Below are 230,686 nucleotides of genomic sequence, written 5' to 3' on the forward strand. Positions count from 1 at the left end.
TAGGACGATCAAGCTGCGGATCGACCGGGTAGGGCGGGGGCGGACGCGTGGGCGCCGGTCCCGGAGCAAGCTGGTAGCAGGTACTGGCCGCTCGGCTCCTGGCCGCCCGGCGCCCGGCCTCCCGGTCGTCGCCTTGTGGTGCTTGTCGTGGCTGGGGAACAGTGACGGCCGGGCGCTGGCGGCGGACCTGGGCGGGCGGCGGTTGTGACGGTGCCGCGGCTGACTCAGCGGGGCGGCGCCGTCGTCGGTATGACGCGGATTCGGCCGGAGAGGGGTGGGTCGACATCGCTCAATGTCGTTTTGTATCCGCGGCTATCAGCCAGTATCAGCCGGTGTGTCCGGGAGGGATTCAGAGTTGGCCCAGTGCCCAGAACCCCACCGCGAAACAGGCCAGTGCCAGCAGAAGGACCGGAAGGACCACCTTGACGGGCGGGCCCGGACGGCGTCGGCGAAGCGCCCGCGATCGACGTGGAACCTGTGGCGGGCGAGCGGTGTATGAACCAGTAGAGGCGTAAGCGTGCTGTTGCACCGCCGCGGTCGGGGCCTGGGAGAGGCCCAACGGCGGGTGTGACTGGGGGGAGGGCACATGCGCGGGTTCGGGGTGTTGCGCTGGGGCAGCTTGGACGGGCGTCGCGGTGGGGGGAGTGGCCTGCTGCTCGGTTTGGTGCTCGGGGTAGCCAGGTTTGGGGGTGTGCTGTTGCTCCGCCTGCCGCGACGGTGCGTGGGCGGCGATCATCTGGGGCGGCGGCAGATGGAAGCTGCCGGTGTCCGACATCGTGGACGGCCGCGGCGGCACGGGGTCGCGTTCGGGCCGAGGGGGTACGGCGGTGGAGGGCGACTCGGGCGCCACGTGACCGGTATGCGGCGAAGAGGCCGAAGATGCCGAGGGGGCGGAATCGTGAGACCACTGCCCGGTGCCGCTGGAGCCGGTGCGGGGCGGGGCGGTGGTGGGCATGGGCGGCGGAGATATGGAGCCCGTGTGCGGGGGCTGGGGTACGGAGCCTGTGGACGGTGCGGGTAGCGCGGTGCCTGGGCCGGACTGGGGCGGCGGGCCCGGGGGCGGCGGGCTGTATGCCGGCGGATTGTGAGGCGGCGGCGGTGTCGTCTCCGCGCCGGACGGTGAGGCGACCCCCATGACCGGCCCTGAGGACGAGGGTGAGGACGCAGACAGGGAGGGCGGTGAAGCAGCGGAGGGGGAAGAGGCGGAAGCCGAGGGAACGGTAGGACCCGAAGGAGATGAAGGGGCGTGCCGGCCGGGCGAGTCGGAAAAAACGTCCGTGCCTGGGCCGGGGGCCGGCGAGAACGCGGCGCCAGTGCCTGTTCCGCTGGTGCCCGTGCCTGTCCCGGTCTTGTCCAGCCCCGATGCCCTCTGCAGGGGTCCTTCGGGGGCGAAGCCCTTGGGGAGCGGGCCGAGTTGGTCGAATACCTCCACCAACTCGTCGTCGGGCCCTGGGGCGGGCAGGAGCTCCCTGGCCGCGCCAAGAGCCTTGCGGGCGCCCGTGGCCGTGCGGAAGCGGGAGTTGGGGTCGGGCTGGAGCAGTGTGGCGATGACCTGCCACAGAGGCTCGGGGATGCCTCGAGGGGCGTTCGGGGTGCCGTGCGCGGCGAAGTGCTCGATGAGGGCCTTGGCGTCGGGTTTCGCGCCCTCCAGGAGGTACAGGGCGACGAGGCCCACCGCGAAGAGGTCTGCCGGGAAGTCCGGGTCGGCGCCCAGCATCTGCTCGGGAGCGAAGTAACCCGGCGTTCCCACCACGTAGTTGGTCTCGGTCAGGCGGGGCTCGCCCAGACGCATGGCGATGCCGAAGTCGGACAGGCGCAGGCGGGGCCGCGCCGTGCCGGTGGCCTCCAGCAGCACGTTGGCGGGCTTGATGTCGCGGTGGATGACGCCCTCGGCGTGCACGGCGGCAAGACCGGACAGCAGTTGGTCGAGCAGGCCACAGACGTAGGCGGGCGGAAGGGGACCGTAGTCGTTGACGAGGTTGACCAGGGAGCCTCCGGCCACCAGGTCCATGGTGAACAGGACCTTGTCGTCGTCGGCAGCCCAGCTGGCGGGCGCGAGCACATGGGGATGGTCGATCCGCACGGCCTGCTCGCGGACGAAGCGCAGCAGGGCGTGCGCGTCACGCTGTTGCAGGACCTTGGCGGCCACATAGCGGCGGCGGCGGTGGTCCCAGGTGCGCCAGACCGCGCCGACTCCCCCGCGCCCGATCGGGTCGACCAGTTCGTACCGGCCGGCGAAGACCTCACCCATGGTTGTGCGTCGTTCCCCCTTCGGCTCCCCCCTTGGCTGCCCGTCGGCGGAGGACACGGCGCTCGTGCCGTCCTCCGCGGAACCGGCTCGCACGTGTCCGGCTGCCCCCGGAGCTTGCTTCTCGCCTCTGTCCCCCTGCCACTCTGTTCTGCTGCACTTGTCGGCTCTCCTGGAGCCTACGTCCACGTCTTCGTGCTCTCGAGGGGCCTACAGACCCCTCGTCGACCTCATCGGCCTCGGCCCGGCCGCCGAACCCCCTTCCGGGGACCGGGCCTTGGGCTCAGTTCTGGTGGGACTGGTAGTGCGCCACCGCGTCCGAGGTGCGGCCCGCGCCGTACACCCGGAGGAACTCTGCCAGTTCCGGGTGGGTCGGGGCGAGAGTGTCCGCCGCGTCGATGATGTCGCCCGCCGCCGCCACCGAGCGAAGCAGCGACTGGATCTCGCGGACGACCCGCTTGACCGTGGGCGCTCCCGAACTCGTCGTCGACTGCGTGGTGTTGCTGAGCACTGATCCCCCCTGTGACTTCTTGATCTCGTCCATGCGCTCGGTCGCTTCGGCGGCGCTCACGCTGCCGTCCGCGACCTGACCCGCCAGGTCCTGCAGCAACTGCACCCGCTGGACCACTGCCGGGTTGCCGATCTTGGCACGCTGACCACTCATCAGCTGCGACAGCATCGGTGCGGACAGGCCCAGCACCCCCGCGAGACGAGCCTGGTTGAGACCCAGGTCCTCGATGAGCCTACGGAAGAGCGCCCCCAGCGGCTCTCCGTACCAGTTCCGCTGCAGCTCCCGGGCTCTTGCGGTCGCTTCCTGCTGTGCGGCGTCCATTGCGTCTCCCCATCGCTTCCCCAAATACCGTGGTTCGCTGTAGCGAACCACGACGAGCATCTTACGGAGAGTGGTCGTTCACGGGGACCCCTAATCTTTTTGCGAGATCCCGGGGGTGACCCGGTACTCTGGTCTGCGAAGCCTCCCGGTGGTCGGTTGTTCCGGGTGGACGCTTCCCTTTCGGGGCCTTAGCTCAGTTGGTAGAGCGCTGTCTTTGCATGGCAGATGTCAGGGGTTCGACTCCCCTAGGCTCCACAGCGGATTGGCCGGGCCGGATGTCTCAGGACATCCGGCCCGGCCTTTTTCCTGCCTTCGGTTCCCGGTCGCCGATGGGGCCCCGGATGGGGGCTCGTCGCGATCGCTATCTGTGCACTCCGTGCAGAGAGGGCCGCTGGGACGGGGTGACGGTCGCTGGCGCGCGTCGGCGTACGCATATGCGAAAACGGTGCTCTGTGTCACAAGGGTGCGCGGCGGAATGTGTGCATCACCCTTCGCAACCGGATCAATACATTCCGGGGTGCCGTGTTCCCTGCCCTGGAGGGTGGGACGTTTCACGTGAAACAGCCCTGTGGGGCAGAAGACCTGCAAGTCTTCTGCCCCACAGGGCTGTTGAAAGGTGTCCTGCCGAACGTGCCTCCGGGCACGCGAGGCCGAGCCGGAAGAGAGTTCGTCACGGCGCGGCAGCAGCCGCGAAAAAAATACCTCGGCTGCCGGTCCTCAGCGGTGGTCGTCGCGGTCGGCGGCCTCCTCCTCGGCCTGCTTGGCCTGGACCTCGGGGTCGAGGGCGGACTGGCCGCTGCCGTCGACGGAGGACAGGCGACCGGGGTCGGAGACCTCGGTGGCGGCGGGAGGCTCGACCAGCCAGTCGGGGTTGGCCTGCTTGTCCCACCACTTCCAGGCGGCGAAGGCGCCGCCCGCCAGGACGCCCAGCACGGCCAGGCCCTTGACGGCGCTACCGAGCCTCGCGCGGCGCTGCTGCCTGCGGACCAGCTTCTGGATCTGCTGGGGCGAGACCTGTCCGCGCAGGGCGGCCAGCGCCGCGACACTGCGGGCGGTGGCCTCCTCGCGGACGGGGCCGGCGGCGGCCACGGCCTGTTCGATGCGGGGACGGGAGTAGTCGGCGGCCTGGCGGGCCGCCTTGCGGGTGCGGACGGCGGCTTCATGGGCCGCGTAGTCGACCTTCGGCGGCACATGCGTGCGGGCCTGCTCCAGGCGCGGGACGACAAGGGCGCCGTACTGGACGCGTGCCTGTTCCGCAGCCTGTGACACCTTCGGCGCGATCAGTACGCGTGCCTCGTGCGCGTAGTGCGAGGCCTTGTCCTTTGCCGTGTCGGCGTAGGGCGCCACCACTTCCGCGGCGTGCAGCACGCTGTCCTTGGCCGAGCCGGTCGCGGCGCGCACGCTGTCGATGCGGGTCACGGGATCCTCCTCCTCGGTGGCGTACGTCATTCGACTTTCCACCCTTTTGGGGATCATGCCTCCCGGAGTGATCCGGGGCATGTGCGGGCGGGCATCCGGGTCATGGGCACCGACTCCGGCTGATCATCGAGCAAGAGCCGCTCTGAACCGGTCATGTGCAATAGAGGATGAATACGGGACAACGGGAACTTGTCCCCGACAGTGCCGACAATGCCACGGATCGCCGCGAAGCGCGCCGGTAAAGGGGGTACTCGACCGGTTTTCCGCGCACCCGCCGTACAAGAGGGTGGGCGTCGGGGGACGGACGGCGTCGTCCGTGCGAGGATCGGGGGAGTCACAGAGGACAACGGAAGGCAGATCGTGGCAGAGCAGCTGTACGCCACCCTGAAGACGAACCACGGCGACATCGAGGTGCGGCTGCTGCCGAACCACGCGCCCAAGACGGTCCGTAACTTCGTCGAGCTCGCCCAGGGCGAGCGTGAGTGGACCAATCCGGCCACCGGCCAGAAGTCCACTGACAAGCTCTACGACGGCACGGTCTTCCACCGGGTGATCAGTGGATTCATGATCCAGGGCGGTGACCCGCTGGGGAACGGCACCGGTGGTCCCGGCTACCAGTTCGCGGACGAGTTCCACCCGGACCTCGGCTTCGACAAGCCCTACCTGCTGGCCATGGCCAACGCCGGTCCGGGCACCAACGGCTCGCAGTTCTTCATCACCGTCTCGCCGACGGCGTGGCTGACCCGCAAGCACACCATCTTCGGTGAGGTGGTCGACGCGGCCAGCCAGAAGATCGTGGACGCCATCGCCGGTGCCCAGACCAACCCGCGCACCGACCGCCCGGTCAACGACGTCGTCATCGAGTCGGTCGTCGTCGAGACCCGCCAGGGCTGAGCCCGCCGGGGTTCACCGTGCGAGGGCCGGACCCGAAAGGTTCACAAGGTCCCGAAGGGAACCAATCGCCCCGCCCATCCGTAAGGATGGGCGGGGCGATTGGTTCCGCACAGGAGATGGAGGGGACCCGATGGACCAGGTGCCGAGCGGCTCGCAGGACGCGCAGAGACTGCCCACCTGCTACCGGCACCCGGACCGCGAGACGGGTATCCGCTGTACCCGATGCGAGCGCCCCATCTGTCCCGAGTGCATGGTGAGCGCCTCCGTGGGCTTTCAGTGCCCCGAATGCGTCCGCGGCGGCTCCGGCACGGGCCACGCGCCCTCCGCCTCCGCCCCGCGCACCCTCGCGGGCGGCACGGTCACAGCCGACCCCCGGCTCCTCACCAAGATCCTGATCGGCGTGAACCTGCTGCTCTTCCTGGTGCAGATGTCGGCGGGCGACACGTTCACGGACCGGTTCAGCCTCATCGGGCGGGCCTGGGTCCCGGAACTGGGCTCCTCGCTCCAAGGCGTCGCCGAGGGCCAGTGGTACCGGCTGGTGACATCGATGTTCCTGCACAGCAGCAGCAGCGTCACACACATCGTGTTCAACATGCTCAGCCTGTGGTGGATCGGCGGTCCTCTGGAGGCGGCCCTCGGCCGTGCCCGCTATCTGGCGCTCTACTTCGTCTCCGGCCTCGCGGGCAGCGCGCTCACCTACCTGCTCGCCGAGCAGAACCAACCGTCGCTCGGCGCCTCCGGCGCCATCTTCGGCCTCTTCGGCGCGACCGGCGTCCTCATGCGCCGCCTCAACTACGACATGCGTCCGTTGATCATCCTGCTGGTGATCAACCTGATCTTCACCTTCAGCCCGATGTTCAACATCGCCTGGGAAGCCCACGTCGGCGGTCTCGTCGCCGGTGTCCTGATCGGCTACGCGATGGTGCACGCACCGCGTGAGCGGCGGGCGCTGATCCAGTACGGCGTGTGTGCTCTGGTACTGGCCGCCGTGGTGGTCATGACGCTGCTCAGGACCGCGCAGCTGACCTGAGGTGATGTCGGGCCTTCACCGGTCAGGCCCTTCGTCGGCACTGTTACAGCACTGTTGTCCACAGACCGTGGCGGATCTTGTGCATAGAGTTCGGGAACAGGTGTGCCCCCTGTCGCTCACCTGCGTTCTCGCAGGTCAGGCAGGGGGCGAACATGCTTGCGGATGCCGGTAGGTCAGTCATACCGGCGTCAACGCCCGGTGAGTTATCCACAGATGGTCGTTCTTTTTCCCCACTGTGGAAAACACCTGTGGATAACTCTGGGGAGAGCTCTGGGGAGAGCTACTTCCACCGGGCGGGGACCTCTACTTCCACTGGGTCGAGACGCCGAATCCCGCGGCGATGAACCCGAAGCCGACCACGATGTTCCAGTTGCCCAGCGAATCGATCGGCAACGAACCGTCGGTCACATAGAAGACCACGATCCAGGCCAGCCCGATGAGGAACATGGCCAGCATGACCGGGGCCACCCAGCCATGGCTGTTCAGCTTGATGTTCGTGGCCTGCTTGGACGGCGGCGGCGTGTAGTCGGCCTTCTTGCGGATACGTGACTTCGGCACGAGGGTCTCTCCTGTCGATGCGCTGCGTGGCCGCGCAGGGAACTGTGGCGGGCTCCGGGGCAGCGTACAAGGGGACACTGAATGCTCCCCCGGGCGTCCGTTAGCGTAGTGCTTCCGCGGCGCCTAAGGAGATAAGGGTACGTTGAGCAATTCAGCCGACTCCCCCAAGGCTGGTTCCGGCACCTCCCCGGAGGCCGGGTCCGGCGACTTCTCCGGGACTGGCTCCGACCCCGCCACCGGGAACGGCGACACCTCCACCCGGGGCGGGTTCCGCCCCGTGCGCGTGCTGACCGTCGGGGTCTTCGCCCTCGCCGGGCTGATCTTCTTCACCAGCTTCGACACGGCCAAGGGCACCAACATCCGTACGGACGCCTCGTTGCTGAAGCTCTCCGACCTCATCCAGGAACGCAGCCACAAGAACGGGCAGCTCGACGAGTCCAACGCGGTGCTCCGGGACGATGTCGAGGCCCTCGCCGAGCGGGACGACGGCAGCACCGATGCCGAGGACGCCCGGCTCAAGGCCCTGGAGAAGAACGCCGGGACCCAGAGCCTCAAGGGCGAGGCCCTCACGGTCACTCTCAACGACGCTCCGCCGGACGCCACCGCCAAGCTTCCCGGTTACCCCGAGCCGCAGCCCGACTATCTGGTCATCCACCAGCAGGACCTGCAGGCCGTGGTGAACGCCCTGTGGCTGGGCGGCGCCCAGGGCATCAAGGTCATGGACCAGCGGCTGATCTCCACCAGCGCCGTGCGCTGCGTCGGAAACACCCTGATCCTCCAGGGCCGCGTCTACTCGCCCCCGTACAAGATCCAGGCGGTCGGTGACCCGGAGAAGCTGCAGAAGGCGCTCGCCGCGAGCGAGGCGATCCAGAACTACATGGTGTACGTCAACGTCTACGGGCTGGGCTGGAAAGTCACCGAGGACGGGCCGGTGACTCTTCCCGGCTACTCGGGCACAGTGGATCTGAAGTACGCGAAGCCCGTGGAGTAACGGCAGCCGGGGGACCCGTGTCGGTGCGCGTGATCGTGAGGACCGTCAGCGAGCTCTGTATCACCGCCGGCGCCCTGATCGTGCTCTTCGTCGTCTATGTGCTGTTCTGGACCGGCGTGAAGGCCGACACCGAGATGGACCACCAGGTCGACCTGCTCCAGGACCAGTGGGCGAAGCAGTCGGCGAAGCCGACGTCCGGCCCCGGCGCCTCGGTGGCTCCGGAGCCGCCCGCCCCGTACAGGGACGCCAGACCCTTCGCGCTCATGTACATCCCGCGCCTTGGTTCCACGTGGCACAAGCCCGTCCTCGAGGGCACGAAGACGGACACGCTGAAGAAAGGGCTCGGGCACTACGCGAACACCACGCAGTTGGGGCAGAAGGGGAACTTCGCGGTCGCCGGCCACCGCCGCACCTACGGTGATCCCTTCAAAGATTTTCCCAAGCTGCGCCCCGGCGACACGGTCGTCCTGACCGACGGCGACGACTGGTTCACGTACGTCATCGACAAGGGGCCCTATCGGACATTGCCCACGGACGTCCAGGTCATCGACCCCGTGCCGACGAAGTCCGGGTACACGCGCGCGGGGCGCTATCTGACGCTGACGACGTGCGACCCGGAGTGGGGACACAGCCATCGGCTCATCGTCTGGGGCCATCTGGATTCCACACAGCCTGTGGAGTCAGGGAAACCGGAGGCACTACGCCGTTAGTCTGGTGGCGGTACGGCGTGAGTCCGGTGCCGTGGTGTGAAGGAAGGGACGGCATGTACGGCTGGATCTGGCGGCATCTGCCGGGTAACACGTGGCTGAAGGCGCTGGTTTCCCTCGTGCTGACCCTGGCCGTGGTCTATGTCCTCTTCCAATACGTCTTTCCCTGGGCGGAGCCCCTGCTCCCCTTCAACGATGTGACGGTGAACGACCAGTGAGTGCCGCCCGACCCGCCCGGGTCCTCGTCGTCGACAACTACGACAGCTTCGTCTTCAACCTGGTCCAGTACCTGTACCAGCTCGGCGCCGAGTGCGAGGTGCTGCGCAACGACGAGGTGGCGACCACGCACGCCCAGGACGGCTTCGACGGCGTGCTCCTGTCCCCCGGGCCGGGCACCCCCGAGGAGGCCGGTATCTGCGTCGACATGGTCCGCCACTGCGCCGCGACCGGTGTCCCCGTCTTCGGCGTCTGCCTCGGCATGCAGTCCATGCAGGTGGCGTACGGCGGTGTCGTCGACCGCGCGCCCGAACTGCTGCACGGCAAGACGTCACTGGTTGAGCACGAGGGCAGGGGCGTCTTCGCGGGCCTGCCCACCCCCTTCACGGCGACCCGCTACCACTCCCTGGCAGCCGAGCCGACGACCGTACCGGCCGAGCTTGAGGTCACGGCGCGCACCCACGACGGGATCATCATGGGCCTCAGGCATCGTGAACTGCCCGTCGAGGGCGTGCAGTTCCACCCCGAGTCGGTGCTCACCGAACACGGCCACCGCATGCTCGCCAACTGGCTGGCGGAATGCGGCGACCAAGGGGCCGTGGCGAGGTCGACGGGGCTCGCCCCCGTGGTGGGCAGGGCCACGGCGTGACGGCACTGCGCCCCGAGCGTGAGAGTGCCCCCTACGGCGGCGAGGCCGCGTACGGGGGCGCCGAGTCGTTCGAGGCGGAGGCCTTCGAGCCCGGGACGCCGTTCAGCGACGCGGCCGAGCCCCAGCAGTGGGCCGCCCACCAGGCGCCGCAGTACGCCCCGGGCGACTGGTACGGGCAGCAGCAGCCGTACGCGCGGCCCTCGTACGAGCCGTACGAGGACTACGGACAGCGTCCCCAGGCCTCGTACGACGGTCCGTACGACGCCTACGCGGCGCCGAGTGCCCGTGCCGACTTCTCGGCCGACACCGCCCACGAGCACCCTCCGATCGACGAGGAGACCGTGGCGCTCCGGGTGGAGGAGGCGCGGCGGACAGCGGCAACGGCCGAGTACATACCTCCCTCGGCCGTCACGGCGGGCCGTGCGGCCCGCCGTAAGGCCGCCAGGCGCCACGGGAGGCACGGAGGCCCCCCTGGTGCCCACGCGGCCTCCAGGGCCGCTCAGGGGCCGGAGAAGCCCTTACTCGCGGCCGGTGAGGCGTCGGCGTCGGCGCCCCGCTCCAGGATCGAGGCGCGGCGGGCGGCCAGGGCGCGGAAACCCAGCGCCGGTGTGCTTGCCAGCCGGGCCATCGGTGAGGTGTTCATCACCACCGGTGTCGTGATGTTGCTGTTCGTCACCTACCAGCTCTGGTGGTCGAACATCCGGGCCCACCAGCAGGCGGGCCGGGAGGCGACGAGCCTCCAGGAGGAGTGGAAGAACGGCAAGCGCGCGCCGGGCGCGTTCGAGCCGGGACAGGGCTTCGCCATCCTGCACATCCCGAAGCTGGATGTCGTCGTGCCGATCGCCGAGGGCATCAGCAAGTCGAAGGTGCTGGACCGCGGGATGGTCGGGCACTACGACGTGAACAGCATCAAGACGGCGATGCCCGAGGACAAGACGGGCAACTTCGGTATCGCCGGCCACCGCAACACCCATGGTGAACCGTTCCGTTACATCAACCGGCTCAAGCCGGGCGACCCGATCGTCGTGGAGACGCAGGACAAGTACTACGTCTACGACATGGCCTCGATTCTGCCGGTGACACCGCCGTCGAACGTCAGCGTGCTCAATGCCGTGCCCCCCGGGTCGGGGTTCACCGAGCCGGGCCGCTACATCACGCTGACCACGTGCACGCCGGAGTTCACGAGCAAGTACCGCATGATCGTGTGGGGCAAGATGGTGGAGGAACGGCCGCGCAGCGAGGGAAAGCCCGACGCGCTCGTCCAGTAGGGGCTCGACCAAGGGCGGAAGAACTGTGGCAGTGACCACCGACGACACCGAAGAGAAGACGGGCGCGCCCGAGACCACGCCGCGCCGCCGTATGAGCCGGCTGGCCATGGCGGTCAGTGTCTTCGGTGAACTCCTCATCACCGCGGGCCTGGTGCTCGGGCTGTTCGTCGTCTACTCGCTGTGGTGGACGAACGTGCTCGCGGACCGCGAGGCGGGCAAGGAAGCGAACAAGGTCCGCGACAACTGGGCCTCCGACAACGGTCCGGGCGCCCTGGACACCAAGGACGGTATCGGCTTCCTGCACGTCCCCGCCATGAACAACGGCGAGGTCCTGGTGAAGAAGGGCACCTCCACCAAGATCCTCAACGGTGGCGTCGCGGGGTACTACACCAACCCGGTCAAGGCGACGCTGCCCAGCTCCGACAAGGACGGCAACTTCACCCTCGCCGCCCACCGCGACGGCCACGGCGCGAAGTTCCACAACATCGACAAGCTCGGCAAGGGCGACTCGATCGTCTTCGAGACCCGCGACAACTGGTACGTCTACAAGGTCTACGACACCCTCACCGAGACCTCGAAGTACAACGTCAAGGTCCTCTCGAACATCCCCAAGGAGTCCGGCAGGAAGAAGGCCGGCAAGTACATCACCCTCACCACCTGCACGCCCGTCTACACGTCCCGGTACCGGTTCATCGTGTGGGGCGAGCTGGAGCGGGTGGAGCGGGTGAACGCGGAGCGGACGCTGCCGAAGGAACTGCGGTAGCTACCTCGAGCTGATTTCCAGCTCTTAGGGATGTTTCACGTGAAACAGTCGGATTCACGTGAAACATCGGAATACGAAGGAGCCCCGGCACCCCCTTCAGGGAGGGTGTCGGGGCTCCTTCGTCATGCGGGCCGAGGTGGTGGTGGATCAGTCCTCGTCCTGGGAATCGGCGGGGCTAATCGAAGAAGCCACCGCCGTCGCTCCCGCCATTGTTGTTGTTGCCGTTGTTACCGCCGAAGCCGACCGACGCGAGGGTGATCGTCGTCTGGGCCGGGTCGGCGTCGTTGCCGCCGTCCGGGTCCTGGTCGGTGACGAACGCGGTGTCGCTCTGGTCGCTGCCGTTGGCGAACTGGATGTTGGTGAAGCCGGCCGCCTGCAGGATCTGCTTCGCCTGCCCCACGGTCCGTCCCACGACGTTCGGGACCTCGGCCTCCGGCTTCTCCTCCTCGGCCGCCTTGCCGATCTGGATGGTGACCGTGTCGCCCTTGTTCAGCTCGGAACCCGCCTCGGGGTTGGTCGCGACGACCTTGCCTACGAGGCTGTCGTCGTCGGTCTCTACCTCGGTGCAGGTGCCGACGAGGTTGTTGGCCGCGATCTGGTTCTTGGCAGCGTCACAGCTCTGCCGGGCCACGTCCGGGACGGTTTCCTTGTCCGGAGCCCTGGCGACCGTCAGCGTGACCGTGGAGCCCTTTTCGATCTTGCCGCCATCCGGGTCTTGGTCGATCACGATGCCTGCGGTGCGGTCGGACTCCTCGGTCTTCTTCTCGACCTTCAAGCCCTTGTCCAGGAGCTGGGCCTCGGCCTCGTCGAACTTGATGCCCTGGACGTCGGGAACCGTGACCCTCGGAGCGCCCGTCGAGATTACCAGGGCGATGGTGTCGCCCTTCTTGACCGGATCACCTACTCCAGGCGCCTGCTTGCAGACATTGCCCGCCTTCTCGTTTTCGCATTCGTCCTTAGTGACGGTCACCTTAAGATCAACATTGACTGCTGCTCTCTTGGCCTCGGCCTCCGTCTGTCCGACGAAGCTGGGGTTCTTGAACGTCTCCTTGGAGGCGTCGTTCCCCGGGAACATCCACCGGCCGATGAGGATCGCGCCGATCAGTACCAGCACACCCGCGAGGACCAGGAGGATCGTCGAGGTGTTGTTCTTCTTCTGCTGGCGGCGGCGGCCCTGGCGGTCGTCGTAGCCGTAGCCGTCGTCCGGGCCGACCGGGGGCAGCATCGTCGTGGCACCGGCGTCGGCGCGCAGGGCGGTGGTCGGCTGGTCGTCGGGGTAGCCGCCGTAGCCGACCGAGCCCATGGCCGCGGTGGCCGCGACGGGCTGGCCGTCGAGGCAGGCCTCGATGTCGGCACGCATCTCGTCGGCGGACTGGTAGCGGTAGTCCGGGTCCTTGACCAGCGCACGCAGGACGATGGCGTCCATCTCCGGCGTGATCTCCGGGTCGAAGACGCTTGGGGGCTGCGGCTCCTCCCGCACGTGCTGGTAGGCGACCGCCACGGGGGAGTCACCGATGAACGGCGGGCGGACCGTCAGGAGCTCGTAGAGCAGACAGCCCGTCGAGTACAGGTCTGAACGGGCGTCCACCTGCTCGCCCTTGGCCTGCTCCGGGGAGAGGTACTGGGCGGTGCCGATGACCGCGGATGTCTGCGTCATCGTCATTCCGGAGTCGCCCATGGCGCGGGCGATGCCGAAGTCCATGACCTTGACCTGGCCGTTGCGCGTCAGCATGACGTTGGCCGGCTTGATGTCGCGGTGGACGATCTGGTTGCGGTGGGCGTACTCCAGGCCCTGGAGGATGCCGATGGTCATCTCCATGGAGCGCTCCGGCAGCAGCCTGCGGCCGCTGTGAAGAAGCTCACGGAGGGTGGAACCCTCGACGTACTCCATGACGATGTACGGGATCGAGACCCCGTCGATGTAGTCCTCGCCCGTGTCGTAGACCGCCACGATCGCGGGGTGGTTGAGTGAGGCGGCCGACTGGGCCTCCCGGCGGAACCTGGCCTGGAAGGTGGGGTCGCGCGCGAGGTCCGCTCGCAGCGTCTTCACCGCCACGGTGCGGCCGAGGCGGGTGTCCATCGCGAGGTAGACCTCCGCCATGCCACCACGGCCGAGCACCTGGCCCAGCTCGTACCGGCCGCCGAGGCGACGCGGCTCTTCCATAGCTTGCTACCAGCCCTCTCCGTCGGTCCCGACCGCACCCATGTGTGGTCCGGCGGCTGTGCTCCGGGCATACGGTACCCGGCTCGCCTTCTGTGACCTGGCCAACCGCGTCACCCGATACAGGACCGGTATCGCAACGTGCGTCGATGTGAAGGCGACGTGAGCGGGGTCACTTCTTGCTGTCGATCACTGCCTGCATCACGCTCTTCGCGATCGGTGCGGCGAGACCGCCACCGGAGATCTCACCACGGTCGGCCGCACCGTCCTCGACGACCACGGCCACGGCGACCGGCGAGCTGCCGTCGCTGAGCTGGGCGTACGAGATGAACCAGGCGTACGGCTTCTCCTTGTTGTCCACGCCGTGCTGCGCGGTACCGGTCTTGCCGCCGACGGTGACACCCTGGATCTTCGCCTTGCCGCCCGTGCCCTGTGGGTCGTTGACGACGGTCTTCATCATGTCCTGCAGCTTCTGGGCGGTCTCCGGTGAGACCGCCTGGGACAGCGTCTCGGGCTCGTGCGCCTCGATGACGTCGAGGTTGGAGGCGCGCAGTTGGTCGACCATGTACGGCTTCATCAGCTCGCCGTCGTTGGCGACTGCCGAGGCGACCATGGCCATCTGCAGCGGGGTGCTGCGGTTGGAGGCCTGGCCGATGCCGTCCATGGCGTTCTGGGGCTCGTTGTCCTCGGGGTAGACGCTCTCGGCGGCGCGGACCGGGACGTCCAGCTCGTCCTCGTTGAAGCCGAACTTCTCGGCCTGCTCGATCATCTTCTCGTTGCCGACGTTGTCCGACATCTTCGCGAAGACGGTGTTGCAGGAGACCATCAGCGCGTAGCGCAGGGTGGCGTTCTTGCACACGCCGTGCTCGTTGGTGAGGTCGGTCTTCGTGCCGGGGAGCTGGTACGGGTCCGGGGTCTTCGTCTTGTCGTCGATGCCCGAGACGATGTTGTTCTCCAGGGCCGCGGCGGCCGTGACCACCTTGAACGTGGAGCCCGGCGGGTAGGTCTCGCGCAGCGCGCGGTTCAGCATCGGCTTGTCGGAGTCCTTCTCCAGCTTCGTGAAGGTCTCGCTGTCCTTGTTGCTGATACCGGCGAAGGTCGACGGGTCGTACGACGGGGTCGAGGCCAGGGCGAGGATCGCGCCGGTCTCGGGGTCGAGCGCGGCGACGGCGCCCTTCTTGTCGCCGAGACCCTCGAAGGCCGCCTTCTGCGCTGCGGCGTTGAGGGTGGTGACGACGTTGCCACCCTCCTTCTTCTTGCCTGTGATCATGTCGAGCGTGTTCCGGAAGAACAGCCGGTCGTCGTTGCCGGTGAGGATGCCGTCCTCGAGGTTCTCCAGCTGGGAGGCGCCGACGATCTGCGAGGAATAGCCGGTGACCGGCGCCCACATCTCGCCGTTCTTCCAGGTGCGCTTGTACTTGTAGTCGAGGCCCTTGGAAGCGGTGGACCCGGTGATGGCCTTGCCGTCGACGATGATGTCGCCACGAGGCGTGGCATAGCGCTCGATGGCGACGCGCCGGTTGTCCTTGTGGGTGGCAAGGGAATCCGCCTGGACGTACTGGAGCCAGTTGTTGCGGATGAGCAGGGCGAGGACCAGGAGCCCGCAGAAGATCGCGATGCGGCGCAGAGGTTTGTTCATGACGGGCGGACCACCTGGGTCATCTCGGCATCGGGGTTCGGGGCGGGGGCGGGGGCGGGCCGGCGCGCGGTGTCGCTGATTCTGATCAGAATGCCGATGAGTGCCCAGTTGGCGATGACGGACGAACCGCCGTACGCCAGGAAGGGCATCGTCATACCGGTCAGGGGGATGAGGCCCATCACGCCGCCGGCGACGACGAAGACCTGGAGGGCGAACGCGCCGGACAGGCCGATGGCGAGCAGCTTGCCGAACGGGTCGCGGGCGGCGAGGGCGGTGCGGATGCCGCGCTCCACGATCAGGCCGTAGAGCAGCAGGATCGCCATCACGCCGGCCAGTCCCAGTTCCTCACCGAAGGTGGCGAGGATGAAGTCGGAGTTGGCGGCGAACCGGATGAGCTCGGAGTGGCCCTGACCCCAGCCGGTGCCGAGGGTGCCACCGGAGCCGAACGCCCACAGGGCCTGCATGGCCTGCTCGGAGTGGACGATGCCGTCGTTGGTCCCGGCGCGGCTGAGCTGGTACTCGCGGTACGGGTCGAGCCAGGCCTGGACACGGGTCTGGACGTGCGGTTCGAAGCTGGCGACGCCGACGGCGCCGGCCGCGGACATCAGCAGACCGAAGACGATCCAGCTGGTCCGCTCGGTGGCGACGTACAGCATGATCACGAACATGCCGAAGAACAGCAGCGAGGTACCGAGGTCGGTCTCGAAGACCAGGATGAGGATCGAGATCGCCCAGACGACGATGATCGGGCCGAGGTCGCGGCCGCGCGGCAGGTACAGGCCCACGAAGCGGCGGCTGGCCAGCGCGAGCGCGTCGCGCTTCACCATCAGGTAGCCGGCGAAGAACACCGCCAGCACGATCTTGGCGAACTCGCCGGGCTGGATGGTGAAGCTGCCGACCTGGATCCAGATCTTGGCGCCGTAGGTGATGTCGGCGCCCAGGCCCGGGACCAGGGGGAGCAACAGCAGGACCAGCGCACCGACCATGGAGATGTAGGTGTAGCGCTGCAGGGTGCGGTGGTCCTTGAGGAAGATCAGCACGGCGATGAGGAGCGCGATGCCCATCGCCGTGTAGATCAGCTGGTTGGTCGCCTTTCCGCCGGCAACACCGAGGCCTCGCAGGAGGCTCGACTGGTCCAGTCGCCAGATGGCCACCAGCCCCAGGCCGTTCAGCAGCGTGGCCAGCGGCAGCAGCAGTGGGTCCGCGTACGGGGCGAACTTGCGTACGACGAGGTGGCCGATGCCGGCCAGCACGCCGAGGCCGATGCCGTAGGCGGCCAGACCGGCCGGGACCTCGTCGTTCAGGGCGAGACCCACGTTGACGTAGGCGAACACCGGGATGACGACCGCGAACGCCAGCAGCGCCAGCTCGGTGTTGCGTCGGCTCGGGGTGCCGATCGCGCCGATCGTGGACGTGTGCTGCGTCGACGGGTTGGTAGTACTGCTCATCGTGTGAGTGGGCCCCTCGCGGCTTGCCTACTGCTCACCGCACCGTGAGACCAGTTCCTGCTCCTCCTCCGAGAGGCTGGGGCCGGTCGACGGTGTGGGTGCGGTCTGGGTCGGGGTCGGGGACGTCGACGATGTCGACGTCGGGGACGGTGTGGCCTTGGACGTGAGGGAGGTCTTCGTGGTTCCCGTGGCTCCGCCGGCCTCGCCCTCGCCGGTCTTGGCGTTGTTGTCCGCCGCCTCGCGGCGCTCGGCGTTCTTCTTGCACGCCGACGCCTGGGTGGAGAGCTCCGTGATCTTCTTCTCGGCGTCGTTCAGACCGCCCTCGGCGATCGTGGCCTCGACCAGCTTCTGCTGGTAGGACGGGAGGTACTTGAGTTCGATCTCGGGGTGATCCTTCTCCACGTTCGAGAGGGAGATCCAGGCCAGGTCCTGGCTGATGCCGCGGTACAGCGCCACGTGGTCGTCGTTGGCGCCGACGTAGTACTGCGTCTGCGTCCAGCGGTACCCGCTGTACAGGCCCCCGCCGACCACGGCGAGGGCGAGGATGCCGAAGAAGGATCTCTTCAGCCACCTGCGCTTCTTGCGCGGCTTGACGAAGTCGTCGTCCGAGTAGTCGTCGAAGCTGCCCGCGGCCGGCATGTACCCGGTGGCGTCGCCGGAGCCGGGCGGGCCGAACTCGCCGCCGCCCTGTCCGTGTCCTTGGCGGCCGAGCCCGGAGGCGCGGCCGGCCGGGGTCTGCATGATGCCGTTGTCCTGCAGGTGGAGCTGGTTCTCTGCGACCGCGCCGACCACGACCGGGGTGTCGGAGAGCTGCCCGGCGAGGGTGTCCCCGGTGTCGAGGTCGAGGACGTCGGCGATGATGACCGTGATGTTGTCCGGTCCGCCGCCGCGCAGCGCGAGCTGGATCAGCTCCTGCACGGTTTCCTGCGGGCCCTGGTAGCTGGCGAGGGTCTCCTCCATCGTCTGGTGGGACACGACGCCGGACAGACCGTCGGAGCAGATCAGGTACCGGTCGCCGGCGCGGACCTCGCGGATGGAGAGGTCGGGCTCGACGTGGTCGCCGCTGCCCAGCGCGCGCATCAGCAGGGAGCGCTGCGGGTGGGTGGTGGCCTCCTCCTCGGTGATGCGGCCCTCGTCGACCAGGCGCTGCACCCAGGTGTGGTCCTGGGTGATCTGCGTGAGGACGCCGTCCCTGAGGAGGTACGCGCGGGAGTCGCCGACGTGCACGAGGCCGAGTCGCTGGCCGGTCCACAGCAGGGCGGTGAGCGTGGTGCCCATGCCCTCCAGCTGGGGGTCCTCCTCGACCATCGCGCGCAGCTGGTCGTTGGCGCGCTGCACGGCGGTGCCGAGGGAGGTGAGGATGTCCGAGCCGGGGATGTCGTCGTCGAGCGTCACGAGGGTGGAGATCACCTCGGAGGAGGCGACCTCACCGGCCGCCTGGCCGCCCATGCCGTCGGCGATCGCGAGCAGCCGGGGACCGGCGTAGCCCGAGTCCTCGTTGCCCTCGCGGATCATGCCTTTGTGCGATCCGGCGGCGAAGCGCAGTGACAGACTCATGCGCACCTCGCCTGTCGGCTCCGGGTACATCCGCACGGTGCCCACCCTCCGGTCGGGAGCGCGCCGGGGCCCCTGGTGGGGGCCGCCGCCGCGTGCTCGCTCCGCTCGCGCCTACTCATGATGTAGCACTACTTCCGCAGCTCGATGACGGTCTTGCCGATGCGGATCGGCGCGCCGAGCGGAATCGGCGTGGGAGTCGTCAGTCGGTTCCGGTCGAGATACGTGCCGTTGGTGGACCCCAGGTCCTCGACGATCCACTGGCCGTCGCGGTCCGGGTAGATCCGGGCATGCCGGCTGGAGGCGTAGTCGTCGTCCAGCACGATCGTGGAGTCGTGCGCGCGGCCCAGGCTGATGGTCTGGCCTTGCAGTGCCACGGTCGTACCCGTCAGCGTGCCCTCGCTGACGACGAGTTTGGTCGGCGCGTTGCGCCCGCGGCGCCCACCACCGGTGGCGGGCGCGGGCTGCTGGCCGCGCTGCTGTGGAGGGGCGGCCTGGCGGGCGGCCTGCGGTTGCCGCGCGGCCTCCCGGCGCGACCCCCGCTGGGTGACGCGCGTACCGAACAGGTCGCTGCGGATGACCTGCACGGCCACGATCACGAACAGCCACAGTACGGCCAGGAAACCCAGCCGCATGACCGTGAGGGTCAGCTCTGACATTGCCCCCGCTTCACCCTTCGGCTTGCCGGTAAATGATGGTGCTGCTGCCCACGACGATCCGCGAGCCGTCGCGGAGCGTAGCGCGGGTGGTGTGCTGCCCGTCCACCACGATGCCGTTGGTGGATCCGAGATCCTGGATCGTCGAGGGCGTTCCGGTCCGGATCTCGCAGTGCCGACGGGAGACGCCGGGGTCGTCGATCCGCACGTCGGCTTCCGTGCTGCGCCCCAGTACCAGCGTCGGGCGGGAGATCTGATGGCGGGTGCCGTTGACCTCGATCCAGTAGCGCATGCGTCCGCCGGCCGTCGGAGCGGCGGGCGGCCGCTGGCCGAGCGGGGAGGCGCCGGGGCGGCCACCGCCGGGCGGCGCGGCCGGCATGGGCGGGGCGCCCGCGGGTGCCGCGGTGGGCGGATAGCCGTATCCGCCCGGGCGGCCCGCGGCGGGGCTTGCAGGGGCGCCCGAGGGGGCCTGCTGGTCGGTGGAGGAGGCGAGCGTACGGCTGCGCACCCGGTACAGACCGGTGTCGAGGTCGTCGGCCTTCTCCAGATGGACCTTGATGGCGCCCATGAAGGTGTAGCGCTGCTGCTTGGCGTAGTCGCGCACCATGCCGGCGAGCTCATCGCCGAGCTGCCCGGAGTAGGGGCTGAGGCGCTCGAAGTCGGGCGTGCTCAGCTCCACGATGAAGTCGTTGGGGACGACCGTGCGGTCGCGGTTCCAGATGGTCGCGTTGTTGTCGCACTCCCGCTGGAGCGCTCCCGCGATCTCCACGGGCTGGACCTCGGACTTGAACACCTTGGCGAAGGTGCCGTTGACCAGACCTTCGAGACGTTGCTCGAACTTCTTCAGGACTCCCATGGGGCACCTCCTCCGTCGTCACCGCTCTGCGTACCGTGTCGGTACTGCTTACTGATCGTATCCACGCGCCGGGAATTCGGCTGGTTCCCCCCGTCGGCCGGGTCGACCGGTGTCACCCGGTATCGATGCCCGCTGAGGTCCCTTCCCGGATTCCCGCCGGAGCTCCTTTTCGAACTACCCCGTCCGAACTCTGCCAAGGATCGTAGAGGCGGTGCGAGACCAGTGTCCCGCACCGGACCGTGCACCCCGTCCCTCTCCAGTGGAGATGGCCGGGACCGGTACGAGGTTGATACGTGAACCAGCACGCGTTGATACGTGACCGGAGGAGCCGTGTGTTCGGTCCGTGCTGGTCGGCCGGTCACGCCGCCGCGGGGCGGGGTCGGCTGCGGATAAGGGATGTGAAGCCACCCTCTCCAGCGTGCTAATCTTCTCGATGTCGGAAGGCGCCAGCACCGCAAGGTACGGGGCCCAGGACACACCTAATGCGCGGGTGGCGGAATAGGCAGACGCGCTGGATTCAGGTTCCAGTGCCCGCAAGGGCGTGGGGGTTCAACTCCCCCCTCGCGCACAGCGAAGCGGTCCCATCGTGATCACGATGGGACCGCTTCTTTTTTTGTTCGCTCGTGGACTGCCTGGAGGGCTGAACGTGTTCCAGTGGGGCTCTGAAGTGTGAGGAGTCTCTCAGAGCGTTCAGCAAGGGCTTTCGGCTTCCGGTGGCGCGGGAGGGCGTGGGGGCGTGGGGGCGTGCCGAGTCTCGCGCGCGCGGGCGTGGGTGGTGCCGGAGTCAGCGTCACGTGAATCGTCGTAGATGGGGATACGGGCGATGTTTCACGTGAAACGGCGCTGAGGGCGTGTGTGTAGCCGCCCCGCCTGGCGCTTGGGTCACGGGAAACCCGTCAGAACCGTTGACGCGAGCCTGCCTCATACCTATCTTCTGGTCGGTAATTCGTACAATGTTCGCCATTTCGAACAAGCCCCTTTCGGGCCCCACACCTGCCAGAGACGAGGCGCACATGGCACCGCCCCTCTCCAGACGCTTTCTCCTCCAGTCCGCGTTGCTCGCCGCGGCCGTACCCGGAGTTTCCTTTGCGGCGGGTGGTGGCCGAGCGTTCGCCGCCACTGTTCCGATGCCTTCCACCTGGTCGGTGCGACCCTTCGAGTTGAAGGACGTGGCGCTCGGCCAGGGCCTGTTCGCCGACAAACGTCAGTTGATGCTCGACCACGGCCGCGGCTACGACGTCGACCGGCTGTTGCAGGTCTTCCGTGCCAACGCGGGCCTTTCCACCAAGGGTGCGGTCGCTCCCGGCGGCTGGGAGGGGCTCGACGGCGAGGCCAACGGCAACCTCCGCGGCCACTACACCGGGCACTTCCTGACCATGCTCGCCCAGGCCTACGCGAGCACCAAGGACACGGCGTACTCCGACAAGATCCGCTACATGGTCGGCGCGTTGACCGAGGTGCGCACGGCGTTGCGCACCGACCCGCGCATGCTCGCCGTCACCGGGAAGTTCGGCGGTGCCCATGAGAACGTCCGGGGCTCCTACCAGTACGTCGACCTGCCGAACAGCGTGCTCGGCGGCGCGTCGGCGATCACCCTGTCGGCCTGGGTGAAGCCCACACACAACGCCAACTGGCAGCGGGTCTTCGACTTCGGCGACAACACCACCCGCTACATGTACCTGGTCACTCGCAACGCGAGCGGGGTTCCGCGCTTCGCCATCACCACCGGCGGAGCGGGCGGGGAGCAGAGCCTCAACGGCACCGCCGCGCTGCCACTGAACCAGTGGAGCCACCTGGCGGTGACCATCTCCGGCAGCACGGGCACCCTCTACGTCAACGGCACCGCCGTCGCCCAGAACACCTCGATGACCCTCAACCCATCGGTCCTGGGCACCCTGACGAACAACTGGCTGGGCCGCTCCAACTACTCCGCCGACCCGATGTTCGCGGGCGTCTTCGACGAGTTCAACATCTGGTCGAGGGCGCTGACCGCGGCGGAGATCACCTCACTGCAGACCAACGAGGCCAAGAAGTCCTCCGCGGGGCTCGGCAACCTCGCGTCGTACTACTTCTTCGCCACCACCGGCGGCACCTTCGACGACGCCTCCGGACGCGGCCTGACCGCCACGCTGCGCCGCACCTGGGGCGGGCCGAGCCATCCCGGGTTCCTCGCCGCCTACCCGGAGACGCAGTTCATCGATCTGGAGTCGCGGACCAGCGCCGACTACACCGTGGTGTGGGCGCCGTACTACACCGCGCACAAGATCCTCAAGGGTCTGCTCGACGCCTACCTCGCCACGGACGACGCCCGGGCGCTCGACCTCGCGTCCGGCATGTGCGACTGGATGTACTCCCGGCTGTCCAAGCTGCCCGAGTCCACGCTGCAGCGGATGTGGGGCATCTTCTCCAGCGGTGAGTTCGGCGGCATCGTCGAGACGATCGTCGACCTGTACTCGATCACCGGCAAGGCCGACCACCTCGCACTGGCCAAGCTGTTCGACCTCGACCGGCTCATCGACGCCTGCGCCGCCGGCACCGACATCCTGGACGGCCTCCACGCCAACCAGCACATCCCGATCATGACCGGTTACGTCCGGCTGTACGACGCGACGGGCGAGACCCGCTACCTCACCGCCGCGAAGAACTTCTGGGGCATGGTGATCCCGCAGCGCATGTACGGGATCGGCGGCACCAGCACGGCCGAGTTCTGGAAGGCGCGCGGGGTCGTCGCGGGGACGATCAGCGACACCAACGCCGAGACCTGCTGCGCCTACAACCTGCTCAAGCTGAGCCGGAGCCTGTTCTTCCACGATCAGGACCCGAAGTACATGGACTACTACGAGCGGGCCCTGCTCAACCAGATCCTCGGCTCCAAGCAGGACAAGGCCGACGCCGAGAAGCCGCTGGTCACGTACTTCATCGGGCTGAAGCCCGGTCATGTGCGCGACTACACCCCCAAGCAGGGCACCACCTGCTGCGAGGGCACCGGCATGGAGAGCGCCACCAAGTACCAGGACTCGGTGTACTTCACCAAGGCCGACGGCAGCGCGCTGTACGTCAACCTGTACAGCGCCGCCACGCTGAACTGGTCCGCGAAGGGCGTGACGGTCGCCCAGAGTACGGACTACCCCAGGGAACAGGGCTCCACGATCACCATCGGGGGCGGCAGCGGGGCCTTCGAGATGCGACTGCGGGTGCCGTCATGGGCGGGTTCCGGCTTCCGGGTGACCGTCAACGGCAGCGCGGTGAGTGGCACTCCGGCCGCGGGGAGCTACTTCACGATCCCCTCCCGCACCTGGCGCGGCGGGGACGTCGTACGCGTGACGATCCCGTTCCGGCTGAGGGTGGAGAAGGCCCTCGACGATCCGTCGCTCCAGACGCTGTTCTACGGGCCGGTCAACCTGGTGGGCAGGAACAGCGGTACGAGTTACCTGTCGGTCGGGTTGTACCGGAACGCCGGGCTCTCCGGTGACCTGTTGCCCTCCCTCGCTCCGGTGAGCGGAAAGCCGCTGCACTACACGCTGGGCGGCATCGAGTTCGCTCCCTTCTACGAAGGGAGCGAGGATCCGACGCACGCCTACGTCAAGCGCGCCGAACCGAAGGTCGTCCTCGGCGGTACCGATTCGGGCGTCGCCAATCCTGCGAAGTCCGACGGCACGACCCTGCTGGACGAGATCTGGGCTGGTGCGCCGTTCGCCGACAAGGGCGCACTGGTGGCGCGTGTGCAGTCGACCGTCAATTCCTGGGTGTCTGCCGGGCTGCTGAGCCAGGCCGACGGACAGAAGGTGGTGACCACCGCGCAGGACGCGACGTACGCGGCCTGACCGGCACGGGCGGTTGCTCCCACGGCGGGGCGGCCGCCCTTCGCGTTCCCCGGGAGGATCTACGCGGCGAGGCGCTCGGCCAGAGGCTCGACCTTGACGCCCGTGCCGTCGAAAGCCTTGCTGCGGTAGGCCTCCGAGAGTGGGATCAGCCTGCTCATGGCGGGGTTGTGCGGGGCCATCGTGAGCTCCGGGACGATGAAGTCGATCTCCGGGCCGAGGGCTTTCGAGTACCCGCTCACGGCCGTGCGGCCGATGAGGGCCACGTTGTCCAGCCACGCCTTGAGGGTCGACGGGATCGAGGAGCGAGCGCATGCTCTCCGACCTGCTCACGAACTCGGCGCCGCCGGGCTGGTACTGCGCGAGGTCGACGAAGGGCCACCACTGCGTGTCACCTACCGGCTGACCGAGGCAGGGCCGCGCTTGAACTGGCGCTGCAGGAACCGGCGCTGCAGGAACCGGCGGTACGGGGTCCGGCCCAGCCGTACCGTCTCCTCGTACACGTGGGTCGACTCGGCAGCTAGCGGGCAGAGTTTTCCACAGGTGGGGACCAGTGGGGCGCCGGGTTGTCCACAGGGTCTGACGCGTTTCGGCCACCGGCTGTACCGTCGTCACGAGTTGATGTTCGTGCGAGGACGGGTGCGGGGGAGGCGGTCGCTGTGACCGAGACCAGTACGACGGCAGGGCCGGTGGCCGAGGCGGATCTCGGGGCGAAGGCGGCGTCGCCTTCGGTCGGCGCGCGCGTGCCGGGGGTGCCGGGGTTCGCCCGGTGGCCCTCGGAGGGGTCGCCCAAGGACGAGGGCAAGGCGCTGCGCACGCGGGTGCCCCGCAGCGCGCACGCGGATGTGACCCTCACCGCCGGCCGGCCGGACGCGGTGTCCGCGGTGGAGGAGTCCAACCACGGCCGGATCGCCGGCCTCACCCCGATACGGGTCGGCAGGATGGCGGCCACCCCCTTCGCGTTCCTGCGCGGCTCGGCAGGCCTGATGGCCTACGACCTCGCCCGTACGCCCATGACCGGCATCGGCACCCAGATCTGCGGCGACGCCCACGCGGCCAACTTCGGCCTGTACGGGGACGCGCGCGGCGAACTCGTCATGGACCTCAACGACTTCGACGAGACCGTGCACGGTCCCTGGGAATGGGACCTCAAGCGCCTCGCCGCCTCCCTGGTGCTCGCCGGTCGCGAGGCGGGCGCCGACGAGGACATCTGCCGCAAGGCGGCCTACGACGCGACGGGTGCGTATCGGCGCACGATGCGGCTCCTCGCCAAGCTCTCGGCGCTCGACGCGTGGAACGCCATCGCGGACGAGGAACTGGTCTCCTACACCGACGCCCACGACCTGCTGGGCACGCTGGAGCGGGTCTCGGAGAAGGCGCGCGCCAACACGAGCGGCCGTTTCGCGGCCAAGGCGACCCGGCCGGTGGAGGGTGGGGGCCGCCACTTCGTGGACGCTTTGCCCGTGCTGCGCCGCGTGGACGACGAGGAGGCCGCCGCCGTGGCCACCTCCCTGACGCAGTACCTGACCACCCTTTCGGAGGACCGCCATCCACTGCTCGCCCGGTACGCCGTGCACGATGTGGCGTTCCGCGTGGTCGGCACCGGCAGTGTGGGCACCCGCTCGTACGTCGTCCTGCTGCTGGACCACCGAGGGGAACCGCTCGTCCTCCAGGTGAAGGAAGCCCGCCCTTCGGTGCTCGAGCCGCACCTCGCGACCGCCGGCTTCGAGGTGCCGGAGACGGAACACGAGGGGCGCCGGGTGGTACTCGGCCAGAAGCGTATGCAGGTCGTCAGCGACATCCTGCTGGGCTGGACCACCGTCGACGGACTCCCCTTCCAGGTACGCCAGTTCCGCAACCGCAAGGGCAGCGTCGACCCCGCGGCCCTGGCCGCCGACCAGATCGACGACTACGGCCGTATGACCGGCGCCCTCCTCGCCCGTGCCCACGCCCACAGCGCCGACCCCCGCCTGATCGCCGGCTACTGCGGCAAGAACGAGGAGCTCGACGAGGCGACGGCCACGTTCGCCGTGACCTACGCGGACCGCACGGAGGCGGACCACGCGGACCTGGTGACGGCTGTGCGGGCGGGGCGGATCGCGGCGGAGACAGGGGTCTGAGGGGAGAGCGAACAGGAGCATCAGGGCGGCTGGAGGGCTTCGGACCGGCTGGGGTGCCCGGAGCGGGGACGTGTTGTGAGCGCGCGGAGGCTTCGGATACGTCCGTCGGGTGGCAGGGGTGTCCGGATGAGCCGACTGCGCTGACCGGGCAGCCGGTGAAGCGGGGGCGATATCACTCGCCCCCGGGTCTTTGGCGGCTTTCGGTGGGGCTCGGAGCCGTGGCCTAGGCTGGGTCGGGTGACGACCCCGGAAGCCGAGCAGACACCGTCCGAGCGCCCCACCGAGCCCGTGGAGCCTGATGAGGGCGCGGAGCCTGTCGAAGGCGCGACAGCCGCCGGGGGCGCGGCGTCTGCCGGGGGTGAGGCCTCCGCCGACGGTGAGGCCTCCGCCGGGGGGCCGTCGTCCGCGGAAGGGTCGACCTCTGCCGAGGGCGCGAGCTCGGGGCGGCCCGAGGAGCGGCTGGAGCGGGCCGTGCGGGCGGCCGAGCAGGCGCTGATCGAGTACGAGATCGCCGTCGAGACCTTCCGGGTCGAGGTGGAGAACTTTTCCCGGTTGCACCACCAGAAGCTCGGCCCCGTGTACGCGAGGCTCGACGAGCTGGACGCCCAGATCGCCGAAGCGAAGGCCGCGTGCACCGGTGACCCCGAGGATGTGCGCAAGGCTCAGGAGGCGCGGGCCCGGGTCATGCCCATGCCGGGTGTGGAGGAGCTTTTCCACGGCTGGATGGACTCCGAGGGCCTGTTCCCCGAGGCCGCGGCGATGCTCACCGACCAGCCCGTACGTTCCCCGGAGCGGGTGCGGCCGAGCGACGAGGCCCGCAGGCTCTACCGCGAGCTGGTCCGCAAGGCCCACCCCGACCTGGCACAGGACGACAAGGAGCGGGAGCGGCGGGGCGAGTTCATAGCCCGGGTGAACGCCGCGTACGGCCGTGGTGACGAGGTGCTGCTGCGGGAGCTGGCCGAGGAGTGGGCGGCCGGGCCCGTTCCGGAGGAGCGCAGGCCGAGCCGCGCCGAGGAGCTGTACGCCCGGCTCGAATGGCTCGCCCAACGCAAGGAGCTGCTCGCCCTCGTCGCCCGGGAGCTGGAGGAGGGCGCCATCGGCTCCATGCTCCGCCTGGCCCCGGACGACCCCGACCGTCTCCTCGAGGAGATCGCCGATCAGCTGCTGGCGGAGGTCGAACAGCGGGAAGCGGAGCTGGCGGGGTTGGTCGGCCAGGACGAGTAGCCCGGCAGGCATGCCTGCTCTGCGCGCACTGCCCGGCCGGAACGGTCGAGGGCTCGGGTCGGCGGCCGGCCGGTCGGGTAGCGTCGTATGCATGCATCTCGGAGCTGGTGTGCCCACGGTTGAGGTCGGAGACCTCAAGGACGACGACTTTCTGCTGGATGTCCGGGAGGACGACGAGTGGCAGGCAGGTCATGCCGAAGGGGCGCTGCACATCCCCATCAGTGAGTTCGTGGCGCGCTACGGAGAGGTGACCGAGGCGGCTCCGCAGGACGGCAGGATTCATGTGATCTGCCGCTCGGGCGGTCGTTCGGCGCAGGTCACGATGTTTCTCGTCCAGCGGGGCGTCGACGCGGTGAACGTCGACGGCGGCATGCAGGTATGGGCAGCCGCCGGCCGGCCGGTGGTGGACGACAAGGGCGGGTCGGGCTTCGTTCTCTAGGGAACTTCGTCTCCCGGGATCACGCGCCGGACCGCAGGTGGGCGGACCGCACGTGGGTGGGGCGCACCTGGGTGGGGCGCGCGGGCAGGACGTGCGCGCCCCGAGGCGTGGGGTGCGCGGCACTCAGCCCAGTGGGTGTGCCGCCAGCAGGTCGCCCAGAGCCTCCTCGTGGGCCGCGGCGGGGCCGAGTGACAGTTCGAGGTGCTTGGCCCAGGCGTGATAGCGGTGCAGGGGGTATTCGACGTCGGCGCCGAAGCCCCCGTGCAGATGCTGGGCGGTCTGCACGACCCGCCGTACGCCCTCCGAGGCCCAGATCTTGGCCACGGCGACATCCCCGGCGGCGGGCAGCGCACCCCCCGCCCCGGAGCTGATGCGCCACGCGGCCTGCCACAGCGTCGCCTCCATCGCACGAAGGTCGATGAAGCGGTCGGCGGCCTGTACGGCGACGGCCTGGAACGAGGCGATCGGGAAGCCGAACTGTTCCCGTTTGCCGGCGTATTCGCTGGTCATGCCGAGTACACCCTCACCCAGGCCGAGCGCCAGCGCGCACGTCCCGGTGGTCAGCAGCTCCCGCAGCCGCTCCCACGCCCCCTCGGCGTCGATGACGTCCCGCCCGGCGATCCGGGCCGACTCCAGCCGCAGCTCCGCGAGCCGTTCGCCGCTGGTGGAGAACTGCTCGGCGAGCGTCACCCCCTCGTGGACTCGGGGAACGAGGGCGAGCACCGTCCGGCCGTCGGCGTCGGCGGCCGAGTCCGGCTCGGCTCCGTCACCGGGCAGGCGGGGGGCGACCGACTCCGGTGAGAGCGTCGCGGGGACGACGACGAAGTCCGCGTTGTGCGCCCAGGGCACCGCCGTCTGTACGCCGTCCAGGACCCAGGTGCCGTCGGCGTCCCGCCGTGCGGTCACGGCGAGTTCGGCCGGGTCGTGGCCGGTGCGGCCGTGGGCGGCGACGGTCAGGACGACCTCGCCCCGGCCGACGCGGGCGAGCAGATCCGCCTTCAGCTGCTCGCTCCCGTGCGCCTGTACTGCCACGGCGGCTGCGCTGCTCTCCAGCAGTGGCCCCCTGGCCAGCACCTTCGCCGACTCGCGCAGTACCAGGCACAGGGCGATCGGATCGAGGCCCGAGCCGCCGTACCGGGGGTCCAGCAACAGGCTGAGCAGGTCCGCGTCGGCGAGTCTCGCCCACAGGGCGCGGTCGAAGTCGTCGGCCACGGCGCCCGCCACGAGCGCCGGGCTCGGTACCCCGTCCGGCGCGACCCCGGCGAACACCGCCCGCGCCGCTTCGGCCGCCGCCTGCTGCTCCTCGGTGAAGGTGAAGTCCACGGTTCCGCCCCTTCGGTGTCGCCGATGACAGGGCGTCAAGATAGAACAGGTTCTAGAAGAGGGGAATGGTGCGGGGCGGGGCGGTGGTCGCGCGCCGGGCGCGCCAGGCGGCTGAGCGGCCGTGGCGGCTCTCGGGAGAGAGGCGGACCACACTGCGCCGTAAGGTGTCCCCCGCTGTGGATAACCTCGTGGGTGCCGTGTGAGCGGTGTGACGATGTGACTGCTGTGGCCATCGGGGCTGTGCCGGAGGGACGCGGCTGAGTAAGTTCCGGTGGGGAAGTGGACCGGGTAGTGGGAATCGGGGAGCGGGGCGGAATGGACGCGAACGACGAGGTCTCGAACGCCCGGCGGGGGCCGGACGAGCCCGAGGGCTCCGACTCCGCGAGCGAGGCGAACCCGCAGGCCAAGCCGTCCCAGCCGCCCCAGTCGTCACGGCAGACCCCGGACCCTGCCTCGCCCTCAGCCTCGCCCCCGGTGCCGGCCCAGGCCACCGCGGCCCCGGACCCGCTGCCCTCACCGTCACCGCTGCTCTCACCTTCGCCGTCACAGACGCCGTCACAGACGCCGTCACAGACGCCGTCACAGACGTCATCGCATACGCCGCCGGAGTCGCCTCCCCCACCACGACCCGAGCAGACGGCCGAGCCGACGCAGCCCGTCTCCGGTATCGCCGCGCTCACCCTGCCGTACCAGATCGCCGTGGCGCTGGTGCTCGCGATCGTGGCGGTGGCGACCTGTGCGCATCTCGGGCTGGTCTTTCTCCATATCGCGCCCTCGAACACGCTGACGAAGCAGCACGGTCGGGCGGTGGACGAATGGGTGTACCCGGAGTTCGAGCAGAACTGGAAGCTGTTCGCGCCGAACCCGTTGCAGCAGAACATCGCGGTGCAGGCGCGCGCCGAGGTCCGTACCGCGGACGGTGAGAGGCGCGAGACCGGCTGGTACGACCTGTCCGCGCTGGACGGCGCCGCGATCGACAGGAACTTCGTGCCGAGCCACACCCAGCAGAACGAGCTGCGCCGGGCCTGGGACTTCTATCTCGCCACGCATGACGGCGAGGACCGCGCCACCACCTCGCGCGGCGACCTCTCCGAGCGCTATGTGCGCCGCATCGTGGTGATGCGCCTCGACCGCGAGGAGGCCGACGGCCCCGGCGGTGTGATCGAGCGGATCCAGCTCCGGTCCCGTACGACCAACGTGCCGTCGCCCGACTGGAGCGAGGAAAAGGTGTCCGACAAGCCCGTCGTCCGTGAGCTGCCCTGGTGGTCGGTGACCGACAACGACCGGACGGACGCCGCCGCCAACGCGGGCGGCGCCGGCCGGGCCGTCACCGGTCGGACGGAGGCGAGCGCCGAATGAGCTCCACGAGCCTGCCCGACCCGGTCCGGCCGATGAGCCCGACAGGGCGCCTCACCGCCGCGATAGGCAACGGGATCACGCGTGTCACGGATCGCGCGCTGGGCCCGTACCAGAGCGCGATCGTCCGTATCGGCTTCTCCGCGACCTGGCTGCTGTTCCTGCTGCGCGAGTTCCCGCACCGACGCGAGTTGTACGGTCCCGAGGGGCCCTGGAGCTGGGAGCTGGCCCAGCAGCTGATCGCGACCAACGACGCCTTCACAGTGCTGATGTGGTCCGACAGCATGGTGTGGTTCGAGATCGTCTACGCCGTCGCCGTCCTGGCCACCTTCCTTCTGCTGCTCGGCTGGCGCACCCGCGCCGTGAGCGTGCTCTTCATGGTGGGCGTGCTCTCGCTGCAGAACCGCAGCGTCTTCATGGGCGACGGCGGCGACAACGTCCTCCACCTCATGGCGATCTATCTCGTCTTCGTCCGCTGCGCCCAGGTCTGGTCGCTGGACGCGCGGCGCGCACGGCGCGGGCGCGAGCGCCTGGAGCGGGACGGCAGGGCACCTCAGGACCGGGTGGGCCCCGCCCTGTGGTGTGTGCTCGGGTTCGCGCTGCTGGTGGCGACGTTCGGTGGTCTGATTCCCGGCGGCGATCTGGTACCGGGTGGCTGGCTGACGTTCTTCTGGGGGCTGTGGGTGGTGCATGCCCTGTGGTGGGCCACCGGCCGCATCGCGTCGGACACCAAGCCGCGCGCGCTGCTCGACATCGTCGGCAATCTCACGCACAACGCCGCCCTGGTCGTGATCATGGCCGAGGCGTGTCTGATCTACGCGGCGGCCGGCTGGTACAAGATCCAGGGCGCGCGCTGGCAGGACGGCACGGCCGCCTACTACCCGTTCCACCTGGACTACTTCTCGCCCTGGGCCGCGCTCTCCGACCTGCTGTCGTCCAGCGGCACGATGGTGATGCTGGTGACGTACGGGACGGTGATCGTGCAGGTCGCCTTCCCCTTCACGCTCTTCAACCGGCGCGTCAAGAACGTCCTGCTGGCGGTCATGATGACCGAGCACGCCGTGATCGCCGTCGTGCTGGGCCTGCCGTTCTTCTCGCTCGCGATGATCGCCGCCGACGCCGTCTTCCTGCCGACACCCTTCCTGAAGCGCCTGGGTGGCCTGGTGGCAGGCGCGCGTGACCGCGTCGTACGTCGCGTGCTACCCGGGCGCAGCCGCACGATCCCGGGCCCGCGCGACCCGAGGCAGCCACCGCTCCCCCAGGAGAAGGAGGCGGCCGAGCAGGCCCACGTAGGCTTCACCGCATGAACGATCCGGTGCACGATCCGGTGAGCGGACCGGAGGGCGGACCGGCGGACGGACCGGCGGGCGACCCCCTGCGGGCCTGGCGCCGCCTTGCCGGGACCGCGGTCCTGCTCGACGGTTTCCACACCCTCAAGCACGCGGTGCGCTTCGGTGCCGAGGTGCCGGTGGCCGTCACCGCCGACCGTACGGCGGTGCTCGCCCTCGCCGACGAACTGGCCCCGGACGTCCGGGACCGGCTCGCGCGCCTTCTCCAGGAGGTGCCGCAGGAGGCGTACCGGTCCCTCGTGCCGCGCCCGCACCCCACCGCCGTCGCCGCCCTGGCCGTACGCCCTGCGCGCGCGTCCCAGCTGGCGGCTCTCGCCCACACCCCGCGCACCGCCCCCGTCGTCGTCCTCGACAATCCGCGCAACCTGGGCAACGCGGGGGCCGTGATCCGGCTGGCCGCCGGTTTCGGCGCGACCGGCGTGGTCACCACGGGCACCCTGGACCCCTGGCACCCCACCGTCGTACGCGGCGGGGCGGGTCTGCACTTCGCGACCGCCGTCGAGCGCCTGGAGGTCGCCGACCTGCCTCCGGGCCCGCTCTTCGCGCTCGACCCCGAGGGCGACGACATCCGGGGCCTGAAGCTCCCGGACGACGCCGTCCTCGCCTTCGGATCCGAACGCAGCGGCCTCTCCACCGAACTACGCGCCCGCGCCGACCACTTGCTTTCCCTCCCGATGCGCCCCCAGGTCTCCAGCTACAACCTGGCGACCAGCGTGGCGATGACGCTGTACCACTGGAGCACGGGATCCTTCTGAAGGAGCGCGGCGGGAGCTCCCCTTCGGGGGCGCGGGCAACTGCGTGACCAGCCGGCGACGGCCCGCAGATGCCCGGCCGCCACCGCGGTCACCCGCACTCCTAGCGGAGCGCCTCGCGCCGAACCTCGACCACCCGGAACCGATTGGCCACGAACGCTCCGTCGCACAACGCCGCGTTCGCCGCCGGATTGCCACCGGACCCGTGGAAGTCCGAGAACGCCGCGGTCTGGTTCACGTACACCCCGCCCGTGAGGTTCAACGACAACTGCGCGCACTCCTCAAGGCAGACCTCCTCGACAGCCTCGGCCACCTCGTCGGACGTCGTGTACGCGCCGACGGTCATCGCGCCCTTCTCGCCGATGGTCCGCCGCAGCAACTCCAGGCCGTCCGCGGCCGAGTCGACGGCGACGGCGAACGACACCGGCCCGAAGCACTCGCTCATGAAGGCGGCCTCGTCCTCGGTCCGGTCCCAGTACTTCCGCGCGCCGTCGAGCTTCACGATCACCGGTGTGCGGACGACAGCGCCGGGGAACTCCGGGTTGCTGATCTCCCGTGAGACGAGGGCGACCTCGCCGAGTGATGCGGCGGCTTCGAGCCGGGCCTTGACGTCGGGGTTCACGATCGCGCCGAGCAGCGCGTTCGCGCGTGCGTCGTCGCCCAGCAGGCCGCCGACCGACTTGGCGAGGTCGGCGACGACCTCGTCGTAGGACTTGGGGCCCTCGTCGGTGGTGATGCCGTCGCGGGGGATGAGCAGGTTCTGCGGGGTGGTGCACATCTGGCCGCTGTACAGGGACAGGGAGAAGGCCAGGTTGGAGAGCATGCCCTTGTAGTCGTCGGTGGAGTCGACGAGCACCGTGTTGACGCCGGCCTTCTCCGTGTAGACCTCCGCCTGGCGGGCGTTGGCCTCCAGCCAGTCGCCGAAGGACGTCGAGCCGGTGTAGTCGATGATGCGGATCTCGGGGCGGGTGGCCAGGTCCTTGGCGATGCCCTCGCCGGGGCGTTCGGCGGCCAGCGCGACCAGGTTGGGGTCGAAGCCGACTTCGGCGAGGACCTCGCGGGCGACCTGCACGGTGAGGGCGAGCGGCAGCACCGCGCGCGGGTGGGGCTTCACGAGGACCGCGTTGCCGGTGGCTAGGGAGGCGAACAGGCCCGGGTAGCCGTTCCACGTCGGGAAGGTGTTGCAGCCGATGACGAGGGCGGTGCCGCGCGGGACCGGCTTGAACTTCTTGGTGAGCGTGAGCGGATCGCGCTTGCCCTGGGGCTTGGTCCACTCCGCGTCGTTTGGGGTGCGGACCTGCTCCGCGTACGCGTACGCCACCGCCTCCAGGCCCCGGTCCTGGGCGTGTGGGCCGCCGGCCTGGAAGGCCATCATGAAGGCCTGGCCGCTGGTGTGCATGACGGCGTGGGCGAACTCGTGGGTGCGGTCGCTGATCCGCTTGAGGATCTCCAGACACACCGCCGCGCGCGCCTCCGCGCCCGCGTCGCGCCACGCGCGCCGGCCCGCCCTCATGGCGGGCAGCAGCGTGTCGATGTCCGCGTGCGGGTAGGTGACGCCCAGCTCGATGCCGTACGGGGAGGTCTCGCCGCCCACCCAGTCGTCGGTGCCGGGCTGGCCGAGGTCGAGTCGGGTGCCGAGCAGGGCGTCGAAGGCGGCCTTGCCCTCGGCCATGCCCAGGCTGCCGTTCTCGCCGTACGCCTTGGGGTGCTCGGGGTGGGGCGACCAGTACGCGCGTGTGCGGATCGCTTCCAGTGCCTGGTCGAGCGTGGGCCGGTGCTTGGCGATCAGGGCGTGCGCGGACGGTTCGGCGGCCATGCTTGACCAACTCCTCACGTCGGAAGCTCTTCATCGAGCTCTGACCTGGGCAGGAATGAATTTGAGGGGTGGCGCGAAGCGCCTCGTTCAGAGTGCTGGTGAGCGACGGGCGAGCGGACAAGGCTAGAGTAACCGAACGATCGGTCGGGACAAGGGGGTCCGCCGCATCTGTGGACAACCCCGTGCGGGAGGATCGCGCACATGACAGGACTCGACCCCGGCAGCCCCGTGGCCGTCGTAGGCACCGGCACCATGGGCCAGGGCATCGCCCAGGTCGCGCTGGTCGCGGGCCACCCCGTACGACTGTTCGATGTCGCCCCCGGCCGGGCGCGGGAGGCCGCCCAGGCGATCGGCGCCCGGCTCGACCGGCTCGTCGCGAAGGACCGCATGACCGGCGCCGAGCGGGACGCCGCGCGCGCCCGGCTGCACGCCGCCGAGGCCGTCGCCGACCTCGCGGACTGCGGCCTCGTCGTCGAGGCGGTCGTGGAGCGGCTGGACGTCAAGCAGGAGCTGTTCCGCGCGCTGGAGGACGTCGTCGGCGAGGACTGCCTGCTCGCCACCAACACCTCCTCCCTGTCCGTCACGGCCATCGGCGGAGCCCTGCGCAATCCGGGCCGTTTCGTGGGCCTGCACTTCTTCAACCCCGCGCCGCTGCTGCCCCTCGTCGAGGTCGTCTCCGGGTTCGCCACCGACGTCACGTCGGCCACGCGCGCGTACGAGACGGCCCGCGCCTGGGGCAAGACGCCGGTCGCCTGCGCCGACACCCCCGGCTTCATCGTCAACCGCATCGCACGGCCGTTCTACGCCGAGGCCTTCGCGGTGTACGAGTCGCAGGCCGCCGAGCCCGTCACCATCGACGCGATCCTGCGCGAGTGCGGTGGATTCAGAATGGGCGCCTTCGAGCTGACCGACCTGATCGGCCAGGACGTCAACGAATCCGTCACCCACTCCGTGTGGCAGGCCTTCTTCCAGGACGTGCGCTTCACGCCCTCGCTGGCCCAGCGGCGGCTCGTCGAGTCCGGTCGGCTCGGCCGTAAGACGGGGCAGGGCTGGTACGAGTACGCCGACGACGCCGAGCGCCCCGAGCCGCACACCGCCGACCCGGTTCCGGCGCCCGCGTACGTGGTCGTCGAGGGTGATCTGGGCCCCGCCTCCGAGCTGCTCCCGCTGATCCGGGAGGCGGGCATCGTCGTCCGCGAGGACGAGGAGGACCACGGCACCCGGCTCGTCCTGCCGAGCGGCGGCCAGCTGGCCCTCGCCGACGGGCAGACCTCCGTGGAGTTCCGGGACGTCGTCTACTTCGACCTCGCGCTCGACTACCGCAGGGCCACCAGGATCGCGCTGTCCGCCTCCCAGGACACCTCACCGCAGACCCTCGCGGAGGCCACCGGGCTCTTCCAGGCGCTCGGCAAGGACGTCAGCGTCATCGGGGACGCCCCCGGCATGATCGTCGCCCGCACGGTGGCGCGGATCATCGATCTCGCGCACGACGCCGTCGCCAAGGGCGTGGCCACCACGGAGGACATCGACACGGCGATGCGGCTGGGCGTCAACTACCCGCTGGGCCCCTTCGAATGGAGCCGCAGGCTGGGCCGGAACTGGGCGTACGCCCTCCTGGACGACCTGCACCTGCGCGACCCCTCCGGGCGCTACGCGCCGTCGCTGGCGCTCTACCGCCACGCCTACGCCTCCGACAAGCGGGAGGGCACGTCCTCATGACCACCGCCAAGCGCGACACGTACACCCCGGAGACGCTGCTGTCCGTCGCGGTCCGGGTCTTCAACGAACGTGGCTACGACGGCACGTCCATGGAGCACCTGTCCAAGGCGGCCGGTATCTCCAAGTCGTCGATATACCACCACGTCACCGGCAAGGAGGAGCTGCTGCGCCGGGCCGTCAGCCGGGCGCTGGACGGCCTCTTCGGGATCCTCGACGAGGAACCCGCGCGCGAGGGACGTGCGGTGGAGTGCCTGGAGCACGTCGTACGGCGCATGGTCGAGGTGCTCATGAGCGAGCTTCCCTACGTGACCCTGCTGCTGCGCGTGCGCGGCAACACCGACACCGAGCGCTGGGCGCTGGAGCGGCGCCGCGACTTCGACCACCGGGTCGCCGAGCTGCTGAAGGCCGCGGCCGCCGAGGGCGACGTACGCCGTGACGTGGAGGTGCGGCTCGCGACCCGGCTCGTCTTCGGGATGATCAACTCGATCGTGGAGTGGTACCGGCCGGACGGGCGGGGCATGGGCGAGCGGGAAGTGTCCGACGCGGTGACGCACCTGGTCTTCGCGGGGCTTCGCGCCCAGGACTGACAGGGCCGGCCGAGACGGACCAGGGCTGACCGGGACCGAATCGATCCTCCGAGGGCTGGGTCGATCGATTCTCCGCGGGTTCGGACCCGATCAGCCCTCCGGTTCCACGTCCTCCTCCTCGAACACCAGCAGTGTCCGGGTGCTGAGCACCTCCGGAATGGCCTGGAGCTTGGTGAGGACGACCTCGCGCAGGGCCCTGTTGTCCGAGGTGTGCACCAGGAGCAGGACGTCGTAGTCGCCGCCCACCAGCGCGATGTGGGCGGCGCCGGACAGCTGGCGCAGCTGGTCGCGGACCGTGCGCCAGGAGTTCTGCACGATCTTGAGGGTGATGTAGGCCGAGGTGCCCTTTCCGGCGCGCTCGTGGTTCACGCGCGCCCCGAAGCCGCGGATCACGCCGTCCTCGATGAGGCGGTTGATGCGGGCGTAGGCGTTGGCGCGGGAGACGTGGACGCGTTCGGCGACGGACCGTATCGAAGCGCGGCCGTCGGCCTGGAGCATGCGCAGGATGTCCTGATCTATGGCGTCCAGTGGTCGAGGGGGCGGCAGGGCCGGGCCGTGCTCCGGCGGCTCGGCCATTTGTTCAGGCGCCATGTGCCCCTGCCTCCCTACCATGGACGTACTGCGTTCATTTCAGGCTGTGCAGAACCGTTTGTCCACAGCCTGAGGGTGCCTGTAGCCAAAATGCGTCAACGACCGAACAATCGGTAGGTGAGACGCGTCACAGCCGTGCCGCGTCCCAGAGCCACTCCCACGAGGAGGTGCCGTATGACGGTCATGGAGCAGCGGGGCGCGTACCGCCCGACACCGCCGCCCGCCTGGCAGCCCCGCACGGACCCCGCGCCGCTGCTGCCCGACGCAACTCCGTACCGCGTGCTCGGCACGGACGCGGCGGCCGACGCCGACCCCGCGCTGCTGCGCCGGCTCTACGCCGAGCTGGTGCGCGGCCGTCGCTACAACACGCAGGCCACGGCCCTGACCAAGCAGGGCAGGCTCGCCGTCTACCCCTCCAGCACCGGCCAGGAGGCCTGCGAGGTCGCCGCCGCGCTCGTCCTCGAAGAGCGGGACTGGCTCTTCCCCAGCTACCGCGACACGCTCGCCGCCGTCGCCCGCGGCCTCGACCCCGTGCAGGCGCTCACGCTGCTGCGCGGCGACTGGCACACCGGCTACGACCCCCGCGAGCACCGCGTCGCCCCGCTGTGCACCCCGCTGGCCACCCAGCTCCCGCACGCAGTCGGTCTCGCGCACGCCGCCCGACTCAAGGGCGACGACGTGGTGGCGCTCGCCCTGGTCGGCGACGGCGGCACCAGCGAGGGCGACTTCCACGAGGCGCTCAACTTCGCCGCCGTCTGGCAGGCCCCGGTCGTCTTCCTCGTCCAGAACAACGGCTTCGCGATCTCCGTCCCGCTTGCCAAGCAGACCGCCGCCCCGTCGCTCGCCCACAAGGCCGTCGGCTACGGGATGCCGGGCCGCCTGGTCGACGGAAACGATGCGGCGGCCGTGCACCAGGTGCTCGCCGAAGCGGTGGCCCACGCGCGCGCGGGTGGCGGTCCCACGCTGGTCGAGGCGGTGACGTACCGCATCGACGCCCACACCAACGCCGACGACGCGACCCGCTACCGGGGCGACGCCGAGGTCGAGACCTGGCGCGCGCACGACCCGATCACTCTCCTGGAGCACGAGCTGACCGAGCGCGGCCTCCTCGACGAGGAGGGCGTCCGGGCCGCCCGCGACGCCGCCGAGACGATGGCGGCCGACCTGCGCGAGCGCATGAACCAGGACCCGGTGCTCGACCCCATGGACCTCTTCGCCCACGTCTACGCCGAGCCCACTCCGCAGCTGCGCGAGCAGGAGGCCCTGCTCAGGGCCGAGCTGGCTGCGGAACAAGAAGGGGCGCACCGATGACCACCGTCGCGCTCAAGCCCGCCACCATGGCGCAGGCGCTCAACCGCGCCCTGCGTGACGCCATGACCGCCGACCCCACCGTGCACGTCATGGGCGAGGACGTCGGCGCCCTCGGCGGTGTCTTCCGGGTCACCGACGGGCTCGCGAAGGAGTTCGGCGAGGACCGGGTCACCGACACCCCGCTCGCCGAGGCGGGCATCCTCGGCACGGCCGTCGGCATGGCCATGTACGGGCTCCGGCCGGTCGTGGAGATGCAGTTCGACGCGTTCGCCTACCCGGCGTTCGAGCAGCTCATCAGTCATGTCGCCCGTATGCGCAACCGCACGCGCGGGGCGATGCCGCTGCCGATCACCATCCGCGTCCCGTACGGCGGCGGCATCGGTGGTGTCGAGCACCACAGCGACTCCTCCGAGGCGTACTACATGGCGACCCCGGGGCTCCATGTCGTCACACCCGCCACGGTCGCCGACGCATACGGGCTGCTGCGCGCCGCCATCGCCTCCGACGACCCGGTCGTCCTCCTGGAACCCAAGCGCCTGTACTGGTCGAAGGACTCCTGGAACCCCGAGGAACCGCAGGCCGTCGAGCCGATCGGCCGTGCGGTCGTGCGCCGCGCCGGCCGCAGCGCCACGCTCCTCACCTACGGCCCGTCCGTGCCCGTCTGCCTGGAGGCCGCCGAGGCGGCCACGGCCGAGGGCTGGGACCTGGAAGTCGTCGACCTGCGCTCCCTGGTGCCCTTCGACGACGAGACGGTCGCCGCGTCCGTACGGCGGACCGGGCGCGCGGTCGTCGTCCATGAGTCCGGCTCCTACGGCGGGCCGGGCGGCGAGATCGCGGCCCGTGTCACCGAGCGCTGCTTCCACCACCTGGAGGCGCCCGTGCTGCGCGTCGCCGGGTTCGACATCCCGTATCCGCCGCCGATGCTGGAGCGGCACCATCTCCCCGGCGTCGACCGGATCCTGGACGCCGTGGGGCGCCTGCAGTGGGAGGCGGACAACTGATGGCCCAGGTGCTGGAGTTCAAGCTGCCCGACCTCGGTGAGGGGCTGACCGAGGCCGAGATCGTCCGCTGGCTGGTCCAGGTCGGGGACGTCGTCGCGATCGACCAGCCGGTCGTCGAGGTCGAGACGGCCAAGGCCATGGTCGAGGTCCCCTGCCCCTACGGCGGTGTCGTCACCGCCCGCTTCGGCGAGGAGGGCACGGAACTGCCCGTCGGGGCACCGCTGCTGACGGTGGCCGTGGGGGCGCCCGCCTCCGGTGTCAACGCCGACGAGGGCTCCGGCAACGTGCTGGTCGGATACGGCACCGGGGCGCCGCAGGCACGACGCAGGCGGGTGCGGCCCGGGGAGCCGATCCGGCCCGTGGCGCCTGCCGCGCCGGCGGTGCGGCTCACCACCGCCGAAACGTCGGCCGCTCCCGAGCGCCCGGACGGACCCGTGCCGGTCATTTCCCCGCTCGTCCGCCGCCTCGCCCGCGAGAACGGCCTGGACCTGCGGAAGTTGAACGGCACGGGCCCCGAGGGCCTGATCCTGCGGTCGGACGTGGAGCACGCGCTGCGGGCGGCCACGGCCCCGGTTCAGGTGCCGCAGGCCGTGACCGCGCAGCCGGTCGCAGCGCCCGTCGCGCAGCCCGCGCCCGCCGGGGCCCCCTCCGCCACCCGCGTCCCCCTCCGTGGTGTCCGGGGCGCCGTCGCCGACAAGCTCTCCCGCAGCCGGCGCGAGATTCCCGACGCGACCTGCTGGGTGGACGCCGACGCGACGGAGCTGATGAACGCCCGCACGACGCTGAACGCGGCCGGCGGCCCGAAGATCTCCGTCCTCGCGCTGCTCGCCCGGATCTGCACCGCGGCGCTGGCCCGCTTCCCCGAGCTGAACTCGACGGTCGACATGGAGGCCCGCGAGATCGTACGGCTCGACCAGGTGCACCTCGGGTTCGCCGCGCAGACGGAACGGGGGCTGGTCGTGCCCGTCGTACGGGACGCGCACACCAGGAACGCGGAGTCGCTCGGCGCCGAGTTCGCCCGGCTGACCGAGGCGGCACGGACCGGGACCCTGACGCCCGGCCAGCTGACCGGCGGGACCTTCACGCTGAACAACTACGGCGTTTTCGGCGTCGACGGTTCCACGCCGATCATCAACCACCCCGAGGCCGCCATGCTCGGCGTCGGCCGCATCGTCGCCAAGCCCTGGGTGCACGAGGGCGAGCTGGCGGTACGGCAGGTCGTGCAGCTCTCGCTCACTTTCGACCACCGGGTGTGCGACGGCGGCACGGCGGGAGGCTTCCTGCGGTTCGTGGCGGACTGTGTCGAACAGCCGGCGGTGCTGCTGCGCACGCTCTGATCACCGACTTCGCCCGGTCGAGTCCGATCGCTCTCCGTCGTCGGGGCCGACCGGGCCGTGATTGCGCGGTCTCCCCGCGTTCCCTGTGATCGTCGGGGCCCGCATACTCAGGGGGTGACCGCGTACGAGCCCCCGGGCGACCCCGGTACCGAGGCGTTCGACGCCGTCGTGCTCGCCGGAGGCGCCGCCCGGCGGCTCGGCGGCGCCGACAAGCCCGCCGTGCGCGTGGGCGGACGGGCCCTGCTCGACCGGGTGCTGACCGCCTGCGCCGGCGCCGGGGCGACCGTCGTCGTCGCCGAACCCCGGCCCACCGCGCGGCCCGTGCTGTGGGCCCGCGAGGAACCCCCGGGCGGCGGCCCTCTCGCCGCACTGGGTGCCGGACTCCGGCATACCACCGCGCCGTACGTCGTCGTCCTCTCCGCCGACCTGCCGTTCCTGGAGGAGGCGACGGTACGGCGACTGCGCGACGCCCTCTCGCAGAGCGCCGGCCCCGCCGACGGCGTCCTGGTCACCGACCCCGACGGCCGTGACCAGCCCCTCGTGGCCGTCTACCGGGCCGAGGTCCTGCGCCGTGAGCTCGCGCGGCTCGCCGCCGGGCACGACGGCCTCACCGGGCTCCCCCTGCGGCGGCTGACCGCCACGCTGCGCCTCACCCGCATCACCGACCCGGTCGCGTCCTTCGACTGCGACACCTGGGACGACATCGCCGCCGCCCGCGCACGGATCAGGGAGCATGGCCACGTGTTGGATGAATGGATTTCCGCAGTCAAGGACGAGCTGGGGATCGACCTCGACGTCGACATCACCGAACTGCTCGACCTCGCCCGTGACGCCGCGCACAGCGTGGCCCGGCCCGCCGCTCCGCTGACCACGTTCCTGATCGGCTACGCCGCCGCCCAGGCCGGGGGAGGCCCCGAGGCGGTCACCGAGGCCGCCCGCAAGGCGTCCGCCCTGGCCCTCCGCTGGGCCGACGAGAACACCCCCGACGCCAAGCCCGATGCCAAGCCCGATGCCAAGCCCGACGCCAAGCCCGACGCCGGGACCGGGACCGGTACCGGCCAGAACACCGGCCCGGCCGCCGGATGACCACCCAGGACGCCGAAGAACTCGACGTGGAGGAGGCGCTGGCCGTGGCCAACGACAGGGCCGTACGGGGGCCGGACGAGCCCCGCTCCTCCCGCGAAGCCACCACGACCGGCCAGGCCGACCCGCACCGGGCCAAGGACCACGCCCACCACAGGGCCACCTCCTGGCCCGAGGCCCGAGCCGTCGCCGAACGCGCCGCCCGCTCGGCCGGTCGCCGGGCGCCCGTGTCGGTCACCGTCGACCAGGCCCTCGGCCTCGTTCTCGCCGCCTCCCTCACCGCCCTCACCGACCTCCCCTCCTTCGACACCTCCGCCATGGACGGCTGGGCGGTCGCGGGACCCGGCCCCTGGGACGTACGGGAGAACGGTGTGCTGGCAGGGCACGCCGATCCCGTGCGGCTCACGGACGGGGAGGCGGTGCGGATCGCCACGGGCGCCCGCATCCCCCTCGACACGACCGCCGTCCTGCGCAGCGAGCACGGCCGCACCGACGACAAGGGACGGCTGCACCCGATCCGGGACCTCGCCCACGGACAGGACATCCGCCCACGGGGCCAGGAGTGCCGCAACGGCGACCAACTGCTGCCGCTCGGCACGCAGATCACCCCGGCCGCGCTCGGACTCGCGGCGGCCGCCGGATACGACACGGTGAGCGTGCTCCCACGCCCGCGCGTCGAACTGCTTGTCCTGGGCGATGAACTGCTCACCGAAGGGCTTCCGCGCGAGGGCCTGATCCGGGACGCACTCGGCCCCATGCTGCCGTCCTGGCTCCGGGCACTCGGCGCCGAGGTCGCCGCCGTACGCCGCCTCGGGGACGATGCCGACGCCCTGTACCGGGCCGTGAAGAAGTCCTCCGCCGACCTCATCGTCACCACCGGCGGCACGGCCGCCGGACCCGTCGACCACGTCCACCCCATCCTGCGCCGCGTCGGGGCCGAACTCCTCGTCGACGGCGTGAAGGTGCGGCCCGGCCACCCCATGCTGCTGGCCCGTATCAAGCAGGACCAGCACCTCGTCGGTCTGCCCGGCAATCCCCTGGCCGCCGTCTCGGGGCTGTTCACGCTCGCCGAGCCTCTGCTGCGGACCCTCGCCGGACGCGCCGCCCCGGAGCCGTATGCGATGCCTCTGCGGGAGGCGGTGCACGGCCACCCGTACGACACCCGGCTCGTTCCCGTCGCCCTGCGCGGTGACGATGCCGTGCCACTGCACTACAACGGTCCCGCTATGCTCCGCGGAATCGCCACCGCCGATGCCCTTGCCGTCGTACCGCCCGGAGGCGCGCGCCCCGGCCGGGAGCTGGAGCTGCTCGACCTGCCCTGGGCGACAGCGGGGATGCAGGTGTGTTTCACGTGAAACATTCCCATGGTCAACCGGCCTGGAGACCAACGGTGTTTCACGTGAAACAACGGGCGGAGGGGGGCGAAGTGCAGCCAGGGGATGTACGTCGAAACGGGGAGTGTTTCACGTGAAACTGCCGGGCCATGATGCGATCGCCCGCAACGCGGACGAGCGTCTGGTGACCCACCAGGTGAAATTGCCGAAACGGGAGGTCGAGCGGCCGATCCGGCAGGTCGGCAAGCGACTGGCAATGGCCTTGTTCGTGCTGGTCGCGACCGCGTTCATCGTCTACGCCGACCGTGGCGGGTACAACGACAACTCCGACGGTTCCGTCGACCTGCTCGACGCTTTCTACTACGCCACCGTCACTCTCTCCACCACCGGGTACGGCGACATCACCCCGGTCAGCGACGCTGCCCGGTTCACCAACATCTTCGTGATCACGCCCCTGCGTGTGCTGTTTCTGATCATCCTGGTCGGGACCACGCTGGAGGTCCTCACGGAGCGCACGCGTGAGGAATGGCGACTGAAACGCTGGAGGGCGACCTTGAGGGAGCACACCGTTGTAGTCGGCTGGGGGACGAAAGGACGGTCGGCGATCCAGACCGTCTGTGCGACCGGGCTGAAGAAGGAGCAGGTCGTCGTCGTGGATCCCAGCTCCAAGGTCATCGACGCCGCGACGGCCGACGGATACACGGGCGTGGTCGGGGACGCGACCCGCAGCGATGTGCTGTTGCAGGCCGAGGCGCAGAAGGCGCGGCAGATCATCATCTCGACCGCGCGGGACGACACCGCCGTGCTGGTCGCGCTGACCGCCCGCCAGCTCAACCGCGGGGCGAAGATCGTGGCCGCCGTACGCGAGGAGGAGAACGCGCCGCTGCTGAAGCAGTCAGGGGCGGACGTCGTCATCACCAGCGCCAGCGCGGCCGGACGGCTCCTCGGGCTCTCCGTGCTCAGCCCCGCCGCCGGCATGGTCATGGAAGACCTCATCCAGCAGGGCAGCGGGCTCGACATCGCCGAACGGCCGGTCATAAAGGCCGAGGTGGGGCGCGGTGTGCGGGAGACCGAGGACCTGGTGGTCAGCGTGCTGCGCGGACACCGGGTGCTCGGCTACGACGATCCGTCCATCGGCGAGCTCCAGTTGACGGACCGGCTCATCACCATCGTCCGCGCCACGCCGAGCACGAAGATCACCCCCGAGACCAAGCACCTGCCGTAGCGGTCGGGCCGACTGCGACGGAGCGGGAACAACGAAGAGGGCGCCTCGGGGACGTATCCCCGGGGCGCCCTCACTGCATGGACCCACTGGTCCGGGCGGACCGTTACTTACGGTTGTACAGCCGCATCGTGATCGGTCCGAAGACCAGCACGAACAGGGCCGACCAGCCCAGCGTCCAGGCGATCTCCGCGGTCGGCCACTCACCCGCCATCAACTCGCGGACCGCCGAGGCCAGATGCGTGACCGGGCTGTTGTTGACGAACGCCTGGAGCCAGCCCGGCATCGTGCCCGGGTCGACGAAGACATTGGACAGGAAGGTCAGCGGGAAGATCACCATCATGCTGACGCCCATCACGGACTTCTCGGTGCGCAGCATCAGGCCGAACATCGTCCAGATCCACGAGAACGCGAACGAGAAGACGATGAGCAGCACGACCCCGGCGACCACGCCCGGCACCCCGCCGTCCGGGCGGTAGCCGAGGATCATGCCGACCGTGAGCATCACCACGGACGCGATCGCGTAGCGCAGGGCATCGCCCAGCAGATAGCCGACCATCGTCGACGGCCGCCAGATCGGCAGCGAGCGGAACCGGTCGAAGACCCCCTTCTCGATGTCCGTGTTGACCGAGACCCCGGTGTACATCGTGATCATCACGACCGACATCACCAGGATGCCCGGCAGCAGGAACTGGATGTACTCCTCCGGGGAGCCTGCCAGCGCACCGCCGAAGAGGTACGTGTACATCAGCACCATCATGATCGGGAAGGCGGTGACGTCGAAGAGCTGTTCCGGCACGTGCTTGATCTTGAGCATGGCCCGCCAGCCGAAGGTCAGGGACGCCGACAGGGCGCTGGGACGCGGCGGCCTTTCCCTGGAGATGAGCAGCGCGGCGAGCGACTCGGCGCTGACGGGGGCGAGTTCCTTGTTCTCGGGGGTGGTCACGGTGCTCATGCCGCCGCCTCGTCCTTCGTGTTGACGACCTTGGAGTCGTGGGCCTTCGTGTCGTGTCCGGTGAGGGCGAGGAACACCTCGTCCAGGCTGGGCTGCCCCAGCGAGAAGTTGTCGACGGTGATGCCTCTGCGGGCCAGCTCGGCCAGCGCTCGGGCGGCCGCCTCGGCGGCACCCTGCCCGTTTCCGGACCCCGCGCCCACACGTGCCGTCAGTGCCACCGGGTCCGGCTCCCGCTGCACATCGGCGTCGAGGGCGAGTCGCAGTACCTCCTCGGCCTGCGGCCGCTGGGCCGCGTCGCGCAGCCGCAGATGGACGGACCCGGCGCCCACGGACGCCTTCAGCTCGCCCTTCGTGCCCTCCGCGATCACCTTGCCCTGGTCGATGACCGCGATCCGGGACGCCAGCTGGTCCGCCTCGTCCAGATACTGCGTGGTCAGCAGCACGGTCGTGCCCTGGGCGACCACCGCGCGCACGATGTCCCACACCTGGTTGCGGCTGCGTGGGTCGAGGCCGGTCGTCGGCTCGTCCAGGAACAGCAGGTCGGGCGTGTTCAGGATGGACGCGGCGATGTCGATACGGCGCCGCATGCCGCCCGAGTAGTGCTTGACCTGTTTTCCGGCCGCTTCGCTCAGCCCGAAGGCCTCCAGTAGTTGCTCGGCACGATGGCGGGCCGCCCGTTTGTCGTGGCCGAGGAGCCGGGCGAGCAGCACCAGATTCTCGGTGCCGGTCAGGTCCTCGTCCACGGAGGCGTACTGCCCGGTCAGGCTCACCCGGCCGCGTACCTCGTCGGCCTCCCGGACGACGTCGTGACCGAACACGTGCGCCTCGCCCCCGTCGGGGCGCAGCAGGGTGGCGAGCATCTTCACCGTGGTCGTCTTGCCGGCGCCGTTCGGGCCGAGGACGCCATAGACCGTGCCGGCGGGCACGGCCAGGTCGACGCCGTCGACGGCCCGGGTCTCGCCGAAGGTCTTCACCAGACCCGCGGTCTCGATCGCGAGGCCGGACGTCTGTGCGCTCATGTCTGGGTTCCTTCCGCGTGCGGGGCCCGTGTCCGGGGCTACGAGAGGGGAGACCACCGGGACCGCCGAAACTCATCGGTCGCCGCGCGAGGAGTCGGGACCGCTTCGCCACCGGGGGCGAAGCGCGTCGGCGAGGACCCGTGCGGCCGTGCAGTCCCCACGGTCTCGCCCATGGAGTGCGGGCGCACCTCAATTAGGACCAAGGGCGGAGGCGGTTCGGGCCGGAGGCGCAGGCAGGTGCGGGGTCCGGGACGCGCTCGGATCGGCGGGGCCACGGGTCCGCCGGGCTGGGGTCGCGGGCCGACCGGGAACGAGGGGCGGCCGGTATCGGCAAGGTGGGCCGGCTGGGATCGGCGATGTGGGCCGGTCGGCGATGCGGGCCGGCTGGACCGAGGAAGCGGGTCGGCGGGCCGGTGGTTCGGCCGGGGGTGTGAGGGTGCGGGGTCCGGGACGCGCTCGGATCGGCGGGGCCACGGGTCCGCCGGGCTGGGGTCGCGGGCCGACCGGGAACGAGGGGCGGCCGGCGTCGGCAAGGTGGGTCGGCTGGGATCGGCGATGTGGGCCGGTCGGCGATGCGGGCCGGCTGGACCGAGGAAGCGGGTCGCCGGGCCGGTGGTTCGGCCGGGGATGTGAAGGTGCGGGGACCGGAGGCATGGCGCGGAGGCCGAGGAGTAGCGTCCCCCTCATGCATGCGATCACGATTCCCGAACCCGGTGGACCTGAGGCCCTGGTGTGGGACGAGGTCCCCGACCCGGTGCCCGGCGAGGGCGAAGTGCTCATCGAGGTGGCGGCGAGCGCGGTGAACCGCGCCGACCTGCTCCAGCGACAGGGTTTCTACGACCCACCGCCCGGCGCCTCCCCCTACCCCGGCCTGGAGTGCTCCGGGCGGATCGTGGAGATCGGGCCCGGTGCGGCCGGGTGGAGCGTCGGCGACGAGGTGTGCGCGCTGCTCTCGGGCGGCGGATACGCGGAGAAGGTCGTCGCCCCGGCCGCCCAGCTGCTGCCCGTGCCCGCCGGTGTCGGCCTGACACAGGCCGCCGCGCTGCCCGAGGTGACCTGCACGGTCTGGTCGAACGTCTTCATGATCGCCCACCTGCGCCCCGGCGAGACCCTCCTCGTGCACGGTGGGTCCAGCGGTATCGGCACGATGGCCATCCAGCTCGGCAAGGCCGTCGGTGCGAAGGTCGCGGTCACGGCGGGCACCGAGGAGAAGCTCGAACAGTGCGCCGCCCTGGGCGCCGACATCCTGATCAACTACCGCGAGCAGGACTTCGTCGAGGAGGTCCGCAGCGCCACGGACGGCCGGGGCGCGGACGTCGTCCTCGACAACATGGGCGCCAAGTACCTCGACCGAAACGTCCGGGTCCTCGCCGTCAACGGCCGCCTCGCGATCATCGGTATGCAGGGCGGCATCAAGGGCGAGTTGAACATCGGCGCCCTGCTCGCCAAGCGCGCCGCGATCAGCGCGACCTCGCTGCGCGCACGTCCGCCGGAGGAGAAGACCGCCATCGTCGCCGCCGTACGCGAGCACGTGTGGCCGCTGATCGACGGTGGCGACGTACGCCCGGTCGTCGACCGGGAGATCCCCATGGACGACGCGGCCACGGCCCACCAGGTGCTGGAGGAGAGCGGCCACATCGGCAAGGTGCTCCTGGTGGTGCCGTAGTCCGGCCCGGAACACCGTACGAGCTCCTGTTCGGCTCGGCCCCCCCGCCCGACCCGGCTCAGTCCCGCCTTATCCGCAGCCCGACGAAGGCCAGACCGAGGCCCAGGCCCACCAGCATGAGCCCGCTGGCGAGGGACACCACCTGCAGGACGGGTTCCTCGGAGGTCGCGGTGCCGGTGTCGGGCGGGGCGGCGGGGTAGGGCAGTGCGGCGTCCTGCGACGGCTCGGGGGCGATGGTGGCGTCCGGGCCGTCCGGTTCGGGGGCCGGCTCCGTCGAGGGCACGTACGCGTCCGAGGGCGCGGACGCGTCGCCCTCCGGTTCCACGGGCCCGACGTCCTGCCGCCCCGGCCGCTCGCGCCCCTCGCCCGCGCGGCTGCCGGCCCAGGAGGTCGCGGGGTCGGGCTCGGCCGCGTACACGGAGGGCACGGCCCCCGCCACCAGGACCACGAGCAGTCCCGCGACGGGGAGCAGTCCCGTCACGCGCGCCGAGCGGAGCCAAGGAGCCACGCCCCCAGACTCACACGCCACGCGCACCCCGGCATCTCGGTCCCCGGTCCGCCTATGATCCGACCGAAAGCCCCCACCGAGGGCGGTCCGCAAGGCCACCCTCAAGCCGCCCAGGCCCACAGAAGGCCGACCGAGGTCCGCCCAGGCCCACAGAAGGCCGACCGAGGTCCGCCCGGGCCGGGCAGAAGCCCGACCGATCCCCGCCCCCGGACGCGCTGGGGCCCGTCGAGGCCCACCTGACGGGCGTCGTCAGAGGCCCGCCGACGGGCCGGCCTTCGCCCTGGCCCGCGCGCCCGCCGACATCGGCCGGTGCGTTCCGGCCCGCCTCTCCGGCCCGCCCCGTCCGAAGCGTCCCGCTGCCGGGGACGCCCCTCGGGCCGACCGCCCCCCTCGGGCCGACCGCCCCTCGGGCCGACCGCCCCTCGGAGCCGACCGCCCCTCGGGCCGACCGGCCCTCGGGCCGACCGGCCCTCGGGCCGACCGGCCCTCACGGGGCCCAATCCGCCGCACCCGCCGCTGTCGCCCCGAGCCCGGCCGACGCCCCTCGAAGCCTCCGGCATCGTCAGCCACCGCCCAGGACACGAACAACTGGTACGTAAACGGTGGATCACCCTCTGTGGGGGGCACCAGGGTGATGAGGTCCACGTGTGCGAGAGAATGGCGGCATGGAGATGCCGAGGAACGAACGGTCGCCCGAACAGCCTCAGATCCTGGTCGTGGGCCAGGACGGAATGGCGGTGGGCGGCGCAGGGGACGAGGGCTCCCGCGAAATCCCGGTGACGGAGATGGTGGAACAGCCGGCCAAGGTCATGCGCATCGGCAGCATGATCAAGCAGTTGCTCGAAGAGGTGCGGGTCGCCCCCCTCGACGACGCCAGCCGGGCCCGGCTGAAGGAGATCCACGCCAGCTCGGTCAAGGAACTGGAGGACGGCCTGGCGCCCGAGCTGGTCGAGGAGCTGGAGCGGCTCTCCCTGCCCTTCACGGACGAGGCGATCCCGAGCGACGCGGAACTGCGGATCGCGCAGGCCCAGTTGGTCGGCTGGCTCGAAGGCCTCTTCCACGGGATCCAGACGACACTCTTCGCCCAGCAGATGGCCGCCAGGGCCCAGCTGGAGCAGATGCGCCGCGCGCTGCCGCCCGGCGTCGGCGGCCACGAGGGCGACGACGACCCGCGGACGATCGGCCGCTCGGGCGGCCCGTACCTCTAGCCCCCGACGAATCCCCCGCCCATACGTACACGAAGGGCCCGGCACGTGAAGTGCCGGGCCCTTCCTATGACTATGGCGCGTCAGGCCGGGTTGCCCGTCGAGACCTTGAGGATGATCGAGGGCATGTCCTTGGGGTCGACGTCCTCGTCGGCCGAGGGGTACTGCTCCATGACCGTGCCCTCGCCGTACGTGTTCTCGTCGACCTTCTGCACGTCGTACTCCCAGCCCGCGGCCTGGAGGCACTTCTTCACCGAGTCGATGTTCTTGAAGGTGAAGCCCGGCAGCTCGATCTTGTCGGGGTCGTTGTACGACTCCGTGGGCTCCGTGCACGCGGTCGACTCGATGACCTTCGACGTGTCCGGACCCTTGTGCCCCTCGACCACGGTCGGCGAGGCGGACACGTCCGTGCCGCTGTCGCCGCCCTCGGCCTCACTGCCGGAGTTCAGGCTGATCGCCGTGATCAGACCGCCGACCGCAAGGACCGACACGACGATCGCCCCCACGATCACACCCTTGTTGCTCTTCCCGCCCCCGGGACGCCCCGCCGGAGCCGACGACTGGTGGGGCGCGATGTTGTACGGCGGCGGGGTGGCCGATCCCTGCTGCGGCGCGTACGCGGCGGTCTGCGGCGGCGTCTGGTAGCCGCCCTGCTGCGGGTAGCCGTAGGACGGGGCGGGCGCGGGCGTCGGCGGACCGTATCCACCCGTCGCCTGCGGCTGGTACGGCGTCTGGACGCTGCCCGACTGCGGCGCGCCCGTGTGGTCGATCGGCGGGAAGACCGCGGAGGAGACCCCGGCTCCGCTGGACGTCTGCACGCCCGGCACGATGCTCGGCGCGGCGGGCTGGAGGGACGCGGCGACCCGCAGGCACTCGTCCCGCATCGCCTCCGCGCTCGGGAACCGCTCGTTCGGGTTCTTCTTCAGCGCGCGGGCGATGAGGGCGTCGACGGCCGGCGGCAGGGAACGGTTGATCGAGGAGGGAGCGACCGGCTCCTCCTGGACGTGCGCGTACGCGATGGCCAGCGGCGAGTCCGCCTCGAACGGCAGCCGGCCGGTGGTCAGCTGGAACAGCATGATGCCGACCGAGTACAGGTCGGAGCGGGCGTCGACCCCGCGGCCGAGGGCCTGCTCGGGCGACAGGTACTGCGGGGTGCCGACGACCATGCCGGTCTGCGTCATCGACGTGACGCCCGACTGCATGGCGCGGGCGATGCCGAAGTCCATGACCTTCACGATGTTGCGCTTGGTCATCATCACGTTGCCCGGCTTGATGTCCCGGTGGACCAGGCCCATCTCGTGGCTGATCTCCAGCGCCGCCAGCACGTCCGCGGTGATCTTCAGCGCCTTGTCGGCGGGCATCGCACCGAGCCGGCCGATGTCCGCGTCGAGCACCGAGCCGAGCGGCTGGCCCTCGACGTACTCCATGACGATGTACGGCGTCGTCATGCCGTCCATCTCGTCCTCGCCGGTGTCGAAGACCGAAACGATGTTCGTGTGGGTGAGCTTCGCCACGGCCTGCGCCTCACGGCGGAAGCGCTCACGGAAGGCCTGTTCGCGGCCCAGTTCGGTGTGAAGTGTCTTGATCGCGACCTGTCGGTCGAGCACCGAGTCGTACGCGAGATGGACGGAGGCCATGCCGCCCTCGCCGAGCAGGTCACGCAGCTGATAGCGGCCACCGGCTAGCGACCGCCCCGCGTACCGGCCCTGTGCGGCGTCCTGGCTCATCTTCCTGCGTCCCCCATCGGCGCGCGAAAGCAGACTGGCGTGGCTCCCGCGATCGGTGATCCCTGATACTGCTGGTGATCCTTTGTGCTATTCCCGGCCAAGTCTGCCCCAGGGCACCGACACGTCAAGCGCGGTGCCCGATCCGTGACCGTACGCGAAAGAAGCGTCGCGGAAGCGTTACAGGGGGCGTACGCCCGGTACACAGAACTTGCACGAGTGCGCGCGCTGCGGGTTTCATGGCCGATCAACCTTTGAATCCACCTTGAATCCGTCGTGAACCCGTCGCGCATCCAACCCGGACCGGCCACTTGCGTGAAGGCTGTAGCGTGGCCGACGGAGACCGTAACAAGTACCGCGCGGACCGCGGGCAGAAACGACGGCGAGGACTGATGGCACAGCAGCAGCGCTCTCAGGGCCCGTCCGACCCCGAGGCGACTGGCGGCGGCATGTCGGACGCGCCGGAGTTGTGGGGCAACGGCGGGCTTGTCGGTGACGGTCGGTACCGGATGACCCACAGACTCGGCCGGGGCGGTATGGCCGAGGTGTTCGCGGCCGAGGACGTGCGCCTCGGTCGTACGGTCGCGGTCAAACTGCTCCGTTCCGACCTCGCCGAAGACCCCATTTCCAAGGCCCGCTTCACGCGTGAGGCCCAGGCGGTGGCCGGTCTCAACCACCATTCGATCGTGGCGGTCTACGACTCCGGCGAGGACGTCGTGAACGGCACCCCCGTGCCGTACATCGTCATGGAGCTGGTCGAGGGCCGTACGATCCGCGATCTGTTGATCAACGCGGAGGCACCCGGCCCCGAGCAGGCGCTGATCATCGTCTCCGGTGTGCTGGAGGCGCTCGCCTACTCCCACCAGCACGGCATCGTGCACCGCGACATCAAGCCGGCGAACGTCATCATCACCGACAACGGGGCCGTGAAGGTGATGGACTTCGGCATCGCGCGCGCCCTGCACGGGGCGTCGACGACGATGACGCAGACCGGCATGGTCATGGGCACGCCCCAGTACCTCTCCCCGGAGCAGGCGCTCGGCAAGGCCGTCGACCACCGCTCCGACCTGTACGCCACCGGCTGCCTGCTCTACGAACTTCTCGCGCTCAGGCCGCCGTTCATCGGCGAGACCCCGCTGTCGGTGGTCTACCAGCACGTCCAGGACATCCCGACCCCGCCCTCGGAGGTCTCGGACGGGGCGGCGCCGCCGGAGCTCGACGGGCTCGCCATGCGCGCTCTCGCCAAGGAGCCGGACGACCGGTTCCAGACGGCCGAGGAGATGCGCGGCCTCGTCCAGTACGGCCTGCAGATGCTGTACGACCAGGGCGGCCACACCGGCACCTGGAACACCGGTCCCGTCACCGTCCACGACGGCCGGCACACACCGCCGGGCGGTATGTCCGGTACGACCGTCATGCCCCACCCCGGAGATCCGGGTACCTCGCAGATCGCTCAGCCGATCCTGCCCGGGTACGGCGGCGGTGGCCGGGACGACGGCGGTTTCGAGGGGCACGGCAACCGGGGCGGCGGCCGCGGCAAGCTGTGGATCCTCGCGGTTCTCGCGGTGATCGCCATCTCGGCGGGTGTCGCGCTGGCACTGAACACCAAGGACAGCGGTACCGGCGGCGACACCGGGACCACGAAGACTCCGACGGCCACGGCGCCCAGCAAGGACAAGGACGCCACCGAGTCGCCCAGCGACGAGGCGACCGAGGAGGAGACGGAGGAGAGCACCGGCTCGGGCGACAACCCCGATTACACGCCGTCGTACACGCGGTCCCCGTCCTTCAGCCAGTCGCCGACGCAGAGCCAGCCGACGGATGATCCGACGGAGGAACCGACGACCGAGGAACCGACGACGGAGGAACCGACGGAGGAACCGACGACCGAGGAACCGACCGACGACGGCAGCGGCGGGGACGCCGCCGGGGGCCTGACGGTCGGCGGGGGCGACGGCGAGGAGTGATCCGGTGGCGTGAGTGGAGTGGCCCGGCGAGGGTCACTCCACTCACGCCGGGCTCACTCCGGCGCCGGGCTCACTCCGCGAACGCCTCGCACACCGCTTCGTACTCCCGCGTCCACCACACCACCAGCGCCGAGGCCGCGGGGAACTGCGGGTCGGCGCGGTCGTCGTCGCGCTCGTAGTGCCAGCGCAGCATCCAGAAGTCGTTGAGCCGCTCCCACCACACGCGGTGCACGGCGGCCGCGAGTTCGGCCGGGGCGGCGCCCGTGGAACGCCGGTACGCGCGCGCGTAGGACCGTACTCTCGCCAGGTCCAGGGCGCCGACCGGACGAACGAAGAAGATCACCGCCGCCCGGACCGCCTCCTCCGCGCGCGGGTGCACCCCGAGCCGGTCCCAGTCGAGGATCGCGGCGGGCACATCGGGCACGTCGTCCCGGTAGAGCACGTTGAACGGGTGGAAGTCCCCGTGCACCCACCCCACCGAACCGCCCCTGGGCGGGCGCCGGTCCGCGTGCCGCTCCAGCAGCTCCCGCCGCTCCAGCAGCCGATGCCGGGCGAGCGCGTCGAAGGCGTCGGCCGGCCGGTGCCGCCGTACCCGGTCGAGCAGAGCGTCGATGAGGGCGAAGGTGCCGACGGGGTCGGCGCTCTCGGACCCGGCGGGACCGGCGCTCTCGGACCCGGCGGTTTCCGCGCCTCCAGGAACCCCTCCGGCCTCTACGGCCCCTAAGGCCCTTACGCCGCCCGCGCGACCCTCGACACGAGACGCGGTGGGTGCCCCTCCCTGGCTCTGCCGCTGGGCCGGGATCAGCCGTTTCCGCACCGGCGCCGCCGGCGTCACCCCCTCCTGTGCCGGCGTAACCCCTTCCGGCGCCGGCATCACCCGCTCCAGGCACGCGTGCACTATGCCCAGGAGCGCCCCCAGACGCCCGCACTGCCCGGGGGTGAGCTGGCCGCCGTGCCGGTGCCGGCCGTCGATCCACGGGTGCAGGGCGTAGGCGTGGCCGCCGACGACCGTGACGGTGTGCCCGTCGTGCCCGGCCAGGGGCGGGGCCACGGGCACGCCCAGGTCGGCGAGGCGCTGGGTGGCCCGGTGCTGGCGGACGATGGCGGCCGGGTCGGCGGTCTCGGGGTCGAAGTGGTGCTTGAGGAAGTACCGGCCGCGGGTGGTGGAGAGCCGGTAGCCGCGGTTGAGGAGTCCCTTGTCGACGGGTTCGCAGGTCAGTGGGGACCCGGCGGCGTACCGCTCCAACAGAGGGCCCAGAGGGGGCGCGTAGGGCACAGGGGGTGGTACAGATGAGCGCGGCACGCGCCAGATGTTAGGGCACGCGCCACGCCGCTGACCTCACGCTTGTCACACACAGTCGTTACCGATCACACGGTGCGCAGATCCGAACTGTGGCTCGACGCGCAGACGTGCGGGTCGGGCGGGCCGCCGGGCCCGAGAGGAACAGGGCGGGTCCGGTCGTGTTCACGTATGGAGCAACTTCCGCAGGCGATCTCGCGGCCCGCCTCCGGCGAAGTCTTCCCGTGGCCGGGGTGGCCGGGATAACGTGCCGGTGTTCCGGCCCCCTGCCAGGCTGTGACCAGTGCTGTGACCAGCAGCTGTTCCCTACGGACGCGACTTACTTGGACCTCCTAGTACCGAATTACTTGGAAATCCAAGGAAAAATCGCAGGTCAGTAGGGGTTTCACAGGAATGTGGAGCACTGGGTAACGTGCCTCGTGCAGGGCGCTCGCCGGGGCACCTGTCACGTCTGTTCCCGGCCAAGGGCACCCACCCCGTGCACGGGTTACCGGGATCAGGCGAGCCGCACTGGTCTTTCGGCAACCCCGGGGGCCGGACCGACGGAGGAGCACACGTGACCGTGGAGAGCACTGCCGCGCGCAAGCCGCGACGCAGCGCCGCAGGCAAGACCGGCACCACCGGCAGCAAGGCCGCCGGCACCACCGGGACCAGGCGGGCCACTGCGAAGAAGCCGACCGACGCGCAGCCCGAGCTCATTCAGCTGCTGACGCCCGAGGGCAGGCGCGTCAAGAACGCCGAGTACGACCCGTTCGTCGCCGACATCACCGCCGACGAGATGCGTGGTCTGTACCGCGACATGGTGCTGACGCGCCGCTTCGACGCCGAGGCCACCTCCCTGCAGCGCCAGGGCGAGCTGGGCCTGTGGGCGTCGCTGCTCGGCCAGGAGGCCGCCCAGATCGGCTCCGGGCGGGCCACCCGTGAGGACGACTACGTCTTCCCGACCTACCGTGAGCACGGCGTCGCCTGGTGCCGCGGCGTCGACCCGACCAATCTGCTCGGCATGTTCCGCGGTGTGAACAACGGCGGCTGGGACCCGAACAGCAACAACTTCCACCTCTACACGATCGTCATCGGCTCCCAGGCGCTGCACGCCACGGGCTACGCCATGGGCGTCGCCAAGGACGGCGCCGACTCGGCGGTCATCGCCTACTTCGGCGACGGCGCGTCCAGCCAGGGCGACGTCGCCGAGGCGTTCACCTTCTCCGCGGTCTACAACGCGCCGGTCGTGTTCTTCTGCCAGAACAACCAGTGGGCCATCTCGGAGCCCACGGAGAAGCAGACCCGCGTCCCGCTGTACCAGCGCGCCCAGGGCTTCGGCTTCCCGGGCGTCCGCGTCGACGGCAACGACGTCCTGGCCTGCCTCGCGGTCACCAAGTGGGCGCTGGAGCGCGCCCGCCGGGGCGAGGGCCCCACCCTGGTGGAGGCGTTCACGTACCGCATGGGCGCCCACACGACCTCCGACGACCCCACCCGTTACCGTCACGACGACGAGCGGGTGGCCTGGGAGGCCAAGGACCCGATCGCGCGTCTGCGCGGTTACCTGGAGTCCGAAACGGACACGAACGAGGGATTCTTCGCGGAACTCGAAGCGGAGAGCGAGGCGTTGGGAAGGCGAGTGCGCGAAGTGGTGCGTGCCATGCCCGACCCGGACCACTTCGCCATCTTCGAGAACGCGTACGCGGACGGACACGCGCTGGTGGACGAGGAGCGCGCCCAGTTCGCCGCGTACCAGGCGTCGTTCGCCGATGTGGACGTAGAGGAGGGCGAGTAGCGATGACCACGCAGACAGCCGCGCAGGCGGCAGGCCAGACCGCCGGGCATTCCGCCGTGAAGAGCATGGCGATCGCCAAGGCGATCAACGAATCGCTGCGCAGGGCCCTCGAAGCCGACCCCAAGGTGCTCGTCATGGGCGAGGACGTCGGCAAGCTCGGTGGTGTGTTCCGGGTGACGGACGGCCTCCAGAAGGACTTCGGCGAGGAGCGGGTGATCGACACCCCGCTCGCCGAGTCGGGCATCGTCGGCACCGCCATCGGCCTCGCCCTGCGCGGGTACCGCCCGGTGGTCGAAATCCAGTTCGATGGCTTCGTCTTCCCCGCGTACGACCAGATCGTCACCCAGCTCGCCAAGATGCACGCGCGCTCGCTGGGCAAGGTCAAGCTCCCGGTCGTCGTCCGTATCCCCTACGGCGGCGGCATCGGCGCGGTCGAGCACCACTCCGAGTCCCCGGAGGCGCTGTTCGCGCACGTGGCGGGCCTGAAGGTGGTCTCGCCGTCGAACGCGTCGGACGCCTACTGGATGATGCAGCAGGCCATCCAGAGCGACGACCCGGTGATCTTCTTCGAGCCCAAGCGGCGCTACTGGGACAAGGCCGAGGTCAATCCGGAAGCCATCCCCGGCCCGCTGCACAAGGCCCGTGTAGTCCGTGAGGGCACCGACCTCACGCTGGCCGCGTACGGCCCGATGGTGAAGCTCTGCCAGGAGGTCGCCGACGCGGCCGCCGAGGAGGGCCGGGCGCTGGAGATCCTGGACCTGCGGTCGGTGTCCCCGCTGGACTTCGACTCGATCCAGGCGTCCGTGGAGAGGACCCGCCGTCTGGTGGTGGTCCATGAGGCCCCGGTGTTCTTCGGTTCGGGCGCGGAGATCGCCGCCCGCATCACCGAGCGGTGCTTCTACCACCTGGAGGCCCCCGTCCTCCGCGTCGGCGGGTACCACGCCCCTTATCCGCCGGCCCGCCTGGAGGAGGAGTACCTGCCGAATCTGGACCGGGTGCTCGACGCCGTCGACCGCTCGCTGGCGTTCTGAGGAGAGGTCCGTGACGACGATGACAGACACGTCTCCGCGCGAGTTCAAGATGCCCGACGTGGGCGAGGGACTCACCGAGGCCGAGATCCTCAAGTGGTACGTCCAGCCCGGTGACACCGTCACCGACGGCCAGGTCGTCTGCGAGGTCGAGACGGCCAAGGCCGCCGTCGAACTGCCCATCCCGTACGACGGTGTCGTACGCGCGCTGCACTTCCCCGAGGGCACCACGGTCGACGTGGGCACGTCGATCATCGCGGTGGACGTGGCGGGCCGCGCTGGCCCGGCGTCCGCCCCTGCCTCAGCACCGGCATCGGCAGCGGCATCGGGCGAGGAAGCCGCGCCCGCCGCAGCCGCCGCGCCAGCCGCGAAGCCCGAGCCGGCGGCCAGGAAGATCGAGGGCCGTAAGCCGGTCCTCGTCGGCTACGGGGTCGCCGAGTCGTCCACGAAGCGCCGCCCCCGCAGGGGGGTCCCGGCCGCGGCAGCGCCCGCCGAGGACACGCTGTACGCGGCCACCGCGATCCAGGGTGTCCAGGGCGAGCTGAACGGGCACGGTTACGCCTCCGGCGGGCAGCGTCCGCTGGCGAAGCCGCCGGTCCGCAAGCTGGCCAAGGACCTCGGTGTGGACCTGACGACGATCACCCCGTCGGGCCCGGACGGCGTCATCACCCGCGAGGACGTCCACGCGGCCGTGGCCCCGCGAGAGGCCCCTGAGCCCGTGGTGGAGGCCGCCCCGGCCCAGGCCGCGCCCGCCGTCGCCCCGGCGCCGGTGGCGTCGTACGACGGCGCGCGGGAGACCCGTATCCCGGTCAAGGGGGTCCGGAAGGCCACGGCGGCGGCGATGGTCGGCTCGGCGTTCACCGCGCCGCACGTCACGGAGTTCGTGACGGTCGACGTGACGCGCACGATGAAGCTGGTCGACGAGCTGAAGCAGGACAGGGACCTGGCGGGCCTGCGGGTCAATCCGTTGTTGCTGATCGCCAAGGCCCTGCTCGTGGCGATCAAGCGCAACCCGGACATCAACGCCTCCTGGGACGAGGCCGCCCAGGAGATCGTGGTCAAGCACTACGTGAACCTGGGTATCGCGGCGGCCACCCCGCGAGGCCTGATCGTCCCGAACATCAAGGACGCCCACGCGAAGACGCTGCCCCAGCTGGCCGAGTCCCTGGGCGAGCTGGTCTCCACGGCCAAGGAGGGCCGGACCTCCCCGGCAGCCATGCAGGGCGGCACGGTCACCATCACCAACGTGGGCGTCTTCGGCATCGACACCGGCACGCCGATCCTCAACCCCGGCGAGTCCGCGATCCTCGCGGTCGGCTCGATCAAGCTCCAGCCGTGGGTCCACAAGGGCAAGGTGAAGGCCCGTCAGGTCACCACTCTGGCGCTCTCCTTCGACCACCGGCTGGTGGACGGGGAGCTGGGCTCGAAGGTGCTGGCGGACGTGGCGGCGATTCTGGAACAGCCGAAGAGGCTGATCACCTGGGCCTGAGGCCTCGACCGGATAGGCTCACTGTGAAGGGGCCGGTCGCAAATTCATCTTGCGACCGGCCCCTTCTGCTGTGGCTCCGCTCAGTGCCTGCCTGTCAGCGCTGGTTGAGCACGTACACCGGTGCCCCGTCCCCCGTCGCGCCGCGGGGGTGGATGCAGGCGTGCTTGCGCAGCATCCGGAGACATTCGTTGACGCGGTGCACCGACAGCCCCGTACGGGCGGCGATCGCCTCCAGCGGCTGACGCAGCTCACCCTTCTCGACGAGCACCGGGGCGATCACCACGGCCACCGTCCACACGTCCTCCGTCACCGACAACCGCTTCCGCCAGTCGGCCAGCACGGACTCCGTGGTCGGCTGCGTCGGGAACTCGGCGGCGGGTGCCGGCCGGTCGAGCGCGAGGGTGTCGAGCCTGTTCGCGATGCGTTCCATGGCCTGGGCGATGGCTTGTTGGGCATTCAGCGTCGCGAGCTGTGTCTCCACCATGGTGCGCTGCATCTCCACCATGGTCTGCTGTGTCTTCACCATGGTCCGCTGGGTCTCCAGCGACTCCCGTTGCAGAGCGAGTGCTTCCTGCTGCGCGACGGCGAGCTGTTCGTCCGCCTGAAGGTTGCGCTCCTCGAGCCGGACGATGGCCTCGGCGACCTGCTCGGGCATGGCGTACGCGATGGGAGCGCCCGGCTCGGCGGGCTGAACCTCGGCCTCCTCAAGGGTGTAGGAGCCCTCGCGCTGGACGGTCTCGATCACCTCGGCGACCCACTTCTTGAAGGGTGCGCACTCAGGTTTGGTGCAGGCGCTGACGAGAAGGATCAGCCCCTGGAGATCGATGAGATTCAGGTCTCGGCGCCACTCCCGACCTGCGGGAACGCTGAGACAGTGACCTCCAGTCACTGTCTCGAGAATGTCTCGATGCTCCTCTGGGACATGGTCGAGGAGGGCTTTTCGCGGCGTGGTGTAGCCCAACTGCTTGCAGACATCCACCGCCGGGAACCAGTGCGTCCCGTCCGGCATGGTCAGCCGGCGGACTCGGGCTCCGGTAGCCGCGTAGACGAAGTCGCCGACGTCGAGTGCGTCCTGCTGACGCATGCGGGGGTCGGGCTGGTGCCTGCTGGGTTCGATCATGTGAACCACCTCCGCTGGGGAACCTAGGGCGGAGGAAATCGAATATGCCATTTGAATTAACCATATTCACCAATGCGAGGTAAACAAGCCTCATCGGCTTGCGCGAAGAAACGGGAAGGGGGCCACCGCGGTGAGCGGTGGCCCCCTTCCCGTGCGATGCCCGGGTCGCCTACAGGGTGGCGAACCCGTAGTCCATGAGCTTCTTCACGTCCGCCATGCGCGTGGTCTCGTTGGTGGAGGTGAGGACGGTGCCCATGACGGTCTTGCCGCTGCGGGTGGCCGCGAAGACGAGGCAGTACTTGGCCTCGGTGCCCGAACCGGTCTTGATACCGATCGTGCCCTTCCAGCCGAGCAGCAGGTTGGTGTTGTTCCACGCCGCCATGGTGCGGGTGCTGCCGGTCTTGGTGATCGTCTTCGCCGTGTAGGACTTCGTAGCCACGATCTTCTTGAAGTTCGCGTTCTTCATGACGTCGCGCGCGAGCTTGGTGAGGTCACGCGGGGTCGAGGCGTTCGCGCCCTTGCTGATGCCGTCGAACGAGTCGAACTTGGTGTTCGTCATGCCGAGGTTCTTGGCCGTGGTGTTCATCTTGGCGATGAAGTTCTTGGTGCGGGCCGCGACCGTCGAGCCGGAACCGTACTTGTCGGCCAGGGCCATGGCGGCCTCGCAGCCCGACTTCAGCATCATCCCGTACAGCAGTTGGCGGACCGTGACCTTGTCGCCGACGATCAGATTGGCCGATGAGGCGCCGTTCTTGACGATGTAGTCGCTGTACGCCCCTTTGATCGTCACCTTGGCGTCGAGGTTCAGATTCGACTGCGACAGCACGACCTTGGCGGTCATGATCTTCGTGGTGGAAGCGGTGAGCCTCTTGGTGTCAGCGGCCTTGGTGAAGAGAGTCTTGCCATTGGCACTGTTCATCACGAACCCGCCCTTGGCGGTGATCGTGGGCTTCGCGGGGGCGGCCTGCGCGGGAGCGGAGCCGACCACCCCGGTCGCGATCATCGCGCCGGTGGTCACGACGACTGCAGCGGCTCTGCGGACACGTACGCCCTTTATGGCGGTAATCAAGTCAAGTACCCCGATTGCGTCAAATGTCTGTGGAGCGCGGCCACTTGGTTTCCGGTTGCGGGCAAGCGGGGCCGCTTCTCGTGTGACAAACGAGTAGCACAAAAGGTTGCGCTCCGGGTGGAGCGGGGGTCAATTCAAGTCCACCTCACACTCCTTCGACAGGTTTACGGTGGGTTTTCGTCCGGATCGTGGACGACCGCCACGCATGGGTGCGTGTTGTATCTAAGCTGTGGACATGTCCTCCGCCCCGGCTCCCGCCCCCGCCGTGAAGCAGCCCCCCGCCGCCGACCGTGTCTACGCCCACGTCAAGCAGGGCGTGCTGGAGCGCCGCTACGAGGGCGGCACGCTGCTCACCGAGGGCGAGCTGGCCGAGGCGGTCGGGGTGTCCCGGACGCCTGTGCGGGAGGCCCTTTTGCGGCTGGAGGTCGAGGGGCTGATCCGGCTCTACCCGAAGAAGGGCGCCCTGGTGCTGCCCGTCTCCGCGCAGGAGATCGCGGACGTGGTCGAGACCCGGCAGCTGGTCGAGGAGCACGCGGTCCGCAAGACGGTCCCGGCCTCGCCGCGGCTGATCGCCCGGCTGGAGGAACTGCTCGAACAGCAGAAGGCGCAGGCCGCCGTCGGGGATCTGGCGGGCGCCGCCGTCACCGACCGCTGTTTCCACGCCGAGATCGTCCGCAGTGGCGGGAACGAGATCCTGTCCCGCCTCTACGACCAGCTCCGCGACCGGCAGCTGCGGATGGGCGTCGCCGTGATGCACGCCCACCCGGACCGCATCACCAAGACGCTCGGCGAGCACGAGGAGATCCTCCAGGCGCTGCGCGCGGGTGACGCGGAGGCGGCCGTGGCGCTCGTGCACCGGCACGTCAGCTGGTTCTCCAACCTGGCTCGGGGAGAGGTCCGTTGAGCCGCCCCGCCCTGTCGTCGTCCGCCGGGTCCCTGCCCGGAGACCCGCCCGGCGGCCGTCGCGCCCTCGCCGTCTGGGGTGTGGGCGTCTCCGTCTACTTCGTCGCCGTCATCTTCCGTACGTCGCTGGGCGTGGCCGGCCTCGACGCCGCCGACCGCTTCCAGGTGGGCGCCTCCGCGCTGTCGACCTTCTCGATAATCCAACTGCTGGTCTACGCGGGCATGCAGATACCGGTCGGCCTGCTGGTCGACCGGCTCGGCACCAAGAAGGTGCTGACCCTGGGCATCCTGCTGTTCACGGCCGGCCAGATCGGCTTCGCGCTGTCGCCGTCGTACGGCACGGCGCTGGCGTCGCGGGCGCTGCTGGGCTGCGGCGACGCGATGACGTTCATCAGCGTGCTGCGGCTGGGCAGCCGGTGGTTCCCGGCCCGGCGCGGACCGATGGTCGCGCAGATGGCGGGTCTGGTCGGCATGGCGGGCAACCTGGTCTCGACGTTGCTGCTGGCCCGGCTGCTGCACGGGGTGGGCTGGACGGCGGCGTTCGCGGGCAGCTCGGTCGCCGGCCTCGTCGTCCTGGTCCTGACCCTGCTGTTCCTGAAGGACCATCCCGAGGGGCACGAGCCGGAGCCGTTCCCGCACCACGGGGCCGCGTACGTACGGCGGCAGATCGCGGCGTCCTGGCGGGAGCCCGGCACCCGGCTCGGGATGTGGGTGCACTTCACCACGCAGTTCCCGGCGATGGTGTTCCTGCTGCTGTGGGGGCTGCCGTTCCTGGTCCAGGCGCAGGGCCTCAGCCGCGGCACCGCCGGCGAACTGCTCACCCTCGTCGTCCTGTCCAACATGGTCGTCGGACTGGTGTACGGCCAGATCGTCGCCCGGCACCACGCGGCGCGGCTTCCGCTGGCGCTCGGCACGGTCCTCACGACGGCGGCGGTGTGGGCGACCACGATCCTGTACCCCGGTGAGCACGCACCGAAATGGCTCCTGGTCGTCCTCTGCGCGGTTCTCGGCGCCTGCGGCCCGGCCTCGATGCTCGGCTTCGACTTCGCCCGCCCGGCGAACCCGCCGGAGCGTCAGGGCACCGCCTCCGGGATCACCAACATGGGTGGTTTCGTCGCTTCCATGACCACGCTCTTCGCGGTCGGCGTCCTCCTTGACCTGACCGACGACGACTACCGCATCGCCTTCTCCGCCGTCTTCGTCCTCCAGGCCCTCGGCCTCACCCAGATCCTCCGCCTGCGCGGCCGCGCGGCCCGCCGCGAACGGGAACGGCTGGTGGCGAGCCGGGTGGAGACGGTGCACGTACCGGTGTGAGGGCCCGGCTTTCGGAAGCCCGGTGGCCCGGCGGTTACACCGTCACCGCGAACGCGCGCAGGATCGCCGCGATCAGGTGGGGGTCGCCCTCGGCCTTGATGCGGTCGGCGACGAGGTCGGCGGTGACGCGACCGCAGGCCAGGCGGACGTAGGTCTCCCAGTCGAGGGTCAGGGTGGCGGCCGGACCGAGGGCGGGGGTGGTCTCCAGGGTGCCGCGGCCCTGCATGTCGACGCGGACGGTACGGATGAACTCCACCGGGCCGTGCACGTCGAAGACGACGGCCGAACTGCGCGGCGCCTGCGCGTCCTCGGCGACGACCTTCGGCAGCACGGCCAGCAGCTCGTCACGGACGACGAGCGCGCCCGGCGAGTCCAGGTTCCCCGGCCGGCCCAGCGCGGAGCGCAGGTCCTGCTCGTGGACCCACACGTCGAACGCGCGGTTCCGCATGGCCTGTTCGAGGGTCTGTTCCGTGCCGAGCGGGCCGCGGATCTTACGACCCGGGTCCCGCGACTCGTTCCGCAGCTGGCGGTTGCGCCGGATGATCGTGTACTCCAGCTCGGAGGTCATCTCCGGCGCGGTGTGGTGACGACGGGCGTCGACCTGCATCTCCATGTACCGCTGGTGCTCGGTCCGTACGTGGTACAGGTCGCGCGGGAGGGTGTGGATCGGGCGCGGGTCGCCGAGCATCTCGCAGTCCAGGCCGATGACATGGGAGACCACATCGCGCACCGACCAGCCGGGGCACGGCGTCCGCCGGTTCCACTCACCCTCCACGAGCGGTGTCACCAGCTCGGATATCGCGTCCACGGAGTGGGTCCAGGCGTCGGCGTAGGGCTGAAGAGTGGGATGCAGACTCACGGAACGGGACCCCTCGGGCGGTCGGTACCTGTCAGTACGGTCGGTGCGTATCGGTATGTGGGTGGAGGGTTTCGGTAAGGACGTCGGCGTTGACGGCGGTGAGTGGGCGTCGGCGGCTGTCAGTGGGTGTTCTGGAACGTTAAGTTACGCTGCTGTGAGGCACCCCGGCAGTGCTTTGGTGTGACGATCGTAGGCCGGTGTGGACGTCTCGAATGCCAGGACGGTGGTAGTGTGCGCGCCTCGCTCATCCAGATCGGCGTAGACGAGGACGAATCGGTCGAATCGCGCAGGCGGCGTGTGGCCTCGCTGGTACGGGACCAGGCCGACGCCGATCTCGTCGTCCTCCCGGAGCTGTGGACCACCGGCGCATTCGCGTACGAATCCTTCACGGCCGAGGCCGAACCGCTGCAGGGGCCGACGTACGAGGCGATGGCCAAGGCGGCGAGCGACGCGGGCGTGTGGCTGCACGCGGGCTCGATCCCCGAACGTGATCCGGATGGACCTCTTTACAACACCTCCCTGGTCTTCTCACCGTCCGGCGACCTCGCCGCCGCCTACCGCAAGATCCACCGCTTCGGCTTCGACAAGGGCGAGGCCGTGCTGATGGGCGCGGGCGCGGAACTGGTGACGCTCCGCCTCCCCGAGACGACCATCGGCATCGCCACCTGCTACGACCTCCGCTTCCCCGAGCTGTTCCGCGGGCTCGTCGACGCGGGCGCCGAGACGTTCGTGCTGTCGGCGGGGTGGCCGGAGCGGCGGCGGTCGCACTGGACCCTGCTGGCGCAGGCGCGGGCCGTGGAGAACCAGGCCTACGTCCTCGCCTGCGGAACGGCCGGTACGCACGCGGGGGTTCCCCAGGCCGGTCACTCGATCGTGGTCGACCCCTGGGGCGAGGTACTGGCGGAGGCGGGCCCCGACGACGAGGTCCTCACGGTGGAGTTCGACCCGGCGAAGGTGGCGACCACGCGTGAGCAGTTCCCGGCGCTGAAGGACAGGCTGCTGGGGCTGGAGCCACCTCGTCGTTGAACCCGCCGCTCATCCCTCCGACGAGGTTGAGGTTCTGGACCCGTTCCGCAGCGTGCTGAGGAGCGCGTGGAGGGCGGTGGCCGAGGGCGACAGGATGGTGGCGGGGCTGTCGCTCTCGCGGAGGTGGAGAGTGGTGGAGGTGGTGGATATCTCCAGGCAGTCGTTGTCGGAGTCGCCCGCGGAGAACGACGACTTCTGCCATCGGAGGATTTGAGACACCGGGAGCCTTTCACAGATCTTGGGCGATACGGCGGATGAGGTCGAGGGAAGCGTCCTGTGGGAGTGCGGCGTTGTCAACGCGTTCGAGTGTGGCTCGGTACCGGTGCAGTTGCGCCGGAGCGTCGATGAATTCGGCACCGTGCGGCGTATCGATCTGCACGGTGTCCAGCTGTGGGACGCCTCCGCCGACGTACTGCACGGCAAGGCCCGCACCTGCGAAGCCTTCGGCGGCGAAGGGGATCGCGCGAAGGGTGACGGACTCCCTCTCGGACGCCTGAAGCAGGTGCATGAGCTGAGCGCGGGCAATCTTGGAGCCACCGACGCGCATGCGTAGCGCGGCCTCGTGGATGATCACGTCGTACGGTGTCCCCGAATCGAGTACCCGCTGGCGTCGCATCCGGAACTCGACGCGGGCCTCGCGGACGTCTTCCGGACACCCCGGCTCCACGAAGGCCAGGGCCGCCCGTACGTGATCCTCGGTCTGGAGTACTCCCGGAATGTGTACGACCTGAAAAGTGCTGACGTGCGACGCGTGGTGCTCCAACTCCGCGAGGTCGAGTGCCTTGGGTGCCAGAGCACTTCGGTACTCCTCCCACCAGCCCTTGTCCCGCTCGTTGGCCATGCCGGACAAGGCGTCGACGAGTTGGGTGTCATCGCAGGCGTAGTGCTCGGCGAGCCTGCGTAGCCGCTCCTCGCTGACGCCGTGCTTCCCCGACTCGATGTTGCTGATCTGGGCCTGGCTCGTACCCAGCCAGGCGGCGACGTCACGGGACACCAGGCCCGCCGCCTCGCGCAGCCTGCGCAACTCGGCGCCGAGGCGCACCTGACGTGCGGTGGGGATGACCCTCGGCGGCATGACGTCTCCTCGATTCCACAGAGCCGGTTGCGGCGTTGCAAATATACCGAGTACCTTCGTGGCGTACTCACGGAGGGTGCCCATGTGGTCACTCATCCGCAACTCCCGCACGCCCTCCCCCGTTGGAAGAGCCACCCCGACCATCGACACCGGGGCGCCGGACAGCAACGCGGACAGGCGCGCGCAACCCCCTCACCTCCACCGGAGTTGATGCCCCATGCCCTCGTACACCCTCATCTGTCCACCCCTCGAAACCTCCCCCCACATCGCCCGCGACTTCGTCGCCACCGTCCTGCGCGCGCTGCGCCTGGACCGCACCCTGGTCGACGACGCGGTCCTCTGCGCCTCCGAACTCGTCACCAACGCCTGCGTGCACGCGAAGGGCGGTGACGGCACCGTGCTGTGGCTGGCCGTGGAGGAGGGGCGACTGCGGGTGGTGGTGTACGACGGGGACGAAAACCCGCCGGTGACAAGGGAACTGACGACTGAGACCTGGGAGCGGGGCGGCGGCCGGGGGCTGTATCTGGTGGACGCCCTCACCGAGGGCCGCTGGGGGCACGGCCCGGACATCCCGTACGGCGGCCCGACGCACCCGGTGGGCAAGGCGGTGTGGTTCGACCTGCCAGTGGACCTGCCCGGGGGTCAGCCGGTGGACCTGCCCGTACGGCGAAAGGCGGTGCTGTGACCGCCGAGCCGCGAACGCCCGACAGGCGGCAGGAACTCGAATCGGCGGCCGTCGTCCTGGGCCTCGCGCGGTCCCTGGCGGAGGTTCTCAGGATCGCCGCCGGTCAGTGCGATCCCACGCCCGAACCGGGTGGAGGGGATGGGCGCCACGCCCCCACCCGCTCGATCACCCGCCCCTGGGGCCGGGCCGGTGGGTGGCGCCACCGGGTCCCCGTCGCTCGCCGAGCCGGACGACCCGCGTTCTCATCGGGATCTTCGTAGGGCGTCTGGCGGGCTGACGAGTGGTCTCAGTCGTCCCGCTCCTTCTCCGCCAGATTGATCACGCACACCGTCACGGCGATCAGCAGCGCGGGGTCCGCGTCGTCACGTACGACGTCGAGGCCGTAGGTCTCGCGGACGCGCAGCCATCTGCGGGAGATGTGCGCGAGGAGTTCGCCGTCGTACTCGATGACGAACTCACGGTTGAGGATCTTGCCGCTGACGTCGAGTTCGGTGCCGTCCGCCATGGTGACCCGGTAGTGGTTGCGCAGGAGGGAGAGGCGCTTGCGGCGGACGGTTGCGAGCGTTTCGCTCTCCCGTTCGATCACCATCGTGTCGCGCAGGGCGAACATCTTCCGGCGGATGTCGATCAGGACGTGCCCCTGGGTGTCCTTCAGCTCGAAGGTGTCCCGCAGTCGCATGGCCTTGCCGTCGACGAGGAAGGCTTTTCTGCCGTGCTCGTCCTCGATCCAGTAGTCGTCACCGATGCCGAGGAGCCGGTCGCGTACGAGGAATCTCATGTCTACAGGCGTTCCCCCGCGCCCGTTCCGAAACGTCGCCTGTAGGCCGAAGGGCTCAGCCCGGTCTCCTGGCGCAGGCGCGCGCGGAGGCGCCAGATGTGCAGCCCCAGGTCGAGCGAGGCCGCGCTGCCGGCCGAGCTCAGCAGGTCGCCTCGAGTTCTTCCTGGTCTTCGAGGGCGAACTGCACATCGGCCTGCGCGAACCGGAGGGGGAACGCACGGTCGTCCTGCCTCAGGGCTCGGTCTTCACCGTCCCACGAGGGGTCGAGCACAAGCCGTACGCCCCGTCCCGCGCCGCCATCCTCGCCATCGAACCGAGCGGTACGAGTACCGTCGGCGACCGGCATGGCGAGATCCCGGGCCATGTGGACGTGACCACGGGGCATGCGCTGAGCTGACCGGCTGGCTGGGGCGGCGGTCAGCGACACCTACAACCACGCGTTGTGCTGCTACGACCCGGCGACGGGCGAACCCACCACGCTGGCAACGGACTTGAGAGAGCCGAGTGACGCGGTCCTCGTCGGGGACGACATCGTGGTCGTGGAGTCCGCCCGCCACCGGCTGACCCGGCTGCGGTTGCCGGAGGAGGGTTGCCGGAGGAGACGGTGAAGGTCGAGGCCGTCGCCCACCGCGCCCGGCGCGCGACCACCGAAGTCGCCCCCGGCAGCCTGCGGCCGGGGGCGACTTCCAGGCCCCGGCGGGACAGAAGCGCGACGAGCGGTACGGCCCGTCGACCAGGCTGCTCGTCTCCGCGCCCCCGCCGATGACACCGCTCCTAGTACCCCTGGGCTCCTAGTACCCCTGGTACCCACCCCGCTGCCGGCCGTTCTCGTCGACGACCGGAGTCGTGGGAGGCACCACCACCCGCCTCCGCCTCGCGATGCTGCTGAACGTCGCGACTCCGATGAGTCCGACGATCATGAAGATGATGCCGACCAGGTCGAGGTTGACCCCCTGCATGTCCCAGTCGGTGGCGAACGTGAGGATGGCCCCCACGGCGATCAGAATGATGCACCCGCCCAGGCCCATGAGTGTTCCTCCCAAGTCCGGTCGGGTCGGCCGGTCGTTCCGGTCGTTCGGTCCTACCGGTCGACATCGGGTACCCGGACAGGCCCGTCCGTAACAGCCGTTGAGGGCCCGGGCGGTGGGCTCAGCCCTCCAGGAAGGCCACCAGAGCGTTCGCCAGGAGGTAGGGGTCCTTCGCGCCGCACAGTTCACGGACGCTGTGCATCGACAGGATGGCGACGCCGATGTCGACGGTGCGGATGCCGTGGCGGGCGGCGGTGATGGGGCCGATGGTGGTGCCGCAGGGCATGGAGTTGTTGGAGACGAACGTCTGGAACGGCACACCGGCCTTCTCGCAGGCGGCGGCGAAGACGGCGCGGCCCGAACCGTCCGTGGCGTAGCGGTTGTTGACGTTGACCTTGAGGAGCGGGCCGGCGTCCGCGCGCGGGTGGTGCGTCGGGTCGTGGCGCTCCGCGTAGTTGGGGTGGACGGCGTGCCCGGTGTCGGAGGAGAGACAGACCGTGCCGGCGAAGGCCCGCGCCCGGTCCTCGTAGGAGCCGCCGCGGGCGAAGACCGAGCGCTCCAGCACCCCGCCGAGCAGCGGGCCGTCCGCGCCGGTGTCGGACTGGGAGCCGTTCTCCTCGTGGTCGAAGGCGGCGAGGACGGGGATGTAGGGGAGTGCGTCACCGGAGCCGGCGACCGAGGCGAGCGCGGCCGTACCGGCGTGCACGGAGAGGAGGTTGTCCATGCGGGGGCCGGCGAGCAGTTCCTTGTCGCGGCCCAGGTAGGCGGGGGGTTCGACGGAGTGGGTCATCAGGTCCCAGCCGGTGACCTCGCCGGCGGGGAGGCCCGCCTCCTCCTCCAGGAAGGCGATCAGGTCGCCGTCGCGGACGTCGTCGCCGAGGCCCCAGACGGGCTGGAGGTGACGCTGCTTGTCGAGCTTCAGGCCGTCGGAGGTGACGTTGCGGTCTAGGTGGATGGCCAGTTGAGGGACGCGGAGAAGGGGTCTGTCGACGTTGACGAGGCGGGTGGTTCCGTCGCGCAGGGAGAGCCGGCCGGCGAGGCCGAGGTCGCGGTCGAGCCAGGAGTTGAGCAGCGGGCCGCCGTAGATCTCCACGGCGATCTGGCGCCAGCCGTGCGCGCCGCTGTCGGGGCGGGGTTTGACCCGGAGATTGGGGGAGTCGGTGTGGGCGCCGATGATGCGGAACGGGGTGTGGGCGTCGGCGCCCTCCGGCACGTACCAGGCGATGATCGCGCCGCCGCGCAGGACGTACTTCCCGCCCAGCGAGCCGTCCCACGCGTCGGTCTCCGAGACCTGCCGGAAGCCCGCCTTCTCCAGCCGCTCCGCGGCGCTCGCGACCGCGTGGTACGGGGTCGGGCTGCTCGTCAGGAAGGTCATGAGGTCGTCGGTGTGGCCGCGGTCGAAGCGTGGGGGTGTGCGCATGGGTTCACCTTAACGACGTACGAGGGCCCGCTCCCGGGGATGGGAACGGGCCCTCGTGGTGAGTGTGCGGAGAAGGGGGCGCCGGACGGACGGGCAGGGTCCGTCCGGCGCCACGACCGGGATGCGGCCGGGGAGAGGCTGTCCGGAATCCGTACTTCGCGGGTCTAGAACGCCGACTCGTCCAGCTCCATCAGGTCCAGTTCGACGCCCTCGGAGATCTTGCGGGCGAGGGTGACGCCCGGGAGGACGTTGGCCGCGAAGAACTTCGCAGCCGCGATCTTGCCGGTGTAGAAGGGCTTGTCCTTCGCGGAGGCCGTCTCCAGCTTCTCGGCGGCGACCGCGGCGCCCCGCAGGAGCAGGTAGCCGACGACCACGTCACCGGAGGCGAGCAGCAGGCGGGTGGTGTTGAGGCCCACCTTGTAGATGTTCTTGACGTCCTGCTCGGTGGCGGCGAGGTCGGTCAGGAGGAGGCCGACCATGGACTCCAGCTCGACGGCGGCCTTGGCGAGGTGCTCACGGGCGCCGGCCAGCTGCTCGCCGCCCTCGCCGAGCGCCAGGAACTTCTTGATCTCCTCGGCGAGGGTGTTCAGCGCGGCGCCCTGGTTGCGGACGATCTTCCGGAAGAAGAAGTCCTGGCCCTGGATCGCGGTGGTGCCCTCGTACAGGGTGTCGATCTTGGCGTCGCGGATGTACTGCTCGATCGGGTACTCCTGCAGGAAGCCGGAGCCGCCGAAGGTCTGCAGCGACTGGGCGAGCTGCTCGTAGCCCTTCTCGGAGCCGTAGCCCTTGACGATGGGCAGGAGCAGGTCGTTCAGGGCCTCCAGGGCGGAGATGTCCTCGCCCGCCGCCTCCTTGACCTGGATCTCGTCCTGGATGGAGGCCGTGTAGAGGACCAGCGAGCGCATGCCCTCCGCGTACGCCTTCTGCGTCATCAGCGAGCGGCGGACGTCGGGGTGGTGCGTGATGGTGACCTTGGGCGCGGTCTTGTCCATGAAGTTCGCCAGGTCGGTGCCCTGGACGCGCTCCTTGGCGTACTCCAGCGCGTTCAGGTAGCCCGTCGACAGCGTGGAGATCGCCTTCGTGCCGACCATCATGCGGGCGAACTCGATGATGCGGAACATCTGGCGGATGCCGTCGTGCTTGTCGCCGATCAGCCAGCCCTTGGCCGGGTGACGGTCGCCGAAGGTCATCTCGCAGGTGTTGGAGGCCTTGAGGCCCATCTTGTGCTCGACGTTGGTGGCGTAGGCGCCGTTGCGCATCCCCAGCTCGCCGGTCTCGAAGTCGAAGAGGTACTTCGGGACGAGGAAGAGGGAGAGGCCCTTGGTGCCGGGGCCGTGGCCCTCGGGGCGGGCGAGGACGTAGTGGAGGATGTTCTCCTCCATGTCGTGCTCACCGGAGGTGATGAAGCGCTTCACGCCCTCGATGTGCCAGGAGCCGTCCTCCTGCTGGATCGCCCTGGTGCGCCCGGCGCCCACGTCCGAGCCGGCGTCCGGCTCGGTGAGCACCATGGTGGAGCCCCAGGTCTTCTCGACCGCGATCTGGGCGATCTTCTTCTGTACGTCGTTGCCCTCGTCGTAGAGGATGCCGGCGAACGCCGGGCCGGAGGCGTACATCCACACGGCCGGGTTCGCGCCGAGCAGCAGCTCCGCGTAGGACCAGATCAGGGACCGCGGCGCGGTGGTGCCGCCGATCTCCTCGGGCAGGCCCAGACGCCAGTACTCGGAGTCCATGAAGGCCTTGTAGCTCTTCTTGAACGAGGCCGGTACCGGAGCGGTGTTCGTCTCCGGGTCGAAGACCGGCGGGTTGCGGTCGGCATCCGTGAAGGACTCCGCCAGCTCGTTCTCCGCGAGACGGGCCAGCTCCTCCAGGATGCTCTTGGCGGTGTCCGTGTCCATCTCCGCGAACGGGCCGGTGCCGTACAGCTTGTCGCGCCCGAGCACCTCGAAGAGGTTGAACTCGATGTCGCGGAGATTCGACTTGTAGTGCCCCATGGCGACGGCTCCGTAAGAGAGATCGGCGAGGCACTGGCTCCTCGCGCTAGTTCACATACCAACAAGTAGCTTCTATGTCGATGATGCTACCCATCGGTAATAAGAAGCAACCCCGAGCGGTCCATCTGTGACTCGTTACGCTTTGCCGCATGTACGGCTACGACCAGAGCGCCGGTTCCCAGCAGCAGTACGCCCCGCCGCCGCAGCAGCAGATGCCCGGGCAGATGCCCGGCGGCCAGATGGGGGGCGGTTACGGGCAGCAGGCACCGCTGTACCCGGAGCCGTCCCCGCCCTCCCTCGCGGACGCTGTGCGGGCCTTCACCACCGGGCAGCTGGCGGCGGAGGACTTCCAGCAGGTCTTCGCGACGTCCAAGGTGTACTGCCCGCGCGGCGACAACCCCGGGTTCCTGGCGCTGCACAACACGCAGCAGCCGGTGATCCCGATGTTCACCTCGCTCAAGGAGCTCCGCCGGTACGCGGGCAAGGAGTCCAAGTACTTCGTGATCACCGGTGCGGAGGTGATCGATCTGCTGCCGACCGGGTACGGCTTCGTCCTCGACATGGAGGGGGAGCACCGGATGGTGTTCGACGCGAAGGCCGTGGAGCAGATGGTGGAGTTCGCGATGCGGCGGATGTACGGGTAGCTCCGCCGGTCGGGCCGGGTCCGGGGGCGGGGTGGTGGGTTGCGCTTCGTTGCGGGGTGCGGGTGGTCCGTGGTTGCTCGCGCAGTTCCCCGCGCCCCTTGGGTGGGTTGCCGCTGGCCCATGGGGTTTGCTGAACCGTTCCTTCCGGGCCTTTCTGTCCCCTACTGTTCGCCGGTGACCGGGATTGATCTCGCCGCTGGTCCTCCGTGACCGGCGGCGTTCTGTTGCCCCGACCGCGAGGGAATGAGATGCGGTCTGTGCGCTGTTAGGGCTGGCAGGAAGTTCAATAATCAACTAAACTGAGCGCACAAGGAGGTACCGACATGCCCGCAGTGACCGTCGAGAACCCGCTGACCCTGCCCCGTGTCGCCGCACCGACCGACGCGGTGGCCCGTCCGGTGCTCACCGTGACGACCGCGCCCAGTGGTTTCGAGGGCGAGGGCTTCCCGGTCCGCCGTGCGTTCGCCGGGATCAACTACCGTCACCTCGACCCGTTCATCATGATGGACCAGATGGGTGAGGTTGAGTATCAGCCTGGGGAGCCGAAAGGGACCCCGTGGCACCCGCACCGCGGCTTCGAGACCGTCACCTACATCATCGACGGGATCTTCGACCACCAGGACAGCCAGGGCGGTGGCGGCACCATCACCAACGGCGACACGCAGTGGATGACGGCCGGCTCGGGCCTGCTCCACATCGAGGCGCCGCCGGAGTCACTGGTCATGTCCGGCGGTCTCTTCCACGGCCTGCAGCTGTGGGTGAACCTGCCGGCCAAGGACAAGATGATGGCGCCGCGCTACCAGGACATCCGCGGCGGGCACGTACAGCTCCTCAGTACCCCCGACGGCGGCGCGCTGCTGCGGGTCATCGCTGGCGAGCTGGATGGGCATGCGGGGCCGGGCATCACCCACACCCCGATCACCATGGTTCACGCGACCGTCGCGCCCGGCGCGGAGCTCACTCTTCCGTGGCGGGAGGACTTCAACGGCCTGGCGTACGTCCTCGCGGGCAAGGGCGCGGTCGGCGCGGAGCGCCGCCCGATCCATCTGGGGCAGACCGCGGTCTTCGGCGCGGGCTCCTCGCTGACGGTCCGCGCGGACGAGAAGCAGGACGCGAACACCCCGGACATGGAGGTCGTGCTGCTGGGCGGACAGCCGATCCGTGAGCCGATGGCGCACTACGGCCCCTTCGTCATGAACACCAAGGACGAGCTGCAGCAGGCGTTCGAGGACTTCCAGAAGGGGCGGCTGGGCACGATCCCGGCAGTGCACGGCATGTCTGAGGGCGGACTGTAGGGCTCACTACGGCCTCATGTGGACGAGTCCACCCGGAAAGGGGTGAGGCTCGTCCGCGCTCGCAGCCGCCTTCTTGGTCTCCAAGGTAATCGGCCGGGTCTGCGACCTGCAGTGATCTTTGCTGTGGGTCTCTGGCCTGTGGCCTTTTCTTGATGGTTGGCGACGGGGTGTGATGGACTTTATCGGGTGTCCTGCGGACTGTGTGCGGACTGGTATGTGAAGTGAAGCTTCTCCTCGACCATGGCCACCATCTCGAGGAGTCATCGCCTGTGCGCGCAGAACTCCGTACGTCGACTCCAGAGGGCTGACCCTCTTGGGCTCGGAGTGCAGCGCGCTGACGCCCTGAACCTCCATGTAAGCCTCGGCCACGAGAAGGGCGACGAGACCAGGGCCGGCCCAGGCAATTCGCGCGATGACACGTCACGCAAGCGGGTACTGACCGACCTCGGCGCGGCCGAGATCGACGCACCCAGAGACCGGACCGGTTCCTGGGCCGTTGACGCCAGGCATCGAGTTCTTCGGTGGCCTCGTCGGTCGCGCGGGAAACAGGTCGCGGGAGAGGTCCACGCCGCAGATCTCCGCGAAGACCACCAGGGCTTACGCAAGAAAGGAACACCGCGACGGAAGACTATTGATCCGAAACTCAAAGGGTTCTATTCGAGGATGTAGCGGACGTGGGGTCCGCCGAAGTAGCCGCGGACGATGTGTGGCTGACGTTGGCGTCGGTGGAAGAACCGGCGGGTCTCGGCGGCGAGTTGGGCCTGGTCGCGGGCCCGGTTGTGCATGGGCAGGCTCCGTTTGAGGTCGGCGTTGACCAGTTCGTCGGGGTTCAGTTCCGGCGAGTACGACGGCAGGAAGTGCAGCTCGATGCGGTCCGGGTGATCGGCCAGCCACGCACGGACCTTGCGGGAGCGGTGAGCGGAGTGGCCGTCCACGACGAGGTGCACTTTGTGGTCGAAGTGGCCTACGAGCCGGTCCAGGAAGCGGCACATGACGTCGGCGTCGAAGGTCTCGGTGAAGACCATGAAGTGCATGCGGCCCTTGGTGCTGATCGCGGACATCGCGTTCACCGAGAACCGGTTGCCCGTGCGGCGCACGATGGGGGTGCACCCCTGGCGCCCCAGGTGCGGCCGGTGACCTGGTCGGAACGGATGCCGACCTGGTCGGCGAAGAGCACCTCCCCGCCCGCGGCCCTCGCCCTGGCCCGGATCGCTGGCCAGGTCTCCTCCCACCAGACGCGGACCGCTTCCGCGTCCTGTTCGACGGCCCGCTTGTCCGGGCGCTGGAAGGACAGGCCCCAGCGGCGCAGGTACTTGCCCACGCCCTGGTCGGTCAGCCGCACCCGGTACAGCTTCGCGATCAGGTCCCCCACTCCCGCCCGCGTCCACAGCTGCCCCGCCAGCCCCAGGTCACAGGGACGGTGATCCAGTACGGCCTGCCGGATCGCCTGCTGTTCGACGGCGTCGAGAACCTGATGTTCGCCGACCCCGCGTCCGCGCGGCTGAGCTACGAGCGCTTCGCGCCCGTCGGCCAGCCACTTCCCCCACCAGTTGTCCACCGCCTTGAGCGAGACCCGGAACACCGCGGCGACATCCTCGCGAGTCCGGCCCGCCACCAACGCGGCCACCGCCCGCAGCCGAAGAGCCTCCTGCGCTGACGGCGGCAACTGCCGTGAAGCCCAAAGTTGTGGATGTACACTCAAGATCCCTCGCGGGGGATTCCCGCCAATGCGGCCTTCGCTCAATTCACCTCGTGATGCACACGCCTGCTCGCGATTCCAAACAAGAGGTACAACTGTGCGTAAGTTAGGAACCCGTAGTACCTGGAAGCGGATCGGTATGGTTGCTTCCATCTCGACCCTCCCATTGGCCCTCGCGAGCCCCGCTTGGGCTGTCGTGAAGGAATCGTTCGTACAGGCTGGAGTCGCCGGCTTCAACTCGAAGCCTCTGACCGATGACGGAGGTAGCGGCGGGAACAAGGTGGACTTCACCGGATGCCATACGGACTTGGGCAGAAGTGTGACTGTTCAGCTGCGTCGTGCTGTCATCGGACCCGACACCGGATTCGACACAAAGACGTACACGGCATGCTTCAACGGTGGAACGTCGTCCGGCGAGTGGGGTGCCGGAACCGAGGGCCACGACTACTACTTCCGCATCACCGAGGTCGATGGTAATTCGATAGTCGGCCCGACGATCAGCGTCGATAAGACCCGTATGTCGTTCTAGGTGACACTGGATTCTGAATACCTGGGTGGAGACCTGAAACGCAGGTCTCCACCTGCCTCTTGATGAAACAGACAGAGGCACCCCCACGCTGAAATACCAAGGTGTCGCATGCCCATTTCGATGTCCGAGTGTTTCTTCTCCTATCGGCGTAGACGCCCGGTGCTGCGTGATCTCAGCTATACGCTGCCGCCCGGGCGGACCGTGCTCCTGGGGCCGAACGGAGCGGGAAAGAGTACCCTGTTGGGCTTGTGCGCATCTGCGCTGCGCCCCGATTCCGGTTCCGTCACCTATGGCGACCTGAGCACCGGCCGGCGTCGCGCGCTGCCCGCGTTCCGTAGGCGTGTGGCATGGATGCCTCAGCAGGTGGGGCAGGTGCCGGGGCTCACGGCCCGGGATCAGGTCGCGTATTCCGGTTGGCTCAAGGGGATGCCCCGGCGCGAGGCGTGGCGTCAGGCTCTCAAGGCCCTGAACCGCGTGGAGTTGGCCGATCGGGCGGATGACAAGGTCCAGGAACTCTCCGGGGGGCAGCAGCGGCGCGTCGCAGTGGCGCAGGCCCTCGTGCATGACGCAGAGGTCCTTCTCCTCGATGAGCCGACAGCGGGTATGGATCCCCGGCAGCGGCAGGTCTTCCACCAGATTCTCGCCGATCTGTCGAAGGAGGTGCACATCGTTCTCTCCACCCATGACACCTCGGACATCGCCAACTCGTACGAATCGGTCGTGGTTCTGTTGGACGGTCAGGTGCGCTTCTCGGGAACGGTGGTGGACTTCCTTTCCCACGCGAGCGCGACGGCGACATCCGACGAGCAGCGGGCCACCTCCGCTTATCAGGAATTCACCGAGATCGATGGGGCGATCTCGTGGTGAACCGATTCCCCTTCGCTCGACACTCGGCCGTCATCGGGCTCGGAGCCCCGACGGTGGCTCTGGCCATATACTTCACCGCCTACCAGCCCATGCCGTTCACCGGTGAGGATTCCATCGTCGTGGTCTCGGTGGCCCTGAAGGTCGCCGCGCTGGGAATCGCCTTGGTGGCCGCCTGGGACGCAGGGAGGCTTCGCCAGGCTCGGATCACAGCCGCCCCGTCCAGCCGCCACCTGCTGCGAATACTTGTCGATGCGATGGCCCCCACCCTGGCCCTGGTGATCATCAGCTGGGTGGCGTCCTTCCTGTTGGTGATCAGCTATCTGGGAGGCCCCGCACCAGGGCTCCACGACACCGTTCCAATGGTCCGAAGTCTTGCGATCCCCTTCAGCGCAGTAGCAGTCGGTTTCTTCCTCGGGCTCTCCCTTCCGCCCGTTATCGCCCGCCCCCTTGCGGTGGTGATCACGGCGCTGTGGGTCTTCGTCGCCTATACGCTGGGTATCCCATGGCTGCGGGCGATATCCGGATTCGACATGAGCACTCCGACCTATACGGATGTCGTGGACCGCGCCTACCTCATGGCACCGGCGATCCTGGCTCTCGGGCTGCTGCTCGGTCTTGTCGCGCTCAGCCTGCTCTCACGTCCGGCGCTGCGCGCCGCCGCCGTGGCCTGCTGCGTCCTCGCGGGCTTCGGGGCGTCGTATCCTCTGGTGAGTGACGCCCCGCGCTACGCCGACCCCACCGTTCCCCGCACTTGGGCAACGACGTGTGAGCGAACTGCCCCGGTGATCTGTGTGCCCGGCGAGTTCGCCGACGACATCCCCGCGCTGCACCGCTCCGCTCAACACGCGCTGCCCCGCCTGCGAGAGGTCGGGTTCACCCCACCCCGGAAGCTGGCCTTCGTCTCGGAGGATCTACCGCTGGCACGCGACACCTGGCGAACCTTCCTCCAGAAGCCGGTGACCCGCCACCGCAGCCGGGCCGTCTACGTCAGCGCCTTGGTTCCGACAGGGCTCCACGACTGCCCGGACCTTCCTGATGACTACGTTTATCCGGGGCGCGGAGCCGCTTCCGCCTGGATCGGCCTGACGGTTGGGATGTCACAGGCAGAGGCCGCCCGCAGCTACGGACCCAGCGGTGTGTACCGGGCACGCTGGGTGCGCAGCCTCCCCGAGGCGAAGCAGTACGCCTGGTACAAGCAGCAGTTGAGTTACCTCGAGTCATGCGACGAGCAGGTCCACGAGAAGGCCCGGGCGGGAGCCAAGGCCGAGAACGAGCGGGGCCGAGCGCTGGGCCCGCAGTTGGAGGATCCGGCGGACAGGGCACCGGGGGTGGACCGTTGACCCTCTGGGCGCGCGTACGAAGAATCTGGCTGCTGCCTGTGGCCCTGTTCGCCTGGACGCTCCTCCTTGTACTCGTGCGCGACGACGTGGCGAAGGTTCCCCAGATCGCCGCGCAGGGCAGCTTCTCGATCAAGCTGATGAACTTCGTCCCGCTCATCCTGTGCATTCCGACGATGTACTGCATGAGCCGGCGCCTCATCGCCACCGAAACCACAGCGGCGCGAGCGGTCGCCGTCGTCGACCGGCTGGCTCTCCTGCTTCTGGGGGTGAGCGCGGCGGGACTGGGGTTTGCACTCGGGGAGTTCCTGGACATGCCGACAGCGGTGGCGGGCGGACGAAACACCGTCATGGTGCTGGGCCTCGCTCTCCTCGTACACAGCTGGTACGGCCCGATCGCCGGTGGCGCGGCGGCGACCATGTTCGTGATGGTCAGCATTGTCACCGGCCTGGCGGGAGACCAGAGGCCGTACCCGTGGGCGGTTCTCCTGATGGAGTCCACCAGCGTCGTGGCGGCAGTCGTGGCGGCGGTCAGTTTCACTGCCGGTCTGATCACGATGTCGTACCGCCGACAGATACCGGGTTGACATGCCCCTCGGGCTGAAGCCCGAGGATTCTGGCCGTCCCCTACCCGGTGCTGTGCGAGGAAGACCCCAAGGCCGGGGACTACAAGGTGGAGCTCTCCGAAAGGTTCGTCGGCACGGCGGCGGGCGGGGTCCGCGAGTACGTCGTCGCACCTCCGCTGCACGCCGAGATCGACAAGGACCTGTCCCTGGTCAAGAGTGCCGTCACCTAGTAGTGGGCCAGGTCATCGCCCTGCGGGGATCTCCCCGCAGGGCGATGACCTGGCCGTTCACTGATGACTGGCGATGGGGGCGGCGGCCGTAATCGAGTGTCCTGCAGACTGTGTGCGGACTGCCGAGCGCTACTCGTGGCTCAGAAGAGTGGGATGCCGAGGTTTGCCGAAACCAACTGGGCAACCCCTGTCCAGCCCAGGGCGGGCAGGTTAGCCCTGGCGCTCTGAAGCACCCTCTCCGCGAGCTGGCGAACCCGACCGGACTCAGGCGCGGCTATGCGAGCTCCGCCTGCAGAGCCTCCACGTCGGCGACGACCATGGCTCGGACCTCCTCTGGCACGTCCGCTGACTGCGCGGCGGCCAGAACCTTGCGCGCGAACTGCGTGAGCTGCTGGGGGTCGTAGCCGAAGGTGTTGTTCTGGGTGTTGTCCTGTCCCATCTGGGGCGCGCTCCCGTTAACGGTGTGCTCGCCGTGCGGCCTGGTGCACCCGCTGCTCCGAGCGGAACCGAAGCAGCCTGACGCGAAGCCGTGGCAGAACAGTCGATGCCCCCGCCGCGCCGTATGGCGAGGGCATCCGGCCGGGTTCAGCGGTGCCGACCACGTTCTTCGGACGTCATGTTCACTGGCGTGGCCGGAGGACGTGGAGCAGCGGAGGCGGACGTCGTGCCGCTTGTGGTGCTTTGCTTACGTGCTGCCTGTGCTCGCCTGTTCGGTTGAGCGGTGATGCGCCAGTTGAGGACCTCAGCGGGGCGATCGGCGGTGTCGAGTTCTCGCCGTGCGGCTACTTCGGCCAAGAGGTGTCGGGGGTTGTGGCCGGCGGTCTCGGCGCGGGCGAGGGTCGTGGTCAGGGCGGGCCAGGTGGGATCGGCGAGGACGCGGTCGGCGTGGTCGGGGAGGACTGCACGCAGATCCTGCTCGAAGCGGCTGGCGGTTGTGGCGCGCGGTGCACGACGGGCGAGATCCGCCAAGACCGGCTGGGCGGCCTGCTGGTAGCCGGCCTGCAGATGGCGGAAGGCTTCTTCGGCCGCTGCGGCCTGCTGCTCGTGGCCGCGCTGCTCATGCCACTTGGCGGCCGCGCGCGCCACGTGGAGCGCGGCGAAGATCAGGGCGATGGCGAGTCCGCCCGGATCGTGTGTGGCGTAGGCGAGTTCCTTGGCGGCTTCCCGTAGGGCGGTGGCGGCCTGGTGATCGGCTCGGATCACCGAGTGGCGGGCACGGTTGAACGCCCTTGCGGCGGCTTGCAGTTCGGCTCGGTGCCCGCCGTTGGCGGTGAGGGTCAGGTTGTGGAGGGCGTCGCCGAAGGCATCCAGATGTCCCTGGGCCGCGGCGTCGTCGCCCGAGTCGAGGGCGGTGTGGGCGTCGCGGACGGCGGTCTCGGCGCGGTGCCGCGGTTCGGCTGGGTCTACCGCCTGCTCGGGGCGGTCGGCCAGATCCTGGGTGGGAAGGCGTTCGCAGAGGCGGTTGTAGGACAGGTCGGGAGCGAGCCGTGAGCCGCCGTACCAGACCGGCTCACCTTGGGTGGTGTCGCCGGGAGCGGCCAGGCTGTAGCCGGTCACCTCGCCGGTCTCGGGGCCTATGCGCGGTTTGACCTGGATGCCGAGGGAGCGCAGCACGGTGAAGTACTCGTCGATGCTGCGTACGGCGGCGGCGACCGCGTACGCCTGCTCGCGCAGCCACTCCCGCGCGGTCTCATTTTGGCCCTGGCGTTCCACCTTCGCCCGCTCGGCGCCGGTCGGGGTACGCGGGGCGGTGAGGTCGCCGGACTTCAGGCCGCGCAGCCCGAACTCGGCCTCGATCTTTCGGCATTCGCGCTGTGCCCGCCAGCCGTCCCGGTTCGTACGGGGGCGGCGGCCGTCGGCTCGGACGTTGGTGGCCATGATGTGGATGTGGTCGTCGGCGTGCCGGACCGCGATCCAGCGGCACGCCTTGTCGTCTCCCTCGGGGGGCGATGCCCGTGGCGGCTACGACGCGGCGGGCAACCTCGGCCCACTCAGCGTCGGTGAGGTAGCGGTCGCCGGGCGCGGTGCGCACCGGGCAGTGCCACACATGCTGCGGTGGCTGCTTTCCGCCGAGTTCCCGGGTGCGCAGGTCGACGTGGTGGTCCAGGCGTCGGGCGAGCTGGGTGTAGGTGGCGGAGGGGTCGCGGCCGGGGTCGGGGGCGCCGGCCAAGTCCCAGGCCGCCACGATGTGGGGGTCGGTGTGTTCGTCGCGTCGACCCTTGCCGAAGAGGTAGTTGATCAGGCCGAGCGTGCTGGCGCCGGTGGAGACGTCAGGAACCATGACCAACCCCTTCCGCCAGGAGCCGGTCCATCAGTGCGTAACTGGCCTGGGCGGCCTGCTCAATGCGTTCGAGGACGGCCTTGGCGCGCTCGGGTATCGCGCCGGAGTGGATGGCTGCCGCGACCTGGTTGAGGTTGGTGCCGACCCGGTTCAACGCTTTGGTGTGGGCTTCGATGGCCTCCACCAGCGGGCGGATGGGGTCGTCCTCTGGACTGCCGATCACGCTCGCCTTGCCGAGCGCTACGGCGAGGGCGGCGTCGCCGACGAAGCTGGCGAACTTCTGGTGGCGCCGCCTGGCCTCGGCGTCGATGAGGCGGACCGCGGTCGGTGTGAAGCGGATTTTCTTCTCTTGGTCGCGCTTCTCGGTGGTGCGCTTGCGGTTCATCCGCGCGGGCAGCGCGGGAACGTCCGGCTCACGCCACGAGGGCTGCTCGACGGCGGCGGGCGGTCGACGGGCAGACGGCTCGGCATATGGGGTGACGGAGTCGGTGACGGGCTGCTCGGCGCTGTCGGCGGCAGACGCGGTGCGGGGCTCGTTCACCTCAAGCTCGGGCGCCCGCTGGCGCCCGGCCCCCTCTTCCTCCGCTACCCCAGGGGCGGAGGCAAGCGAGGACGAAGCCCCGTTAGGGGCTCGTTCGCTCCAGCTTGCTGCCGTTCGTCGGTCCCGGTTGAACCAACCCCAGCGGCGGGGAGAAGAGGGGTTCGTGTCGTTCGCAGTGTTCATGTTGGTGCTCCGGTGCAGCGAGGGATGGGGCTGTGTCACGTCCGTCGCATCCGTCGCACGCCTGGTCAGCACAGGTACGGACACGCGGGCAGGTACGGAGAACTCCGTCTCGGCGACAAAGTCCGTCCCCGCGCTGACCTGCGCGGGGACGGATGCGACGCAGTGATACGGACCCCGGTGGGATCAGAGAGCGCGCTTGGGTCCGGCGGGTCCACCGGGCGGGCCGACAGGCAGCGTCCCCGCCGAGGCGGCGGGCGGCTTGCTCTGGGCCATGCGGGCAGGAAAAGCGCCGTGTTCGGGCTCGGGTGCCGCCTCGACGAGGTCGGGGCAGTTGCGATGCGTAGTCCCCAGGCCCGATAGGGGATCACCGTTGCTCGCTGAGCCAGGCAGCGGATCAACTGCGGTGGCCTGCTCCCCGGGGCCGGAGCTGTGGGGACCGACTGGCTCAGCAATGCGGTCCTCGCCCTGGGGACGTGCGGCGGGATTCGATTCGAGCGACAGCATCGTCTGGCCGGGAATGGCGATCGGCGGCCAGATGACCTTCGTGGTGTTCTGCGGGTTGGGGAAGGTGTCTTCCATAGTGCTCCTGGGGTGCGCGCAGGCAGAGGCCCGCTACGCGGGGTGGATTCGTTCGGAAACGCCACTCAGGCGGCGAGGCTCAGCGCAGCGTTGGACGCCCAGGGGCCGAGCACTTTCACTACGGGCTTGTGGTAGCAGACCCGGCGGCCATTTTGGGTCGGGAACTCGACTGTTTGGATGGCGAGTTCGCAAAGCGCTGCGTCGCCATCGCGGCCAGTTGAGTGCGTATCCGTTGCACCCCCTCGGCGAAGCGCCAGGAGGAGGACCTGAAGCGGAACGAGCCGACGTCAGGACATCCGGCCAGGCGGAACAGAAGAGTCGTGACCGGCTGCGGCCCCTGGCCACGCCTGGCCCGCGCCTTGCGTTCGGCCATGGTGGACGGGCACCCACAAGGGTGACCTGCATCAGCTTCCGGGGACAAGAGCACACGCCCGTTGCAGTGGTGTGCGAGGCCACGGGAGTCCCACAGCTTCATCTGCGCCGTCAGCCTGTCTGGATCCTCAATGCGGACTTGGAGACCGGCCTTCTCGGCTACGACTTCGAACTGTTCCGGGCTGGTGGCCAATCGCCGCCGCGGCTCGGCTCCGAGTACGCTCGTGACGCTTTCTGCGGTCTGCGGCGGCACCGTGAGAAGACGCCAGACCGGCTGGGCGATCAGCTTGCCGTCAACGACGCGACCGAAGTCGCAGTCACCGACGACCGGTTCAGATGCCCCGGGCAGCGAGCAGGTCCGAGGGGTGCCGAGTCGCTGGTGACGGCCAGAAAAATCACCGCTGGCCGGCGAAGCGGCGGCCATGCTGAATCCGGGTGCGGGATTGTGCAAGAGACGGGCTCCTGATAGCTGGGAGACGCAGGGGCGCCAGAGCAGCGACGTGGCTGCCCGGCGCCCCCGAGGACACCGTCAATGCTCCGGAGAATGACCGGTTTTCCTAACCGGCGATGTGGGTGTACTCTCCCTCGCTCGTCCCGGATCTGCGGCGCATCAGACCGCTACCGCGAACACCTCCCCCTGCTGTGATTCGCCAGCCTCTGTGTCATCGCCCTTGGTCTGTTCCGGTCGTACGAACTCGACCTTTGCCCGCTTCTCGACAGGCGTCGACCTCCCCGCACCGGACGCCTTCGTGACCACGACCCTGCTCACGAACAACTTGACGAAGTCCCGGCGCTCCTGCGTCGTCGCGGCCTCCCACCACGAGCCCTCGCCCACCGGATCGACGTCTCCCGCGCCGATCGGCAGCCACAGGTGGATCGGGAGCGTGGGCGTCGCCGCCTCCTCCAGCTCTGCGAGGCGTGCTTCCGCCCGCTCCATCCGCCCGAGGAGCCGTTCCCGCCGCTCGCGGAACCGGCGTCGGCCGACCGGGTCGTCGTAGTCGCCGGCCTCTTCTCTGTCGTACAGCTCCTCCAGCGCGTGCTTGGCATCAGCGCGTTCGGTGACGAGACTGCGGCGTTCACCCACGATCTCCGGCTGTTCCGTCTGTGCCGTGTACCGCCGGGCAGCCTCGGCGAGAATGACCGCCGTCTCGGGGTCGTCCTCGGCCGTCTGGATGAGGGCGAAGATCCGCCGGGCAACGTACAGGTCCAGGGCCTGCATGCTGATCGTGCACTCGCCCTCGTGCTGGCCCGGCAGCGCTTTCCGGCGGCGGCAGCGGTACGCGGCCTTGTTGGGCGTGGTCGCGCGGTGTGACGTCATCACTGCGCCGCAGTCGCAGAACAGGAGGTCCATGGCGGAGAGCACGGCGTGCCCCCGGGACAGGCCCTTGCCCTGACCCCTGCCGTCGAGCCACTCCTGCAGTTCATGCCACTCGTCCGGCGTGATGATCGGCGGGTACGCCTGAACCGGCTTCATGGTCTCGGGGTCGCGCTCGATTCGGTAGCTCTCGATGGCGCTGGTCAGCTTGCCGTCTTCCCGGCGCTTGTACACCGGGATTGCCGCATAGCCCGCGATGCGGGGGTCCCGGAGGATGCGCATGGCCGTCTTCGGATCCCAGACGCTGTCTTTTGTCTTCTTGCCGACCCTCTGCCCCTTCGTCGGGACGCCGTCTGCTGTCATCTGGGCGCAGATGCCCGTGAGGGAGCCCGGGTGCCGACGTCCGCCTCCCGGCTGGTACGGCATGTCCTTGTGCTTCTTGATCCGCGCCCACATGTCCTGGATCACCGGGACTTCGTCGGGATCGTGCTCCAGGATCTGGATCACGACTGGCCTGCCCTCGGGCGTCATGCGGGTCACGGGGACCATACGGAAGCCGTACGGCGGTTTCCCGCCCACGTAGCCTCCGAGCTCCAGCGCCGCCTTCTTCGCCGCCCGGACGGCGTCGCTCTTGTTCTTGCTCTCGCTGTGAGCCGCGTCGAGCCGCAGGATCAGATGGATCAGGTCCATCAGATTGCCTTTGCGGAACTCGCCCTCGGTGAGGCTCACGATCGTCACGCCGAGGTTGAGCAGTTCCGTGACGATGGGGATGGCGTCGAGCGGGTCCATCCGCGACAGGCGGCTGATGTAGTAGACGATGATCAGGTTGATCCGGCCGTCGTGGCAGTCCTTCAACAGTCGGTCGAAGTCCGGGCGACCGTCGCCCGTGAACGCGGATATGCCGAGGTCCTCGTACTCGGTGACGCTGACGGCCCCGCGCCGCTTCGCCTCGGCCACGCCCGCAGCGCGCTGTGTGACCGTGCTGACCTCGGACTTGTTGGCGCGCCCCACGGACTGACGCCCATAGACCCCTGCATGGATGTCCATGCCGGTCACCACCCCTGGTCTGATCATGGGGGGACTCTAGCCGATTTTTTGACCCCCCAACTGGTTTCACCCAAGAGCACCCCCTGGCACCCGCACCGCGGCTTCGAGACCGTCACGTACATCATCGACGGGATCTTCGACCACCAGGACAGCCAGGGCGGTGGCGGCACCATCACCAACGGCGACACCCAGTGGATGACGGCCGGCTCGGGCCTCCTCCACATCGAGGCGCCGCCGGAGTCCCTCGTCATGTCCGGCGGTCTCTTCCACGGCATCCAGCTGTGGGTGAACCTCCCGGCCAGGGACAAGATGATGGCCCCGAGGTACCAGGACATCCGCGGCGGCCAGGTCCAGCTGCTCACCACCCCCGACGGCGGCGCGCTCCTGCGCGTCATCGCCGGTGAGCTGGACGGCCACGAGGGACCGGGCGTCACCCACACCCCGATCACCCTGCTCCACGCCACCGTCGCGCCGGGCGCGGAGATCACCCTGCCGTGGCGCGAGGACTTCAACGCCCTCGCGTACGTCCTCGGCGGGCGCGGCACCGTCGGTGCGGACCGGCGTCCGATCCAGCTCGGCCAGACGGCCGTCTTCGGCGCGGGCTCCTCGATCACCTTCCGCGCGGACGAGCAGCAGGACTCCAACGCCCCCGACCTGGAGATCGTGTTGCTCGGCGGGCAGCCGATCCGTGAGCCCATGGCCCACTACGGCCCGTTCGTCATGAACACCCGCGACGAGCTGCAGCAGGCGTTCGAGGACTTCCAGAAGGGACGGCTGGGGACGATCCCGGCGGTTCACGGGATGACCTCCGAGGGGCTGTAGGTCCGCGGCGAAGCTCAGGAAAGCCCCGTCCACACGTCATACGTGGACGGGGCTTCTTCCTGCGCGTTCTCTGTACTCGGTGGAGCGCGCGCCACCAAAGGCGGTAAGGGCGGTAAGGGCGGTAAAGGTGGTAAAGGCGGTAGGGGCTGACCTTCTTCGCCGATCGGGCTACGGAAGTGGTCCGGGTTCACTGCCTTTCGGGTGATCATGCCCACCCGAAAATGACTGGATCGGGTATCTTCCCCCCGCGTAGGTTCTGACATGTACACCCGGTCGGCTGACCTCCGGAACGGGTGGCTCTCAGGGGGAGATCAGTACTCGGATCCGCCTTGGCCTGTGGCCAGGGCGTGATTCGGCGTGCCCGCTGCCCTCACCGTATGAACAGGGGAACGGGGAGAGAAAACATGGGCAGAGTGCTTGATGACAGGGGTTTCCGCCGCCCGGACGCCCCCAGATCCCCGATCGCTTGAGTACCGATGCTCCGCTGCCTCTGATATCCCGCATGGCCGTCACGGCCGTCACGACTGCCTGCTCGGCGGCTGTGGCCGTGGTGCGGCGTCTGCCGCTCTGGTCGGTCCCGACGGGGTGGACTCTCGCGCTCGGCCTGTGGGGGCTGTCCCGGCAGCACACCGTGTGGCGGGACGAGGCCGCGACCTGGCAGGTGGCGCGGCGGTCGGCCGCCGACATCTGGCACATGCTGGGGCAGGTCGATGTCGTCCACGGGTTCTACTACCTGCTGATGCACGGTCTCTTCGAGTGCTTCGGACCCGGCACGACGACCCTGCGGCTGCCCTCTGTGCTGGCCATGGCGGTCGCGGCCGCCTGTGTGACGGTCATCGGCCGCCGGCTGGCCGGGGTCTGGGCGGGCCTGGGGGGCGGGCTGGCGTTCGGGCTGCTGCCGGCCGTGCAGTTCCATCTCCAGGAGGGTCGCCCGTACGCGTTGATCGCGGCGGGCGCGGGAATCTCGACGCTGCTGCTGGTCACCGTGCTCCAGCGGGAGCGGGGCGGCCGAGGGGCGCACCGGGCGGCCTGCTGGGCGGGGTACGGGGCCGCGGTCCTGGTGTGCGGGCTGTTGAACTGGCTGTCGTTGCTGATCGTGCCCGCGCATGCGGCGACCCTGGCGTGGACGGGGGTGTCGCGGGCGACATGGGCACGCTGGGCGGCGGCCTCGGTGGTCGCGACGGCGGGTGTCCTGCCGTTGGTCCTGTTCAGCCGGAGACAGTCCGGCCAGGTGTCCTGGATACCGCCGCTGACCTGGCACATGATGATCGGCCCGGCGATCCTGCTGACGATCGGCGGCATCGGAGCCCTGCTGAACCGGCCGCGGGCGGGGCGGCTGTCGGTGGCGGCCGTCGCGCTGCCGCTGTTGGCGGTGCCGCAGATCGGTCTGCTCGGCCTCTCCCTGTTCCGCCCCCTGTTCCTGGAGCGCTACGTCCTCTTCAGCATGCTCGGGCTGGCGCTCCTGATCGGGGCGGCCCTGAGCGCGGCGGTAGGGGCCGTCCGGCCGCGGTTCCCGAGGGCGTCGTCGTGGCTCGTCCCGGTGGTGGTCGCCGTCGCGGTGGTGGCGCTGTTGCCGCAGTCGCTGGCCAAACGGTCCCCCGCCAGCCGCGTCGACGACGTCCTCGCGACCGCCGAGGACGTGCGACGTCTGAAGCAGCCCGGCGACGCGGTGCTGTTCGCCCCGTCTGCCCGGCGCGACACCGCGCTGGTCTCCCCCGAAGACTTCGCGGGGTTACGGGACATCGCGCTGGCGCGGAGTCCCACGCTGTCCGGGACGCTGAAGGGGGTGGAGGCGGATCCGGCCCGGATACGGGCCGCGATGCTGGCGGAGCGGCGCATCCTGTTGATCACCGACGCGCCCGGCGTGGCCCGGCCGCTGACGGGCGGACGGGACGAGGTGAAGGCCGCCGTGCTGAAGAAGTACTTCACCGTGGTGGCGGACGAACGGACCCATGGGCGGCGGCTGATCGTGTACGAGCGGCTCTGACCGGGGTGGTGCGCCGCCGATGGGGCGGTGAGGATGGCGTCTGACGCGTTCGGCGGCGGTGGGTCGCTGAACTCCGGTACGGTGCGACGAGGCCCGAAGCCGCAACTTCGTTTTGCGACTTCGGGCCTGTCTCATGAGGGCTCCGCCACGGCGTTATGCCAGGACGTGGACCGGTGCCCCGTCCGGGGTGCAGCCCGTCTGTCGGACGCATCCCCGCTTGACGAGCATCCTGAGGCAGTCGTTGACGCGTTCATGGGGCAGCCCCGTACGGGTGGAGATGTCCTCCATGCGGTAACGGGCCTCGCCGCGTACCAGCGCCGGGGCGAGGTAGGCCGCGACCGCGTGGATGTCCTCGGTGACCACGAGGTTCTTCGCCTTCCATGTGGCGAGGAGGTCCTGAGGGGTCAACTCCGGTTCCGGGGTGGGGCGGGGGCGATCGGCCGGGTGCTTGAGGGTGGCGGCGATGTCCTGCAGAGCGTCGGCCATGATGCTCTGGCTGCGGTTGATCTGGCGAAGCAGGTCGTTCCGCTCTTCCTGGAACGCCGTCAGCATCTCGTCCGCCCGGATGTTCCGCTCTTCGAGCCGGACGATGGCGTCGGCCACTTGCTGGGGCATGGCGTAGGCGGTGCCGCCGGTGGGGGCGGGTTGTACGGGGGCGCGTTCGAGGGTGTAGGAGCCGTCGCGCTGGATGGTGGCGATGACTTCGGAGACCCACGTCTTGAAGGGAGCGCATTCGGGCTTGGCGCAACCGTTGACGAGTGCGACGAGCCCGCGCAGGTTCACCGTTTTCATCGACTTTTGCAGCCTGTGAGCTGCAAGTTTGCGTGAGGCGTCTACTGCATAGACGCCCTGTGCAATCTCCTCCAGCCGCCTTGTGCAGTCCGGTGCAACGTGCCAGATGAGTGCCTGGCGCGTGTTTGCGTAGCCCAGGTCCGTGGCCACGTCCGCCGCCACGAACCAGTGTTCCCCGTCCGGGGTCGTCAGCCTCCGCATTCGTGCCCCCGTCGCCGCGAACACGAAGTCGTTGATGTCGATCGCGTCCCGGTGTGCCGTCGGTTCTTCCTGCGGCGTGTCGTTCTGCTCGTGCATCGAGCATCACCTCCGCTCTGGAAGCTAGGCAGGTGGAGGTGCGACTCGTGTCCGTAGCAAGGAGGTTCACCCGATCGTGGGTGGAGTGATCGATTCTGCTGGGTTTGGGGGGCGGGATTCACGGGAGTTTTCGCTCTCGCCGTCTCTCGTGAGGCCTGTGACCTGCGGGTTTGTGCAGAGTGTGCGCTGTATAGACGCCTCGTGCAAACTCGGCGCTTCACCTCGTCCCGGTGGCACGGCCGTTCGGGGCGTGGTCCGCTGGGCGGGTGCAGTTGCTCCCTGAAGCCGTGCGTCGTGTGGCCGCGTGGTGTGCCGTCGTGCTGCTCGTCGCCGGAGTCGGGTACGTCGGTGTCCGGCTGTGCGTGGAGTTCAGGACCGCGGTGACGCCGGTGCTGCTCGCACTGTTGGGGACCGCGTTGCTCGGGCCGTTGCACCGGAGGCTGGTCAGGGCGCGGGTGCAACGGTCGGTGGCGGCGGGGCTCACGTGTGTGGCCGTGGTCGGGGTCGTCGGCGGGGCCGTGTACATCGTGGTCGCGGCGCTGATCGAAACAGGGGACCAGATCGTCGCCTCGCTGCGGAACGCGGCCGACGATCTCGCGTCGCACCTCGGGCCCGCCGGGACCTCGCTCGACGATCTGGCCGCCAACGCGAAGGATCTGCTCACCAGGTTCGGGGGGACGGCGGCGTCCAATGTCATCAGTGGGGTGAGTGTCGTCGGGGAGGCCGTCGCCATGGCCGTACTCGCGTTGTTCCTCGTCTTCTTCTTTCTGCGGGACTCCCATCGGGCCGTGGACACGATCCGGGCGCTGTCGCCGCGTGGCGGCGCGGACACGGTCGAGGCGATCGCGCGGCGGGCCTTCGAGGGGGTCGAGGGGTTCATGCGGGGGACGACGCTCATCGCGTTCATCGACGCGGTCTGTATCACGGTCGGGCTGCTGATCCTGGATGTGCCGGGGGCGGTCGGGCTCGGGGCGCTCGTCTTCGTGGGGGCGTACATCCCCTATCTCGGCGCGTTCGTCTCGGGGGCCGTGGCGGTGCTGGTCGCGCTCGCGGACCGGGGGGTCGTGATCGCGTCGTGGGTTCTCGGGGTGGTGCTCGCGGTGCAGGTGCTGGAAGGGCATGTGCTCATGCCGATGATCCAGAGCCGGACCGTGCAGATGCATCCGGCGGTCGTGATGCTCGCGATCACGGCGGGGGCGTCGGTGGCCGGGGTGCTCGGCATGTTGCTCGCGGTGCCGTTGACGGCGGCCGCGTTCGGGGTGGTGCATGAGCTGAGGGGGCGGTACGCGGCCGTGGGAGGCGGGCCTGAGGCGGCTGGGTGATGGCGAGGCCGCGGGGCGGTGGGGGCTGGGCGCGCGGTTCCCGGCTCCCTCGGACGGAGCGCGGCTGGTGCCGCGGCAGGCAGCCTTTGCCCGTGAAGGGGCGTCGCGACGGGGCGAACGTTGTCTGCCGCGGCACTAGTTCAGCGACCTCCCGTTCGAGCCGTCCGGTGGTGCCGTTTCGTACAGCTCGAACCAGATGCTCTTGCCGTCGCCGCGGGGGTCCACGCCCCAGGCGTCCGCGAGTACGTCCATGAGGACGAGGCCGCGGCCGGAAGAGGCGAGTTCGCCGGGGTGGCGTTTGTGAGGGAGGTCGTCGCTGGCGTCGGTGACCTCGACGCGCATCCGGCGCTTGCCGCCGTCGCCGGTCATCTCGGCGATGAGGAGGGCGTCGGCATCCGTGTGGACGAGGACGTTGGTGAGCATCTCTGACACCAGGAGGACCGCGGAGTCGACCTGGTCGCCGCAGCTCCAGTCGTGGAGCAGCTCGCGTACCTGCTGGCGGGCTCCGGCGATGCGTTCGGGCTCCGCCTGGGCGACGGTCAGCGCGGTGCGGCGTACGGGTGGCCGTACTGCGTTGGTGTCTCCCTGGCCGCGCCCCTCGCTCTCCCGGCACAGCAGCAGCATCGCTATGTCGTCCTCCCGCCGGTCGGCGAGCGGGCCGGGAGTGTGGTGGGACGAAGGGCCGTGCACCCCTTGGACCAGCGCGTCGGCCAACGCCTCCAGCCGGCCCGGCGCCAGGCCGCTCGGCTCAGGGCGGCGAGCGGGTGCGAGGGCGGTCGGCTCAGGGGTCCTCGGCGTGCGGTCGCCGTGCTCCGCGCCGCCTGCCGCGAGCGCATCCGCTGCCACTTCCGGGCGACCCGTTTCGACGTGACCCGGCTCGGGGCCGCGTGCTTCCTCGCCGCCCGCTTCCTGCCTGCCCGCTTCCCGACCGCCCGGCCGCGGACCACCGATGGCCGGGCCACCGATGGCTGGGCCACCGGTATCCGGGCCACCGGTATCCGGGCCACCGGCATGCGGTCCGTCGGCGCCCGGTCCGTCGGCAGTCGGGCCTCCCGTACCCGGCCCCCCGGCACCCTCTCCCTCGTGCGGGCCCGCGTCGAAGGATTCCAGGATCGTGCGGATGCGGCGCCAGCCCGTGTCGAGGTCGTGGCCGCCTGTTTCGATGAGGCCGTCGGTGCACAGGAGCATGGTCTCGCCGGGTTCGAGGACGAGGCGGGTGGTGGGGTAGTCCGCGTCGGGGTCGATGCCGAGGGGGAGGCCGCCCGGGGTCGGGCGGACGAGGACCGTGCCGTCGGCCATGCGGATCATCGGGTCGGGGTGCCCGGCGCGGGCGATGTCGAGTACGCCGGACACCGGGTCGACCTCGACGTAGAGGCAGGTCGCGAAGCGCAGGTCGGTGAAGTCGGCGGAGGAGTCGTTGGTGACACCGTGCAGGAAGCGGGAGGCGCGGGACAGGACGGCGTCCGGGGGGTGCCCCTCGGAGGCGTAGGCGCGCAGGGCTATGCGGAGCTGGCCCATGAGGCCGGCGGCGCGTACGTCGTGGCCCTGGACGTCGCCGATGACGAGGGCGAAGCGGCCTCCCCCAGACTTCGTCCGGGAGGTGCCCCCAGGCAGGGCGATCATGTCGTACCAGTCGCCGCCGACCTGGAGTCCGCCGCCGGTCGGGACGTAGCGTGCGGTGACGGTCATGCCCGGTATCTCGGGGCCCAGCGTGGGGAGCATCGTGCGCTGGAGGCCGTCGGTCAGCTCGCGTTCGGTCTCGGCGGCGCCCGCGCGGGAGAGGGCCTGGGCGAGCATGCGGGCGACGGTGGTCAGCACCGAGCGCTCGTCGGGGGTGAAGGTGACGGGGTGGGTGAAGCCCGCCATCCACGCGCCCATCGTGCGGCCGGCGACGGTCAGCGGCAGGAACGCCCACGACTGGCGGGCGAACTGTTCGGCGAGCGGCCAGGCCGTGGGGTAGCGCGCCTTGTAGTACTCGGGGGAGGAGAGATAGACGGCGCGGCCGGTGCGGACCACCTCGGCGGCCGGATAGTCCGTCTCCAGCGGCATGTGGGTGAAGGGACCCTCGGCGCCCTGGTTGTGCCCGTGGTGCCCGATGACGGTGAGGCGGTCGGCCTCCACCCCGAACACGGCGAGCCCGTCCGGGGAGAAGCCGGGCATCGCCAGGCCCGCCGCGACCCGCAGCACCTCCGCCGTGGACCGCGCCTCGGCCAGTGCCCGGCCCGCGTCCAGCAGGAACGCCTCGCGCGAGCGCCGCCAGTCGCCGGTGACGGACGGGGCGCGGGCGGCGGTCTCCGGCGAGGGCTCGGTGACCTCCTGGATGGTGCCGATCAGCTCGAAGGACTTGCGTATCGGGTCGAAGGTGGGCTTGGAACGGCTGCGGACCGTGCGGATCACGCGGCCCCGGTCGTCCATGACCCGGATCCGTACCTCGGCGAGGGTGTCCTCGGCGACGGCGAGCTGCACGACCGACACGATCTCGTTCCAGTCGACGGGGTGCAGACGTGCTCGCGCCCCGGCCTGGGTGAGGGTCGTCGGCTCCGCGGGCAGCCCCAGAAGGCGGGCGGCCTCGGCGTCCACCGTGACGGTTTCGGCAGCGCTGTCCCAGGTCCACAGTCCCGTCGCTAGGGCGGACAGGACGTCCCCCACAGTGGGCGGGGGCTCACCAGTGCGCATTGACCCACTCTAAGAACAGCTGATCGGACCGTGCCACCGAAGCTGTACCGGGCACCGGGCGGGACCGGAGGCCATGACAAGTAACCACGACCGGCGGCGACGGAGGTGACGGCAATCGACGCTAGCGACAGTAACCGCTTACGGTCCTGCCCATGGCTATGACCGTGCGTATCCGGTCAGTGTCACGGCGGCCGCCGGACCCGGGGTCCTGCCGCACGGTTCCCTCCGTGGTAAATGGTGGGGAGGTGATCTCGGGGTGGCCGGTACCCTTGGGTTTGTTTCACGTGCCCTTGGGTTTGTTTCACGTGAAACATCGGCCGCGAAACACCGGCCGTGAGACACCCGCCAAGATCCCCGATCAGCGAAGGCTGGATGAACGACGATGCATCGGTACAGGTCCCACACCTGCGGCGAGCTCCGCGCCTCTGACGTCGGCACCGACGTCCGGCTGAGCGGCTGGCTGCACAATCGGCGCGACCTGGGCGGCATCCTCTTCATCGATCTCCGCGATCACTACGGCATCACGCAGCTGGTGGCCCGTCCGGGCACCCCGGCCTACGAGGCGCTGGACAAGATCTCCAAGGAGTCGACCGTCCGCGTCGACGGCAAGGTCGTCTCGCGAGGCGCCGAGAACGTCAACCCGGACCTGCCCTCCGGCGAGATCGAGGTCGAGGTCGGCGAGGTCGAGCTGCTCGGCGCGGCCGCCCCGCTCCCCTTCACGATCAACGCCGAGGACGGGGTCAACGAGGAGCGGCGTCTGGAGTACCGCTTCCTCGACCTGCGCCGCGAGCGCATGCACCGCAACATCATGCTGCGTACGGCCGTGATCAGCGCCATTCGTCACAAGATGACGGCCCTCGGCTTCAACGAGATGGCGACCCCGATCCTGTCCGCCACCTCCCCCGAGGGCGCCCGCGACTTCGTCGTGCCGTCGCGCCTCAACCCGGGCAAGTTCTACGCCCTCCCCCAGGCTCCGCAGCAGTTCAAGCAGCTGCTGATGATCTCGGGCTTCGACCGGTACTTCCAGATCGCGCCCTGCTTCCGTGACGAGGACGCGCGCGCGGACCGTTCGCCGGGCGAGTTCTACCAGCTCGACGTGGAGATGTCCTTCGTCGAGCAGGAGGACGTGTTCCAGCCCATCGAGAAGCTCATGACCGAGCTGTTCGAGGAGTTCGGCAAGGGCCGGCACGTCACCTCGCCCTTCCCGCGCATCCCGTTCCGCGAGGCGATGCTCAAGTACGGCTCCGACAAGCCGGACCTGCGGGCCCAGCTGGAGCTGGTGGACATCACCGATGTCTTCGAGGGCTCGGAGTTCAAGGCGTTCGCCGGCAAGCACGTGCGCGCGCTCGCCGTGCCGGACGTCTCGGCCCAGCCGCGCAAGTTCTTCGACCAGCTCGGCGAGTACGCGATCGAGCAGGGCGCGAAGGGCCTGGCCTGGGTGCGGGTCGCCGAGGACGGTTCGCTGTCCGGCCCGATCGCCAAGTTCCTCACCGAGGAGAACGTCGCCGAGCTGACCAAGCGCCTGTCGCTGGCCGCCGGCCACGCGGTGTTCTTCGGCGCGGGAGAGTTCGACGAGGTCTCGAAGATCATGGGCGCGGTGCGGGTCGAGGCCGCCAAGCGTGCCGGGCACTTCGAGGAGGGCGTCTTCCGGTTCTGCTGGATCGTCGACTTCCCGATGTACGAGAAGGACGAGGAGACCGGCAAGATCGACTTCTCGCACAACCCCTTCTCCATGCCGCAGGGCGGCCTTGAGGCCCTGGAGACCCAGGACCCGCTGGACATCCTCGGCTGGCAGTACGACATCGTCTGCAACGGCGTCGAGCTGTCCTCCGGCGCGATCCGGAACCACGAGCCCGAGATCATGCTCAAGGCCTTCGAGATCGCGGGCTACGAGCGGGACACCGTCGAGGAGCAGTTCGCGGGCATGCTGCGCGCCTTCCGCTTCGGCGCCCCGCCGCACGGCGGTATCGCGCCGGGTGTCGACCGCATCGTCATGCTCCTCGCCGACGAGCCGAACATCCGCGAGACCATCGCCTTCCCGCTCAACGGCAACGCCCAGGACCTGATGATGGGCGCGCCGACCGAGCTGGAGGAGGCGCGGCTGCGCGAACTGCACCTGTCGGTGCGAAAGCCGCAGCCGAAGTAGGGAATTGAGTAAGGCAAGCCTCAGTGGGGCTTGAAAGGGAAAGGGTCCTGAAGTCGCCCGTCGATTTCAGGACCCTTTTCCGTGTGCGGGGAAAAGCGGCTGTTCTCTCAGCTCGTTGACAGGCTTCCTATCTAACTTCCCGGCGCATGACAGCGAATGAACAGGATCAGCGGGCCGAGCGGGATCAGCGGGATCAGCGGGACGAGCAGGCTCGGCAGCCGACGGCCGCCGGTGACCTGACGCGCCGCAAGGTCGTCGTGGCCGGCGCGGGTACCGTCGCGGCGGTGGGCCTGGGCGGTGCCATGGCGGCGAACGCCTCCGCCGGTGAGCGGGGAAGAGAACCCGGCGGTCGCGCTTCGGCCGCGGAGGAGTGCTATTTGCTGACGACGGAGACCACCGAGGGCCCGTACTACATCGACGCGGACAAGCTCCGCCGGGACGTCACCGAGGACCGGGAGGGCATCCCGCTCCTGCTCCGCCTCAAGGTGATCGACGCCGAGACGTGCCGACCGGTCCGCAACGCGGCCGTCGACATCTGGCACTGCGACGCGGCCGGTGTCTACTCCGGCTACGAGGACATGGGCAACGGCGGTGGCGGCCCGGCCCCCACCGGCGAACCCCCGACCGGTGACCCCTCCGGCCCGCCCCCGGGCGGCGGCCACCAGGAGCCGACGGACGACTCCCGCTATCTGCGCGGCACCTGGCGCACGGACTGGCAGGGCTTCGTCACCTTCAAGACCGTCTTTCCGGGCTGGTACCGGGGCCGCTGTGTGCACATCCACACCAAGGTGCACGTCAATGGCGAGTGGACCGACGCCGGTTACGAGGGCGGCACCACCTGCCACACCGGCCAGTTCTTCTTCGACGAGGAGTCCGTCCTCGCCTCCGCGGTGGTGGAGCCGTACGCGTCCAACACCGACGACCGTACGACGCTCGACGAGGACACGATCTACGACGGCAGCGGCACCCGGGGCGGACTGCTGAAGCTCCGCTACGACACACGGGACATCGCCAGGGGCGTCCGGGCCTCGCTCACGGTCGGCGTGGACCCGGAGGCGACCAACGACGGTACGGGGATGCCGCCGCAGCCGGGCGCCTCGGGGTCACCGTCTGCGAGCTAGAGCATAAGTAAGGCAACCCTGGCCAGATTCTTTGCCGAAATGGGGCCCGAAATAGACGGCGATTTCGGGCCCCTTTTCCCTCCGCGTGGGAATCCGCATGGAAATGCGGGGCAAACCACAGTCCTTTCCCACGACTTTGACAGCCTGCCTCCCTAATTTCCTGGTCATGACGGGAAACCAGACCGGAAACGAGAAGGCCCAGGGGCCGAGGCACAAGCGGGACCTGACGCGCCGCAAGGTGGTCGTGGCGGGCGCGGGCGCCGTGGCCGCGGTGGGCGTGGGCGGAGCGGTGGTCGCGACCGCGAGCGCGGGTACGAACAAGAAGGGAAGCGCGAAGCCCCTCGCCTCCACGAGCGCGAGCGCCGGCGAGGAGTGCTACAAGCTCACCTCGGAGACCACCGAGGGCCCGTACTACATCGACGCGGACAAGCTCCGCAAGGACATCACCGAGGACAAGGAGGGCATCCCCCTCACCCTCCGCCTGAAGGTGATCGACTCCGAGACCTGCAAGCCGATCCGCAACGCGGCCGTCGACATCTGGCACTGTGACGCGCTGGGCCTCTACTCGGGCTACGAGAGCTTCTCCGAGGGCGGCGGCACCGCCCCCACCGGCGCCCCCTCGGGCACCCCCACGGACGTACCGTCCGGCGCCCCGACCGGTGAACCCCCGTCCGGTGGCGGCGGTGGCGGCGGGCACGAGGAGCCGACCAGCGACACCCGCTATCTGCGCGGTACCTGGAAGACCGACAAGCAGGGCTTCGTCACCTTCGAGACGATCTTCCCGGGCTGGTACCGGGGCCGCTGTGTGCACGTCCACACCAAGGTGCACGTCAATGGCGAGTGGACCGACGCCGGTTACGAGGGCGGCACCACCTGCCACACCGGCCAGTTCTTCTTCGACGAGGAGTCGGTCCTCGCGTCCGCCGAGGTCGAGCCGTACTCGACCTCCACGACCGAGCGCACGACCCTCGACGACGACACCATCTACGACGGCAGCGGCGTCCAGGGCGGTCTGCTCAAGCTGAAGTACAAGAAGAAGGACGACATCGCCAAGGGGGTCGTCGGCTCCATCACGGTCGGCGTCGACCCGGAGGCCACGAACACCGGCACGGACGACTCCGTCCAGCCGGGCGCGTCGGACCCGGCGTCGGAGTCCGCCTCGGCGAGCTGATCCCGGCCGGCGTTACGGCGAAGGCCCGGAACCCCTCCCCCTTGGGTTCCGGGCCTTCGGCGTGCGCTCGGCCAGGTCTCGGGTACCCGCTTGGGAAGTCATCAGGAGACGCACAGGTTTCTCGTCGGACGATCACAGCGGGAGGGGGTGTGATGGGACGTACAGGGCGAGGAACCCGTACGAGCCGTACGGGACGTAAGAGCCGTACGGACGCAAAAAGCCGTACGGCACGAACAGGCCGTACGGGACGGAACGTCGGAATGCAGGAGGAGGCCATGAAGCTGGCCGTGCTGGTGGCAGTGTTGCTGATCGTCGGGGCGGTGGTCGCGATCGTCGCGCAGCGGCGGTCCGTGGACGGACCCGGTCCGTCGTCCGACCTGGACGCGGAGGCCGATGCCAACCGGTGGGTGGTCCGGCTGGGCGGCAGCCTGGCCGGCATCGACGTACGGGCGCAGGCCGGGGCGGGCGGCAGCGCGGCCGAGTCCCTGACCGACGCCACCGAACGTCTCCGCGCCGCTCGCGCCCAGCTGACCCGGGCCCGCACGCCCGACGAGTACGCGCAGGTCACGCGCACCGCGGTCGAGGGTCTGCGCCATGTCGGGGCGGCCCGTACGGCGCTGGGCATGGACACGGGGCCGGGTGCGGGACCGGGTGCGGGACCGGCCGAGGGAGCGGGGCCGGGGGCGAACGGTCAGGCCGAGGTGCCGGCGGCGTCACCGGTCCGGACGGCGAGCAGCAGGCCGCTCGACCAGGCCAGCCGGGTCGTCCGGAAGTCGGAGCGCCCCTCCAGAACCGCGAGCAGGTCGGTCACCGCGGCCTCGTGACCCTCCGGCCAGCCGGGGACGGGCGTCAGGTCGTCGACGACGTACGCGCCGCCGGGCGCCACGAGTTCCAGGGCGGCGTCGAGGTGGGTGAACTTGCCGGGCCAGGTGTCCGCGAAGACCAGGTCGAAGGGCGCGCCGTCGTACTCGTCCAGCCAGCGTCCGCCGTCCCCGGTGACGAAGGTGATCCGTTCGTCGCCGCCGAACCGCTCACGGGCGACGGCCTGTACGGGGTCGTCGAGTTCGACGGTGACCAGGGTCGCCGTCGCGTCCATTCCGCCGAGGAGCCAGGCGGTGCCTTCGCCGACGCCGGTTCCGAGTTCGAGGATCCGGCCGCCGGGGCGGGTGGCGGCGAGGGTGGCGAGCAGGCTGCCGGTGCGGGGTTCGCACGACATGGTGAACCCGGCGGTGCGGGCTGCCTCCTGCAACTCGGTGAGGGAGGAGGGCAGTTGGCTGAGCCTGGGGAAGTCGTCCATACGACGGATTCTGGGAGCGAGGGGGCGGGGGCCTCAACCCGTTTGTTCGCGACTGCCGACCCCTGGTGTTCGGAACCGCCGCCCCCTGGTGTTCGGTGGCCCCGGGCGACGGGGCGAGATCCGCTCACTCGGGGTCCTCCGGTGGGGATGCCAGGGCCTCCTCCTCCAAGAGGCGTTCGGCGATGTCGTCGGCCCAGGTCTGGGCCCATCGGCGCAGTCCCAGGACGGCTTCGGTGTCCAGGCCGTGGCGGGCGAACTCCCGGTCGTCGAGCCACTCGGTGCCCTCCAGGCGGGACTGGAGGTCGGCGAGGTCGAACGTGGTGGACGTGGCGGAGGTGTGGCGGCGGGCCAGTTCCTCCAGTTCGGCGACGGTCCAGTGGGCGGTGGCCGCGTGCACGGCGATCAGGTCGCGGGCCGAGCCCCGGTCGGCCACGGCCCGGACCTTCGTGCCGACCACGTCCTCCAGGGAGAGGGCGGGGCCCAGCGGTGTTCGGACCGGCGGGTGCCACAGGGTTTCCTTGAGGAGGTCGAGGGTGCGTTCCTCCGCCGTCGTGGGGTCGGTCACCAGGAGGCGCGCGGAGAGCGGGGCCGTCTCCACCGAGTGCACCAGCCAGCCGCGTTCCGCGAGGCCCACCCGGACCGTGGCGGCGATCTGCTCCATCGGGGCCGCGTGCTCCGTCGCCACCTCCAGGTCCCGCCCGGGTGGCCGCGCCTCGATCAGTCCGTGCGCCTGCGCCGCGTGGTCGCCGGTGAGAGCGAGGTCGTACGGGGCGCCGATGCTCAGCACGTCGACGAGGAACCGGCGGAGCTGGTCGGGGAGGCCGTTCACGTGTGGGGCCGAGTGCTGGTCGTTCGCGGGTGAACCCGGGGGGAAGTCGTTCACGCGCGGGCCTCAGGGGCGGTGGGGAATGACGGGGGTGGTGGGGCCATGGAGGGATTATCACGGCCCCTGACGTCCTTCCCCGGCCTTTCCCCGGGTCAGTACGGCCGTCGGCCCAGCCAGTTGCCCGGTGGATCGAAGTTGGCCACCACATAGGTCCAGCCGTCCCCGCACCGGGCCCTGGCCGCGCCGACGCGTGTCGAGGTGCGCCAGACCAGCTGGGTGTAGTGGAGGCATTCCCGGTCGTTCACACAGGAGTTGGAGGGGCGGTCGTAGTCGGACTTCTCGTCGAGCCACAGGCGGGCCGCGTCCGACAGGGAGTAGCGGGGGTCGGAACCCCTGGCCAGGTTCTCGCCGTACCGGCTGTTCGAGTGGATGAGCTCGCAGTCCGCGACCCGCACCCTCGCCCAGTGGCGGGCGTGCGCGGCCACGGACTCGTCCCAGACCAGCGGGGGGACCCCGACGTCCGCTCGCGCCTTGTTGACGATCGTCAGGAAGCCGCTGATCTCCGGTGGTCGCGCCGTCGGTGTCACCGCCCCGGCGGTGGCCACCCCGGCCGCCGCCGTCGCCGTGACCGTCTCCACGACCGTGGGCCGGGGACCGACCGCCCGAGCCGCCCCCGGAGTGAGCGCCAGCGTCGCCGCCGCGGTCACCGCGGCCATCGTCCGCGCCCTGTCCCGTCGCACCACTCGTGCCTCCTTCTGCTCCAACTTCCTTACCGGCGCTGCCACTTGTAAGGGACGGCGGCAGTTGGCCGGGGTCGACGGGAGCACCTGCCACCCCATCGGGGGAATCGGCGCGGGTCCAGGTTTCGGGCCGACGCGATCCGCCCGCGCACTCGGGGGAGTGCGCGGGCGGATCGCTCTGCAGCGGTTCGCCACAACGGTCGGCGACCGCGGTCAGCTCACCGCTCCAGCCGGCGCCGGGCGTCAGCGTCGCGGTGTCGCCGCCGGTGACCGTGACCTCGCTCGGGATCGAGAACAGTACGGCGCGCAGGGCGATCGGACTGGTGACCTCGTGGTGGCTGTGCGAGTCACTGAGGGCAGGGGAGCCGACGTGGGTTCAGGCTGAGGCTGGTGTAGAGGCGGCCGTCGCCGAGGACCAGGGAGGCGGTGCACTCGGTGTCGTGCGTCGCCGCGGCGACCGTCGTGACCCACGGGCCGGTGTGCTCCACCGTGTCGGGGCCGCTGTTGCCGGCCGGTGCGGCGATGAGGACGCCCGCCTTGGCCGCGTTGAACAGGGCCTCCATGTCGGGCTGGTCGGGGAGCGCACCGCCGATGGAGTAGTTGATGATGTCGACGCCGTCCGCCACCGCCTTGTCGATCGCGGCCGTGGTGTCCACGGTCGGGCAGCCGTTGCTCCAGCACGCCTTGTAGTAGGCGAGGCGGGCGGCCGGGGCGACACCGCTGAGCCTGCCCTCGGCGTTGCTGCCGGGGACCGACGCGGCGACGCCGTGATTCCCGGCGGCCGTGGTGCCCGTGTGTGTGCCGTGGTTGTCGGTGTCCATCGCCGAGGGGATGTCCTCGCCGTCCGGGTCGGCTCGGCCGACGCCGAACCACTGGGCGCCGATCACCTTGTTGTTGCAGGTCACCTTGTGTGCGGGGTCGTCGCCGGGCACGCAGTCGCCGTGCCACTTCCCGGCGATGGCCTCGGCGTCCGGGCGCGGCTCCGGGAGTGCGTCGAGCATCGGGTTGGACGTGGAGACGCCGGTGTCCACGATGCCGACGATGACGCCCTCGCCGGCATGCTCGGGGCCGCCGGCCTTCGCCCAGAGGTCCTTGTCACCGGAGAGGCCGAGGATGCGGGGGGTGTCGGGGAACCGGGCCGGGTCGGTGGTCCTGGACGCCTTGGAGCTCGGGGCGTGCGGTGTTCGGGCGGTCGCGGCCGCGGGTGCGGGTCCGGTGATGGCTGATCGCGCCCGCGCGGGGGAGCCGCATGTGTCACAGTCCCGCGCCCCTGAGGACGAGGGCCCTGCGTGCCACGCGTCCTTCGGAGGGGAAGGCGGCTGCTGGGCCTCCGGGGACGGGACCTCGGCGTCGGCCTCGGCCTCGGCGTCGGCCTTGTCCCCGGCCTCGATCCGCACGTAGGTCTTCGCCCGGCCGTCGGCACCCGCCCCCGGCCCGTGGTCCGGCCCCGTCGGCGTCAGCGGGGCGACCGTGTTGCGGGTCACCGAGACGACCCCGGGTGTGGCGGCCAGTTTCGCGGCCTGTCTGCCGGTCAGCTCGGCGGCGAATCCGTTGAACGTGTAGGCGTAGTCGTAGAGCGACTCCACCCCGGGCACGGCGGCGAGAATCCGCTCCCGGCGGTCGTCCAGATGCGCCACGTACTTCTCGACCGTGGCGGAGTCCGCGTCGAGCCGCCTGCCCGCCGCGGGCGCCGTCCGCTTCAGCCGGGGCAGCCCGCCCTCGTACGCGGCGACGGGCGCGTCGGCGAGCTTGACGATGTAGGTGTCGTTGCCGTAGCTGTCACCGCTGCCAGTGGAGTTGGAGTTGGAGTTGGAGTTGGAGTTGGCGGCGAAGGTGGGGGCGATGACCGCCGTGAGGGTCAGGGCTCCGGCGAGCAGGGGCACGAGAGTGGTGACGGCCACTCTCGGGCGTATGTGTGTGCGTGTCACTTGTGATCCATGTTGATCGATCGGGCGCCGCGGAGGCATCGGGCGCCAGGTGTACGGCCGTCGTCCGCCCCCGCGGCTGTGGGGGGTGTGGGGGTGTGGGGCGGCTATGGCGTGACGGTCAGGACGGTGCGCCCGAAGGTGGTCGAACCGTCGCCGTACTCGACGAGGCCGACGTAGGGCGCGGCCTTCAAAGCGGACCAGGTCACCTTGAGTTCGGGCCGATCGCCCGCGGCCACCGGCCGGCCGGCCGGGGTGACGGTGGCGGGGGCGTCGGGTTCGCCCTGGCCGACCTTCCAGCTCCAGAGCGTGTACTGCTGGGCGGTGGTGCCGGCCGGCAGTTCGTACTGGAGGACGTAGACGTCGTAGTCGCCGGGCGGCAGGTCGGCGTGTTCGTCGGAGCCGACGTCGGCCCATTCGCCGACGTGGTCGCCGTCGGTGTCGAAGGCGTAGAGGTCGAGGTCGCTGCCGGGCACATGGTCCGCGGCGGTGACGGCGACACGGGTGAAGGCGCCCTCGGGGACGCGGAGCCGGTGTCGCACCACGGCCGCGTTCTCGTGCTGGCTGTCCCAGAAGGCGGTGGTGTCGGTGCCGGTGAGGGTCCCGGTGGTCCTCTCACCCGCGTACAGGCCCGTGACCTCGGTCGTCAGCCTGCCCTTCCAGCCGATGCCCGGGGTGAGCGTGACGGGGCCGGTCGAGCCCTCGCCGCCGGTCACCGTGACCTCCGCGGGCGCCTGGATCCGTTCGGCGCTCAGGGTGATGGGGCTGGTCACCCGGTGGTGGCTGTGGGCGTCGCTCCAGGTGAGGGAGCCGAAGACCGACTGGCCGTAGGGCGCGGACGTCCGGGTGAACTTCACCCGGTACGTGGCCGACGCACCGGGCTTCAGCGTGAGCCGCTTCGGTGTGACCTCGGCCTTGTAGCCGGGTGGGGTCCGCAGCTTTGCCCGGTAGGTGGCGGTGACGTCGTCGACGTTGGTGACCGTGCGGGTCACGGTCTGGCTGCCGATGAGGCCACCGACGGAGAGGGACGGGTAGTTGAGGTCGCTGGGGTCGGTCTTCGGGGCAGTGGCGCAGGGGTCGGTGCCGTCCGCGGCGGTGGGCTGCTTGCCGAGGGCGCAGAGGTACGCCGTCCAGTCGGCGGGCGTCGAGTCGTAGACCAGGCCGGGGTCGGCGGCACGGGTCACCCTGGGCGAGCCCGCTCCGTAGTCGAGCGGGGTGGCGGAGGCGGTTTCGGTTCCCTCGTCGTTGTGCCGGCCGATCGGCTCGCCCTCGTTGTCGGTCGTGGTCGCCGTGGTCATCAGCGCGGACTTGACCTTCATCGGGGTCCAGTCCGGGTGCAGTTGCATGAGCAGGGTGGCGAGGCCGGCGATGTGCGGCGTCGCCATCGACGTACCGTTCATGAAGCCGTACTCACCGGTGTATCCGGCGAAGCCGCCGGGCACGGTGCCCGCCGCGATCAACTCGCCCGGTGCGGCGATGTCGGGCTTGAGCAGGTCGCCGCCGGAGAACGGGTCGGGACCCGAGGAGGAGAAGCCGGTGATGACGGGAGCCCGGACGTGCCCGCTCCTGGTCGGGGAGATCTCCGCGCCGGCCCCCGGACCGGCGGCGTACTCCTTGACCGTCTCCCGGTCCTTCGGGCTCACCGAGATCATGGGGAACTGCGGGTCCGTGACGAGGTCCTGGGCGCTGGTCGGCGTGTTGGCCAGGACCATCGCGACCGCGCCGGACTGCTTCAGCTCGTCGAACCTGTCCTGGTAGGTGAAGCCCTCGCCGCCCCGGTCGCAGACGACGATCTTCCCCTTCGCCTTGTCCGGATCGAGCGTGCCCGGCGCGCAGTGCTCGGTCTGCTTCGCGTCCTGCCTGCCGACCGCGACGGCGTTGACCAGCGGGGTGGAGGGTGTCCCCTTGGTGAGGCCGGGTTGGGTGAAGGAGCGGCCGTCGCCGAGGGTCAGGGTCGCGGTGAAACCGGTGTCGTGGGACTCCGCCGCGACCGTCGTGATCCAGGGAGCGGTGTTCTCCACGGTGTCCGGGCCCTCGTTGTTCGCCGCGGCCGAGACGAACACGCCTGCCTTCGCCGCGTTGAACATCGCCTCCGTGGAGGTCGGGTCGGTCAGGGTGCCGCCGATGGAGAAGCTGATGACGTCCACGCCGTCGGCCACCGCGCGGTCGATCGCGGCGGTGTTGTCCGCGCCGCCGCAACCGATGCTCCAGCAGGTCTTGTAGAAGGCCAGGCGGGCCGCCGGGGCCAGTCCGCTGAGCGTGCCGGTGATGTTCGTGCCGTCGATCGACGCCGGGGTCTCGTAGTTGCCGGCGATCGTGGTGCCGATGTGGGTGCCGTGGCTGTGCATGTCGAGCGGCGAGGGCACGTCGATCGGCTGGGGGTCCGGCACCTCGGCACGGAACCAGGCGGCCCCGATCACCTTGTTGTTGCAGGTGACCTGGTGGGTCGGGTCGCTGCTGTCGCCCTCGTCGCAGGTGCCGCGCCATTTCCTGGCGATGACGTCCGCGTCGGGGCGGGGCTCCGGCAGCGGGGCGAGCATCGGGTTCTTCGGACCGAACGGGTCGATCACCCCGACGATCATGCCCTCGCCGGCCCGCTCGGGACCGCCGGCCTTCGCCCACAGGCCCTTCTTCCCGGTGAGGCCGAGGAATCGGGGCACGTCAGGGAGGGCTGCCTCGGTGGTGCCGCTCTCGTCAGCGGTCGCGGGCGGGGACGCGGGCTCGGACAGGGGCGAGACCGGCGCGGTGCGCTCACCGCCGACGGCCCCCTTGGTCACCATGGCGCCCTTGGCCGTCCCGGCCACCGACTCCGGTGACGCGGGAGCGATCGGCTGCACGACCGTGGAGCGGGTCACCGACAGCACCCCGGGCGTCACGGCCAGCTTCGTGGCCTGCCGGCCGGTGAGCCGGGCGGCGAATCCGTTGAACGTGTAGTCGTAGTCGTACAGCTTCTTCGCGCCAGGGACGGCGTCCAGCACCTCGTCCCGGCGGGAGTCCAGATGCCGCACGTAGCTGCGGACCGCGGTGGAGCCGGCGTCGAGCCGCTTGCCCGCCGCGGGAGCCGTCCGTTTCAGCCGGGGCAGCCCGCCCTCGTACGCGGCGACGGGCGCGTCGGCGAGCTTCACGATGTAGGTGTAGGTGTAGGTGTCGTGGCCGTAACTGCCACTGCTCTCAGTAGAGTTGGCGTAGGAGGGAGCGGTGACCGCGGTCAGGGTCAGGGCTCCGGCGAGAAGCGGTGCCAGCAGGGTGGCGGCCGTCCTCGGGTGTATGTGATGGTTCGTCAACTGTGGGTCCATGTCGATCGATCCGAAAGATCTCGATCCCCCGAGGACCCCAATGTCACAGACAACTCGTCAGTAACAATCTTGAAATCTAAAATACTGGCGGGTCTCCACAGTCGTTTCACAAGAAGCGGCCGAAGTCGATCGAGTTCATCTGCCGTTTTCGCGCAGGACTTCTCAAGTTCCGTTAAGGGAAGGCAAAGCGCGCTCAAAGGTTGACCCTCGATTGTCTTTTGACATGGACCAGACCCTTCTCGTGGTTGCCGACCTGGCCGCCATCTCCGTACTGACCTTCGCGGTCTACTTCCCGCGTCACCACCGCCGGGACCTCATCGCCGCCTTCCTCGGAGTCAACGTCGGTGTTCTCGCGGTGGCGATGACGCTCAGCTCCTCGTCGGTCGGCATCGGCCTCGGGATGGGGCTCTTCGGCGTCCTGTCGATCATCCGGCTGCGGTCCAACGAGATCGCCCATCACGAGATCGCCTACTACTTCTCCGCGCTCGCGCTCGGCCTGCTGGCCGGACTGCCGGAGGAGGTCAACGTCCTCTCGGGCCTCCTCATGATGCTGATCGTCGCCACGCTGTACGTCGGCGACCACCCGAGGCTCTTCGGCCGCTACCGGCAGCGCAGCCTGCGGCTCGACGCCGCCTACACCGACGAGGACGCCCTGCGCGCGTACCTCGAAGTGCTGCTGGGCGGGCGGGTGGTGAACCTGTCCGTGCAGAGCGTCGACCTGGTCAACGACATGACCCTGGTCGACGTCCGGTACGTCGTCACCGGCGAGGGACCGCGCAGGCGCGAGGAGGCCGGCCCCCGGGTCGGGCAGGCGCAGGGACAGGAACAGGCGCACCAGCAGGCGCAGGGGCAGGCGCAGGGGCAAGGGGTCCGGGCATGACGGCCCTGGACTCCGTCGCCCCCGTGGTGGGGGCGCTGCGCCCCATCGGCCTGGACGAACTCGTCAGCCGTGCCGAGCTGCTGACCCGCCTGGACCGCAAGTACATGCTGCCCCTCACCGACCTTCCCTTCGTGCTCGGCGGGCTCGACGGCGGGGGCACCTCCCGGTCGAGCGGAGCCGACACCGGGGGAGTGCAGGTCCTGGAGGTCGACGGCGAGCGGCAGTTCGCGTACCGGTCCGTGTACTTCGACACCCCGGACATGGACGGCTATCTGGGCGCGGCCCGCCGCCGGCGACGCCGTTTCAAGCTGCGGATCCGGACGTATCTGGGGTCCGGGCAGCACTTCCTGGAGGTCAAGACGCGCGGCCCGCGCGGCACCACCGTCAAGCAGCGCGTCCCGTACGACGGGGAGCCGGAGCGGCTGGGCCCCGAGGCACGCGCCTACGCCGACGACGTCCTCGGCGAGGCGGGCATCGACGCGCGGGAGTTCCGCCTGGTGCCCACGCTCACCACCCGCTACAGCCGCACCACCCTCTTCCTGCCGGGCAGCGGCAGCCGGGTCACCGTCGACACCGACCTGACCTGGGCACTGCCCGACGGCACCGAACTGCGCACCCCCGAGCGGACCATCGTCGAGACCAAGGCCGGGCGCGCGGGCTCCGGCGCCGACCGGCTGCTGTGGTCGCTCAAGCACCGGCCCTGCCCGGTCTCCAAGTACGGCACCGGGCTCGCCGCGCTCCGGCCCGACCTGCCCGCCCACCGCTGGCTGCCCGTTCTGCGGCGCCACTTCCCCACCGCACCTGCACTGAACGGGAGCCCTGCATGAACATCCGTATGAACACGTGGAAGAGAAGGGCACGGGGGTTCCGTACGAAGGCGGTCGCCGCCCTCGCCTCCGTCGTCCTCGCGACCGCCGCGCTGGCCGGCTGCTCCTCCGGGAGCGACTCCGGCTCGGCGTCGTCCGACGCGTCGTCGAGTGCGAGCGCGGCGGCTGCCGTGGACGGGACGCAGGACGCGGCGGCCGTCCTCGCCGACAACGAGGACACGCACGCCGAGGACGGCGACACGGAGTACGAGAAGTCAAAGGCCGTCTCCATCGAGCTGAAGGGCGACTCCGCCTCCGCCGACGGCAAGGGGGTGGACGTCGACGGGTCCACCGTCACCATCACCTCCAGCGGCACGTATCTGCTGAGCGGGTCCCTCGACGACGGGCAGATCGTGGTCACCGCCCCCGAGGCGACCGTCAAGCTGGTCCTCGACGGGGTCGACATCTCCAGCTCCTCCGGGTCGGCGATCGCCGCGACCGAGGCGGAGCGGCTCGTGGTCGTCCTCGCGGACGGCAGCGAGAACAAGCTGAGCGACACGGACTCCTACGCCGACGACGCCGAGGCGAACGCCGCCCTGTACAGCGAGGGCGACCTGACGATCGGCGGCAGCGGCTCACTGAGCGTGAAGGGGAACGGCAACGACGCGATCGCCGGCAAGGACGGCCTGGTCGTCGAGGGCGGGAACGTCACCGTCGAGGCCGCCGACGACGGCATCCGGGGCAAGGACTACCTGGTGGTCACCGGTGGCACGGTCACCGTGACGGCGAAGGGCGACGGGCTCAAGTCCGACAACGCGGACGAGGAGGACGCGGGTTACATCGCCGTCTCGGGCGGCACGGTCTCCGTCACCGCGAACGGGGACGCCGTGGACGCCGCGACCGACCTCGTCGTCACCGGCGGCGAACTGACCGTGAAGAGCGAGGCCTCCGACGACACCTCCGCGCACGGCCTGAAGTCCGGCGTGATCACGGTGCTGGAGGGCGGCACGGTCGACGTGAACGCCTCCGCCGACGCCCTGCACGGCGACGCGGCCGTCCACCTCAACGGTGCCGACGTCACCCTCGCGGCCGGAGACGACGGCATCCACGCCGAGGGTGACCTCGTCATCAGCGAGGGCACGCTGGACATCACCGGCTCCAACGAGGGCCTGGAGGGCAAGGACATCCTCGTCCGGGGCGGCACCTCGAACGTCACCTCCGACGACGACGGCGTCAACGCGTCGGGCAGCGAGGCGACTTCCGAGGAGGACGCGCAGGGCGGACGGGGCGGCGGTCCCGGCGGGGGCGGTGGTGGCGAGAACGTCGGCGACTACTCCGCCAAGGTCACCGGCGGCACCCTGGTCCTCAACTCCCAGGGCGACGGCTTCGACTCCAACGGCACCGCCGAGATCACCGGCGGCACGATCGTCGTCAACGGCCCCGAGATGGGCGGCAACGGAGCGCTCGACGTCAACGGCAGCTTCACCGTCAGCGGCGGCACGCTCCTCGCCGCGGGCAGCGCGGGCATGGTCGTCGCCCCGGACGAGGGATCGGAACAGGGCTGGCTGTCGGCGACCCTGGACGCGTCGGTCGAGGCGGGCACGACCCTGCACATCGTCGACGCGGACGGAAAGGTCGTGGCGTCGTACGTCACCTCGAAGACCATCCAGAACGTCGTGTACTCGGGTGGGTCGATCAAGAGCGGCGAGAAGTACACGGTGTACTCCGGCGGCACCACCTCCGGCTCCGACACCGGCGGCCTCGCCGGGTCCGGCAAGCTCGGCTCGGCGAAGAAGATCGCCACGGTCACGGCGGGCGAGGCCCCGGAGGGCGGCGGCTTCGGGGGCGGTCCGGGCGGGGGTGGGGACCGGGGCTGAGGACTGAGGGCTGAACGGAGAAGGGCAGCCGGAAGTCCGCCATCGCCGCCGGGCCCTGTCGGCCTGGCGGCGACAGTGGTGCTGCTACACGTGACTGGACTCAGCCGCTCGATGCCGCGATGGCCCGATTGCCTCGCAGAGGGCAGACCGGGGCCTATACGAGGCCCTCACCGGACGGGGCATCGGCGGCCCCTGAGTTCTCCGGGTCCTCCGCGAAGAGTTCCTCCGCGTGCGTGACCGTGCCGGCCCGGTCGAGCCAGTCGCTGACTCGGATGGGGTCGGAGCATGTGGTGATGCGTTCGCGGACTTCGGGGGAGACGGGGACGCCGCGCACTTCCAGGACGGCCAGGACGCCCTTGGCTTCGCCCTTGGCCTCACCGTCGAGGTAGGCCTTCTCCAGGATCGTGCCCCGGCCGGGGAAGTAGTTGACGAACGTCATGATGTGCCTCCATTTGTCTCCGGCGGGGCTCTCCCCCAGGGCGTTCTCCAGGAACTGGCTGAAGTAGCCGGCGGCGCTCCAGTCCAGCTGCGCGAAGCCACGGTGCAATGCGTTCAGTATGGCGTCGCGCTCGGGGTTGTCGGCATGGGCCAGCGCGGAGAAGACGGCCATCGCGGGCTTCTCCGCCACGGTCCTCGCGTCGGTGATCACCGGGAGGTTGTCCGGTCCTGCGACGAGAGGGTACGTACGCTGGGCGACCCAGCCGCGGGCTCCGCAGTCGAACGGGCCGGTCGCCCACTTGGTCGTGGCCCGGTCGCGGCAGACCACGAGCAGGAGGACCGGCAGACGGTACCTCGACTGCAGATAGGCGATGTAGTAGGGCCAGCTTCGCTCCTTCCTCCTGTCGCGCCGCTCCTGCGCCTCGACGGCGAGCAGGAAGTCCTCGCCGTCGGACGGGTCGACGCGCAGCACCGTGTCGATGTGCCGCGCCATCGGCTTGGTCTCCGTGGCGTCGGTTGCGACCGCGTACACGCTCGCCTTGTCCGGTAACGCGATGCCCAGTGCCTCGAAGACAGGGGTCAGGATCTCGGGCCGCTCCTGGAAGATGCGGTGCATACCCTCGTGCGCTGAAGTGACCATGTGGTGGAACCTATGGGGCATCCCGCGCCGATTTGGGCCACTTGGGGGGTGATCACTCTTTCGAGCCAGGAAGAAACGTTCACACCGCCGTGGTCAGATCGCACCAGACGAATTTGCCGTCCGTGCGGTGGGGTTTGGCGGTGTGGATCGAGTTGAACCACCCCGGGTCCTCGGCGCAGGCATCGAGTTGAACCACCCCCGGTTCTCGGCGCAGGCCTCGACGAGGGCGAGGGCGAGGCCGCGGCCGGGCCCTTGGTGTCCTGGTGTCACTGTGCGGGTGATCCCGTTCGACGTGGACGGTTCGCGGGGGCCAGCGCCGCGTTGCTCTATGCCGGAGGTTCTGTCCCTTGACCCCGGCCGGTCAAGGGAATTCATCCATCGCCTGGTGAAGGAGCTGTGAGACGTGCCTCAATGGCAGAAGTCCTCGTTCTCCAGCGGCTCGGACGGCGCCTCATGCGTCGAACTCGCCCTGTCCCCTTCCCGCATACTCCTCCGTGAGAGCGACGACTCCGCCCGCATACTCCCCGTCACCCGACACGGCGCCGCCGCCCTCATACGGCACCTCGGGGGCTACGCCTGTGAGCCGAAGTTCTGGGTCCAGTAGTTGCCCGGTCCTGCCAGGCCGATGCCGATTTCCTTGAAGGCGCAGTTGAGGATGTTGGCCTTGTGGCCGGGGCTGTTCATCCAGCCGTCCATGACGCTCTCGGCGGTGCCGTAGCCGGCGGCGACGTTCTCGCCCGCCGTGCTGAAGCGGTAGCCGACGCGGGCGAGACGGTCACTCATGGACGAGCCGTCGGAACCGGTGTGGGACATGTTCGTGTGATCGGCCATGTCCTGGCTGTGGTCCTGCGCGGCCTTGGTGAGCTTGGTGTCCACGGTCACCGGCGAGCAACCCGCCTTGTCGCGTTCGGCGTTGACCAGGGTCAGTACACGGGCCGTGGGGCCGGAATCCGTGTCGCCGGCGGAGGTGGTGGGAGTAGTGGTGTCGGACCTCGTGGCCTTCGTCGCCTTGGGGGCTGTCGGAGGTGAGGTTGTCCTGTCCGGGGTGTCGGCCCTGTCGGGGGTGGACTTGGCGGCCGGACCGCCGGACTTCGAAGGGGACGCGCTCGGGCTCGCGGAGCGCGACGGGCGCTTCTTGCGCGACGGTGTGGGGGAGGCGCTCGCGGAGGCTTCTGCCGCGGACGGGGTGGGTGTGCGCGAGGGCTCCGGGGAAGCCTGGTCCGACTTGTTCCCTCCCCACCAGGAGGACGCCACACTGCTCCAGCCGCCCAGTCCGTGGCCGCCCGCCAGCGCCGCAGTGGGGATACCCACGGCACCCACGACCAGCACGACGGCGGTGGCGACGGCTATCTTCCGGCGCTTCGTTCTCGGACGCCCGGTTTCCGAACCCCTCGTACCCGAGCGTTTCGTCTTCCGGCGGTGACTGTTCATACGTGACATGCGTGGCCTCACTGAGTGGTCCGACTTCGTCCTGCTCTGGTCCTGAATGACCTCCTGGTCGGCCGCCGCCCTGGCGAGCCCGGTCATTATGGGGACCGCCGAGCGCACCGGGCAACGAACGTCCGTGCGACTGTCGAAGCGGTGTCGATCATGTTTCCCGGGGGTGGGAGGACGAACGAACCCAGCCGTCGGCGCACCCGCTCAGGCCCCTCGTGCGCAAGCGGGACCAGGCAGAAGACCTCCCCGCCGGGGCGGTGGGTGAGGGCATCGCGAAGCAGATGATCAGGTGAATTTGCCACTCGTGGCGGCAAGTGCCCCATAGATATCGAGGAGGTGGCATTTGTCGCTCCGGAAAAGCAGGTCGATCGATTCCATCAGGCGCATTTCGGTCGTGACGCAACTCACCCCGATTCGAGGTGTGCGTGATGCAGGCGCAGACTGGAAAGTGCGGGGTCCCGAGAGAGCGGACCCCGGCAGGGAGATTCCCGAGGCCCCGCGGCGGATCGGTCGTGGAGGAATCATGACGGCAGTCACGCGGACGGATGCACCCGTCGAGATCGAGGGCGACGGCGTCGAACTGCGTATGCGGGACATCGGCGGCGGCACGGAGGTCGCCTTCGTCCGGTTCCCCAAGGGGACGGACATGCGGCCGGCCCTCAAGGACGAGCCCGACGGCCTGTGCCAGGTCCCCCACTGGGGCTACATGTTCAAGGGTCGGCTCGTGATGCACACCAAGGAGGGCGACAAGACCTACGAGGAGGGTGAGGCCTTCTACTGGCCGCCCGGGCACGCACCGGAAGCGCTTGATGACTGCGAGTACGTGGACTTCTCGCCCAAGAAGGAGTTCGAGCAGGTCATCAGCCACGTGAAGTCGAACCTCGGCTGACCGCGGCTCAGATCCCCCGACGGACAGGGAAGTTGGAGGCAACCTTTCCCCGCGCGGCGACCACACATGAGTCGGAACCCCCTTCACGGGGGCTCCACACGAACCACGTGTTCCCCCGAATCACGTACGTTACGTAAGGACTCATCCGTGGCCTCTGCCTCCCCGCGCCCGTCCCACCGCCGGTCCCTCCGCACGCGCCGGACCCTCATGGTCTCCGCCGCGGCCGTGGCCGCCGCTGTCGGCGCCGGCGTCCTCGTGATGAACGCCAACGCCAACCCCACCGTGGACCTCTACCACCAGGTACTGCCCGCCAAGGACGGCTGGGCGGCGTCCGGTTCCGGTACGACCGGCGGTGCGAAGGCCGACGCGGCGCACACCTTCACGGTGTCGACCCGGGCGCAGCTCGTGAAGGCCCTCGGCTCCGCCACCGACACCACGCCCCGCATCATCAAGATCAAGGGCACGATCGACGCCAACACGAACGACTCCGGCAAGAAGCTGACCTGCGCGGACTACGCCTCCGGCACCGGCTACTCGCTCTCCGCCTACCTCAAGGCGTTCGACCCGTCGACGTACGGCAAGAAGGCCCCGAAGGGCACCCAGGAGACCGCCCGCGCGGCCGCCGCCAACAAGCAGAAGAAGAACATCGTCTTCAGGGTGCCGTCCAACACCACCATCGTGGGCGTCCCCGGCACCAAGGCCGGCATCCTCGGCGGCAGTGTCCTGGTCCAGAACGTGAAGAACGTCGTCATGCGCAACCTCACCTTCGCGGACACCCAGGACTGCTTCCCGCAGTGGGACCCGACCGACGGCTCGTCCGGCGAGTGGAACTCCAACTACGACTCCGTCACGCTGCGCGGCGCGACCAACGTCTGGGCGGACCACAACACGTTCACCGACGCGCCGACCTTCGACAAGACCGAGGCGACGCACTTCGGCCGCAAGTACCAGGTCCACGACGGTGCGTTGGACATCACCAACGGCTCCGACCTGGTGACGGTCGAGCGCAACCAGTTCCTCAACCACGACAAGACGATGCTGATCGGCAGCAGCGACACCGACTCCACCGGCAAGCTGCGCGTGACGATCCACCACAACCTGTGGAAGGGGATCGTGCAGCGGGCGCCCCTGGCCCGTATCGGCCAGATCCACCTCTACAACAACGTCTACGACACCACCACGGTCAACGGCTACGCCCCCAAGTACAGCCTCGACTCCCGCGCCAAGGCCCAGGTCGTCGCCGAGCGCAACGTCTGGAGGATCCCCGCCGACGCGAAGGTCGCCAAGCTGCTGAGCGGCGACGGCACGGGCTCGGTCGCCGGCAGCGGCAACATCGTCAACGGCAAGGCCACGGACCTCGTCTCCGCGTACAACGCCGCGAACTCGAAGAAGCTGAAGACGACCGTCAACTGGACCCCGGCCCTCACCGCCGGCCTCCAGACCACGGTCACCAGCCTCCTGACCGACCTGACCGGCACGACGGGCGCGGGCACCCTCTCCTGACCGCTCCCACGTATACGTGACGCCGCCCGGCCATCCTTCTCCGGTGGCCGGACGGCGTCACCATGTCCGCCGATCGGGGTCGCCGACGGGTGCGTGAGGGTGAAGGATCAGAGCCCTTCGCCGGGCCCCGCCGACCAGGTCGTCCGCCCCTGTCCGGCATCACGCGAGGCGCATGACGTCGTTCTCAGGCGCCAGAAGCCAGCGGAAGCATCCTTGAGCAGCTTCACTGCCTGCCCGTATGTCTTGCTCTTCACCTTCGGCACGGTGACCATGGCCATGTCGTCGTTCCTGGGGCAGGCAGTGCGGGGCGGGACGACGGAGAACTGAGCCTTGAAGTCGTATATCGACTCAATCGGCGTGCCGGCTAACGGGTACTGGAAGCACACCTTCCAGGAGTGCTTGGGGCTGCCGAGCTTCTTGACCGCCTTGAGCCACTTGATGTCGTCGATGTCGTCCGTCTTCACCGAGTCGGTGGCCTCACCGAGGGTCTCGCCGACGTGGTTCTTGAACGCGTACGCGCTTTCCGTCGGCGTGGGCTCGGCGCTGGCGGTGGTCTCGGCCACTTCCGGGTGTGGAGGACGAGGCGGAAGTCCCGGCCGGGGAGCCGGCCGTGCGTGGCGGCGTTCGCGGCGAGTTCTGCGACGAGGTGTTCGGCGGTGTCGAGGGGAACATCAAGGGGAGATCACCACGGATCCCGGGGCGAGGGATCACGGTGGTGACCGGGTGAGGGTGGGATCGCCAGGTGCGCTCACGTGGAGTGTACGGAGTCGGCTGCGCTCGGGAGATCCAGTTGGCCGTGGAGCTTTATGTGTTCGGGTGTCAGTCGACGGTGCCCTCTCGCGTCTCACTGTTGGAACGAGTCCGCATTGAAGACGATGAATCCGTCCTCTGCCCGACAGGTCGGGTCGATGCCGGAGTCGTTGACTCTCTTGTCATCGGCTTCCCAGAAGCTGCCGCCCGCGGCGATCGCGTCTCCCTCCAGGACGGCCCCGAAGCCGGGCACCCGCACGCCCCGCTTGCCGTTGCTGACGACGGGCTCAACACCCTTGGGCCAGATCGGGGTCGCTGTGAATTCCTCGTCGGCCCGTTTGCCGTGGACCAGAAGACACTTGCTTTCCCCTACATAGGCAAGGCGCCCTTTGACGGTCATCCCGGGAGCCACGGTCAGATCATGGACGATGACTGTGGGATCGGCACCGACGACAGAAACACCTTCAGCATCAGGCAAGGAAATTCCCTCCGTGCTCTCGGAGGGAGAAACGCCTGGCTCAGCACTCTCGCCGGAGCCTTCGCAGGCGGAAAGCGCCAGCATGCTCACGGACACGAAAAGCAGGACCTTCACTAACTTCACGAGGGCAACCTTCGCAACACGATGATCGGGGCGGGTGGCTGGTCCCCGCCTCGATCATCTCACTCACTGTCTAACGCGTCCACACGTCGTATCCGCGGTTCTGGTAGAGGTAGGCCGGCGTGAAGATGCATCGCTGCGCACCGTCTACGGGAACGATCCCGGTGTGAATGCCGTAGGCCGTTCCGCCGCTGAACCAGGGACCGCCGCTGTCACCGGGCTTGCAGACGTTCCCATTCATGACGACCATGTGTCCAAGACCACCGGCATTGACGTTCTTGTACCTGACGGTGCTGCAGGTCTTACCTGACGTTCTGCCGAACTTGCAGATCGACGTACCGACGGCCGGCATGGACCCTCGTTTGTCCGCGTACCTCGACTTGTTGACGTTGTGATAGAAGGTGCGGGTGCTGGCCTTGTCCCCCTTGGACGTGTAGCCGAGGTCGCCCGAGTCACCCTGGTGTGACCACTTGGTGCTGACGGTTGTCGAGCCACCATGGGTGCTGTGGTTGGAGTACGTCTGGGTGGCGACGGTCGTGCAGTGACCGGCCGTTCCAAGCCGCTTGGTGTCGCCGGATATCTGCTTCAGATTGAAGCCGGCCGTGCAGCCGATCGACAGATACCTATTAATTTTGCGGCGGTTGATCGAACGCTAGCACTACTGAGATTCCGGTCGTGATGTCACCCAACGAAGACCTGTCTGACTTGGAGGTCCCCTCAACCGTCCGGCGACATGACGTCGAGATCATCAGTAATTGGTCTGCGTAGTCCGCCTTCTCAGGGGGGTGACGTCGGGGGTGGCGTTATGGCCGTGGCAGGTCAGGTGCCGGAGAGGGCGGCACGTCCTTGAACGGGCCCGTTGGGGAGTTTGGGGAGTCAGGGGTGCCCGGCGCCGGTCTTCGGCGAGAGGTCCACCTCCGCCCAGATCGTCTTGCCCGGTCCGTTGCGGTCGGTCATGCCCCAGCGGTCGGCCAGGGCCTCGACCAGGATCAGGCCCCGGCCCCCGTCGGAGTCGGCGGACGGGTCCAGGGGCACCGGCAGGGCGGGATGGGTGTCGGACACCTCGACGCGTACGAGCGCGTGGACGAGCCGCAGCGCGAAGTCCCGCCCCGGGACCCTTCCGTGGAACACGGCGTTGGCGCTCAGCTCCGCGACGATGAGTACGGCGGCGTCGGACGCCGACGTGCCGTGAGGACCGGCGGGACGGTGAAGGCGCCGACGCGCCTGCCGCGACTGCCACTTCACACATCGTGCGCGGCGTTCCGCCCGGTCGCCGCGGACGAACATGGCCATGCGCCGTATCCATCACCTCTCGCATGAATTCGCCTGGTATCTTCCTGCCCCACCGGACGGCGCGGAGGGTCCTCCCACCAATGGCATGACGGCACGACGGACCGGACGAAGGAGGCTGCGCTGTGCGAGTTCTCATGGTCGGGGCGGGAGGCGTGGGCGGGGCGGTCGTCCGGATCGCGGCCCGGCGGGCGTTCTTCGAGCACATGGTGGTGGCCGACCACGACCCCGCACGGGCGGAGTCGGCCGTCGCGGCACTCGGGGAGGACGGGCACAGGTTCACGGCGGTGCGGCTCGACGCGTCGGACACCGACGCCGTGCGGGCGGCCCTCGCCGAGCATCGCTGCGATGTACTGCTCAACGCCACCGATCCACGGTTCGTCCCGTCCCTCTTCGACGCGGCGCTCGCCCACGGCGCCCACTACCTCGACATGGCGATGTCCCTGTCCCGGCCGCACCCGAGCCGCCCCTACGAGGAGTGCGGCGTCAAGCTGGGCGACGCCCAGTTCGAACGGGCCGCCGAGTGGGAGGCGGCCGGCCGGCTCGCGCTGGTCGGCATGGGCGTGGAGCCCGGCCTGTCGGACGTGTTCGCCCGGTACGCCGCCGACGAGCTGTTCGACGAGGACGGGATCGAGGAGATCGGTATCCGCGACGGGGCCGACCTGGTCGTGGACGGATACGACTTCGCGCCCTCCTTCAGTATCTGGACGACCATCGAGGAGTGCCTGAACCCGCCGGTCGTCTACGAGGAGGGGCGAGGCTGGTTCACCACGCCGCCCTTCAGCGAGCCGGAGGTCTTCGACTTCCCGGAGGGCATCGGGCCGGTGGAGTGCGTCAACGTCGAGCACGAGGAAGTGCTGCTGGTCCCCCGGTGGCTGAAGGCGAAGCGGGTCACCTTCAAGTACGGCCTGGGTGACGAGTTCATCGGCGTGCTCAAGACCCTCCACAAGCTGGGGCTCGACCGCACGGACCCCGTCACCGTCGGTACGGGGGGCGGCAAGGCCGCGGTCTCCCCGCGGGACGTCGTCGCCGCCTGCCTGCCCGACCCGGCCGGCCTCGGGGACCGTATGCGCGGAAAGACGTGCGCGGGCACCTGGGTCAAGGGCACCAAGGACGGGCGGCCCCGCGAGGTGTACCTCTACCACGTGGTCGACAACCAGTGGTCGATGCGGGAGTACGGCTCCCAGGCCGTGGTCTGGCAGACCGCGATCAACCCCGTGGTCGCCCTCGAACTCATCGCCTCCGGAGCCTGGCACGGCAGCGGCGTGCTCGGCCCCGAAGCGCTGCCTCCCCGGCCCTTCCTCGACCTGCTGACGGAGTACGGCTCGCCGTGGGGCATGCGCGAGGACGTCACAAGCGAGCCTGGATAGCGTAGAAAGTCCCTTAGCCCCCTGTTGTCTGGATTCACCTACAACCGGAGCGAGGGACCATGGCCGACGACACCGCTGACGCACGCCCGCCCGACGGACTGAAGCCCAACGCGATCGGCTTCGTCGACGCGCTCGTCATCGGGCTCAACGCGACCTCCCCCGCCTACTCCCTGGCGGCGGTCATCGGCCCGGTCGTGGCACTCGTGGGCATCTACGCCCCCGGCGTGATGGTCGCCTCGTTCGTACCGATGCTGCTGATCGCGTCGGCGTTCTACTACCTCAACAAGGTCGACCAGGACTGCGGTACGACCTTCTCGTGGGTCACCCGGGCGATGGGACCGTGGGCCGGCTGGCTCGGCGGCTGGGCCATCGCGATGACCGGGGTCCTGGTGGTCGGGTCGCTGGCGGACGTCGCCGTGAGCTTCGCCCTGCTCGCCTTCGGCCTCGACAGCTGGGCCGACAACGACGTCGTACGCCAGTCGCTCGCGGTGCTGCTCATCCTTGTGATGACGGCCGTGTGCGTCATCGGCACCGAGGTGTCGGCCAAGGTGCAGAACGTCCTGATCCTCGCCCAGGTCGTCTGCCTGCTCGCCTTCGCGGTGGTGGCGCTCTACCGCGTCTACGCCGACACCGGCACCCTCGACTCCGTCGATCCGTCGCTCGGCTGGCTGAACCCCTTCGGGGCCGGCGGCGCGACGCTCACCGCAGCCCTGCTGCTGGGCGTGTTCATCTACTGGGGCTGGGAGTCGGCGGTCAACCTCACCGAGGAGGTCGAGGACTCCGCCACCGCTCCCGGCAGGGCGGGCGTCTGGTCGACGGTCATTCTGCTGGTGACCTATGTATCGGTCGGCTACGCGGTCGTCGCCTATGCCGGAACCGCCTATCTGACCGACAACGCGGACGACGAGGAGTACATCTTCGCGCTGCTCGCCGGTGAGGTGATGGGCGGCTGGGACTGGGTCGTCCTGCTCGCGGTCTCGACGTCCGCGCTGGCGTCGACGCAGACGACGATCATCCCGGCGTCCCGCACGGCGCTGTCCATGGCCCGCAGGCACGCGCTGCCCGCGCACTTCGCGCACATCGCCCCGCGCTTCCGCACGCCAGACGTGAGCACGTGGTGGGTCGCCGCCATCGCCATCGCCTGGTACGTCGTCGTCAACCAGATCAGCGAGAACGCGCTCTTCGACTCGCTCACCGCGCTGTCACTGCTGATCGCGTTCTACTACGCGCTCACGGGCGTCGCCTGCGCGGTCTACTACCGTCGCCATCTGACCGAGAGCGTCCACCACTTCCTGCTCATCGGCCTCGGCCCGCTGGCCGGCGCCGGACTGCTGGCGTGGCTGCTGGTGGAATCGGTCTCCGACATGGCCGACCCCGCGAACTCCTACAGCGGCGTCTCCTGGTTCGGGCTCGGCCCGCCGCTCGTCATCGGCATCGGCATCGCGCTCACGGGCGTGGTGCTCATGGTCGTGCTGCGCCTGGTGACCCCCGCCTTCTGGTCGGAACGCCCGGGCGTCGCCGACCCCCGGCTCGTCCATGGAAAGGGCAAGGAGTCCTGAGATGCCGATCGTTCTCGGATACGACGAGTCGCCGGGCGCCCTGCGCGCGCTGCGGGTCGCGATCGAGGTGTCCGCCAACTACGGCGAGCCCCTCGTGCTGGTCTACGGCGCCGCGGTCCCGGGCGGCAGGGGCGAGGAGTACCGGACCCACCGTGAGGCACTCCACCAGGCCGGACGCGTCGCACTCGAACACGCTGTCACGGCGGCCGAGGCGGCCGGCGTACCGACCCTTGTCGAGATCATCGACCAGAAGCCGGCGCAGGCGCTGATCGACGCCGCGACACGCCACGAGGCCCGGCTCATCGTGGTGGGCACATGGGGCGAGAGCCCCATGCGCGGGGCCCTGCTGGGCTCGACCCCGCACAAACTGCTGCACCTGTCGCACTTCCCCGTCCTCTGCGTGCCGGCCGAGGAGGAATGAGGCACGCGGAGAACGGGGTGGAGCGGTCCTACGTGGTGACTGGTGTGGTCACTGCTCGGGCGTACCGCCGAAGCGCTCCTTGTACGTCTCCAGGTCTTCCTCCGTCAGCTTTGCGAAGAGGACCGGTGGGACGGTGAAGGGGGTGCCGGCCGGGACGAAGTCCAGGGTCTTGGCCTCCTCGGCGGTGACCCAGACGGCTGTGTCGTCCTTGAGGTCGAAGGCGGCGCGCATGGTGGCCGAGGACGCCGGGATGAAGGGCTCGGAGACCACCGAGTAGAGGTGGATCAGGTTCATGGCGGTGCGCAGGGTGAGGGCCGCGGCCTCCTGGTCGGTCTTGATCTCCAGCCAGGGGGCCTTCTCCTCCAGGTAGGAGTTGCCCGCCGACCACAGGGCGCGCAGCGCGGCCGCGGCCTTGCGGAACTGGAGGGCCTCCATCTGCGACTCGTACTCGGCGAGGAGACGGGCGATCTCCTCGCCCAGCTTCGCCTCCGGCTCGCCGGCCGCCGCGCCCGCGGGCACCTCGTCGCCGAAGCGCTTGCGGGAGAAGGACAGGACGCGGTTGACGAAGTTGCCGAGGGTGTCGGCGAGGTCCTTGTTGACCGTGGCGGTGAAGTGCTCCCAGGTGAAGGACGAGTCGTCCGACTCGGGGGCGTTGGCGATGAGGAAGTACCGCCAGTAGTCCGCCGGGAGGATCTCCAGCGCCTGGTCGGTGAAGACGCCCCGCTTCTGGGAGGTGGAGAACTTTCCGCCGTAGTACGTCAGCCAGTTGAAGGACTTGACGTAGTCGACCTTCTTCCACGGCTCACGGATGCCCAGCTCGGTGGCCGGGAACATCACCGTGTGGAAGGGGACGTTGTCCTTCGCCATGAACTGCGTGTAGCGGACCGGGTGGTCACCGGAGTCGGCCTCGTACCACCACGACTTCCAGTCCCGGGTCTCGCCGTCCGGGGCCGCGTCCGACCATTCCTTCGTCGCGCCGATGTACTCGATCGGGGCGTCGAACCAGACGTAGAAGACCTTGCCCTCCGCCGCCAGTTCCGGCCAGGTGTCGGCGGGGACCGGGACGCCCCAGTCCAGGTCACGGGTGATGGCGCGGTCGTGCAGGCCCTCGTTCAGCCACTTACGGGCGATGGAGGACGACAGGTGCGGCCACTCCTCCTCGTGGGCCGCCACCCACGCCTCGACCTCGTGCTGCAGCTTGGACTGCAGGAGGAAGAGGTGCTTGGTCTCGCGGACCTCCAGGTCGGTGGAGCCGGAGATCGCCGAGCGCGGGTCGATCAGGTCCGTGGGGTCCAGGACACGCGTGCAGTTCTCGCACTGGTCGCCGCGGGCCTTGTCGTAGCCGCAGTGCGGGCAGGTGCCCTCCACGTAGCGGTCCGGGAGGAAGCGGCCGTCGGTGGGCGAGTACACCTGGCGGATGGCCCGCTCCTCGATGAACCCGTTCTCCTTCAGCCGGCGGGCGAAGTGCTGGGTGATCTCGACGTTCTGCGGGCTGGAGCTGCGGCCGAAGTAGTCGAAGGCGAGCGCGAAGCCGTCGTAGACGGCCTTCTGCGCGTCGTGCGCCTGCGCGCAGAACTCGGCGACCGGCAGGCCCCGCTCCTTGGCGGCCAGCTCGGCCGGGGTGCCGTGCTCGTCCGTCGCACAGATGTACAGGACGTCGTGGCCGCGCTGACGGAGAAAGCGGGAGTACACGTCCGCCGGGAGCATGGACCCCACCATGTTGCCCAGGTGCTTGATCCCGTTGATGTACGGAAGGGCGCTGGTGATGAGGTGTCGAGCCATTGGAGGGCTGCTCCCAGGTTGGATTTCTTGCTGCTTTGCGAACTCTGAAATCGTAGCTGCGAGTGGACACTCCAGACGCCCATATATACTTTCCATGCGCTCATCTATACGGGGAGGTCTGTCATGTCGAAGCTGCTCATCGAGGTCGACGACGAGGCTCTGGCGGAGGCCCAGCTCCTGCTGGGCACGAAGACCAAGAAGGACACCGTCAACACCGCGCTGCTGGAAGTCGCCAAGCGGCGCAGCCGGGCCATAGCGCTGGCCAAGCTCCGTGAGAGGGGGGCGCGTGGTGACTTCGACATCCTTCTGGACAAGAGGAACTACCGCCGGTGAGTGATGTCTCGTATCTGATCGACACCTCGGCGGCCGTGCGCCTGCTCAGCAGCGATGCGTACGACGAAGGCTGGGGACAGGCGCTCGACAACGGGCTGGTCGCGCTGTGCGATCTGACCGAGTTGGAGATCCTCTTCTCCGCTCGCGGGCGAGCGGACCGCGAAGGCATTCAGGAGGAGCTGCGGCAACTGTTCAGCTGGACCCTGATGCCCGACGGCATCTATCAGCGTGCTCGCGAGGTTCAGCAGGCGCTCACCGACAACGGTGAGCACCGTTCGGCCGGACCGGTCGACCTGCTCGTGGCCGCCACGGCCGAGTTGTCGGGCCTGACCCTGCTCCACCACGACCGGGACTTCGACACCGTCGCCCGCCGTACGGGCCAGTCGACCGCCTGGCTGGCCGAGCCCGAGTCTCCCGGGTCACCTGAGTCCTGAGAACACTGGTGGACATGACTGGGCCCCGGGAACGGACAGCTCGTTCCCGGGGCCCAGTCACGCCCTTGTGTACGTGCTACGCGCTCGGCTTCTCCTCCAGGCGGGGGAACAGCACCGCGCCCTTGGTGATCGTCGCGCCCGCCGGGAGCCGGCCCCAGACGGCGGCGTCGGCGACCCTCTGGTCGGGGAGCGCGCCGAGAACGGCGTCCGCGCCGAGGGAGTCCCAGAGCTTCTGTGAGGTGTCCGGCATGACCGGGTTGAGCAGGACCGCCACCGCGCGGAGCGACTCCGCGGCCGTGTAGAGGATCGTCGACAGGCGGGCCCGGCTCTCCGGCGATTCGTCCTTGGCCACCTTCCACGGCTCCTGATCCGTGATGTAGCCGTTGACCTGCTTCACGAAGTCGAAGACCGCCAGGATGCCGCCCTGGAAGTCCAGGTCGTCGCCGATACGGCGGTCGGCCTCGGCCACCGCTTCGGCCAGGCCGCCCTGGATCGCCTTCTCGGCCTCGCCCGCGGCCGTCGCCTCGGGCAGTGTGCCGCCGAAGTACTTGCCGACCATCGCGGCCACGCGCGACGCGAGGTTGCCGTAGTCGTTGGCCAGCTCGCTCGTGTAGCGGGCGGAGAAGTCCTCCCAGGAGAACGAGCCGTCCTGGCCGAACGCGATGGCGCGCAGGAAGTACCAGCGGTACGCGTCCACACCGAAGTGGGAGGTCAGGTCCTGCGGCTTGATGCCCGTCAGATTCGACTTCGACATCTTCTCGCCGCCGACCATCAGCCAGCCGTTGGCCGCGACCTTGCCCGGCAGCGGGAGGTTCTGCGCCATCAGCATCGCGGGCCAGATGATCGCGTGGAAGCGGAGGATGTCCTTGCCGACCAGGTGCACATCAGCGGGGAAGGTGTTCTCGAACTTCTCCGGGTTCTCGTTGTAGCCGACTGCCGTCGCGTAGTTCAGCAGCGCGTCGATCCACACGTAGATCACGTGCCTGTCGTCCCACGGGACAGGAACGCCCCAGTCGAAGGTGGAACGGGAGATGGAGAGGTCCTGGAGGCCCTGGCGTACGAAGTTCACGACCTCGTTGCGCGCCGACTCGGGCTGGATGAAGTCCGGGTTCGCCTCGTAGTGGGCGAGCAGCTTCTCGCCGTACTCGCTGAGCTTGAAGAAGTAGTTCTCCTCCTTGAGGATCTCCACCGGCTTCTTGTGGATGGCACACAGCTTCGTGCCGTCCTCGGCCTCGATGAGGTCGCCGGGGAGCTTGTACTCCTCGCAGCCCACGCAGTACGGGCCCTCGTAGCCGCCCTTGTAGATCTCGCCCTTGTCGTGGAGATCCTGGACGAACTCCTGGACGCGGTCCGTGTGGCGCTTCTCCGTCGTACGGATGAAGTCGTCGTTCGAGATGTTCAGGTGCTCCCAGAGGGGCTTCCAGGCTTCGTCGACGAGTTTGTCCGCCCACTCCTGCGGGCTGACACCGTTCGCCTCCGCGGTGCGCATGATCTTCTGACCGTGCTCGTCCGTGCCGGTGAGATACCACACCCTCTCGCCGCGCTGACGGTGCCAGCGGGTGAGCACGTCGCCTGCGACGGTCGTATAGGCGTGGCCCAGGTGAGGAGCGTCGTTGACGTAATAAATGGGGGTGGAGACGTAGTACGCCTTCCTGCCCTGCTTCTCGGATCCAGTGGCCGCCATGGGCGAAATCCTACTGGCCGGGGGAAGATCGACTCACGCTGATTACGGGCGGGAGGATTACGGGGACAGGGCCCGGGGTAAGGCCGGGCCCTGTCGGTCGTTGTGCGGAAGGCTTTCCAGGTTCTCCAGGTTCTACGAGTGGGCTACGGCCGCCAGGTGGCCAGGATGCCCTCGTAGACCTCGGCGTCCGTGAGTTCGCGCGGGGTCTCGCCCGCCAGGAAGTGGGACGTGTTGTCCGTCTTCAGCTTGCGGAGATAGTCGAAGGCCTTGTTCTCCGGGTCACCGAACGCGACGAACGCGAAGTGGACGGCCGGGTGGCTCTTCGCGGCCTCCGCGAGCGCCTGGTTCGCGGGCGTCTTGGCGTCCGGGGCGCCGTCGGTCTGGAAGACGACGAGGGCGGGGGTGCCGGCGTCGGCCGCCTTCTGGTGCTGGGCGAGCACCTCCTCGACGGCCACGTGGTAGCTGGTACGGCCCATGCGTCCCAGTCCGCCGTGCAGCTCGTCGACCTTGTTGTCGTACGAGTCGAGGGTCAGCTCGCCCGTGCCGTCCAGCTCCGTGGAGAAGAAGACGACGGGGACGGTGGGGGACTCGGGGTCGAGGTGGGCGGCGAGGGCGAGGGTCTGCTCACCGAGTGCCTGTGCCGAGCCGTCCTTGTAGTAGCCGCGCATCGACGCGGACCTGTCCAGGACGAGGTACACCTTGGCGCGGGCGTCGGTGAGGTCCCGCTTCCCGAGTACGGCCTGTGCGGCGTCGTACGCGGTGCGCAGGCTCGCGGGCACGGCGACCTCGGCTCCGCCTTCGGCCCCCTCGGTCTTCCCAGCCGCACCACCCGTGCGGCTTTCGTCGTCGGCCGCGGGTGCCACCTGCGGGGCGCCCTCACCGTCGGCGACCGCGGGTTCGGGGGTGGCGGCTGTGGCTGCGGCTACGGCTGCGGCCACAGGTTCGGGCGCGGCCTCCGGCTCCGGAACGACGGCCGGCTCCGGAACGACGGCCGGCTCGGGAGCGGCTTCCGGTTCGGTGGCGGCGGTCGGCTCCGGGGTGGCTTCCGGCTCGGTGGCAGCCACCGGCTCGGGGGTGGGTTCGGGCTCAGGGGCGGCTGCGGGCTCCGGAGTGGCTTCGGGCTCGTCCGCGGCTTCCGGTTCCGCCTTCTCGGAGGCAGCGTCGCTCTCCGGCGCGGCCTCCGGCTCCTCCACGGCTTCCGGCTCCGGCGCGGCCTCCGGCTCCTCCACGGCTTCCGGCTCCGGCGCGGCCTCGGGCTGGGTCTCGGTCTCGGCCTCGGGGGAGGCCACCGGCTCGGGAGTGGCTTCGGGCTGGGTCTCGGTCTCGGTCTCGGAGGAGGCCACCGGCTCAGGGGCGCCTTCGGGAGCGGTGGTGGCCGTCGGCTCGGGCGCGGCCTCCGGGGCGGCTTCCTCTTCCTTTACGGCTTCCGGTTCGGGGGTCGCCTCAACGACGGGCGCGGCCTCCGGCTCCGCCTCGGCCACGGGCTCAGCGGCGGCCACGGCGGCGGGCTCCGGCGCCTCCACCCCGGCGGGCTCGGCCTCGGCGACCGGCTCCGGGGCATCCTCCTTCGCAGCCACCGGCTCGGGCTCGGCCTCGGCAGCGACCTCGGGCTCGGCCTCGGCAGCCACGACCGGCTCGGCGTCGGCGGCGGCCGGTGCCTCAGGCTCAGCCGCGACCTCCGCCTCAGGCTCGCTCTTCGACGCGGCGGGCTCGGCCTCGGCCACCGGCTCAGCAAACTCCGTGTCGGCCGCGGCTCTCACCTCGGCCTCGGCGGACGCCGCGGGCTCGGGCTCGGCCACCGGCGTCTCCGGCTGGGCCTCGGCCACCGGCGTCTCCGCCTCGGTCGCCGCCTCGGCCTCAGCCGTCGGTGCGGCCGTCGCCTCCGGCTCTACCTGCGGCTCTACCTGCGGCTCTACCTGCGGCTTCGCCTCGGTCTCCCCGCCCCGCGGCTTCGGCACCGTCACGTTGTCGAAGGCGGCGGAGACGAGTTCGTCGGCGACGGAGGTGGGCGGCGTGGAGGCCACGGGCCCGGCCGCGGTCGTCGGCTCGGGCTCGGCCGACGGGGCCGGAACCCTCGGCTCGGCCTCCCGCGGGGAAGCCTGCGGGGAAGCCTCGGCCTCCGCCGCGGCGGCGGCCTCCGGCGAGGAAACCTGCTCCGCCCCCTGCGAAGGAACCGTGTCGCGCCCCTTGCGTGAGCGGCTGAACGCATTCCGCAGGAGAGAGAGAATGCCCATGTGCGCAACCCTTCGGGTGAGTTGAAGCCCGTCAATCCCTGGCCAGGACGGACACGTAAGGTTAGCGGCCGGGCGTGGCGATCTTGGGGTGGGGCGGGGGGCTTTCACTATCTCCGCCACCCCGCGCTGTCAACACCGCCGCAACTGCCGCAGGTTCACCCCCCGTTCACCCTGCGTCCCCGTTCTCGAACACACGCCCCCCTAGCGTCGCACTCACATCGAAAAGGCACATAAGACCATCGAGGAGCGCGCTGTGCGCAAGCTGCTGCCCATGATCGGCTCGCATCCCGGCGGCCGTTCCGCCATGACCTGTCGGTTCCGCTGTGGTGACGCCTGCTTCCACGAGGTGCCGAACACCAGCACCAACGCCTACGTGGGTGACGTCATCGCGAGCGCGCTGAGCCGCCGCTCGGTGATGAGAGCCGCCGCCGTCGTCTCCGTGGCAGGCGCGGCCGGTACGGCCGTCACGCTCGGCACCGCCCCGCCCGCCGCAGCGGCCACGACGGCGGACGCCGCCGAGGTCGCGAAGGCCGCGGCGGCCAAGAGCAGGGCCAAGGCCGCCCGCGGTCTGCGGTTCACCGCCGTCGAGCCCAACACCGCCGACACCGTGACCGTCCCCGAGGGGTACCGGCAGAACGTCGTCATCCGCTGGGGTGAGCCGATCCTGCGCGGCGCGCCCGCCTTCGACCCGGAGAACCAGACGGCCAAGGCCCAGGCAGGCCAGTTCGGCTACAACAACGACTTCCTGGCGCTGCTCCCGCTGCCCGGCGAGCGCGGCCGTCAGCTCCTCGTCGCGAACCACGAGTACACCGACGAGATCCTGATGTTCCGCGGCTACGACGCCGCCAACCCGACCCGTGGCCAGGTCGAGGTCGCCTGGGCGGCCCATGGACTGTCCGCCGTCGTGGTCGAGGAGGACCGGCGCACCGGCAAGCTCTCCGCCGTGCCCCGGCACCACCTCAACCGGCGTGTCACCGCGACCACCGAGTTCCGGCTGACCGGCCCCGCCGCCGGGTCCGCCCTGCTCAGGACCTCCGCCGACCCGACCGGCCGCAAGGTCCTCGGCACCCTGAACAACTGCTCGGGCGGTACGACGCCCTGGGGCACCACGCTGCACGGCGAGGAGAACTTCAACCAGTACTTCGCGAACAGCAGCCGGACGACCGACAAGCGGTACGGCATCGGCACCGGCACCACCGAGCGCAAGTGGGAGCGGTTCGACAAGCGGTTCGACGTCGCCCAGGAGCCGAACGAGGTGCACCGCTTCGGGTATGTCGTCGAGTTCGATCCGTACGATCCGTCCTCCACGCCGCGCAAGCACACCGCGCTCGGACGGTTCAAGCACGAGGCCGCGACCATCCGGCTGACCTCGGACGGGCGTCCGGTCGTCTACTCCGGTGACGACGAGCGCTTCGACTACTTCTACAAGTTCGTCGGCAGCAAGCGGATGAAGAAGGGGTCGAGCCGCGCCGTCCGTGAGCACAACCTCTCGCTGCTCGACGAGGGCACGCTCTACGTCGCCAAGCTCACCGGTGACTCCCCGGCCATCGAGATCGACGGCACGGGCAGGCTGCCGGCCGACGGTGAGTTCGACGGCGCCGGTGAGTGGATTCCGCTGGCCACCGCCACCGCCAAGGGCGCCGTCTCGCACGTGGACGGGATGACGGCCGACGAGGTCTTCGTCTTCACCCGGGTCGCGGGTGACAAGGTCGGCGCCACCAAGATGGACCGGCCCGAGGACATCGAGCCCAACCCGGTCACCGGCAAGGTCTACGTCGCCCTCACCAACAACACCAACCGCGGTGTCGGCTCCAACGCCAAGGCGGACGAGGCCAACCCGCGCAACGCCAACAAGCACGGTCAGGTCCTCGAACTCACCGAACACCGCAACCGGCCCGAGAGCACGAAGTTCGGCTGGCTGCTGTTCCTCGTCGCGGGCGACCCCGAGGACCCGGCCACCTACTTCGCGGGCTTCCCGAAGGACGACGTCAGTCCGATCTCCTGCCCGGACAACGTCGCCTTCGACGCGCACGGCAACCTGTGGATCTCCACGGACGGCTCGCAGCTCGGCTCGCACGACGGTCTGTTCGGTGTCGCCACGAGCGGAAAGCGGCGCGGTGAGCTGAAGCAGTTCCTGACGGTTCCGAGCGGCGCCGAGACCTGTGGCCCGATCATCCAGGACCGCCGCGTCCTGGTCGCCGTCCAGCACCCGGGCGAGCTCGACGGAGCCACCGTCGAGAACCCGAAGAGCACCTGGCCCGACGGTCCGGGCAAGTACGTCCGTCCGGCGGTCGTCGCGGTGTGGCGCGCCGACGGCCGCGACATCGGCGTCTGATCCCGTACGCACACATGTGATCCCGTACGCACACATGCGAATGCGGGCCGTCCCCCTGTCGGGGAGGACGGCCCGCACGTCCTTGGGCTGCCGTGGAGGTCAGGGAGCCAGGCAGCTGACGCCCGGGGCGGCGGCCGGGTCCAGCAGACCGGCGGGGTCGAGCAGCACGGCCGGGTCGACGAGTTCCGTCACGCCGGCCGGGGTCTCGGCGATGCAGGTGACGGTGGAGACCGGGTCCGGGATCGCGTGGGCGGCCGGCGCCATGGCGCCGGCGAGGGCGAGGGTTCCGAGCAGGACGGTCGCGGTGCGACGCATGAAAAATCCCCTTATAGGTAGGGCGTTTGAACAGGATTGATCATTGCGTCTTTCCGCCTGCGAACTCGCCCCCCGTCACCCGTGCGGGGATGACGTAACGATTCAGCGCCCTGCGCCGAGTTGACCTTGAGGGAGGCGGGGGCTCAGCGGGGAGAGGCGATCGTCCTGGCCGCCGCCACCTCCTGGCGCAGCGGCTCCAGTACGCTTCCGGGCGGTCCGCTCAGGCTCCCGGGCGGTCCGCTCAGGTCGGAGCGGACCTCGTAGAGGGTCTTCGTCCTCCGTAGTCCGTCCGCCAACTCTCGCAGCTGGAGCGTGACCTGGCCGACCTCGGCGGTGGACGGCGGTTCCGCGCCCTGCTTGATCCGGACCCGTGCGGCCGCCGTGTCGCTGATGACGCCGGAGAGCGCGCCCATGGAGGCGAGCGCGCCGTACTCGGGCCGGCCGGCGGCGAGGCCGAGTGCGAGCGGCGGCGTCAGCGCGATGGCCGCGCGGGCGACGGCCGGCCGGTTGACGGGCGTCCGCTGCGGCCGGAGGTTCCGCACCAGCCAGTCGGGCGGGGCGAGGCCGATGGGGAAGGTGCGGGACATACGCCCATTATGGCGGCGGCATTTGGGGGGTCCTGGAGGGCTTTTGTGACCCTTTGGTTCACGCGCGCTCGTGCAGGGCGAGGTCCACGGTGACGGCGTTGTGGTCGGTGCCGGACAGTTCCCGGAAGCGGACCTCGCGTGCGGAGAAGTCCTCGGCGGAGACGAGGACGTGGTCGATCTGGGCGCCGAACCTCGGCGTCGTCCGGGAGGGCCAGGTCGGCCTCCGGTCCTGCCCGACCAGCCGGGCGGCGTCGCTCAGACCGGTGTCGAGGATGGCGCGGAAGGCCGCGTGGTCCTGGGAGGCGTTGAAGTCCCCGGCCAGGATGGTCGGCGTCCGGGTGTCCTTCGCCGCGTACGCCCGCAGCGCGCCCAGCTCCCGCCGCCAGGTGGCCAGCTGTCCCGGCAGCGGGGGCATGGGGTGCGCCAGCTGCAGCCGTACGGGGTGGCCCTCGATGTCGGCGACCGCGCCGGGCATGCCCATCGAGCCGGGGATCGGGGCGGCGGACTTCAGGGGGTGGCGGCTGAGGATGACGGAGCCGGTGGAGCCGTAGCCCTCGACGGACTGGCGGTGAGGGTAGAGCGGGCTCTTCCCGCTCAGGTCGCCGAGGGTGTCGCGGAGCCTGGCCGAGCAGGTGAGTTCGCACTCCTCGACGAAGACGATGTCGGGGCGGTCGCGGCGTACGGCCTTGACGAGGGCGTCGGTGCCGCGGCCGAACTGCACGTTCGACGTCATCACCCGTACCTCGGCGAGCACCGGTCCGCCCGGCTCGGTCGCCTTGGCGTACGGCTCGATGTACCAGGCGAGCGCGGCGAGGACGATCACGCCCCAGGTCAGGCCGGTCCACCAGCGTGCGACGAGCGCGAGGAGGAGTGCCAGGCCGGTGGGGGCGAGGAGCCAGGGCAGGAACGCGAGAAGCTGGGTGACCGGGGTGAAGGCGTCCAGGTCGGCCACGCGGGAGGCGACGACGAGGCTGACGCCGAGGAGGAGCAGGGCGGCGAGGCCGGCCTTGCCGCGGTGCCGTTTCCGCGGGGGCTTCCCGGCTTCCGGTGCCGGTTCCGGCATCGGCTCCGGCCGCTCGATGGTCGCGCTCTCCACGGGCCGGTGCCTTTCGTTTTCCTGCCAGGTCCTCTTAAGGACGGGTGGGGAGGGGAGAAGGTTGCGTGGTCGGGTGCGGGTGGGTGGGCCGGCCGCGCCCCGCCGCGGAGCCGCTGAGCGACGCATCACCGCGCCCCTGCCTTCCAGGGACGCGGTGATGCGTGAGCAACCACGCAGGTGTCACATGCCGTGCGCGTGGGAGTCCGGGGCCGTCGCCAGGGACCACATCACGAACACCGCGATGCCGATGCAGATGACGGACCAGACGGGGGCGTACGGCAGGAACATGAAGTACTCGATGGCGAACAGGGACGTCAGGGCGATGCCCACCGCACGAGCCCAGGTGTGGCCCTGGATGACGGCATAGCCGGTGCCCAGGACGGCGAGTCCGATCACCAGGTGGATCCAGCCCCACGTGGTGAGGCTGAACTCGAAGACGTAGTTCCCGAAGTTCGCGTACACGTCGTCCGTGGCGATCCCCGCGATGCCGTTGAGGATGCTCATGACGCCGATGACCATCATCAGGACACCGGCGAAGACCATCCCGCCGTGGGCCCACTCCGAGCGGGTCTCCCGGTGGGACGTCGGCGTCTCCTGCGACGTGGCGTTCGAACGCGGTGCGGTGCTGTGCTGGGCCATGAGGGCCTCCTCCGACGGATGAACAGCTCATCCGCATGGTCACGCGGCAGGAGGGGCAGCGCACTCGGTGTAGGCCAAACGGGTGAACCTCGGCTCGGGGGTGCCACCCCCGGTCCGGTCCGGGTGCCGCCCTCAGTCCAGGTGGTCCAGCCGAGCCAGGAAGTCCTCCAGGATCTTGTTGAACTCGTCCGGGCGCTCCAGGTTCGGCAGGTGGGCGGCGCCCTCGATGACGTGGAGGGTGGAGTCGGGGAGGGCGGCGTGCATGCCCTCCGCGTCGGAGACGGGGGTGTACTCGTCGTCGGCGCCCACGACGACCAGGGCCGGGACGCCGACGCGGGTGAGCAGCTCGCGGTAGTCGGGGCGTTCGGCGCGACCGCGCAGGGCCGCCGCCGCGCCCTCGGGGTCGGTGGCCGTCATCATGCGGCGCACCTGGGCCGCGACCTCCGCGTCCGCGTAGGGCGCGACCATCTTGTACAGCACCTCGTCGGCGTACCCCGTCATGCCCTCGCGCAGCAGCCGGTCCGCCATGGCGTTGCGGGTGCGCCTGCCCTGAGGGGTCTCGGCGGCGGGGAAGGTGTCGGCGAGGAGGAGGCCGCGGACGCGGTGCGGGTACTGGCGGTAGCACTCCATCGCGATCTGGCCGCCCATGGAGAGGCCCCCGAGGACGAAGTCGCGGACCCCGAGGTCGTCCAGGAGCGCGGCGACGTCCTCGGCGAAGGCCGGGAGCGGGGTGACGCCCGGGACCACGGGGGACTCGCCGTAGCCGCGCAGGTCGGGGGCGATGACGCGGCGGGAGGCGGCGAACGCGCTGATCTGGGGGTGCCACATCGTGCGGTCGAAGGGGTGGCCGTGGATGAGGACGAGAGGAAGGGGGTGGGACGGTCCCGCTTCCCCTTTGTCCTCGTATGTGAGGAAGGTGGTCATGGGTTCGACCCTAGGGTCCCCCAACTCCTCGGTGCAATAAGATCTTTGCCCTCGGTGCAATGTGGTGAGAGCCGGGGGAAGGTGGGGCGACCGTCATGGCTGACTACCGGCGTATCGCCGATCGCGTCGCGGACGACATCGCCGCCGGGCGGCTGCAGCCCGGTGACCGGCTGCCGCCGCAGCGGGTGTTCGCGCGGCGGCGGGGGATCGCCGGGTCCACCGCCGGACGGGTGTACGCGGAGCTGGTGCGGCGCGGGCTGGTGGTGGGAGAGGTCGGGCGCGGCACGTTCGTACGGGCGGCGCCGCCGGGACCGGCCGGGCGGGCGCTGGCCGAGCCGGCCGGCTCGGAGCCCGTGAACCTGGAGCTCAACTATCCCTCCGCGCCCGGCCAGTCGGAGCTGCTGGCCGCCGGGATCGCGCCGCTGCTACGGCCGGACGTGCTGACGGACGCGCTGCGCACGGCCCCGGCGACCGGTACGGCCGCCGCGCGCGAGGCCGCGGCCGGGCTGCTCGCCACGGGGGGCTGGCGCCCGGCCCCGGACCGGTTCCTCTTCGCCGGGAACGCCCGCCAGGCCATCGCGGCGGCCCTCGCCCACCTCGTACGGCCCGGGGGCCGCGTCGGCGTCGAGGCCCTCACGTATCCGCTGGTCAAGGAGATCGCCGGTCGGCTGGGGGTGACCCTGGTGCCGCTCGCGACGGACGGGCAGGGGGTGCGGCCGGAGGCCGTGGTCGCCGCGCACCGGGCGGCGCCGTTGTCGGCGGTGTATGTGCAGCCGACGTTGCACAATCCGACGTCCGTGACGATGGGCGGCGTACGGCGGGCCGAGCTCGCCCGTGTGGTGCGGGAGTCCGACCTGCCGGTGATCGAGGACCGGATCTGGTCGTTCCTGGCGGACGGGGATCGTGGTGAAGGGGACTCCGGCGAGGACGTGCCGCCGCCGTTGGCCCTGTTCGCGCCGGAACGGGTGTTCGTCGTCGACGGGTTGTCCAAGCGGGTCGCGCCGGGGCTGACGGTCGGGTTTCTGGTGGTGCCGCAGGGGCGGGTCGAGGGGGCGGCGGACGCGTTGCGTTCGGGGGGCTGGACGGCGGGGCGGTTCGCGCTGGAGGCGGGGGTGCGGTGGATCGGGGACGGGACGGTCGGGCGGCTGGTCGCGGCGAAGCGGGCGGACGCGGCGGCACGGCAGCGGCTGGTCGCCGAGCATCTCGCGGGGTTCGCCGTACGGGGGGATCCGCGGGCGTACTACGCGTGGTGGGAGTTGCCGGAGCCGTGGCGTGCCGACACGTTCTGCGCGGCGGCGGCCCAGAGGGGGGTGGCGGTGACTCCGGGGTCGGCGTTCAGCGTGCCGACGGTGGGGGCCGGCCGGGGGCCCGTCGGCAGCGGGCCGGTGGCCGGTGCGGGGCGGAGGGCCGGGGCCGGTGGCCCGGTGGCCGGTGCGGGGCCGGGTTCGGGCGCGCTCGGCGGCGCTGACAGGGTGCCGCCGCGCCCGGCGGAGGGACCCCCGTCGCCCCGACGGTGGGGTGAGCGTTCTCGGGCGGGGCAGCCCTGGGCGGCCGCTCCCGCCTCCGACTGCGTCAGGCTGGGGCTCGCGTCGGTTCCTCCGTCGGAGTTGGCGAGGGCGTTGCGGACGCTCGGCGAAGTCGCGCGAGCCGGCCCGTGAGCCAGGCGACCGCGGCCACGGTCGTGCCGAGGCCCAGGAGACCCCAGGTGACGGTGCGCAGGGTGGCGGTGAGAGCGTCGTAGACGGCGCCGGCGGCCGCGGGGGAGACGCCGGGAGGCAGGTCGGCGAGGGTGAGGTGGCGGCCGAGGGCGACGGCGACGCCGAGGAGCGCGCCGCCGAGAGCCGTGCCGAGGCCTGTCGCGCAGACGGCCCGGCGGCGTTGCGTCGCGATGAGAATGCCACCGGCGGCCAGCGCGAGCGCACCGACCGGGAGCCAGAACGCGGCGATTTCGAGCACGCGATATCCCTTCCGAAGCTGAACCAGTTCCGCGGCCGACAGCACCTCGACCTCGATGTGCGCGACCGGGATGCGATGGGCGAACGGCACGTGGTCGCGGACGAGCTGACGCTTGACGCGTTCGCCGACCGGCGCGAGGTCGAGCGTCACCGCCCGGGCCTCGACGCCGCCCGCGCCCCCGACGTACGCGCCCTCCCCGCGTACCGCCGTCAGCACCGCGTCGTGCGCCGCCCGGTTCGCCGTGTGCCACGCGGTGCGGAACGCCTCCGTCTGTGTGAAGGAGTGCGCCGCGTCATGTGTGAAGTCCCGCACCGGTCGCCGCAGCCGCGGCCCCACCCGGACCTCGCGCAGGATCCCGGCGGCGACCGCGTCCGCGAGCGCCTCCCGTACGGCGGGGTCGGTGGCCAGCGGTGCCATGACCGCCTCGTACCGCGACCGGTCCGCGATCTCGTACGTCGTCCACGCGGCCAGCGCACCCACCGGCGTGAGCAGGCAGGCGAACACGGTCAGTACGGCCGACAGGGTGCCGCGGGCAGGGTGGGACACCCCTCCAGGCAAGCCTCCCGCCCACCACCGCGCGAGCGCTCCCGCCGCACGTGACTGCGAATGGCCGCGCAGGACAAGCCGAACGGGGAGACCGGCCGCCGCCGCCGGCGACGGCTTCGTACGAGCGCTGGAAGGACCGCGATCCCTGCCAGGACGGGCACGGGCACGGGGACGAGCAGCGGGACGGGGCCGTCTCGTTCATGTGTACCTTCACGGCCTTCGCCACCTGGGAGTGGGAGGAGGAGGCCTGAGCGGGCCGGGGCCGCTGTTTGGGGGAGGCCTGAGCGGGCCCCGGTCACCGCAGCCGGTGGCCCGCCGCGTCCTCGTGCGTGTAGTAGCGGTAGAAGTTCGCCGCGAAGAACCCCGCCGCGATGGCGAGCGACATGGCCACGGAGCGCAGCACGCTGTGCTGCGACGCCTGGCTGTAGAGGAAGCCGAAGGCACAGCCCGCGAAAGCGGCCCAGACGGCGGCGCGCAGTTCGCGGCGCAGACGGGGGGCCACGGTCAGTACGGCGGTGTGGAGCGCGGCGAACACGAACGCGCTCACGAAGCCGAAGAGGACGTTCCAGCCGGTGATGGGACCGGCGTCGCGGTTCATGGCCGCGGCCCAGTAGCCGTAGACGAGGCCCAGGACCACGGGCAGGATCCGGTTCGCGAGTATGTGGGTGCGCTCGCTGAAGACATCGGGTGTGGCCGGCGCCGCCCGCCTGCCCGGAGCCGAGGGCCCGCCCGGAATCACCGGCCGGCCCGGAGTGGGTGCTGCTTGCGCCATGGGAGCACTCCTCTCTTCCCTCCCCCGCGACTCTCCGCCCCGACTACCAGAGCACACCTGGGGCGGGCCCGTGGCAAGTCGGGGCACGGAAGCCGTGACAGCGCCGTGGCACGGGGGCGGAGGCCGTATCGGGGGCTGGGCGGCGAGGCGCGGCGCGGGGTGGTCGGGATGCGGGGGGCCCGGGGGCGTGTTTCGCTGTGGGGCATGCGGATGCGGATGCCGGTGCCGCGTGGGCGCCGGGAGCCGGACCCCGTCGAGCGGCTGCAACTGCTGCGGGTCCGCGGGCGCGACATCTCCTGGCTTCCGCCGCTGGTGGTGCTGCTCGCCGTGCCGGTGGTCGACTGGTACACCGGCGGCGACTTCCGGATCATCTCGTGGCTGGTGCTCGTACCGGGCGTGGCCGCCGCGGTCTGCCGGGTGCGGACGACGGCGCTGTTCGCGGCGCTCTCGCTGCTCATGTACTTCGTGGGCGACAGCTCCTGGCCCCACCAGTACCGCAACGGCCTGCCCGACTTCGTCCTCGTCGCCCTCGGCGGAATCCTGTCCGTGCTGGCCTGCGCGGTACGGCTGCGCGGGCAGGAGCGGATGATGCACATGCGGGCCGTCGTCGACACCACCCGCCGTATCCTGCTGCGCCAGCTCCCGCCGGACGTCGGCGGCCTCGACCACGCGGAGATCTACCTCGCCGCCGACAGCCAGGCCCGCGTGGGCGGCGACTTCTACGACATCCAGCCCAGCCCGCACGGCACCCGCGTCGTCCTCGGCGACGTCCAGGGCAAGGGGCTCGCGGCGGTGGAGGCGGCGTCCGTGCTGCTCGGCACGTTCCGCGAGGCCGCCTATTACGAGTCCGACCCGGTCACCGTGGCCGAGCGGCTGGAGACGCGGATGGTGCGCCACGTGCGGTACTGCGCGCACGTCGGCCGCGACGACTCCGAACGCTTCGCCACCGCCGTGCTCCTCGACTTCCCCGAACTGCGCAGCGTGCGGACCGACTGGGGGCCGGACCTCACCGGGCTCGATTCGCTCACCGTCGACGTCATCAACTTCGGCCACGAACCCCCGCTCCTGGTCTCCCCCGCCGGCGTGCTCCTCCTGCCCATGAGGGAAGGCCTCCCGCTGGGGCTCGGTGAGCTGGCACCGCGGACGCCGGCGACGGCCTCGGTCCGGCTCGCCCCCGACGAGACGTTGCTCCTGGTCACGGACGGGGTGACGGAGGCCCGCGACGGGAGAGGTGTCTTCTTCCCTCTCCGCGAGTACCTCACCCGCGCCTTGGCCGTCGGCCCGCCCGCCCTCGACCCCCAGTCCCTGGTCCGCCTGGTCCGCGACGGCGTCCTCGCCCACACCGGAGGCGGCCTCGACGACGACACGACGATCTTCGCGGTACGGCGGGCGTCGGAGCCGATACGGAGAGGCCCGGGGGCCCCGGAGTGAGCGCTCCTCGCACGCTCCTTTCCCCGTTTGCACGCGCAGCGGTTACGGTGCTGGCTGGTGTACGTGATCGACGGGGAGCCGATGGGAATCGATGGGGAGGGAACGATGCCCGGAACAGTGCTGCTGCTCGCGGCCTCGCCCATGGGCAAGGGGTGCCTCGTGGACGCGGCCTCCGTGCTTCCCGTACTGGCGGCCGTCACGCCCGAGGTGCTGTCCGGCACGGGTACGGCGAACGTGGTCGAGCTGGCCGATCCGCTGGAGCCGCAGGCCGTCCTCACCCGGCTGCGCGCCGCGGCCACCGCGCCGGGGCCGCTCACCGTGTACCTCGCCGGGCAGCTCCAACTCGACCGCAAGCAGCGGCTCGTACACCTGGCGCTGGCCCGTACGACGCCGGCGACCGTGCGGTACACGGCGTTTCCCTGGCACTGGATCGTGGAGGAACTGCGGCTGCGTGCGCCCGGTTCCACGACCCTGTTCGTCGATCTGCACGCCGACGCGGAGGTGTGGCGGCAGTTGGCGGGACAGCCGCTGTCGGCCGGGCCCGGGGTGAGTGTGTACGGGCGGATCGCGCCGCCGGGCGCGGGGATGCGGCGGGGCGTGGCCGTGCCCGGGTACATGAAGGCGCTGGCGACGATACTGCGGAGTGGGCAGCGGCCGGGGCCGGGTGCGCTCCACGAGCAGGTGCTCGCGCGGACGGGGGGTTACGGGGATCTCGTGCTGGCCTGGGACGCGACGGTGCCCGGTGGGGGCGTCCCGCGTACGACGGTGCCGGGCGCGGGCGCCCCGCACGGCGATGTCGCCCCCGCCGTCCCCGCCACCTCCACCCGTCCCGTCCCGTCCCCGGAGGCTGCGCCGATTCGGAGGAGCCTGCCCACGCCCTCGGAGGCCGCCGACCCCCACAGCGCCATCGCCGTCGCCGTCGAAGCCGGTCGGCATTCCGAGGCGGCCGGGCTTGCGGCTCGGTGGGAGCAGGGGGCGTTGCGGGAGTTCGGGGAGGGGTCGGAGGAGGTGCTGCACTGGCGGGAGGTGCGGGCGGATCTGGCGATGTTCGCGGGGGACGCGGCCGGGAGTTGTGAGACCTGGATGGGTGTCGCCCGGGCGCGGCTCGCGGCGGGGCGGCTCGCGCAGGACCCGGTGGTGGAGGCGGCGGTCGACCGGGCGCACCATCAGTGGGGACTGGTCGCGGACGTGGGACGCGCCCGTGAACTCGGGCTCGTGCTGCTGGAGTTGCGGACCCGGGTTCCGGGGCGGCGGGCCGGGGCCCTGGAGCACGCCCGCCAGTATCTGGCCGAACTGCGTCGGCCCGACGGGGAGTTGAGGTCGGCCCAGCACGTACCCGGTTAGCCGAGCCGGTCGATGAGCCGTCTTCCGTTCGTCGTAGATCGATGAGCCGTCGATCAGGGCGAATGCCGGGCCGACCTCGGAGGGGAGTTGTACGAGGTCACACCGGCACTGCACCGGGTGGGACACCATACGTTGATCACTTAAGCGGTCGTAGCTCCGGAACGGATCGGAGTTTGATCAGAGAATGATCAGAAACAGCCCTGCTCTCGGCAAAGTCCAACCCTGTCGCAACCCGGGCGTGATGACAGGTGGAGCTCGGCCGATCGGGGCTGGTCAGGGCAGGTCAGGGCTGGTCAGGAGGAGGCCGGGATCAGCACCCTGAACCACGCCCCCTGGTGCGGCGGTCGGGACGGTTCCAGCGTGACCGTGCCGCCGTGGGCCGTCGCGATCGCCGCGACGATGCTGAGGCCGAGCCCGCTGCCGGCGGCCCGCGTCTCCTCACCGCGGACGAAGGGGTCGAAGAGCCGGGCGCGCAGTTCGCCCGGGATTCCGGGACCGTCGTCGAGGACCTCGATCACCCGGTAGCCGTCCTCCGTGCCGAGCCCCAGCGTCGTCGTGGTGCCCGACGGCGTGTGGACCCGCGCGTTGGCCAGCAGGTTGGCGACCAGCTGGTGCAGCCGCAACGGGTCGCCGGTGACCGTGTGGTCGCCGGGGGCGAGCAGCAGCCGTACGGGATGGTCGGGGTGGCAGTCGCGGGCGGCGGAGGCCGCGTCGCGGCACAGCTGGGCCAGGTCCACGCAGGTCAGTTGCAGGGGCTGGCCGAGGTCGAGGCGGGTCAGCAGCACGAGTTCGTCGATGAGCGTGCTCATCCGGCCGACCTCGGTGGCGATCCGGCCGAGCGCCTCCTGCCGCATGGGTTCGTACGCGGGGTCGCCGACCCGGGCGAGTTCGGCGTAACCGGAGATCGTGGTCAGCGGGTTGCGCAGTTCGTGCCCGGCGGCCGCCATGAACTCCCGCAGCCGACGCTCGGTGTCCTGCCGCTCCCTGACCTCGCGGCGACCGAGGCGGCGGGCGCCGATCAGGACGGTGGCGAGGAGGGGGAGCGCGGCGGCCGTCTCGACCTGGAGGAGGCGCTCGACCGCCCGCCGGTCGTCCGCCGTCGACCTGGCCGTGACGATGTAGCCGCCCTCGCGGTTCCGGCCCGCCTCCGGCGCGCGCACCACCTTCGCCCGGTAACTCTCCCCGAACGCCGACGGGTTCGCCCGGCCCGCGTACGCCTTCAGCCGGGCGGGCGTGAGCGCCGGGAACGCGGGGAGACCGTCGGACCCCGCGTAGCGCTCCACGACCCGGCCCTCGGCGTCGAGGACGAGGATCAGGTCGTTGTCGTCGATGGAGATGGATGAGGCCGCCACGGAGGCCGGGGCGGGGGCCGGGCTGGTGGTGGGGCTGGTGGTGGGCGCGGGCCCGGGTGCGAACGCCGATGCCCGTGATGACGGCGGGACCGACGACCGCGCCGACGGCGACACCGATGCCGTCGTGGCCCTCGGGGGCGGCGCCGGGACCTGCCCCGGAGGGCCGACGCTGCCGGATCCGCCGAGTTTGCTGGCCCGCGTTATCTCCTGGTCGGTGCGGGCGGTGAGCTGTTGGGCGAGGGTGTGGGCGGAGAGGGCGGCGACCGCGCCCAGGGTGGTGAGGGTGGCGATCAGCCAGAAGCCGACGGTGCGTTGGCCCGTGCGGTGGGGGCGGATCGGCTGCTCCACCGGAGGAAGGGGGCGGCCGGGGTGGGGCCGACGGCACGTGTCACTCGGCGCGAGCAGTCCGGCCGCCCTGATGTTCTCGCCCAGCCCGGTGAACCCACTCATCCGACCAGCCCGTCCACGTCGCCCGGTGTTCCGTAGCCCCCGCCGCTGTCGCCCGCCCCTCCCCGGGGGACTTCCTCGCTCAGTTCGTGCACAGTTGGTAGCCCACGCCCCTGACCGTCCGTATGAGGGACTGGCCCGGCTCGCCCAGTTTGCGGCGCAGGTAGTAGATGTACGTGTCGACGACGCCGGACCCCTCGTCGCGGTGGTTCCAGACGCGTTCCTGGATCTGGCCCCGGGACAGGACGCGGCCGGGGTTCTCCATGAGGTAGCGCAGGAGGGCGAACTCGGTGGTGGTGAGCTCCACGGGACGGCCGGCGGCCCAGACCTGGTGGGCGTCGGCGTCGAGTTGGACCGCGCCGGCGCGGAGGCGGTTGCGGTCGGGCGCGGGCCGGCCGCCGCCGGCCCGGCGCAACAGGGCGCGGACGCGGGCGGCGACCTCCTTCAGCTCGAACGGCTTGGTGACGAAATCGTCGCCGCCCATGTCCAGTCCGCGTACCCGGTCGTCGACACCGCCGAGCCCGGTGAGGAACAGGACCGGAACCGCGTTGCCCCGGTCGCGCAGGGTCCGGCACACCTCGAAGCCGCCCAGATCGGGGAGGTTGACGTCGAGGAGGATCAGATCGGGGTCGTACCGGGTGACGGCCTGCAGCGCCTGGCGTCCGGTCGCCGCGGCGCTCACCTGGTATCCGAGGAACTCCAGCGCCATGGTCAGCATGGACCGGATCCCCTCCTCGTCGTCCACGACGAGCAGGCGCCCGGCGGAACCGGCGGTACCCGCTGATGGGGCCTGCGCGGCAGGTGCGGCTGGTGGGACTGCGGCGTGGGCGGAGGGCACAGGGGTGGTCATGTCCTGTTCCTTTGCGACCGTGACCTCAGTTTGAGGTCTCAAGTTTCGGAAGAGACCGTATCGTCACACGTACCGGCAGGTAAGGGAGACCGCTTTCCCATTCATTCGGAATGCCCCGTTCCCTGCGGTCGTGCTCTCCCCCGGCCGCCGGGCGCGAAAGCGGCGAGCGCCGCCGGGGGACCCGTGGAACCCCCGGCGGCGCTCGCCGTCGTGCTGCCCGTGCTGCCCGTGCTGCCCCGTGTCGCCTGTCAGTTGGTGTACATGAAGTACTTCCAGGCCCCGTACGTCGTGGTGTTGACGTTGTCGCCGGAGCCGCCGTCGTGGTACTCGGAGCGGAAGCGGAGGCGGACGTCCGTGGTGGGGGTGCCCGTGAGGGTGATGTCGGACCCGCCGGACGTGCCGAGGGGGAAGTACTCGGCGCCCCAGTCCTGCCAGGCGCCCTGGTAGTGGAACTGCAGCTGCAGACGCTGCTTGCGGTCCGGGTAGTACGTCATCGTGGTCTTCAGGACGGGGTCCTTGGACTTGCGGATGTAGTGGTACTTCTGGCCCCAGGCCGTCCGGGTCGTGTAGTGGCCCGAGATCGACGACGAGATCTTGACCTTGGTGTAGACGGTGTTGGTGACCGTCCTCGCCTTGTAGCGAGAGTCGCCCGAGAACTTCACCGAGAGCTTGGTGTCGCGCTTGAGGTCGACGGTGACCGACAGGTTCCCCTTCGAGTTCACCGTCCCCGACTTCACCAGCTTGTTCGGCTTGTCCGCGCCGTACGGGTCGGCCCAGATCTCGACCTTGCGGTTCTTGTAGGTCGTGCCGAGGTGCGCGGTGAACTTCACGTCCGCGCCGTAGGCGTACGTCTTGCGGTTCTTGTCCAGCGACAGCGTGGGCGTCGCCCGGGAGACCTCGACGGTGTCGGACGCGGACGCGGCGGTGTGGTCGGCGTCGCCCGCGTACCGCACCGTGTACTTGACCTTGCCGCCGGCCGGCGGGGTGTCGGAGAAGGTGTAGCTGCCGTCCGCCGCCACGGTCACCGCGGCGAGGGCCTTGCCGGCCGTGGACTCCAGGTCGGTGCGGGTCACCGTCAGCTTCGTCCCGGCCGGGAGCGCCGCCTTCGAGGTGACCTTGCCCTTGACCGTGAGCTTCTTCGCGCGGGTGGCCGTGGCCGGGGCGTTCACGGTGATCGTAGTGAGCGCCCTGGTGGGGGCGTCGAGCACGCGCAGCGAGTACACGCCCTCGTCATTGTACGTCACCGCGAAGAGGCGGGAGGCGTCCGGCGCCCAGGCCAGGCCGGAGTCGGGCAGCTCGTCGCCGCCGCTGCCACCACCGGTGTTCGGGAAGTCGTACTCCCGGACCGAGGTGGTGGCGCCCGGCTCGTAGATGTAGATGTCCGGCTCGTAGATGCCGTCGATGCCGGCCGCGACCGTGCCGTCGGGCGCGATGGCGACCGAGTTCGGGTAGGTGTCGCTGGCGTAGGTGCCGTCCGGCGTCAGGTCGGAGGTCTTGAAGACCTGGTGGTGGTACGGGGCCCCGCTGGCCACGACGACGCGCTGCCCGTCCGGGGTGACCGCGAGGTCTCCCATGTTCCCGCCGCCGGTGTCCACGGCCGCCGTACGGCCGGCGGTGCCCGACGCGACGTCGTACACGGCCAGCTTGCTGCCGCCCGGCTCGCCCGCCACCAGAGCGGTGGAGCCGGGGGCCGCGTCCAGGATCGGCGCGTTGTGCCAGAGGTGGGTGGTGTCCTGGTCGAGGGTGACCACGGGCTCCTCGCCGGACAGGTCCAGCGAGCCGAGGTTGCCGGCGGCCGAAGCGCCGTAGCCGAACCAGACCTTGCCGCCGGCCACGGCCACGCCGACCGGGGCGTCGCCCACCGGGTAACGGGCCGACTCGGTCTCCGTCGCCGTGTCGATGGCCACGATCGCGTCGGCGTCGCGCACGGCCGCGTACAGCGTGCCGGAGTCGGCCGACAGCTCCAGGCCCTGGACGCCGGGCAGGTTCGTGAACTGCTTGCGGACGATGCCGTAGTAGTCGGTGACGACGATCTTGCCGTTGGTCGGGTCGCTGACGAAGACCCGCTGGTGGACGCCGTCCACCACGATGTCCGCGCTCGACGCGACCGGAAGGATCTTGGTGCTGTCGGCGGACGCGGTCGGGGCGACCGCGAGTGCGGCGGAGCTGAAGAGGACTGCCAGCGCGGTGGCAGCCGGAAGAGTGCGCATACGCACGGTGTCGAACCCCCCGGAACGAAAGAAGTGGGCGCGTCGTCGCGCGGGGCCGGTGTGTTCGACCTGTGCGGCGCGTGTGACGCATGTGAAGCGTGTGCGAAGACTAAGTCATGCCACTGACAAGAGGGTCACAGGGGGTGGTGGAGAACTCAACGGATTTACGTGACGGACGTCCACTCCGGCGCACGCGCCGTCCGCGCACCCCGTGCGCGGTCACCCGAACGGCCCTGAACTGCGCCGTCACCCGGTCGGCCCACTGCTATCCACAAGGGGAGGGGACGTACTCGACGTACCCGCGAAGGGAAGAACCACCCATGGTCAGCCTGTCCGTCGACGTGTCCGTCGACTTCACCCAGGGCCTGAACGACGCCTGGTCCAAGGTCGCGCAGTTCGTTCCGCAGCTTCTCGCCTTCCTCGTCGTCCTGGTCGTCGGCTGGTTCGTCTCGAAACTGATCGCCCGCGTTCTCGACCGCGTCCTGCGCAAAGTCGGCTCCGAGCGCCTGTCGGAACGTGCCGGAACGTCTCGCCTGCTCCAGGACTCCTCGTACGACCTGACCGGCATCCTCCGCCGGATCGTGTACTACGCGCTGATGCTGCTCACCCTCCAGTTCGCGCTCGGTGTCTTCGGCACGAACCCCGTCAGCACGATGATCAACGGCATCGTCGCCTGGCTCCCGCGCGCGCTCGTCGCCGTCGTGCTCGTCGTCGTGGCGATGGCCATCGCCAACGCGGTACGCGGCATCGTCGGGGGCGCGCTCGCCTCCGTCTCCTACGGCCGGACCCTGGCGACCGCCGTCTGGGCCTGCGTCGTCGGGCTCGGCGTCATCGCGGCGCTCGGCCAGGCCGGCATCGCCCAGGACATCACCCGGCCCGTCCTCTACGCCGCGCTCGGCACGGGCGCCGGAATCCTCGTCGTCGGTGTCGGCGGGGGCCTGATCGGGCCCATGCGGCAGCGGTGGGAGCGGATGCTGACGACGGTCGAGCGGGAGACCGTGCAGGCGAAGGAAAGTGTGGCGGCGTACCAGGCGAGCCGCGAGAGCGTGCCGGCCAGTCGGCAGACCGCCGACATGTGACCGCTGCCAGGTGACCGCTGCCAGGTGATCGCCGTCGTGCTGCGGGGCGGCCCCTGGCCGCGGGCGCGTCGTGGTTCTTCGCGCAGTGCCCCGCGCCCCTTCTGGGGCGCGGGGCACTGCGCGTTTTCATAGGGATCAGCCCGCGCCGTTCGGGTCGAAGGGGATGCCGGAGGGCTTCGCGCGGGTCAGTTCGGTGGTGAAGCGGCCGTCCTTCAGGGGGAAGTTGGCGTCGCCCCAGGTGGCGTTCTGCAGACGGCTCTGGAGGCTGGCCGTCCACTTGTTGTCGCCGCCCGGGAAGCTGTTCCAGCTGATCAGACGCGGGACGTCCCAGCCGCCGTCGCCCCAGGCCTCCGCCCCCTCACCCGACTTGGCGAAGCGGAAGGAGTGGGTGTCCCACACGTTGCCCCCCTTGTGGTAGACGACCTTGAGGCGGACGCCGTCCTTCTGGACGGAACTCCACGACGAGGTCGTGTAGTTGCCGTGGGCGGAGACCGAAGCGTAGGACGGTGTGGAGGCACCCTGCTGCACCCAGACGACGGCGGCCTCCCAGTCGTGGCGGTGCGAGGTGGCGGTGCAGTCGCCGCAGCTCATGTCCTTCTCGAAGTACAGCGTGTAGACGATGGCGCACCAGCCGTTGTTGCACTTCACCCGCGAGTAGGTGTTGGCCTTGCCGAGGTGGTCCGTGCGGCACTGGCCGGTGACCGACCCACTGTCGTCGAGGCCGCCGTTGAGGGTGCCGTTCTTGTCGATCGCCGCGGCGGGGAAGCAGCTGTTCCCGTCGTAGTCGAAGAAGGGCTGGAACGTCTTCTGGAACGAGGTCGTGCTCTCGGCCAGGGGCGTCAGCACACCGGCGTGGGCACTGCCGCCCAGGGCGACGGTCAGGGCGGTGGCGGTGGAGCCGACGAGCGCGGCTCTGCCGAGCAGCCCGAGGCGTGCCTTCAGGGACTTCCGCGTCGACTTCTTCGGTGCTGGGGACATCAGCGGTTCTCCACTTGCTTCGAGGTGGGGGACTCCGGTGATCCGGCTCTGCGGGACCGAGGCTGCCAAGCGGAGAATTGATCGGCACCTGGTTCCACCAGGGCAATCAACTCGGGAAGTCGGTTCCGGGCTGTTCGACGGGGCGTACCGGCGCTGTCATCAACACCACACTTCGCGTGAGCATGGTTACGCGTGTCCATCGGGATACGTATGTTGATCGCCGCCCGAACCGGAAGGGGGGTGGAGTGTGGGGCGTCCCGAAAGACCCCTGGACCCGGCGGCCGGGCCCGTGCAGCGACTCGCCCACGAACTGCGGGAGTTGCGCCGGACCGCGGGCAGCCCGTCCTACCGGGCGATGGCCGAGGGCGGCGCCGGCTTCTCCGCGACGACCCTCTCCCAGGCGGCGGCCGGGGATCGGCTGCCCTCGCTCGCCGTCGTCCGGGGATACGTCCGGGCCTGCGGGGGCGACCCCGGCGAGTGGGAGCCGCGCTGGAAGGAGGCCGAGGCCGAGGCCGGCGCGGCGGCCGCGGACGACGGTGGGGACGACCCGGCGCCGTACCGGGGCCTCGCCCGCTTCGAACCGGACGACCACGACCTGTTCTTCGGCCGCGACCGACTGGTCGAGGAGCTCTGCGGCCTGGTCGCCGCCCACCGCTTCGCGGCCGTCTTCGGCGCCTCCGGCAGCGGTAAGTCGTCCCTGCTGCGCGCCGGGTTCCTGCCCCGGCTCCGCGCGGACATCGCGCGGCAGCGTTGCGAGTCGGTGCTGCGGGTGCTGACCCCGGGCGCCCGGCCGGCGGAGACGTACGGGCATCTGCTGACCGTGGCCGACGACGAGCCGGACAGCTGGGTCGTGGTGGACCAGTTCGAGGAGGTGTTCACCCGCTGCCGGGACGAGGCGGAGCGGACCCGCTTCCTCGACCTGCTGCTGACCGCCCGTGACCCGGACTCCCGGCTCCGGGTCCTCATCGCCGTACGCGCCGACTTCCACGCCCGCTGCGCCGAACACCCCGGCCTCGCGGAGGCGTTGCGCCTCGCCGGGCTGCCGGTCGGCGCGATGACCGCGGACGAGCTGCGTGAGGTCGTGGTACGGCCCGCGCAGGCGGCCGGACTCCTGGTGGAACGCTCGCTCGCCGCGACCGTCGTCGAGGAGGTCCAGGGCCGGCCCGGCGCGCTGCCCATGCTGTCGCACGCCCTGCTGGAGACCTGGCGCCGCCGCAAGGGCCGCATGCTGACGACGGCAGCGTACGAGGCGGCCGGCGGCCTCAACGGCGCGATCGCGGCGAGCGCCGAGACGGTGTACGGGCGGCTGTCCGCGCCCCAGGCCTCAGCCGCCCGGCAGCTGCTCCTGCGGCTGGTCGAGCCGGGACGCGGCACCGTCGACACCGGGCGTCCCCTCACCCGGGACGAACTCCTGGAGTGCGCCCACCCCGACATCCCCGTGGTGGTGGAACTGCTCGCCCGCGCCCGGCTGCTGACCGTCGACGAGGAGGGCGTACGCCTCGCCCACGAGTCCCTGATCGGCTGCTGGCCCCGGCTGCACGGCTGGATCGACCAGGACCGCGAACGGCTGCGCCACCACCGGCAGCTCACCGAGGCCGCCCGCGCCTGGCTGGAGCACGACCGCGACCCCGGCACCCTCTACCGGGGCACCCGGCTGGCCCGCGCGGAGGAGGTGTTCCCCGGCCACGGCTCCGATCTCGCGCTCACCGAGGCGGAACGGGCCTTCCTCACCGCCGCGTTCGACGCCCGGGAGGCGGAGCGCCAGGCCGCCGCCGGTGCCACGCGCCGCGCCCGGACCCTGGTGGGCGCGCTCTCGGCGGTCCTGGCGGTGGCGCTCGTCGCGGGCCTCGCGGCCTGGCGGCAGCACGACGCCAACCTGCTCCAGCAACAGCAGAACACCGCGCGCCGGGTCGCAGCCGTCGCCGACGGGCTGCGCACCACCGACCCCCGCGCCGCCCTTCTCCTGGGCGTCGCCGCCTGGCGCATGGCCCCGCTCCCGGAGACTCGCCGCGCCCTGCTGGGCTCCATCGCCCAGCCGGAGGTGGACGCCTTCTCCGACCCCGCCTCCGGCTACCGCTCCCAGCGCTTCCTCGCCGACTCCGGCCGCACCCTCCTCAGCGTCGACGACAGCACCTGGGAGACGTGGAACCTCTCCACGCGCCGTACCACCGCCTCCGGCCGCCTCCCCGGGGGCGAGGTCCTGGCCGCCGGCCCGGACGCCCGGGTCCTGGCGATCTCGGGGGCGGCCGGCGAGGGGAACGGGGGTGGCGACGGGGGAGTACGGCTGTGGGACGTGGAGGTCGGGCGCTGGACCGGAGGGCCGGCGTTGTCGCCGGGCGGGCAGGGCATCGCTTTCGGGGCGAGCGGGCGGAGTTATGTGGTGGGGGACGCCGGAACCGGTGGCGTGGTCGGCTCCGGCCGGGTACAGCTGCGGTCCGTCGAGGACGGCTCGGTGTTGTTCGAGGCGCGGGGGGTCACTCCGGCGAACGTGGCACCCAGCGCCGATGACCGGCGGGTGGCCGTGTGTCCTGCCGGGAAGGCGCCGCAGGTTCTGGAGGTCGACGGGAGACGGGTGCTGCGGGGCTCGTGGGAGCGGGAGCGGGGGGTGTGCGACGACGACTCGGCGGTGGTGTTCGGGGCGGCCGGCCGGTTCGCCGTCCTGGCCGGCGCCGAGGTGCGGGTGTGGGACGTACACACCGGCGACCGGGTCGCCGAACTCCGTGACCCGGGGGTGCGCTACGCCTCGTTCAGCCGGGACGGGGGGTTCCTGGCTACGGCCGGTTCCGCCGACGAGATCCGCGTGTGGCGGCTGTCGGCCCCGGCCGCCCCCGTCCTGCGCCACCCCCTCAACAACCAGCACCTGCACGGCGGCCTCGCCTGGGACCCGGGCCCGCCCGTCCTGCGCTACCTGGAGGGCGGCACCGCCCACACCCTCGACCTGAAGACCACCGTCACCGCCGCCTGGCGCGACCGCCCCATGGACGCGGTACTGCTCAGCCCCGACGGCCGCTTCTTCGCCACCGCCGAGCGCACGGGCCCCGGCCCCGGCCCCGGGCCCGGCAGCGACAGCGGCTTCGGCTTCGAACTCCGCGCCACCGACAACGGCCGCCTGGTCCGCACGCTGCCGCCCCCGCCCCCGCCCCCGTCCCCGTCCCCGTCGTCGCCCGCCCCGGGCGACGCCGTCCCCCAGATGGCGTTCAGCCCCGACGGCAGCAGGTTCGTCTACGGGGTCACCGCGCCCGGCAGGCCGGCCGCGCCCCAGTGGTTCACCGTCTGGGACCTGGCCCGGGACCGCGAACAGAGCGTGCTGGACCTGGGGCGGACCCAGCCGGGCACGGCGGTGACGGCCCTGGCCCTGTCCCCCGACGGCCGTACCCTCTTCACCACCCGGACCCCGGCCGACGGCGAACCGAGCAACGAGCGGTGGGACACCGCGACCCGCAGCCGTACGGACTCCCTCACCGGGCCGGGCCTGGCGAGCGTCCGCCTGGCGCTCAGCCCCCGTGACGAACTGGTCGTCGGCGACAACAGGGTCGCCCGCGGCAGACCCGGGCGGAGTGTCGCGCTGGACCTCGTCCAGGGCGACCACATCAGCGCGTTGGCCTTCAGCCCCGACGGGAGCCGTGTGGCGGCGGGCGACCGCACCGGCCGGGTCGCCCTGTGGGACGGGGACCTGCGCCGCCGGGCCGGAGTCCTGCGCAACGTCTTCCCGGCGCCGCTGGGCGGGACCCCGGAGGCGGTGAGCGCCCTCGCGCTCAGCCCCGACGGCCGCACCCTCGCCGTCGGCGGCGACGCCGGCACCGTCCAGCTCTGGGACACCACCACCCAACAGCCCCTCGGCGGCCCGCTCCCCTCACCCGGCGAACGCATCGCCTCCCTCGCCTTCAGCCCCGACAACACCACCCTTTTCACCGGCGGCGCCCACGTCCCCCTCCACCGGCACACCGTCGCCCCCACCCGCACCGTCGACCGCGTCTGCGCCCGCGCCGGGTACGAGGAGCTGACACGAGCCGAGTGGGACACGTACGTACCGGACGCGCCGTACCGCAGGGTGTGCGACTAGCGGCCGCGTGCGTCCGCCCGGGGTGTCCCCGGGCGGACGCACAATCTCACTCGATGAGGGATAGCCGTGCGCGGCTCATCACGTCGTGATGGTTGCCGAGAAGGGGGAGGGTTGGATGAAGGCGTCGAGTCACGACGAGTTCCGGGAGTTCGTAGCGATGCGCTCCACCGCGCTGCTGCGGCTCGCGGTGCTGCTCACCGGAGGGGACCGCCATGGAGCGGAGGACCTGCTCCAGATCGCGTTGATGAAAGTGTATGGACGCTGGTCGAGCATCGAGCAGCCCGAGGCGTACGTTCGCCAGGTCATGTACCGCCAGCAGGTCAACCGCTGGCGGCTGCGCAGACACCGCGCGGAGACGACGGTGCCCGTACTGCCCGAGTCGGGCACCGACGCCGACGCCGGGGCGGAGTCCGAGCTGCGGATCGCGCTGTGGGCGGCGCTCGGCCGACTGACGAAGCGCCAGCGGGCCGTGGTCGTCCTGCGCTACTTCGAGGACCTGCCGGAGGCCGAGGTCGCGGCACTGCTGAGGTGTCCGGTCGGCACCGTGCGCAGCACGGCACACAGGTCGCTCGCCAAACTCCGGCTCCTCGTACCGGAACTGGGGCCCGCCGGGCTCGCCGAAGAACAGGCACAGCAGCTCAGCCTTACGCCGAAGGGGGCCCAGGGATGACGACGGAGCAGGTGGAGCAGAAGGTCCGGGAGACTCTGCACGCCGTCGACCTGGACCGCGTACGGGCGCCCGGCGACCTGGTCGAGAAGGTGGTGCGGCGGCGCGCCCGACGCCGTTTCTCGCAGGTGGCGGGGACGGCGGCGGCCGTGGCCGCGATCACCGCGGGGGCGGTCCTCGGCTTCGGGGGCGGCGGGGTGACCGACCAGGACCGGCCGACGCGGCCGGCGGCGTCGCCGGAGGGCTGGAAGCCGTGGCAGATCAGTGCCCGGGGCGCCGTCGAGCGGGGCTGCCTGGTGGACGGATCCGCGCTGTACTGCGCCGGGTACAAGTACGACGCCGCGAAGTTCGACGCGAACACCGGCGAACGCCTGTGGACGGTCAAGGTCAACGGCGACGGCAGCGGGCCCGACCATCCGTTCGCCGTGCGCGACGGCGTGCTCTACGGCTACCGCAACCACACCGCCGACAAGCAGCCGAACGGCAACTACGCGGGCGGCACCGACCTGATGGCGGTGAACACCGACACCGGCAAGGTGCTGTGGACGGTGGAGCTGGCGAGCGACAACCGCGACGACCAGGCCGCCCTGCTCATCGACGGCGCGGTACTGGCCAACGCTCCGACGGACCGGAAGCTGTCGGCCGTCGATCCGCGGACCGGTGAGGTGAAGTGGCGCCACACCTGGGGCAAGGGCATCTGGTGCGACCGGACGGTGTTGAGCGGTGTCCCCTATCTCATGTGCGCGCCGGAGAGGCAGGACCCGGGCTACACCGACGTATTCCGGCTCGACCCTGTCACCGGACGGACCGAGAAGGTCACGGACCTCCCCGGTAGGCAGGAACTCATCGGTACCTCGGGGGACCGGATGGCCCTGGTCACGGTGCCGCCCCGGGAAAGCGGGAACCTCACGGAGGAGGAGCGGGAAAGCAAGACCGTCGAGGAGGAGGCCCAGAAAAGCAAGGACCTGGTGCTGACCCTCGTCGACAGCTCGGGGAAGCAGACCTCACGGCCCTATCGGGTCGAGGGGGCGACGGCCACCCAGGAACTCGTCGGTGATCGTCTGATCTCCGTGTCCTTGGAGGGCAAGGCCTCCTCCTACTCGCTCACGACCGGGAAGACCCTGTGGACCGCCCCGGTCGGCGTCAAGATGCCCGACGGGGAGGCGATCTGGGACGGCATCGCGTCTCCCGTGGTGTCGCCGAGCCAGAACGTCGTGTACTTCCTCGGCACGGCCGGTGATCTGTCCGGCCTCGATGTGCGCACGGGCGAGCAGATCTGGCGCGGTCACGTCGACCCCGGCAAGTACGGGTCCACACCCCAGATCCTGCTCTACGAGGACGTACTGATCGCCCGTCACGGCAGCAAGATGGTCTCCCTCCTGCCACGCGTGGGCGACTGACCAAAGGCCCCGGGCCGGGGCGGGAAGCCTTGTCCTGGCCCGGGGTGCTCAGGTCTGGATTCCGGGCATGAGAGCGTGCGTGGTCGCTCGGTGGCGGTCGCCACCTGTCGCACATGCGCCGACCGGACCCCGCCGCCTCCCCGTCGAACCGGTACGGCTGCGGGCGCGCCGGCGCAGGGAGGAGGCGGGGCCGACCCGGAGCAGGCCGGGCGAGGTTCCGCAACGCGAGTCCGCCGAACTCCTGGACGCGCGCCGCCGCATCCTCCACCGAGCCTCGTGGTGCTCGACGAGGCGGTGCCGCACCGCCCGATCGCCGGCCCCCGAGGCCGTGCGGCAGCGACCGCCGCATCCGCTGAGCCTGCCGGCCCGCGGCACCCGCCCCACCATGCGTGAGCCGCTGCCCGACCTGAAGATCCCCCGCACGTACCTCCACCCCGAGGCCGTCGGCCCGCTCAACGTCATGCTCGACAACCCGGAGGCCTCCGTGCGCGCGGCGGCCGTGGCCGACTGACGCACTCGTCGAGCAGTGTGGCCCGCACACAGAAACGTAACGGCACACTCGTTCGAGTGAATGGCACCGGATTCTCTGTGCGGGCTTCCGGTCTACGCCGAGAACGTCGCGCTGAGCGAACGGAGGTCTGACATGGCGACGGCGGAGCCGATCATCATGCCGGGGTACCAGGGCGAGTACATTTACGGTCCCTATGACGACCCTGACGGCGAGTACGAGGAGCCCTTGCGTATGGGCGGCGTAAGCGTGGACCAGGCCTTCGAGTTGTTCAGTGCGGCGGCCCCCGAGGGCTGGCGTGTGGAGCTGATCGAAGGGGAGATCTGCGTGACACCTCCGGCCAACGGGGAGCACGAGGAGATTGTGTCGGAGGTCGCTGACCAGGTCACCGAGCGGCGCGGCGACCGGTCCCTGCGCAACTACACCGGCATCGGCCTGACCGTCCCCGGCTCCTCCGCGACAGGTCACGTCGTCCCCGACCTGGTCATCGCCCCCAAGGGCAGCTTCGGCGACCAGGAGGAGTGGCACGACCCGTCCTCCGTTCTCCTCGTCGCCGAAGTCACCTCCGACAGCACGGCCGCCCACGACCGGGAGAAGAAGATCCGTGGCTACGCCCGTGCGGGTATCCCGGTCTACCTCCTCATCGACCGTGAGGAGGGCCAGGTGACCGTGTACTCGGAGCCCTCCGGCGACGAGTACGCCAAGGGCGCCCGGCACAAGATGGGGCTGGCCGTTCCCCTGCCCGCGCCCCTCGGCTTCGACGTGGACACCGCCGAGTTCTGAGCGGGCGGTCGGGGCCGGGCGGCCCGGGTCAGCGGGGGAAGGCGTTGGCCGCGGTCGTCAGGGCGGTGACGGCGACGAGGGCGGCGGTGACGGAGCGGGCGTGGCGGGTGAGCAGGTCTCGGATCACGGGGACCTCCCGGCGACGGCGACGGCAACCACCGCGACAGCGGCAGCAGCGATGCGGATGCGGCTGCGGCCGTGACAGCGGATCCGACGGCGGCCGAGCGGCTGATCGGGTGGGTCAAGCGTGCTTGACGTGTCACTCAACGTAAGGCGTTGACTTACCAACGGCAAGAGCACGGTGGGGAGTTGAGGTAAAGCGGCTGGTATGAGCGGGGTTACTGGCATGCTTACGTCATGGCAGGTACGGCCGAGCGTGACGATCCCGAGGTCATCGGGCGCAGAGTGCAGCGACTGCGGACGGAACAGGGCCTCACACAGCGTCAGTTGGCGGAACCCGCGTACACCCCGGCGTACATCTCGACCCTGGAGGCCGGCCGGGTCCGGGCCTCCGAACCGGCCCTGCGGCACATCGCCGAACGCCTCGGCGTGGGGTTCGAGGAACTGGCCACCGGCCGCCCCGCCGGCTTCGCCACCGAGCTGCGGCTGCGCCTGACCGGCGCCCAGCGCACCCTCGCCGGCGGCGCCACGGAGGCCGCCGCCGAGGGGTTCACGGTCGTCCTCGCGGACGCGGAGGAGTACGGGCTGGTCGCCGAGCAGGCCGACGCGCTGCTCGGGCTCGGTGAATGCGCCCTGGAGACCGGCGACCTGGAGACCGCCCAGACCCGGTTCGAGCAGGCCGAGCAGCGGCTCGGCGACGCCCCGCTGCCGGCCCGCGTCCCCGCCCTGCGCGGCCGCGCGACCGCCCACTACCTCGCCGGTGAACTCCGCTACTCCTGCTACCTGTACGAGTCCACCCTCGACGAGCTGAACCGCAACGGCCTGCACGACCCGGACGCGCTGCTCCTCCTCTACACCGGGGTCATCGCCCCCTACATGGACATGGGCGCCCACGCCCGCGCCGCCCAGGCCGCCGAGCTGGCCCTCGCGCTCGCCCCGCAGTCCGGCGACCCCGCCCTCGTCGCCCGTATGCACCGCTCGGTCGCCCGGACGATGATCGCCGAGGGACGTACAGCCGAGGCCGACGCGTCCCTCGTCAAGGCCTCTGAGCTGTACCGGCAGCTCCAGATCCGCACCGAACTGGCCAACTGCCACTGGATGCGCGGCTACCTCCACGCCCAGAACGGCGACTACGCCCGCGCCGAGGAGGAGCTGCGCGAGGCCCGCCGGATGCTCTCCGCCAAGCGCGCCGCCCTCTACACCAGCCAGGTCGCCGTCGAACTCGCCGACGTCCTGCACCGCCGGGGCAAGTCCGAGGAGGCCGCCGAACTGCTCCGCGAGGTCCTCAGCGACCTCAGCTCCGAACGCGGCGCCCTGCACTCCGCCGCCGCACACCGTCTCCTCGGCATCATCGCCGAGGACGCCCGGGACGCGGACGCCGCCGAGGAACACTACGTACGGGCGCTGAGCCTGCTGGAGCGGGCGGGCGCCGCCGGTGACCTGGCCGACCTGTGCCGCCTGCTCGGGGACCTGTACCGCCGCACCGGCCGCGTGGAGGCCGCCCTCGACGCCTACCGCACCGGCCTCGGCCACCGCACCGCCCCCGGCACCACCACCCTCGGCCCGGCCCCCGCACAGCCGCCTCTCTGACGATTCCGGGCCGCCGCACAGCCCCGCGCCCTAGCCTCCTCATGTGGAGACCGCGCAGGAACAGAGGAGCGCCGAGCGCCAGGAAGGCGGCGGCGAGCCGAGGAACGCCGGAGGTTCCGGGACGGTTGTCCACGGCGTACGGATCGTCGTGCGCGTGCTGCTCTACGCCGTGCCCGGCGGTCTCGCGCTCATCGCCATCGCGACCGTCGCCTCCGTGCTCGGCCCGGTGGTCGCGCTCGACCTCGCCACCCCGGCGATGGCCGCCTGGTGGACCGTGTTCACGGCGGTCGTCGTCCAGGGCGTGCCCTTCCTCCTCCTCGGCACGCTCGTCTCGGCGGCGATCGGTGCCTTCGTCCCCGAGCGGGTCTTCACCCGGCTGCTCCCCCGCAACCCCGCGCTCGCCGTCCCCGTCGCGGGCGCGGCCGGTGTCGTCCTGCCGGGCTGCGAGTGCGCCTCCGTACCGGTGGCCGGGAGCCTGATGCGCCGCGGCGTCGCGCCCGCCGCCGCCCTCGCCTTCCTGCTCTCCGCCCCCGCGATCAACCCGGTCGTCCTCGTCGCCACATCCGTCGCCTTCCCCGGACAGCCGCTGATGGTCCTGGGCCGACTCGTCGCGTCCCTCGCCACGGCCGTCGTCATGGGCTGGCTGTGGGTCCGGTTCGGGCGGGACGAGTGGCTGCGGCCGCCTAAGCGGAGCACGGGGACCGCCCCCGGCGACGGCTCCCGGTGGGGCGCCTTCGCCGACGGGCTCCAGCACGACTTCCTGCACGCGGGCGGCTTTCTCGTCGTCGGCGCGGCAGCGGCGGCCACGTTCGACATCGTCGTACCCAGGTCCTTCCTGGACGTCTTCACCGGCTCCGCCTGGCTGTCCGTCCTTCTCCTCGCCGCCCTCGCCGTCGTGTTGTGCGTGTGCAGCGAGGCCGACGCGTTCGTCGCCGCGTCGCTCACCGGCTTCTCGCCGACCGCGCGACTGACGTTCATGGTGGTCGGCCCGATGGTCGACCTGAAACTCCTCGCACTCCAGGCGGGGACCTTCGGCCGCGCGTTCGCGGTCCGCTTCTCCGCCGCGACCTGGGTGGTGGCCGTGGCGATGAGCACGCTGGTGGGGTGGTGGCTGTGGTGAGGCACACCGAGCGGTCCCGGGCGTACGGCCCGGCCGTTCTGCTGCTTCTCTGCGGCGCGGCGATCCTGCGGGTCTCCCTCTTCGGCGAGCTGTACCTGCGGTACGTGCAGCCGGGGCTGCGCCCGTTCCTGATCGTGTCCGGGGTGCTGCTGGTGGTGCTGGGCACGACCGCCGGGGTGAGGGCCCTGCGCACCGGCGGCGATCACAAGCCCGACGAGGGGCACGGTCACGGTCACGACCACGGCCCCGGCGGCCCCCGCGTCGCCTGGCTCCTCGCCGTCCCCGCGCTCGCGCTCCTTCTCTTCCCGCCCCCGGCGCTCGGCTCGTACAGCGCGGACCGGGAGGCCGCCGAGTACGCGGCGCGCGGTGTCGGGACGTTCCCCGCGCTGCCGGCGGGGGAACCGGTCGAGCTGACGCTCGGTGAGTTCTCGTCCCGGGCGGTCTACGACAGCGAGCGGTCGCTGAAGGGTCGTACGGTCCGGATGACCGGCTTCGTCACCCACGGGGACGACGGCGCCTGGTACCTCACCCGCCTGCTCGTCTCCTGCTGCGCCGCCGACGCCAGCCCCTACAAGGTGGAGATCCGGGGCGCCGACGCCCCGGCCGCCGACGCCTGGGTCACCGTCACCGGTACCTGGCACCCCGAGGGGAAGCCGGGCGCGGCGAAGGCCTGGCCGCCGGTCCTGGACGCCGGGTCGGTGCGGCGGGTGGCCGAGCCGGCGAACCCGTACGAGAAGCGGTGACGCTCGGGGCTCAGCCGAGGTCCTGCGACGCGACCACGCCGCCGTCCTTGTCGTACACCGTGACCTTGCGGGTGATGCCTCGCATGTGTTCGGGGTTCGAGACGCCCTTCCCGACGCTCGCGAGCACGTACCAGCCGCCCCACTCCTCGTTGCCGGCCAGCCGGATGACCGTGCCGTCGAGCTTCCTGCCGTCGTAGAGCTCGATCCGTACGCCGGCCGCCGCGGTCCGGCCGCCGTAATAGACACCGGAGAGAAGCGTCCGGTCGGCGTCCCGCGGCCTCTCGTGCACGCCGGCGCCCGGGCGGCCCGTGTCGATGTTGCCGTCGACCACGCTGCGGAACTCGGGCGCGTCGGCGACCCGGGGATCGTTCCAGTACTGGCCCTCCTCCGTCAGCCAGATCCGTGAGCCGTCACCGACATCCACCCGCTCGCCCGACTCGACGACCCGCACCCGCCCGGCCAGCGGGGCGGTGGGCGAGGGCGACGCGCTGTCGCTCCGCTGCGGCGGGGCCATCGGCCGGACCGTGGCGGAGGGGTCGTCGGGGCGCAGGGCCACCACCGCGACGAGCGGGAGCAGCAGCAGCCCGCAGCCCGTGCTCAGCGCGGCGGCCCGGCGCCGTCGCCGACGGCTGCGGCCGTCCCGTTCGATGGCCTCCAGCGGTACGGGCGGCGGTGTGAGGTCGTACGCGGCTTCGGCGAACGCCTCACGCAGCAACCGCCCGGTGTCGGTGGCGTCCCCGCCGTCCGGGGCAGGGCTCGCGACCGCGCGTGCCCGCGCGTCCGTACCCACATCTGTTCCTGTTCCTGTTCGTGCTGCGGGGTCCGGGCCGGTCCCGGAGGGCGGGTGGTTCATGGGCGGGCTCCGGGGACGGGCGAGGGGGGCGCCGGGACGAACGGGCGGGAGGGGGCGGAGGGTGCGGAGCCGTGGGCGCGGCGGGCCGTGGGCGCGGCGCCGGCGAACTCGGGGTGGGCGCGCAGGGCCTGCAGGCCGCGTCGTACATGGGTCTTGACCGTGCCGAGCGAACAGCCGAGGAGCTGGGCGATCTCGTTCTCGCCGAGGTCCTCCCAGAAGCGGAGCACCAGCACGGACCGCTGCCGGGCCGACAGCGCCGTCAACGCCTGGGTGACGGCCGCCCGTTGGGCGATCGACTCGTCGTGCCCGGCGTGCCGCTCATGCACCTGTTCCGGCAGGAACGGCGTCAGCAGATGGGCAACGCGTCTCTTCCGCACGCGGCTGATGTTGTTGTTGATCAGCGAGCGTCGTACGTAGAAGTCGACGTCGTCGCGCGGTATGCGCCGCCAGCGGGCGTACACCTTCGCCAGGGTGGTCTGCACGAGGTCCTCGGCCTCGTGGAAATCGCCGGTCAGCATGTGCGCGGTACGCACCAGCCGGGGCCAGGCCGCGGTGGCGTACGCGGCGAAGTCGACGGCCTCTGGTGATCCGGGTTTCTCTTGCGGCACGGACGACGGTCCTCGGGATCGGGAACGGGGGAGCCTGCCGTGCGGGAGCGGGGCGGTCAAGTCCCGCTCCCGCACGGTCACTCCGGCACGAGGTGCCGGGGCGGGGCGGGGCGATCCATGGAGAGGACCGCCCCGGACCGGATCAGCGAAGGCGCAGCCGGGAGTAGACGCCGCCCTTGGTGTCGTGGACGGTCACACCGCGCAGGAACTCCTGCCCGTCGTCCACCGTGGGCAGGTCCGCGACGGCGTACCAGACGCCCCAGCCCGGCTTTCCGGGCAGCTCGATCAGCTTGCCGTGGACCGTGCCCGTGCTCGTCCGTACCTCCACGCGGGAGGCGGTTCCCTTGCCTCCGTAGTAGACGCCGGAGAGGTAGTAGCGGCCCTCGAAGGCGGATGCCTGGAGCGACACCCCCGGCCGGCTCCGGTCGATGTTGCCGTCGACGACGCTCCGGAACTGCGGGAAGTCGGGCAGGTCCGGCTCCAGCCAGTGCTTGCCCTCCGCCGTCATCCAGAACTCGAATCCCGGCGCGGCGACGACGTGTTCACCGGGCTGGACGATGCGCGGAGTCGGCGCCTTCCTGGCCGCCGACTCCGCCACTGCCACCGTCGTGCCGGCGCCGTGCGCCGTCTCCCCCTGCGAGACGGCGTACGACGTCGTCGATGCCCCCGCCAGCAGCGTGGTCAGCGCTGCGACGGCGACGAATGTGTGCATCCGTGCCATGGTCATGAACGGACGACCCCCAAAGGTGTGTTGGTCCAGGTGCGTTGGTCTGACACTCCTGAAACCCGGGAGGCGTACGGGACGGATGACACCGGTGGGACACTTTTTCCGCGGCACCTCACCTCAGCGCGCTGCCGGCCTTCCACCGCTCCCAGTCCAGGTTCCAGTCGCCGTACCCGTTCCCGACGGCCACGGTCTCCTTCGAGCCGGTCACCTTCACCACGTCCCCGGGGATGACCTGGTCGTAGAACCGTTTCGCCGTCCCGTCGTCCGCGAGGCCCACGCACCCGTGGGTGACGTTCTGCCGGCCCGCGTACGTGTTGGCCTTCGGGTTCTCGTGGAGGTAGGTGCCGGAGGCGGTGAGGTGGACGGCGTACGCGTACCAGTCGGCGTACGAGTCGCCGTAGCCGACCGAGCGGGAGTCCATGAACACCCGGCGCTGCTTGTCGGAGACGACCATCGTGCCGTTCCAGGTCTCCATGCCGGGCGCGCCCGCGGTGACCGGGATGCGCTGGGTCGAGCCGTCCTTCACGACGGTCATGGTGTGGCTGCCCACGTCGACCGTGGCGATCAGTGAGCGGCCGATGGTGAAGTGCCGCGTGAGGTTCGCGTCGTCGATGCGGACGGTGACCTCCGTGCCGGGCTTCCAGTACGTGCGGGGGCGGTAGTCGACGCGTTGTCCGTCGGCGAGGTCGCGGTCCTTGACCCAGCTCCACGAGCCCTCGGTGGCGGTGCTGGTCCCGACCTTCAACCGGCGTTCCACAGCCGCGCGTTCGGACTCCGGGACCGGGCGGTCGAAGGTCACGGATATCGGCATGCCGACGCCCACGGTCTGCCCGTCGGCGATGTTCACGCGCGCGCCGTCGAAGGCCTTCAGCGGGGTGGGACTCGGCTTCACGTTCACGGCGGCGGAGTCGCCCCTGCCCCCGGCGCCCGTCTCGGCGTCCGCCCGGGCATGGGCCTTCGGTATCGCGCTCGGCCCCTCGACCCGCACCCCTTCCCCGATCCCCGCACAGCCCGTGAGCGTCAGCGCGACCGCGCACGCGGCCGTCGTGGCGAGCACGTGGACGAGGCGCCGGGCCCGTCTCGTCCCTGTGGTCCTGCCCCGCGTTGTCCTCTTCCCCGAGGCGCTCTTCCTCGTGGTCATGGTGTCCCCCCAGATGTGTTTCGAGCGGTGTGTTTCCGTGATGTGTTTCGATGTGCGGCGTGCGTACGGGACCTGTACGCACGAGGGGGGCGACCGGGTTGCACGGCGACGCAGGTGATTTCGGACGACGGCGGGGGCATGACCGAGGCAGAGTTCGACGCGTTCTACGCCACCGCGTTCCCCCGGCTGACCGGCCAGCTCTACGCCTACACCGGGGACCACGGCGAGGCGCAGGACGTGGTGCAGGAGGCCTTCGTACGGGCCTGGGACCGGCGGCGGGACTTCCTCGCGGAGGGGGCGCCCGAGGCGTGGATCCGCACCGTGGCGATGCGGCTCGCGGTGAGCCGGTGGCGGCGGGCGCGCCGCTGGCTGGAGCTGGTGCGCCGCAATCCGCCACCGGAACACGCGCCGGGACCCGATCCCGAGCGCGCGGTGCTGGTCGACGCGTTGCGCAGGATTCCGGAGGCACAGCGGATGGCGGTGGTTCTGCACCATCTGTGCGACTTGAGTGTGGAGCAGGTAGCCTCCGAGACCGGCGCCCCCGTGGGCACGGTCAAGGCCCGGCTGTCCCGCGGCCGGGCGGCGCTGGCGCGCGAACTGGCCCCCGGCGAGGGTGAGAAGGAGGACGGCCGTGTCCGATGAACTCACCGTCCGGCTGCGCGAGCTGGCCGAGACCGCCGAGGCCCTGCCGCCCGGGTCCGGCGCCGAGGTCCGCGCCCTCGCCGGCCGCCGTCGACGCCGCCGCCGTACGACCGCCGCCGTCGCGGGCGGCTGCGCGGCGGCGGGCCTGGCGGCCGTCCTCACCCTGAACGCCGCCTCCCACGACACCGAACGGCGTCCGTCCACGGCCGCGAGCTCCGCGCCCAGCGCGACGGCGGCTCCCGACGCCACCGTGGACCTCTCCCGCCGCGTCCTCACCTTCGCCGGCCGTGAACTGCCCATCACCGCGGGCACGGCCAGGAACCCGACCCAGACCGGCCCGATGACCGTCACCGTCAAGCGGAGCGCCATGGTCCTCAACGGGCAGACGGTCAGCTTCGACGCCGAGTACAACCTGAAGTTCGTGTGGGTCATGGAACTGGCCCCGGCCGAGGCGAGCGCCACGGGCGAGGGCGACGCCCCCGGTACGGGCGGCACACGCGGCCCGGCCGAGGCGACCGAGGCGACCGGAGCGGGTGACACCGGCGACGGGACCGGCACGGACGAGAGTGTGAGCCGGACGCCGACGCAGAGCCCGGCCCTGAGGGGACTCTGGATCTCCGCGATCTCCCAGAACGAGAAGGCCCCCGGCGACACCGACGTCACCACCGGCTGGATCGGCCTGCGCACCACAGACGCACAGTGGCTGTACGAACGGCTGCCCGAGGGCGCGGTCGTGGAGATCCGGGACCCGGGCCCGACACCGGCACCCACCCCGACCGCCACTCAGGGGAGCAGCGGTAGGGGGAGCGGACGGTAGAGCGAGCACAGCGGTAGGGGGAGCACAGCGGTAGACGGAGCCCGTACGGGCGAGTCGCTCACCCGTACGCCCTTGTGCGCTGGTGGACGACCCCGAGCGGTGGTGGCGTGGGAGTGGAAACGTCGTGCTCTCGGGAGGCTCCGCCATGCGTCGTCCGTACCGTGTTCTCGCCCGGGTCGTGATCCTCGGGATGCTCGCGGGTGCGGCGGCCTGCGTCGTGGACGATCCGGGGCACCCGCGCGGCTTCCCCGAGGCCGCCGAAGTCGACGACACGGCCTCCCCCTCGCCCTCCGCCCCGCCCTCCCCCGCCCTCAGCGACGCCCGGGTCAGAAGCGCCCTGCTCCGTCAGGACGACCTCGGCGACGCCTGGGCCGACACCCAGGGCGCGGCGACCTGGCGGGACGGCCTCCTCAAGGGCCGCACCGACCTCCCCGAGTGCCAGGAACTCCTCGACGCGGTGTACGCCGAGGACATCCTCGGCAAGCCCAGGGGCGGTACGGCCGTCAAGGGCTTCGACGACTACGAGTACGGCGCCCAGCTGCGCTACCAGGTGGGCGCGTACGACAGGGCCGATGTCGACGCCCGCCTCGGCCGCCTCCGCCAACTCGTCGACAAGTGCGGGGAGTTCACCATCACCGGCGCACAGGGGCGGGAGCACGGTGCCGAGGTCACCCCGGTCGAGCTCCCCGGTGACCTGGGCGACGCCCGGCAGGGCCTGCGGCTGGTCGTCAGCGGTGACGTCGAGGGCGAGGACAGTGCCCTCACCCTCGACCTCGCCACCGTACGCGTCGGCGACACCGCCGCCCTCGTCACCCACGGCGGCCTCTACGGCATCGACGACACCGCCACCCGCGACGCCGCCCAGGCGGGGGCACAGCGCCTCCGGAACCTTCTGAAGAAGGAGCAACAGGAGAAGCAGAAGGGGAACAAGAAGCCGACGCAGAAGCCGAAGAAGGGTGAGAAGAGGGCGCCGTCGGAGGAGGAGTCCGCGCAGGAGGGCGCCGCCGAGGACAGGGTCACCGAGGAGGAGCCCCCGGACGGGCAGTCCCCGGACGGACAGTCCCCCGGCGAGGGGTCCGGCGACGGGCAGTCCCCCGACGAGGCCTCCTACGACGACTACTCCTCCGACGACTACTCCGAGGCCCGGGGGCCCGCCGTCATCGGTGCCTCGCCTGCTCCTCCTCCAGCATCGGCGTGACGGCGCCCCGCACTTCCGCCTCCGACACCGTGCTCTGCACGGCCCCGGCGATGCGGCCCTCGCGGTCGACGAACAGGGTGAAGGGAAGGATCTGCGGGTTCACGAGGCCGTTCGGCAGCTTCAGGAACTGCTTGCCGCCGGGGTCGTGGAGGCTCGGGTAGGACAGCCCGAGCTCCTGCTGGAAGGCGAGCGCGTTCGACCGGGACACGTCGGCGCTGACGCCCAGGACCCGCACACCCCGCGACTTCAGCTTCCGCTGCGCACGGTCGAGATCGGGCGACTCGGCGCGGCAGGGACCGCAGGTGGAGGCCCAGGCGTTCACGACGACGACGTGACCGCGGAAGTCGGAGAGGCGGACGGGTTCGCCGTCGACGCTGGTCCCGGCGAAGTCGGGGGCGGAGGGCCGCTCGCCCACGGGGATGCTCCTGAACAACCCCGCCCCGCTGCTCCGTCGGGCCTGCTCGGCCTGTTCCACGTCGGTCGGCAACGGCTTCGGTGTGGCACAGCCCGCCACCGCGAGCCCGGCCACCAGCACGCACAGGGCCGCGCGGGGGTTGGTCTTCATCGCCGTACAGCTTAGGCAACTCCCTTGGTGAGACGCCGATCGCCCTCCGAGAGACGGCTGGGACGGTCACCGAGGGGCCGTCAGCGCGGGGCGGCCATGCACTCGTCGTCCGGCGACCGCTCGATCGGCCGCACCACGTCGCCGAGGTCCACCAGGACACCGTCGATAGCCGTGATCCGGTCGTCGACGAAGGCCTGTACGGCGGGGTCGCGGCCGTAGGTGATGAGAACGCGGTAGCCGGAGCCGGTGGACCGGTCCTCCCGGAACACCCAGTCGACGCCGTCGACCTCGACGCACAGGTCGTCGGTTTCGAGCGGGGGTTCGAGGCCGCAGCGCAGCACCACGCCGCCGTTGCCCCACGAGGCCACGCCCGTGACGGAGACGGGGTCGCGGGACTCACCGGCGATCCGGGCGGGGAAGTGGTCCGCGATCCGGGTGCACTCCGGGTCCCCGGCGCGCGCGGCCGGCCGTATGTCGAGGGCGGGGGAGGAGACCTCCCGGGCCACGAGCACTCCGGCGACCACCGCCGCGCCCAGACCCGTGCCGATCGCGGCCCACCCACGCCTCGATGGGCGCCTCATCCGTCAACTCCCCTGGTGCGTCGACCTCGTGGCGAGCAAGGGGTCCGCTGCCGGGCCCCTCCCGCTCAGACCGGCATGTTCGCATTCATCCCCGAGGCGGTCGGGGCCGCCCCCCTCGGGGCGCCGTGCCGCAAGGGCTCACCCCTGTTCGGCCGACGGTCGCAGGGACCGCCCCGTGCCCGGCTTGACGCCCCACACGTATACCGCGTCGTCCTCGTGCATGATGCGCCACAGCCGTTCGGCGTCCGCGTACCGCAGGTTCACACAGCCGTGGGAACCGCCTCGGAAGAGGTCGTCGAGGACGCCGTGGAAGGCCTGGCCGTTGTTGAAGAACTGGGCGAACGGCATGGGGGCGTCGTCGTACAGGTCGGAGCGGTGGTCGCGGTTCTTCCAGTAGACCGTGTGCCAGCCGGTGCGGGTCTCCTGGCCGTCCCGGCCGGTGCGCACGGGCACCGGCGCGTAGATCACCCGGTTCCCCTGCTGCACCCACAACAGCTGCCGGTCGAGGTCCACGCACGTCACCTGGTACGCCCGCACCGGGCACTTCCCGGCCGCGTTGGGGTTCGGGCGGGCCTGCACCACCAGCATCGTGCGATAGGTGGCGAGGCCCGCGTAGCCGTCGGCCGGCTTCACACGCGTGCGCTGCTGGAACGCGCGGATCGCCACGCAGTCGGCGGTGGACTGCCGGCCGTCCGCGGGAAGCTTGAGATGGCGTTCCAGGTCCCACTGGTAGGGGCCGGTGCGCGTGGTGCACTCGGGCGCGGGCGCCGACGCGGCGGCGGGGAGCGCCGTCCAGCCCAACAGCGTGGACGACACCGCCGCGACCACCCGTATCCGGGTCTTCAGCGTCTTCCTGGTCGTCCCTGTCCTTCGTCGCGTCAACGCGGCCTCCGGTACTCAGTCATGCGCTCGGTCGCCGAACCCCCTCCCAGATGTACGGCATCCCGTCCGCTCCGGAGACGTCCTGCTGGGCCGAACGGGAACCGTCCGCCGCCTCCTGGCACCACGGCGCCCCGGGCCGGTCGGTACCGGACCCGGGGCGACGGAGTCAGGGCATCAGCACTTCTTGCCCTTGCACCGCTCTCCCCGCAGGTTGAAGAGCTTCACGAGCAGCCCGCTGCCGTACGAGGCGTTCTTCGGGGTGAGGACGTACGGGCCGGTGACCGGCTTCCTCGGCTTGAGGTAGCCCTCGGGGACGTCGGTCTCCACCAGGTAGTACGTGCCCGGCAGGAGCGAGCCGAAGGAGCAGCGTCCGGTGCGGGAGCTGGCGCAGTCGTTGACGAACCGGTCCTTCCTCATGCCGGACCGCTGGAGGCCGCGGACACCGTTGGTGTCCCGCCACAGCTCGAACACGGCGCCGGCCAGCGGCCTGTTGCTCTTCCTGTCCAGCTTCACGAGCGTCAGCCGCACCGACTTGGTGAGGCCGGCGTCGAACGTGTGGTTCACATGACCGGGGTCGCCGACGCGGACCGTGGTCCGCCCGTATGCGTCGGCGTCGGAGTTGATCGCGCGGTCCGAACCGGCGCCCTTCACCGTCCACTTGAGCAGGGAGCGGCTCGGCCGGCCCGGCAGTTCGTCCGTCTTGACGCGGCTGTGGTCGAAGGAGACGCGGTAGGTGGTGTTCGGCTTCAGGCCCTGGCCGCTGCCGACGTAGTACTCGCCGTTCGCGTCCGTGTACGCCGTGAGGTCGGGGCCGGACGACACCGGGTCGAGCGTCACCTTCACGCCCTTGACGGGCGGCTCGGCCGGGTCCTGGAGGCCGTTGCCGTTGGCGTCGTACCAGACGCGGTTGCCGATCTGGACGGGCGCCTGGTCGCAGACCATCTCCAGGTCGGCGAGGCCGTTGCCCTTGCCGAAGAGCAGGGCGCGCTGCTCGGCATCGCTGCTCCAGGTGTTCTGGATCGTGAGGTTGCCCTCCGTCTTGCCCTTGTCGGCGTTCCAGCGGCGTACGCCCTGCTCCCAGGGGTGGTCGTCGAACGGGTCGTAGACCGTGCTCCACACCTTGTTCCGGAACGGCTGGAGGACCGTGCCGCCCTGGGTGACCTGGTCCTCGTGGGCGTCCGTCAGACCGGTCGAGTCGTCGTAGAACTCGCCGTGCCCCGGACCCTCGTCGTTGTTGGGCAGCGCGCCGTAGAGCGCGTTGCACCGGGCGTTGTTCTCCAGTGTGTACGTCGTACCGGACTTGCACACGCGCAGCACGTCACCGGCGGCGACAGCTCTGACCAGGCGCTTCGCGTGGGCGTTGAAGGGGTACGTCGCCGTGCCCTGCATGTCGGCGAAGCGGTCGCGGAAGCCCAGGACCAGGTCGCCGTTGTCGGCGATCTCGATGTTGGACAGGATCGGCTGCGGCGCGGAGACGAAGGAGAGGTTCCGGGGCGTGGGGACGCGCTGGTTCCACGCCTCCCACATGGCGCTCAGCGGCCGGCCGACAGCGGAGGGCTTGGTGCAGCGGGGGGTGGTCGCGGGCAGTCCGGTGAACCGGTACACGCAGCCGCGAGGGTAGTTCATCGCCGTGTGGAACAGCGGGTGGAACGATCCCTCGGAGAACTCGTAGACATGCGAGGTGACCTGGGACGGGTCGCCCCACGGGGCTTTCCTGGTGACCGTGTTCTCCGCGCCGCACACCCCGCCGACGAGCACGCGCTTGCCGCGCACCCCGATGCCGTACGGGTGCCAGTGGCCGGCGCAGTCCTCCGGCCTGGGAATGACGTGCGACCGGTAGGTGCCCGGGTAGACCGCGTCACCGCTGCCGCGGATCGGCACGGCGTACAGCCGGGAGTCGTTGAGGCTGACCGCGTAGAGGGTCCTGCCGTCACCGGAGACGTCGAGGTCGCCGATGCCCTCCCGGCCGACCCTGCTGTAGACGGGGTTGTCGTGGAGCCAGCCGTCGGATTCGTCGTGCTCGGTCAGCAGGCCCGGCAGGGTGACGAAGGTGCTCACCCCGGAGGCGCTGTTGCGGCGGTAGATCGTGTTGGTCGCGCCCGCCGGCCCGTACGCCGCGTGCCTCTTGACCAGGGTGCCCATGTAGGTGTTACCGGTCCGGTCGTTGCCGATCCCGAACACGGCCCCCTGCTGCTGGTTGTTGGTCAGCCGGTGGACCGTGCCGCCGGGGTGGGTGGCGGAGAACTTCCCCGAGAACCGCACCAGGCCCTGGTGGGTGTCGGGCGCGTCGCCCTTCGTCAGGTTGCAGGTCACCAGGTCGGGGTTCTCCTGGCAGTACACCCCGGGCTCCCAGAAGCCGGTCGTGTACGTCGTGCTCCGGCCCCCGGAGACGTCGACGAAGCCGACGCTGCTGCGCATGACGCCCGGGCCGTCGCCGAGGCCCGCGACGGCCGGCTGGAGGGTGCGGGGGTCGGGGTTGTGGACCTGGACGCGGTACTTGCCGCCGCGCAGCGGGGTGGTCGCCGGCTGGAACCAGGCGACGCCCCAGGCGTTGCTGGTCCCGGTCACCACGGTCCCCTGCTCGTCGGTCAGCGTGACCCGCACCCCGGCCCGGCCCTTCTCCACGCCGTGGTCGTACACCCCGTCGGTGTCCACGTCGTTGACGACGCGTACGGTCAGGTTGCCGTCGCCGGTTGCCCTGCCGTCCGTGATGCTCCTGGTGCTGGGGGCGGCGGAGACCGCCTCGCCGGCCGGCCCGACCACCAGTGCCGCCGAGACGGCCAGGGCCAGACCCACGCCCCCCGGAGTTCTTCGCTTCACGCCACGTCCCTCTTCTCCTGATGTCCTGCCGAGGCGACGGAACCCGGTGCCCGAAGCCGACCCCTGCATTCATATGAAGTGGCAAGCGCCACTAATCAGGCCGAACGGGGCACGGGAGGGCGGGAGGAGGGCGGGAGGGTGAGGCGTGGTGCCGGGAATGTGGAGGTTCGGGGGAGGCGGGAGAGCGGGGGACGGCCCGGTGAGTTCACCCGGTCGGGCCAGCGGAGGCGTCCCCGCATGGCGTACCGCGGGCGTCTGCGGTAGATCAGGCCGGTGGGTCAGGCCGGTGGATCAGGCCAGCGGATCAGGCCGGTGGATCCGCCAGTGACTGTTCCGCCCAGATCACCTTGCCCTCGGGCAGGAATCGGGTGCCCCAGCGCTGGGTGAACTGGGAGATGAGGAAGAGGCCGCGGCCGCCCTCGTCGGTGGTGCGCGGGTGGCGCAGATGGGGCGCGGTGGCGCCGCCGTCGAACACCTCGCAGACCAGGGTGCGTTCGAGGATGAGCCGGAGCCGGATGGGCCCGGCGGCGTGCCGGATCGCGTTGGTGACCAGCTCGCTGACGACCAGTTCGGTGGTGAACGCCAGCTCCTCCAGCCCCCACGCACCGAGCTGCCGGGCGGTGGTCTTGCGGGCCTCCGCGACCAGCGCGGGGTCGGCCGGCAGCTCCCAGGAGGCGACCCGGTCGGCGGGCAGCCGCCGGGTGCGGGCCAGGAGGAGGGCGACGTCGTCGGTGGGGTGGGCCGGGGAGAGCGAGTCGAGGACGCGTTGGGCGTGCCGTTCGAGCAGGGGCTCGGGCCGGGCCAGTGCGCGGCACAGCGCCTCGCGGGAGGCCTCGGCGATCAGCCCGTCGGTGTGCAGCGCGATGACGGTGCCCTCGGCCAGATCCATCTGCAGCGCCTCGAAGGGCTGCTGGTCGACGCCGAGCGCCGGCCCTTGGGGAAGCTCGGGGAAGGTGACCGTGCCGTCGGGGGCGACCAGCGCCGGGGCGAACGGCCCTGCGGCGGCCATGGCGCACGTCCCCGACACCGGGTCGTGGACGACGTACAGACAGCGTGCCCCGACCGTCTGGACGCTGCCCCCGCCCGGCTCGGAACCCTCCTGCCGCGCCGACTTGGCGACCATGTCGTCGAGGTGGGCGAGCACCTCGTCCGGCGGCAGATCGAGGTCGGCGAGGGTGCGTACGGCCGTACGGAGGCGGCCCATGGCGGCGGCGCCGTCGATGCCGTGGCCCGCGACCTCGCCGATGACGAGGGCGACGCGGGCGCCGGAGAGCGGGATGACGTCGTACCAGTCGCCGCCGAGGCCGGTCAGTTCGTCGGCGGGCCGGTAGCGGACGGCGACCTCGGCCGCGTCCTGCTCGGGCAGCCGGCGCGGCAGCAGACTGCGCTGGAGGGCGAGGGCGGCGTCCCGCTCACGCGTGTAGCGGCGGGCGTTGTCGACGCAGACGGCGGCCCGGCCGACCAGCTCCTCGGCGAGGCCGAGGTCGACCGCGTCGAAGGGGTCCTGGCGGTCGCGCCGGAAGAAGGTGGTGATGCCGAGCGTGATGCCCCGCGCCCGCACCGGCACGATCATCACGCTGTGCAGCCCGAGCGCGTCCGCGGGCACCGTCCGGTGGCCCGGGACGGCCTCGGCCCACTCCGCCGACAGCGGGTCGAGCCTCGGTTCCGACCACGACCGGCCGTCGACCAGCGCCTGAACCGGGGGCGATCCGGCCGTGTACGAGGCGACCGCGCCGATCTCCAGGACGGCCTCCGGCACCCCGGCGTGCACGGACTGCTGGGCGGTCCGCCGCAGCGGGACGGAACCGTCGCCGAGGGGTCCCGGCTCGGCGCCCCGCAGCACCGAGTCCAGCAGGTCCACGGTCACGAAGTCGGCGAGCGTCGGCACGACCACGTCCGCCAGCTCCTGCGCGGTCCGCCGTACGTCGAGGGTCCGGCCGATCTGTTCGCCGGCCCGGTCCAGCAGGGCCAGCCGGATGCGGGCGCGGTGCTGCTCCGACACGTCGACCACCGTGTAGTACACGCCGATGGGCCGCCCGTGGTCGTCCTCCAGTCGGGTGAACGACATGGCGTGCGCGGTCTCGCGGTGCGGTGCCGACCGGATCCGGCCCACGTGCTCGTAGTCGAGCACCGGCATGCCCGTCTCCAGCACCTGCCGCATCTGTGCCTCGATGCGTTCGGCGTCGAGCCCCGGCTGCACCTCCGCGAGCCGCAGCCCCACCCTCTCGTGTGCCCGCCCGCCTCCGAACCGCTCCAACGCCGCGTTCGACCACACGAACCGCAGCTCCGTGTCCACTATCGCGATCCCCACGGGCGACCACGCGGTCATCCGCTCCAGCACGGTCCGGCTCATGTCCCAGCCGGGGGCCTGGGTGGCGTCGGAGACGAGGGCCACCCAGTGGGCGGCCTTGAGGGGGTCGGAGGAGGAGGGGGAGGTAGGGGGAGAGGACGGGGGGAGGGAGGAGGGCCGGGGTGAGGACAGGGACGGCGACGAGGGGGACGACGGTGAGGGAGAGGGGCGTGGGGGAGAGGACGGTGAGGGAGAGGCCGGAGAGGGGGAGAAGGGCAGGCGGGCGGAAGGGGATGGGGGTGGGGTCGGAAGATCGGGGGCGCGGGTGGTCACCCGGGTCGTCGGCTCGCCGGGGCCCTGGGCGGCCGCCCAGGTGCCGTGCCCCCGGGCCGACGCGCGCCCGGTCCCGGGTGCGGGGGGCCGGGGGGTTGCCTGCGGCGCCGGCGACGAGGTCTGTGGTGGGGCGGTCCGTGGTGACGCGGTCTGTGGTGACGCGGTCTGTGGTGATGCGGTCTGTGGTGATGCGGTCTGGGGTGATGCGGTCTGTGGTGATGCGGTCTGTGGTGATGCGGTCTGTGGTGATGCGGTCTGTGGTGATGCGGTCTGTGGTGATGCGGTCTGTGGTGATGCGGTCTGTGGTGACGCGGTCTGGGGTGGCGCGGGCTGTGGTGATGCGGCCTGGGGTGGCGCGGTCCGTGGTGGGGCGGGCTTGGGAGGGGGCGGGCTCTGCCGGGCCGGGCTGCCGGTGTTTCCGGCGGCCGGCCAGGTGCCCGCCTCCCGGGCGGGGGCGCGCCCGACCTCGGGTGAGGGCGGCGTCGGGGTTGCGGACCGAGACCGAGACGGAGACGGAGACGGAGACGGCGGCGGAGACGGAAGCGGAGACGGAAGCGGAGACGGAAGCGGAGACGGCGTGGCGAACCGGGGCGCGTCGGGGTAGCCGGGGCGTGGCGCGGGCCAGGCGCCGGGGGCCGACGGCGACGTCGTCACGTCGGCCGAGCGGGCGGGATCGGCCGAGGCGGCCGCCGCGGTCGCCTCCCGCGTCGGGACGACGCGGACCATCACCCTGACGCGGTGACCGTCGCGGTGGCGGGCGGTGAGGATGCCGGACCAGCCGCCGAGGACGCGATGGGACTCGGCCAGTGCGCCGATGCGGTCGCCGTCCTCGTCGACCAGGAGCGTACGGACGCTGCGGCCCAGGATCTCGGCCGCCGGATACCCGAAGAGGCGCTCCGCGTCCTGGGTCCAGCTCGTCACGAACCCGTCCGCGTCGATCAGCAACGGCGCGGCATCGGCCACGTCGAAGCGCTGACGGGAAACGGCACTGTCCCTGTCGGTCCCCACGGCGACCCTCTCTGTCGCTGAGACGCCCTCAGGCCCCATTATTCACCTTGTGTGATCGCGAGTGGGCCAACTCGTGACGGCGCAAATCACACGGCCGCACGCCGCAGCGCGCGGACCGGCACGCACCAAGCACCCACCAGGCACGCCGCCGCCGCGGACGAGCCCCGCAAGACCGGGCCGGATCGGGCGCGATCGGGACGAAGCGGCCCACACGAACAGTCCGAAGCCGCACACGCGGACTCCCCCACCCCGACCATCCATGCAGCCGTACGCCGGTAATGCGCCCCTGTGCGCCCCCCAAGCTCCGGCGTGTCGAACCGAGCGCCCCCGCCGCGGGAGGGGTGCGGAGGGGGCGCTCGATGGCCGGTTATGGCCGGTCGGGAAGTTGGGATCGAAGTGGAGGGGGCTGAGGACCGGGGCGTCAGCAGTCGCGGAACTCCGGCGACTGGTTGAGGATCTGCGACCGCAGCGAGGTGAAGCGGGTGTACGTCGCACCGCCGCGCGCCTCGGTCGGGAACACCGCCACCCGGTGGCAGTTCTGGAAGGCGAGCGCCACCCCGAAGTGCCGCTCCAGGCTCCCCCGGATCGCGTCGCTGGACAGCGCCCGCAGCAGCTGCCCGCGCTCCCGCTCGGACGCCGGCGGGGTCTGGTTGTCCGCGAACTCGGCGCTGCCCGCGCGTAGTTCACCGACGAGGGAGGCGATCAGGTCGTACGCGTACGGCAGCGACGTACGGACCGTTTCCGCGAACTCCTCCTCCCGCACCTCGCCCTTCTCGGCATCGGCGAGCAGGCGCGGGGAGACGTCGAGCGACATGGGTGTTCCTGTTCTGATCAGAAGGAGACTGCGGAGGGGGAGGCGGACTCGGCGCCGGGGAGAGGGGTGGGAGCGGACCCGGCGGCCGGCGCCTGCGGGCCGTGGCGGAACCCGGGGTCCACCTGGGCGGCCAGGTCGTGCCCGGTGGCGGCGTTGGCCCAGGCGGCGGCGTTGCGGAGGTGGAACTCGACGGCATGGCGCTGGAAGGTGGCCCAGTCCTTCGTACGGGCGTCGACGGCGGCCTTGAGCTGTGTCAGCGCGTGCAGGTTGTGCGCCTCCAGCTCACCCTGCTCCCGGCCCTGTTCCTGCGCGCGGACGTACGACGACTGCACGCAGTACGCCAGCAGGTCGTCGCCCACGTGCTCCTTGAGGAAGAGCAGGTCGTCCTCGCCGGTGACCTTGTTGCCGACGACGGCGATCGGGATGCCGAACTCGGCGGCGTGCTCCCGGTACTGCCGGTACACGGACACGCTCTTCCTCGTCGGCTCGGCGACCAGGAAGGTCATGTCGAACTTGGTGAAGAGCCCGGAGGCGAAGGCGTCCGCGCCGGCGGTCATGTCGACGACGACGTACTCGCCGGGCCCGTCGACGAGATGGTTGAGGTACAGCTCCACCGCGCCGAGCTTGGAGTGGTAGCAGGCCACGCCGAGGTCGCTCTCGGCGAAGGCGCCGGTGACCATGAGCGGCACCCCGTCCACGCGCTCGACGTGCCTGCCGTGGACATCGTCGTCCCCGAGCAGCCGCAGCAGCCGCGAACCCCGGCCCGGCGGGGTCGTCTTGACCATGGCCTCGCGGGAGACGATCCGTGGGTTCGTGCCGCGCAGCAGGTCCTTGATCTCGCCGGTGCGCGAACTCAGCGGCGGTGCGCCGAAGTCGTCGTCCTCGTCGAGGCCGAGTGCGTGCGCGAGGTGCTGGTTGATGTCACCGTCGATCGCCACGAGCGGCGCGCCCGAGCGGGCGAGGTGCCGGGCGAACAGCGCGGAGAGCGTCGTCTTGCCGCTGCCGCCCTTGCCTACGAAGGCCACGCGCATGGACCGTCACCCCGCTCGCTCTCGGCGGCACCCTTGACGCCGATAATGAAAACGAATGTCATGAACGTAGATTCGAGAGCAGGGTGCGCGATTGTCAAATCCGCCCCATATCGACTGCCCTGCGCGCGGAGGTGAGTTGGTGAGCCCTTTGCGTTTCGGCGACCCGGCGTTGGGGTGCCGTTGAGGTCTCCATGGGCTCCCGGAGGGGTCGGTTCCCCTTGTGTCCCAAATGTGCGGTGCGTGTGGCGCAGACGTTCCCGACAGGCCGCCGAACAAGGCCGACGGACGGGTGTTTCCCGAGGTTGACAGCCCCTACTCCTTGGTAAACGATGTGCAGACTCTGTGGCTCAAGTGACCCCTGAGCCCGGTGTTTTCTTTGACTACTCACACCCTGGTGCGGCCCGGACCGACGTTGCTGCGTGCTGCCGTCCTGCCACCGCGCCCCGGGTCTCGTACGTTCCGAGTTCGAGAATGGGATCTGCATGTCCATAGCGAGACGTGTCATCGTGAGCCGCCTGGTGGGGACGGGCATCGCCGCTCTCGCGCTGAGCGCGGCCGTGTCCGGTCCGGCCTTCGCCACCGACACGCCCGGCGGTGATGGTTGGGGCAGGAAGAGCTACGCCCCCGGCCAGGGTGCGGGCACGCCCACCGAGACAGACCGCTGCGAGTTCTCGCTGGACGGCGTGAAGTTCGCCGACTGGGTCAAGCTCGACGAGCAGAACCTCAAGCCCACCGAGGACGGCAAGGTCCACATCAAGGTCCGTGCGGCCTCCGACGCCACGACCTGCACGGTCTCCCTCGCGTCCTACCTCGCCCATGGCCCGACGTTCGGCACCTCCGGCGAGCAGGTCTTCGTCGACTTCGACACGGTGACGGTCAAGCAGGGCGGGACGGACTCCCTGGACATCGCGGTCCCCGACGCGGGCTGCTACGGCCAGGTCGACCTCTACCGGGGGAAGGTGAAGTTCGACGGCAAGCTCGACGCGAACGACGGCTTCGAGCACGGCGACGTCCCCAAGGGCCCCGACCGCCCGGTCATCAAGGACAAGCTGATCGCGGCCTGGAACGGCGGCACGAAGGACTGCACGACGGAGCAGCCGCCGGCCGAGGAGAACCCCCCGGCGGAGGAGAAGCCCCCGGCCGACGACCAGCCGCCGGCCGAGGAGAAGCCGCCCGCCGAGGAGCAGCCGCCGGCCGACGAGCAGCCCCCGGCGGACGAGAACCCGCCTGCCGACGAGAACCCCCCTGGCGACGACACCCCGAAGGCCGAGTCCCCCTCGCCCTCCGACTCCGCCCCGGCCGTCCCCACCCCCAACGGCGGTGAGCCCGGCGACCTCGCCGAGACGGGCGGCGGCAACGCCATCCCGATCGCGATCGGCGCGGCGGGCCTCGTCGCCGCGGGTGGCGTGATCTTCGTGGTGACGCGACGCAAGGGTGCGAACCGCACGGCTTCGTGACCCGACGCGAGAGCGCTTGAACCTCAGCGGCGCCCGGCCTCTTCCGAGGTCGGGCGCCGCCGTGTTGTTGTTGTCGGTGTGTCCCGTCGTCTCAGCGCACGTCGACGTAGTCCCCGGTGGCCTTGGCCGTCGAGGTGGTGCTGTTCCCGGCGAAGGTCCAGCGCCAGTAACCGTCGGCGGTGGCCTTGACCGTGGTCTTGAGCGCGCCGCCGCTGCCGCTGGTGACCGTCTTCACGGTGCTGTAGGTGGAGGTGCCCTTCTTACGGAACTGCAGCTTCACCGCGCGGCCCGAGTAGCCCGCGTTCTTGTGGGTGCTCCAGTCGGCGCGCGCCAGCTTGCCGGTCACGGTGAGCTTGGCGTCCTTCGTCACCGGCTCCGGGGCGGCGTTGACGGTCAGCTTGGCGAGCCGTCGCACGGTGAAGGTGTCGGCCGTGTCCGTGGAGATCCAGTCGCCGTCCTTGGCGTCCACCGAGGCGATGACGTACCAGGGGTCGTCGGCCGGACCGTTGCCGTAGAAACTCCTCGTGTCGATCGTCCAGGACCCGGTGCACGTCGAGGTCGTGGCGCTCTTCGCGGTGCAGGTGAGCCCTCGGTCCGACGCGTTGTACAGGTAACTCGGCAGCCTCACATGCAGGTCCATCGCATCGATACCCGAGTTGTCCTGCGCCGTGACGCTCACCTTGAAGGTCGTGGGCGCCTTGGGCCCCAGAGCGAGTTGGGCCCCGCCGTTCACGACGACATCGGTGATCGTCGTGTCACCGGTGGCATGAGCGGCCGGGACGGCGAACGCCGAGAGAGCCAGGGCACCGGTCAGCACGGCGGCCAGGGAACGCAAACGCACGCGACTACCTCCACATCGATCACTGTCGATCACTGTCGACCGCTGGTCAGGCGAACCCGCCCATCCTCCCGGCCGACGCCCAGGAAGTGATCAGTGAGATTACGGAATCGGCTACGTACCAGCGCGCTCAGCGCTCAGCGCCCGGCTACCGGGTTCGGTCACCGGGCCGCCCCGCGAAAGCGGGCCAGAAGAGCCTGAGCCTGCCCCGCGTCCGCGTCGAAGAACTGCGTGGCCGGCGCGGGCGGCACAGCGGTCCCCTGCATCCGGACCTCATGGCAGGTGAAGCAGAACGCCGCCTCGAACAACGCCAGGTCGAGCGCGGCGTCGTACGCCCGGATGCCCCATCCCGGCGAGAAGCCGCAGCGATGCTGCGCGCTGCCGGGCAGGGTCCCGATCAGGGCCAGTACGTCGGCGGCCTCGCCCTCGGCCCAGTGGGCGACCACCGCACCGGGGTAGGGGTCGCCCCGCCGCCTCGGCAGGCCGGAGATCCTGACCACTTCGATCAGTGCGGTGGCGGCGACGGCCGGTGCGGGGAGCTGCATGAACGCAGTCTGCCTGTGACCGGTACCGGCCACAGGCTCTTCTCCGTCGTCTTCCAGGGCGGCACGCGCCGTGGAGGCCGCCCAGGAAGCCGAGGCCCCCTGGCGACTCGGCTACGCCGCCTCCAACTGCCCCGTGGATGTGACGGTGAACGCCCGTCCCCGTACGGCGAAGTCCGACGTGCCGCCGTCGTCCGCCCAGGCGAGGAAGACGGATTCCGCGCCGTTGCCGAAGGCGGACGCGGCACAGACCTGGAAGCGATCGCCGGCCGTAGCCGTACTGACCTGTACCTTGTCGCTGAGGGAGAGCTCGGTGTCGGAGCACATCTTCGCCATGACTTTGGGGACGGTGTCGAAGGTGGCCGCACTCTTCTCCACCCAGGCGAGGAGGAAGCGCCCACCCGGCAGAGGGGTGAGGGCCGGGCTGGACCGGTTGAAGTCCCGCGGCTGGCCCGCGGTCACGCTGGTGACCTCGACGCCGCCTCCGTCGGGCTCGTAGATGCTGGCCTCCACGGTGGTCTGCGGCACCCCGATGTCACTGGGACCGATGCCGTCGATGTGCGCGACGACGAACCGCCCGTTGTCGAGCAGCGTGATCGCGTTGTCACCCTTGAATCCGGAGGCGTTGGGCTGGATCTCGCCGCCCTGCGGAATTCCCTCCAAGTCGAAGACCCGGAAGGTGAGCCGGCCTCCGCCGACCGACGAGGGGTCGGTAGTCCAGGCGATGGCGTAGTTCCCGTTCGCGAGAACCGTCACGGCCGGGTTCACATGGAACCCCTCGGTGGTGTTGACCGTGAACTCAGGCCCGGCCTTGATGCCTTCGGAGGTGAACCGCTGGGCTCGGATCCGCTGGTCGGCGCGAGAACCGGCCCAGGTGACGAGACAGCCGCCGTCGATCATGTTCGTGACGGACGGTCGGGTCTTGGGGTCGATGTCGGAGCCGTTGACCTGGACCTCGGACCCCGACGGCTGCCCGCCGACGAATCGCCGCAGTTTGAGCTGCGGGCCGGGCGGAGGATTGAAGGCCTCCTCCCTCCACACCGCGAACGAGGAGAACCCCGCGGACTCGATCGTCGGCCACTGCCGATTCGTGTTGCCGCCGGGCGGCGTAGCCGCGCTCACCTGGAACTCCGCGCCGAGTTTGGCCCCGGTCATTCCCAGGTTCTGCCCCTTGATACCGGCATTGCTCTCGTCCGCCCACGTGGCCACGTACTGCGTACCGAAGACCGAGTCGACGGACGGTTGGAACTGAGCACCGCTGGTGGTCGTACTGACCAGAATCTCGCCCATGGCCGTACTCCGTTTCGTCTCTTCACTGCAGATGACGGGTGCAACGGGTGCAACGGGTGCAGGGAGGTCCAGGCGCGGCGCCATGGCCAGCGTGACACGTACCGGACGCCCCTGCATCCGCACCCTTGAGGTGCCCGTGGTCACCACCCGGTGACTGGCCCTGCGTCGTCTGCGTCGTCTGCGTCGTCTGTGGCGTCAGCCGAGGCGCCGCGTCAGCCGCTGCCCCCGACTCTCGGCAACCCGAAGCGCGTCGCTGAGGGCTTCGTTCAACCGCTCGGCCAGAAACCGGAGTTCACCACCCGGAGCAGCCTCCGCCAACATCTCCCCCGTATGAGCAAGCAGCTCACGCCCCATCCCGAGCTGAATGGCCTCCGCTGCATCGGCCACCCGAGACACCGGCCCACCTCCGCCGTCGGTCACCAGATAACAGGCCTTCCCCTCACCCCCGACCCACGGCAACAACCGCACCTCACCCGGCGTTTCACCCCCCATCAGGCGACCTCCACCCCGTGAATCCAGCACGACCCGGGCATGTCCAACCCGATCGCCGCCATCGCCAACTCCCGCCGCCGCAGCCGTTGCTCATGGACGGCGAGGTAGGGGCGCACGGCGACGGTCTGGGCGCCGTCGAATACCTCGTCGAGCCCGTACGGGGACCGGTGCGTGGGGAGGGGGGTCGGGGGCGTCTCCGCCCAGCCGGCAGGTGTCGGCGCGACGCGGAGGGGCACACCGGCCCGCCGCCTGCCCGTGCCGGGAGTGAACAGAAGCCGTGAACGCTGGCGAAGTCCCGCTGGGCCGTGCATGGTCAGGGGAATCCGGTGCATGGCATGGCGCCCGAACTCAACCGCCGCGGGGAACGCTTGACCACATCAATCGATGGTCAGGGCGTAGGAAATCCGTGGACGGGCCCGCGGTAGATCACTTAGTGTGTGGCTCCACGCCCTGAGATGGATGGAAGGAGGCGAGTGCCGTGCGGTTCACACCTTTCCAGCGCTCCCTTTTTCCGCTGTCCCGGCGTGGTTCGTGAGTTCTGACCGGGAGCGCTCCAAGCAGCCTGTATCCCGGAGGAATCCATGACCGATCCGGTCATCCGCGCGCTCTCCGCGAGCGACGCTCATCTCTTCGACGCACTCCCCGACCCCCTGGGCGCCCGTGAAGGCCATCGGCGTACCCAGTTCCGCCCTGATTGGAAGCGCGTCGCCCTGCGCGACGGCGAGGTCGTCGCACGCGGCGCGTGGTGGGGCGGCCCCGACGACTCGGAACCCGTCAACATCAACTGGTTCGACGTGGCCGAGGGTGAGGAGGAGGCAGGGGCAGAACTCCTGCGCTCCGCTCCCTGGCAGGTCGAACTCGAGATCAACCTGCCCGGCGGCTGGCGGGAAAAGACCGACCTGCGCGCCGCCGCCGAGGCGCGCTCCGCCGCCGCACGAGCCGCAGGGTACGAACTCCTGGTGGAACGCTTCCTGTACCGCTGGACCCCGGAGCGAGGTCTGCCCGAGCGGCCCGGACGCCTGCGCTTCAGCGCCGAACCCGACGACACCGTGTTCTTCGACGCGTTGCGCCGCATCCACTCCGCCACCCTGGACGGCCACGCGCTCAGGGCCATCGAGGAGGGCGGCCTCGACCAGGCCGCGCAGGAGGAACTCGACTTCTTCCACTGGTGCCCCTCCCCACGGGAGTGGTGGCAGATGGCGTACACGCCGGAGGGCGACCTGGCCGGCATCCACATCCCGGCCCACAACCCCTCCGGCCCGACCATCGGCTTCATCGGAGTCGTCCCGGAACAGCGCGGTCGCGGCTACGCCTACGACCTCCTCGCGGAGTGCACCCACCTCCTCGTCGAGCAGGGCGCGGAGTTCGTCAGCGGAGCAACGGACCAGGGCAACTTCCCCATGGCCGCGAACTTTGCCAGGGCCGGCTTCCCCGTCATCAGGGAACGCATCAACTTTCACCCGGCGGGCCAAGCGGCCTAGCAAGGAGTAGCAACGCGCTGAGGGGTCCGGTCCGAGCGCAGCTCCGGACCCCTTGTCAGCGACATTCGGGATCTGCGCTGTGACCAGCGGCCACGATCTCGCCGTCAGACCACGTACCTCACGGTGATCCGGTCAGCGGCCCCCTCTTGCCGCCTTGCGTTCGTTGCCGTCGCCGCAGCCCTCATCGGATATCGCCGTCTCACCAAGTGAGCCCGGCCGACCGCGCAGATGCTGACCATGCCCGCGTTGTCAGCGGCAGACCATAAGGTGCGCCCAACATCTCAAAGGAGGGAATGCCGTGGGATTCTCGGGTCACCTGGTCTTTGCTCGCAGCGACCGTTCTCTGGTGGAAGCTCCCGTGTTCGACAACCTCGACGAAGAACTCAAGGCAGCCGTGCACACATGGGAGTCACGGTCGGACGGCTGGCAGACGCTCCAGATCGTTTTCGGGATATGGGACGACGCCGACCTACCCGCACTGGTGGAGTGGAGCAGGGCACCAGCTTGCGTCGCCGACGTCTCCGACAGTTCCCTCGCTCTTGTGACCGGGCTAGACACCACCGGACAGCGCTGGCAGGCATGGCTCAACCTGGACATCGCCGCCAGGCTTCTGGCCGAGGAGCCCGAAGACCTCGAAGATCAAGTCCTGTGGCTGGACACACCGGAGTTCCACGAAGCCGTCAGGCACAAGCGTGCGGAGCTCGACGCCGAGATACCCACCGACGCCGAGGGCGCCGTTGCCTGGGCAACAGCCGCCGGCATCCCCGCCACGCCGCGGACAGTCAGAATCGAAGAGCTGCTTCGCTCACACGAAACCTTCGTAGAAGACCTCTTCACCGCGCTGCTCGACCAGTTGGGCTTCAGTCAGGCCGCTCAGCCCTCACCTGAACCATAAGAAACGACTTCTTATGCGAGTGGTCGTCGATGGAGCAGCGCTCGGTTCAGGGGCCATACCCCAAGCATTGCGTACTCGGGGACCATCAGGCGCTGACAGCACCTGCTTTCCAACTGTGGCGGAGAGGCGTCGGGTTGTGCGCAGCAGTGTTCATAGGCGGCTGATCGTCGGGCCGGGCCAGTCGCGGAGTCTGACCTGAGCGGCAGTGTACGAGCCTGAATGAGTCTGCAACTGAGACGGTCCGTCCACAACCGTCGTACGGCAAGGTGCAGCCGTGTTGTCTTCAAAGACTGAAGTCGGTTGGCGCCCGTTCGCTGGGGCAGGGTTGCTGTCGAGCTTGGAGTCGATGCCTCTCATCCTGGCTTCGGGGCCGACCAGGGCCAGACTCGCCATGCATCAAGCGCTCACAGCCGCCCTCATTAGCGTGCACACACTGACAGAATTTCCACCTCGACTTTGCCTTTTCTTGATCTCGCCAATTATGGGAATTCTGAAAGTCGATACCCGTCCCCGTGCGGACGGAAATGCTACCTACCGGCATGATGATGGTATTACCGCAACCGACTAGCGCCACCCCGGAAGGGCCCTTTCCGAGAAATAGCAAGTAAGGATCACTAAGTTCGATCGGGAGCTTTTCGCTATTGTCTAGCAGGGTGATCTGGGCGGGCTCGGCTGTAATGTCGAGAATGGGAAAGTTAAGCAGCTTGACCGGCGCGACTGGATGTCCATTTGCGACGTGTACCAGTCGAAATTCGACCGCATGATACTCGGCCCGCATGATAAAACAGAGGGCAACGATTCCGGCGACGATGCTGGGCACGATAACCATTGGCCCAATGTTCTTGCGAAGGGTGAAGAATGCGAAGCAGAAAAGAAGCAGGAGGAAGGGAATTACAATCCCTTGGACCCAGTAGAGATCCGCGATAAACCCATAGACGTACAATCCAGCAAATGCCGCGTAAAATACGAAGAGTGACAATCTGTGACTAAATAGAAAGAAGTCAATGAAAAATCCTTTAAAGATCGGGATGGAGTACGTGATGGCAACCACGGCGGACACTGCAACGGAGACGGTGAGCGCAATTCCAGCCGTTCGAGCCAATACGCCTACGCGATCAAGACCCACTTCTTCGGGGCGCACGCTCAATTCCTCGTAGAAGTGAACGTATCCAGCATTCAACAGGACAAAAAATAGGCCTAGTAATCCAGCGCCGAACCCTAGGAGCAACTGCCAATCTACAGGCTCTCTGGTCGGTGAATCTTGGGGCTGTTGTTGCATAACTACCTTGATATCCCGCCACCTCGGGACCCGCATTCAGTGGCGGCGTAAATAGCGCCAAGCGGGTGAAGGTGTTGCGCTGAGTGGAGGTTCCGTGGGGCCGAGTTCCGTGAAGTCGGGTTCCATTCCGGGTCCACGCACTCCGGCGCCTGTCAGGATTGGGCGGACTCGGATGCGAGTATCACGGCCAAAGGATCACCGTAGTCGTGAGGTGCGGTTCATCCGACTCGAGGTGTGGAGCGCGGCGGCGAGCAGGTGGACGGCTGTGCCGTCGTCGCCCAGGGCGTCGCCGTCCAAGCGGGCCAGGAGCCGTCCCAGGGTGAAGGCGCTTGGCGTGCTGCAGGTCAGTCCGAGTTGTTCGTGCAGGTCGTAGTAGGTATCGGCGGCGAAGCGAGCGATGGCCGCCGGGGACGTGGCTCCGCCGAGGACGGCGACCAGGCACAGCGCAAGCAGGGAGCCCAGGCGGTAGCGGCGGCTCCGGACCCGGCGGGGATCGGGTATCCGGCCCAGCACGTCCGCCAGGCAGGTGCGCTGTGACGGGTCCGGGCAGGTGGAATCGGTGTCCGCGCAGTGGCGCTGCAGGACACCGATCAGCGCGGGGACCTGAGATTGAGCAGTTCGCAGTCGTCACACGTACCTACGTACCGAGTGCACTCGGTACGTAGGACGCGAACGGAGATCAGGGCATGGTGAGGAAGCTGTCGCGTGGTGTCGCGTTGGCTGCGAGCCTGGCTGTCCTGCCCCTGATGGCGGCGTGCAGCGGTGGCGAGGGCAAGGGCGAGGCCGACTCTGTCGCCGCGGTGGTCGCGCCGGCCAAGGTCGAGGTGATCGCCGAGCTCACCGGGTGCGAGGTGAAGATCCGGACCGAGGCGGAGGAGCTGCGCGAGGGCGTGTGTCAGACCTCTGTGGGGGATTACCTCATCACCACCTTCCCCAAGGACGAGCTCAAGGAAGTCTGGCTGGAGTCGGCCTCCATGTACGGCGGGAAGTACCTGGTCGGTCCGCAATGGGCCATCTCCGCCAAGCCCAAGGTGCTCAAGAAGCTGAAGGCCAAGGTGGGCGGCACGATCCGGGACCTGAGTCAGCCGAGCGCCTCGTAGTCGCCGAGGGTGTACGCCTCCTCGTCGTCGATCGCGTTCTCCTCCCAGTCGATGGAGATGCTGACGGGGCGCCCGTCCTTCGCGTAGTCGACATCCACGTCGTCGGCGTCTTCGGCCCGTGCCGTCTCCGCCTGCTTCAACAGCTCAGCGATGGTGGGCACTTCGGTCGGTTCCTGGTCCACCACCCGTCGGCCGCTCTCGTCGACCCCGACGGTCTTCACGACCTTCCCGTCCCGGACCGTCACCTCGAACGTCCCGATCAGCGCCCGCTCGCCCTCGCTCGACTTCAGGGTGTAGCGGTACGCGGAGGGCTCCTCCCAAGCGGGCGCCGACCCCTTCACTGTCGTCGACTCCTCCCCGCACGCGGAGAGCGCCCATATCAACGCCCCGGCTGTCGCAGCGGCGGACAGGGCGCGGTGACGGACTCGTGCGGTGGCGGGCGTCGGCATGGTGGTGGCCTCCTTGTGGGACGGTCACCACTGAGACGCGGGGCGGGCCGGCAACGTTCGCCGGGGTCGCCGCCGACACGCGCGCCGGCGGTGGCGGCGGCCGGAAGGCTCTGTCCGGGGGCGTGCAACGGGCAGGATGGCTGCATGACGAAGCTGTCCGCAGATTCAGTCCGTTGTGCTTCCTCCAATTCGGTGTTGTCGTTGTGGTCGCGGGACTCCGTGCTGTCGATCGGGTCGGTCGGATCGGTGCTCTCCGTGGGATCCGTCGGTTCGGCTCTGTCGGTCGGCTCGATCGGGAGTGCCTTGTCGGTCGGCTCGATCGGTTCCTCCCTGTCGCTGATCTCGACCGGGTCGTGGCTGAGTACCGGGTCGTTGTTCTCCGCGCAGTCACGGTGGTCGGTGCTGTCGTGGCGTTCCCACGGGGGTTTCATGGCCGTGGGAGCGGTAGGGGCGGCGGCCGGAGGAGCGCTGTTGCTGGTTCGGCTGCTGCACAAGGCAGAGACCGCCACCGCATGACAACGTTCGGCGGAACCCCGCTCACGTCCTGCACCAGGCGCCGAGCAGTTCCTCGGGGCCGTACGCCGCCTGGAGTCCGGAGCAGCTGAACCCGTTGCGGGAGACCGCCACCAGGGGTACGGGCTGGTCCGTGAGCGTCGCCCGGTGCTTCTGCAGTGCGGCCAGGTCGTGGTTGTCGAACGCGGAGTTCTCCAGCCATTTGACCGAGCCGAGGAAGAGCAGCTGCTTGGCCACCGGCTGCCGGTCGGCGCCCACCAGGTCGATCTCGACGTCGTTGCTGCGGGTCCAGTACCCGCCGATCGCCGGGGCGGCGGGCAGGTGGCCGTCCGGCAGGAGGCGGGCGAGGGATTCCCGGACCAGGGGCTCGATCGCGCGGCCCCGCCAGCTCGTCCACTGCTCCTTGATCCGGCCAAGCGTGAGATCTCCCCGCATCCGCTCGATCTCCGCCATGTGCGGATCCAGAAAAGCGAGCCAGAAGCGCAGGTAGGGGTCGGCCACACGGTAGCGGCGTTCCTTCGACGGCCGCAGCGAGAGGGGCAGCTCGGCCGCCACCACACGCTTCTCGGTCAGGACGTCCGTGGCCCGGGTGAGAGTGGTGTGCGAGATTCCGCCGGCGGCGCGCGCGATGTTGGTGAAGGTCCGCTCTCCGCTTCCGATGGCCCGCAGGACCTCCCTGCTCATGGCCTGCGGGGGAAACTCCGCGGCCAGTGAGCGCTCGGCGGAGACCAGCAGCGCCGAGATCGGGTTGCTCAGGGAGTCGCGGAGGAACTCCCAGACGTCCGCCCCGGCCCGCCACTGCGCGCAGATCAGCGGAAGACCGCCCGTGATCAGGGCGGCGTCGAACGTGGCTGCCGGCGGAAGGCCGAGCATCTCACCGATGTCGGCCGGGTTGAGCGGCCCCACGACCATCTCCCGGCCTCGCTGGTGGAAGGGGCGGTCGTAGCTGTTCAGCGCCTCCATCATCGACAGGTCGGATCCGACGAGGAGGAGGAGTACGGGTTTGCGGCTGAGCAGGCGGTCCCATGCCCGCTGGAGCATGCCCTCGAAGGCGTCGATGCGGTCCATGAGATACGGGACCTCGTCGATGACGACCACGCTCGGACTGTCGTCGGGCAGGATCTCGGCGAGCAGCCTGAACGCCGCGTTCCACTGTCCCGGGGTCTCCTCCGAGAACAGTTCCCGCTCCGGCAGAGTGGATCTAGCAACGGTGTCGAGCAGCTCTGTCAGCTCGTCCTCCGCCGTGCCGCCCGCCGCGGTGAAGAAGAGGTTCGGCGCCCCGGTACGCCGGAGGAACTCCTCGACGAGGCTGGACTTGCCGACCCGCCGCCTGCCCCGCATGAGGATGCACTGACCTGGCTTCGCCGATCCGACGGCGTCGTGAACCGCTTGGAAGGCGTTGCGGAGCACGTTCAGCTCCGGGTCCCGCCCGATGAATCTGCGCATGCTGGAGACTCCCGCGAGAGATGGTATCGCCAGAGATAGTATCGCCGCCGATACCATTCGGTCTGGGTTCGGCGTCGCGTGGCGTGGGTGGAATCGGTCGCGGGCAGGGGGGCAGACGGAGGTCGTCGCCGTGTGCCAGTCGCTCGGCATGCGGCGGCGGCTCTGGTCGATGGTGAGGCGGGCGACTGGCGGCCCCGTACAACGCAAGAGCCCCACTTCGCGTGGAGCGAAGTGGGGCTCTTGTACTGGAGCGCCGGGCAGGCCTTGCACCTGCATTTCCCCGCAGGAAGCGGGGCGTCTTTCCTTGGACCACCAACGCATTGAGTACTACCGGGAGTTGCTGTTCCGGTGAGCGGCTCGTGATCAACTATAGCGGATCTTCAGGGGTGTTGCATCCCGGCTCAGGCCCGCCGGGATCCGGGTCGGATCCGGGTCACTGCAGGTATGCCTGGGGGGCGTACTCGACGCGGAGGTACGTGGCGTTCCGTTCGCCCAGGGCCTTGCGGAGGATCGGCTCGGCGGTGTCGGGGTCGTCCACGCCGATCACGAGGTGGCCGGTGCCGTCCAGGCCGGCTTCGCGCATGTTGAAGGTGCCGTCCCAGCGGCTCATGTCCTCGCTGATGCGGTCGAGAAGGGCGGTGAGGTCCTTCTCGTTGATGTCGCGGTCGTGGAGGCGGATGGTCACGCCCTTTTCGGCGGCGTCGCAGACGGCGGTGTCGAAGGGCGCGGAGGGGATGCGGTAGATGTCCACGGAGGCTTCGTCCTCGTCGAGGACCAGACCGGTGTAGATGGCGGAGTAGCGGCCGGTGACGAGCTTGTCCACGTGGTCCAGGGTTCGGTACAGGGGGGTGTCGTCCTCCGCGACTCCGTCCCCGGCCTGCCCGGTGATGCCGCCTTTCGGCTGGGTGCCGTGGCAGGTGCTCGAAGGGGTCGATACGGCTTCCACAGTCTGCGCGCCGGCCGTCGAGCCCTGGAGCCCGCCGAGAGCCAGGACGGCGACCGCCACGGCCGCGATCGTGCCGGGCCTGGCGGGTGTGCGCTCGGCCATGTGTCCCTCCGGTTCTTAGCCCCCTGTGCGGTCGCCCGGGAGGGCGGGACCGCGATCGGTACTGAGACGCCGGAGAAGGGCGCGGCGTTCGGCCCGTGGCCCGGAGATTTTTACGCCTTCGCCGCTCTCACCCCTTCCGTCGCGCCCGGAGGGTCGTGCGGGGGTTGCGCCTTCTGAGCCTCGCGCCCCTCCGTGGGCCGCGGACAGCCGGGGTCAGGCGCCAGTATCCGTACGGGTTGTGGTAGAGGTCGTCGTCCTCGAACCGTTCGCACTCCACACGGTTCATGATCCAGCGGGGGGCGTCCTGGGCGATGCGGAAGCCCTCGCCGTCCTGGACTCCGTGCTCCGGCTGTTCGATCAGCAGGTAGTACGACGCGATCTCCATGGTGGTCATCCATTCGAGCACCAGCTCCAGCTCGGGCTCCGCGGTGGCCGTGGGGACCAGCTCCACGTCCGCCTCGCCCAGGAGATGCATGCCGCAGCTGAAGTACATCTCACCGTCGTAGGCCACCGGCACGACCCAGGCCCGGGCGAGGGCGCCGACCAGGTCGTCCGCGGTCTCGGCGGCCGCCGCCTCGCTCGCCCGGGCCAGCCACTGCTCCCGACCGCAGGCCAACCCGCTGGACTCGCTCTTCACCGCGGTGGCGCCGTTGGCCAGCAGGGCCGCGGTGACGGCCAGCGCCCGGCGGGAGACGTCGAGGGCGTTGGCCTGGGAGATCGGCGGTGACAGGACATAGGCGACCGAGTCGTGTGCGTCCACCGCGGCCCAGTCGTCCTCGCTGAACTCGTCGTCGTGGGTGGCTTGGCGGGCACCCACCGCGGCTTCGAATGTCTCACGCATCCGGGGGTCCGGCTCCCGCTGCAGCTCGTCGAGTTCGAAGTCCCCGCCGCCCGCCTCGTCGACCACGCGGCTGAGGACGTCGGGATCCAGGCCCACGCCGACCGCGCACAGCACGTGCCTCGGTGTCACACCCGACGCCGGGACCACGAAACGCGTGCCGTCGATGACGTGTCCTTGCCATACCTTGCTCATCCGCACAGCATCGCAGGTGTGCGTACGACGTTGTGCACGACGTTGTGATCTCTGTGGCACCAACACGCTTGGTGGCCGGGCCCGTTCGCGCGGTTCCCCGCGCCCCCGGGAAACGGGGGCGCGGGGAACGGTCGGTCACACCGAGCGGGGCGGTCTTCTCAGTAGCCCACCCGGAACGTCGCGTCCGCCTTCTCCGTCGTCGTCGAGATCGGGTCGATGCGGAGCAGGTAGCCGCTGTGGCGGATGTAGCGGGTCGGGTTGTTGTACGAGCGGAAGGACGACCACGTCGAGTCCGCGAGGCCGGCGACGCGGGTGAAGGTGGCGTCGGCGGCGAAGGCCGACGTGCCGTCGTTCACGTCGAGGCGGAGGTTGTAGCTGTAGTGGCGGAGGTAGCGGGTGGGGTGGCTGACCGACTGGAAGGAGACCCCGGAGGAGTCCGCCAGGCCCGGGACCAGTTTCCACTGGGAGTCGGTGAACGGGTCGAAGGGGTACTCGTCGATGCGGCCCACGTAGTTGCTGTGGCGGACGTAGCGGGACGGGTAGTTGTAGGACTTGAGGCGGTTCCACGTCGGCGCGCCCCACTTGGTCAGCAGGTTGCTGTACTCGGTCGACGTGATCGGGTGGATGCCGCAGTGCTTGGAGTTGAGCGGCTGGGTGTAGAGCTTCTGGTCGAGGGCCGTCCAGGTGCCGGAGGCGATGTCGCTGGACTGCCAGACGTAGAAGACGCCGTTGGGGGTGTAGGTGTCTCCCCAGAGGTACCAGGAGCCGGAGGACAGGGACTTCACCACCGTCGGGGCCTCCGTGCCGCCGTGGGAGGCGGCCGTGCTGAACGGGGTGAAGCTGCCGGGGTTCAGGGTCGTCGAGCGGGCGCCCACCAGGGTCTGGTTGACCTTGTAGTAGAGGTAGTTGACGCCGTTCACGCCGACCGTGAGGTTGCCGTCGATGATGTCGTAACCGGGGTCGAAGAAGACCTGGGGGTTGGACGTCGTGACGAAGTCGGTCGTGTAGCTGACCATGATGACGTTGTGGCCGCTGCTGTTCACCGAGGAGTAGAGGATGCCGTACTGGCCGCGTGAGGCGTCCCAGTAGGCCTCGGGGGCCCAGCTGTGGGTGGTGGTCATGTCGTGCAGCTTCACGCGCCGGTAGCCGGTGAAGGTCCGCAGGTCGGTCGAGTCCCAGACGTGGATGTACGTGCTGGCGTAGTTCCAGTCGGTGCCCTTGAGGTCCGTCGCCAGGACGACGAACGTACCGTCCTGCTTGCGCATCAGGAACGGGTCACGCAGGCCGCCGGCGCCCTGGGTCGGGGTGACCAGGGGAGCGTTCTGGTTCAGCGGGGTCCAGTTCAGGCCGTCCTGGCTGACGGCCAGGTGGAGGCCGTAGTTGGCCTCCAGCATGGTGGTGGACTCGGTGAAGTAGACCATCGCGTACGCCGAGTCGGCGGCGTGGGCGGTGCCGGCGCCGAGGGTCAGCGCGCCGGTCGCGGCAAGGGGGACGGTGGCCGCCATGCCGAGGAAGGTACGGCGGGAGGGCCCGCCGGCGTCCGGAGCGGTTCCGTTGACAGGGGTCACGTCTGGCTCCACTTCTGGTTGTTCTGGCCGTTGCAGGCCCACAGGACGAGCTTCGTGCCGTTGGCGGTGGCCGCGTTGTAGGCGTCCAGGCAGAGACCGGAGTTGACGTTGACGATCGTGCCGTCGCTGTTCACGTTCCACTGCTGGTTGGTGCCGCCGTGGCAGTCCCAGATGACGACGCGGGTGCCGTTGGAGGTGCCGCGGTCCCAGGCGTCCAGGCACTTGTTGCCGTAGACGACGAGTTCCTTGCGGGACGTGTGCGTCCAGGACTGGTTCTGGCCGCCGCTGCAGTCCCACAGCTGGGCGTCGGTGCCGTTGGTGATGGTGTTGTCGTTGATGTCCGCGCAGCGGCCGGAGCCCGTGCCGGTGATCAGCGTGCCGTTGGTGCCCGGCAGCGGTCGTACGACGATGCCTTCCAGGGTCGGGGCGCCGGAGAACGCGATCGTGTTGGCGCTGCCCTTCGTCAGTGACATGGCGACGGAGATGTTGCCGGGGGACGAGCCGGTCGGCGGGAAGGAGACCTTCGTCGACGTCTGGCCGTTGACCGTGAGCGTGCCGACGCGGGCCGTCGAGGTGTTGTTGGTGTAGGAGACGTCGACCGTCTTCAGGCCGGTGCTTCCGGCGACCACTCCGGAGAAGCTCGACGTGCCGTTGTACGTGCTCGCCGACTGCTCGGTGCCGCCCTTGATCGTGAACATCATGGAGGAACCCGCGGGGACGCTGGTGGTGTAACTCGTGCCGGGTGTACCGACGTTCGTCCGGCTCCACAGGTCACGGACGGTCGCGGAGGCGTTCGTCAGACCGAGGTCGGACCAGCGGATGGTCATGTTCTGCGTGGTGGAGGTGCGGTTGAGGAGCACGACCGCGCGGTTGCCGCTGCCGGAGAGGACCTTGCCGTACACCTGGAGGCCCGTGGTGTCCTCGGCGACCTTGACGCCCTGGAGGCCGCGGGGGTCCTGGTCGACGGCGATGACCTCGGAGTTCTTGAGGGTGTTCACCGTCTCGGTGGTCATGGTGGTGAGGTCGTTGCCGGCGAGCAGCGGGGCGCCGGAGATCGCCCACAGGTTCATGTGGGTGCGGTCCTGGCCGGCGGTGAGCCCCATGCCGATCAGCAGCATGTCGGGGTCGTTGTAGTACCCGGTGTGCTGGGCCGTGGGGTGCACGTTCCGGTCGTAGTTGGTCAGCATGTTCGCGTACGTCAGGGACTGGCCGTGGTAGTAGATGTCCGTGTTCGTGCGCCACATCGGGCCCATGCCCGGAGCCCAGTTCCAGGGGTTGGAGTAGCCCCAGTTGCACAGGGAGAGGGCGAGCGGGCGGCCGGTGGTGGCGGTCGCGGTGGCCACGGCGTCGCTGATCGCCTGGTAGGTCGTCTTCGGGTCGAGGCCCTCGGCGTCACCGCCGCACCAGTCGACCTTCACGAAGTCGAAGCCCCACTTGGAGAACTGCGTCATGTCCTGGACGTAGTGGCCCTCGCTGCCACTGCCGGGCGCGGCCGGGCGGCCGGTGGGGAAGTAGTAGCCGCAGCCGTCCTTGCCGGCGTCGGTGTAGATGCCCGCCTTGAGGCCCTTGCTGTGGATGTAGTCGGCGATGGCCTTCATGCCGCCGGGCCACTCGGCCTCGTCGATGGTGATGTTGCCCGCGCTGTCGCGGGTGCCCTGCCACCAGCCCTCGTCGATGTTGATGTACTCGTAGCCGGCCTCGGGCAGCCCGGCCGCGACGAACGCGTCGACCTGCTGCTTGATCACGTTGTAGTCGACCTTCGCGGCGAAGGCGTTCCAGGAGGCCCAGCCCATCGGGACTTCGGGGACCGGTATCTGTCGGTCCGTCACCGCGACGGGCGCGGCGTCGAGACGCGTCTCCGGGGCGGGCGTCGCGGTTGTCGCGTTCATCGGCTGGGCGAAGAGCAGGGCGGCCGTCGCGGCGGTCGCCAGGGTGACGGCGCGAATCGCCGCCGCCTTGCAACGCCGTCTGAGACCAAGGGAGTTGGCACGCGGAGGGGGGGTCATGCGGCTCCTTCGATGGATACCCGGAGGTCGATATCTCGAACGGGGATCGGCTCGCCGAACGTACTGGCTGGCCGAAAGTAGAGCCGGGAGAGATGGAAGTCAACGGCTGTGACAGAGGTGGTTTTTGAACCGGTCACATTCCGACGACGCCGAGCCCGGAAGGGGCGCGGTGTCGCTCTTCGGCGGCCGGGCCTCATGACGGGAACACGGACACACCGAGTTGGAGGGAGGGCGGGGCGGCTCCGGTGGCGGATGGCCTGGTCAGGCCTTGTGACCGGTCACCTTCGCGATCCACTTGATGAAGTCGGCCGCGTCCTCGTTCGCGCCGTGGCCGCCGTCCCAGTACACGGCGGTGTCGACGTCGTCGCCGAGGTTCTCCAGTTTCGCGGCGAGGAGCTCACAGGAGACGCACAACGTGCGCGTCATCCTTCGTGCGTAGGGGGCCGAGCCCAGGGGACCACGCGGACGTCGGGCGGTTGAGTCTCAGGGCCGACGACGGGGCTGCCGCCCGGATCCGAGGATGGGCGGCGAGCGGAGGACATCTCCCCCGCGTGACAGGAAGTCTGGAGGCTTCATGGGATCCGTGCGTTCGCTCTTCCCGGCCGGCAAGGGGACACCCCTGGCCGTGGTCGTCGCCTTGGCGCTCTCCGCCTCGGTGGTCACCGGCGCGACGGCGGCCGGCGGGCCGCCGGAACGGTCTCCGCACGCGAAAGTGACCGGATCGGCAGGGTTCCGACTGCCCTATTTCGATGACGCCGACGTTCGTTCGATCACGCTGGACGCACACGCCGTCCCGTACAGCAGACCGGTCCCCGGTGTGCCCAGCGGGTTACCGACCGACGCGCGCGGCACGGTGACGGTCTCCCACTACTCCGCCGAGCGGGACACCACCTACACGGCGAGGGGCACGGTCGACTGCCTGGTGACCGCACCGGACAGCGCGACCCTGACCGCGGTGATCACGGAGGTGAGCGCGGGAGGGCCGGACTGGGAGGGGAAGCGGGTGGGCCTCAGCGTGCGGGACGGTGGCGTGGACAGGTCCGGCGAGGTCCTGGAGGACCGGGTGGGGTTCTCCTGGGCGGACGGTGTGAACACGACGTTCGGTGAGGACGGGCCCACGGAGTCTCCCGTGGGCCCGTGCATGGCACCGGCTCCCTTCGCCCCCGTCACGGCGGGCGGGTACCGGGTCCGGCACGCCGATCTCCCGCCGTGGCCGACAGGCTGATCCCCAGCGGTCCACCGGCGTTCTACCAGCGGACCATCGGTGGACCACCGGAGGGCGGGGCCTTCGCCGGCCCCGCCCTCCGGCCCGCTACTTCGTCGCCGTCGGCCTCCTGGACGCCGCCGTCGCCCCGGCCACGTCCGTCAGCGGGCGCAGGCGGTACGTGTACGAGTAGTCGCGGTTGGCGAAGAGCTTGAACTCGTCGTGGGTGTGGGCGCCCCAGCTGTTGTCGCCGCCGACTCCCATCTGGCGGTGGTTGACGCGCAGGACGACGGTGTCGCGGGGGGTGAGGTGGTAGTCGTGGCGCAGGCCCGTCGACAGGTCCTCCGGGGTGAAGTACGAGGCGTTGACCTCGATCAGCGAGTCGCCCGAGACCAGCAGGCCCACCCCGTCGCGGTCGGTGACGGCGGCCCAGCGGACGTCGGTCTTGTTGCCGTTCTCCTGGGGGCGGATGTAGCCGGACCACTGGTCGGCGACATCGCCGGAGTAGAGACCCACGTCGGTGCCGTTGTTGCGGTCCCAGTGGTTCTCCTCGGGGCCGCGGCCGTAGTAGTGCAGGCGGTCGAGGCGGCGGTTGAGCAGGAGGAGGTTGCCGACCTCCGGGATGTACGGGAGGGAGGCCGCACCCGGGTGCAGGGTGTTGTCGACCTTGATCTCGCCGTTGCCGAACACCGTGTAGGTGGTGCTGTACGTCGACTCGGTGGTCGTCGGGAGGGTGCCGGTGACCTTGATCTCCACGGCCCGGTCGTCGCCCAGGGGGCGGACGGTCACGGCCGTCACCTTGCGGTTCGTGCCCGCGTCCCGCCAGGTCTGGTTGCGGGTGTGCTGTCCGTTGCCGTGGTCGTTGTCGGTGGGGGCCCGCCAGAAGTTGGGTACGGGGCCGGAGGAGATCAGCCGGGTGCCGCCCGCCTTGTACGACGTGATCGTGCCGCTCGCCTTGTCGACGGTGACGGAGAAGCGGCCCGGGTAGCCCTTGCCGGTGACCGTGACGGCCTCGTCGCTCTCCTCGTACTTGAGGACCGGGACGTCCGCCAGCGGTACGGGTGTCACCGCCGGGCTGTCCGCGTCGACGGGCAGCTGCTGCCGCGCCACCTCGAAGCCGGATTCGGCCCAGGGGGTGGCGTCCTTGGTGGTGAAGGAGAGTTCGAGGAAGTACTCGGTGCCGGGCGCGGGGGAGGCGGGGAGGCTGAAGGGGACGGTGATGTCCTTGGTGGACAGGGGGCCGACATCCAGCTGGTCGCGGGTGAGGCGGCCGTCCTGGATCTTCTTGCCGTCGGCCACCAGGGTCCAACTGCCGTCGAGTTCACGGAGGTTGGTGAAGAGGTACTCGTTGGTGAGGGTGACCGTCTTCGAGGCCAGGGTGTCGCCGTCGCCCGCCGGTGTCGCGTGGACGGCCTGGTAGATGCGCTTGACCTCGGCCGCCTTGCCGGTGTGGCCCCGGTCGGCCTTGACGATGCCGTCCGCGACGAAGGCCCCGTCGTTGGGGTTGTCGCCCCAGTCGCCGCCGTACGCGAAGAACGATCGTTCCTTCGCCCTGCTCTCCGCCACCTCGACCGTCGCCGCGTCGAACCAGAACCGCACCCCGTCGTCGCCGGGCCCACGGCTCCCGGAGGCCAGCTCGGTCCGGCTCAGGGCCCGCGCGTACACGCCGGCCCGCCGGATCGTGCCGCTGAACTCGCGCGTCGGGTTGTCCGTGTCGGTGCCGAGCGCGAGCGGCGCCGTGTTCACGCTGGGCCGCCGGGTCGTGGTGCGGGTCGCCTTCACCTCACCGTCGACGTAGAGGGTGAGGGAGCCGGCCCCGGCGTCGAAGACACCGGCGACATGGTGTTCGCGGCCGGTCCAGCCCTCGGCCGGAAGCCCCCAGCTGACGCTGACCCACTGGCCGCCGCCGTAGATGAAGAACTCGATGCTCTTCTCGCTCTGCTTCAGCGCGTACTGGGTGTCGCCCTTGGCGACGAGCGGCTGGTGGCCGCCGGTGACGTGCGGGGTGACCCAGGCCTCCAGGGTCAGGGAGCCGGTGAGGTCCAGGGCCGGGTCGCGGGTGAAGCCGGTGGCACCGGACAGGCCCTTCTCGCGGCTGAACGTTCCTGCGGCGGTGAGGAGTTGACCCTGCAGCCCGCTCGGGCCGGCGTCGGTGAACACCTTCAGCCTGGGGATCGGCCAGGTCAGCGACTGGTCGACGAAGTCCCAGATCCAGCCGCCCTGGAGGACGGGGTAGCGCCGTATGAGGTCCCAGTACTTCTTGAAGTTGCCGGTCGAGTTCCCCATCGAGTGCGAGTACTCGATCATCACGTACGGCCGGGTGTCCGAGGTGTCCTTCGCCCGCTGCTCGACCCGCTGCGGACTGTCGTACATCTCCGAGCGGATCTGGCTGATCGTCGGCCGGTCGTCGCCCTCGTACTGGATGACGCGCGTCTTGTCGTACGACTCGATCCAGTTCCGCATGGCGACGAAGGAGGAGCCGCCGCCCGCCTCGTTGCCGAGGGACCAGATGACGACGGAGGCGTGGTTCTTGTCGCGGTGGACCATGTTCCGGGCGCGGGCCACGCAGGCCTTCGTCCACTCGGGGTCGTTTCCGGGAAAGCGGTCGCGGATGCCGTGCGTCTCCAGGTTCGTCTCGTCGACGAGGTAGAGGCCGTACTCGTCCGCCAACTCGTACCAGAGCGGGTTGTTCGGGTAGTGGGAGGTGCGGACGGAGTTGATGTTGAGGCGCTTGATGATTCCCATGTCCTCGACCAGGTCGGCGCGGGTGAGCGCCATGCCCCGGTCGGGGTGCATCTCGTGCCGGTTGGTGCCCCGCAGGGAGACCGGCTTGCCGTTGATCCGCATCAGCCCGTCCTTGAGGGCGAACTCGCGCAGGCCGACGCGGTGGGAGAGGGTCTCGACGATCTTGCCGCGCGGGTCGCGCAGGTGGAGCACGGCCGTGTAGAGGTTCGGGTGCTCGGCGGACCACAGCTCGGGCGAGGGGACGGCCTTGGCGGCCTGCACGGTCACGTCCTCGCCTACGGCGGAGGCGCCGACGGCGACGGACTGGACGAGGGGGCGCGACCAGACGGCGTGGCCGCCGCTGTCGTAGAGCTGGGTCTCGACGGAGTACGCGCCCTCGTGCCCGGCCTCGTACGCGCGGACGCTCGCGGTGACGGACAGCTCGGCGGTCGTGTAGCCGTCGCCGAGCGGGGTGTCCAGCTTGAAGTCGCGCAGATGCACGGCCGGGGTGGAGTAGAGGTAGACCGAGCGGAAGATCCCGCTCAGCCGGATCATGTCCTGGTCCTCCAGCCAGTCGCCGTCCGAGTACCGGTAGACCTCGACGGCGATCTGGTTCGACCCCGGCTTGAGGTGCTTGGTGATGTCGTACTCGGCCGGGTCGTACGAGTCCTCGTGGTAGCCGACGAGTTCGCCGTTGATCCACACGTAGTGGGCCGACTTGACGCCCTCGAAGTGCAGGAAGGTACGGCGGTCGCCGGCGGTCCAGTCCTTGGGGAGGTTGAAGCTGCGCCGGTACTGGCCGACGGGGTTGTAGCGGGTCGGCGCGTTCGGCGGCTGCGCCTCCTCGCCGAGACCGTTCGGGCCCCACCAGGGGTAGGTGATGTTGATGTAGATGGGGAAGTCGTAGCCGTGCAGCTGCCAGTTGGACGGCACCGGGATCGTGTCCCAGTCGCTGTCGTCGACGTCCGTCCTGTAGAAGTCCTCGTCCCGGTCGCCCGGCCGATCGACGTACGCGAACCTCCACTTGCCGTCGAGGCTCAGCCGGTACGGGGAGCGGGTACGGTCGCCGGTGAGCGCCTGTCTGACGTCCGCGTACGGCATGAGGGTGGCGTGGGGTGGTTCGGCGCCGACCTGGAAGAGGGCCATGTTGCCGGACCACTCGGGGGTGCCGTCGGCCGTCGTCCCACTGAAGGGGGCCGCGTAGGCGTCGCCGCCGGAGACGGCCAGGGCGCCGAGGAGGGCGGCCCCGCCTTCGAGCAGACGGCGGCGGCTCATGACGGGGCGGACTGCGGGGGTGCCTGTGTGCGGGTGCGGGTGGGGCATGTACCGGGGCCTTCCTCGACGACATTGGGGAGTGCACGTGCTGAGGAGCGTTCGATGCGTCGGATGCGTCTGATGCTGTCCGAAGTTGTTGAAAAACCGGGCCCACCCTAGGACTTCGAACAGAAGGGGAGCAATGAATCTGTCGCACTTTGTGCGGTCGTGAGGGTGGGAGAGGGCGGGGAGAGGGACGGCACATGGGTGCGCCCACGTGGGTGCTGCCCTGGTGTTGCCCCGGCCGTGGCCCGTCCCGCCGCTTACGGTGCCCCCATGGTGGCGGGTGTGGCATGGGCGTTGTGCGCGGCGGTGTGCATGGGTACGGCGACCGTGCTGCAGGCACTGGGCGCGCGGCGGGTGGCGGCGGCGAAGGGTGCCGGCGGAGGCGCGCGCGGCCGGGGGCGGAGCGTGGTGGAGGTGCTGCGCGGCTGGCCCTTCCTCGCCGGGGCGGGCCTGGACACGCTCGGCTTCGCGGCGCAGGTGGTGGCGTTGCGGCTGGTGCCGCTGTTCCTGGTGGAGGCGGCGGTGGCCGCGTCGCTGGCGGTCACGGCGGTGGGCGGCACGGTCGTCCTGGGGCTGCGGCTGCGCCGGGCCGAGTGGAGTGCCGTGGCCGTCGTGTGCCTGGGGCTTGCGACGCTCGCGGTGTCCGCCGGGCGCGCGGGCGACGGGCACGGCGACATGGGGCTGCGGGTGGCGGTGCTGGTCGCGTCGGTGCTGGTGGTGGCGGGCGGCTGGGCCGTGGGCGGCCGGCTGCGGCGGGGCAGGGCCGTAGTGCTGGGCGCGGCTGCGGGCCTCAGCTTCGGCCTCACCGCGATCGCCGTACGCCTGCTGCCGGACGCGACCGTCCCCGCCGTCCTGGCCCAGCCGTCCGCCTACGCCGTCGTCGTCTCCGGTCTCGGCGGCTACCTCCTCCTCGTCCAGGCCCTCCAGTCCGGCTCGGTGACGGCGGCCACGGCGGCGATGGTGATCTGCGAGACCGTCTGGCCGGGCGTGTTCGGGGTGGCGTGGCTCGGCGACTCGACGCGGGACGGATACGGGTGGCTGGCGGTGGCCGGGTTCGTGGGCTGCGTGGGGGGTGGGGTGGCGTTGGCGCGGTTCGGGGAGGCGGGGGAGTCCGGGAACGCCGGTGGTTCCGGAAGATCCGGAGATTCCGGGGATTCCGGGGATTCCGATGGTTCCGGGAGGCAACCTCCGGGGCCGTCGGCGGCGACAGAGAGGTGAAGTGAAGGCACGTGAAATCCCGCCCCCACCAAGGGAGTTCACCATGCGCACCATACGTAACCAACGCACCCGCATCGCGAGACTGCTCACCGTGCTCGCCGCCGTCCTGGCCGTGCTGCTCGCACCCGGCCTGACCACCCCGTCCGTCGCTCAGGCGGCGAACGACCGGTCCGCCCAGGATCGGCAGACGGAAGCCCGGGCGCAGACCCGGGCCGAGGCGGCGGTCACCGCCGCGGCGGCCGTCTGGAACCCGCCCTCGAACCTGGTCCAGCCACTGGGCGAGGTCTGGAACCACGTCGAGTCCACGTACGGCAACCTGTACGGCTTCCGCAACTACGGCTGGGACCAGATCATGGCCAACCGCGGAAGCGTCAACTACTGCGTCCGCTGGGAGTCGAACCAGCCGGTCAGCACCGCCCTGCGCGACCAGATCCACGCCGCGCTGAAGAAGCAGTTCGGCAAGTGGATGGCGGCCATGGTCGACAACGGCCAGGGCCACAACGCCTGGCCGTACACCAACGTCCCCGTCAACATCGTCGGCTGGGCGGTGAAGAACCGCTCCACCCTCCAGTGGAGCGACAACTCCGTCGACATCTACACCAACATGCTGGACGGCGCCGGAGCCCCGCAGTGCGCTCCCGACTGCGGCCGCTTCTTCCACCAGGACGGCAACTACTCCCGCTGTCCCGGCGGCGCCGCCCGCCACTACGACCAGTCCCTCTGGCTCACCGAAGGCTTCGGCGGCGGTGCCGGCGGTGACTGGGGACAGCGGATGGGCCGCTCCTACTTCACCGGCGCCCTCAACCAGGAGAACATCCACATCTATCTGCACGAGGTCGGCCACACCTTCGGCCTCGACGACTTCTACGACTGGTCCCCGACGGGCCAGTGCTGCTTCCTGATGAAGGCCGGCAGCGCCGCCCAGATCACCGAGTTCGACAAGTGGATGTTCCGTGACTTCTGGCGCCACATGAAGTCCCGCTACGGTCTCTGACACCCCACCCTTCACCGACGTGCGCGGGGCCGTGACAGATGTCATGGCCCCGCTGTGAAGGCGGTCGTCCACGGGAGGGATGTGGAGCGCACCGGCTGTTCGTGACAATCGCCTGACAGGGACCGGGAGTTGACCGTCCGGGACCATCGGGAACGTCAGGATCGAGGGGGACACGCCGTGCGTATCAAACGTCTCGTCGGGACCGCGCTGGGCACCACGCTTCTGCTCGTCACGGCGGCGCCGACGGTGTCGGCCGCACCCGGGGCGAAGGGCCCGCCCCCGGCGCCCACCGGGCTGGACCGGGCCGAACTGCGGGACACGCTCGACGCGATCCACGAGGCCGGGATGTACGGCACGTACTCGTCGGTGCGTGACGGCCGGGAGCGCTGGACCGGCGCGTCCGGGCTGGCCGACGTGGACACGGGCCGCAAGGTCACCCCGAACATGCGGCACCGTATCGGCAGCATCAGCAAGACGTTCACGTCGGTGGCGATCATGCAGCAGGTGGAGCGGGGCCGGATCAGCCTCGACGCCCCGGTCACCGACTACGTCCCCGAGCTGTTCGACGGGAGCGGCGCCGACCGGGAGCGCGGCGACGCCATCACCGTACGCATGCTCCTCAACCACACGAGCCACATCGGCGACTACGTCCTCGGCGCCTTCCCCTCCCTCCTGGAGAACCCCACCGCCAGCCTCGACGAGGGACGCTTCCGCTCGATCAGGCCCCGGGAACTGGTCCGGCTGGGCCTCGCCGCCGACGCCACCGGCAGCCCCGGCGCGCAGCCCGGCGCGTACTCCAACACCAACTACGTCGTCGCGGGCCTGATCCTGGAGAAGGTCACCGGACAGAAGGCGTCGACGTACATCACCCGCAACGTCATCGAGCGAGCCGGGCTGGACAACACCTCGTACCCGCGCACCCCGTACATCAAGGGCCCGCACGCCAGGATGTACGAGTCGTTCTACGGGCTCATCGACCCGCCCCGCGACTACAGCGTCTACGACATGTCCTGGGCCTACACCGCGGGCGCGATCGTCTCCACGACCGACGACCTCAACCGTTTCTACCGCAAGCTGCTCACCGGCGGCGGCCTCGTCGGCCGGGCGTCCCTCGCCGAGATGCGGCGCACGGTCCCGGTGGAGGTCGCGCCGGGCGCCGCCATCGACTACGGCCTCGGCATCTACACCCTCGACCTCCCCGGCTGCGGGCGTTTCTGGGGCCACGACGGCGGGGTCTTCGGCGCCGGCACGATCAGCCTCACCAGCGCCGACGGCAAGCGCCAGCTCTCCTTGGGCCTGAACCTGATGAAGTACCAGCGCCTCAACGAGGACGGTACGGAACTGGAACCGAGCCCGATCGACGAGGCGATCAACATCCACCTCGTCGAGGCGCTGTGCCCGGCACCGGAGACGGGGGAGGAGCCGGGCGCGGGCTCCGGGGCGGCGCTGAAGTCCCGGATCGCGGCGGCGGACACCGGGCGGATCCTTCCGGACGGCCTGGTGGGTGTGGATCTGTCCACCGGGAGCCGGCCGGTGGCCCCGAACCGGTAGGCCCGTCACGGAGTCACGGCCGTTGGTGGGTAGAACGCTTCCGTAACCGCCCTCGCACCCCAGGGAGAGTAGCGTTTTGCCCACCTTCGTCATCTTCGACCTGGAGTTCACGACCTGGCCGGGGGCCATGGACCAGGACTGGTCGGCCCCCGGCCAGTTGCGGGAGATCGTGCAGATCGGCGCGCTGCGGCTGAGCGAGGAGTACTCCGTCGTCGAGGAGTACGAGACGCTGGTCCGGCCGGTGGTGAATCCCCGGCTCTCGCCGTTCTTCACCACCCTCACCGGGATCGACCAGCGGACGGTCGACCGGGAGGGACTGCCGCCCGCCCGTGCCCTGAGCGACTTCCTCGCCTTCTGCCAGGGGCGGTCCGTGCTCTCCTACGGCAACGACATGCTCGTCCTCGGCGAGAACATCGGCTGGGCGCGGGCCCGGGGCGAGGCGATCAGGCACAACGCCCTCAACCCCGGCTTCCTCAACATCCGCCCCTGGCTGAACACCGTCGCCCCGGCGACGACAGGCAGCAACTCGGGCCGCCTGTGGCAGGCCCTGGGCCTTCCCCGGCCCGCCCCGGGCGACGAACACTCGGCTCTCTTCGACTGCCACTCGATCGCGGCGGCCCTGCGGCACCTGGCGGGGACGGGGGCCACGTTGCCGCCGGGGCTCCTCTGAGGGTTCGGTCGGTCTCGTGAGGGGGTGGGGGCGGTCGGCTCGCGCGGGGCGAGGGGCTGGTCGGCCTCGTGAGGCGGGGGGCCGGTCGGGTATCGCGCGGCGGTCAGGGGGCCGGGTTGTTCGCGAGGCGGTCCAGCTCGGCGCCGATCGCCTCGCGCAGCTCGTCGTGGGGCGGGCCGAGCGCGTACCGGTCGTCGCTCCACCGCTCACGCGGATACAGCCACACCGGCCTGCCGACCAGCTCCGCCGGCTCCCACTCGTAGCGCGGCCACACATGCGCGTGCAGAAACGGGTCCGTGTTCCCGAGGATCTCCAGATTGACCCGCCGGAACGCCGGATCCAGCCGCCCGCAGGCCCGCTCGACGGCCTCGCCCAGCCGGTCCAGGTCCGCGAGGAACGCGGTCCGCGCGTCCCTCGGCAGCTCCGACAGCCGCCCCACCGCCGGGTCGTCCACGAGCAGCACGCAGTACCCCGGCAGGAACTGCGTGTCCCCGATCACCGCGAACCCGGCCGTGAGCCTCCGCAACACGGTCGGGTTCGCACCCCTGAGCGCGCTTCCGATCCGCTCGTTCCGCCAGTCCTCAGCCATGGCCGGTGACTTTACAATCGCCGTCCCGCCGCCCGACCCCGAGTCATCCAGGAGCCGTTGTGTCCGACGAACCCGCCGTCCGCGAACTCCGTCTGGTCGTCACGGCCGCCGACTACGACGCCGCGCTGCACTTCTACCGCGATGTGCTGGGTCTTCCCGAGCGGGCGGCGTTCTCGTCCGACGGCGGGCGGGTGTCGATCCTCGAAGCGGGCCGGGCGACGCTGGAGATCACCGATCCGAACCACGCGGCGTTCATCGACGAGGTGGAGGTCGGCCGTCGCGTGGCCGGTCACATCCGGGTCGCCTTCCAGGTGCACGACTCGACCGCGACCACGGCGAGACTGGCGGCGGCCGGCGCCGAGGTGATCGCCGAACCGACCCGCACCCCCTGGAACTCCCTGAACGCCCGCCTCGAAGCCCCCGGCGACCTTCAGCTGACCCTCTTCACCGAACTCGACGACGCCTGACCGGGCGAGGCCCTGACCGGGTGACGCCCTGACCGGGTGACGTCGGGCCGGGCGTCGCAGGGTCGGGCGTCGCAGGGTCGGGTGACGTCGGGTCGGGCGCCGCAGGGTCGGGCGACACGTGACCGGGCGCCGCAGGGCCGGGCGTCGCAGGGACGGGCGTCGCAGGGTCGGGCGCCGCAGGGTCGGGCGACACGTGACCGGGCACCCGCAGATTGGGTGGCGCAGGGCCGGGTGCCTCCTGATCGGATGAGCCGGATCGGATGGGCCGGGCGACATCTGACCGGAGCACTCGGGACGTGAGGGCCGTCACCGAGGTCGGCTTTGCATGATCATGCGTTGGCATGCATAATATTTCTATGTCCAAGGTCCTCACCTCTCTTCCGGCCGGCGAGCGCGTCGGCATCGCCTTCTCGGGCGGGCTCGACACCTCGGTCGCCGTCGCGTGGATGCGCGACAAGGGTGCTGTCCCCTGCACCTACACGGCTGACATCGGCCAGTACGACGAGCCCGACATCGCCTCGGTGCCCGGCCGCGCGAAGACCTACGGTGCCGAGATCGCGCGCCTGGTCGACTGCCGCGCCGCGCTGGTCGAGGAGGGCCTGGCCGCGCTGACCTGCGGCGCGTTCCACATCCGCTCCGGCGGGCGGGCGTACTTCAACACGACCCCCCTCGGCCGTGCCGTCACCGGCACGCTGCTGGTCCGGGCGATGCTGGAGGACGACGTCCAGATCTGGGGCGACGGTTCGACCTTCAAGGGCAACGACATCGAGCGGTTCTACCGCTACGGCCTGCTCGCCAACCCGCACCTGCGCATCTACAAGCCCTGGCTGGACGCCGACTTCGTCACCGAGCTCGGTGGCCGCAAGGAGATGTCCGAGTGGCTGGTCGCCCACCAGCTGCCGTACCGGGACTCGACGGAGAAGGCGTACTCCACCGACGCCAACATCTGGGGCGCCACCCACGAGGCCAAGACCCTGGAGCACCTGGACACGAGCCTGGAGACCGTCCAGCCGATCATGGGCGTCCGGTTCTGGGACCCCGAGGTCGAGATCGCCACCGAGGACGTGACGATCGGCTTCGACCAGGGCCGCCCGGTCACCATCAACGGCAAGGAGTTCGCCTCCGCCGTCGACCTGGTCATGGAGGCCAACGCCATCGGCGGCCGCCACGGCCTGGGCATGTCCGACCAGATCGAGAACCGCATCATCGAGGCCAAGAGCCGCGGCATCTACGAGGCCCCCGGCATGGCCCTCCTGCACGCCGCGTACGAGCGCCTCGTCAACGCCATCCACAACGAGGACACCCTCGCGCAGTACTACTCCGAGGGCCGTCGCCTCGGCCGGCTGATGTACGAGGGCCGCTGGCTGGACCCGCAGGCCCTGATGATCCGGGAGTCCCTGCAGCGCTGGGTCGGCTCCGCGGTCACCGGCGAGGTCACCCTGCGGCTGCGGCGCGGCGAGGACTACTCGATCCTCGACACCACCGGCCCCCACTTCAGCTACCACCCCGACAAGCTCTCCATGGAGCGCACCGAGGACGCCGCCTTCGGCCCCGTCGACCGCATCGGCCAGCTGACCATGCGCAACCTCGACATCGCCGACTCCCGCGCCAAGCTGGAGCAGTACTCCGTGCTCGGCCTCCTCGGCTCCGGCAGCCCCGCGATCGGCGCGGCCCAGGCCGCGGCCACCGGTCTCATCGGCCGGCTCCCCGAGGGCGGCGCCGAGGCCATCGCCTCCCGCGGCGAGACCACCGGCTCCGACGCCGACGAGCTGCTGGACCGCGCCGCGATGGAGTTCGGCACGGACTGATCGCCGGCAGGCAGCGTACGTACGAAGGGGTCCCCTCGACACCAACCTGTCGAGGGGACCCCTTCGCATGCGCCGGCGGCCACCGCCGCCGGTCACGCCGTCAGGGGCTCCCGCTCTTCTTCAGCGCGTCGAGGACGTGCCCCGCCGCGTACCGGATGTGACGGGAGGCGGGCTGATCCCGGGGCACGGGGCCCAGGGATCAGGAGGACTGGTCAGACCCTCCGAGGGTCGTGCTGTCGCCGGTGCTGCGCGAGCCGGAGCCGCGGCTCGCCTTGCGGGTCAGCTCGCCGCCGAGGAGGGTCGCGGTGGCCACGCCACGCACCCAGCGCGGGGCGTCCCCCCGAGCAGCCCAGAAGACGCAGACGCAGCCGCCGATGACGAGCAGGACGACGACGGACAGTATGAGCACGAGCATGCCCGACCCCTCTTCGTGTGATGGCCCGCGCCATCCTCTCAGAGGCGCCTACCGTGCTGTGCGCAGGTAGTCCAGGCCGACCCGGTCCGTCACCTCGTACGAGCTGTTCAGCCGGTGGACCACTGTCCAACGGCCGTCAGGCACGGCACCGGCGAACACCGATGCCGTTCCTGTGGCTCCGTTGTGCCAGATCAAGGGCAGTGGCCCCGTACGCTGCCATCCGGGTGCGGGTTCGCCGAGTGAGCGCTCGATCACGAGGCCGGTGAGCACCCGTGACAGGGTGCGGGGACTGGCCCACAGGCCGCCTGCGGGCAGGATGGCTCCCGACATGGTCCACGGTTTCGCGCTGCGCCCGAACGCCGTGGTCGGCACCAACCGGCTGTGCTGCGGGGGTCGGGCGCTCATCGCGTCGCGCGGCAGGCCGAGGGGGGCGAGTACGTGTACGGCGACGAGATCACCGTATTCCTGTTCCGTCGCCGCGGTCAGCGCCGCCCCCAGTACCGCGTAGCCGAAGTTGGAGTACTCCTCGCGCTCGCCGGCGGGGGCGCCGACGAGACGGTCGAGACCTGAGAGCAACTCGTGCAGCCGGTCGTCGGTGAACTTCCGGTACGGGTCCAGGCGGGTGGTACCAGGGGGCAGTCGAGGCAGACCCGAGGTGTGTTCAGCGAGGTGGCGCAAGGTGATACCGGTCCCTGCCGGGACGCCGAGCCATCGTTCGACCGGATCGTCAAGCGTGAGCGCACCTTGTGCGGCGAGCTGCTGCAGGATGGTTCCGGTAATGACTTTGGTGAAGGAGGCCACCTCCACGAACTTGTCGGGGTCGTGATGGCCGGTGAGGATCGGAGCGTCGTGGGAGCTGCCGATGATGCAGCTGGGGACGAGGCTCCGGGTCATTGATCTGCTGGTCACAAAGATCAATTGAAGGCTTTCGCGCAGCCGTTGCCGAACCGGGTTCGCAAGAACGCGACAACCACGGTCCGAGGACCGACCAGAACGCGAGAGCCGTCGCCGCGATCAGAACCACCAGTCCGACCAACCAACCGACGCACCCCACACTCCCTTTCCTTTCCTTTCCCTTCCTCTCCCTGGCCCGGTGCGCCTTTCCCTCCCCGCCCGCTGAGCCCTCAACGGTCTTGCCGGCCAGGGAATATGGCTTGATCAGCGCCGATGGGTTTCCCGGGTCGTTGATCGGCGCGTGGGTGAACCGGCGGGGGACACCGGTGAGCGAAGTGGCCGGCCGACGGGTGTGAAGCGCTCGTGGCTCAGCCGCCTGGACGCGGGTTCCCGGATCACCGTCCCGGTGACCCGGGGCCGGCGGGGCGATTGTGGACGAGCGCCGAAGTGGGGACCCGATCGCGAAGCCCTGCCGACGTCATCCGCCGGACGGGCCGCTCAGGCGCGCTGCCGCTCGCCCCGGCCGCGCAGGAGGCTGACACCGGCGCCGAGCGACACGATGCCCATGCCGACGGCGGTGGCCATGCCCTGCGCGCCGTCGACGACGAAGGGGGCGACCGCGGCGACGGTGAGGTTGAACAGGAACAGGAACCACAGGACGGGCTTCGAGCCGAGCAGGGCCTTCATGGGGGTTTTCCTTTCGGAGGAGCCGGCGAGGTCCGCTCGACCTCGTGCCTCGACGATCCCGTCCGGCGGCCCTCGCCACGAGGGAGCCCTCTCCCGGAACGGGGGTGTAGCCGGCTACACCCCCGGGGTGTCAGTGGGGCGCAGTACGTTCCGGCCATGGGCATCTATCTGGTGAGCGTCGGCGCGGAGCAATGGTTCGGTGGGGGCGAGGGCGACTGGGGGCATGTCGCCTCGGCGCTGGACGAGGAGCTGGGGCGGCGGGGGCTGCCGGCCTACGAGTCGGTGCCCGGGGAGGCGGCCTTCGCGCGTGGCTCGAAGCTGTCCTCGCTGTCCTTCGAGGAGAAGCTGATACCGCCGATGGACGGGTTCACCAGGCTGTGCGCCGCGCACCTCACCCCTGAGGAGACGGACACCCTCCTGGGCTGGACCGTGCTGGTGCCGTTGTCGCTCGACGAGGACATCCGGTTGGACGTCGAGGCCGGGTACGACTCGGCCGACGGCGAGCCCACCGTGGTCGTCGGGGCGCCTCAGGTGCTGGCCGCCGCGGAGCGGCTGGCGACAGTCGTCGAGCTGCCCGCGGAGACACCCGCGGTGTGCGGGAACCTCGAACTGACCATGTGGTTCCGGGACGGAGCGGCGAAGGAACTGGCCGCGACCCGGCCGGGCCCGTGGGCCGACGACCTCGACACGGCCTTCTACGTCGCCCTGTACCTGCGCGCCGCCCAGCACTCGATCCGCCGCGGCTGCCCGATGATCTACTCCTGACGCACGGGTACCGCCCCGGCCGTCGGGCCGGCGTCGCGAAGACGGTGGGCCTCTGAGACGGGCCACGCCTGCGGGGCCGTGCGGCGGCACGGCCCCGCAGGGTCGTCGACGAGGTCATCCCGCCCCGGTCACCCGGCCGTCCCCACCCTCCGCAGGAACTCCGCCAGCGTGTGCGTGGCCGTGTTGTGTGCCGTGGCGGCGAAGAGCGGGTCGAGGTGGTTCATGCCCTCGTCGGACTCGTAGGCGGCGTACGGGACACGGGACTCGGCGACGACGCGGCGGGCGCTCTCCACGGCGGTGCCTTTGTAGGCGCTGGTCTGGAAGGCGTAGAGGGGTATGTCGAGGCCCGGGGCGTGCCGCAGGCGCAGCCCGAGGGAGCGGGCGAGGTCGGTGTCGGCGTAGGCGTCGCTCACGTCCAGGTCGACGGAGAGCCGGGCGGGCCAGTACCACTCCCACACGCCGGGCACCGGCCCCGCGTACGCCTCCGCGACCCGCCCGATCGGCGTGATCCCGTCATCGACCCACCCCCGTACGCCACTGGCGTCGGCGTCGGCCGCCAGGTGGCCGGAGTGGACGCTGATGTCGTTCGGCCAGCCGAACCCGGCGTCGACGAAGGAGCCGAGCAGCGCGGCGTTGGTCACCGGGAACGGCACCCGCAGCGCCTCCGGCACCCGGTCCTGCAGTACGGACCGCCCCTCGGGGTCGTGGTGGGCGTACCACCCGGCGAGCTGGTACCAGATCTGTGTGCTCTCCGCCCGGCTGCCGAGCCCGACCGCGCTGAGCGTCATGTCGAGGACCCGCCCGCCGGCGATCGCCGCGAGCCGCTCCCGCACCTCCTCCGGCGAGTCCTGTACGGGCGCTCCGCTCCCCTCGAACGCCCCGCGCACACCCCCGTCGAGGACCGCCAGCCCCACGAGGTCCCGGTACCCGGCCCGTCCGCCGAAGTCCCAGGCCGCGTACGCCAGCGCGCTGGTCGCACCCCAGGAGTGCCCGCCGAGCACGACCCGCCGCCGTCCGCCCGCGCGAGCGGCGAGCACGACACACCGCAGGTCGTCGAGGGTCCGCTCCAGCCCCCACCGCCCGAAGTACCCGGCGGAGGCGGGCTCCAGCGTCCGGTACCGCCCGTCGAGGTAGTACCCGACGGGATCCGGGTCCCCGCCCCCGAACCCGCTCCGGTCGGCGAGGTTCTCCTCGCGCCGGTCGACGGCCCACACCTGGATCCCGGGCACCGAGGCCACCAGATCCCGAGCCATCAGCCGGAAGTCGTTCGCCGCCCCGAACATCCCCGGCACCAGCACCACCACGGTCCCCGCGTCCCGCGGCCCCACCTTCAGCACATGCACCCGATCACTTCCGACGGGCCCGCCCCCGGCCCCGACCGCGATCGGCACATACACCTCCCCGCCCCCACCGGCGGCCCCACGCCGCCCCTCCCCGGCACCGGCGGCCCAGGCGCTCCCGCCCCCGGCCCCGATCCCGGCCAGGGCCAGCCCTCCGCCCAGCCCACCACGCAACACCGCTCTACGCACCAGACGCTTCGTCATCTCCGGTCGTCTCCTTGAAAGTTGGGGGGCAACGACACATGGCCAAGCTTCCTCCGGCGTGCGCACGGACCGGTCACCGGGGCCTTGGAGCGGACGGTCTCATCCGCGGCGTCGACGACGCCGTGCACCGGTTCTACACCTCGGTCGTGGTCCACCTCGACCGTCCGGCTCCTCGGCGGGCCCCGTCGGCGGAACGGACCGTGACCGCCGTCGGCCGACCCGGGCCGCGGCCTGCGCATCAGCCCAGGCGGACCGGCAGTTCCGGCAGTCCCCGAAGGAGGGCACTGGTTCGCCAGGTGAGGGTGTCGGGGGTGGTGGCGAGGGTGAGGTGGGGGTGGTGTCCGAGGAGGAGGCGTAGGGCGACGGTGGCCTCGGTGCGGGCGAGGGGGGCGCCGAGGCAGTGGTGGAGGCCGTGGCCGAAGGCGAGGTGGGAGTGGGGGCGGCGGGTGAGGTCGAAGTGGTCGGGGGCCGGGAAGTGCGCGGGGTCCCGGGAGGCGGCGGCCAGGGAGATCTGGACGGCGTCGCCGGGGGAGATCGGGGTGTCGGCGAGGACCAGGGGCTCGGCGGCGAAGCGTAACGCCGTGCCGTGGACGGGGGAGTTGTAGCGGAGGGACTCCTCGATCGCCGCGCCGCAGAGAGTCAAGTCTGCGCGCAGTGCGGCCAGTTGGCCGGGGTGGGTGAGCAGGCTGTGGACGGTCGCCGAGATGAGGTTGACCGTCGTCTCGTGGCCCGCGACCAGGATCAGGAAGGCCATGCCCAGGAGTTCCTCGGAGGAGAGGACTTCGGGGACCGTCGCCGCCAGCTCGCTCAACAGGGTGTCGTCCGGGGTGGCGATCTTCCGGGCCGTCAGGTCCGTGAGGTAGTCCGTGAGGGCCGCGGCCGCGCCTGCCGCCGCCTCCGGTGACGTCGGCATCACCAGCTCCGTCGACCAGTCGTGGAAGACGTTTCGGTCCGTGTCGGGAACGCCCAGGATCTCGCAGATCACCGCCACGGGAAGCGGGAGCGCGTACTGGCTCACCAGGTCGGCCGTGCCCTCGGTGGGCAGCTCCGTCAGAAGGTCTGCCGTGATCTCCTCGATCCGGGGGCGCAGGGCCGCCGTACGGGCGGGGGTGAAGTGCGCGGCGACCGACCGGCGCAGGCGGGTGTGGCGCGGCGGGTCGCTCTGGAGCATGTTGACGCCGATCGCGTGGCCACCGTCCGTGTCCCAGGCGGAGTGGCGGATGTCGTTGCTCAGCCGGGGGTCCGTCAGCGCGGCCCGAGCGGCGTCCCGGCTCAGCACCAGCCAGCAGTCACCCGTCTGCGGGATGTGCACCCGGTGCACGGGGCCCTTCGCGCGCAGGGTCGCGTAGACGGGGTGGGGGTCGGTCGCGAAGTCGTGTCCGTCGGGGGCCAGTTCGTCCAGGGTGGGTGCTCGCATGGCCTGGTCGTCGCCTTTCGGTTCGCGGTTCGAGGTTCGGCGGTTCGCAGTTCGCAGTTCGCGTGGTGGTGGGTGGTGGGTGGTAGGCGCCGTGCTGTGGGTGGAGGGGGCGTGCAGGGGGTGTGCTCCCGAACTCCGAGTTCTGAGGTGTAGGCCGTGGGTGGTGAGTCGCGGTTGCGGGTTCTCGGCTGCGGGTGCTGGGCTGTCAACGGTCCTCGGGTTCCCCCGCCGCGCCCGGCTGCGCGCGGCCGTGCCAGATCTCGGCTACGTGCCCTGCCGCCTCCGTCGCCTGCGCGTGGCCGGCGCGGGCCGCGGCAGGGCGGCGGGAGTCGGCGGTCATGTCGCGGCCCATCGCCCGGCGGGAGACGGAGTCCGGGGTGAGGAGGACCACGGCGGTGCCCCCGGCGGAGAGTTCGGCGGCCTGCTGCCAGGAGCTGGGGTGGGGGCCCACGGCCTTCGGGATCGGCGCGACGGCCAGGACACGTTCGTAGCCGCCGGCCAGGTCGATGTTGGCGGTGGAGCGGCAGCCGCCGTCCAGCCAGCGACGGCCGGCCGCCGCGACGGGCGCCGAGACCAGCGGTACGGCACAACTGGCGGCCACCGCTTCGAGCAGCGTGACCTGTGAGGTGGCGTCGAAGGCGGTCACCTCGCAGGTCAGGGCGTCCACCGCGGTGATGCGCAGGCCTCGTGCGGGCCAGCCGCCTGTCGGGTGGGCCGCGCGAGTCGTGTGCGCTGGGCGAGTCATGTGTGGTGGGCGAGCCTCCGTCTGCCTGGTGCGCCCCGTCGTCTCTGCCGGTCCGCCGTCCTCAGCGCCGTGCAGGAGCGGCCGTAGGACGTCGAGGAAGCCGGGGTCGGGTTCGGGGTGGGCGGCCAGGGCGGCGCGGGCGAGGCGGCGTACGGAGCGGTCGGGGTCGCGGGACCCGAGGGCCGCCCGGAGGAAGCGGAGGGTCTGGGAGAGGGTGACCTTCATGGCGATCCGGTCGGCGCCGACGAGCTGGCGCTGGTAGATCTCGCCCGGTGTCTCGCCGGTCGCCAGCCGGGAGCCGAGGATCGCGCCCGCCGAGGTGCCGATGACGACGTCCGCCCGGTCGAGGTCGACACCGGCGTCCGTGAGGCCGGCGAGCACCCCGCTCATCCACGCCCAGCCGACCGGGCCTCCGCCGCCGAGTACCAGTGCCGTACCGCCGCCCACGCCGTACCTCCCGTGCCGTGTCCCGGAGGGGAACAGGGATGTGGGGAGTGCTCCCCGTTTTCTGGCTCGACGATAACATCGGGGCATCGGCACCGGGGTGGAGTCCCCGTTTATCGCGGAGGATCAGGATGACCGTCGGTGCGGGCCGTGCGACACCGTCGCCGCGGCGGCGTGACGCGCAGCGGAACCGGGAGCTGCTGGTGGCGGCGGCCCACGAGGTGTTCACCGAGCAGGGCCTCGAAGCGCCGCTGGATGTGATCGCCCGCCGGGCGGGGGTGGGGAACGCGACGCTCTACCGGCACTTCCCGAGCCGCGCCACCCTCATCGAGGCCGTCTTCCACGACCAGCTCGCCGGCACGATGGCCATCGGGGACCGGGTCCGCGACGCGCCGGACGCCTGGACCGGGCTGCACGAATACCTCGGGGCGGTCTTCGACACGCTGGCGGCCGACCGGGGCACGAACGACCTCATGACCACGCACGTGCGGGGCGTCGACGTCCTTGAGGACGTGCACGAGCACAATCGGCGGACCGTGGACCACCTGCTGGAGCGAGGCCGCGACGAGGGCACGGTCCGGGCCGACATCACCACCGACGACGTCCTCTTCGCCCTCGCCGCCCTGGGCCGTGCCGTCCCCGCACTCACCACCGCGACCGATCCCGACGCCTGGCGCCGCCCCTTGGCCCTCCTCCTGGACAGCCTCCGCCCGCCCGCATCCACGGCCACACCCCCGCCGCCCCTGCCCGGGTCAGCCCTCACCGCCGAGCAACTCGGAGACGTACTGGCTGAGTTGGGGCCGCATCGGGCGGCGAGGGGATAGCGGGCAGGGAGGCGGACGGGGGCTCGCCGAGGCAGGTGTCGGCGGGCCGGTGGCTCATGTCCCGTCGTCGAGGGTGACCGCCGCCGCCGGGCAGACCGCCGCCGCCTCGCGGACGGCCGGGTGGTGGGGCGGGGTGGGGGCCGGGTCGAGGAGTACGACGATGCCGTCCTCGTCCCGTTGGTCGAAGATCTCAGGGCGATCAGGACGCATTGGCGGGCGCCGCAGCATTTCGTCTCGTCGACGTGGACCTTCAGCAGCGCGGCCGTCTTGCCGATCACGTTCGCGGTGGTCTCGTGGCCGGCCGCCGGCAACCCCATGCCGGTGGCGAGGAGTTCGGCCTCGGTGAGCCGTTCGGCCGCCGGCGGCGCGGCGCTCTCCACGATCAGCACGCTGAGCAGATCCTCGCCCGGCTCGGCCCGCTTCGCCGCGACGAGTTCGGCCATGTACCGCGCGAGCTCCGTGAAGGTGGCCCGCGTCTCCTCCTTCGGGAAACGGCTGACGTTCGGGAACGCGTCGGACCAGTGCGAGAAGCGGTCGCGAGAGTGCATGATGCATCGATGGTGCATCATGCACTCTCCGTGCATGGCGCAATTTCGACGTAGGGTGAGGGGCCCATGGAGGCCTGACAGGCAGGAGGAGACCGGTGGATGCCCGAGAGGCGGGGGAGCGTATCGAGCGGGAGCTGTTGATCCTGACGCGGAACCGCGAGACGTCGACGCCCCGTGGCGTCCGCGGCGGCGGTGCCCTGGACCGCAGCGCCTACGTCCTGCTCACCAGACTTGAGGCCCAAGGGCCCATGTCCATCCCGGACTTCGTGGAGGCGTTCGGGTTCAACGCGTCCACGTTCACCCGGCAGACCTCGGCGCTCCTGCGGGAGGGCCTGGTGGAGCGGACCCTCGACCCCGACGGGGGAGTGGCGCGCAAGTTCCGTGTCACCGACAAGGGGTCGGCGCGTCTCGCCGAGCAGCGCGAGGAGTTCGTCGTCGGACTCACCGGTGTCATCGCCGACTGGCCCGCCGAACGCCTCCGGCGCTTCGTCGCCGACCTGGAGCGTTTCAACACCGACATCGAACGCGTCAGCGGACGTTCATGGCCACGCCCGATGGCCGACGAGCACTGAGGGGCAGGGGCACTGAGGGGCAGGGGCGCTGAGGCGCAGGGGCGCTGAGGCGCAGAGAGCGCCGACGAGCACTGACGGAAGAGCGCCGGTGGGGACGGAGAAGGGCTGACCGCCTGGCAGCGGTCAGCCCCTGTGCAGCCGGTCGGTCGTACGGCCGTACGTCAGCTCACGCACACGATGCCGAGCAGGCACAGCCCCGAAGGTGACGTCGTCGCCGTGTCGGAGCCGGAACCGTCCGAGGTCCCCGTCTCCGTCCCGCTGTCCGAGCCGGTGTCGGTGCCGCTTCCCGAGGAGTCCGCACCGGAGTCGGTCCCGGTGCCGGTGTCCGAGCCCGTGTTCGTGCCGGTGTCCGCCGAGGAGCCGGAGTCGTCGGTGGCCGGGGGTGTGGTCGTCTCGTCCGTCGGGGTGGCGGTGTCGGTGGCCGTCCCGTCGGTGGTGGAGGAGCCGGTCCGGGCCTTCTGGGCGGACTGCTCGGCCGACGTCGTGTGGGGCGAGTCGGGGTGGTTCGGGCGGGAGTTCGGCCGGTCCGCGGCAGAGCGGTCACGGGAGGTGTCGCCGGACGGGGACCACGTGGTGGGGGTGTCCGCGGTGCGCCGCGCGTCGTCGGTCTCCGTCGCCGGCGTACGGCCGCGCTGCGAGCCCTGTTCCTCGACGGAGCCCAGGCTCTCGGCGTCCGGTGCCGTGGCCGCCTGGGTGCGGTCGGTGGACTGCCGGTCCATCCCCAGCACGGTCAGACCGCCGCCGACCAGCGCGACCGCGGTCGCGACCACGGCCCGGCGCTGGTTCTTCTTCCACCGCGCCACCTGGCGCCGCCGCGCGGCCCGCCCCTGCGGCGCCGCCGGAACACCCGCCACGTCCACGTCCATGTCGGCGACGGCGTCCGCGTCCGTCCCCACCTCGGCGTCCCTGATGCCGGACGTCGGCCCGTCGGCCGCGAACCCGTCGGCCGCGAACCCTTCAGCCGTGAACCCGTCCGCCCTCGGTTCGTCCGCCACCGGCCCGTCGAGCCAACCGTCGTCCGTCGCCCCGTACCCCCAGATCGCCGCCGGCAGTGTCGGCACGATCGGTGCCGCCGGTGTCGTCGGAGGCAGCGGGATCACGACCGACCCGGCCGCCGTCCCGGTCGGCCGGGACGGGGCGACGCGGCTGTCGATCGTGGCCGGGGCTATGTCGGGCGCGTAGGCGCCGCAGCCGGGGCACACGAGGGCGCCGTTGAGATGTCGGCGACATGAGGTGCAGTAGTCCATCGAGGTCTTCCTGTGTTGACATGCCGTCGACCCGCCGGGCCGCAGGGCCGGTCACGCCACGTTCGCACGTGGGATCGAGCGGATCGAGCCGTCAGCAACGCTAACGAGGCATTCTCAGGGCTGTGTGCAGGCTGTGTGGCGCTCCTGCGTGGATTCGCCGGGGACTTGGGGCCGGTTCCGCAGGGATGTGCCGGCATGTGTTTGACGCGTGCTCACGCCCCCTTTCGGCGAATTCCGCTTCAACAGGCAACCCGCGCGCGCCATTTACCGGTCTCACAGGTTGCTCACAGAGCGGACGGGTCGAGTCCGGCCCGCCCGAGGCGTGTTGGGGCGCGCCCGTGCGGTCGGCCGGGCTTCCGGTCGGCCGACCGGTCCGGCCGGCCGTCGTCCGTGGGTTGTCCAGTCCGATGCCACTGACCATGGCACTCGAAGACGAGGAATCGATGACCAGCCAGATGACCAGTCCGAACAGTCCGAACAGTCCGGTGAACGACGGGGCGGCCGAGGGAGCGACCGGCCGGACGAGAGGTCAGGACCGTCTCAGCCGCCTGAAGCGCCCCGGCCTCGCCGCCCTGGCGTCGCTCACCGTGGTGGCCGCCATGGCCGGAGCAGCCCCCGGCGCCGGTGCCGCGCCCGCCGCGACGCCCGGGAAGCCGCAGATCAAGCTGATCGCCGCGTCGAAGTCCGTGACGCTCACCCGCTACGAGTGGGACGAGGGCGTCAGCCTGCAGCTCGGCACGTACGTCTCGGTCGACAACGCGCCCCTGGAGTTCCAGGTGACACGGAAGTCGTACAAGACCCCGATCGTCGCCAAGCAGATCCTCCGCAACGGCAAGACCGTGAAGACGAAGACCCTGCCCGCCGGGACGGTCGACGACTTCTCCGGGCTGCCCGGCTTCCTGGAGATCTCGGTCAAGAACGCGGCCGGGGACGAGGTGGTGAAGAGCAAGGGGAACTTCTGTCCGAACAACGCCTCGGGCCGGATCCGCCCGAACGCCCCGGCGACCAACCACTATCCGCAGAGCTGCTCCACCAACCCGTGGACGCTGGGCTCGGTGTGGGGAGTCGAGAAGGGCTGGGCCACCAACACCACCAACTGGGACTACGACAGGACGGTGGACCTGCCGGTGGGCGAGTACACCGCCCAGGTGCGGGTGGCGAAGAAGTACCGCACCCTGTTCGGCATCCCCGACGACCGGCCGACCATCAAGGTGACGGTACGGGAGGACCCCGAAGGCGGCGAGGGCGGCGAGGGCGGCGGGGGCGTCGGCCTGGCCCCGTCGAAGATCTCGTCGTCCTCCGGTCACCACGGTGGCCACGGTGGCCACGGTGGCCACGGTGGCGGCCACGCAGCGCAGTCCGCCCCGGCCGGACAGCAGGCCCAGGACGGCCACCACTTCGGCCCGCGCGGCGCCGACGCCCCGACGCCGCCCGAGCTTCCCTACGCCCTCGTCGACCGGGGCCGCGCCAAGCACCTGGGCGACGGCGCCGACCACACCGACGGCTCCCGCATCGCGTCCGCGCTGAAGGCCAACGCCAAGCGGCCCACCGGCAAGGCGGGCGTCGCGAAGAACGTGCCCAAGCCGGACCTGCGGTCGCTGCCCGCCTGGGACATCGCCATCACCGACGGCGAGGACGGCGACGTACCCGGCAAGGACTACCTCGCCTTCAGCGCCAACGTCTGGAACGCGGGCCCCGCGCCCCTCGTCGTCGACGGCTTCCGCAAGCCCGGCGCCGACCTGATGGACGCGTACCAGTACTTCTACGACGCCAAGGGCAAGCAGATCGGCTACGCCCCCACCGGCACCATGGAGTGGGACCCGCGCGAGGGCCACGAGCACTGGCACTTCACGGACTTCGCCAGCTACCGCCTGCTCAGCGCGGACCAGTCCAAGCAGGTGCGCTCCGGCAAGGAGGCGTTCTGCCTGGCCAACACCGACGCCATCGACTACACGGTGAAGAACGCCAACTGGGCCCCGAGGAACACCGACCTGTCCACCGCGTGCGGTTCGCAGGACGCCATCTCCGTGCGTGAGGTCCTCGACGTCGGCTCCGGCGACACGTACACCCAGTACCGTCCCGGCCAGTCCTTCGACATCACCGACCTGCCGAACGGCACGTACTACATCCAGGTCGTCGCCAACCCGGAGAACCGTCTCCAGGAGACCAACCACAAGAACAACATCGCCCTGCGCAAGGTGATCCTCGGTGGCAAGGAGGGCGCCCGCACGGTCCAGGTACCGCCGCACGACCTGATCAACGCGCCGTAACGGAAGCCTCGCCCTCGACGGCAACGAACCCCCAGGCCCAGGGCCCGGGGGTTTCGCGTTCGCTGTGCGAGGGCTGCGCGGGTCACGCCTTGGCCGCCCCGGCGACCTCCGCCCGCTCGCCGGCCGGACCTTCCCCGGCCGGACCTTCCCCGGCCGGACCTTCCCCGGCCGGGCCCTCCGGGGCGCGGACGGCCTGGCGGTGCTTCGGGATGAAGGAGGCGAGGAGGAAGGCGAGGAGGGCGGCGCCGGCGCCGATGGCCATGACGACCTTGAAGCCGTTCTCGGAGGGGAGGGCGTAGCCGCCGAAGTCGGTGGTCATCTGGGCGAGGATGACGCCGGCGAGGGCGCTGGCGAACGAGGTGCCCAGTGAGCGCATCAGCGTGTTGAGGCTGTTGGCGGCGGCCGTCTCGGACTCCGGCACCGCGCCCATGATCAGGGCGGGCATCGCGCCGTAGGTGAAGCCGACACCGCCGCCGATGATGCAGGAGACCAGGATGAGGTGCCAGACCTCGCTCATCAGGACGATGTTGAGGCCGTAACCGGCGGCGACGATCAGCGCGCCGACCATCAGCGTCACCTTCGGCCCCTTGGCCTTGGTGAGCGCGGCGGACACGGCGGACATGGCCATCATCACCAGGCCCTGCGGGGCCAGCACCAGACCGACGGTCATCATGGACCTGCCGAGGCCGTAGCCGGTCTGCTCGGGCAGCTGGAGCAGCTGCGGCAGGACCAGCGACATCGCGAACATCGAGAAGCCGAGCGCGACCGAGGCCAGGTTGGTGAAGAGCACCTGCGGCCGGGCGGTGGTCCGCAGATCGACCAGCGGCTGCTTGGCCTTCAGCTCGTAGAAGCCCCACGAGGCGAGGATCACTACCGCGGCGGCGAACAGCCCCAGCGTCGTCCCGCTCGTCCAGCCCCAGTCGCCGCCCTTGGAGACGGCCAGCAGCAACGAGACCAGTCCGGCGGACAGCCCGAGCGATCCGACCAGGTCGAAACGGCCACCGGTGCGCACCTTCGACTCCGGTACGACGATCAGGACCAGCAGGAAGGACAGGGCGCCCAGGGCGGCGGAGGTCCAGAAGAGGAGGTGCCAGTCCCAGTTGTCGGCGATGAACGCGGCGGAGGGCAGGCCGAGGGCGCCGCCGACACCGAGGGAGGCGCTCATCAGCGCGGTCGAGCCGGCGAGGCGCTCGGCGGGCAGGACGTCCCGCATGATGCTGATGCCGAGCGGGATGACGGCGGCCGCCAGTCCCTGGAGCCCACGCCCGATGATCATCGGGACGAGCGAGTCGGCCAGTCCGCAGACCACCGAGCCGGACACCAGCAGCACGATGCTGAGCAGCAGCATCCGCCGCTTGCCGAACATGTCGCCGAGCCGTCCCACGACCGGCGTCGCCACGGCCGCGGCGAGCAGGGTGGCGGTCACCGCCCACGCGGTGTCCGACGCCGGCGCGTCCAGCAGCTTCGGCAGCTCCGGCACGATCGGGATGACCAGCGTCTGCATCAGCGCGACGACGATCCCGGCCAGCGCCAGCACCGCCACCACGGCGTTCGGCCGCGCCGGGGTGTCGGCCCCCGCGTCGGGGTGTCGGGCAAGGGTGTGGGACATGACTGTGCCTCCGTCGGGAGAGGGCGGGGGGAGGAAAGAGGGGGCGTCAGGCATGTGCCCTGAGACGCCTACTTTGCTTGACTTACGCAATCATGATGACTTACTTAAGTCAAGCAACTTTTAGTACGCGGAGCTGCGGCGCGGGGGTCGGTGTCCGCTTCGGGGTGTGGCTGCGGCCGCCCGCGAAGACGACCAGGCGGAGGAGCAGGAAGCGGCCCGTGCCGGCGAGGGCGGAGGCGGTGAGGTAGGCGGCCTGTTCGGCCAGGGTGCCGGGGGAGGGCTGGAGCAGGTGGAGGGCGAGCGTCGCGGCGGTGGTGGCCGCGTAGGCGGCGGCGGCCGAGCCGGCGGACTGCCAGTGTTCGCGCCGACCGGGGCGGTGGGGTGTGGCGAAGGTGAAGCGGGCGTGGAGTTCGGTGCCGAGGAGGGTGGAGGCGATGGTGATGACCGCGTTGGCCAGCGCCCAGGGCATGGAGCCGGCGAGGAGGGTCACTGCGCCGCTGGAGAGGAGGCCGAGTCCGCCGCCGAAGAGGACGAAGCGGGCGAAGGAGGAGAGAGGGCCGGGGGGTGCGGGGGTGGTGGGCGCCGCGGAGGGCTGGGGCGCGTCGTCCATGGCGGTCTCCGTCCGCTCCTGTGTCGCGGCTCGGATGGGGGCGACACTGACTTGCTTGACTCACTCAACAATATAGACATTGCTTGAGTTAGGCAAGTATCAAGATGGAGGGTGCGTTCGGAGGGCGCCCGCTGTGCGTGTGGGGTCAGGCGATCGGGACCGCCTGGCCGGTGACCCGGGTGCGGAGGTCCACGGGGGACACGTCGATCCGCAGGTCGCTGGGGCGGCCCATGTCCTCGCCCTGGCGGATCGTGACGGTGGCCGGGGCGGTGACCAGGCCGAGGCGTACGGGAAGTTCGCCGAGGAGCCGACACGGCCGGAGTCGGCTCGACGATGACGACGACGGCCAGGAGGAGTGAGCCGAGTGCCGGTGGTCAGCCGGCGAAGGGCATGGGACCGAAACGGCCCCATGCGAGGAAGGCAGCCAGGGCGAGGTAGATCAGGTCGCCGGCGATCGTGGCCTTCTCGCCACGGCGCAGACGCATGGTGACAGCGCAGGCGAACAGCAGAACAAGTCCGGTGGCGGCCAGCGGCACCAGCACCGGGCCGATGTCGAGCACCGCGGGCAGAATCAGGCCGACCGCGGCCAGCAGCTCGACGGCGCCGATGGCCCTGAGAGCGCCGGGGCTGAACTCCAGGACCCACTGTGCGGAGGAGCCCATCGCGGCCAGCTTCTCCTGCGGCACGAACATCTTGGAGCTGCCCACCAGGCAGACGGCGGCGAGCACTCCGGCGGTGATCCACAGCGCGACGTTCATAGTCAACTCCCTGATCGAGGACTTCAGCACCCGAGACGAGACAGCGACTCGGCCTGTGACATGCCCGATCGCGGACAGCGCGGAGACATGGGTCACGCCGCGCCATGTCACAGGAGCAGGGGCCGCCTCGTCTCGGGGGTGAAGGCATCGACACACGTGGAGGAGCACACGATGGACGCGCGACTGAACTACTTCGCCAACCCGACCACCGGCAAGGCCCTCAAGCACCTCATGTCGGCCGGCCGGGAGCTGAAGGAATCGCCGCTGTCAGCCACGACGCAGGAGTTGGTGGCGCTGCGCGTGAGCCAGATCAACGGCTGCGCGGTCTGCATCGACATGCACACCAAGGAAGCCGCCGCGGCCGGCGAGAGCCCGGTGCGGCTGAACCTGATCGCGGCCTGGCGGGAAGCAACGGTCTTCACCGAGGCTGAACGCGCCGCGCTCGCGTTGGCGGAGCAGGGGACCCGGGTCGCGGACGCGGCCACCGGGGTCAGCGACGAGGTGTGGAAGCGCGCCGCCCAGCACTACGACGAGGATCAGCTCACGGCCCTCGTACTGCTGGTCTCGTTCATGAACACGGTGAACCGGCTGAACATCATCACCCAGCAGCCGGCCGGCGATTACCAGGTCGGCCAGTTCCACTGAACCGGCACCGCACTCCGGCCCGGGTCAGGCCTGCCCGGGCCGGGACGCCATGACCAAGGCCATCGGATCGGTCGCGGTGCGAGCGTTGCCCGCTCCGCTCATCCATCGGATGATCTTCGAAAGATGCCTCGTCGGCGTGGGTCCGGCCGGGCGCTCGGACAGCAAGGGGGAGTCGGCGTGGGCAAGGTCGAGGAGTTCGAGGAGCTGCGGCCGCTGCTGTTCTCGATCGCGTACCGGATCCTGGGCAGCGTGGGCGAGGCGGAGGACGCGGTGCAGGAGACCTGGCTCCGCTACGACGCCTCGACCACCCGGCCCGTGTCGGCCAAGGCGTTCCTGTCGGCCACGGTGACCCGGATCGCCATCGACGTACTGCGCTCCGCCCGGGTGCGGCGGGAGGAGTACGTCGGACCGTGGCTGCCCGAGCCGCTGCTGGACGATCCGTACGAGGACCCGGCCCGCGCGGCGGAGCTGGCCGACTCGGTGTCGATGGCGGCGCTGCTGCTCCTGGAGCGGCTCAGCCCGCTGGAGCGGTCGGTGTTCGTGCTGCGGGAGGTCTTCGCCTTCGGCTTCGACGAGATCGCCGCGGCGGTGGGACGCTCGGAGGCGGCATGCCGACAGTTACTCGTCCGGGCGCGCCGTCACATGAACGAGGGACGGCCCCGGTTCGAAGCGGACCGCCAGGAGCGGCAGGAGCTGGCGAGGCGCTTCTTCGAGGCTCTGGCGCAGGGGGAAGTGGACGGACTGCAGAGTCTGCTGTCGGCCGATGTCCAGCTCGTCGGGGACGGTGGCGGCAAGGCCCCGCAGCTGGCCAGGGCCGTCGCCGGCGCCGAGAACGTGGCCAGGCTGCTCGCCGGCGTCTACCCGCTGATGGCGCGGGTCGACATCACGTTCGAACGGCGCGAGGTCAACGGCCAGCCGGGCGCGCTCTTCCGCGACCGCGACGGCAAGGTCCTCCACATCCTCGCCCTCGACGTGCTCGACGGGCAGATCCAGACCATCCGCTCGGTCATCAACCCCGACAAGCTCGGCCACCTCGGCCCGGTCGCCGACGCCTGGGCCGTTGACCGGGAAGTGAAGCAGACCCGCAAGCAGACGCGGTGACCTCCCAACCGGCCTGACGGGGCAGGACCGGAGCGTGAGCGCGCTCAGCGCGACCTCCGTGGTGGGGGCAGGGCGGTCAGGGTCTCCGGCGCGATGGTGTGGTCGAGGAGGTGGAGGGGGGCCGGGTGGACGCCGGAGGCTTCGGCGGCGTCCCAGTGGGCGAGGGCGCGGGGGAGGTCGACCAGGCCGTGGATGAGGGGCAGTTCCGTACCGGAGTCCGGGTCGGCGAGGTGGGCGTGGAGGAGGGACTCCAGGCGGCAGGAGGCGAGGGTGCCGGGGAGGTGGAGTGCGAGGTGCTGCTGGGCGCGGGCGGTGGCGTGGCCGGTGAGGGCGGCGGCCGGGAGGTCCGGTGACAGGTGCGTCTCGGTGGAACCCAGGGCCAGCAGGCCGCCCCCGACGATCAGGACGTCCTGCTCGTGCCTCATCCGGTCCAGGGCCCGCGCGGTGTCGAAACAGTGCGGGAAGGAGTCGTCGACGACGATCGTGCCGGGCCGCAGCCGGTCGACGTCCAGCAGGGTCGTCGGGCCGCCGCTGACCGCGGTGACGATGACGTCGGCCGTCCCGTAGACCTCGGCGGGGAGGGCCCCGGTGTCCGTCGGCTCGACGACCTGTACGGCCATGGCGGGGTGGTCGGCGGAGAGCTCGGCCGCCAGCCGCCGGAGGCGGGGGGCGCTGCCGGGCACGTCGCAGAGCAGGAGCCGGGCCGGCGGGTGGGGGCTGCGGGCCAGGAGCAGACGTAGCGACGACGTGCCGATGGAACCGCAGCCGACGACGGCGAGGGTGAGTTCGGCGAGGTCGCGGCCGGTCGCGTCGAGGGCGGTGCGGACGGTCTTGACCACGGCGACGGTCGTGGTCGCGTGGCCGGTGGTGAGGGTCGTGGTCGTCGCCGCGGTCCTGCGGAGGACGTCGTAGCCGTAGCCGGTGAGGGACGGGATCATGCCGGCCAGGGAGACGCAGCGGGCGCCGAGGGACGCGGCGTGCTCCACGGCGTGCGCGGTCAGGGTGGCCAGGTCGCCGGTGGGGAGCGGGCCGGTCAGTTCGTCGGCGAAGAGGGGGAGCGAGACGAAGCCGGATCTGCCGAGGGGCGTGGTGATGCTCTCCAGAAGCCTGGCCCGGCCGTCCGGGAAGAGCAGGGCGCGGATCGCCTCCCGGCCGGGTGCCGTGTCCGGGGGGAGCCCGGCGAAGGCGGCCAGGTGGTGGGGGGCGGGGAGGTAGCCGATGAGGGCCGCGTCGAGGGGTGGGGCGGGGGTGGTGGCGTCGTTGCGCGGTGCTTCCGCCAGCTGCTGGCTCAACTCTCTTGCGAAAACGATGAGTTCTTCGGAGGTGACGGCGCTCGCGGACGCGCGGGCCGTGACGTGCAGGCCCTCGCCGTTCGGGGAGGGGCGTACGGCCAGGAAGACGTCGGTGCCCACCGGCGGCGGGGCCAGCTCCGTCCCGGTGTCGTCGGCCCGGAGGGTCAGGGGGGTGTCGGGGGGTGTGCCCAGGGCGGTGAAGTCGAGGAACGTGAAGAAGAACTGGGCGGTACGGGGGAGGCCTTGGGCCGTGCGGAGGTCCAGGGGGCCGGCGGTGCGGGCCGCGACCGACTCCTTGGCGATACGGCGGAGGTCCTCGTCGAAGCCGGGGGGCGGGAGTTCGCCAACGGTCGCGGGTTCGCCGTCGGTCGCGGGTTCGCCGTCGGTCGGGGGTGCCGGGCGCAGTGCCACCGCCTCGGCGAACGGGCCGAAGACGTGGTGTGCGTCCTGAGCCGACTCGTCCCTGCCGGTGACGGCCAGGCCGAGGACCAGGTCGCGGCGGCCGGTGAGGGTGGTGAGGGCGCGGTAGTACGCGGTGAGGACCGGGGCGTGGAGCGTGGTGCCGGCTGTCCGGGCAAGGCGGCGCAGGGCGTGGGTGCGGTCGGCGTCGAGAGTGAAGGCGGTGGTGTGGAAGGAGGGAGCGGTGCCGTCGGGGTCGGGTGCCCGCAGGACGGGTGGGGTGTAGGGGGCGAGGTGGCGGGAGCGGTACGCCTCGTCCTGCGGGGTCGTGGGTTGTCGGGGTGCGGTGCGGTGGAGTGCGTGATCGCGGAAGGTGGAGTGCAGGGGCTCCAGGCCGTGGGGGAGGCCGCGTGCGAAACGGCCGTACACGGTGAGGAGTTCGCGGGTGAGGATGGCCGCGCTGTAGCCGTCGCCGATGAGGTGGTGGGCGTGGACGAGGAGTACGTGCTCGTCCGGCGTGACGGTGAAGAGGCGTAGGCGCAGCAGGGGCCAGGCCCAGGGCTCGAACCGGCGGTCGGCCTCCTCGGCGGCCCGTTCCTCCAGGAGGCCGGGGTGGGCCAGGGTCTCCGTCTCCACGGGGAGCCGTAGCGAGGCCGGGAGTTCCTGCTGCACGGGTGGGCGGGCGCCCGCCGGGAAGACCGTGCGGAGCATGGGGTGGCGGGCCACGAGGACGTCGACGGAGCGCTGGAACACGTCCGGGTTCAGAGGGCCTCGGATACGGAAGCGGGCCAGCCAGGCGGGGTTGGCACCGGAAGTGTCCGGAGTGCCGGTAGCACCGAGTGTGCTGGATGAGAGGGAGTCGGCGAGGAGGAAACCCTGTTGGGAGGGGGTGAGGGGGTAGGGGGTGAGGGTGGGTTCGGTCTGCCGGTCCTCACCGGGTGCGGCGGGGGCCGTGGTGGCGACGGTGGGGACGGTGGTGTCGTCGATGGCCGCCGCCAGGGCGACCAGTGTGCGGTGCGTGTAGACGGCGGTCGGGCGTGGCAGCGCCGGGCGTTCGTGGCGTAGGCGGGAGAACAGTTCCAGCACGGTGATGGAGTCGCCGCCGAGCGCGAAGAAGTCGTCCTGACGGCCGATCTCCAACTCCGGTACGTCCAGCAGCTCGGACCAGGCACGCGCCAGGAGGCGTTCGGTGGGGGTCGCGGGAGGCGTGCGCGGGGGGTCGACGGGCGTGCGCGCCAAGTCAGTGGGCGTGCGCGCCAAATCAGTGGCAGTGCGCGGCAATTCAGTGGCAGTGCGTGGCAATTCAGTTGATGTGTGCGGGGGTTCGTTGGCCGCGCGCGGGGCTGCTTCGCTGCGGGGAGCGAGGCGGTTGCGGTCGATCTTGCCTGTGCCGGTCAGAGGGAGGGCCGGGAGGGAGTGGACGCGGGCGGGGAGCATGTAAGGGGGGAGGGTGCGGGAGAGGAAGGCGCGCACTTCACGGGGGTCGAGCCGGCGGGGGTCGAGGGTGTGCGCGCCGGTCCTGGGCTCGACGTACGCCTCCAGCCGTCCGTCGCGCAGCAGCACGGCCGCGCGGGCCACGCCCGGGTGGGTGAGCAGGGCGGCCTCGACCTCGCCGAGTTCCACGCGGTGGCCGCGGACCTTGACCTGGTCGTCGAGCCGGCCCAGGAACTCCAGTACCCCGTCGGCCGTACGGCGGACCCGGTCGCCGCTGCGGTACCAGCGGCGGCCGTCCCGTTCGGTGAAGGCGGCGGCGGTGAGGTGGGGGTCGCCCAGGTAGCCGGGGGTGAGGCCGGTTCCGGCGATGAGGAGTTCGCCGGGTTCGCCGGGGGCGCGTTCGCGTCCGTCCTCGCCGACCACGGTCAGTTCGGTGCCGGCGACGGGGCGGCCGATGGGGAGGTGGCGTACGTCGTCGGCGGGGCGGGTGTCGATGATGTGGCAGGTGGCGTTGATGGTGGCTTCGGTCGGGCCGTAGAGGTTGGCGATCCGGTGGGGGTGATGCGAGGGGCGCGGGCTGTCGGCGGCGGGGGTGGCGAGGAGGTCGAACCAGCGGCGTACGTGGGCCGCGGGCAGGGCCTCGCCGCCCACGTGGACCCAGCGCAGGGCGGAAAGGTCGGGGGCCGTGCCGTCCGCGCGGGTGCGCTCTTCGGCGGCGGTCAGCAGGCGTTCCCACAGTGTCGGGACAGAGCTCCACACCGTGATCCGGTCCGCCACGACGCGGTCGAGCAGGGCCTCGGGGTCGCGCAGCAGGTCGCGGGAGAGGGTGTGCACCGTGGCGCCTACCAGCAGCGGGGCCAGCAACTGCCGTACGGAGGCGTCGAAACAGACCGACGCGGTCTGCGCGAGCCGGTCACCGGGGCCGTAGCCGAAGGTGGCCAGGGACCAGTCGAGGTAGTTCGTCATCGACCGGTGGGTGATGGGAACGGCCTTGGGGCGGCCCGTCGAGCCGGAGGTGAAGATGACGTAGGCGATGCCTTCGGGGTCGAGGGCGGGGGCGAGGGCGTCGACTTCCGTGTCGACTTCCGTGTCGACTTCGGTGTCGACTTCGGTGTCGGCGGCCGGTGTGGTGTCGGACGGCTCGGGCTCCGGGATCGGTGTGGTGTCGGACGGCTCGGACACCGGGACCGGTGTGACGCCGTCCAGGCCGGTGGCCGCCTCGTGGGTCGCCCGGTCGCAGACCAGTACCCGTACTCCCGTACGGGACAACTGGTCTTGGTGCCGGGCGGTGGGGTGGGTGGCGTCCAGCGGTACCCAGCCGGCGCCCGCGCGCAGGATGCCGACGACTCCGGTGACCGTGTCCGTGCCGCCCGGTTCGGTGAGGAGTCCGACCAGGTCGCCGGGGCGCACACCGTGGGCGCGCAGTCGGGCGGCGAGGGCGGCGGAGGCGGTGTCGAGGGCGGCGTAGGTGAGCGTGGCCGGGCCGCCGGTGTCGACGGCCATGGACCTGGGGGTGGCGCGGAACTGGGCGCACAGGCGGTCCACGATGGCGCCGCCGACCGCTCCGGTCGGGGTGTCCGAGGAGACCGTGACGGCGGCGCGCAGTTCGGTGACGTACTCGTCGGCGAGGCGGCGTACGGTCTCGGGGCGGAACAGCCGGGCCGGGTAATTCCACGACAGGCGCAGGGCGGAGTCGGCCTCCCAGCAGAGGAGGCCGAGCCGGGTGGCGGCGGTGGCGGTGGCCGCGGCCGTCGGGGTGACGGTGACCGGCCAGTCGGGGCCGTGGACCACCGGGAAGCGGGCGAAGCTGAACCCCGCCTCGGCCGCCGTGCGCGGTGCCGGGCCCGTGGCGGGCCGGAGTTCGGACAGCAGCCGGGCGATGTCGGTGCTGCTCAGGGTCGAGTGGGCCTCGGCCTCACGCCAGATCCGCCGCAGCCGGTCGGCGAGCGCGGTGACCGGTTCGTCGGGGTCGACGTCCACGAACACCGGCAGGGTGTCTGCCAGTGGCCCCACCAGACGGTCGATGCCGGTGATCGGGAGCTCCCGCCGGGCCCGCGCCACATTCACCGCGACGGCCCGCCGCCCGCTCCACCGCGCCAGGCAACGGCCGTACACCGCCAGCAGCAGGTGGAACAACGAGACCCCGTGCCGTGCGGCGGTCTCGCGGAGTGCGGCGGTCAGCGCCTCGTCGATGCCGGTGCGGTGGTGGGTGAGGGGCGGGGTGGGGGGTGCTTCGGGGTCGCCGTCGTACGGCAGGGAGGGGGAGGTGGAGGGGATGGTGCGATCGGCGAGGCGTTCGCGCCAGTACTGCTGGTCCTCGGCGAACGCAGGGGACTGGCGTTCGGCGGTCACGGCGGCTGCGTAGTCGCCGAACTCAGCTTGAGGCAAAGGGAGTTGGAGCGGGTCGTCGTCCCCGCGCGCCAGGGCCGTGTAGAGCGACCAGAGTTCCTCGGCGAGGAGCTTGAGGCTGAAGCCGTCGGCGGCGGAGTGGTGGACGACCAGGAGCAGGTGGGCGAGGTCCGCGTCGTCACGCTCGTGGACGAGGACGGCTCGTACCGGGTCCTCCGTCGTCAGGTCGAACGGGCGGTTGCACAGGTCCTGTTCCAGCCGGCGCAGGTCGTGCGTGTCCCGTACCTCGTACCAGCGGGGCGCCGTGTCCACGGGCCCGGCGGGGGCGGCGTACCGGCGTGGGCGTGCGCCGCCGTCGCCGGTGATCCGCATACGGAGCATGGGGTGACGGGCGGCGAGGCGCGCGAGTGCCCGGCCGAGGAGGACCGTGTCGAGGGGGCCGCTGACGCTCTGGCGTACGTAGCCGTAGGCGGTGATGCCCTCGTGGAGGGTTTCGGTGGTGTGGAAGGCGAGTTGGAGGGGGGTCAGGGGGTGGTGGTGGGGTCCGGCCGTGGTCGTCGGCGAGGGCTCGGAGGTCGGACCGGGCGTGGGACCGGGCGTGGGACCGGACGTGGGAAAGGACGTGGGACCGGGCGTAGGACCGGGCGTCGGACTCGGCGTCTGTGCCGGTGGGGTGGGGGTGGTGGCCAGGTGGGTGGCCAGTTCGCCGATCGTGCGGTGTTCGAAGAGGAGGGTGGCCGGGAGGGGGCGGCCGAGTTCGCGTTCCAGGCGGCGGGCGAGGTCGACGGCGGTCAGGGAGTCCAGGCCGAGGGTGAGGAACTGTTCGTCGTCGCCGATGTCCTGCGGGGAGCGGTGCAGGGCTTCGGCGAGCAGACGGCGTATGAGGGTGGTGACCTGGGAGGGAGCGGGGGTACGGGTGCCGGTGCCAGCGGGTGCCTGATGACTCGGGAGGGGCAGTTCGGTGGCGGTGGCGGTGACGGCTGCGGGTGCGTTGTGGCCGGTCGCGCGGTTCTCCGCGCCACTGGAGGGCCTGCGACCCTCGCGGGCCGCCGGGGCTGCGGCACTCGAGCCCGTCACCACTATGTGCGCCGCGTCCAGGCCGACCGCCGCGTGGAGACCGGCGAGTGCCGCCTGTGCCGTCATGGGGGCGAGCTCGTGGGGCCGGAGCCGGGTGTGCGGGGCCGTCCCGCTCGCCAGGCCCGTGTCGGTGACGGGGCCGAAGGCGATCGACTGCCAGGGGCGGCCGGCGGCGCGTTCGGCGCCGGCGAAGGCGTCGAGGAAGGAGTTGGCGGCGGCGTAGTCGCCGAGGGCGCCGGCGAGGCCGGGCAGTACTGCGGAGACGGACGAGAAGGCCACGCACACGGCGTTCTCCTGGCCGTGCCTGCGCAGTGCTTCGGCGAGGAGTGTCGTGCCGCGCACCTTCGCCGCGAGTACGGCCTCGATCTCGTCGTCGGGCTTGCCGCGCAGGCTGCCGGGGCGGGCCGTACCCGCCGCGTGGAACACCGCGTCCAGCGGCGGCAGTCCGGCGACGAGTTCGTCGACGTCGGCCGCGTCGGTGACGTCGGCCGCCTGGTAGCGGGCGCGGGCGCCGAGGGCGCGCAGGCCGGTGAGCAGGGCGCGGGGCGGGGTGGCCGTGCGGCCGGTGAGGACGAGGGTGGGGGTGCCGCGCTCCGCGAGGTCACGGGCGAGCGCGGAGCCGAGGCCGCCCGCGCCGCCGGTGATCAGGTAGGTGCCGTTCGGGGGGAGGGGGGTGCGGGAGCCGGGGGTGGCTGGGGCTACGGCCGTACGGGCGAGCCGGCGGCCCGTCCGCCAGGCGACGGTGCCGACCGCGCCGGGGGCTGCGGCGCCCAACTCGCGCTCCAGCGCGACGAGTCGCTCGTCCATCGCGTCCTGGGAGGTCAGGTCGACGCTCAGGGAGGAGAGCCCCGGGAGTTCCTCGGGGAGGGCCAGGGCGAAGCCGTGCAGGAGGGCCTGCGCGGGGCGGGAACGGGTGGCGGTGTCGCCGTTGCCGGTGGTGTACGCGTTCTCCGTGACGAGCAGCAGACGGGTGGGGGTCGTGCCGAGCGCGGTCAGTACCTCGCGCAGGGCCGCGACGGCAGCGCTGGTCTCCGACCCCGTGGCCGTGGTGTCACCGGCGAACCACAGCACGGCCTCCGGGGCGGCGGCCGTCTCCTCGGCTTCCGCCGGGGCTTCGGAGGGACCCGGCCCGTCGGACCGGCCCGGCACGGGCGTCCGCCCCGGCACGGGCGTCGACCCCGCCACCGTCACTCCGCGCCCGGTGAGCCGGTCGTGGAGGGCCCGGCGGAGCGGTGTGTCGGCGCCGGTCAGGCGTACGACGCGGGGCCCGGGGGCGGCGGTCAGCGGGGCGTCGCGCCAGAGGAGCGGCTGCGGGGTGGGTATGTCGTCCGGCGAGGAGGGTGCTGCCGTACGCGGCGCAGGCCTCGTACGCGGCGCAGGCGCCGTACCGGGCCCGGGTGCCGAGTCGAGGCGCTCCGGCCAGTACTGACCGCGCTGGAACGGGTACGTGGGGACGGGCACCCGTCGCCGTGCCGTGCTCCGGGCCAAGGACGCCGGAGAGGCCGGAGCCGTCGGGGACAGCGGTGCCCCACGGGTCCAGAGTCGGCCGACGGTTCCGAGCAACACCCCTGCTCCGGAGCCGGCCCCCCGGCCGTCCGAGGCGGCGGGCAGCGCGGGCAGGACGGTCACGTCGGAGGGGGTGACGCCGGGCTGTGCGGTGGCCGTCGCGCGGATCGGGGCGGACAGGGAGGAACCGGGGCCGAGTTCGACGAACGTGTCGTAGCCCTCGTCGAGGAGTCGGGCGACGGCCGTGCCGAAGCGGACGGGGCGGACCGCGTGGTCGCGCCAGTAGCCGGAGCCGGGGGTCAGGTCGGGGCCCCACCGGCCGGTGACCGTGCTCAGCATCGGAACGGTGGCCGGGGCGACGGTCAGGGCCTTCGCCGCGTTGTGGAGGGGGTCGAGTACGGGGTTCAGCATCGGGGAGTGGAAGGCGTGCGAGACGTGGAGGCGGCGGGCGGCCACGCCCCGGGCGGTGAGGGCCGCGACCGCCCGGTCGACGGCCGACACCTCGCCCGCCAGCACCACCTGTACGGGTGAGTTGACGGCGGCCACGCACAGCGTGCCGTCGTACTCGGCGACCACGGCGGCGACGGTGTCCTCGTCGCCGCGTACGGCCGCCATGGCGCCCGGCGCGGCGAGCCCACCCATCAGGCGTCCGCGTTCGGCGGCGAAACCGACCGCCTCGGCCAGGGGCAGCGCCCCGGCGACGCACGCGGCGGTGATCTCGCCGACGCTGTGCCCCACGACCGCGTCCGGCGTCACCCCCCAGGCGCCCAACTGCCGGGCCAACGCCACCCCGAACGCGACCAGCAGCGGCTGAGTCACCTCCGTCCGGGCGAGGTCGGCGGGGTCGGCGTACTCGTCCAGACACCACGCGGCCAGGGTGCGTCCGAGCACCGGCCCGGTGAGGGACGAGGCCTCGTCCAGGACGTCACGGAACACGGGCGCGGAGTGGTACAACTCCCGTCCGAGACCGGCTTGTTGGGCTCCCTGACCGGGAAGGACGAACACCGTGCGGGGCCGAGCCCGTACGGGTCCCCGCGCCGCGAAGCTCGCGGAATCTGCGGAATCTGCGGAATCTGTGGGAACTGCGGAATCTGCGGGATCCTTGCAATCCATCGCCCCGACCGCTTCGAGCCGCCCCGCGAGGTCGCCCTCGCCCTCCGCCACCACGGCGATCCGGTACGGCCCCTCGTCCCGGGCGGTGTTGACGCTTGCGCACACGTCACCCTCGTCCAGTCCGGGGTGGGCCCGCACATACGCGGCCAACTCGGCGGCGGCGACGCGCAGTGCGCCGGCGGTACGGGCGGACAGGGTCAGGAGATGCGGGCCGCCGGTGGCCGAGGGTGTCGCGGTCGCGTCGGCGGCCTTCTCCTTCGCCACCACTCCCCTCGGCGCCTCCTCCTCCACCACTCCCCTCGGCGCCTCCTCCAGAATCGCGTGCGCGTTGGTGCCGCCGAAGCCGAAGGAGTTCACGCCGGCGGTCAGGGGGCGGCCCTCCGTGCCGGTCCACTCCTCGCGCTCGGTGACCAGGCGGAAGCCGGGGGCGGTGTGTGCGAGGAAGGGGGCGGGCGGGGTGGCGTGGAGGGAGGGCGGGAGGCGACGGTGCGAGAGGGCGAGGGCGACCTTGACGAGGGCGGGCATGCCGGCCGCGTTGAGGAGGTGCCCGAGGTTCGCCTTGACCGAGCCGAGCCGGCGCGGGACCCCGTCGGCGCGGGGCGGAAACGCCCGGCCGAGCGACTGCGCCTCGACCGGGTCACCGATCGGCGTACCCGTGCCGTGCGCCTCGACGTACGACACGTCGGCCGGATCGACACCGCACTCCTCGTACGCCCGGCCGATCACCTCGCGCTGCCCGCGCGGGGTGGGGGCGAGGAGACCGAGGGAGCGGCCGTCGTTGTTCACCGCCGTACCGCGTACGAGGGCGAGGACCGGGTCGTCGGCGGCGCGGGCGTCGTCGAGGCGGGAGAGGACGAGCGTGGCGCCGCCCTCTCCCGGTACAAAACCGTCCGCGTCGGCGGCGAACGCACGGCACCGGCCCGTCGGCGACAGCGCGCCCGTCGCTTCGAGGAGGCGGTGGCCGGTCGGGGTCAGGCCCAGGTTGACGCCACCGACCACCGCGAGGTCGCACTCACCGGACAGCAGGCTGCGCCGGGCCAGGTGCAGCGCGACGAGCGCGGAGGAGCAGGCCGTGTCGACGGCCAGGGCGGGGCCGTTCAGGTCCAGTAGCTGGGAGACGCGGGCGGCGATCAGGTTGGGGAGGTTGCCGGTGAGGGCTGCCGGGTGGCGGGCGAGATCCCCGTCGGCGGCCTCGGCCAGGATCTCCCGGTACCCGCTGTCACCGGTCGCCGCGAAGACCCCGACCCGGCGGCCGGCCCGGCGGGGCCC

The 230,686-nt window shown here is 70.5% G+C and carries 189 protein-coding genes, 2 tRNA genes and 10 pseudogenes (2 of these 201 cut by a window edge); 97 read left to right on the forward strand and 104 right to left on the reverse strand.

Annotation, left to right across the window (positions count from 1 at the left end; all coding sequences use genetic code 11):
- A protein-coding gene (locus tag OG858_RS23120) for a hypothetical protein (protein ID WP_328544517.1) crosses the window boundary here: on the forward strand, positions 1 to 3 show its final stretch. The gene continues 1,467 nt to the left of window position 1, outside the view; the window shows 3 of its 1,470 coding nt (coding positions 1,468-1,470); its start codon lies beyond the left edge, outside the window; its stop codon occupies positions 1 to 3.
- Between the two features lie 346 nt (positions 4 to 349).
- On the opposite strand, the gene OG858_RS23125 is transcribed toward OG858_RS23120, so the two are convergent.
- Positions 350 to 2,251 (reverse strand): serine/threonine-protein kinase, encoded by a 1,902-nt coding sequence (locus tag OG858_RS23125; RefSeq protein WP_328544516.1) that lies wholly within the window; start codon positions 2,249 to 2,251, stop codon positions 350 to 352.
- A gap of 280 nt (positions 2,252 to 2,531) precedes the next feature.
- The gene (locus OG858_RS23130; protein ID WP_037689714.1) at positions 2,532 to 3,080 is read right to left on the reverse strand and encodes a helix-turn-helix domain-containing protein; all 549 of its coding nucleotides are present in this window, start codon (positions 3,078 to 3,080) and stop codon (positions 2,532 to 2,534) included.
- A gap of 182 nt (positions 3,081 to 3,262) precedes the next feature.
- On the opposite strand from OG858_RS23130, the gene OG858_RS23135 reads away from it, so the two are divergent.
- Positions 3,263 to 3,335: transfer RNA gene (locus OG858_RS23135), tRNA-Ala, on the forward strand.
- A 462-nt stretch (positions 3,336 to 3,797) separates the two neighbouring features.
- Here OG858_RS23135 and OG858_RS23140 read toward each other — a convergent pair.
- Positions 3,798 to 4,499 (reverse strand): DUF5324 family protein, encoded by a 702-nt coding sequence (locus tag OG858_RS23140; protein WP_086750088.1) that lies wholly within the window; start codon positions 4,497 to 4,499, stop codon positions 3,798 to 3,800.
- 360 nt (positions 4,500 to 4,859) lie between these two features.
- On the opposite strand from OG858_RS23140, the gene OG858_RS23145 reads away from it, so the two are divergent.
- Both OG858_RS23145 and OG858_RS23150 read left to right on the forward strand, forming a co-directional pair.
- Positions 4,860 to 5,393, forward strand: coding sequence for a peptidylprolyl isomerase (locus OG858_RS23145; RefSeq protein WP_037689715.1), 534 nt, complete (start codon positions 4,860 to 4,862; stop codon positions 5,391 to 5,393).
- 130 nt (positions 5,394 to 5,523) lie between these two features.
- Positions 5,524 to 6,423 carry a rhomboid family intramembrane serine protease gene (locus OG858_RS23150; protein ID WP_319068652.1) on the forward strand — a complete coding sequence of 300 codons (900 nt, stop codon included), beginning with the start codon at positions 5,524 to 5,526 and terminating at the stop codon, positions 6,421 to 6,423.
- Between the two features lie 303 nt (positions 6,424 to 6,726).
- Here the strand turns inward: OG858_RS23150 and crgA are convergent, their stop codons facing one another.
- Complete coding sequence (crgA, locus tag OG858_RS23155) at positions 6,727 to 6,981, reverse strand: cell division protein CrgA (RefSeq protein ID WP_037689717.1); 255 nt, start codon at positions 6,979 to 6,981, stop codon at positions 6,727 to 6,729.
- A gap of 142 nt (positions 6,982 to 7,123) precedes the next feature.
- Between crgA and OG858_RS23160 the strand changes: the two genes are divergently transcribed.
- Genes OG858_RS23160 through OG858_RS23185 form a run of 6 tightly spaced genes read left to right on the forward strand, consistent with a single transcriptional unit; the run spans position 7,124 to position 11,575 of the window.
- Entirely contained in the window at positions 7,124 to 7,972 is an 849-nt protein-coding gene (locus OG858_RS23160; RefSeq protein WP_179200918.1) for a DUF881 domain-containing protein, read from the forward strand.
- 23 nt (positions 7,973 to 7,995) lie between these two features.
- On the forward strand, positions 7,996 to 8,682 hold the full coding sequence (locus tag OG858_RS23165; protein WP_179200917.1) for a class E sortase: 687 nt from the start codon (positions 7,996 to 7,998) through the stop codon (positions 8,680 to 8,682).
- A gap of 53 nt (positions 8,683 to 8,735) precedes the next feature.
- Positions 8,736 to 8,897: a hypothetical protein gene (locus OG858_RS23170; protein WP_086747894.1), complete on the forward strand. Its 162-nt coding sequence runs from the start codon at positions 8,736 to 8,738 to the stop codon at positions 8,895 to 8,897.
- Positions 8,894 to 9,544: an aminodeoxychorismate/anthranilate synthase component II gene (locus OG858_RS23175; protein WP_086747893.1), complete on the forward strand. Its 651-nt coding sequence runs from the start codon at positions 8,894 to 8,896 to the stop codon at positions 9,542 to 9,544. Before OG858_RS23170 ends, OG858_RS23175 begins: the two co-directional genes overlap by 4 nt.
- The gene (locus tag OG858_RS23180; RefSeq protein WP_319260321.1) at positions 9,541 to 10,812 is read left to right on the forward strand and encodes a class E sortase; all 1,272 of its coding nucleotides are present in this window, start codon (positions 9,541 to 9,543) and stop codon (positions 10,810 to 10,812) included. Before OG858_RS23175 ends, OG858_RS23180 begins: the two co-directional genes overlap by 4 nt.
- Before the next feature lie 25 nt (positions 10,813 to 10,837).
- Positions 10,838 to 11,575, forward strand: coding sequence for a class E sortase (locus tag OG858_RS23185; protein WP_256960338.1), 738 nt, complete (start codon positions 10,838 to 10,840; stop codon positions 11,573 to 11,575).
- Between the two features lie 175 nt (positions 11,576 to 11,750).
- On the opposite strand, the gene pknB is transcribed toward OG858_RS23185, so the two are convergent.
- The 6 genes from pknB to OG858_RS23215 form a co-directional block, all read right to left on the reverse strand.
- A complete protein-coding gene (gene pknB / locus OG858_RS23190; protein WP_319260325.1) occupies positions 11,751 to 13,739 on the reverse strand; it encodes a Stk1 family PASTA domain-containing Ser/Thr kinase in 1,989 nt (662 codons plus the stop codon).
- A 169-nt stretch (positions 13,740 to 13,908) separates the two neighbouring features.
- Entirely contained in the window at positions 13,909 to 15,375 is a 1,467-nt protein-coding gene (locus OG858_RS23195) for a peptidoglycan D,D-transpeptidase FtsI family protein (RefSeq protein ID WP_319068666.1), read from the reverse strand.
- Positions 15,372 to 16,823 (reverse strand): FtsW/RodA/SpoVE family cell cycle protein, encoded by a 1,452-nt coding sequence (locus OG858_RS23200; protein WP_319068668.1) that lies wholly within the window; start codon positions 16,821 to 16,823, stop codon positions 15,372 to 15,374. Before OG858_RS23200 ends, OG858_RS23195 begins: the two co-directional genes overlap by 4 nt.
- Positions 16,824 to 16,850: 27 nt before the next feature.
- Entirely contained in the window at positions 16,851 to 18,380 is a 1,530-nt protein-coding gene (locus OG858_RS23205) for a Stp1/IreP family PP2C-type Ser/Thr phosphatase (RefSeq protein WP_256960586.1), read from the reverse strand.
- Between the two features lie 128 nt (positions 18,381 to 18,508).
- Positions 18,509 to 19,036, reverse strand: coding sequence for an FHA domain-containing protein FhaB/FipA (locus OG858_RS23210; protein WP_086749631.1), 528 nt, complete (start codon positions 19,034 to 19,036; stop codon positions 18,509 to 18,511).
- A 10-nt stretch (positions 19,037 to 19,046) separates the two neighbouring features.
- Positions 19,047 to 19,889, reverse strand: a complete 843-nt coding sequence (locus tag OG858_RS23215; protein ID WP_086749630.1) for an FhaA domain-containing protein — start codon at positions 19,887 to 19,889, stop codon at positions 19,047 to 19,049.
- A gap of 484 nt (positions 19,890 to 20,373) precedes the next feature.
- Here OG858_RS23215 and OG858_RS23220 point away from each other — a divergent pair.
- Both OG858_RS23220 and OG858_RS23225 read left to right on the forward strand, forming a co-directional pair.
- A tRNA-Leu gene (locus tag OG858_RS23220) sits at positions 20,374 to 20,457 on the forward strand.
- Between the two features lie 445 nt (positions 20,458 to 20,902).
- Entirely contained in the window at positions 20,903 to 23,713 is a 2,811-nt protein-coding gene (locus tag OG858_RS23225; RefSeq protein ID WP_328544515.1) for a beta-L-arabinofuranosidase domain-containing protein, read from the forward strand.
- Positions 23,714 to 23,772: 59 nt separating this feature from the next.
- On the opposite strand, the pseudogene OG858_RS23230 reads toward OG858_RS23225, so the two are convergent.
- A pseudogene (locus OG858_RS23230) lies at positions 23,773 to 24,012 on the reverse strand (FMN-dependent NADH-azoreductase); the annotation flags it as partial.
- A gap of 2 nt (positions 24,013 to 24,014) precedes the next feature.
- Between OG858_RS23230 and OG858_RS23235 the strand changes: the two are divergent.
- The 4 genes and pseudogenes from OG858_RS23235 to OG858_RS23250 all read left to right on the forward strand — a co-directional run.
- Positions 24,015 to 24,127: pseudogene (locus OG858_RS23235) on the forward strand (winged helix-turn-helix transcriptional regulator); the annotation flags it as partial.
- Between the two features lie 242 nt (positions 24,128 to 24,369).
- Positions 24,370 to 25,830, forward strand: a complete 1,461-nt coding sequence (locus tag OG858_RS23240) for a DUF2252 domain-containing protein (protein WP_408059422.1) — start codon at positions 24,370 to 24,372, stop codon at positions 25,828 to 25,830.
- 237 nt (positions 25,831 to 26,067) lie between these two features.
- Positions 26,068 to 27,054, forward strand: a complete 987-nt coding sequence (locus OG858_RS23245) for a J domain-containing protein (RefSeq protein WP_086746580.1) — start codon at positions 26,068 to 26,070, stop codon at positions 27,052 to 27,054.
- Between the two features lie 109 nt (positions 27,055 to 27,163).
- Positions 27,164 to 27,493, forward strand: coding sequence for a rhodanese-like domain-containing protein (locus OG858_RS23250; RefSeq protein WP_086746581.1), 330 nt, complete (start codon positions 27,164 to 27,166; stop codon positions 27,491 to 27,493).
- Between the two features lie 123 nt (positions 27,494 to 27,616).
- On the opposite strand, the gene OG858_RS23255 is transcribed toward OG858_RS23250, so the two are convergent.
- Positions 27,617 to 28,816, reverse strand: a complete 1,200-nt coding sequence (locus tag OG858_RS23255; protein ID WP_327724482.1) for an acyl-CoA dehydrogenase family protein — start codon at positions 28,814 to 28,816, stop codon at positions 27,617 to 27,619.
- A 315-nt stretch (positions 28,817 to 29,131) separates the two neighbouring features.
- Between OG858_RS23255 and OG858_RS23260 the strand changes: the two genes are divergently transcribed.
- The 3 genes from OG858_RS23260 to OG858_RS23270 are packed head-to-tail and all read left to right on the forward strand — an operon-like array spanning position 29,132 to position 32,276.
- Positions 29,132 to 30,175, forward strand: coding sequence for a DUF5819 family protein (locus OG858_RS23260; RefSeq protein ID WP_327724483.1), 1,044 nt, complete (start codon positions 29,132 to 29,134; stop codon positions 30,173 to 30,175).
- Positions 30,172 to 31,479, forward strand: coding sequence for an HTTM domain-containing protein (locus OG858_RS23265; RefSeq protein WP_408059423.1), 1,308 nt, complete (start codon positions 30,172 to 30,174; stop codon positions 31,477 to 31,479). Before OG858_RS23260 ends, OG858_RS23265 begins: the two co-directional genes overlap by 4 nt.
- Positions 31,476 to 32,276, forward strand: a complete 801-nt coding sequence (locus tag OG858_RS23270; RefSeq protein ID WP_328544514.1) for a TrmH family RNA methyltransferase — start codon at positions 31,476 to 31,478, stop codon at positions 32,274 to 32,276. The genes OG858_RS23265 and OG858_RS23270 overlap by 4 nt, the downstream gene beginning before the upstream one ends.
- A 100-nt stretch (positions 32,277 to 32,376) precedes the next feature.
- On the opposite strand, the gene paaN is transcribed toward OG858_RS23270, so the two are convergent.
- Complete coding sequence (gene paaN, locus OG858_RS23275; RefSeq protein WP_328544513.1) at positions 32,377 to 34,089, reverse strand: phenylacetic acid degradation protein PaaN; 1,713 nt, start codon at positions 34,087 to 34,089, stop codon at positions 32,377 to 32,379.
- 201 nt (positions 34,090 to 34,290) lie between these two features.
- On the opposite strand from paaN, the gene OG858_RS23280 reads away from it, so the two are divergent.
- Positions 34,291 to 35,808: a 3-hydroxyacyl-CoA dehydrogenase gene (locus tag OG858_RS23280; protein ID WP_086746586.1), complete on the forward strand. Its 1,518-nt coding sequence runs from the start codon at positions 34,291 to 34,293 to the stop codon at positions 35,806 to 35,808.
- Positions 35,805 to 36,395 (forward strand): TetR/AcrR family transcriptional regulator, encoded by a 591-nt coding sequence (locus OG858_RS23285; RefSeq protein ID WP_086746587.1) that lies wholly within the window; start codon positions 35,805 to 35,807, stop codon positions 36,393 to 36,395. The genes OG858_RS23280 and OG858_RS23285 overlap by 4 nt, the downstream gene beginning before the upstream one ends.
- Before the next feature lie 90 nt (positions 36,396 to 36,485).
- On the opposite strand, the gene OG858_RS23290 is transcribed toward OG858_RS23285, so the two are convergent.
- A complete protein-coding gene (locus OG858_RS23290) occupies positions 36,486 to 36,971 on the reverse strand; it encodes an Lrp/AsnC family transcriptional regulator (protein WP_013002201.1) in 486 nt (161 codons plus the stop codon).
- A 189-nt stretch (positions 36,972 to 37,160) separates the two neighbouring features.
- On the opposite strand from OG858_RS23290, the gene pdhA (OG858_RS23295) reads away from it, so the two are divergent.
- The 6 genes from pdhA (OG858_RS23295) (at position 37,161) to OG858_RS23320 (ending at position 44,277) form a co-directional block, all read left to right on the forward strand.
- Positions 37,161 to 38,297 (forward strand): pyruvate dehydrogenase (acetyl-transferring) E1 component subunit alpha, encoded by a 1,137-nt coding sequence (gene pdhA, locus OG858_RS23295; RefSeq protein WP_086746588.1) that lies wholly within the window; start codon positions 37,161 to 37,163, stop codon positions 38,295 to 38,297.
- Entirely contained in the window at positions 38,294 to 39,298 is a 1,005-nt protein-coding gene (locus tag OG858_RS23300; RefSeq protein WP_328544512.1) for an alpha-ketoacid dehydrogenase subunit beta, read from the forward strand. Before pdhA (OG858_RS23295) ends, OG858_RS23300 begins: the two co-directional genes overlap by 4 nt.
- A complete protein-coding gene (locus tag OG858_RS23305) occupies positions 39,298 to 40,635 on the forward strand; it encodes a dihydrolipoamide acetyltransferase family protein (RefSeq protein ID WP_319260351.1) in 1,338 nt (445 codons plus the stop codon). The genes OG858_RS23300 and OG858_RS23305 overlap by 1 nt, the downstream gene beginning before the upstream one ends.
- Before the next feature lie 114 nt (positions 40,636 to 40,749).
- On the forward strand, positions 40,750 to 41,721 hold the full coding sequence (locus tag OG858_RS23310) for an NTP transferase domain-containing protein (RefSeq protein ID WP_328544511.1): 972 nt from the start codon (positions 40,750 to 40,752) through the stop codon (positions 41,719 to 41,721).
- Positions 41,718 to 43,073, forward strand: coding sequence for a molybdopterin molybdotransferase MoeA (locus OG858_RS23315; RefSeq protein WP_327744370.1), 1,356 nt, complete (start codon positions 41,718 to 41,720; stop codon positions 43,071 to 43,073). Before OG858_RS23310 ends, OG858_RS23315 begins: the two co-directional genes overlap by 4 nt.
- Positions 43,074 to 43,185: 112 nt before the next feature.
- The gene (locus tag OG858_RS23320) at positions 43,186 to 44,277 is read left to right on the forward strand and encodes a potassium channel family protein (protein ID WP_086747117.1); all 1,092 of its coding nucleotides are present in this window, start codon (positions 43,186 to 43,188) and stop codon (positions 44,275 to 44,277) included.
- Positions 44,278 to 44,380: 103 nt separating this feature from the next.
- On the opposite strand, the gene OG858_RS23325 is transcribed toward OG858_RS23320, so the two are convergent.
- On the reverse strand, positions 44,381 to 45,229 hold the full coding sequence (locus OG858_RS23325) for an ABC transporter permease (protein ID WP_327724488.1): 849 nt from the start codon (positions 45,227 to 45,229) through the stop codon (positions 44,381 to 44,383).
- The gene (locus tag OG858_RS23330; protein WP_086747115.1) at positions 45,226 to 46,248 is read right to left on the reverse strand and encodes an ATP-binding cassette domain-containing protein; all 1,023 of its coding nucleotides are present in this window, start codon (positions 46,246 to 46,248) and stop codon (positions 45,226 to 45,228) included. Before OG858_RS23330 ends, OG858_RS23325 begins: the two co-directional genes overlap by 4 nt.
- Before the next feature lie 685 nt (positions 46,249 to 46,933).
- Here OG858_RS23330 and OG858_RS23335 point away from each other — a divergent pair.
- Positions 46,934 to 47,914, forward strand: a complete 981-nt coding sequence (locus OG858_RS23335; protein ID WP_328544510.1) for an NAD(P)H-quinone oxidoreductase — start codon at positions 46,934 to 46,936, stop codon at positions 47,912 to 47,914.
- Between the two features lie 58 nt (positions 47,915 to 47,972).
- Here the strand turns inward: OG858_RS23335 and OG858_RS23340 are convergent, their stop codons facing one another.
- Positions 47,973 to 48,395 (reverse strand): hypothetical protein, encoded by a 423-nt coding sequence (locus OG858_RS23340; RefSeq protein WP_327724489.1) that lies wholly within the window; start codon positions 48,393 to 48,395, stop codon positions 47,973 to 47,975.
- Positions 48,396 to 49,087: 692 nt separating this feature from the next.
- Here OG858_RS23340 and OG858_RS23345 point away from each other — a divergent pair.
- Positions 49,088 to 49,630, forward strand: a complete 543-nt coding sequence (locus OG858_RS23345) for a bacterial proteasome activator family protein (protein WP_037689775.1) — start codon at positions 49,088 to 49,090, stop codon at positions 49,628 to 49,630.
- Positions 49,631 to 49,710: 80 nt separating this feature from the next.
- Here OG858_RS23345 and OG858_RS23350 read toward each other — a convergent pair whose 3' ends face one another.
- Positions 49,711 to 51,354, reverse strand: coding sequence for a protein kinase domain-containing protein (locus OG858_RS23350; protein ID WP_086749272.1), 1,644 nt, complete (start codon positions 51,352 to 51,354; stop codon positions 49,711 to 49,713).
- Between the two features lie 389 nt (positions 51,355 to 51,743).
- On the opposite strand from OG858_RS23350, the gene OG858_RS23355 reads away from it, so the two are divergent.
- Positions 51,744 to 53,318, forward strand: a complete 1,575-nt coding sequence (locus OG858_RS23355; RefSeq protein WP_086749275.1) for a protein kinase domain-containing protein — start codon at positions 51,744 to 51,746, stop codon at positions 53,316 to 53,318.
- A 70-nt stretch (positions 53,319 to 53,388) separates the two neighbouring features.
- Here the strand turns inward: OG858_RS23355 and OG858_RS23360 are convergent, their stop codons facing one another.
- Positions 53,389 to 54,621: a phosphotransferase gene (locus OG858_RS23360; protein WP_328544509.1), complete on the reverse strand. Its 1,233-nt coding sequence runs from the start codon at positions 54,619 to 54,621 to the stop codon at positions 53,389 to 53,391.
- Positions 54,622 to 55,174: 553 nt separating this feature from the next.
- Between OG858_RS23360 and pdhA (OG858_RS23365) the strand changes: the two genes are divergently transcribed.
- From pdhA (OG858_RS23365) to OG858_RS23375, 3 genes are read left to right on the forward strand one after another with little or no spacing between them, the layout of a single operon-like run.
- On the forward strand, positions 55,175 to 56,392 hold the full coding sequence (gene pdhA, locus OG858_RS23365; protein ID WP_086749270.1) for a pyruvate dehydrogenase (acetyl-transferring) E1 component subunit alpha: 1,218 nt from the start codon (positions 55,175 to 55,177) through the stop codon (positions 56,390 to 56,392).
- 2 nt (positions 56,393 to 56,394) lie between these two features.
- Entirely contained in the window at positions 56,395 to 57,423 is a 1,029-nt protein-coding gene (locus tag OG858_RS23370; protein ID WP_373420824.1) for an alpha-ketoacid dehydrogenase subunit beta, read from the forward strand.
- 10 nt (positions 57,424 to 57,433) lie between these two features.
- Complete coding sequence (locus tag OG858_RS23375; RefSeq protein WP_328544508.1) at positions 57,434 to 58,909, forward strand: dihydrolipoamide acetyltransferase family protein; 1,476 nt, start codon at positions 57,434 to 57,436, stop codon at positions 58,907 to 58,909.
- A gap of 94 nt (positions 58,910 to 59,003) precedes the next feature.
- Here OG858_RS23375 and OG858_RS23380 read toward each other — a convergent pair whose 3' ends face one another.
- Both OG858_RS23380 and OG858_RS23385 read right to left on the reverse strand, forming a co-directional pair.
- Positions 59,004 to 60,029, reverse strand: coding sequence for a BRO-N domain-containing protein (locus OG858_RS23380; protein WP_086749268.1), 1,026 nt, complete (start codon positions 60,027 to 60,029; stop codon positions 59,004 to 59,006).
- 169 nt (positions 60,030 to 60,198) lie between these two features.
- Positions 60,199 to 61,047 carry a D-alanyl-D-alanine carboxypeptidase family protein gene (locus OG858_RS23385; RefSeq protein WP_086749267.1) on the reverse strand — a complete coding sequence of 283 codons (849 nt, stop codon included), beginning with the start codon at positions 61,045 to 61,047 and terminating at the stop codon, positions 60,199 to 60,201.
- A 286-nt stretch (positions 61,048 to 61,333) separates the two neighbouring features.
- Between OG858_RS23385 and OG858_RS23390 the strand changes: the two genes are divergently transcribed.
- Positions 61,334 to 62,002, forward strand: a complete 669-nt coding sequence (locus tag OG858_RS23390; protein ID WP_328544507.1) for a GntR family transcriptional regulator — start codon at positions 61,334 to 61,336, stop codon at positions 62,000 to 62,002.
- The gene (locus OG858_RS23395; RefSeq protein WP_328544506.1) at positions 61,999 to 63,315 is read left to right on the forward strand and encodes an MFS transporter; all 1,317 of its coding nucleotides are present in this window, start codon (positions 61,999 to 62,001) and stop codon (positions 63,313 to 63,315) included. Before OG858_RS23390 ends, OG858_RS23395 begins: the two co-directional genes overlap by 4 nt.
- Positions 63,316 to 63,349: 34 nt before the next feature.
- Here the strand turns inward: OG858_RS23395 and OG858_RS23400 are convergent, their stop codons facing one another.
- On the reverse strand, positions 63,350 to 64,174 hold the full coding sequence (locus tag OG858_RS23400; RefSeq protein ID WP_086749265.1) for a maleylpyruvate isomerase family mycothiol-dependent enzyme: 825 nt from the start codon (positions 64,172 to 64,174) through the stop codon (positions 63,350 to 63,352).
- Between the two features lie 231 nt (positions 64,175 to 64,405).
- Here OG858_RS23400 and OG858_RS23405 point away from each other — a divergent pair, with 231 nt between their 5' ends.
- The gene (locus tag OG858_RS23405) at positions 64,406 to 65,200 is read left to right on the forward strand and encodes a carbon-nitrogen family hydrolase (protein ID WP_328544505.1); all 795 of its coding nucleotides are present in this window, start codon (positions 64,406 to 64,408) and stop codon (positions 65,198 to 65,200) included.
- A gap of 9 nt (positions 65,201 to 65,209) precedes the next feature.
- Here OG858_RS23405 and OG858_RS23410 read toward each other — a convergent pair whose 3' ends face one another.
- Entirely contained in the window at positions 65,210 to 65,419 is a 210-nt protein-coding gene (locus tag OG858_RS23410; RefSeq protein WP_328544504.1) for a DUF397 domain-containing protein, read from the reverse strand.
- Between the two features lie 10 nt (positions 65,420 to 65,429).
- Positions 65,430 to 66,275, reverse strand: coding sequence for a helix-turn-helix domain-containing protein (locus OG858_RS23415; protein WP_406197668.1), 846 nt, complete (start codon positions 66,273 to 66,275; stop codon positions 65,430 to 65,432).
- 217 nt (positions 66,276 to 66,492) lie between these two features.
- Here OG858_RS23415 and OG858_RS23420 point away from each other — a divergent pair, with 217 nt between their 5' ends.
- Positions 66,493 to 66,960: an ATP-binding protein gene (locus OG858_RS23420; RefSeq protein WP_328544502.1), complete on the forward strand. Its 468-nt coding sequence runs from the start codon at positions 66,493 to 66,495 to the stop codon at positions 66,958 to 66,960.
- 286 nt (positions 66,961 to 67,246) lie between these two features.
- On the opposite strand, the gene OG858_RS23425 is transcribed toward OG858_RS23420, so the two are convergent.
- Positions 67,247 to 67,738 carry an LURP-one-related/scramblase family protein gene (locus OG858_RS23425; protein ID WP_328544501.1) on the reverse strand — a complete coding sequence of 164 codons (492 nt, stop codon included), beginning with the start codon at positions 67,736 to 67,738 and terminating at the stop codon, positions 67,247 to 67,249.
- Positions 67,739 to 67,892: 154 nt separating this feature from the next.
- Here OG858_RS23425 and OG858_RS23430 point away from each other — a divergent pair.
- Positions 67,893 to 68,135: pseudogene (locus OG858_RS23430) on the forward strand (cupin domain-containing protein); the annotation flags it as partial.
- Between the two features lie 16 nt (positions 68,136 to 68,151).
- Positions 68,152 to 68,500 (forward strand): annotated as a pseudogene (locus tag OG858_RS23435) (alkyl hydroperoxide reductase); the annotation flags it as partial.
- Positions 68,501 to 68,529: 29 nt separating this feature from the next.
- Here OG858_RS23435 and OG858_RS23440 read toward each other — a convergent pair.
- The 3 genes from OG858_RS23440 to OG858_RS23450 form a co-directional block, all read right to left on the reverse strand.
- Positions 68,530 to 68,766: a DUF6458 family protein gene (locus tag OG858_RS23440; protein ID WP_328544500.1), complete on the reverse strand. Its 237-nt coding sequence runs from the start codon at positions 68,764 to 68,766 to the stop codon at positions 68,530 to 68,532.
- Between the two features lie 121 nt (positions 68,767 to 68,887).
- Entirely contained in the window at positions 68,888 to 70,186 is a 1,299-nt protein-coding gene (locus OG858_RS23445) for a M18 family aminopeptidase (protein WP_327744375.1), read from the reverse strand.
- Between the two features lie 164 nt (positions 70,187 to 70,350).
- A complete protein-coding gene (locus tag OG858_RS23450) occupies positions 70,351 to 72,177 on the reverse strand; it encodes an acyl-CoA dehydrogenase (RefSeq protein ID WP_086749256.1) in 1,827 nt (608 codons plus the stop codon).
- Between the two features lie 149 nt (positions 72,178 to 72,326).
- On the opposite strand from OG858_RS23450, the gene OG858_RS23455 reads away from it, so the two are divergent.
- Positions 72,327 to 72,821 carry an SseB family protein gene (locus tag OG858_RS23455; protein ID WP_037689809.1) on the forward strand — a complete coding sequence of 165 codons (495 nt, stop codon included), beginning with the start codon at positions 72,327 to 72,329 and terminating at the stop codon, positions 72,819 to 72,821.
- A 323-nt stretch (positions 72,822 to 73,144) separates the two neighbouring features.
- Positions 73,145 to 74,116 carry a pirin family protein gene (locus OG858_RS23460; protein WP_086750793.1) on the forward strand — a complete coding sequence of 324 codons (972 nt, stop codon included), beginning with the start codon at positions 73,145 to 73,147 and terminating at the stop codon, positions 74,114 to 74,116.
- Between the two features lie 653 nt (positions 74,117 to 74,769).
- Here OG858_RS23460 and OG858_RS48530 read toward each other — a convergent pair.
- Both OG858_RS48530 and OG858_RS48535 read right to left on the reverse strand, forming a co-directional pair.
- Positions 74,770 to 75,177, reverse strand: coding sequence for an IS630 family transposase (locus tag OG858_RS48530; RefSeq protein ID WP_444875633.1), 408 nt, complete (start codon positions 75,175 to 75,177; stop codon positions 74,770 to 74,772).
- A gap of 5 nt (positions 75,178 to 75,182) precedes the next feature.
- Positions 75,183 to 75,743, reverse strand: coding sequence for a winged helix-turn-helix domain-containing protein (locus tag OG858_RS48535; protein WP_444875632.1), 561 nt, complete (start codon positions 75,741 to 75,743; stop codon positions 75,183 to 75,185).
- 211 nt (positions 75,744 to 75,954) lie between these two features.
- Between OG858_RS48535 and OG858_RS23470 the strand changes: the two genes are divergently transcribed.
- The 5 genes from OG858_RS23470 (at position 75,955) to OG858_RS23490 (ending at position 79,344) form a co-directional block, all read left to right on the forward strand.
- Positions 75,955 to 76,344, forward strand: a complete 390-nt coding sequence (locus tag OG858_RS23470; RefSeq protein WP_143677380.1) for a hypothetical protein — start codon at positions 75,955 to 75,957, stop codon at positions 76,342 to 76,344.
- A gap of 108 nt (positions 76,345 to 76,452) precedes the next feature.
- Entirely contained in the window at positions 76,453 to 77,211 is a 759-nt protein-coding gene (locus OG858_RS23475; protein WP_086750790.1) for an ATP-binding cassette domain-containing protein, read from the forward strand.
- A gap of 53 nt (positions 77,212 to 77,264) precedes the next feature.
- A complete protein-coding gene (locus OG858_RS23480) occupies positions 77,265 to 78,551 on the forward strand; it encodes a DUF7224 domain-containing protein (RefSeq protein ID WP_143677379.1) in 1,287 nt (428 codons plus the stop codon).
- Positions 78,548 to 79,135, forward strand: a complete 588-nt coding sequence (locus OG858_RS23485) for a hypothetical protein (protein ID WP_143677378.1) — start codon at positions 78,548 to 78,550, stop codon at positions 79,133 to 79,135. Before OG858_RS23480 ends, OG858_RS23485 begins: the two co-directional genes overlap by 4 nt.
- A gap of 47 nt (positions 79,136 to 79,182) precedes the next feature.
- The gene (locus tag OG858_RS23490; protein WP_179201260.1) at positions 79,183 to 79,344 is read left to right on the forward strand and encodes a hypothetical protein; all 162 of its coding nucleotides are present in this window, start codon (positions 79,183 to 79,185) and stop codon (positions 79,342 to 79,344) included.
- Positions 79,345 to 79,618: 274 nt separating this feature from the next.
- Here OG858_RS23490 and OG858_RS23495 read toward each other — a convergent pair whose 3' ends face one another.
- From OG858_RS23495 to OG858_RS23520, 6 genes and pseudogenes are all read right to left on the reverse strand, one after another.
- Positions 79,619 to 79,783 carry a hypothetical protein gene (locus OG858_RS23495; RefSeq protein ID WP_179200999.1) on the reverse strand — a complete coding sequence of 55 codons (165 nt, stop codon included), beginning with the start codon at positions 79,781 to 79,783 and terminating at the stop codon, positions 79,619 to 79,621.
- Positions 79,784 to 79,929: 146 nt separating this feature from the next.
- Positions 79,930 to 81,625 (reverse strand): annotated as a pseudogene (locus OG858_RS23500) (relaxase/mobilization nuclease domain-containing protein).
- On the reverse strand, positions 81,615 to 82,166 hold the full coding sequence (locus OG858_RS23505; protein WP_327724497.1) for a hypothetical protein: 552 nt from the start codon (positions 82,164 to 82,166) through the stop codon (positions 81,615 to 81,617). The pseudogene OG858_RS23500 and the gene OG858_RS23505 overlap by 11 nt, the downstream one beginning before the upstream one ends.
- Positions 82,167 to 82,532: 366 nt before the next feature.
- Entirely contained in the window at positions 82,533 to 82,928 is a 396-nt protein-coding gene (locus tag OG858_RS23510) for a hypothetical protein (protein WP_086748644.1), read from the reverse strand.
- A gap of 118 nt (positions 82,929 to 83,046) precedes the next feature.
- Entirely contained in the window at positions 83,047 to 83,751 is a 705-nt protein-coding gene (locus tag OG858_RS23515; RefSeq protein ID WP_327724498.1) for a recombination directionality factor, read from the reverse strand.
- 159 nt (positions 83,752 to 83,910) lie between these two features.
- Entirely contained in the window at positions 83,911 to 85,689 is a 1,779-nt protein-coding gene (locus OG858_RS23520) for a recombinase family protein (RefSeq protein WP_327724499.1), read from the reverse strand.
- A 21-nt stretch (positions 85,690 to 85,710) separates the two neighbouring features.
- Between OG858_RS23520 and OG858_RS23525 the strand changes: the two genes are divergently transcribed.
- Both OG858_RS23525 and OG858_RS23530 read left to right on the forward strand, forming a co-directional pair.
- Positions 85,711 to 86,484 (forward strand): pirin family protein, encoded by a 774-nt coding sequence (locus tag OG858_RS23525; RefSeq protein ID WP_256960437.1) that lies wholly within the window; start codon positions 85,711 to 85,713, stop codon positions 86,482 to 86,484.
- Between the two features lie 502 nt (positions 86,485 to 86,986).
- Positions 86,987 to 88,471, forward strand: coding sequence for a glycosyltransferase family 39 protein (locus tag OG858_RS23530; protein ID WP_319320275.1), 1,485 nt, complete (start codon positions 86,987 to 86,989; stop codon positions 88,469 to 88,471).
- Between the two features lie 153 nt (positions 88,472 to 88,624).
- Here the strand turns inward: OG858_RS23530 and OG858_RS23535 are convergent, their stop codons facing one another.
- Positions 88,625 to 89,560, reverse strand: coding sequence for a BRO-N domain-containing protein (locus tag OG858_RS23535; RefSeq protein ID WP_330346565.1), 936 nt, complete (start codon positions 89,558 to 89,560; stop codon positions 88,625 to 88,627).
- Positions 89,561 to 89,826: 266 nt separating this feature from the next.
- On the opposite strand from OG858_RS23535, the gene OG858_RS23540 reads away from it, so the two are divergent.
- Positions 89,827 to 90,882: an AI-2E family transporter gene (locus tag OG858_RS23540; RefSeq protein ID WP_328544499.1), complete on the forward strand. Its 1,056-nt coding sequence runs from the start codon at positions 89,827 to 89,829 to the stop codon at positions 90,880 to 90,882.
- Positions 90,883 to 91,017: 135 nt separating this feature from the next.
- Here the strand turns inward: OG858_RS23540 and OG858_RS23545 are convergent, their stop codons facing one another.
- Entirely contained in the window at positions 91,018 to 93,558 is a 2,541-nt protein-coding gene (locus tag OG858_RS23545) for a SpoIIE family protein phosphatase (protein WP_328544498.1), read from the reverse strand.
- A gap of 382 nt (positions 93,559 to 93,940) precedes the next feature.
- Between OG858_RS23545 and aspS the strand changes: the two genes are divergently transcribed.
- The 3 genes from aspS to OG858_RS23560 all read left to right on the forward strand — a co-directional run bounded on the left by aspS (position 93,941) and on the right by OG858_RS23560 (position 97,996).
- Entirely contained in the window at positions 93,941 to 95,704 is a 1,764-nt protein-coding gene (gene aspS, locus OG858_RS23550; RefSeq protein WP_086750439.1) for an aspartate--tRNA ligase, read from the forward strand.
- 146 nt (positions 95,705 to 95,850) lie between these two features.
- Positions 95,851 to 96,825 (forward strand): intradiol ring-cleavage dioxygenase, encoded by a 975-nt coding sequence (locus OG858_RS23555; RefSeq protein ID WP_327724502.1) that lies wholly within the window; start codon positions 95,851 to 95,853, stop codon positions 96,823 to 96,825.
- Positions 96,826 to 96,991: 166 nt separating this feature from the next.
- The gene (locus OG858_RS23560) at positions 96,992 to 97,996 is read left to right on the forward strand and encodes an intradiol ring-cleavage dioxygenase (RefSeq protein WP_086750441.1); all 1,005 of its coding nucleotides are present in this window, start codon (positions 96,992 to 96,994) and stop codon (positions 97,994 to 97,996) included.
- Positions 97,997 to 98,687: 691 nt separating this feature from the next.
- On the opposite strand, the gene OG858_RS23565 is transcribed toward OG858_RS23560, so the two are convergent.
- The 5 genes from OG858_RS23565 to OG858_RS23585 form a co-directional block, all read right to left on the reverse strand.
- Entirely contained in the window at positions 98,688 to 99,293 is a 606-nt protein-coding gene (locus tag OG858_RS23565; RefSeq protein ID WP_086750442.1) for an O-methyltransferase, read from the reverse strand.
- 124 nt (positions 99,294 to 99,417) lie between these two features.
- A complete protein-coding gene (locus OG858_RS23570; protein WP_319319786.1) occupies positions 99,418 to 100,122 on the reverse strand; it encodes a hypothetical protein in 705 nt (234 codons plus the stop codon).
- A gap of 149 nt (positions 100,123 to 100,271) precedes the next feature.
- Positions 100,272 to 100,859 carry a pathogenesis-related family 1 protein gene (locus tag OG858_RS23575; RefSeq protein WP_328544497.1) on the reverse strand — a complete coding sequence of 196 codons (588 nt, stop codon included), beginning with the start codon at positions 100,857 to 100,859 and terminating at the stop codon, positions 100,272 to 100,274.
- 347 nt (positions 100,860 to 101,206) lie between these two features.
- Entirely contained in the window at positions 101,207 to 102,787 is a 1,581-nt protein-coding gene (locus tag OG858_RS23580) for a S8 family serine peptidase (RefSeq protein WP_328544496.1), read from the reverse strand.
- Positions 102,788 to 102,891: 104 nt separating this feature from the next.
- The gene (locus tag OG858_RS23585) at positions 102,892 to 106,080 is read right to left on the reverse strand and encodes a S8 family serine peptidase (protein WP_328544495.1); all 3,189 of its coding nucleotides are present in this window, start codon (positions 106,078 to 106,080) and stop codon (positions 102,892 to 102,894) included.
- Positions 106,081 to 106,303: 223 nt separating this feature from the next.
- Between OG858_RS23585 and OG858_RS23590 the strand changes: the two genes are divergently transcribed.
- From OG858_RS23590 to OG858_RS23600, 3 genes are read left to right on the forward strand one after another with little or no spacing between them, the layout of a single operon-like run.
- Positions 106,304 to 106,960, forward strand: coding sequence for a DUF4956 domain-containing protein (locus tag OG858_RS23590; RefSeq protein ID WP_328544494.1), 657 nt, complete (start codon positions 106,304 to 106,306; stop codon positions 106,958 to 106,960).
- The gene (locus tag OG858_RS23595; protein WP_319067645.1) at positions 106,957 to 107,787 is read left to right on the forward strand and encodes a polyphosphate polymerase domain-containing protein; all 831 of its coding nucleotides are present in this window, start codon (positions 106,957 to 106,959) and stop codon (positions 107,785 to 107,787) included. Before OG858_RS23590 ends, OG858_RS23595 begins: the two co-directional genes overlap by 4 nt.
- On the forward strand, positions 107,784 to 109,643 hold the full coding sequence (locus tag OG858_RS23600; protein WP_328544493.1) for a carbohydrate-binding domain-containing protein: 1,860 nt from the start codon (positions 107,784 to 107,786) through the stop codon (positions 109,641 to 109,643). Before OG858_RS23595 ends, OG858_RS23600 begins: the two co-directional genes overlap by 4 nt.
- Positions 109,644 to 109,797: 154 nt before the next feature.
- Here the strand turns inward: OG858_RS23600 and OG858_RS23605 are convergent, their stop codons facing one another.
- Positions 109,798 to 110,721: a hypothetical protein gene (locus OG858_RS23605; RefSeq protein ID WP_319260422.1), complete on the reverse strand. Its 924-nt coding sequence runs from the start codon at positions 110,719 to 110,721 to the stop codon at positions 109,798 to 109,800.
- Positions 110,722 to 111,124: 403 nt separating this feature from the next.
- Here OG858_RS23605 and OG858_RS23610 point away from each other — a divergent pair, with 403 nt between their 5' ends.
- On the forward strand, positions 111,125 to 111,325 hold the full coding sequence (locus OG858_RS23610; RefSeq protein WP_328544492.1) for a DUF397 domain-containing protein: 201 nt from the start codon (positions 111,125 to 111,127) through the stop codon (positions 111,323 to 111,325).
- Here OG858_RS23610 and OG858_RS23615 read toward each other — a convergent pair.
- Positions 111,292 to 112,161, reverse strand: coding sequence for a CAP domain-containing protein (locus OG858_RS23615; RefSeq protein WP_408059424.1), 870 nt, complete (start codon positions 112,159 to 112,161; stop codon positions 111,292 to 111,294). The two genes, OG858_RS23610 and OG858_RS23615, sit on opposite strands and share 34 nt — an antisense overlap.
- A gap of 520 nt (positions 112,162 to 112,681) precedes the next feature.
- Here OG858_RS23615 and OG858_RS23620 point away from each other — a divergent pair.
- The gene (locus tag OG858_RS23620) at positions 112,682 to 113,047 is read left to right on the forward strand and encodes a cupin domain-containing protein (protein WP_086747636.1); all 366 of its coding nucleotides are present in this window, start codon (positions 112,682 to 112,684) and stop codon (positions 113,045 to 113,047) included.
- A gap of 147 nt (positions 113,048 to 113,194) precedes the next feature.
- Positions 113,195 to 114,550: a pectate lyase family protein gene (locus OG858_RS23625; protein ID WP_456243137.1), complete on the forward strand. Its 1,356-nt coding sequence runs from the start codon at positions 113,195 to 113,197 to the stop codon at positions 114,548 to 114,550.
- A 107-nt stretch (positions 114,551 to 114,657) separates the two neighbouring features.
- On the opposite strand, the gene OG858_RS23630 is transcribed toward OG858_RS23625, so the two are convergent.
- The 5 genes and pseudogenes from OG858_RS23630 to OG858_RS23650 all read right to left on the reverse strand — a co-directional run bounded on the left by OG858_RS23630 (position 114,658) and on the right by OG858_RS23650 (position 117,185).
- Positions 114,658 to 115,113 (reverse strand): hypothetical protein, encoded by a 456-nt coding sequence (locus tag OG858_RS23630; protein WP_328544491.1) that lies wholly within the window; start codon positions 115,111 to 115,113, stop codon positions 114,658 to 114,660.
- A gap of 8 nt (positions 115,114 to 115,121) precedes the next feature.
- Positions 115,122 to 115,220 (reverse strand): annotated as a pseudogene (locus OG858_RS23635) (ATP-binding protein); the annotation flags it as partial.
- 174 nt (positions 115,221 to 115,394) lie between these two features.
- Entirely contained in the window at positions 115,395 to 115,901 is a 507-nt protein-coding gene (locus OG858_RS23640) for a hypothetical protein (protein WP_328544490.1), read from the reverse strand.
- A gap of 70 nt (positions 115,902 to 115,971) precedes the next feature.
- Positions 115,972 to 116,250, reverse strand: coding sequence for a chymotrypsin family serine protease (locus OG858_RS23645; RefSeq protein ID WP_328544489.1), 279 nt, complete (start codon positions 116,248 to 116,250; stop codon positions 115,972 to 115,974).
- A gap of 524 nt (positions 116,251 to 116,774) precedes the next feature.
- Positions 116,775 to 117,185 (reverse strand): ATP-binding protein, encoded by a 411-nt coding sequence (locus OG858_RS23650; RefSeq protein WP_408059484.1) that lies wholly within the window; start codon positions 117,183 to 117,185, stop codon positions 116,775 to 116,777.
- 128 nt (positions 117,186 to 117,313) lie between these two features.
- Here OG858_RS23650 and OG858_RS23655 point away from each other — a divergent pair, with 128 nt between their 5' ends.
- The 3 genes from OG858_RS23655 to OG858_RS23665 are packed head-to-tail and all read left to right on the forward strand — an operon-like array spanning position 117,314 to position 120,538.
- On the forward strand, positions 117,314 to 118,558 hold the full coding sequence (locus tag OG858_RS23655; protein WP_328544487.1) for a saccharopine dehydrogenase family protein: 1,245 nt from the start codon (positions 117,314 to 117,316) through the stop codon (positions 118,556 to 118,558).
- Positions 118,559 to 118,617: 59 nt separating this feature from the next.
- Positions 118,618 to 120,117: an APC family permease gene (locus tag OG858_RS23660; RefSeq protein ID WP_319260441.1), complete on the forward strand. Its 1,500-nt coding sequence runs from the start codon at positions 118,618 to 118,620 to the stop codon at positions 120,115 to 120,117.
- A 1-nt stretch (position 120,118) separates the two neighbouring features.
- Positions 120,119 to 120,538, forward strand: coding sequence for a universal stress protein (locus OG858_RS23665; protein ID WP_037689860.1), 420 nt, complete (start codon positions 120,119 to 120,121; stop codon positions 120,536 to 120,538).
- Between the two features lie 48 nt (positions 120,539 to 120,586).
- On the opposite strand, the gene metG (OG858_RS23670) is transcribed toward OG858_RS23665, so the two are convergent.
- Positions 120,587 to 122,320: a methionine--tRNA ligase gene (gene metG, locus OG858_RS23670; protein ID WP_319260444.1), complete on the reverse strand. Its 1,734-nt coding sequence runs from the start codon at positions 122,318 to 122,320 to the stop codon at positions 120,587 to 120,589.
- 123 nt (positions 122,321 to 122,443) lie between these two features.
- Here metG (OG858_RS23670) and OG858_RS23675 point away from each other — a divergent pair, with 123 nt between their 5' ends.
- Both OG858_RS23675 and OG858_RS23680 read left to right on the forward strand, forming a co-directional pair.
- Positions 122,444 to 122,653: a type II toxin-antitoxin system VapB family antitoxin gene (locus OG858_RS23675; protein WP_086751292.1), complete on the forward strand. Its 210-nt coding sequence runs from the start codon at positions 122,444 to 122,446 to the stop codon at positions 122,651 to 122,653.
- Positions 122,650 to 123,087, forward strand: coding sequence for a PIN domain nuclease (locus OG858_RS23680; RefSeq protein WP_086751290.1), 438 nt, complete (start codon positions 122,650 to 122,652; stop codon positions 123,085 to 123,087). The genes OG858_RS23675 and OG858_RS23680 overlap by 4 nt, the downstream gene beginning before the upstream one ends.
- A gap of 76 nt (positions 123,088 to 123,163) precedes the next feature.
- Here the strand turns inward: OG858_RS23680 and metG (OG858_RS23685) are convergent, their stop codons facing one another.
- Both metG (OG858_RS23685) and OG858_RS23690 read right to left on the reverse strand, forming a co-directional pair.
- Positions 123,164 to 124,771, reverse strand: a complete 1,608-nt coding sequence (gene metG, locus OG858_RS23685; protein ID WP_328544486.1) for a methionine--tRNA ligase — start codon at positions 124,769 to 124,771, stop codon at positions 123,164 to 123,166.
- A 143-nt stretch (positions 124,772 to 124,914) separates the two neighbouring features.
- Entirely contained in the window at positions 124,915 to 127,005 is a 2,091-nt protein-coding gene (locus OG858_RS23690) for a VWA domain-containing protein (RefSeq protein ID WP_328544485.1), read from the reverse strand.
- A 253-nt stretch (positions 127,006 to 127,258) separates the two neighbouring features.
- Here OG858_RS23690 and OG858_RS23695 point away from each other — a divergent pair, with 253 nt between their 5' ends.
- Positions 127,259 to 129,340 (forward strand): PhoX family protein, encoded by a 2,082-nt coding sequence (locus OG858_RS23695; RefSeq protein ID WP_328544484.1) that lies wholly within the window; start codon positions 127,259 to 127,261, stop codon positions 129,338 to 129,340.
- A 99-nt stretch (positions 129,341 to 129,439) separates the two neighbouring features.
- Here the strand turns inward: OG858_RS23695 and OG858_RS23700 are convergent, their stop codons facing one another.
- From OG858_RS23700 to OG858_RS23720, 5 genes and pseudogenes are all read right to left on the reverse strand, one after another.
- The gene (locus OG858_RS23700) at positions 129,440 to 129,655 is read right to left on the reverse strand and encodes a hypothetical protein (protein ID WP_037689870.1); all 216 of its coding nucleotides are present in this window, start codon (positions 129,653 to 129,655) and stop codon (positions 129,440 to 129,442) included.
- 320 nt (positions 129,656 to 129,975) lie between these two features.
- Positions 129,976 to 130,242: pseudogene (locus OG858_RS23705) on the reverse strand (FUSC family protein); the annotation flags it as partial.
- 58 nt (positions 130,243 to 130,300) lie between these two features.
- Positions 130,301 to 131,338, reverse strand: coding sequence for an endonuclease/exonuclease/phosphatase family protein (locus OG858_RS23710; RefSeq protein WP_319260458.1), 1,038 nt, complete (start codon positions 131,336 to 131,338; stop codon positions 130,301 to 130,303).
- Positions 131,339 to 131,518: 180 nt separating this feature from the next.
- Entirely contained in the window at positions 131,519 to 131,977 is a 459-nt protein-coding gene (locus tag OG858_RS23715) for a DUF7144 family membrane protein (RefSeq protein WP_086747581.1), read from the reverse strand.
- 132 nt (positions 131,978 to 132,109) lie between these two features.
- Entirely contained in the window at positions 132,110 to 132,901 is a 792-nt protein-coding gene (locus tag OG858_RS23720) for an alpha/beta fold hydrolase (RefSeq protein WP_328544483.1), read from the reverse strand.
- 95 nt (positions 132,902 to 132,996) lie between these two features.
- On the opposite strand from OG858_RS23720, the gene OG858_RS23725 reads away from it, so the two are divergent.
- Positions 132,997 to 134,559, forward strand: a complete 1,563-nt coding sequence (locus OG858_RS23725) for an aminotransferase-like domain-containing protein (protein WP_319260464.1) — start codon at positions 132,997 to 132,999, stop codon at positions 134,557 to 134,559.
- Here the strand turns inward: OG858_RS23725 and OG858_RS23730 are convergent.
- Both OG858_RS23730 and OG858_RS23735 read right to left on the reverse strand, forming a co-directional pair.
- Positions 134,474 to 135,403, reverse strand: a complete 930-nt coding sequence (locus OG858_RS23730) for a hypothetical protein (protein WP_319260467.1) — start codon at positions 135,401 to 135,403, stop codon at positions 134,474 to 134,476. The genes OG858_RS23725 and OG858_RS23730 overlap by 86 nt on opposite strands.
- A gap of 295 nt (positions 135,404 to 135,698) precedes the next feature.
- A complete protein-coding gene (locus OG858_RS23735; protein ID WP_328544482.1) occupies positions 135,699 to 136,175 on the reverse strand; it encodes a hypothetical protein in 477 nt (158 codons plus the stop codon).
- Positions 136,176 to 136,379: 204 nt separating this feature from the next.
- Between OG858_RS23735 and OG858_RS23740 the strand changes: the two genes are divergently transcribed.
- Together OG858_RS23740 and OG858_RS23745 are read left to right on the forward strand one after the other, a co-directional pair.
- Entirely contained in the window at positions 136,380 to 137,606 is a 1,227-nt protein-coding gene (locus OG858_RS23740; RefSeq protein WP_319067664.1) for a PP2C family protein-serine/threonine phosphatase, read from the forward strand.
- Positions 137,607 to 137,711: 105 nt separating this feature from the next.
- Positions 137,712 to 138,950 (forward strand): hypothetical protein, encoded by a 1,239-nt coding sequence (locus OG858_RS23745; RefSeq protein ID WP_319067665.1) that lies wholly within the window; start codon positions 137,712 to 137,714, stop codon positions 138,948 to 138,950.
- 293 nt (positions 138,951 to 139,243) lie between these two features.
- On the opposite strand, the gene OG858_RS23750 is transcribed toward OG858_RS23745, so the two are convergent.
- The 3 genes from OG858_RS23750 to OG858_RS23760 form a co-directional block, all read right to left on the reverse strand.
- Positions 139,244 to 140,752 carry a sensor histidine kinase gene (locus OG858_RS23750; protein ID WP_328544481.1) on the reverse strand — a complete coding sequence of 503 codons (1,509 nt, stop codon included), beginning with the start codon at positions 140,750 to 140,752 and terminating at the stop codon, positions 139,244 to 139,246.
- A 79-nt stretch (positions 140,753 to 140,831) separates the two neighbouring features.
- Entirely contained in the window at positions 140,832 to 141,599 is a 768-nt protein-coding gene (locus tag OG858_RS23755) for a response regulator transcription factor (protein WP_328544480.1), read from the reverse strand.
- A gap of 248 nt (positions 141,600 to 141,847) precedes the next feature.
- A complete protein-coding gene (locus OG858_RS23760; RefSeq protein WP_328544479.1) occupies positions 141,848 to 143,809 on the reverse strand; it encodes an Ig-like domain repeat protein in 1,962 nt (653 codons plus the stop codon).
- A 320-nt stretch (positions 143,810 to 144,129) separates the two neighbouring features.
- On the opposite strand from OG858_RS23760, the gene OG858_RS23765 reads away from it, so the two are divergent.
- Positions 144,130 to 144,888, forward strand: coding sequence for a mechanosensitive ion channel family protein (locus tag OG858_RS23765; protein WP_086749460.1), 759 nt, complete (start codon positions 144,130 to 144,132; stop codon positions 144,886 to 144,888).
- 135 nt (positions 144,889 to 145,023) lie between these two features.
- Here OG858_RS23765 and OG858_RS23770 read toward each other — a convergent pair whose 3' ends face one another.
- Entirely contained in the window at positions 145,024 to 145,866 is an 843-nt protein-coding gene (locus tag OG858_RS23770) for an NPP1 family protein (protein WP_086749459.1), read from the reverse strand.
- Between the two features lie 247 nt (positions 145,867 to 146,113).
- Here OG858_RS23770 and OG858_RS23775 point away from each other — a divergent pair, with 247 nt between their 5' ends.
- The 8 genes from OG858_RS23775 (at position 146,114) to OG858_RS23810 (ending at position 156,860) form a co-directional block, all read left to right on the forward strand.
- On the forward strand, positions 146,114 to 149,929 hold the full coding sequence (locus OG858_RS23775; protein ID WP_328544478.1) for a WD40 repeat domain-containing protein: 3,816 nt from the start codon (positions 146,114 to 146,116) through the stop codon (positions 149,927 to 149,929).
- Positions 149,930 to 150,044: 115 nt separating this feature from the next.
- A complete protein-coding gene (locus tag OG858_RS23780; protein WP_086752073.1) occupies positions 150,045 to 150,599 on the forward strand; it encodes a SigE family RNA polymerase sigma factor in 555 nt (184 codons plus the stop codon).
- A complete protein-coding gene (locus tag OG858_RS23785; RefSeq protein WP_328544477.1) occupies positions 150,596 to 151,996 on the forward strand; it encodes an outer membrane protein assembly factor BamB family protein in 1,401 nt (466 codons plus the stop codon). Before OG858_RS23780 ends, OG858_RS23785 begins: the two co-directional genes overlap by 4 nt.
- A gap of 385 nt (positions 151,997 to 152,381) precedes the next feature.
- Positions 152,382 to 152,507: a hypothetical protein gene (locus OG858_RS23790; protein ID WP_373420894.1), complete on the forward strand. Its 126-nt coding sequence runs from the start codon at positions 152,382 to 152,384 to the stop codon at positions 152,505 to 152,507.
- Positions 152,508 to 152,738: 231 nt separating this feature from the next.
- Positions 152,739 to 153,287: a Uma2 family endonuclease gene (locus OG858_RS23795; protein ID WP_319067716.1), complete on the forward strand. Its 549-nt coding sequence runs from the start codon at positions 152,739 to 152,741 to the stop codon at positions 153,285 to 153,287.
- A 357-nt stretch (positions 153,288 to 153,644) separates the two neighbouring features.
- The gene (locus OG858_RS23800; protein ID WP_086752069.1) at positions 153,645 to 154,997 is read left to right on the forward strand and encodes a helix-turn-helix domain-containing protein; all 1,353 of its coding nucleotides are present in this window, start codon (positions 153,645 to 153,647) and stop codon (positions 154,995 to 154,997) included.
- Between the two features lie 142 nt (positions 154,998 to 155,139).
- A complete protein-coding gene (locus tag OG858_RS23805) occupies positions 155,140 to 156,117 on the forward strand; it encodes a permease (RefSeq protein ID WP_256960894.1) in 978 nt (325 codons plus the stop codon).
- A complete protein-coding gene (locus OG858_RS23810) occupies positions 156,111 to 156,860 on the forward strand; it encodes a TIGR03943 family putative permease subunit (RefSeq protein ID WP_328544476.1) in 750 nt (249 codons plus the stop codon). The genes OG858_RS23805 and OG858_RS23810 overlap by 7 nt, the downstream gene beginning before the upstream one ends.
- Before the next feature lie 10 nt (positions 156,861 to 156,870).
- Here OG858_RS23810 and OG858_RS23815 read toward each other — a convergent pair whose 3' ends face one another.
- The 4 genes from OG858_RS23815 to OG858_RS23830 form a co-directional block, all read right to left on the reverse strand.
- Positions 156,871 to 157,650: a hypothetical protein gene (locus OG858_RS23815; RefSeq protein WP_328544475.1), complete on the reverse strand. Its 780-nt coding sequence runs from the start codon at positions 157,648 to 157,650 to the stop codon at positions 156,871 to 156,873.
- A gap of 59 nt (positions 157,651 to 157,709) precedes the next feature.
- Positions 157,710 to 158,321, reverse strand: coding sequence for a SigE family RNA polymerase sigma factor (locus OG858_RS23820; RefSeq protein ID WP_319067671.1), 612 nt, complete (start codon positions 158,319 to 158,321; stop codon positions 157,710 to 157,712).
- A 142-nt stretch (positions 158,322 to 158,463) separates the two neighbouring features.
- Positions 158,464 to 159,033, reverse strand: coding sequence for a hypothetical protein (locus OG858_RS23825; RefSeq protein ID WP_319067672.1), 570 nt, complete (start codon positions 159,031 to 159,033; stop codon positions 158,464 to 158,466).
- A gap of 127 nt (positions 159,034 to 159,160) precedes the next feature.
- Complete coding sequence (locus OG858_RS23830) at positions 159,161 to 160,189, reverse strand: L,D-transpeptidase (protein WP_086752780.1); 1,029 nt, start codon at positions 160,187 to 160,189, stop codon at positions 159,161 to 159,163.
- Positions 160,190 to 160,327: 138 nt separating this feature from the next.
- On the opposite strand from OG858_RS23830, the gene OG858_RS23835 reads away from it, so the two are divergent.
- The 3 genes from OG858_RS23835 (at position 160,328) to OG858_RS23845 (ending at position 162,846) form a co-directional block, all read left to right on the forward strand.
- Positions 160,328 to 160,831, forward strand: a complete 504-nt coding sequence (locus tag OG858_RS23835; protein ID WP_086752778.1) for a SigE family RNA polymerase sigma factor — start codon at positions 160,328 to 160,330, stop codon at positions 160,829 to 160,831.
- Positions 160,821 to 161,648, forward strand: a complete 828-nt coding sequence (locus OG858_RS23840) for a L,D-transpeptidase family protein (protein ID WP_086752776.1) — start codon at positions 160,821 to 160,823, stop codon at positions 161,646 to 161,648. The genes OG858_RS23835 and OG858_RS23840 overlap by 11 nt, the downstream gene beginning before the upstream one ends.
- A gap of 145 nt (positions 161,649 to 161,793) precedes the next feature.
- Positions 161,794 to 162,846 carry a hypothetical protein gene (locus OG858_RS23845; protein WP_319067675.1) on the forward strand — a complete coding sequence of 351 codons (1,053 nt, stop codon included), beginning with the start codon at positions 161,794 to 161,796 and terminating at the stop codon, positions 162,844 to 162,846.
- Here the strand turns inward: OG858_RS23845 and OG858_RS23850 are convergent.
- The 8 genes and pseudogenes from OG858_RS23850 to OG858_RS23880 form a co-directional block, all read right to left on the reverse strand.
- The gene (locus OG858_RS23850; protein WP_319321355.1) at positions 162,806 to 163,411 is read right to left on the reverse strand and encodes a TlpA disulfide reductase family protein; all 606 of its coding nucleotides are present in this window, start codon (positions 163,409 to 163,411) and stop codon (positions 162,806 to 162,808) included. The genes OG858_RS23845 and OG858_RS23850 overlap by 41 nt on opposite strands.
- An 80-nt stretch (positions 163,412 to 163,491) precedes the next feature.
- Positions 163,492 to 163,992, reverse strand: a complete 501-nt coding sequence (locus tag OG858_RS23855; RefSeq protein WP_086750453.1) for a DUF3515 family protein — start codon at positions 163,990 to 163,992, stop codon at positions 163,492 to 163,494.
- A gap of 138 nt (positions 163,993 to 164,130) precedes the next feature.
- Entirely contained in the window at positions 164,131 to 164,874 is a 744-nt protein-coding gene (locus OG858_RS23860) for a L,D-transpeptidase (protein ID WP_408059425.1), read from the reverse strand.
- Positions 164,875 to 165,048: 174 nt separating this feature from the next.
- A complete protein-coding gene (locus OG858_RS23865; RefSeq protein ID WP_319260503.1) occupies positions 165,049 to 167,694 on the reverse strand; it encodes an SdrD B-like domain-containing protein in 2,646 nt (881 codons plus the stop codon).
- Between the two features lie 304 nt (positions 167,695 to 167,998).
- Entirely contained in the window at positions 167,999 to 170,317 is a 2,319-nt protein-coding gene (locus OG858_RS23870) for a SpoIIE family protein phosphatase (RefSeq protein WP_408059485.1), read from the reverse strand.
- A gap of 756 nt (positions 170,318 to 171,073) precedes the next feature.
- Positions 171,074 to 171,364, reverse strand: a pseudogene (locus OG858_RS48195) (PAS domain S-box protein); the annotation flags it as partial.
- Positions 171,365 to 171,746: 382 nt separating this feature from the next.
- On the reverse strand, positions 171,747 to 172,139 hold the full coding sequence (locus tag OG858_RS23875; RefSeq protein WP_086747755.1) for an SCO5389 family protein: 393 nt from the start codon (positions 172,137 to 172,139) through the stop codon (positions 171,747 to 171,749).
- Between the two features lie 17 nt (positions 172,140 to 172,156).
- Positions 172,157 to 173,170, reverse strand: coding sequence for an ATP-binding protein (locus OG858_RS23880; RefSeq protein ID WP_319067680.1), 1,014 nt, complete (start codon positions 173,168 to 173,170; stop codon positions 172,157 to 172,159).
- 482 nt (positions 173,171 to 173,652) lie between these two features.
- On the opposite strand from OG858_RS23880, the gene OG858_RS23885 reads away from it, so the two are divergent.
- Positions 173,653 to 174,627: a hypothetical protein gene (locus tag OG858_RS23885; protein ID WP_086747757.1), complete on the forward strand. Its 975-nt coding sequence runs from the start codon at positions 173,653 to 173,655 to the stop codon at positions 174,625 to 174,627.
- Positions 174,628 to 174,718: 91 nt separating this feature from the next.
- Here OG858_RS23885 and OG858_RS23890 read toward each other — a convergent pair whose 3' ends face one another.
- The 4 genes from OG858_RS23890 to OG858_RS23910 form a co-directional block, all read right to left on the reverse strand.
- Positions 174,719 to 175,468 carry a calcium-binding protein gene (locus tag OG858_RS23890; RefSeq protein WP_319260511.1) on the reverse strand — a complete coding sequence of 250 codons (750 nt, stop codon included), beginning with the start codon at positions 175,466 to 175,468 and terminating at the stop codon, positions 174,719 to 174,721.
- Between the two features lie 158 nt (positions 175,469 to 175,626).
- Positions 175,627 to 176,010, reverse strand: a complete 384-nt coding sequence (locus OG858_RS23895) for a hypothetical protein (protein WP_319318442.1) — start codon at positions 176,008 to 176,010, stop codon at positions 175,627 to 175,629.
- A 111-nt stretch (positions 176,011 to 176,121) separates the two neighbouring features.
- Positions 176,122 to 177,297: a hypothetical protein gene (locus tag OG858_RS23900; RefSeq protein ID WP_086747752.1), complete on the reverse strand. Its 1,176-nt coding sequence runs from the start codon at positions 177,295 to 177,297 to the stop codon at positions 176,122 to 176,124.
- 491 nt (positions 177,298 to 177,788) lie between these two features.
- On the reverse strand, positions 177,789 to 178,025 hold the full coding sequence (locus OG858_RS23910; protein ID WP_319067686.1) for a hypothetical protein: 237 nt from the start codon (positions 178,023 to 178,025) through the stop codon (positions 177,789 to 177,791).
- A 345-nt stretch (positions 178,026 to 178,370) separates the two neighbouring features.
- Here OG858_RS23910 and OG858_RS23915 point away from each other — a divergent pair, with 345 nt between their 5' ends.
- Positions 178,371 to 179,270: a GNAT family N-acetyltransferase gene (locus OG858_RS23915; protein WP_319067687.1), complete on the forward strand. Its 900-nt coding sequence runs from the start codon at positions 178,371 to 178,373 to the stop codon at positions 179,268 to 179,270.
- A 358-nt stretch (positions 179,271 to 179,628) separates the two neighbouring features.
- A complete protein-coding gene (locus tag OG858_RS23920; RefSeq protein WP_328544471.1) occupies positions 179,629 to 180,165 on the forward strand; it encodes a hypothetical protein in 537 nt (178 codons plus the stop codon).
- Between the two features lie 283 nt (positions 180,166 to 180,448).
- Here OG858_RS23920 and OG858_RS23925 read toward each other — a convergent pair whose 3' ends face one another.
- Together OG858_RS23925 and OG858_RS23930 are read right to left on the reverse strand one after the other, a co-directional pair.
- The gene (locus OG858_RS23925; RefSeq protein WP_327724518.1) at positions 180,449 to 181,444 is read right to left on the reverse strand and encodes a hypothetical protein; all 996 of its coding nucleotides are present in this window, start codon (positions 181,442 to 181,444) and stop codon (positions 180,449 to 180,451) included.
- Positions 181,445 to 181,639: 195 nt separating this feature from the next.
- Entirely contained in the window at positions 181,640 to 181,957 is a 318-nt protein-coding gene (locus OG858_RS23930; RefSeq protein ID WP_319318434.1) for a transposase family protein, read from the reverse strand.
- Between the two features lie 173 nt (positions 181,958 to 182,130).
- On the opposite strand from OG858_RS23930, the gene OG858_RS23935 reads away from it, so the two are divergent.
- Entirely contained in the window at positions 182,131 to 182,544 is a 414-nt protein-coding gene (locus tag OG858_RS23935) for a hypothetical protein (RefSeq protein ID WP_086750139.1), read from the forward strand.
- Here OG858_RS23935 and OG858_RS23940 read toward each other — a convergent pair.
- Entirely contained in the window at positions 182,526 to 182,993 is a 468-nt protein-coding gene (locus tag OG858_RS23940; RefSeq protein WP_319318432.1) for a DUF6174 domain-containing protein, read from the reverse strand. The two genes, OG858_RS23935 and OG858_RS23940, sit on opposite strands and share 19 nt — an antisense overlap.
- Before the next feature lie 144 nt (positions 182,994 to 183,137).
- Between OG858_RS23940 and OG858_RS23945 the strand changes: the two genes are divergently transcribed.
- Positions 183,138 to 183,509 carry a hypothetical protein gene (locus OG858_RS23945; protein ID WP_319067690.1) on the forward strand — a complete coding sequence of 124 codons (372 nt, stop codon included), beginning with the start codon at positions 183,138 to 183,140 and terminating at the stop codon, positions 183,507 to 183,509.
- 21 nt (positions 183,510 to 183,530) lie between these two features.
- Here the strand turns inward: OG858_RS23945 and OG858_RS23950 are convergent, their stop codons facing one another.
- The 6 genes from OG858_RS23950 to OG858_RS23975 all read right to left on the reverse strand — a co-directional run bounded on the left by OG858_RS23950 (position 183,531) and on the right by OG858_RS23975 (position 191,033).
- A complete protein-coding gene (locus OG858_RS23950; protein ID WP_328544470.1) occupies positions 183,531 to 184,952 on the reverse strand; it encodes an ATP-binding protein in 1,422 nt (473 codons plus the stop codon).
- Positions 184,953 to 185,385: 433 nt separating this feature from the next.
- The gene (locus OG858_RS23955) at positions 185,386 to 186,000 is read right to left on the reverse strand and encodes a hypothetical protein (RefSeq protein WP_319067692.1); all 615 of its coding nucleotides are present in this window, start codon (positions 185,998 to 186,000) and stop codon (positions 185,386 to 185,388) included.
- 127 nt (positions 186,001 to 186,127) lie between these two features.
- Entirely contained in the window at positions 186,128 to 187,033 is a 906-nt protein-coding gene (locus OG858_RS23960) for a hypothetical protein (protein ID WP_179201194.1), read from the reverse strand.
- A gap of 158 nt (positions 187,034 to 187,191) precedes the next feature.
- Positions 187,192 to 188,538 (reverse strand): glycoside hydrolase family 43 protein, encoded by a 1,347-nt coding sequence (locus OG858_RS23965; protein WP_319318445.1) that lies wholly within the window; start codon positions 188,536 to 188,538, stop codon positions 187,192 to 187,194.
- Between the two features lie 59 nt (positions 188,539 to 188,597).
- The gene (locus OG858_RS23970; RefSeq protein WP_107482392.1) at positions 188,598 to 190,607 is read right to left on the reverse strand and encodes an RICIN domain-containing protein; all 2,010 of its coding nucleotides are present in this window, start codon (positions 190,605 to 190,607) and stop codon (positions 188,598 to 188,600) included.
- Positions 190,608 to 190,868: 261 nt separating this feature from the next.
- Complete coding sequence (locus OG858_RS23975; protein ID WP_306300401.1) at positions 190,869 to 191,033, reverse strand: hypothetical protein; 165 nt, start codon at positions 191,031 to 191,033, stop codon at positions 190,869 to 190,871.
- Between the two features lie 148 nt (positions 191,034 to 191,181).
- On the opposite strand from OG858_RS23975, the gene OG858_RS23980 reads away from it, so the two are divergent.
- Entirely contained in the window at positions 191,182 to 191,832 is a 651-nt protein-coding gene (locus OG858_RS23980) for a hypothetical protein (protein ID WP_086750135.1), read from the forward strand.
- A gap of 87 nt (positions 191,833 to 191,919) precedes the next feature.
- Here the strand turns inward: OG858_RS23980 and OG858_RS23985 are convergent, their stop codons facing one another.
- Positions 191,920 to 195,858 (reverse strand): glycoside hydrolase family 2 TIM barrel-domain containing protein, encoded by a 3,939-nt coding sequence (locus OG858_RS23985; protein ID WP_319067694.1) that lies wholly within the window; start codon positions 195,856 to 195,858, stop codon positions 191,920 to 191,922.
- Positions 195,859 to 196,125: 267 nt separating this feature from the next.
- Here OG858_RS23985 and OG858_RS23990 point away from each other — a divergent pair, with 267 nt between their 5' ends.
- From OG858_RS23990 to OG858_RS24005, 4 genes are all read left to right on the forward strand, one after another.
- Positions 196,126 to 197,073, forward strand: a complete 948-nt coding sequence (locus OG858_RS23990; RefSeq protein WP_327748645.1) for a hypothetical protein — start codon at positions 196,126 to 196,128, stop codon at positions 197,071 to 197,073.
- A 43-nt stretch (positions 197,074 to 197,116) separates the two neighbouring features.
- The gene (locus OG858_RS23995; protein WP_319067696.1) at positions 197,117 to 198,067 is read left to right on the forward strand and encodes a hypothetical protein; all 951 of its coding nucleotides are present in this window, start codon (positions 197,117 to 197,119) and stop codon (positions 198,065 to 198,067) included.
- Between the two features lie 177 nt (positions 198,068 to 198,244).
- Positions 198,245 to 199,618: a serine hydrolase domain-containing protein gene (locus OG858_RS24000; protein WP_086752132.1), complete on the forward strand. Its 1,374-nt coding sequence runs from the start codon at positions 198,245 to 198,247 to the stop codon at positions 199,616 to 199,618.
- A gap of 76 nt (positions 199,619 to 199,694) precedes the next feature.
- A complete protein-coding gene (locus OG858_RS24005) occupies positions 199,695 to 200,288 on the forward strand; it encodes a 3'-5' exonuclease (RefSeq protein ID WP_319067698.1) in 594 nt (197 codons plus the stop codon).
- Between the two features lie 103 nt (positions 200,289 to 200,391).
- Here the strand turns inward: OG858_RS24005 and OG858_RS24010 are convergent, their stop codons facing one another.
- Positions 200,392 to 200,877, reverse strand: coding sequence for an HIT family protein (locus OG858_RS24010; RefSeq protein ID WP_319260537.1), 486 nt, complete (start codon positions 200,875 to 200,877; stop codon positions 200,392 to 200,394).
- A gap of 59 nt (positions 200,878 to 200,936) precedes the next feature.
- Between OG858_RS24010 and OG858_RS24015 the strand changes: the two genes are divergently transcribed.
- Together OG858_RS24015 and argG are read left to right on the forward strand one after the other, a co-directional pair.
- Positions 200,937 to 201,344, forward strand: coding sequence for a VOC family protein (locus tag OG858_RS24015; RefSeq protein WP_319067700.1), 408 nt, complete (start codon positions 200,937 to 200,939; stop codon positions 201,342 to 201,344).
- A gap of 356 nt (positions 201,345 to 201,700) precedes the next feature.
- Positions 201,701 to 203,152, forward strand: a complete 1,452-nt coding sequence (argG, locus tag OG858_RS24020) for an argininosuccinate synthase (protein ID WP_086749246.1) — start codon at positions 201,701 to 201,703, stop codon at positions 203,150 to 203,152.
- 199 nt (positions 203,153 to 203,351) lie between these two features.
- On the opposite strand, the gene OG858_RS24025 is transcribed toward argG, so the two are convergent.
- The 3 genes from OG858_RS24025 to OG858_RS24035 all read right to left on the reverse strand — a co-directional run bounded on the left by OG858_RS24025 (position 203,352) and on the right by OG858_RS24035 (position 205,148).
- On the reverse strand, positions 203,352 to 203,567 hold the full coding sequence (locus tag OG858_RS24025) for a hypothetical protein (protein WP_086749245.1): 216 nt from the start codon (positions 203,565 to 203,567) through the stop codon (positions 203,352 to 203,354).
- 48 nt (positions 203,568 to 203,615) lie between these two features.
- Positions 203,616 to 204,476: a serine hydrolase domain-containing protein gene (locus OG858_RS24030; RefSeq protein WP_256960542.1), complete on the reverse strand. Its 861-nt coding sequence runs from the start codon at positions 204,474 to 204,476 to the stop codon at positions 203,616 to 203,618.
- 483 nt (positions 204,477 to 204,959) lie between these two features.
- Positions 204,960 to 205,148, reverse strand: coding sequence for a hypothetical protein (locus tag OG858_RS24035; RefSeq protein WP_086749247.1), 189 nt, complete (start codon positions 205,146 to 205,148; stop codon positions 204,960 to 204,962).
- Between the two features lie 156 nt (positions 205,149 to 205,304).
- On the opposite strand from OG858_RS24035, the gene OG858_RS24040 reads away from it, so the two are divergent.
- Entirely contained in the window at positions 205,305 to 205,913 is a 609-nt protein-coding gene (locus OG858_RS24040; protein WP_319067701.1) for a hypothetical protein, read from the forward strand.
- Positions 205,914 to 206,041: 128 nt separating this feature from the next.
- On the opposite strand, the gene OG858_RS24045 is transcribed toward OG858_RS24040, so the two are convergent.
- The 3 genes from OG858_RS24045 to OG858_RS24055 all read right to left on the reverse strand — a co-directional run bounded on the left by OG858_RS24045 (position 206,042) and on the right by OG858_RS24055 (position 210,009).
- Positions 206,042 to 207,457: an alpha/beta hydrolase gene (locus tag OG858_RS24045; protein ID WP_328544469.1), complete on the reverse strand. Its 1,416-nt coding sequence runs from the start codon at positions 207,455 to 207,457 to the stop codon at positions 206,042 to 206,044.
- Positions 207,458 to 207,695: 238 nt separating this feature from the next.
- Positions 207,696 to 208,874, reverse strand: coding sequence for a cytochrome P450 family protein (locus OG858_RS24050; protein ID WP_319260547.1), 1,179 nt, complete (start codon positions 208,872 to 208,874; stop codon positions 207,696 to 207,698).
- Between the two features lie 205 nt (positions 208,875 to 209,079).
- Positions 209,080 to 210,009 carry a patatin-like phospholipase family protein gene (locus tag OG858_RS24055; RefSeq protein WP_408059486.1) on the reverse strand — a complete coding sequence of 310 codons (930 nt, stop codon included), beginning with the start codon at positions 210,007 to 210,009 and terminating at the stop codon, positions 209,080 to 209,082.
- A 185-nt stretch (positions 210,010 to 210,194) separates the two neighbouring features.
- On the opposite strand from OG858_RS24055, the gene OG858_RS24060 reads away from it, so the two are divergent.
- Positions 210,195 to 210,887, forward strand: coding sequence for a TetR/AcrR family transcriptional regulator (locus OG858_RS24060; protein WP_086753965.1), 693 nt, complete (start codon positions 210,195 to 210,197; stop codon positions 210,885 to 210,887).
- Positions 210,888 to 210,941: 54 nt separating this feature from the next.
- Here the strand turns inward: OG858_RS24060 and OG858_RS24065 are convergent.
- Positions 210,942 to 211,141, reverse strand: a pseudogene (locus OG858_RS24065) (ferredoxin).
- Positions 211,142 to 211,530: 389 nt separating this feature from the next.
- On the opposite strand from OG858_RS24065, the gene OG858_RS24070 reads away from it, so the two are divergent.
- Positions 211,531 to 212,007 (forward strand): MarR family winged helix-turn-helix transcriptional regulator, encoded by a 477-nt coding sequence (locus OG858_RS24070; protein ID WP_319067706.1) that lies wholly within the window; start codon positions 211,531 to 211,533, stop codon positions 212,005 to 212,007.
- A gap of 161 nt (positions 212,008 to 212,168) precedes the next feature.
- Here the strand turns inward: OG858_RS24070 and OG858_RS24075 are convergent, their stop codons facing one another.
- Positions 212,169 to 213,254: an SCO2400 family protein gene (locus tag OG858_RS24075; RefSeq protein ID WP_319260558.1), complete on the reverse strand. Its 1,086-nt coding sequence runs from the start codon at positions 213,252 to 213,254 to the stop codon at positions 212,169 to 212,171.
- 419 nt (positions 213,255 to 213,673) lie between these two features.
- Between OG858_RS24075 and OG858_RS24080 the strand changes: the two genes are divergently transcribed.
- The gene (locus OG858_RS24080) at positions 213,674 to 215,524 is read left to right on the forward strand and encodes a lysyl oxidase family protein (RefSeq protein ID WP_328544467.1); all 1,851 of its coding nucleotides are present in this window, start codon (positions 213,674 to 213,676) and stop codon (positions 215,522 to 215,524) included.
- 82 nt (positions 215,525 to 215,606) lie between these two features.
- Here the strand turns inward: OG858_RS24080 and OG858_RS24085 are convergent, their stop codons facing one another.
- The 4 genes and pseudogenes from OG858_RS24085 to OG858_RS24100 all read right to left on the reverse strand — a co-directional run bounded on the left by OG858_RS24085 (position 215,607) and on the right by OG858_RS24100 (position 218,501).
- Positions 215,607 to 217,133, reverse strand: a complete 1,527-nt coding sequence (locus OG858_RS24085) for an MFS transporter (RefSeq protein WP_328544466.1) — start codon at positions 217,131 to 217,133, stop codon at positions 215,607 to 215,609.
- Between the two features lie 109 nt (positions 217,134 to 217,242).
- The gene (locus OG858_RS24090; protein ID WP_319067710.1) at positions 217,243 to 217,743 is read right to left on the reverse strand and encodes a GtrA family protein; all 501 of its coding nucleotides are present in this window, start codon (positions 217,741 to 217,743) and stop codon (positions 217,243 to 217,245) included.
- 145 nt (positions 217,744 to 217,888) lie between these two features.
- Positions 217,889 to 218,026, reverse strand: a pseudogene (locus OG858_RS24095) (phenazine biosynthesis protein PhzF); the annotation flags it as partial.
- Between the two features lie 91 nt (positions 218,027 to 218,117).
- Positions 218,118 to 218,501 (reverse strand): DoxX family protein, encoded by a 384-nt coding sequence (locus OG858_RS24100; protein ID WP_319067711.1) that lies wholly within the window; start codon positions 218,499 to 218,501, stop codon positions 218,118 to 218,120.
- Between the two features lie 171 nt (positions 218,502 to 218,672).
- Between OG858_RS24100 and OG858_RS24105 the strand changes: the two genes are divergently transcribed.
- Positions 218,673 to 219,146, forward strand: coding sequence for a carboxymuconolactone decarboxylase family protein (locus OG858_RS24105; RefSeq protein WP_086750991.1), 474 nt, complete (start codon positions 218,673 to 218,675; stop codon positions 219,144 to 219,146).
- 177 nt (positions 219,147 to 219,323) lie between these two features.
- A complete protein-coding gene (locus tag OG858_RS24110; protein WP_086750990.1) occupies positions 219,324 to 220,247 on the forward strand; it encodes an RNA polymerase sigma-70 factor in 924 nt (307 codons plus the stop codon).
- A 44-nt stretch (positions 220,248 to 220,291) separates the two neighbouring features.
- Here the strand turns inward: OG858_RS24110 and OG858_RS24115 are convergent, their stop codons facing one another.
- Positions 220,292 to 230,686 carry the 3' portion of a non-ribosomal peptide synthetase/type I polyketide synthase gene (locus OG858_RS24115; RefSeq protein WP_328544465.1) on the reverse strand. Its footprint extends 2,478 nt past the window's final position, so only the last 10,395 of its 12,873 coding nucleotides appear in the window; its start codon lies beyond the right edge, outside the window; it ends in the stop codon at positions 220,292 to 220,294.

Source organism: Streptomyces europaeiscabiei, from assembly GCF_036346855.1.
Classification (GTDB): domain Bacteria; phylum Actinomycetota; class Actinomycetes; order Streptomycetales; family Streptomycetaceae; genus Streptomyces; species Streptomyces europaeiscabiei.

Bases quoted from the DNA above. Each gene is read 5' to 3' on its own strand.
- OG858_RS23125 (WP_328544516.1), bottom strand. From the start codon at position 2,251: ATGGGTGAGGTCTTCGCCGGCCGGTACGAACTGGTCGACCCGATCGGG.
- OG858_RS23130 (WP_037689714.1), bottom strand. From the start codon at position 3,080: ATGGACGCCGCACAGCAGGAAGCGACCGCAAGAGCCCGGGAGCTGCAG.
- OG858_RS23150 (WP_319068652.1), top strand. From the start codon at position 5,524: ATGGACCAGGTGCCGAGCGGCTCGCAGGACGCGCAGAGACTGCCCACC.
- OG858_RS23170 (WP_086747894.1), top strand. From the start codon at position 8,736: ATGTACGGCTGGATCTGGCGGCATCTGCCGGGTAACACGTGGCTGAAG.
- pknB (WP_319260325.1), bottom strand. From the start codon at position 13,739: ATGGAAGAGCCGCGTCGCCTCGGCGGCCGGTACGAGCTGGGCCAGGTG.
- OG858_RS23195 (WP_319068666.1), bottom strand. From the start codon at position 15,375: ATGAACAAACCTCTGCGCCGCATCGCGATCTTCTGCGGGCTCCTGGTC.
- OG858_RS23200 (WP_319068668.1), bottom strand. From the start codon at position 16,823: ATGAGCAGTACTACCAACCCGTCGACGCAGCACACGTCCACGATCGGC.
- OG858_RS23205 (WP_256960586.1), bottom strand. From the start codon at position 18,380: ATGAGTCTGTCACTGCGCTTCGCCGCCGGATCGCACAAAGGCATGATC.
- OG858_RS23210 (WP_086749631.1), bottom strand. From the start codon at position 19,036: ATGTCAGAGCTGACCCTCACGGTCATGCGGCTGGGTTTCCTGGCCGTA.
- OG858_RS23215 (WP_086749630.1), bottom strand. From the start codon at position 19,889: ATGGGAGTCCTGAAGAAGTTCGAGCAACGTCTCGAAGGTCTGGTCAAC.
- OG858_RS23225 (WP_328544515.1), top strand. From the start codon at position 20,903: ATGGCACCGCCCCTCTCCAGACGCTTTCTCCTCCAGTCCGCGTTGCTC.
- OG858_RS23260 (WP_327724483.1), top strand. From the start codon at position 29,132: ATGGACGCGAACGACGAGGTCTCGAACGCCCGGCGGGGGCCGGACGAG.
- OG858_RS23265 (WP_408059423.1), top strand. From the start codon at position 30,172: ATGAGCTCCACGAGCCTGCCCGACCCGGTCCGGCCGATGAGCCCGACA.
- OG858_RS23270 (WP_328544514.1), top strand. From the start codon at position 31,476: ATGAACGATCCGGTGCACGATCCGGTGAGCGGACCGGAGGGCGGACCG.
- paaN (WP_328544513.1), bottom strand. From the start codon at position 34,089: ATGGCCGCCGAACCGTCCGCGCACGCCCTGATCGCCAAGCACCGGCCC.
- OG858_RS23280 (WP_086746586.1), top strand. From the start codon at position 34,291: ATGACAGGACTCGACCCCGGCAGCCCCGTGGCCGTCGTAGGCACCGGC.
- OG858_RS23285 (WP_086746587.1), top strand. From the start codon at position 35,805: ATGACCACCGCCAAGCGCGACACGTACACCCCGGAGACGCTGCTGTCC.
- OG858_RS23290 (WP_013002201.1), bottom strand. From the start codon at position 36,971: ATGGCCGAGCCGCCGGAGCACGGCCCGGCCCTGCCGCCCCCTCGACCA.
- pdhA (WP_086746588.1), top strand. From the start codon at position 37,161: ATGACGGTCATGGAGCAGCGGGGCGCGTACCGCCCGACACCGCCGCCC.
- OG858_RS23300 (WP_328544512.1), top strand. From the start codon at position 38,294: ATGACCACCGTCGCGCTCAAGCCCGCCACCATGGCGCAGGCGCTCAAC.
- OG858_RS23305 (WP_319260351.1), top strand. From the start codon at position 39,298: ATGGCCCAGGTGCTGGAGTTCAAGCTGCCCGACCTCGGTGAGGGGCTG.
- OG858_RS23315 (WP_327744370.1), top strand. From the start codon at position 41,718: ATGACCACCCAGGACGCCGAAGAACTCGACGTGGAGGAGGCGCTGGCC.
- OG858_RS23325 (WP_327724488.1), bottom strand. From the start codon at position 45,229: ATGAGCACCGTGACCACCCCCGAGAACAAGGAACTCGCCCCCGTCAGC.
- OG858_RS23330 (WP_086747115.1), bottom strand. From the start codon at position 46,248: ATGAGCGCACAGACGTCCGGCCTCGCGATCGAGACCGCGGGTCTGGTG.
- OG858_RS23335 (WP_328544510.1), top strand. From the start codon at position 46,934: ATGCATGCGATCACGATTCCCGAACCCGGTGGACCTGAGGCCCTGGTG.
- OG858_RS23345 (WP_037689775.1), top strand. From the start codon at position 49,088: ATGGAGATGCCGAGGAACGAACGGTCGCCCGAACAGCCTCAGATCCTG.
- OG858_RS23350 (WP_086749272.1), bottom strand. From the start codon at position 51,354: ATGAGCCAGGACGCCGCACAGGGCCGGTACGCGGGGCGGTCGCTAGCC.
- OG858_RS23355 (WP_086749275.1), top strand. From the start codon at position 51,744: ATGGCACAGCAGCAGCGCTCTCAGGGCCCGTCCGACCCCGAGGCGACT.
- OG858_RS23370 (WP_373420824.1), top strand. From the start codon at position 56,395: ATGACCACGCAGACAGCCGCGCAGGCGGCAGGCCAGACCGCCGGGCAT.
- OG858_RS23380 (WP_086749268.1), bottom strand. From the start codon at position 60,029: ATGATCGAACCCAGCAGGCACCAGCCCGACCCCCGCATGCGTCAGCAG.
- OG858_RS23390 (WP_328544507.1), top strand. From the start codon at position 61,334: ATGTCCTCCGCCCCGGCTCCCGCCCCCGCCGTGAAGCAGCCCCCCGCC.
- OG858_RS23415 (WP_406197668.1), bottom strand. From the start codon at position 66,275: ATGCCGCCGAGGGTCATCCCCACCGCACGTCAGGTGCGCCTCGGCGCC.
- OG858_RS23420 (WP_328544502.1), top strand. From the start codon at position 66,493: ATGCCCTCGTACACCCTCATCTGTCCACCCCTCGAAACCTCCCCCCAC.
- OG858_RS23425 (WP_328544501.1), bottom strand. From the start codon at position 67,738: ATGAGATTCCTCGTACGCGACCGGCTCCTCGGCATCGGTGACGACTAC.
- OG858_RS23440 (WP_328544500.1), bottom strand. From the start codon at position 68,766: ATGGGCCTGGGCGGGTGCATCATTCTGATCGCCGTGGGGGCCATCCTC.
- OG858_RS23445 (WP_327744375.1), bottom strand. From the start codon at position 70,186: ATGCGCACACCCCCACGCTTCGACCGCGGCCACACCGACGACCTCATG.
- OG858_RS23450 (WP_086749256.1), bottom strand. From the start codon at position 72,177: ATGGGGCACTACAAGTCGAATCTCCGCGACATCGAGTTCAACCTCTTC.
- OG858_RS23455 (WP_037689809.1), top strand. From the start codon at position 72,327: ATGTACGGCTACGACCAGAGCGCCGGTTCCCAGCAGCAGTACGCCCCG.
- OG858_RS23460 (WP_086750793.1), top strand. From the start codon at position 73,145: ATGCCCGCAGTGACCGTCGAGAACCCGCTGACCCTGCCCCGTGTCGCC.
- OG858_RS48530 (WP_444875633.1), bottom strand. From the start codon at position 75,177: ATGTCCGCGATCAGCACCAAGGGCCGCATGCACTTCATGGTCTTCACC.
- OG858_RS23470 (WP_143677380.1), top strand. From the start codon at position 75,955: ATGGTTGCTTCCATCTCGACCCTCCCATTGGCCCTCGCGAGCCCCGCT.
- OG858_RS23475 (WP_086750790.1), top strand. From the start codon at position 76,453: ATGCCCATTTCGATGTCCGAGTGTTTCTTCTCCTATCGGCGTAGACGC.
- OG858_RS23495 (WP_179200999.1), bottom strand. From the start codon at position 79,783: ATGGGACAGGACAACACCCAGAACAACACCTTCGGCTACGACCCCCAG.
- OG858_RS23510 (WP_086748644.1), bottom strand. From the start codon at position 82,928: ATGGAAGACACCTTCCCCAACCCGCAGAACACCACGAAGGTCATCTGG.
- OG858_RS23520 (WP_327724499.1), bottom strand. From the start codon at position 85,689: ATGATCAGACCAGGGGTGGTGACCGGCATGGACATCCATGCAGGGGTC.
- OG858_RS23530 (WP_319320275.1), top strand. From the start codon at position 86,987: ATGGCCGTCACGGCCGTCACGACTGCCTGCTCGGCGGCTGTGGCCGTG.
- OG858_RS23535 (WP_330346565.1), bottom strand. From the start codon at position 89,560: ATGCACGAGCAGAACGACACGCCGCAGGAAGAACCGACGGCACACCGG.
- OG858_RS23545 (WP_328544498.1), bottom strand. From the start codon at position 93,558: ATGCGCACTGGTGAGCCCCCGCCCACTGTGGGGGACGTCCTGTCCGCC.
- aspS (WP_086750439.1), top strand. From the start codon at position 93,941: ATGCATCGGTACAGGTCCCACACCTGCGGCGAGCTCCGCGCCTCTGAC.
- OG858_RS23555 (WP_327724502.1), top strand. From the start codon at position 95,851: ATGACAGCGAATGAACAGGATCAGCGGGCCGAGCGGGATCAGCGGGAT.
- OG858_RS23560 (WP_086750441.1), top strand. From the start codon at position 96,992: ATGACGGGAAACCAGACCGGAAACGAGAAGGCCCAGGGGCCGAGGCAC.
- OG858_RS23565 (WP_086750442.1), bottom strand. From the start codon at position 99,293: ATGGACGACTTCCCCAGGCTCAGCCAACTGCCCTCCTCCCTCACCGAG.
- OG858_RS23585 (WP_328544495.1), bottom strand. From the start codon at position 106,080: ATGGACCCACAGTTGACGAACCATCACATACACCCGAGGACGGCCGCC.
- OG858_RS23590 (WP_328544494.1), top strand. From the start codon at position 106,304: ATGGACCAGACCCTTCTCGTGGTTGCCGACCTGGCCGCCATCTCCGTA.
- OG858_RS23595 (WP_319067645.1), top strand. From the start codon at position 106,957: ATGACGGCCCTGGACTCCGTCGCCCCCGTGGTGGGGGCGCTGCGCCCC.
- OG858_RS23600 (WP_328544493.1), top strand. From the start codon at position 107,784: ATGAACATCCGTATGAACACGTGGAAGAGAAGGGCACGGGGGTTCCGT.
- OG858_RS23605 (WP_319260422.1), bottom strand. From the start codon at position 110,721: ATGGTCACTTCAGCGCACGAGGGTATGCACCGCATCTTCCAGGAGCGG.
- OG858_RS23615 (WP_408059424.1), bottom strand. From the start codon at position 112,161: ATGTCACGTATGAACAGTCACCGCCGGAAGACGAAACGCTCGGGTACG.
- OG858_RS23620 (WP_086747636.1), top strand. From the start codon at position 112,682: ATGACGGCAGTCACGCGGACGGATGCACCCGTCGAGATCGAGGGCGAC.
- OG858_RS23645 (WP_328544489.1), bottom strand. From the start codon at position 116,250: ATGCCGGCCGTCGGTACGTCGATCTGCAAGTTCGGCAGAACGTCAGGT.
- OG858_RS23650 (WP_408059484.1), bottom strand. From the start codon at position 117,185: ATGTTCGTCCGCGGCGACCGGGCGGAACGCCGCGCACGATGTGTGAAG.
- OG858_RS23660 (WP_319260441.1), top strand. From the start codon at position 118,618: ATGGCCGACGACACCGCTGACGCACGCCCGCCCGACGGACTGAAGCCC.
- OG858_RS23665 (WP_037689860.1), top strand. From the start codon at position 120,119: ATGCCGATCGTTCTCGGATACGACGAGTCGCCGGGCGCCCTGCGCGCG.
- metG (WP_319260444.1), bottom strand. From the start codon at position 122,320: ATGGCTCGACACCTCATCACCAGCGCCCTTCCGTACATCAACGGGATC.
- OG858_RS23675 (WP_086751292.1), top strand. From the start codon at position 122,444: ATGTCGAAGCTGCTCATCGAGGTCGACGACGAGGCTCTGGCGGAGGCC.
- metG (WP_328544486.1), bottom strand. From the start codon at position 124,771: ATGGCGGCCACTGGATCCGAGAAGCAGGGCAGGAAGGCGTACTACGTC.
- OG858_RS23690 (WP_328544485.1), bottom strand. From the start codon at position 127,005: ATGGGCATTCTCTCTCTCCTGCGGAATGCGTTCAGCCGCTCACGCAAG.
- OG858_RS23700 (WP_037689870.1), bottom strand. From the start codon at position 129,655: ATGCGTCGCACCGCGACCGTCCTGCTCGGAACCCTCGCCCTCGCCGGC.
- OG858_RS23715 (WP_086747581.1), bottom strand. From the start codon at position 131,977: ATGGCCCAGCACAGCACCGCACCGCGTTCGAACGCCACGTCGCAGGAG.
- OG858_RS23720 (WP_328544483.1), bottom strand. From the start codon at position 132,901: ATGACCACCTTCCTCACATACGAGGACAAAGGGGAAGCGGGACCGTCC.
- OG858_RS23725 (WP_319260464.1), top strand. From the start codon at position 132,997: ATGGCTGACTACCGGCGTATCGCCGATCGCGTCGCGGACGACATCGCC.
- OG858_RS23735 (WP_328544482.1), bottom strand. From the start codon at position 136,175: ATGGCGCAAGCAGCACCCACTCCGGGCCGGCCGGTGATTCCGGGCGGG.
- OG858_RS23740 (WP_319067664.1), top strand. From the start codon at position 136,380: ATGCGGATGCGGATGCCGGTGCCGCGTGGGCGCCGGGAGCCGGACCCC.
- OG858_RS23745 (WP_319067665.1), top strand. From the start codon at position 137,712: ATGCCCGGAACAGTGCTGCTGCTCGCGGCCTCGCCCATGGGCAAGGGG.
- OG858_RS23750 (WP_328544481.1), bottom strand. From the start codon at position 140,752: ATGAGTGGGTTCACCGGGCTGGGCGAGAACATCAGGGCGGCCGGACTG.
- OG858_RS23755 (WP_328544480.1), bottom strand. From the start codon at position 141,599: ATGACCACCCCTGTGCCCTCCGCCCACGCCGCAGTCCCACCAGCCGCA.
- OG858_RS23760 (WP_328544479.1), bottom strand. From the start codon at position 143,809: ATGCGCACTCTTCCGGCTGCCACCGCGCTGGCAGTCCTCTTCAGCTCC.
- OG858_RS23765 (WP_086749460.1), top strand. From the start codon at position 144,130: ATGGTCAGCCTGTCCGTCGACGTGTCCGTCGACTTCACCCAGGGCCTG.
- OG858_RS23770 (WP_086749459.1), bottom strand. From the start codon at position 145,866: ATGTCCCCAGCACCGAAGAAGTCGACGCGGAAGTCCCTGAAGGCACGC.
- OG858_RS23780 (WP_086752073.1), top strand. From the start codon at position 150,045: ATGAAGGCGTCGAGTCACGACGAGTTCCGGGAGTTCGTAGCGATGCGC.
- OG858_RS23785 (WP_328544477.1), top strand. From the start codon at position 150,596: ATGACGACGGAGCAGGTGGAGCAGAAGGTCCGGGAGACTCTGCACGCC.
- OG858_RS23790 (WP_373420894.1), top strand. From the start codon at position 152,382: ATGCGTGAGCCGCTGCCCGACCTGAAGATCCCCCGCACGTACCTCCAC.
- OG858_RS23795 (WP_319067716.1), top strand. From the start codon at position 152,739: ATGGGCGGCGTAAGCGTGGACCAGGCCTTCGAGTTGTTCAGTGCGGCG.
- OG858_RS23800 (WP_086752069.1), top strand. From the start codon at position 153,645: ATGGCAGGTACGGCCGAGCGTGACGATCCCGAGGTCATCGGGCGCAGA.
- OG858_RS23825 (WP_319067672.1), bottom strand. From the start codon at position 159,033: ATGCACACATTCGTCGCCGTCGCAGCGCTGACCACGCTGCTGGCGGGG.
- OG858_RS23830 (WP_086752780.1), bottom strand. From the start codon at position 160,189: ATGACCACGAGGAAGAGCGCCTCGGGGAAGAGGACAACGCGGGGCAGG.
- OG858_RS23835 (WP_086752778.1), top strand. From the start codon at position 160,328: ATGACCGAGGCAGAGTTCGACGCGTTCTACGCCACCGCGTTCCCCCGG.
- OG858_RS23845 (WP_319067675.1), top strand. From the start codon at position 161,794: ATGCGTCGTCCGTACCGTGTTCTCGCCCGGGTCGTGATCCTCGGGATG.
- OG858_RS23850 (WP_319321355.1), bottom strand. From the start codon at position 163,411: ATGAAGACCAACCCCCGCGCGGCCCTGTGCGTGCTGGTGGCCGGGCTC.
- OG858_RS23855 (WP_086750453.1), bottom strand. From the start codon at position 163,992: ATGAGGCGCCCATCGAGGCGTGGGTGGGCCGCGATCGGCACGGGTCTG.
- OG858_RS23875 (WP_086747755.1), bottom strand. From the start codon at position 172,139: ATGTCGCTCGACGTCTCCCCGCGCCTGCTCGCCGATGCCGAGAAGGGC.
- OG858_RS23880 (WP_319067680.1), bottom strand. From the start codon at position 173,170: ATGCGCGTGGCCTTCGTAGGCAAGGGCGGCAGCGGCAAGACGACGCTC.
- OG858_RS23885 (WP_086747757.1), top strand. From the start codon at position 173,653: ATGTCCATAGCGAGACGTGTCATCGTGAGCCGCCTGGTGGGGACGGGC.
- OG858_RS23895 (WP_319318442.1), bottom strand. From the start codon at position 176,010: ATGCAGCTCCCCGCACCGGCCGTCGCCGCCACCGCACTGATCGAAGTG.
- OG858_RS23900 (WP_086747752.1), bottom strand. From the start codon at position 177,297: ATGGGCGAGATTCTGGTCAGTACGACCACCAGCGGTGCTCAGTTCCAA.
- OG858_RS23915 (WP_319067687.1), top strand. From the start codon at position 178,371: ATGACCGATCCGGTCATCCGCGCGCTCTCCGCGAGCGACGCTCATCTC.
- OG858_RS23925 (WP_327724518.1), bottom strand. From the start codon at position 181,444: ATGCAACAACAGCCCCAAGATTCACCGACCAGAGAGCCTGTAGATTGG.
- OG858_RS23935 (WP_086750139.1), top strand. From the start codon at position 182,131: ATGGTGAGGAAGCTGTCGCGTGGTGTCGCGTTGGCTGCGAGCCTGGCT.
- OG858_RS23940 (WP_319318432.1), bottom strand. From the start codon at position 182,993: ATGCCGACGCCCGCCACCGCACGAGTCCGTCACCGCGCCCTGTCCGCC.
- OG858_RS23945 (WP_319067690.1), top strand. From the start codon at position 183,138: ATGACGAAGCTGTCCGCAGATTCAGTCCGTTGTGCTTCCTCCAATTCG.
- OG858_RS23950 (WP_328544470.1), bottom strand. From the start codon at position 184,952: ATGCGCAGATTCATCGGGCGGGACCCGGAGCTGAACGTGCTCCGCAAC.
- OG858_RS23955 (WP_319067692.1), bottom strand. From the start codon at position 186,000: ATGGCCGAGCGCACACCCGCCAGGCCCGGCACGATCGCGGCCGTGGCG.
- OG858_RS23960 (WP_179201194.1), bottom strand. From the start codon at position 187,033: ATGAGCAAGGTATGGCAAGGACACGTCATCGACGGCACGCGTTTCGTG.
- OG858_RS23965 (WP_319318445.1), bottom strand. From the start codon at position 188,538: ATGGCGGCCACCGTCCCCCTTGCCGCGACCGGCGCGCTGACCCTCGGC.
- OG858_RS23970 (WP_107482392.1), bottom strand. From the start codon at position 190,607: ATGACCCCCCCTCCGCGTGCCAACTCCCTTGGTCTCAGACGGCGTTGC.
- OG858_RS23975 (WP_306300401.1), bottom strand. From the start codon at position 191,033: ATGACGCGCACGTTGTGCGTCTCCTGTGAGCTCCTCGCCGCGAAACTG.
- OG858_RS23980 (WP_086750135.1), top strand. From the start codon at position 191,182: ATGGGATCCGTGCGTTCGCTCTTCCCGGCCGGCAAGGGGACACCCCTG.
- OG858_RS23985 (WP_319067694.1), bottom strand. From the start codon at position 195,858: ATGCCCCACCCGCACCCGCACACAGGCACCCCCGCAGTCCGCCCCGTC.
- OG858_RS23990 (WP_327748645.1), top strand. From the start codon at position 196,126: ATGGTGGCGGGTGTGGCATGGGCGTTGTGCGCGGCGGTGTGCATGGGT.
- OG858_RS23995 (WP_319067696.1), top strand. From the start codon at position 197,117: ATGCGCACCATACGTAACCAACGCACCCGCATCGCGAGACTGCTCACC.
- OG858_RS24010 (WP_319260537.1), bottom strand. From the start codon at position 200,877: ATGGCTGAGGACTGGCGGAACGAGCGGATCGGAAGCGCGCTCAGGGGT.
- argG (WP_086749246.1), top strand. From the start codon at position 201,701: ATGTCCAAGGTCCTCACCTCTCTTCCGGCCGGCGAGCGCGTCGGCATC.
- OG858_RS24025 (WP_086749245.1), bottom strand. From the start codon at position 203,567: ATGCTCGTGCTCATACTGTCCGTCGTCGTCCTGCTCGTCATCGGCGGC.
- OG858_RS24035 (WP_086749247.1), bottom strand. From the start codon at position 205,148: ATGAAGGCCCTGCTCGGCTCGAAGCCCGTCCTGTGGTTCCTGTTCCTG.
- OG858_RS24040 (WP_319067701.1), top strand. From the start codon at position 205,305: ATGGGCATCTATCTGGTGAGCGTCGGCGCGGAGCAATGGTTCGGTGGG.
- OG858_RS24045 (WP_328544469.1), bottom strand. From the start codon at position 207,457: ATGACGAAGCGTCTGGTGCGTAGAGCGGTGTTGCGTGGTGGGCTGGGC.
- OG858_RS24050 (WP_319260547.1), bottom strand. From the start codon at position 208,874: ATGCGAGCACCCACCCTGGACGAACTGGCCCCCGACGGACACGACTTC.
- OG858_RS24055 (WP_408059486.1), bottom strand. From the start codon at position 210,009: ATGAGCGGGGTGCTCGCCGGCCTCACGGACGCCGGTGTCGACCTCGAC.
- OG858_RS24060 (WP_086753965.1), top strand. From the start codon at position 210,195: ATGACCGTCGGTGCGGGCCGTGCGACACCGTCGCCGCGGCGGCGTGAC.
- OG858_RS24075 (WP_319260558.1), bottom strand. From the start codon at position 213,254: ATGGACTACTGCACCTCATGTCGCCGACATCTCAACGGCGCCCTCGTG.
- OG858_RS24080 (WP_328544467.1), top strand. From the start codon at position 213,674: ATGGCACTCGAAGACGAGGAATCGATGACCAGCCAGATGACCAGTCCG.
- OG858_RS24085 (WP_328544466.1), bottom strand. From the start codon at position 217,133: ATGTCCCACACCCTTGCCCGACACCCCGACGCGGGGGCCGACACCCCG.
- OG858_RS24090 (WP_319067710.1), bottom strand. From the start codon at position 217,743: ATGGACGACGCGCCCCAGCCCTCCGCGGCGCCCACCACCCCCGCACCC.
- OG858_RS24100 (WP_319067711.1), bottom strand. From the start codon at position 218,501: ATGAACGTCGCGCTGTGGATCACCGCCGGAGTGCTCGCCGCCGTCTGC.
- OG858_RS24105 (WP_086750991.1), top strand. From the start codon at position 218,673: ATGGACGCGCGACTGAACTACTTCGCCAACCCGACCACCGGCAAGGCC.